At 52.1% G+C, this 230,686-nt stretch carries 210 protein-coding genes, 2 pseudogenes and 2 riboswitches (2 of these 214 cut by a window edge); of the genes and pseudogenes, 73 read left to right on the top strand and 139 right to left on the bottom strand.

The features are described from left to right. The 3 genes from FHT67_RS14680 to FHT67_RS14670 all read right to left on the bottom strand — a co-directional run. Positions 1-848, bottom strand: partial view of an ABC-F family ATP-binding cassette domain-containing protein gene (locus FHT67_RS14680; protein ID WP_132310010.1) — the 5' end (the start) only. 1,102 nt of this gene lie to the left of the window's left edge; 848 of the gene's 1,950 nt are visible here — the first part of the coding sequence; its start codon is at positions 846-848; its stop codon lies beyond the left edge, outside the window. Between the two features lie 706 nt (positions 849-1,554). Further along, positions 1,555-2,940 (bottom strand): class II fumarate hydratase, encoded by a 1,386-nt coding sequence (fumC, locus tag FHT67_RS14675; protein WP_167199343.1) that lies wholly within the window; start codon positions 2,938-2,940, stop codon positions 1,555-1,557. Between the two features lie 183 nt (positions 2,941-3,123). Then, complete coding sequence (locus FHT67_RS14670; protein WP_132310007.1) at positions 3,124-3,792, bottom strand: bifunctional 2-keto-4-hydroxyglutarate aldolase/2-keto-3-deoxy-6-phosphogluconate aldolase; 669 nt, start codon at positions 3,790-3,792, stop codon at positions 3,124-3,126. 178 nt (positions 3,793-3,970) lie between these two features. On the opposite strand from FHT67_RS14670, the gene FHT67_RS14665 reads away from it, so the two are divergent. Beyond that, positions 3,971-4,198, top strand: coding sequence for a DUF2642 domain-containing protein (locus FHT67_RS14665; protein ID WP_162862767.1), 228 nt, complete (start codon positions 3,971-3,973; stop codon positions 4,196-4,198). An 82-nt stretch (positions 4,199-4,280) separates the two neighbouring features. Here the strand turns inward: FHT67_RS14665 and FHT67_RS14660 are convergent, their stop codons facing one another. The 4 genes from FHT67_RS14660 to FHT67_RS14645 form a co-directional block, all read right to left on the bottom strand. Further along, positions 4,281-4,589 (bottom strand): Dabb family protein, encoded by a 309-nt coding sequence (locus FHT67_RS14660; RefSeq protein WP_132310005.1) that lies wholly within the window; start codon positions 4,587-4,589, stop codon positions 4,281-4,283. A gap of 56 nt (positions 4,590-4,645) precedes the next feature. Beyond that, the gene (locus FHT67_RS14655) at positions 4,646-5,575 is read right to left on the bottom strand and encodes a TauD/TfdA dioxygenase family protein (RefSeq protein ID WP_167199340.1); all 930 of its coding nucleotides are present in this window, start codon (positions 5,573-5,575) and stop codon (positions 4,646-4,648) included. 30 nt (positions 5,576-5,605) lie between these two features. Continuing rightward, complete coding sequence (locus FHT67_RS14650) at positions 5,606-6,640, bottom strand: aliphatic sulfonate ABC transporter substrate-binding protein (protein ID WP_243711727.1); 1,035 nt, start codon at positions 6,638-6,640, stop codon at positions 5,606-5,608. A gap of 253 nt (positions 6,641-6,893) precedes the next feature. After that, positions 6,894-7,487 carry a TetR/AcrR family transcriptional regulator gene (locus FHT67_RS14645; RefSeq protein WP_167199337.1) on the bottom strand — a complete coding sequence of 198 codons (594 nt, stop codon included), beginning with the start codon at positions 7,485-7,487 and terminating at the stop codon, positions 6,894-6,896. A 113-nt stretch (positions 7,488-7,600) separates the two neighbouring features. Between FHT67_RS14645 and FHT67_RS14640 the strand changes: the two genes are divergently transcribed. Then, positions 7,601-8,395, top strand: coding sequence for a 3'-5' exonuclease (locus FHT67_RS14640; RefSeq protein ID WP_132310001.1), 795 nt, complete (start codon positions 7,601-7,603; stop codon positions 8,393-8,395). Here the strand turns inward: FHT67_RS14640 and FHT67_RS14635 are convergent. Next, a complete protein-coding gene (locus FHT67_RS14635; protein WP_167199334.1) occupies positions 8,392-9,255 on the bottom strand; it encodes an ABC transporter permease in 864 nt (287 codons plus the stop codon). The genes FHT67_RS14640 and FHT67_RS14635 overlap by 4 nt on opposite strands. 363 nt (positions 9,256-9,618) lie before the next feature. Continuing rightward, entirely contained in the window at positions 9,619-10,389 is a 771-nt protein-coding gene (locus FHT67_RS14630) for an ABC transporter ATP-binding protein (protein WP_167199331.1), read from the bottom strand. Positions 10,390-10,723: 334 nt separating this feature from the next. Here FHT67_RS14630 and FHT67_RS14625 point away from each other — a divergent pair, with 334 nt between their 5' ends. Beyond that, positions 10,724-11,602: a DMT family transporter gene (locus FHT67_RS14625; RefSeq protein WP_132309996.1), complete on the top strand. Its 879-nt coding sequence runs from the start codon at positions 10,724-10,726 to the stop codon at positions 11,600-11,602. 176 nt (positions 11,603-11,778) lie between these two features. On the opposite strand, the gene hisA is transcribed toward FHT67_RS14625, so the two are convergent. Next, positions 11,779-12,537: a phosphoribosylformimino-5-aminoimidazole carboxamide ribotide isomerase gene (gene hisA / locus FHT67_RS14620; RefSeq protein ID WP_167199329.1), complete on the bottom strand. Its 759-nt coding sequence runs from the start codon at positions 12,535-12,537 to the stop codon at positions 11,779-11,781. Between the two features lie 153 nt (positions 12,538-12,690). On the opposite strand from hisA, the gene FHT67_RS14615 reads away from it, so the two are divergent. Continuing rightward, positions 12,691-13,467: an exodeoxyribonuclease III gene (locus FHT67_RS14615; protein ID WP_132309993.1), complete on the top strand. Its 777-nt coding sequence runs from the start codon at positions 12,691-12,693 to the stop codon at positions 13,465-13,467. Here FHT67_RS14615 and FHT67_RS14610 read toward each other — a convergent pair. Continuing rightward, complete coding sequence (locus FHT67_RS14610; protein ID WP_208403291.1) at positions 13,464-14,984, bottom strand: ABC transporter substrate-binding protein; 1,521 nt, start codon at positions 14,982-14,984, stop codon at positions 13,464-13,466. The two genes, FHT67_RS14615 and FHT67_RS14610, sit on opposite strands and share 4 nt — an antisense overlap. A gap of 187 nt (positions 14,985-15,171) precedes the next feature. Next, positions 15,172-16,053 (bottom strand): AraC family transcriptional regulator, encoded by an 882-nt coding sequence (locus FHT67_RS14605; RefSeq protein ID WP_167199325.1) that lies wholly within the window; start codon positions 16,051-16,053, stop codon positions 15,172-15,174. A gap of 214 nt (positions 16,054-16,267) precedes the next feature. Here FHT67_RS14605 and FHT67_RS14600 point away from each other — a divergent pair, with 214 nt between their 5' ends. Further along, complete coding sequence (locus FHT67_RS14600) at positions 16,268-17,875, top strand: glycoside hydrolase family 43 protein (RefSeq protein WP_167199323.1); 1,608 nt, start codon at positions 16,268-16,270, stop codon at positions 17,873-17,875. A gap of 245 nt (positions 17,876-18,120) precedes the next feature. On the opposite strand, the gene FHT67_RS14595 is transcribed toward FHT67_RS14600, so the two are convergent. After that, on the bottom strand, positions 18,121-18,579 hold the full coding sequence (locus FHT67_RS14595) for a hypothetical protein (protein ID WP_132309988.1): 459 nt from the start codon (positions 18,577-18,579) through the stop codon (positions 18,121-18,123). A 114-nt stretch (positions 18,580-18,693) separates the two neighbouring features. Here FHT67_RS14595 and FHT67_RS14590 point away from each other — a divergent pair, with 114 nt between their 5' ends. Beyond that, entirely contained in the window at positions 18,694-19,188 is a 495-nt protein-coding gene (locus FHT67_RS14590; protein WP_243867162.1) for a tetratricopeptide repeat protein, read from the top strand. Between the two features lie 73 nt (positions 19,189-19,261). On the opposite strand, the gene FHT67_RS30675 is transcribed toward FHT67_RS14590, so the two are convergent. Beyond that, the gene (locus FHT67_RS30675) at positions 19,262-19,678 is read right to left on the bottom strand and encodes an RDD family protein (protein WP_167199320.1); all 417 of its coding nucleotides are present in this window, start codon (positions 19,676-19,678) and stop codon (positions 19,262-19,264) included. Between the two features lie 134 nt (positions 19,679-19,812). After that, positions 19,813-20,580 (bottom strand): hypothetical protein, encoded by a 768-nt coding sequence (locus FHT67_RS14580; protein ID WP_167199318.1) that lies wholly within the window; start codon positions 20,578-20,580, stop codon positions 19,813-19,815. Between the two features lie 272 nt (positions 20,581-20,852). Between FHT67_RS14580 and FHT67_RS14575 the strand changes: the two genes are divergently transcribed. Continuing rightward, positions 20,853-24,155, top strand: coding sequence for an OmpL47-type beta-barrel domain-containing protein (locus tag FHT67_RS14575; protein WP_167199315.1), 3,303 nt, complete (start codon positions 20,853-20,855; stop codon positions 24,153-24,155). A 35-nt stretch (positions 24,156-24,190) separates the two neighbouring features. On the opposite strand, the gene FHT67_RS14570 is transcribed toward FHT67_RS14575, so the two are convergent. Together FHT67_RS14570 and FHT67_RS14565 are read right to left on the bottom strand one after the other, a co-directional pair. Then, positions 24,191-25,192 carry an NAD(P)-dependent alcohol dehydrogenase gene (locus FHT67_RS14570; protein WP_167199313.1) on the bottom strand — a complete coding sequence of 334 codons (1,002 nt, stop codon included), beginning with the start codon at positions 25,190-25,192 and terminating at the stop codon, positions 24,191-24,193. Positions 25,193-25,313: 121 nt separating this feature from the next. Beyond that, the gene (locus FHT67_RS14565; RefSeq protein ID WP_167199310.1) at positions 25,314-25,778 is read right to left on the bottom strand and encodes a hypothetical protein; all 465 of its coding nucleotides are present in this window, start codon (positions 25,776-25,778) and stop codon (positions 25,314-25,316) included. A 147-nt stretch (positions 25,779-25,925) separates the two neighbouring features. Continuing rightward, positions 25,926-26,029, top strand: a riboswitch (TPP riboswitch). Between the two features lie 288 nt (positions 26,030-26,317). On the opposite strand from FHT67_RS14565, the gene thiC reads away from it, so the two are divergent. Further along, entirely contained in the window at positions 26,318-28,081 is a 1,764-nt protein-coding gene (gene thiC, locus FHT67_RS14560; RefSeq protein ID WP_167199306.1) for a phosphomethylpyrimidine synthase ThiC, read from the top strand. A gap of 99 nt (positions 28,082-28,180) precedes the next feature. Here the strand turns inward: thiC and FHT67_RS14555 are convergent, their stop codons facing one another. The 8 genes from FHT67_RS14555 to FHT67_RS14520 all read right to left on the bottom strand — a co-directional run bounded on the left by FHT67_RS14555 (position 28,181) and on the right by FHT67_RS14520 (position 35,810). Further along, the gene (locus tag FHT67_RS14555) at positions 28,181-29,059 is read right to left on the bottom strand and encodes a carbohydrate ABC transporter permease (protein ID WP_132309980.1); all 879 of its coding nucleotides are present in this window, start codon (positions 29,057-29,059) and stop codon (positions 28,181-28,183) included. 101 nt (positions 29,060-29,160) lie between these two features. Continuing rightward, a complete protein-coding gene (locus FHT67_RS14550; protein ID WP_132309978.1) occupies positions 29,161-30,042 on the bottom strand; it encodes a carbohydrate ABC transporter permease in 882 nt (293 codons plus the stop codon). Positions 30,043-30,144: 102 nt separating this feature from the next. Then, the gene (locus tag FHT67_RS14545; protein WP_132309976.1) at positions 30,145-31,491 is read right to left on the bottom strand and encodes an extracellular solute-binding protein; all 1,347 of its coding nucleotides are present in this window, start codon (positions 31,489-31,491) and stop codon (positions 30,145-30,147) included. A 101-nt stretch (positions 31,492-31,592) separates the two neighbouring features. Further along, positions 31,593-32,381: a response regulator transcription factor gene (locus FHT67_RS14540; protein ID WP_132309974.1), complete on the bottom strand. Its 789-nt coding sequence runs from the start codon at positions 32,379-32,381 to the stop codon at positions 31,593-31,595. Beyond that, on the bottom strand, positions 32,356-34,113 hold the full coding sequence (locus tag FHT67_RS14535; protein WP_243867160.1) for a sensor histidine kinase: 1,758 nt from the start codon (positions 34,111-34,113) through the stop codon (positions 32,356-32,358). Before FHT67_RS14535 ends, FHT67_RS14540 begins: the two co-directional genes overlap by 26 nt. Positions 34,114-34,380: 267 nt before the next feature. Further along, complete coding sequence (locus FHT67_RS14530) at positions 34,381-34,956, bottom strand: GNAT family N-acetyltransferase (RefSeq protein ID WP_167199303.1); 576 nt, start codon at positions 34,954-34,956, stop codon at positions 34,381-34,383. A 139-nt stretch (positions 34,957-35,095) separates the two neighbouring features. Beyond that, positions 35,096-35,407 carry a carboxymuconolactone decarboxylase family protein gene (locus FHT67_RS14525; protein ID WP_167199301.1) on the bottom strand — a complete coding sequence of 104 codons (312 nt, stop codon included), beginning with the start codon at positions 35,405-35,407 and terminating at the stop codon, positions 35,096-35,098. A 4-nt stretch (positions 35,408-35,411) separates the two neighbouring features. Beyond that, the gene (locus FHT67_RS14520) at positions 35,412-35,810 is read right to left on the bottom strand and encodes a tautomerase family protein (protein WP_132309966.1); all 399 of its coding nucleotides are present in this window, start codon (positions 35,808-35,810) and stop codon (positions 35,412-35,414) included. A 113-nt stretch (positions 35,811-35,923) separates the two neighbouring features. Between FHT67_RS14520 and FHT67_RS14515 the strand changes: the two genes are divergently transcribed. Beyond that, positions 35,924-36,808: a LysR family transcriptional regulator gene (locus tag FHT67_RS14515; protein ID WP_167199298.1), complete on the top strand. Its 885-nt coding sequence runs from the start codon at positions 35,924-35,926 to the stop codon at positions 36,806-36,808. Between the two features lie 76 nt (positions 36,809-36,884). Then, positions 36,885-37,283 carry a GNAT family N-acetyltransferase gene (locus FHT67_RS14510; RefSeq protein ID WP_167199295.1) on the top strand — a complete coding sequence of 133 codons (399 nt, stop codon included), beginning with the start codon at positions 36,885-36,887 and terminating at the stop codon, positions 37,281-37,283. Between the two features lie 213 nt (positions 37,284-37,496). Here the strand turns inward: FHT67_RS14510 and FHT67_RS14505 are convergent, their stop codons facing one another. From FHT67_RS14505 to FHT67_RS14490, 4 genes are all read right to left on the bottom strand, one after another. Continuing rightward, positions 37,497-38,099 (bottom strand): response regulator transcription factor, encoded by a 603-nt coding sequence (locus FHT67_RS14505; RefSeq protein WP_132309960.1) that lies wholly within the window; start codon positions 38,097-38,099, stop codon positions 37,497-37,499. Beyond that, positions 38,100-39,188 carry a sensor histidine kinase gene (locus FHT67_RS14500; RefSeq protein ID WP_243867159.1) on the bottom strand — a complete coding sequence of 363 codons (1,089 nt, stop codon included), beginning with the start codon at positions 39,186-39,188 and terminating at the stop codon, positions 38,100-38,102. Between the two features lie 74 nt (positions 39,189-39,262). Next, on the bottom strand, positions 39,263-40,021 hold the full coding sequence (locus FHT67_RS14495; RefSeq protein WP_132309956.1) for an ABC transporter permease: 759 nt from the start codon (positions 40,019-40,021) through the stop codon (positions 39,263-39,265). Between the two features lie 15 nt (positions 40,022-40,036). After that, the gene (locus FHT67_RS14490; RefSeq protein WP_167199290.1) at positions 40,037-40,927 is read right to left on the bottom strand and encodes an ABC transporter ATP-binding protein; all 891 of its coding nucleotides are present in this window, start codon (positions 40,925-40,927) and stop codon (positions 40,037-40,039) included. Positions 40,928-41,129: 202 nt separating this feature from the next. On the opposite strand from FHT67_RS14490, the gene FHT67_RS14485 reads away from it, so the two are divergent. After that, positions 41,130-41,588 carry a VOC family protein gene (locus tag FHT67_RS14485; RefSeq protein WP_167199287.1) on the top strand — a complete coding sequence of 153 codons (459 nt, stop codon included), beginning with the start codon at positions 41,130-41,132 and terminating at the stop codon, positions 41,586-41,588. Positions 41,589-41,843: 255 nt separating this feature from the next. Here the strand turns inward: FHT67_RS14485 and FHT67_RS14480 are convergent, their stop codons facing one another. The 4 genes from FHT67_RS14480 to tynA form a co-directional block, all read right to left on the bottom strand. Beyond that, the gene (locus FHT67_RS14480; RefSeq protein WP_167199284.1) at positions 41,844-42,506 is read right to left on the bottom strand and encodes an HD domain-containing protein; all 663 of its coding nucleotides are present in this window, start codon (positions 42,504-42,506) and stop codon (positions 41,844-41,846) included. A gap of 31 nt (positions 42,507-42,537) precedes the next feature. Beyond that, the gene (locus tag FHT67_RS14475; RefSeq protein ID WP_208403290.1) at positions 42,538-42,921 is read right to left on the bottom strand and encodes a hypothetical protein; all 384 of its coding nucleotides are present in this window, start codon (positions 42,919-42,921) and stop codon (positions 42,538-42,540) included. 94 nt (positions 42,922-43,015) lie between these two features. Then, on the bottom strand, positions 43,016-43,474 hold the full coding sequence (locus tag FHT67_RS14470; RefSeq protein WP_167199278.1) for a GNAT family N-acetyltransferase: 459 nt from the start codon (positions 43,472-43,474) through the stop codon (positions 43,016-43,018). A gap of 122 nt (positions 43,475-43,596) precedes the next feature. Next, complete coding sequence (gene tynA / locus FHT67_RS14465) at positions 43,597-45,894, bottom strand: primary-amine oxidase (protein WP_132309944.1); 2,298 nt, start codon at positions 45,892-45,894, stop codon at positions 43,597-43,599. Between the two features lie 192 nt (positions 45,895-46,086). Here tynA and FHT67_RS14460 point away from each other — a divergent pair, with 192 nt between their 5' ends. The 3 genes from FHT67_RS14460 to FHT67_RS14450 all read left to right on the top strand — a co-directional run bounded on the left by FHT67_RS14460 (position 46,087) and on the right by FHT67_RS14450 (position 48,798). Continuing rightward, a complete protein-coding gene (locus FHT67_RS14460) occupies positions 46,087-46,890 on the top strand; it encodes a helix-turn-helix transcriptional regulator (protein WP_167199275.1) in 804 nt (267 codons plus the stop codon). A gap of 94 nt (positions 46,891-46,984) precedes the next feature. Beyond that, positions 46,985-47,791 carry an alpha/beta fold hydrolase gene (locus FHT67_RS14455; protein ID WP_167199272.1) on the top strand — a complete coding sequence of 269 codons (807 nt, stop codon included), beginning with the start codon at positions 46,985-46,987 and terminating at the stop codon, positions 47,789-47,791. A 32-nt stretch (positions 47,792-47,823) separates the two neighbouring features. Further along, on the top strand, positions 47,824-48,798 hold the full coding sequence (locus FHT67_RS14450; protein ID WP_167199269.1) for a sensor domain-containing diguanylate cyclase: 975 nt from the start codon (positions 47,824-47,826) through the stop codon (positions 48,796-48,798). A 173-nt stretch (positions 48,799-48,971) separates the two neighbouring features. Here the strand turns inward: FHT67_RS14450 and FHT67_RS14445 are convergent, their stop codons facing one another. Continuing rightward, the gene (locus FHT67_RS14445) at positions 48,972-49,241 is read right to left on the bottom strand and encodes a hypothetical protein (protein WP_132309936.1); all 270 of its coding nucleotides are present in this window, start codon (positions 49,239-49,241) and stop codon (positions 48,972-48,974) included. A 116-nt stretch (positions 49,242-49,357) separates the two neighbouring features. On the opposite strand from FHT67_RS14445, the gene FHT67_RS14440 reads away from it, so the two are divergent. After that, positions 49,358-50,608, top strand: a complete 1,251-nt coding sequence (locus tag FHT67_RS14440; protein ID WP_243867157.1) for an MFS transporter — start codon at positions 49,358-49,360, stop codon at positions 50,606-50,608. Positions 50,609-50,676: 68 nt separating this feature from the next. Here the strand turns inward: FHT67_RS14440 and FHT67_RS14435 are convergent, their stop codons facing one another. The 6 genes from FHT67_RS14435 to FHT67_RS14410 all read right to left on the bottom strand — a co-directional run bounded on the left by FHT67_RS14435 (position 50,677) and on the right by FHT67_RS14410 (position 56,032). After that, positions 50,677-51,876: a glycosyltransferase family 4 protein gene (locus FHT67_RS14435; RefSeq protein ID WP_167199262.1), complete on the bottom strand. Its 1,200-nt coding sequence runs from the start codon at positions 51,874-51,876 to the stop codon at positions 50,677-50,679. Continuing rightward, positions 51,866-52,864, bottom strand: coding sequence for a lysylphosphatidylglycerol synthase domain-containing protein (locus FHT67_RS14430; protein ID WP_243867231.1), 999 nt, complete (start codon positions 52,862-52,864; stop codon positions 51,866-51,868). The genes FHT67_RS14435 and FHT67_RS14430 overlap by 11 nt, the downstream gene beginning before the upstream one ends. A gap of 186 nt (positions 52,865-53,050) precedes the next feature. Further along, positions 53,051-53,500: a GNAT family N-acetyltransferase gene (locus tag FHT67_RS14425; protein ID WP_167199256.1), complete on the bottom strand. Its 450-nt coding sequence runs from the start codon at positions 53,498-53,500 to the stop codon at positions 53,051-53,053. Between the two features lie 160 nt (positions 53,501-53,660). Beyond that, positions 53,661-54,455: an ABC transporter permease gene (locus FHT67_RS14420; RefSeq protein WP_167199253.1), complete on the bottom strand. Its 795-nt coding sequence runs from the start codon at positions 54,453-54,455 to the stop codon at positions 53,661-53,663. Next, positions 54,424-55,404, bottom strand: a complete 981-nt coding sequence (locus tag FHT67_RS14415; RefSeq protein ID WP_132309926.1) for an ABC transporter ATP-binding protein — start codon at positions 55,402-55,404, stop codon at positions 54,424-54,426. The genes FHT67_RS14420 and FHT67_RS14415 overlap by 32 nt, the downstream gene beginning before the upstream one ends. A 28-nt stretch (positions 55,405-55,432) precedes the next feature. After that, complete coding sequence (locus FHT67_RS14410) at positions 55,433-56,032, bottom strand: TetR/AcrR family transcriptional regulator (protein ID WP_167199250.1); 600 nt, start codon at positions 56,030-56,032, stop codon at positions 55,433-55,435. Positions 56,033-56,523: 491 nt separating this feature from the next. On the opposite strand from FHT67_RS14410, the gene FHT67_RS14405 reads away from it, so the two are divergent. Further along, the gene (locus FHT67_RS14405; RefSeq protein ID WP_167199247.1) at positions 56,524-62,142 is read left to right on the top strand and encodes an Ig-like domain-containing protein; all 5,619 of its coding nucleotides are present in this window, start codon (positions 56,524-56,526) and stop codon (positions 62,140-62,142) included. Between the two features lie 377 nt (positions 62,143-62,519). Here FHT67_RS14405 and FHT67_RS14400 read toward each other — a convergent pair whose 3' ends face one another. The 7 genes from FHT67_RS14400 to FHT67_RS14370 all read right to left on the bottom strand — a co-directional run bounded on the left by FHT67_RS14400 (position 62,520) and on the right by FHT67_RS14370 (position 70,252). Further along, a complete protein-coding gene (locus tag FHT67_RS14400) occupies positions 62,520-63,554 on the bottom strand; it encodes a FecCD family ABC transporter permease (RefSeq protein WP_132309920.1) in 1,035 nt (344 codons plus the stop codon). 3 nt (positions 63,555-63,557) lie between these two features. Then, positions 63,558-64,634: a FecCD family ABC transporter permease gene (locus FHT67_RS14395; protein WP_243867155.1), complete on the bottom strand. Its 1,077-nt coding sequence runs from the start codon at positions 64,632-64,634 to the stop codon at positions 63,558-63,560. Between the two features lie 88 nt (positions 64,635-64,722). Next, positions 64,723-65,676, bottom strand: coding sequence for an ABC transporter substrate-binding protein (locus FHT67_RS14390; protein WP_167199719.1), 954 nt, complete (start codon positions 65,674-65,676; stop codon positions 64,723-64,725). 450 nt (positions 65,677-66,126) lie between these two features. Beyond that, entirely contained in the window at positions 66,127-67,104 is a 978-nt protein-coding gene (locus tag FHT67_RS14385) for a glycoside hydrolase family 43 protein (protein ID WP_167199244.1), read from the bottom strand. A 30-nt stretch (positions 67,105-67,134) separates the two neighbouring features. Continuing rightward, complete coding sequence (locus tag FHT67_RS14380) at positions 67,135-67,977, bottom strand: carbohydrate ABC transporter permease (RefSeq protein ID WP_167199240.1); 843 nt, start codon at positions 67,975-67,977, stop codon at positions 67,135-67,137. A gap of 2 nt (positions 67,978-67,979) precedes the next feature. Further along, complete coding sequence (locus FHT67_RS14375; RefSeq protein WP_167199237.1) at positions 67,980-68,864, bottom strand: carbohydrate ABC transporter permease; 885 nt, start codon at positions 68,862-68,864, stop codon at positions 67,980-67,982. Positions 68,865-68,974: 110 nt separating this feature from the next. Further along, positions 68,975-70,252: an ABC transporter substrate-binding protein gene (locus FHT67_RS14370; protein WP_167199234.1), complete on the bottom strand. Its 1,278-nt coding sequence runs from the start codon at positions 70,250-70,252 to the stop codon at positions 68,975-68,977. Positions 70,253-70,400: 148 nt separating this feature from the next. Here FHT67_RS14370 and FHT67_RS14365 point away from each other — a divergent pair, with 148 nt between their 5' ends. Further along, positions 70,401-71,471, top strand: a complete 1,071-nt coding sequence (locus FHT67_RS14365; RefSeq protein WP_132309910.1) for a GntR family transcriptional regulator — start codon at positions 70,401-70,403, stop codon at positions 71,469-71,471. 506 nt (positions 71,472-71,977) lie between these two features. Here FHT67_RS14365 and FHT67_RS14360 read toward each other — a convergent pair. From FHT67_RS14360 to FHT67_RS14330, 7 genes are all read right to left on the bottom strand, one after another. Continuing rightward, complete coding sequence (locus FHT67_RS14360) at positions 71,978-72,808, bottom strand: sugar phosphate isomerase/epimerase family protein (RefSeq protein ID WP_132309908.1); 831 nt, start codon at positions 72,806-72,808, stop codon at positions 71,978-71,980. Positions 72,809-72,926: 118 nt separating this feature from the next. Continuing rightward, positions 72,927-78,557 (bottom strand): S-layer homology domain-containing protein, encoded by a 5,631-nt coding sequence (locus tag FHT67_RS14355; protein WP_167199231.1) that lies wholly within the window; start codon positions 78,555-78,557, stop codon positions 72,927-72,929. Between the two features lie 40 nt (positions 78,558-78,597). Continuing rightward, positions 78,598-79,482 (bottom strand): carbohydrate ABC transporter permease, encoded by an 885-nt coding sequence (locus tag FHT67_RS14350; protein ID WP_243711723.1) that lies wholly within the window; start codon positions 79,480-79,482, stop codon positions 78,598-78,600. A 3-nt stretch (positions 79,483-79,485) separates the two neighbouring features. Then, positions 79,486-80,370 (bottom strand): carbohydrate ABC transporter permease, encoded by an 885-nt coding sequence (locus FHT67_RS14345; protein WP_132309904.1) that lies wholly within the window; start codon positions 80,368-80,370, stop codon positions 79,486-79,488. Positions 80,371-80,463: 93 nt separating this feature from the next. Further along, positions 80,464-81,819 (bottom strand): ABC transporter substrate-binding protein, encoded by a 1,356-nt coding sequence (locus tag FHT67_RS14340; RefSeq protein WP_167199228.1) that lies wholly within the window; start codon positions 81,817-81,819, stop codon positions 80,464-80,466. Positions 81,820-81,970: 151 nt separating this feature from the next. Next, a complete protein-coding gene (locus FHT67_RS14335; protein ID WP_167199225.1) occupies positions 81,971-83,533 on the bottom strand; it encodes a response regulator transcription factor in 1,563 nt (520 codons plus the stop codon). 3 nt (positions 83,534-83,536) lie between these two features. Next, complete coding sequence (locus FHT67_RS14330) at positions 83,537-85,327, bottom strand: cache domain-containing sensor histidine kinase (protein WP_167199223.1); 1,791 nt, start codon at positions 85,325-85,327, stop codon at positions 83,537-83,539. A gap of 278 nt (positions 85,328-85,605) precedes the next feature. Here FHT67_RS14330 and FHT67_RS30515 point away from each other — a divergent pair, with 278 nt between their 5' ends. Then, positions 85,606-88,389: a carbohydrate binding domain-containing protein gene (locus tag FHT67_RS30515; protein ID WP_167199220.1), complete on the top strand. Its 2,784-nt coding sequence runs from the start codon at positions 85,606-85,608 to the stop codon at positions 88,387-88,389. 367 nt (positions 88,390-88,756) lie between these two features. Beyond that, on the top strand, positions 88,757-89,374 hold the full coding sequence (locus FHT67_RS14320) for a DUF975 family protein (protein ID WP_132309894.1): 618 nt from the start codon (positions 88,757-88,759) through the stop codon (positions 89,372-89,374). Between the two features lie 52 nt (positions 89,375-89,426). Here FHT67_RS14320 and FHT67_RS14315 read toward each other — a convergent pair whose 3' ends face one another. The 10 genes from FHT67_RS14315 to chvE form a co-directional block, all read right to left on the bottom strand. Then, positions 89,427-90,701 carry a hypothetical protein gene (locus FHT67_RS14315; RefSeq protein ID WP_132309893.1) on the bottom strand — a complete coding sequence of 425 codons (1,275 nt, stop codon included), beginning with the start codon at positions 90,699-90,701 and terminating at the stop codon, positions 89,427-89,429. Then, positions 90,682-91,224 carry a sigma-70 family RNA polymerase sigma factor gene (locus tag FHT67_RS14310; RefSeq protein WP_132309891.1) on the bottom strand — a complete coding sequence of 181 codons (543 nt, stop codon included), beginning with the start codon at positions 91,222-91,224 and terminating at the stop codon, positions 90,682-90,684. Before FHT67_RS14310 ends, FHT67_RS14315 begins: the two co-directional genes overlap by 20 nt. A gap of 295 nt (positions 91,225-91,519) precedes the next feature. Further along, entirely contained in the window at positions 91,520-91,954 is a 435-nt protein-coding gene (locus FHT67_RS14305) for a rhodanese-like domain-containing protein (RefSeq protein WP_167199217.1), read from the bottom strand. Positions 91,955-92,058: 104 nt separating this feature from the next. Continuing rightward, entirely contained in the window at positions 92,059-92,946 is an 888-nt protein-coding gene (locus FHT67_RS14300; protein WP_132309887.1) for a LysR family transcriptional regulator, read from the bottom strand. Between the two features lie 29 nt (positions 92,947-92,975). Further along, positions 92,976-94,169, bottom strand: coding sequence for a response regulator (locus tag FHT67_RS14295; protein ID WP_167199214.1), 1,194 nt, complete (start codon positions 94,167-94,169; stop codon positions 92,976-92,978). Further along, the gene (locus tag FHT67_RS14290; protein WP_167199211.1) at positions 94,135-96,018 is read right to left on the bottom strand and encodes a cache domain-containing sensor histidine kinase; all 1,884 of its coding nucleotides are present in this window, start codon (positions 96,016-96,018) and stop codon (positions 94,135-94,137) included. Before FHT67_RS14290 ends, FHT67_RS14295 begins: the two co-directional genes overlap by 35 nt. A gap of 22 nt (positions 96,019-96,040) precedes the next feature. Next, positions 96,041-97,057, bottom strand: a complete 1,017-nt coding sequence (locus FHT67_RS14285) for a substrate-binding domain-containing protein (protein WP_167199208.1) — start codon at positions 97,055-97,057, stop codon at positions 96,041-96,043. A 102-nt stretch (positions 97,058-97,159) separates the two neighbouring features. Next, positions 97,160-98,323: a multiple monosaccharide ABC transporter permease gene (gene mmsB / locus FHT67_RS14280; RefSeq protein ID WP_167199205.1), complete on the bottom strand. Its 1,164-nt coding sequence runs from the start codon at positions 98,321-98,323 to the stop codon at positions 97,160-97,162. A gap of 6 nt (positions 98,324-98,329) precedes the next feature. Beyond that, the gene (gene mmsA / locus FHT67_RS14275; protein ID WP_481856709.1) at positions 98,330-99,838 is read right to left on the bottom strand and encodes a multiple monosaccharide ABC transporter ATP-binding protein; all 1,509 of its coding nucleotides are present in this window, start codon (positions 99,836-99,838) and stop codon (positions 98,330-98,332) included. A 115-nt stretch (positions 99,839-99,953) separates the two neighbouring features. After that, complete coding sequence (gene chvE / locus FHT67_RS14270; RefSeq protein WP_167199202.1) at positions 99,954-101,120, bottom strand: multiple monosaccharide ABC transporter substrate-binding protein; 1,167 nt, start codon at positions 101,118-101,120, stop codon at positions 99,954-99,956. 254 nt (positions 101,121-101,374) lie between these two features. Here chvE and FHT67_RS14265 point away from each other — a divergent pair, with 254 nt between their 5' ends. Next, on the top strand, positions 101,375-101,776 hold the full coding sequence (locus FHT67_RS14265; RefSeq protein ID WP_167199199.1) for a VOC family protein: 402 nt from the start codon (positions 101,375-101,377) through the stop codon (positions 101,774-101,776). Between the two features lie 40 nt (positions 101,777-101,816). On the opposite strand, the gene FHT67_RS14260 is transcribed toward FHT67_RS14265, so the two are convergent. Next, entirely contained in the window at positions 101,817-102,656 is an 840-nt protein-coding gene (locus FHT67_RS14260; RefSeq protein WP_167199196.1) for an AraC family transcriptional regulator, read from the bottom strand. A 125-nt stretch (positions 102,657-102,781) separates the two neighbouring features. Between FHT67_RS14260 and FHT67_RS14255 the strand changes: the two genes are divergently transcribed. Continuing rightward, positions 102,782-103,783: a Gfo/Idh/MocA family protein gene (locus tag FHT67_RS14255; RefSeq protein WP_167199193.1), complete on the top strand. Its 1,002-nt coding sequence runs from the start codon at positions 102,782-102,784 to the stop codon at positions 103,781-103,783. A 24-nt stretch (positions 103,784-103,807) separates the two neighbouring features. Then, on the top strand, positions 103,808-104,746 hold the full coding sequence (locus FHT67_RS14250; RefSeq protein ID WP_132309868.1) for an aldo/keto reductase: 939 nt from the start codon (positions 103,808-103,810) through the stop codon (positions 104,744-104,746). Between the two features lie 59 nt (positions 104,747-104,805). On the opposite strand, the gene FHT67_RS14245 is transcribed toward FHT67_RS14250, so the two are convergent. The 8 genes from FHT67_RS14245 to FHT67_RS14210 all read right to left on the bottom strand — a co-directional run bounded on the left by FHT67_RS14245 (position 104,806) and on the right by FHT67_RS14210 (position 110,644). After that, positions 104,806-105,207: a GNAT family N-acetyltransferase gene (locus tag FHT67_RS14245; RefSeq protein WP_167199190.1), complete on the bottom strand. Its 402-nt coding sequence runs from the start codon at positions 105,205-105,207 to the stop codon at positions 104,806-104,808. Positions 105,208-105,220: 13 nt separating this feature from the next. After that, positions 105,221-105,697, bottom strand: a complete 477-nt coding sequence (locus FHT67_RS14240; protein WP_167199187.1) for a GNAT family N-acetyltransferase — start codon at positions 105,695-105,697, stop codon at positions 105,221-105,223. 386 nt (positions 105,698-106,083) lie between these two features. Next, positions 106,084-107,046 carry a phosphotransferase family protein gene (locus tag FHT67_RS14235; RefSeq protein WP_167199184.1) on the bottom strand — a complete coding sequence of 321 codons (963 nt, stop codon included), beginning with the start codon at positions 107,044-107,046 and terminating at the stop codon, positions 106,084-106,086. Positions 107,047-107,085: 39 nt separating this feature from the next. Further along, the gene (locus tag FHT67_RS14230; protein WP_167199181.1) at positions 107,086-107,988 is read right to left on the bottom strand and encodes an aldo/keto reductase; all 903 of its coding nucleotides are present in this window, start codon (positions 107,986-107,988) and stop codon (positions 107,086-107,088) included. A 27-nt stretch (positions 107,989-108,015) separates the two neighbouring features. Beyond that, on the bottom strand, positions 108,016-108,573 hold the full coding sequence (locus FHT67_RS14225) for a DUF2812 domain-containing protein (protein ID WP_167199177.1): 558 nt from the start codon (positions 108,571-108,573) through the stop codon (positions 108,016-108,018). Between the two features lie 5 nt (positions 108,574-108,578). After that, positions 108,579-108,899, bottom strand: coding sequence for a PadR family transcriptional regulator (locus FHT67_RS14220; protein WP_132313584.1), 321 nt, complete (start codon positions 108,897-108,899; stop codon positions 108,579-108,581). A 211-nt stretch (positions 108,900-109,110) separates the two neighbouring features. Continuing rightward, entirely contained in the window at positions 109,111-109,974 is an 864-nt protein-coding gene (locus FHT67_RS14215) for an AraC family transcriptional regulator (RefSeq protein WP_167199174.1), read from the bottom strand. 70 nt (positions 109,975-110,044) lie between these two features. Next, positions 110,045-110,644 carry a DJ-1/PfpI family protein gene (locus FHT67_RS14210; protein WP_167199172.1) on the bottom strand — a complete coding sequence of 200 codons (600 nt, stop codon included), beginning with the start codon at positions 110,642-110,644 and terminating at the stop codon, positions 110,045-110,047. Between the two features lie 57 nt (positions 110,645-110,701). Beyond that, positions 110,702-110,781: riboswitch (ZMP/ZTP riboswitch) on the bottom strand. Between the two features lie 137 nt (positions 110,782-110,918). Here FHT67_RS14210 and FHT67_RS14205 point away from each other — a divergent pair. Next, positions 110,919-111,632 (top strand): glycoside hydrolase family 25 protein, encoded by a 714-nt coding sequence (locus tag FHT67_RS14205; protein WP_167199169.1) that lies wholly within the window; start codon positions 110,919-110,921, stop codon positions 111,630-111,632. 62 nt (positions 111,633-111,694) lie between these two features. Here the strand turns inward: FHT67_RS14205 and FHT67_RS14200 are convergent, their stop codons facing one another. The 3 genes from FHT67_RS14200 to FHT67_RS14190 all read right to left on the bottom strand — a co-directional run bounded on the left by FHT67_RS14200 (position 111,695) and on the right by FHT67_RS14190 (position 113,386). After that, positions 111,695-112,261, bottom strand: a complete 567-nt coding sequence (locus FHT67_RS14200; protein WP_132313572.1) for a glutathione peroxidase — start codon at positions 112,259-112,261, stop codon at positions 111,695-111,697. 123 nt (positions 112,262-112,384) lie between these two features. After that, on the bottom strand, positions 112,385-112,915 hold the full coding sequence (locus tag FHT67_RS14195) for an NUDIX hydrolase (RefSeq protein WP_167199166.1): 531 nt from the start codon (positions 112,913-112,915) through the stop codon (positions 112,385-112,387). Between the two features lie 6 nt (positions 112,916-112,921). After that, positions 112,922-113,386, bottom strand: coding sequence for a hypothetical protein (locus FHT67_RS14190; RefSeq protein ID WP_167199163.1), 465 nt, complete (start codon positions 113,384-113,386; stop codon positions 112,922-112,924). Positions 113,387-113,492: 106 nt separating this feature from the next. Between FHT67_RS14190 and FHT67_RS14185 the strand changes: the two genes are divergently transcribed. From FHT67_RS14185 to FHT67_RS14175, 3 genes are read left to right on the top strand one after another with little or no spacing between them, the layout of a single operon-like run. Then, a complete protein-coding gene (locus tag FHT67_RS14185) occupies positions 113,493-114,332 on the top strand; it encodes an ABC transporter permease (protein ID WP_208403289.1) in 840 nt (279 codons plus the stop codon). 10 nt (positions 114,333-114,342) lie between these two features. Next, entirely contained in the window at positions 114,343-115,161 is an 819-nt protein-coding gene (locus tag FHT67_RS14180; protein WP_167199157.1) for an ABC transporter permease, read from the top strand. 22 nt (positions 115,162-115,183) lie between these two features. Next, positions 115,184-116,173 carry an ABC transporter ATP-binding protein gene (locus tag FHT67_RS14175; RefSeq protein ID WP_132313562.1) on the top strand — a complete coding sequence of 330 codons (990 nt, stop codon included), beginning with the start codon at positions 115,184-115,186 and terminating at the stop codon, positions 116,171-116,173. 57 nt (positions 116,174-116,230) lie between these two features. On the opposite strand, the gene FHT67_RS30360 is transcribed toward FHT67_RS14175, so the two are convergent. Continuing rightward, the gene (locus tag FHT67_RS30360) at positions 116,231-117,712 is read right to left on the bottom strand and encodes a YncE family protein (RefSeq protein ID WP_279591567.1); all 1,482 of its coding nucleotides are present in this window, start codon (positions 117,710-117,712) and stop codon (positions 116,231-116,233) included. 82 nt (positions 117,713-117,794) lie between these two features. Continuing rightward, entirely contained in the window at positions 117,795-118,988 is a 1,194-nt protein-coding gene (locus tag FHT67_RS14165) for an ROK family transcriptional regulator (protein ID WP_132313558.1), read from the bottom strand. Between the two features lie 248 nt (positions 118,989-119,236). Here FHT67_RS14165 and FHT67_RS14160 point away from each other — a divergent pair, with 248 nt between their 5' ends. From FHT67_RS14160 to FHT67_RS14150, 3 genes are all read left to right on the top strand, one after another. Continuing rightward, positions 119,237-119,869 (top strand): chromate transporter, encoded by a 633-nt coding sequence (locus FHT67_RS14160; RefSeq protein WP_167199150.1) that lies wholly within the window; start codon positions 119,237-119,239, stop codon positions 119,867-119,869. Between the two features lie 22 nt (positions 119,870-119,891). Further along, the gene (locus tag FHT67_RS14155) at positions 119,892-120,422 is read left to right on the top strand and encodes a chromate transporter (protein ID WP_167199148.1); all 531 of its coding nucleotides are present in this window, start codon (positions 119,892-119,894) and stop codon (positions 120,420-120,422) included. A 75-nt stretch (positions 120,423-120,497) separates the two neighbouring features. After that, positions 120,498-120,980, top strand: coding sequence for an SRPBCC family protein (locus FHT67_RS14150; RefSeq protein WP_167199145.1), 483 nt, complete (start codon positions 120,498-120,500; stop codon positions 120,978-120,980). 700 nt (positions 120,981-121,680) lie between these two features. Here the strand turns inward: FHT67_RS14150 and FHT67_RS14145 are convergent. The 4 genes from FHT67_RS14145 to FHT67_RS14130 form a co-directional block, all read right to left on the bottom strand. Beyond that, the gene (locus tag FHT67_RS14145) at positions 121,681-122,007 is read right to left on the bottom strand and encodes a hypothetical protein (protein WP_167199142.1); all 327 of its coding nucleotides are present in this window, start codon (positions 122,005-122,007) and stop codon (positions 121,681-121,683) included. 2 nt (positions 122,008-122,009) lie between these two features. Further along, positions 122,010-122,234 carry a helix-turn-helix domain-containing protein gene (locus FHT67_RS14140; protein WP_167199139.1) on the bottom strand — a complete coding sequence of 75 codons (225 nt, stop codon included), beginning with the start codon at positions 122,232-122,234 and terminating at the stop codon, positions 122,010-122,012. 20 nt (positions 122,235-122,254) lie between these two features. After that, positions 122,255-123,721 carry a protein adenylyltransferase SelO gene (locus FHT67_RS14135; protein ID WP_167199136.1) on the bottom strand — a complete coding sequence of 489 codons (1,467 nt, stop codon included), beginning with the start codon at positions 123,719-123,721 and terminating at the stop codon, positions 122,255-122,257. A 106-nt stretch (positions 123,722-123,827) separates the two neighbouring features. After that, entirely contained in the window at positions 123,828-124,958 is a 1,131-nt protein-coding gene (locus FHT67_RS14130; RefSeq protein ID WP_167199133.1) for a tyrosine-protein phosphatase, read from the bottom strand. Between the two features lie 200 nt (positions 124,959-125,158). On the opposite strand from FHT67_RS14130, the gene FHT67_RS14125 reads away from it, so the two are divergent. The 4 genes from FHT67_RS14125 to FHT67_RS14110 all read left to right on the top strand — a co-directional run bounded on the left by FHT67_RS14125 (position 125,159) and on the right by FHT67_RS14110 (position 132,469). Further along, on the top strand, positions 125,159-126,523 hold the full coding sequence (locus FHT67_RS14125) for a TrkH family potassium uptake protein (RefSeq protein WP_167199130.1): 1,365 nt from the start codon (positions 125,159-125,161) through the stop codon (positions 126,521-126,523). 91 nt (positions 126,524-126,614) lie between these two features. Next, complete coding sequence (gene murI / locus FHT67_RS14120) at positions 126,615-127,391, top strand: glutamate racemase (protein WP_167199128.1); 777 nt, start codon at positions 126,615-126,617, stop codon at positions 127,389-127,391. A gap of 342 nt (positions 127,392-127,733) precedes the next feature. Beyond that, positions 127,734-131,585, top strand: coding sequence for a CARDB domain-containing protein (locus tag FHT67_RS14115; protein WP_167199125.1), 3,852 nt, complete (start codon positions 127,734-127,736; stop codon positions 131,583-131,585). Between the two features lie 338 nt (positions 131,586-131,923). After that, positions 131,924-132,469, top strand: coding sequence for an HD domain-containing protein (locus FHT67_RS14110; RefSeq protein ID WP_167199122.1), 546 nt, complete (start codon positions 131,924-131,926; stop codon positions 132,467-132,469). On the opposite strand, the gene FHT67_RS14105 is transcribed toward FHT67_RS14110, so the two are convergent. The 5 genes and pseudogenes from FHT67_RS14105 to FHT67_RS14085 form a co-directional block, all read right to left on the bottom strand. Beyond that, on the bottom strand, positions 132,438-133,352 hold the full coding sequence (locus FHT67_RS14105; RefSeq protein WP_167199119.1) for a DMT family transporter: 915 nt from the start codon (positions 133,350-133,352) through the stop codon (positions 132,438-132,440). The two genes, FHT67_RS14110 and FHT67_RS14105, sit on opposite strands and share 32 nt — an antisense overlap. 71 nt (positions 133,353-133,423) lie before the next feature. After that, positions 133,424-134,602: a hypothetical protein gene (locus FHT67_RS14100; RefSeq protein WP_167199116.1), complete on the bottom strand. Its 1,179-nt coding sequence runs from the start codon at positions 134,600-134,602 to the stop codon at positions 133,424-133,426. A 212-nt stretch (positions 134,603-134,814) separates the two neighbouring features. After that, positions 134,815-134,988 (bottom strand): annotated as a pseudogene (locus FHT67_RS14095) (small acid-soluble spore protein H); the annotation flags it as partial. Between the two features lie 71 nt (positions 134,989-135,059). Beyond that, positions 135,060-135,380: a luciferase domain-containing protein gene (locus FHT67_RS14090; RefSeq protein WP_167199110.1), complete on the bottom strand. Its 321-nt coding sequence runs from the start codon at positions 135,378-135,380 to the stop codon at positions 135,060-135,062. A gap of 90 nt (positions 135,381-135,470) precedes the next feature. Beyond that, a pseudogene (locus tag FHT67_RS14085) lies at positions 135,471-135,962 on the bottom strand (adenylosuccinate synthetase); the annotation flags it as partial. 33 nt (positions 135,963-135,995) lie between these two features. Between FHT67_RS14085 and FHT67_RS14080 the strand changes: the two are divergent. After that, positions 135,996-136,199: a LysR family transcriptional regulator substrate-binding protein gene (locus FHT67_RS14080; RefSeq protein ID WP_347880096.1), complete on the top strand. Its 204-nt coding sequence runs from the start codon at positions 135,996-135,998 to the stop codon at positions 136,197-136,199. Between the two features lie 160 nt (positions 136,200-136,359). Here the strand turns inward: FHT67_RS14080 and FHT67_RS14075 are convergent, their stop codons facing one another. The 4 genes from FHT67_RS14075 to FHT67_RS14060 all read right to left on the bottom strand — a co-directional run bounded on the left by FHT67_RS14075 (position 136,360) and on the right by FHT67_RS14060 (position 138,641). Then, on the bottom strand, positions 136,360-136,623 hold the full coding sequence (locus FHT67_RS14075; protein ID WP_208403288.1) for a hypothetical protein: 264 nt from the start codon (positions 136,621-136,623) through the stop codon (positions 136,360-136,362). Between the two features lie 155 nt (positions 136,624-136,778). After that, positions 136,779-137,402, bottom strand: a complete 624-nt coding sequence (locus FHT67_RS14070) for a ferric reductase-like transmembrane domain-containing protein (protein ID WP_167199108.1) — start codon at positions 137,400-137,402, stop codon at positions 136,779-136,781. Further along, positions 137,399-138,331, bottom strand: a complete 933-nt coding sequence (locus tag FHT67_RS14065) for an FAD:protein FMN transferase (RefSeq protein WP_167199105.1) — start codon at positions 138,329-138,331, stop codon at positions 137,399-137,401. Before FHT67_RS14065 ends, FHT67_RS14070 begins: the two co-directional genes overlap by 4 nt. Before the next feature lie 16 nt (positions 138,332-138,347). Continuing rightward, positions 138,348-138,641, bottom strand: coding sequence for a hypothetical protein (locus tag FHT67_RS14060; RefSeq protein ID WP_167199102.1), 294 nt, complete (start codon positions 138,639-138,641; stop codon positions 138,348-138,350). A gap of 169 nt (positions 138,642-138,810) precedes the next feature. Here FHT67_RS14060 and FHT67_RS30510 point away from each other — a divergent pair, with 169 nt between their 5' ends. From FHT67_RS30510 to FHT67_RS14040, 4 genes are all read left to right on the top strand, one after another. Continuing rightward, entirely contained in the window at positions 138,811-139,971 is a 1,161-nt protein-coding gene (locus FHT67_RS30510; protein WP_167199099.1) for a diguanylate cyclase, read from the top strand. Positions 139,972-140,109: 138 nt separating this feature from the next. Then, a complete protein-coding gene (locus FHT67_RS14050) occupies positions 140,110-141,087 on the top strand; it encodes an ornithine cyclodeaminase family protein (protein ID WP_167199095.1) in 978 nt (325 codons plus the stop codon). A 12-nt stretch (positions 141,088-141,099) separates the two neighbouring features. Beyond that, the gene (locus FHT67_RS14045) at positions 141,100-142,260 is read left to right on the top strand and encodes a dipeptidase (protein ID WP_167199092.1); all 1,161 of its coding nucleotides are present in this window, start codon (positions 141,100-141,102) and stop codon (positions 142,258-142,260) included. A gap of 13 nt (positions 142,261-142,273) precedes the next feature. Further along, a complete protein-coding gene (locus FHT67_RS14040; RefSeq protein WP_165930782.1) occupies positions 142,274-144,373 on the top strand; it encodes a CocE/NonD family hydrolase in 2,100 nt (699 codons plus the stop codon). 60 nt (positions 144,374-144,433) lie between these two features. Here FHT67_RS14040 and FHT67_RS14035 read toward each other — a convergent pair whose 3' ends face one another. After that, positions 144,434-145,198: an SDR family oxidoreductase gene (locus tag FHT67_RS14035; protein WP_167199089.1), complete on the bottom strand. Its 765-nt coding sequence runs from the start codon at positions 145,196-145,198 to the stop codon at positions 144,434-144,436. Between the two features lie 161 nt (positions 145,199-145,359). Here FHT67_RS14035 and FHT67_RS14030 point away from each other — a divergent pair, with 161 nt between their 5' ends. From FHT67_RS14030 to FHT67_RS14020, 3 genes are read left to right on the top strand one after another with little or no spacing between them, the layout of a single operon-like run. Beyond that, positions 145,360-146,133: a prolipoprotein diacylglyceryl transferase gene (locus tag FHT67_RS14030; protein WP_243867153.1), complete on the top strand. Its 774-nt coding sequence runs from the start codon at positions 145,360-145,362 to the stop codon at positions 146,131-146,133. Between the two features lie 2 nt (positions 146,134-146,135). Then, the gene (locus FHT67_RS14025) at positions 146,136-147,578 is read left to right on the top strand and encodes a radical SAM protein (RefSeq protein WP_167199083.1); all 1,443 of its coding nucleotides are present in this window, start codon (positions 146,136-146,138) and stop codon (positions 147,576-147,578) included. Beyond that, positions 147,562-147,885 (top strand): hypothetical protein, encoded by a 324-nt coding sequence (locus FHT67_RS14020; RefSeq protein WP_132311006.1) that lies wholly within the window; start codon positions 147,562-147,564, stop codon positions 147,883-147,885. Before FHT67_RS14025 ends, FHT67_RS14020 begins: the two co-directional genes overlap by 17 nt. A gap of 67 nt (positions 147,886-147,952) precedes the next feature. Here FHT67_RS14020 and FHT67_RS14015 read toward each other — a convergent pair whose 3' ends face one another. From FHT67_RS14015 to FHT67_RS14005, 3 genes are all read right to left on the bottom strand, one after another. After that, on the bottom strand, positions 147,953-148,678 hold the full coding sequence (locus FHT67_RS14015) for an MBL fold metallo-hydrolase (RefSeq protein ID WP_167199080.1): 726 nt from the start codon (positions 148,676-148,678) through the stop codon (positions 147,953-147,955). Positions 148,679-148,720: 42 nt separating this feature from the next. Then, complete coding sequence (locus tag FHT67_RS14010) at positions 148,721-149,479, bottom strand: IclR family transcriptional regulator (RefSeq protein WP_167199077.1); 759 nt, start codon at positions 149,477-149,479, stop codon at positions 148,721-148,723. Positions 149,480-149,601: 122 nt separating this feature from the next. Then, positions 149,602-150,477, bottom strand: coding sequence for an SMP-30/gluconolactonase/LRE family protein (locus FHT67_RS14005; RefSeq protein ID WP_208403287.1), 876 nt, complete (start codon positions 150,475-150,477; stop codon positions 149,602-149,604). Positions 150,478-150,608: 131 nt separating this feature from the next. On the opposite strand from FHT67_RS14005, the gene FHT67_RS29985 reads away from it, so the two are divergent. After that, a complete protein-coding gene (locus FHT67_RS29985; RefSeq protein WP_243867151.1) occupies positions 150,609-151,607 on the top strand; it encodes an S-layer homology domain-containing protein in 999 nt (332 codons plus the stop codon). A gap of 39 nt (positions 151,608-151,646) precedes the next feature. Here the strand turns inward: FHT67_RS29985 and FHT67_RS13990 are convergent, their stop codons facing one another. Both FHT67_RS13990 and FHT67_RS13985 read right to left on the bottom strand, forming a co-directional pair. Continuing rightward, the gene (locus FHT67_RS13990; RefSeq protein ID WP_167199074.1) at positions 151,647-152,015 is read right to left on the bottom strand and encodes a VOC family protein; all 369 of its coding nucleotides are present in this window, start codon (positions 152,013-152,015) and stop codon (positions 151,647-151,649) included. A 21-nt stretch (positions 152,016-152,036) separates the two neighbouring features. After that, entirely contained in the window at positions 152,037-152,471 is a 435-nt protein-coding gene (locus FHT67_RS13985; RefSeq protein ID WP_243867149.1) for a MarR family winged helix-turn-helix transcriptional regulator, read from the bottom strand. 426 nt (positions 152,472-152,897) lie between these two features. On the opposite strand from FHT67_RS13985, the gene FHT67_RS13980 reads away from it, so the two are divergent. Beyond that, positions 152,898-153,473, top strand: a complete 576-nt coding sequence (locus FHT67_RS13980; RefSeq protein ID WP_167199071.1) for a TetR/AcrR family transcriptional regulator — start codon at positions 152,898-152,900, stop codon at positions 153,471-153,473. Positions 153,474-153,541: 68 nt separating this feature from the next. Then, positions 153,542-154,315, top strand: coding sequence for an SDR family NAD(P)-dependent oxidoreductase (locus tag FHT67_RS13975; RefSeq protein ID WP_167199068.1), 774 nt, complete (start codon positions 153,542-153,544; stop codon positions 154,313-154,315). A 57-nt stretch (positions 154,316-154,372) separates the two neighbouring features. Here FHT67_RS13975 and FHT67_RS13970 read toward each other — a convergent pair whose 3' ends face one another. Beyond that, positions 154,373-155,233, bottom strand: a complete 861-nt coding sequence (locus tag FHT67_RS13970; RefSeq protein WP_167199065.1) for a LysR substrate-binding domain-containing protein — start codon at positions 155,231-155,233, stop codon at positions 154,373-154,375. A 123-nt stretch (positions 155,234-155,356) separates the two neighbouring features. On the opposite strand from FHT67_RS13970, the gene FHT67_RS13965 reads away from it, so the two are divergent. The 5 genes from FHT67_RS13965 to FHT67_RS13945 all read left to right on the top strand — a co-directional run bounded on the left by FHT67_RS13965 (position 155,357) and on the right by FHT67_RS13945 (position 158,543). Continuing rightward, a complete protein-coding gene (locus tag FHT67_RS13965) occupies positions 155,357-155,836 on the top strand; it encodes an HPP family protein (protein ID WP_167199062.1) in 480 nt (159 codons plus the stop codon). 107 nt (positions 155,837-155,943) lie between these two features. Further along, positions 155,944-156,306, top strand: a complete 363-nt coding sequence (locus FHT67_RS13960; RefSeq protein ID WP_132311024.1) for a hypothetical protein — start codon at positions 155,944-155,946, stop codon at positions 156,304-156,306. A 105-nt stretch (positions 156,307-156,411) separates the two neighbouring features. Beyond that, the gene (locus FHT67_RS13955) at positions 156,412-156,906 is read left to right on the top strand and encodes a cation:proton antiporter regulatory subunit (protein ID WP_167199059.1); all 495 of its coding nucleotides are present in this window, start codon (positions 156,412-156,414) and stop codon (positions 156,904-156,906) included. Positions 156,907-156,909: 3 nt separating this feature from the next. Next, the gene (locus tag FHT67_RS13950) at positions 156,910-158,127 is read left to right on the top strand and encodes a cation:proton antiporter (RefSeq protein WP_167199057.1); all 1,218 of its coding nucleotides are present in this window, start codon (positions 156,910-156,912) and stop codon (positions 158,125-158,127) included. A gap of 158 nt (positions 158,128-158,285) precedes the next feature. After that, positions 158,286-158,543, top strand: coding sequence for a transporter (locus FHT67_RS13945; protein ID WP_132311030.1), 258 nt, complete (start codon positions 158,286-158,288; stop codon positions 158,541-158,543). A 60-nt stretch (positions 158,544-158,603) separates the two neighbouring features. On the opposite strand, the gene FHT67_RS13940 is transcribed toward FHT67_RS13945, so the two are convergent. Together FHT67_RS13940 and FHT67_RS13935 are read right to left on the bottom strand one after the other, a co-directional pair. Next, complete coding sequence (locus FHT67_RS13940; protein ID WP_167199055.1) at positions 158,604-159,707, bottom strand: MBL fold metallo-hydrolase; 1,104 nt, start codon at positions 159,705-159,707, stop codon at positions 158,604-158,606. A 39-nt stretch (positions 159,708-159,746) separates the two neighbouring features. After that, the gene (locus tag FHT67_RS13935; RefSeq protein ID WP_132311034.1) at positions 159,747-160,187 is read right to left on the bottom strand and encodes a MarR family winged helix-turn-helix transcriptional regulator; all 441 of its coding nucleotides are present in this window, start codon (positions 160,185-160,187) and stop codon (positions 159,747-159,749) included. A 123-nt stretch (positions 160,188-160,310) separates the two neighbouring features. Here FHT67_RS13935 and FHT67_RS13930 point away from each other — a divergent pair, with 123 nt between their 5' ends. After that, positions 160,311-160,898: an NAD(P)H-dependent oxidoreductase gene (locus FHT67_RS13930; protein WP_167199052.1), complete on the top strand. Its 588-nt coding sequence runs from the start codon at positions 160,311-160,313 to the stop codon at positions 160,896-160,898. A 2-nt stretch (positions 160,899-160,900) separates the two neighbouring features. Here the strand turns inward: FHT67_RS13930 and pheA are convergent, their stop codons facing one another. From pheA to FHT67_RS13890, 8 genes are all read right to left on the bottom strand, one after another. Then, positions 160,901-161,725, bottom strand: a complete 825-nt coding sequence (pheA, locus tag FHT67_RS13925) for a prephenate dehydratase (RefSeq protein WP_167199049.1) — start codon at positions 161,723-161,725, stop codon at positions 160,901-160,903. Between the two features lie 98 nt (positions 161,726-161,823). Then, complete coding sequence (locus FHT67_RS13920) at positions 161,824-162,675, bottom strand: diguanylate cyclase domain-containing protein (RefSeq protein ID WP_167199046.1); 852 nt, start codon at positions 162,673-162,675, stop codon at positions 161,824-161,826. Between the two features lie 5 nt (positions 162,676-162,680). Beyond that, positions 162,681-164,747 carry a cellulose biosynthesis cyclic di-GMP-binding regulatory protein BcsB gene (locus FHT67_RS13915; protein WP_167199043.1) on the bottom strand — a complete coding sequence of 689 codons (2,067 nt, stop codon included), beginning with the start codon at positions 164,745-164,747 and terminating at the stop codon, positions 162,681-162,683. 18 nt (positions 164,748-164,765) lie between these two features. After that, entirely contained in the window at positions 164,766-166,019 is a 1,254-nt protein-coding gene (locus FHT67_RS13910) for a glycosyltransferase family 2 protein (protein WP_167199040.1), read from the bottom strand. After that, positions 166,016-167,590, bottom strand: a complete 1,575-nt coding sequence (locus FHT67_RS13905) for a hypothetical protein (protein WP_167199037.1) — start codon at positions 167,588-167,590, stop codon at positions 166,016-166,018. Before FHT67_RS13905 ends, FHT67_RS13910 begins: the two co-directional genes overlap by 4 nt. Next, positions 167,587-169,122 carry a glycan biosynthesis hexose transferase WsfD gene (gene wsfD / locus FHT67_RS13900; RefSeq protein ID WP_167199034.1) on the bottom strand — a complete coding sequence of 512 codons (1,536 nt, stop codon included), beginning with the start codon at positions 169,120-169,122 and terminating at the stop codon, positions 167,587-167,589. The genes FHT67_RS13905 and wsfD overlap by 4 nt, the downstream gene beginning before the upstream one ends. Positions 169,123-169,156: 34 nt before the next feature. Next, complete coding sequence (locus FHT67_RS13895) at positions 169,157-170,296, bottom strand: hypothetical protein (protein ID WP_167199031.1); 1,140 nt, start codon at positions 170,294-170,296, stop codon at positions 169,157-169,159. A gap of 324 nt (positions 170,297-170,620) precedes the next feature. Continuing rightward, positions 170,621-171,214, bottom strand: coding sequence for a TetR/AcrR family transcriptional regulator (locus tag FHT67_RS13890; RefSeq protein WP_167199028.1), 594 nt, complete (start codon positions 171,212-171,214; stop codon positions 170,621-170,623). A gap of 93 nt (positions 171,215-171,307) precedes the next feature. On the opposite strand from FHT67_RS13890, the gene FHT67_RS13885 reads away from it, so the two are divergent. After that, positions 171,308-171,856: a hypothetical protein gene (locus FHT67_RS13885; protein WP_167199025.1), complete on the top strand. Its 549-nt coding sequence runs from the start codon at positions 171,308-171,310 to the stop codon at positions 171,854-171,856. Positions 171,857-171,885: 29 nt separating this feature from the next. On the opposite strand, the gene FHT67_RS13880 is transcribed toward FHT67_RS13885, so the two are convergent. Beyond that, positions 171,886-173,442, bottom strand: coding sequence for an ABC-F family ATP-binding cassette domain-containing protein (locus FHT67_RS13880; protein ID WP_132311056.1), 1,557 nt, complete (start codon positions 173,440-173,442; stop codon positions 171,886-171,888). 234 nt (positions 173,443-173,676) lie between these two features. Further along, positions 173,677-174,306 (bottom strand): 2OG-Fe(II) oxygenase, encoded by a 630-nt coding sequence (locus FHT67_RS13875; protein ID WP_167199022.1) that lies wholly within the window; start codon positions 174,304-174,306, stop codon positions 173,677-173,679. Positions 174,307-174,548: 242 nt separating this feature from the next. On the opposite strand from FHT67_RS13875, the gene FHT67_RS13870 reads away from it, so the two are divergent. Next, a complete protein-coding gene (locus FHT67_RS13870; protein ID WP_132311060.1) occupies positions 174,549-176,501 on the top strand; it encodes a stalk domain-containing protein in 1,953 nt (650 codons plus the stop codon). Positions 176,502-176,566: 65 nt separating this feature from the next. Here the strand turns inward: FHT67_RS13870 and FHT67_RS13865 are convergent, their stop codons facing one another. Beyond that, positions 176,567-177,403: an RMD1 family protein gene (locus FHT67_RS13865; protein WP_132311062.1), complete on the bottom strand. Its 837-nt coding sequence runs from the start codon at positions 177,401-177,403 to the stop codon at positions 176,567-176,569. A 278-nt stretch (positions 177,404-177,681) separates the two neighbouring features. Between FHT67_RS13865 and FHT67_RS13860 the strand changes: the two genes are divergently transcribed. Further along, positions 177,682-178,374 (top strand): Dph6-related ATP pyrophosphatase, encoded by a 693-nt coding sequence (locus FHT67_RS13860; RefSeq protein ID WP_167199019.1) that lies wholly within the window; start codon positions 177,682-177,684, stop codon positions 178,372-178,374. Positions 178,375-178,654: 280 nt separating this feature from the next. On the opposite strand, the gene urtE is transcribed toward FHT67_RS13860, so the two are convergent. The 5 genes from urtE to urtA all read right to left on the bottom strand — a co-directional run bounded on the left by urtE (position 178,655) and on the right by urtA (position 183,402). Further along, positions 178,655-179,356 (bottom strand): urea ABC transporter ATP-binding subunit UrtE, encoded by a 702-nt coding sequence (urtE, locus tag FHT67_RS13855; protein ID WP_167199016.1) that lies wholly within the window; start codon positions 179,354-179,356, stop codon positions 178,655-178,657. Further along, the gene (gene urtD / locus FHT67_RS13850) at positions 179,334-180,110 is read right to left on the bottom strand and encodes an urea ABC transporter ATP-binding protein UrtD (RefSeq protein ID WP_132311068.1); all 777 of its coding nucleotides are present in this window, start codon (positions 180,108-180,110) and stop codon (positions 179,334-179,336) included. Before urtD ends, urtE begins: the two co-directional genes overlap by 23 nt. After that, a complete protein-coding gene (gene urtC / locus FHT67_RS13845) occupies positions 180,082-181,176 on the bottom strand; it encodes an urea ABC transporter permease subunit UrtC (protein WP_167199014.1) in 1,095 nt (364 codons plus the stop codon). The genes urtD and urtC overlap by 29 nt, the downstream gene beginning before the upstream one ends. An 18-nt stretch (positions 181,177-181,194) precedes the next feature. Next, positions 181,195-182,100 (bottom strand): urea ABC transporter permease subunit UrtB, encoded by a 906-nt coding sequence (gene urtB, locus FHT67_RS13840; protein WP_132311072.1) that lies wholly within the window; start codon positions 182,098-182,100, stop codon positions 181,195-181,197. Between the two features lie 102 nt (positions 182,101-182,202). Then, complete coding sequence (urtA, locus tag FHT67_RS13835) at positions 182,203-183,402, bottom strand: urea ABC transporter substrate-binding protein (RefSeq protein WP_243711773.1); 1,200 nt, start codon at positions 183,400-183,402, stop codon at positions 182,203-182,205. 459 nt (positions 183,403-183,861) lie between these two features. Here urtA and FHT67_RS13830 point away from each other — a divergent pair, with 459 nt between their 5' ends. After that, a complete protein-coding gene (locus FHT67_RS13830) occupies positions 183,862-184,830 on the top strand; it encodes an NAD(P)-dependent alcohol dehydrogenase (RefSeq protein ID WP_167199011.1) in 969 nt (322 codons plus the stop codon). Positions 184,831-184,898: 68 nt separating this feature from the next. On the opposite strand, the gene FHT67_RS13825 is transcribed toward FHT67_RS13830, so the two are convergent. Together FHT67_RS13825 and FHT67_RS13820 are read right to left on the bottom strand one after the other, a co-directional pair. Further along, on the bottom strand, positions 184,899-185,417 hold the full coding sequence (locus FHT67_RS13825) for a DinB family protein (RefSeq protein ID WP_167199008.1): 519 nt from the start codon (positions 185,415-185,417) through the stop codon (positions 184,899-184,901). Between the two features lie 69 nt (positions 185,418-185,486). Then, a complete protein-coding gene (locus FHT67_RS13820; protein WP_167199005.1) occupies positions 185,487-186,395 on the bottom strand; it encodes a helix-turn-helix transcriptional regulator in 909 nt (302 codons plus the stop codon). Positions 186,396-186,540: 145 nt separating this feature from the next. Here FHT67_RS13820 and FHT67_RS13815 point away from each other — a divergent pair, with 145 nt between their 5' ends. Next, entirely contained in the window at positions 186,541-186,936 is a 396-nt protein-coding gene (locus tag FHT67_RS13815) for a winged helix-turn-helix transcriptional regulator (protein WP_167199003.1), read from the top strand. On the opposite strand, the gene FHT67_RS13810 is transcribed toward FHT67_RS13815, so the two are convergent. From FHT67_RS13810 to FHT67_RS13800, 3 genes are all read right to left on the bottom strand, one after another. Further along, positions 186,865-187,569, bottom strand: coding sequence for an alpha/beta hydrolase (locus tag FHT67_RS13810; protein WP_347880095.1), 705 nt, complete (start codon positions 187,567-187,569; stop codon positions 186,865-186,867). The two genes, FHT67_RS13815 and FHT67_RS13810, sit on opposite strands and share 72 nt — an antisense overlap. Positions 187,570-187,644: 75 nt before the next feature. Then, complete coding sequence (locus tag FHT67_RS13805; RefSeq protein ID WP_167199000.1) at positions 187,645-188,796, bottom strand: enolase C-terminal domain-like protein; 1,152 nt, start codon at positions 188,794-188,796, stop codon at positions 187,645-187,647. Between the two features lie 96 nt (positions 188,797-188,892). Next, on the bottom strand, positions 188,893-189,489 hold the full coding sequence (locus FHT67_RS13800; protein ID WP_167198998.1) for a GNAT family N-acetyltransferase: 597 nt from the start codon (positions 189,487-189,489) through the stop codon (positions 188,893-188,895). A 176-nt stretch (positions 189,490-189,665) separates the two neighbouring features. Between FHT67_RS13800 and FHT67_RS13795 the strand changes: the two genes are divergently transcribed. Continuing rightward, entirely contained in the window at positions 189,666-190,907 is a 1,242-nt protein-coding gene (locus tag FHT67_RS13795; protein ID WP_167198996.1) for a mechanosensitive ion channel family protein, read from the top strand. A gap of 67 nt (positions 190,908-190,974) precedes the next feature. Here the strand turns inward: FHT67_RS13795 and FHT67_RS13790 are convergent, their stop codons facing one another. Continuing rightward, positions 190,975-192,450 (bottom strand): sulfatase family protein, encoded by a 1,476-nt coding sequence (locus FHT67_RS13790; RefSeq protein ID WP_167198993.1) that lies wholly within the window; start codon positions 192,448-192,450, stop codon positions 190,975-190,977. 205 nt (positions 192,451-192,655) lie between these two features. Between FHT67_RS13790 and FHT67_RS13785 the strand changes: the two genes are divergently transcribed. Further along, a complete protein-coding gene (locus FHT67_RS13785) occupies positions 192,656-193,459 on the top strand; it encodes a helix-turn-helix domain-containing protein (RefSeq protein ID WP_167198990.1) in 804 nt (267 codons plus the stop codon). Between the two features lie 13 nt (positions 193,460-193,472). Here FHT67_RS13785 and FHT67_RS13780 read toward each other — a convergent pair whose 3' ends face one another. Then, positions 193,473-194,813: an aminotransferase-like domain-containing protein gene (locus tag FHT67_RS13780; RefSeq protein ID WP_167198987.1), complete on the bottom strand. Its 1,341-nt coding sequence runs from the start codon at positions 194,811-194,813 to the stop codon at positions 193,473-193,475. A 147-nt stretch (positions 194,814-194,960) separates the two neighbouring features. On the opposite strand from FHT67_RS13780, the gene FHT67_RS13775 reads away from it, so the two are divergent. From FHT67_RS13775 to FHT67_RS13760, 4 genes are all read left to right on the top strand, one after another. Then, positions 194,961-195,923, top strand: coding sequence for a DMT family transporter (locus FHT67_RS13775; RefSeq protein ID WP_167198983.1), 963 nt, complete (start codon positions 194,961-194,963; stop codon positions 195,921-195,923). Positions 195,924-195,929: 6 nt separating this feature from the next. Then, complete coding sequence (locus tag FHT67_RS13770) at positions 195,930-196,571, top strand: nitroreductase family protein (protein ID WP_132311094.1); 642 nt, start codon at positions 195,930-195,932, stop codon at positions 196,569-196,571. Between the two features lie 304 nt (positions 196,572-196,875). Then, positions 196,876-197,295 (top strand): DUF1259 domain-containing protein, encoded by a 420-nt coding sequence (locus FHT67_RS13765; RefSeq protein WP_132311096.1) that lies wholly within the window; start codon positions 196,876-196,878, stop codon positions 197,293-197,295. A 46-nt stretch (positions 197,296-197,341) separates the two neighbouring features. Then, entirely contained in the window at positions 197,342-197,764 is a 423-nt protein-coding gene (locus FHT67_RS13760) for a DUF1259 domain-containing protein (protein ID WP_167198980.1), read from the top strand. A gap of 64 nt (positions 197,765-197,828) precedes the next feature. On the opposite strand, the gene FHT67_RS13755 is transcribed toward FHT67_RS13760, so the two are convergent. The 4 genes from FHT67_RS13755 to FHT67_RS13740 form a co-directional block, all read right to left on the bottom strand. Beyond that, on the bottom strand, positions 197,829-198,689 hold the full coding sequence (locus tag FHT67_RS13755; protein WP_167198977.1) for a metallophosphoesterase family protein: 861 nt from the start codon (positions 198,687-198,689) through the stop codon (positions 197,829-197,831). A gap of 12 nt (positions 198,690-198,701) precedes the next feature. Further along, a complete protein-coding gene (locus FHT67_RS13750) occupies positions 198,702-199,571 on the bottom strand; it encodes an EamA family transporter (protein WP_347880094.1) in 870 nt (289 codons plus the stop codon). 147 nt (positions 199,572-199,718) lie between these two features. Next, positions 199,719-200,486 (bottom strand): DeoR/GlpR family DNA-binding transcription regulator, encoded by a 768-nt coding sequence (locus FHT67_RS13745; protein ID WP_167198975.1) that lies wholly within the window; start codon positions 200,484-200,486, stop codon positions 199,719-199,721. Between the two features lie 121 nt (positions 200,487-200,607). After that, positions 200,608-201,576 (bottom strand): MraY family glycosyltransferase, encoded by a 969-nt coding sequence (locus tag FHT67_RS13740; RefSeq protein ID WP_167199705.1) that lies wholly within the window; start codon positions 201,574-201,576, stop codon positions 200,608-200,610. A gap of 216 nt (positions 201,577-201,792) precedes the next feature. Between FHT67_RS13740 and FHT67_RS13735 the strand changes: the two genes are divergently transcribed. Together FHT67_RS13735 and FHT67_RS13730 are read left to right on the top strand one after the other, a co-directional pair. After that, on the top strand, positions 201,793-202,155 hold the full coding sequence (locus tag FHT67_RS13735) for a DUF1304 domain-containing protein (RefSeq protein WP_132311104.1): 363 nt from the start codon (positions 201,793-201,795) through the stop codon (positions 202,153-202,155). A gap of 246 nt (positions 202,156-202,401) precedes the next feature. Continuing rightward, positions 202,402-205,512 (top strand): amidase family protein, encoded by a 3,111-nt coding sequence (locus FHT67_RS13730; protein WP_243867148.1) that lies wholly within the window; start codon positions 202,402-202,404, stop codon positions 205,510-205,512. Between the two features lie 43 nt (positions 205,513-205,555). Here FHT67_RS13730 and FHT67_RS13725 read toward each other — a convergent pair whose 3' ends face one another. Together FHT67_RS13725 and FHT67_RS13720 are read right to left on the bottom strand one after the other, a co-directional pair. Beyond that, positions 205,556-206,470 carry a helix-turn-helix domain-containing protein gene (locus FHT67_RS13725; RefSeq protein WP_167198972.1) on the bottom strand — a complete coding sequence of 305 codons (915 nt, stop codon included), beginning with the start codon at positions 206,468-206,470 and terminating at the stop codon, positions 205,556-205,558. A 115-nt stretch (positions 206,471-206,585) separates the two neighbouring features. Continuing rightward, entirely contained in the window at positions 206,586-207,494 is a 909-nt protein-coding gene (locus FHT67_RS13720) for a metallophosphoesterase family protein (protein WP_167198969.1), read from the bottom strand. Positions 207,495-207,688: 194 nt separating this feature from the next. Between FHT67_RS13720 and FHT67_RS13715 the strand changes: the two genes are divergently transcribed. Next, positions 207,689-208,420, top strand: a complete 732-nt coding sequence (locus tag FHT67_RS13715; protein ID WP_132311110.1) for a suppressor of fused domain protein — start codon at positions 207,689-207,691, stop codon at positions 208,418-208,420. 61 nt (positions 208,421-208,481) lie between these two features. Here FHT67_RS13715 and FHT67_RS13710 read toward each other — a convergent pair whose 3' ends face one another. The 6 genes from FHT67_RS13710 to FHT67_RS13685 all read right to left on the bottom strand — a co-directional run bounded on the left by FHT67_RS13710 (position 208,482) and on the right by FHT67_RS13685 (position 215,840). After that, positions 208,482-209,111, bottom strand: a complete 630-nt coding sequence (locus FHT67_RS13710; protein WP_132311112.1) for a nuclear transport factor 2 family protein — start codon at positions 209,109-209,111, stop codon at positions 208,482-208,484. Positions 209,112-209,223: 112 nt separating this feature from the next. Next, positions 209,224-210,483, bottom strand: a complete 1,260-nt coding sequence (locus FHT67_RS13705; RefSeq protein WP_167198967.1) for an RNA polymerase sigma factor — start codon at positions 210,481-210,483, stop codon at positions 209,224-209,226. Between the two features lie 10 nt (positions 210,484-210,493). Continuing rightward, complete coding sequence (locus FHT67_RS13700) at positions 210,494-210,838, bottom strand: YciI family protein (RefSeq protein WP_132311116.1); 345 nt, start codon at positions 210,836-210,838, stop codon at positions 210,494-210,496. 228 nt (positions 210,839-211,066) lie between these two features. Then, on the bottom strand, positions 211,067-213,181 hold the full coding sequence (locus FHT67_RS13695) for a GMC family oxidoreductase (RefSeq protein ID WP_167198965.1): 2,115 nt from the start codon (positions 213,179-213,181) through the stop codon (positions 211,067-211,069). Between the two features lie 149 nt (positions 213,182-213,330). Further along, entirely contained in the window at positions 213,331-214,689 is a 1,359-nt protein-coding gene (locus FHT67_RS13690) for a YheC/YheD family endospore coat-associated protein (RefSeq protein WP_167198962.1), read from the bottom strand. 2 nt (positions 214,690-214,691) lie between these two features. Further along, entirely contained in the window at positions 214,692-215,840 is a 1,149-nt protein-coding gene (locus FHT67_RS13685; protein ID WP_167198959.1) for a YheC/YheD family endospore coat-associated protein, read from the bottom strand. Positions 215,841-216,182: 342 nt separating this feature from the next. On the opposite strand from FHT67_RS13685, the gene FHT67_RS13680 reads away from it, so the two are divergent. Both FHT67_RS13680 and FHT67_RS13675 read left to right on the top strand, forming a co-directional pair. Next, entirely contained in the window at positions 216,183-217,253 is a 1,071-nt protein-coding gene (locus FHT67_RS13680; RefSeq protein WP_167198955.1) for a YheC/YheD family protein, read from the top strand. A 445-nt stretch (positions 217,254-217,698) separates the two neighbouring features. After that, entirely contained in the window at positions 217,699-219,036 is a 1,338-nt protein-coding gene (locus FHT67_RS13675; RefSeq protein ID WP_208403284.1) for a GMC oxidoreductase, read from the top strand. Between the two features lie 58 nt (positions 219,037-219,094). Here the strand turns inward: FHT67_RS13675 and FHT67_RS13670 are convergent, their stop codons facing one another. Further along, positions 219,095-219,805, bottom strand: coding sequence for a ThuA domain-containing protein (locus FHT67_RS13670; protein ID WP_167198952.1), 711 nt, complete (start codon positions 219,803-219,805; stop codon positions 219,095-219,097). Between the two features lie 202 nt (positions 219,806-220,007). Between FHT67_RS13670 and FHT67_RS13665 the strand changes: the two genes are divergently transcribed. Genes FHT67_RS13665 through FHT67_RS13650 form a run of 4 tightly spaced genes read left to right on the top strand, consistent with a single transcriptional unit; the run spans position 220,008 to position 224,068 of the window. Continuing rightward, a complete protein-coding gene (locus FHT67_RS13665; RefSeq protein WP_132311474.1) occupies positions 220,008-221,525 on the top strand; it encodes a spore germination protein in 1,518 nt (505 codons plus the stop codon). Between the two features lie 18 nt (positions 221,526-221,543). After that, positions 221,544-222,698 (top strand): Ger(x)C family spore germination protein, encoded by a 1,155-nt coding sequence (locus FHT67_RS13660; RefSeq protein WP_167198949.1) that lies wholly within the window; start codon positions 221,544-221,546, stop codon positions 222,696-222,698. A 15-nt stretch (positions 222,699-222,713) separates the two neighbouring features. Beyond that, positions 222,714-222,959: a hypothetical protein gene (locus FHT67_RS13655; protein WP_132311131.1), complete on the top strand. Its 246-nt coding sequence runs from the start codon at positions 222,714-222,716 to the stop codon at positions 222,957-222,959. Beyond that, complete coding sequence (locus tag FHT67_RS13650) at positions 222,956-224,068, top strand: GerAB/ArcD/ProY family transporter (protein ID WP_167198944.1); 1,113 nt, start codon at positions 222,956-222,958, stop codon at positions 224,066-224,068. The genes FHT67_RS13655 and FHT67_RS13650 overlap by 4 nt, the downstream gene beginning before the upstream one ends. Before the next feature lie 404 nt (positions 224,069-224,472). Here FHT67_RS13650 and FHT67_RS13645 read toward each other — a convergent pair whose 3' ends face one another. Further along, positions 224,473-225,513, bottom strand: a complete 1,041-nt coding sequence (locus FHT67_RS13645; RefSeq protein ID WP_167198941.1) for an NADH:flavin oxidoreductase — start codon at positions 225,511-225,513, stop codon at positions 224,473-224,475. 146 nt (positions 225,514-225,659) lie between these two features. After that, positions 225,660-226,553 carry an AraC family transcriptional regulator gene (locus FHT67_RS13640; RefSeq protein ID WP_167198938.1) on the bottom strand — a complete coding sequence of 298 codons (894 nt, stop codon included), beginning with the start codon at positions 226,551-226,553 and terminating at the stop codon, positions 225,660-225,662. A 153-nt stretch (positions 226,554-226,706) separates the two neighbouring features. Here FHT67_RS13640 and FHT67_RS13635 point away from each other — a divergent pair, with 153 nt between their 5' ends. Next, positions 226,707-227,540, top strand: a complete 834-nt coding sequence (locus FHT67_RS13635) for a phytanoyl-CoA dioxygenase family protein (protein WP_167198935.1) — start codon at positions 226,707-226,709, stop codon at positions 227,538-227,540. 285 nt (positions 227,541-227,825) lie between these two features. Here FHT67_RS13635 and FHT67_RS13630 read toward each other — a convergent pair whose 3' ends face one another. Continuing rightward, entirely contained in the window at positions 227,826-229,394 is a 1,569-nt protein-coding gene (locus FHT67_RS13630; RefSeq protein WP_167198933.1) for a TIR domain-containing protein, read from the bottom strand. Between the two features lie 658 nt (positions 229,395-230,052). On the opposite strand from FHT67_RS13630, the gene FHT67_RS13625 reads away from it, so the two are divergent. Then, entirely contained in the window at positions 230,053-230,676 is a 624-nt protein-coding gene (locus FHT67_RS13625) for a hypothetical protein (protein WP_167198930.1), read from the top strand. After that, positions 230,660-230,686, top strand: the 5' end (the start) of a protein-coding gene (locus FHT67_RS13620) for a DUF262 domain-containing protein (RefSeq protein WP_167198927.1). It continues 1,035 nt past the right edge of the window; 27 of the gene's 1,062 nt are visible here — the first part of the coding sequence; it begins with the start codon at positions 230,660-230,662; its stop codon lies beyond the right edge, outside the window. Before FHT67_RS13625 ends, FHT67_RS13620 begins: the two co-directional genes overlap by 17 nt.

Below are 230,686 nucleotides of genomic sequence, written 5' to 3'. Positions count from 1 at the left end.
TGCTTGGTCGATCTGGCTTTCGCTCCGCGCCGGATCCAAGCGAGCTCGCTTCTCAGCAGATTCTGCCGCTTGTCCTCCGAAGCCGCTTCCCGCTCCTCGCGTTCTACCTTCAGCTCAAGGAAACGGCTGTAGTTCGCTTCATAGAAGAATGCCCGCCCTTTATCCAGCTCGATCACGCGGTTGCTTACCCGATCCAGGAAATAGCGGTCATGGGTAATCATGAGCAGCGCGCCTCTGCGCTTTTGCAGCATGCTTTCCAGCCAAGCAACGGATTCGTTATCGATATGGTTGGTAGGCTCGTCCAGAATAAGGATATCCGAAGGCTGCAGCAGCGCCGCCGCCATCGCCACGCGCTTTCTCTGACCGCCGGAGAACGTCTCTACCTTATCGTTGAAGTTCTGGATCCCCAGCCGGCCAAGCGCCGTCTTCGCTTCGCTTTCCAGCGTCCAGGCGTCCAGCTCGTCCATCTTCTGGTTAGCCTTGATCAGGCGCTCCTGCAGCGACTCGTCGCTTGGCTTCAGCTCAAGCGCTTCAAGCGAAGCCGCATATTCGCGCACGGCGCGCAGCTGCGGCGAATCGCCGCCAAGCACATGCTCGAGCGCCGTCTCGCCCGGCGCAAACGTCGGGTCCTGCGCCAGCATCCGCACAACGACGCGGTTGCCGATCGAGATACTGCCGGAATCGGCAGGTTCTATTCCGGCGATAACCTTCAGGAACGTCGACTTGCCCGTTCCGTTGACGCCGATAATGCCGATTTTGTCGCCCTCTTCGACGCCAAAGGTCACGTCCTCGAAGAGCATTTTCTCGCCATAGCTTTTCGTTATATGTTCAACCGATAATAAATGCATAATAAGTTACCCTACTTTACACCCAAAATGTGCAGCCGCCGCTTGCGGCATCTGCCATCCGTATCATACCATATTCCGCCGTCCGCTGGCACCCGGACCCATCCAGCAGGAAACCTCAGCAGCCCTGCCTCACGCCTCACGCAAACAGCTTATAGATGTCGCGTATCGTTAAGAACCACTAGCTGCCCCATTTCTGATGGCTTAACGATAAGGCGTATCGTTAAGCCCAGTCAAAACCGCCCATTTTGCTCATTTCCCCGACTTTTCTCTTCCCTTTACGATGTCGCACATCGCTAAGTCCGCTGACCTTCCACTAAATAGTCACTTTAACGATGTCCCACATCGTTAAGCTTAGCCCGTTGACTGCAACCAAAGCCAGTTTCTTGCTGCCTTGGCCAACTCTAAGGCCCTTTAAGGGCCTTAAGAGAACAATTCACACGCATCAAACTATCGTTAAGGCCCCTTAGGGACCTTAACGACACACTCTTCAGAACATTTACACCAGTGTCAGCGTCCTACGCCAGCCTTAAGGTCCCTAAAAGGCCTTAAGAGCCCGACTCGCACCCCGCCGAACACCGTTAAGGCCCCTTAGGGACCTTAACCCTCACTTTTCGGCGCAGATCCGCCAGCCGCGCAGTGCGCCTCCCCGAAAGGCATGCATACAAAAAACAGGCTCCGGGAACCCCGGAGCCTGCCCTATCTAATATTAACGCTTGCCGACCATCGCTTCCGGCTTCACGTATTCGTCGAACTGCTCCGAAGTGAGGAGGCCGCTTGCGATCGCGGATTCCTTCAGCGTCAGTCCTTTTTTGTGCGCGTTTTTCGCGATTGCCGCCGCGTTCTCGTAGCCGATGTACGGGTTCAGCGCCGTAACCAGCATGAGCGATTGCTCCAGGTTGCGCTTGATGACCGCTTCGTTTGGCTCGATGCCAACCGCGCAGTTGTCGTTGAACGAGATCATTCCGTCCGCCATCAGAGCAACGGATTGCAGGAAGTTGTAGATAATAACCGGCTTGAACACGTTAAGCTCGAAGTTGCCTTGGCTTGCCGCGAAGCCGATCGTTGCGTCGTTGCCGAACACTTGGCAAGCGGCCATGGTCAGCGCTTCGCTTTGCGTAGGGTTTACTTTGCCCGGCATAATGGAACTGCCCGGCTCGTTCTCCGGAATCGTGATCTCGCCGATGCCGCAGCGAGGACCGCTTGCCAGCCAGCGAATGTCGTTCGCGATTTTCATCAGATCCGCAGCGAGCGCTTTAACCGCGCCGTGCGCGTACACGATTTGGTCATGGCTTGTCAGCGAGTGGAATTTGTTAGGAGCCGTGATAAACGTTTTGCCCGTCAGAGCCGTTACTTCTTCCGCTACCTTCACCGCGAAGTCCGGATGAGCGTTCAGGCCCGTGCCAACCGCCGTACCGCCAAGCGCCAGCTCGCGCATTTGATCAATGCTTTGGATCAGCATCGCGCGTGTTTTCTCGAGCATGGCATGCCAGCCGCTGATTTCTTGGCCAAGCGTGATTGGAGTAGCATCCTGCAAATGCGTTCTGCCGATTTTGACGATGTTATCGAACTTCTCCATCTTCTCGACAAACGTGCCGGCCAGCACGTCGATTGCCGGGATCAGCTTGTCTTCCACGTCGATTACGCCCGCGATGTGAAGAGCTGCCGGGAACGTATCGTTCGAGCTTTGGGAACGGTTAACGTCATCGTTCGGGTGGATGCGGGCTTCGCTGCCGCGTTCGGCAAGCAATTGGTTCGCACGGTGAGCAACAACCTCGTTCACGTTCATGTTCGTTTGCGTGCCGCTGCCTGTCTGCCATACGACAAGCGGGAAATGCTCGTCCCATTTGCCGGCCAGAATCTCGTCAACCGCTTCGCCGATGACGCCGGCTTTCTCCGCGTCGAGCTTGCCCAGCTTCAGGTTTGCGTTCGCAGCCGCTTTCTTGATGATCGCCATCGCATATACGACTTGAAGCGGCATTTTTTCGCCGCTGATTTTGAAGTTTTCCAAGCTGCGTTGGGTTTGAGCCCCCCACATTCTGTCCGCAGCAACTTTAATCTCGCCCATTGTGTCTTTCTCAATCCGGTATTCCATGCTCTTTAACGGCCTCCTTCATGTTTACATGCACATAGTACTACTTTATACAAAAGCACCCGGTCATTTCAATACGATTACCGCCTCATATCCATGCCGGGACGGCATAATTTCAGGCCCAGCAAGCAAAAACGCCCCAAGAGGAAGAAGCAAAGCTCTCCATCTCCGGGACGTTTCAATCACTTACAGCCCTTTCGCGGCGCGATAGGCTTCCATATAGGCGCTTGCTTTTTGCTCGATCAGCGAGAAGTCGCCCGTTGCCACGGCATCCTTCGTCAGGTCGGAACCGATACCTACCGCAACGGCTCCAGCCTTGATCCAATCCTTCAGGTTGGAGAGCGATACGCCGCCAGTCGGCATAATGTTCGCTTGCGGCAGCGGACCTTTAATCGACGGGATAATGCTTGGCGAGAACAGGTTGCCAGGGAACAGCTTGACTACATCAACCCCCATCTCAAGCGCGCTTTGAATTTCATGAACCGTCATCGTGCCCGGCATAACCGGAATCGCGTAACGGTTGCAAAGCTTAATCGTATCCGGGTTAAAAGCAGGCGCTACCACAAATTCCGCTCCGGCCATAATCGCCGCGCGCGCCGTTTCCGGATCAAGCACGGTGCCTACGCCGATAATCGCGAAGTTGTCCGCATCCGGCGAAGCCGTGCTGGAATACTCCTTCGACAGCTGTTCAATCGCGCGTAGCGCGAACGGTACCGTCATCGTAATTTCAATCGCTTTAATGCCGCCTTTAATGGCACGGCGCGCCATTTCGGCTACTTCCTCCGGAGAATCCGCGCGCAGAACCGCAACGACACCCGCCTCTGTTAATTGCCCAAGTACTTTCAGCTTCTTCATGAAAAATGACCTCCCATAGTCATAAGTGAAATAAACGCAAAAAGATTGAACATTCCCGCTCCATTATAGGCCTATGTTTCACATTCGGACAACCCTGCAAAAAAACTGGTTCCGTTTTTGCTTGTAAGCGGATACTTATAATATACGAGTCAGACCTACCAAGAAAGGAATGAATCCAATGACAACGCCATCCGCTTCCCATCTTATTACGCCGGGCTCCACCCTCTTCTCCCTGATGACCCGCCACAAGGGCCAGTTAATGACCGTATCGACCGCAGCCGGCGATGTACAAGGCATTCTGACGGCTTTCGACCCTGCTTACCTCACCTTGACCACGGATACGAACCAGACCAAATACGTGCTTGTCATGAATATTGCCTCATTTACCTTCGAACCGGCCTATTAATCGCTTTGCGCAAGCGAAAAGAGGGTGTTCCCGGCAGCCATAACCGGCCCCAAAGGAACACCCTCCCATTGTCTATACTTCTTTAAGCTTCCGAATAATCGATTTCGAGGAACGCTTCTACTTCCTTCTCCCAACGCTCCGCTACGAAGGCAGTATGCAGCGGATGCGCATTATAAGACTCGTAAGCCGCCTGATCGGCGAACTCCATCGAGAACCCGAACTTATAGTCATTCTTCGGGCTTACTTGACGGAAAACCCGGAACTGCCGAACCACGGGAATGGAGCTGAGAATCGCTTTGCCGTCCTCGAGAAACTGACGTTCCTGCTCCGAGCCTTCTTCATGCTTCAAGGTAAAAATAACGGAATGCTGAATCCAAGTTGCGCTGGGCAAGTGCTTCCTCTCCTTTTATAACGCTATGATAGGCCAAGCCTGCCCTAAGTATATAATTAATAAGGGCGGTCGCCAAGAATGGAAATTCGTTCCGCTACGCGGCGGTTTGGATAATAATCGGAGGAGGCGTAATGCTGGGTCGAACGGTTATCCCACAGCGCGATCGAATTTTTCTCCCAATGGAAGCGCACTTGGTATTCCGGAATTTCCGCCTGACGGAACAGGTACTGAAGCAGCTTCTCCCCTTCTTCCTCAGCCAGGCCAACAATACGCGTCGTGAAAATCGGATTTACAAACAACGTCTTGCGTCCCGTCTCCGGATGCGTACGGACTACCGGATGCTCCGCCGCGGGGAATTCAGCCTGCTTCTGCGCAAGCAGCTCCGGCGGCATGTTTCGGCCAAAGGTCGGCGTAAAATCATGAATAGCGGTTAAATCGTCAATCCGCTCCTTCACGGCTTCAGGAAGGTTATCGTAAGCAGCCCCCATGTCCGCCCACAGCGTGTCTCCGCCTTGAGGAGGCACCTCGGACAACCGCAGAACGGCGCCGAGGGACGGCTCCAAGCGCCAGCTTACATCGGTATGCCAGTTGTTCTCCTGCCCTTTCATGTTCGCATCCTTCTCGAAACGGGTAATCTCGGCCGCTGCGCCCTTTGGCAGGAACGGATGATTCTCAAGCTCTCCCCATTGTTTCGCAAAATTCAGCTGCTGCTCGCTCGTAATGTCCTGATTGCGGAAGAAAAGAACCTTCCATTCCAGCAGCGCGCGGTGAAGCTCTGCCTTAACCTCCGGCGATACTTGCTCTCTGAGATCTACTCCTTCAATCTCGGCACCGATGACCGGACCTAGCGGCTTCAGCGTAAACAACGTATAAGGACGGTCTTCCAAGCCGTCGGCCAAACGCTGCAGGTAACGCGGGCCGCCTTGAATCGTGCGTTTCGCAAAAAGATCGAATTGACGGGATGTGTCTACGGTTAATTGAGTCATGGTTAATCGCTCCTTTTTTAAATAAATGATTTATTGGGACAGCTTCTCAAGAAAACTCGAGTCGACATGCTCCTGGAAGCTAATCTTATTCTTAATGAAGCCGTTGCTGAGCAGGAGCTCTGCCGACTTCTGCTGGGCGTCCAGCTCTTCTTGCGAATAAGCGCGAAGACTAGGCGCGGAGCTGGCAAGCAGCGCTTTTACCACGCCCGCATCAATCTTTTTCAGATCCGCATAGATCTGCACCGCCTCGTCGTTATGGGCGTTCTGCCAATCAATCGCCTGCTTGTAAACTTTCAGGAACGCCGTGACAAGCTCCGGATTGCTCTTGGCAAAATCCGTTCTCGCGATAGCCGATACCGGTGCGGCAATGCCTTCGTTGGATCCCGCGATAACCGTCGCTTTGCCCGATGCGGTCTCCTTCGTCGTGTAAGGATCCCATGTTACCCAAGCATCCACCTTGCCGGTCTCGAAGGCCGGCAGCGCATCCTCCGGCTGCAGCGCAATCAGATTGACGTCCTTGTCGCTCAATCCGTATTTCTCCAGCACTTTGAGCAGGAACACATGCGCCGTTGTGCCTTTGGCAACCGCAATCGACTTGCCCTTCAGATCCTCGACCTTCGTGATCCCTTTATCCTTCGGCGTAATAATCGAGTTGGACAGCTTGCCGTCGCTTAGAAGAGCGATGACCTCGAAAGGCAGGTTTGCCGATAAACCGGAAATCGTTGCGCCATCCCCCAGGAAGGAGAGATCGACGCGTTTGGAAGCTAGCGACTCAAGCAGCGGAGGCCCGCTCTGGAATTCACTCCAGCTGACGTCGGCGTTAAGCGTATTGAACTCCTCCACAAGCCACCCCTTTTCCTTGGCCAGAAGCAGCGGCGACAATCCTCCGTTGATAGCTACGTTGACCGTCACATGCGGCCGTTCAGCCGTGCCTCCGTTAGCCGAAGCCGCCGATGCGGTTGAATCCTTCGACGCCTTGCCGCCGCAGCCGGCCAGCACCGTAACCAGCGCTATCACCGATAAAGCCGTCAGCGTTAAAGCCCGAAACTTGTTTCTCTTCATCATGCTTCATCTCCCTTAATGAAACTTAACTTATTTGTTTAATCGGATTTAGAGAATAAAAAAGATTCGATTCTTAACCTTCCCCTGTGATTAGGTAAAGGTTAAGAAATCGAATCTCCGGTAGACCAGTCGACTCTTCATTCTCTGCGCTCGACAAACTGATAAATTGATCAATTTGTCATTTGGTGATTTTGATCATAACAGCTGACTTTTTTGCTGTCAACCACTTTTTTCCGATTATTCCAATCCGTTTGGTTTACTTTCTTAAAACAAGCCGCAGCATGATATCGACGGCATGACCGGAAGGCTCGCCGAAGCCGCGGTAACCCCATATCGACGTGCTCTGAAACAGCGATAACAGCAGCGTTGCCAGCTCAACCGCATTCCCATCCACGATTGTGCCTTCCGTCTGCCCGTCGCGTATAATATCAGCGAGCAGATCGCGGTTAGCCTGGGCCTTCTCATTGATCTCCGCTTTCTCCTCCGGACTTAGCACCTCGGTCGCCTGCGCCTGGAGCACGACCCAGAAATGCGTGGACGTCCTGCCCTTCTGCAGATATTGTTCGATGAGCCACCTAAGCTTCTCGGGTGCGGTTCCGCCGCCGCCGCGCGCTTCGAGCAGCAGCTCGGTATACCTCTCCTGCGAGGACTGTACGAGTGCCAATAGAATCTTCTCCTTCGATTCGAAAAAATTATAAACATGGCCGTAGCTTAATCCCGCTTCGGTCGCGATATCGGATATTTTCGCTACGGCTACGCCGCGCACGGTAAAGACGGAAGCCGCTGCCGACAATATCTGATTGCGGCGCAGTTCCCTTTGCTGCTGGTCTTTGATGACGTTCCTGGCCATAATATCTGCTCCTTCGCCATGATCCTCTCAAGAGGTTCTCACACGCTCATTCCTGTTTCCTTCGCATTTCTGTTAGAATGGATAGGCATGAGCAATTTATCGGGGGTTAATAAATGGATTATATTATTCTGGACATTGAATTTAACGGACGCAAATTCGCAAGCGACCTCCCCATGGAAGTCATTGAGATTGGCGCCGTGCGGCTGAATGCCGATTTGCAGCAGACCGATATTTTTTCTTCCTTGATCAAGCCGGTCTACTTCTCCAAGCTGAATTCCTTTATTAAGAAAAAGACGGGCATTCCGCAGGAAGAGATTGATATAGCACCGAAATTTCCGCGCGTGATCGGCGAGTTCATGAAGTGGCTGGACCGCGGAGAGCCCTTTATGCTCTTTACTTGGGGCGGCGAAGACCTGAAACGGATCGTCTACGATACCCGGATGCATAAGCTGGATGACGCCTTCTGGCTCTCCATCGATTATTTCGACCTGCTGAAGGGCTATCTCCGCTATAAAAATATCACAAACGACGTTAGCGTTGAAGCCGCATTGACCGATCTTAACCTGGTCTCCGGAGGAAATGCCCACCGGGCGCTGGACGATGCGATCATGACGGCCGACGTGTTCCGCGCCATCTTCGAACACTTGGATCTCGAAGCTTACAAGCAGAAATACAAAGACCTGTACACGAATGCGAAGGAACGCCGCATGGTTAAAAACGCCGTGCGCGCCATGCGTACTCAAAAGGCAGCCCCTACATGGGAGCTGCTGGTCAGCAAGCACTTGGAGGGCAAGGTTGCCCTGACGGATCCTCGCAAGGAGGCCGAGCTGAAGGAGTATTTCGAAGCGGAGGCCGCCAAGCTTCCGCCGCGGCAGGCTCCGCCGCAGCAAAGCCCTGCCGGCAGCTAACCCTTGTAGCTGTCGCGCCATTTGAGCAGGCGCCGCTCCAGTATCCGTACCAGCGAGTCCGTCAGCTTGCCGACGGCAGCAAACAGAATAATGCCGATAAACACCACCTCGGTGCGCATAAACGACCGGGCATCTTGAATCAAGTAGCCGATGCCCCGGTCGGCACCCATCAGTTCCGCCACGACAAGCACCAGCCACGCAATACTGATCGAAAGCCGAAGTCCGAGCAGCACGTTCGGCATAGCCGCCGGAAGGACAAGGCGGATCATCTGGTTCACCTGCTTGAATTCCAATACCCTCGCCACGTCAAACAGCTTGGAATCCACGTTCCGTACACCAAGAAACGTATTTACATACAGCGGGAAAAACGCTCCCAGCGCGATTAACAGGATTTTCGAAGTCTCCCCAAACCCGAACCACAAAATAAACAGCGGCGTGATCGCAAGGAGCGGTACGGTTCGGATCATTTGAACGGTAGGATCCACGATCTCCTCTACCTTGCTGAACATGCCTACCGCAAGGCCGCAGAGCAGCCCGAGACTCCCGCCAAGCAGAAAGCCAAGCAGCGCCCGGAGCACGCTGATCTCCAGATGGCGGAACAACTCGCCGGAGACGATCATTTCGTAAAACTCTTTAATAATGGAGGATGGCGCCGGGAACAGCATGGCGTCTACGATTCCCGTGCCGCTGACGTATTGCCAGCCTCCAAGAATAACAAGCGGCAGCAGGCTGCCCATCAGCAGCTTTCTTCCCTTGAAGTCCCCTTTCTTCCTCGCGGCGCGAACAGCCGCGATCGGCTTGGAAGCCGCCGCCGGGGGCGGCGTTGCTCCTTGTAATGCTTCAGTTGCAGGATTGGACATGGTTGATCTTCCTTTCTGTGCTCCGGTTGTTTGGGGCAAGCGTTCCTTGCGGTTTGTTCGGCGCTGAGGCTCCGGTTAATCGATCGATGTTCCTTGCGACGGTTTGTTCGGCGCTAAGGCTTCGGTTGTTCGGTCGATTGTTCCTTGCGGTTTGTTTCTTGATTTGAATTTTTTATAGGTTGAAACAAACGCGCAATAGTCACACTCGACCAAACAACCTACGCTAGCCGCTAAACCACAATGCCACATTCAACCAAACAACCTACGCTGGCCGATACAAACACGCAAAGTCACATTCCGCCGAAACAATCTCCGCTGGACGCTTAAACAAGAGTCACAACAGGCCGATACATTCGGGCGGAGCTAAATGGTATACGTTTCTTTATCCGGCTCCTCGTGATCGAGAGCCCGGAGGATTAGTGTGCGGAGATCCTGGAAAGCAGATCCCGTTCTTTTGCGAGGGAACGGAAGATCGATCGGGACGATCGTCTTGATTCGGCCGGGACGAGGATCCAGCACGATGACCCGGTGCGACAGAAAGACCGCTTCGTCGATATCGTGGGTGACGAACAGCATCGTTGTGCGGTTTTCGCGCCAAATATCGAGCAGCGCCTCCTGCATATGGCTGCGGGTGAACGCATCCAGCGCGCCAAACGGTTCATCGAGAAGCAGCACCTTCGGATTTCGGAGCAATGCTCTTGCAATAGCGACCCGCTGCGACATGCCACCGGACAACTGCTTCGGGTATGCTTTTTCGAAGCCTTCCAATTTAACCAGCTTAATTAGCTGATCCACCTTCTTGCGGGTCTCCGGATTGCGAAGAGACAGATCGGCCGCGATGTTGCGTTCAACCGTTAACCAAGGAAATAAGCGGTGCTCCTGAAAAATAAACCCTTTCTCCTGGGAAGGCTTTTTCACTTGCTCCCCTTCAAGCAACACGCGACCTTCGATATCGACATCCAGTCCCGCTACAATCTTAAGCAGCGTGCTTTTCCCGCAGCCGCTTGGTCCTATGATCGATACAATTTCCCCTTGATTGACGGTCAGCTTCAACCGGTCCAGCACGGGAACCGCCTCGTTAGAATTACGGAACGTTTTGCTTACGTCTACAACCTCCAATAATGCCGTCGACATAGCCGGCACCTCCTCTGTTTGATTGTTTTCTCCTTAAACTTACTTTAACGCATTGGAATAGTTGGGATTAAGGCGTAAAAAAAGATCCAATGGAAGTCCATGCAGACATCTCCATTGAATCTCTGGTTGGTCCAGTCGATTCGATCTCCGTGCTACAGACTGACATTTTCGTCAATCCGTATCTGATGATAAGATCATAGCGGGTTGGGAAAAGACTGTCAATCGTTTTTTAAAGCCCATAACCAACAGTTACAAATTGCCCCGGTTGTCCGCCTGTAGTAGTATTACATGTTGGGGTTTTATACGAATTTATTGCATGGGAGAAGTATCATTCATGAATCGCGCATCCAAGTCATTCTCCGCCTACGAGCTCCTCTACGTCGTCGGCATCATCGCCATCTCGTTCTCGTCCATCTTCATCAAATGGTCCAGTGCCGAGCCTTCGGTCATCGGCATGTACCGCCTCTACCTGACCGTCCTGATTATGCTGCCGCTGGCATGGAGATATAAGCAGGAGCTGCTCTATCATACGGTTCGCCAGCTATTGCTGCTGTTCGCTTCGGGCGTTATGCTTGCCTTGCATTTCCTCTTCTGGATGTCGTCGCTGAAGCATACCACGGTGGCCAGCTCCACGATCTTCCTGGCGCTTGAACCGGTGCTTGTGATGCTGGGCTCTTATCTCATCTTCAAGACAAAAGCAAACAAAATGATGCTGCTGGGCATGGGAATTGCCATGATCGGCACGGTCATTATCGGCTCTAGCGATCTGGCCTTGTCGAAGGAAGCGTTGTACGGCGACGTCCTGTCGATTCTCGGCACGATTGCGGTAGCGCTTCATATGCTGATCGGCAAGCAGCTCCGGAGCAATACGAGCGCCTTCGCCTATAACTTCCTTGTGTTTGCCATTGCCGCGACAACGCTTGCCGTCTATAACCTTATTCAAGGCTACCGGTTTACCGGCTACAGCTCGCATGAGTGGGGCATCTTCCTGCTGCTCGCGATTGTGCCAACGCTGTTTGGCCATTATCTGTTCAACTGGCTGCTGAAGTATATGAACGCGACGGCGGTCTCCATGTCCGTGCTGGGCGAGCCGGTCATCGCTTCGCTGCTGGCCTGGGCGCTGCTCAAGGAAGCTCTAACAGGCTGGCAGTTAGGCGCGGGCATCGTGATCCTCTTCGGCGTGTGGCTGTTTATGCGCCACGGCAAAGAATAAGGTCAGATTAATTCCGCCATAATCGGAACGCAAAAAATGTATCTCCTTCCGCTGCTGTTGTCTCCCCTTTGCCTGAACAATTTATATGGTTGCAAAGGGAAGACAAAGGCAGGCGCTGACGCTCTCCAGGAGATACATTTTCCGCTTATCCTCTATTTAGCGATTAAAACGACCGCTTATCCATGCGAGCAGTAAGCCACGACCTCATCGTAGGACAGATTGCCGCCGAAAATATCCAGCGCGCTGCCGATCGTGATGTCCAGCTTGCCGTCCGTCAAACGGCGGAACAGCTCCAGATCCTCCAGCGAGCGGGCGCCGCCGGCATAAGTCGTCGGGATGGTCACCCCATCCGCCAGCTGCTTCACCAAGCTCTCCAGAATGCCTGTCCGCTTCCCTTCCACGTCTACCGCATGCACGAGAAACTCGCTGCAATACGATTCCAGCTCGCGAAGATTCGCTTCGTTCACCTGGAAGCTGCTGAAGGTCCGCCATTGGTTCGTCACGACATACCAGCTGCCGTCCTTTTGCTTGCAGCTCAAATCGATGACAAGCTTGTCCTTGCCAACCTCGGAGACAATCCGCTTCAGGTTGTCCATATTCAGCTCGCCGTCACGAAAAATATACGACGTCACAATGACCTGCGAAGCGCCCGCTTCGAGGTATTTGGCCGCATTATCCGCCGTAATTCCCCCGCCGATCTGCAGGCCCCCCGGGTATTCGCGCAAAGCGGATAACGCCGCCTCTTCATTTCCGCCGCCCAGCATAATGACGTGACCGCCGGTCAGCGCATCCCGCTTGAACATCGAAGCATAGTAAGCCGAGTCATGCTCGGACACAAAATTTTCAACCACGCGCCCTGGATTGGCATCCAGCGTTTCTCCGACAATTTGCTTCACTTTCCCGCTATGCAGGTCAATACACGGTCTGAACTTCATGCGATCTCCTCTTTCTCGTCTTTAAGTACCTTTATTGTAACAGAACTGTCCGCCACGGCGTATGCCGCATAGGCAAAATTTTAAAGCCTTCGAGCAGACGGGCGTATGTTACACTAGAGTACGAGAGTTAATAGAGAAGGAGATTCGCGAGCGATGAAGTTCGTTTCCTGGAATGTGAACGGCCTTAGAGCCTGTGTAAATAAAGGATTTTTGGATTATTTTAATGAGATGGATGCGGATTTCTTCTGCCTGCAGGAGACAAAGCTTCAGGAAGGACAGATCCGGCTGGAGCTTGGCGAAGCCTATCATTTATTCTGGCATTACGCCGAGAAAAAGGGGTACTCCGGGACCGCGATTTTCACGAAGCATAAGCCTCTGTCCGTAAGCTACGGCCTGGGCGAAGAAGACGAGGACAACGAGGGGCGGGTCATTACGCTTGAGTACGAGAGCTTCTATCTCGTAACGGTGTACACGCCTAACGCCAGACGGGACCTGTCGAGGCTGGAATTCCGGCTGGCTTGGGAAGACATGTTTAGAGGTTATCTCACTAAGCTGGATGAACGTAAACCTGTGATCGTATGCGGAGATTTAAACGTGGCTCATCAGGAAATCGATCTGAAAAATGCGAAGTCGAACCGCGGCAACTCCGGCTTCACGGACGAGGAACGGGAGAAAATGACGCGTCTGCTTGACGCCGGATTTATCGACTCCTTCCGCTACCTGTATCCGGACCGGACGGATGCGTACACCTGGTGGTCTTTTATGCCGAAGATCAGAGAACGGAATGTCGGCTGGCGCATCGACTATTTCCTAGCATCCGCAAGACTTGCCCCGGCCATTGTTGATGCCGGCATCGATTCTCAGATTCTCGGCAGCGACCATTGCCCGGTTGTTCTGACCCTCAACATGGAAAAAGGACATCAAGCTTAACGCTTAATGTCCCAATCCTGCACATCAATAAACATGCCGTAGTCGGAAGGATGTACGCCGGTGACGGCATGATTAACAACCCCCAGGGAACGGGTCGCGTAAATGGACAGCATCGGTACGTCTTTCGCCATAATTTGCTGCAGCCTGCTGTAAGTCCGCTTCATATCCGCCTCCCGGGTCTCTGATTTCAGCGCAGCAAGCAGCTTGTCCACTTCTGGATTTCGGTATCCGTTAGGATTCCCCTCCTGCAGGAAATAGCTTACGTCAGGCAGAGGATTAACGAGCGACATCGAGACTGTCATTACGCCAAGATCGTAGTCCTTTTCGACGATTTTATGGATAAGCGGGGCTAGATTAATCACTTGAATCTCGGCGTCTATTCCAACATCCTTTAAATCATTGGCTGCCATTTGAGCTGCCTGCTCCAGCGTGCTGTCCCCGGACAAGACGGATAACGTCAGCTTCGTACCGGGCACCCAGCCTGACTCGGCGAGCAGGCTTTTTGCCTTGTCCGGATCGTATTCCGCCTGTTTGACCGACGGGTCAAGGTAAGGACTGTAGCTGGTGAACAAGCCGTCGACCGTCTCTCCCGCCCCCCGGAGCAAATCGTTTACGATCCTCTCCCGGTTAATCGCGTAAGAGATCGCTTGCCTTTGCCTGGCATCCGGCAGCTCTTGTTCATTGATATACATGAATTGGGTCGTAATGGATGGCCCGTTAACAGCCGTCACATTCGGGAGCGATTTGATTTTGCCGTAGTCGTTAATAGGGATAACCCCAAACGACGGGATATTGAGATCAACATCCCCGCTTTCGAACTGATCGGCAAGCGCCTCGTCCTTCACTATTTTAAAGTTCAACCGGCCGATTCTTGGGGCTCCCTTGAAATAAGCAGCGTTTGCCTTCATCTGCACAAGCTGATCCCGCTCATAGCTGTCGAACCGATAAGGACCGCTGACGACAGCCGATTTTTGCACGAAATCACCGTTTCTGAGTTGATCAACCTGCACGCTTTCAAGCGCCTTTTTCGGCAGCGTAAACAAGTTCCGCCCTATGGTATCCTGCACAATGGTTAACGTTGTTGGCTCTTTGGTCTTAATCGTCAACGTATGCTTGTCCACGGCTCGAACGCCGGCCAACGCAGACTTTCCTTCCGGCTTGAAGCCTGTTGAATCCGTCCCCTCTATGATAGCAAACATATACGCATAGGTGGATGCAATCTCCTTGCTTGTCATCAGCTCCAGCGTAAAAACAACATCGTCCGCGGTGACAGGACTCCCGTCGCTCCATTCGGCGGACGGATTCAGATTGATCGTAAATAACCTATGGTCCATTGTTGTAATGGAATCGGCCAGCATTGGCTTAAAGGTCAAGTCCTGATCGAGTTCAAAAAGCGGCAAATACATTAAACCGGAAATATAAGAAGAGACCTGTCCAACAGGCGACAAGGGATTAAGAGTATTTGGCGAGTACGTTACTCCGATATTAACGGTTTTGGCCGAGGAGATCGGCTTCATGGATAGTTCCGTGCTACTGCATGCCGATAGGATAAACAGCATGCCTAATAGCAGTCCTAACAGGGAGCGCATACGACTAAAGTTATGCAAGCTAGCGTCACTCCTCTTCAACAATCCACGCGTAAACGACTGCCGAAAGCATGCGTTTCGCGAAGGATTCTTCTTCCTATAGTTTACCACTATATGTCTAATCGTGGAATCTATCCCTGAATCGGCTTGGCGATTCTCCGGTCCAGCGCTTGAACTGTCTGCTGAAATGGGCAATATTGTTGTAGCCGAGTCTCGCGGAGATCTCTTCGACGGACAGTTCGGGATCCATCAGCATCAGCTTTGCCTTCCTCAGCATAATCGTGGATAAATATTGCCTCGGGGATACGCCAAAGGACCTAGTAAACAAACGGTTAACCGACGAGGTGCTATACCCGACCGCAGCGGCAATCGAGGTGATCGTATCCTTGTCATTTAAATGGCCGGGGGAAGCCGTACCGTCCAGCGCCTCCTCCAGCATGACGGCAACTCGCGAGGCCAGCTCGGAGCTTCTAAGGCCGGGAGGGTCCTGATTCAGCTTGGACAACGTACCGCTAAGGGCGGCGAACAGCTCGAATAATGCAGACAGGACATGCATGCGGGCTTCCGTTCGCAGCACCGCTTCTTGCGAAACCGTTAATCCGATAAGCTTATTTAATGCAGGCCTTATAGCCACCGAGAGCTCGCTGTCCGCAGGGTAGAAGCATCTCGGGCTCCTGTTGAGCAGTTCTCGGAACGAAGGCTCGTCCACGTCAAAATGTAGACAATAATACGTCATGTCTCCTTCCCCCGACACCCGGCTTTCGTGTTGGTCTCCTGGCCTGAATAACAGCAGGTCCCCTGCTTGCTGCGTGTAGCTTGTCCGTTCAACGCTAAACTGCTGGGTACCCGTCAGCACGAGATTGATTTCGAACATCGGATGCTTATGCAGGGGATAACTCCAATCCGGCTCCACGGTCCGGGAATGGGCCCCAAACACGCGAAAGGTCGAGTCCATGTCGGGCAGCATATACTCTTTTTTCTGACGATCTTTTTGCTCCATTTCCTTCTCCTCTCCAGTGTCGCCATCAGCTTAATCGATTTGGGTAAATAGTATCCCGCTATGGATATGGGATAACCTGAAGACCCTTGATAATATAGAGATATTATAACATATCAGCAAGTGAAGCTCTGTGATCAAGAAGGGTAATTTCTAAGTTATCCCAGTCTTCCTAGTGGCATATTTGCTGACCTGATGAGAGGAGAATTTTGTCGATATGGCTACTATTACGAATCCTATTCTGCCGGGCTTTAATCCGGATCCTTGCATTTGCCGCGTAGGCGAGGATTATTATATTGCGGTATCGACCTTCGAGTGGTTTCCGGGCGTGGGAATTTACCATTCCAAGGATCTTAAAAACTGGCGGCTTGCGTCCCGTCCGCTGAACCGTCTAAGCCAGCTGAATATGACGGGCAATCCGGATTCCGGCGGTATTTGGGCGCCTCAATTGTCGTACAGCGACAATCAATTCTGGCTGATCTACACCGACGTGAAGGTTGTCGAAGGCCAATGGAAGGATTGCCACAACTACCTCGTTACCTGCGATACGATTGACGGCGAATGGTCTGAGCCGATTCCTATGAACAGCTCCGGCTTTGACCCTTCCCTCTTCCATGACGAGGACGGCAAAAAATATTTCGTGAATATGCTGTGGGACCAACGCGTCGGCAATCATCCGTTCTACGGGATCGTGCTGCAGGAGTATGATGCGGCTGAACAGCGTCTGGTCGGCAAAGCGGAGGTGATCTTCAAAGGCACCGACATTAAGCTGACCGAAGCACCGCATTTGTATAAAATCAACGGCTATTACTACCTGCTGACCGCTGAGGGCGGCACAAAATACGACCATCAGGCGACCATTGCGCGTTCCAAGGATATTCGCGGGCCCTATGAGGTTCACCCGGAAAATCCGCTCATCTCCTCGCACGCTCATCCGCGGATTGCGCTGCAAAAAGCGGGACATGCTTCGATCGTCCAGACGCATACGGATGAGTGGTTCCTTGTCCATCTGGTGGGACGCCCGCTCTCCCGCGAAGGACAACCGCTGCTCGATCCGCGCGGCTATTGCCCGCTTGGCAGAGAGACCGCGATTCAACGTCTTGAATGGCATAACGATTGGCCGTACGTGGTTGGCGGCAATAAACCGTCCTTGACCATTGAAGGACCAAACATCGAAGAGGTCGTGTGGGGACCGGACTTCCCGGAGAAGGACGATTTCGATTCCGAGACGCTTAACCCGCATTTCCAGACGCTGCGTATTCCGCTTGGCGAGAAGATTGTCTCCTTGAAGGACAACCCGGGCCATCTGCGCATCTACGGAAAAGAATCGCTCACTTCGAAGTTCACTCAGGCATTCGTTGCCCGCCGCTGGCAGCATTTCAGCTTCACCGCGGAGACGAAGGTTGCCTTCAACCCAAGTACGTTCCAGCAATCCGCGGGTCTCGTGAACTATTACAATACGCAGAACTGGACGTCCTGCCAGATTACCCGGCATGAAGAGAAAGGCAGGATTCTGGAGCTGGTTGCTTGCGATAACTTCTCGTTCTCGCAGCCGCTGCAAGGCTCCGAGGTTGTTATCCCGGACAGCGTGGAGTACGTATTCCTACGCGTTGAGGTTACGGAGCTGACGTACCGTTACTCGTATTCGTTCGACGGCGACAGCTGGACAACGCTGCCGGTCACCTTCGAGTCGCATAAGCTGTCGGATGATTATATCCAAGGCGGCGGCTTCTTCACCGGCGCATTTGTCGGCATGCAATGCCAGGATACCTCGGGCAGAGGGTTGTATGCGGACTTTGACTATTTTGTTTACAAAGACAACTAAGCTCGTCATGGCGGGGGTTGGAGACAAGTGCGCTCGTCATGGCGGTAAAAGTTCTCCTTCCGGCTCACTGAAATTTCGCCAACATCTAGTTCGTTGCCGAAATTCGGTGTGGCTGTTGCCCTCCGGGCAAAGGCAGACGCTCCGCTCCTCCAGGAGAAACTTTTACCTCTATTCCTCGCCCGTTGTCTTATTTTTTTGGGGGACCGTAAGAAAAGGAAGGCCTGCTTTAATGGGCCTTCCTTTCGTTATTTGTAATGCCTTATTTTATATACAGTAAACATACCTAAGCCCGGTTTATAGACCTGAGATACTTTTTTTCCATCACCATAAAACAATATGTAATCACCGTTAAGTAACAGGGAAACCTTTTCGTCTGATCCTAACGTGATTTGTAACCTTGGCGGCCCACCCTTTGGAGCTGGTCCATAGTACCGGGTAACATCCTTCTTTGATAACTTCTTGAAGAAATCAATGAAATTACTTATCTCATCTTCAGTAAGATGAGATCTCTTATTGTGCGGACTAGTAATATCGGCCGATTTAATCTTTTCTGTAATTAAAGGGCCGATTTCCCCTAGATAACTGATGTCTCTATGCATAGGTTGAGCGGCAAGCACTCCACCGCTTCTAGCTGACTCGACGCATAAGACCGCAACTGCAAAGGCTAGAATGATTGAAAATAAACGCTTATGTATTGTCTTCATATTCTTACCCCGCAATTTTTTATTTACATAGTATTTCTTGCTATTGTCAGGGCATTCATTTACTTTGAAATAAAGAGTTTTAAAAGGAATGATGAGACAATGACAAGAGACGATTTGAAAAGACTCATTGAACGCCGCGAAGAAGGCCGGGCAAAGCAGGATCAAGGGATTCTAAGCGAAGTACGCGAGCAATTATTAGAGTTGCTTGGCCATTATCCCGATGATGCGGAAATTAATTACCAAATGGGGATCGCCTGCGATAACTCCGGTCTCGGTAATAAGGCGATTCCCTATTACGAACGAGCAATTGAATTAGGGTTATCCGGTCCTGACCTGGAAAGATGCCTGATGGGACTGGGGAGTACCTACCGTTATTGGGGACAATACGACAAAGCCGTCGAGACTTTGCGGAGAGGCATGAAGGAATTCCCCGGGAACCGCGCCATTCAAGTATTTCTGGCCATGGCCCTGTATAATAGCCACAACTATAAGGAAAGCGTGGGACTTCTGATCACGAACCTGATGGAAAGCACCACCGACGAAAAGCTTCATTACTTCAAACGCGGAATATTGGCTTACAATGAAGATCTTGACGAAACCGCGGAATAAACAGAAGGCTATCGTCGAGCAGCGTTTTATCATTGCAATCATTCATTGAAGCATACCTTTTCAAGCCCTCGAATTATTCGGGGGTCTCTTCCTCTTTTGAGAGAACCTTTTTTTTCAATTCGACTACCTTAGTTTTCAAGAGCCTGTCCCCTAGTCTTCTCCCCGTGATAATGAAAAACAAAAGTTCAAGGGGCCACAATATCAAAGGTACATTTCTAAAAAAAAGCCTGATGATCCCCGGGGTATGTTGAACATTGGATTGATCCCTTACACCTATCCCTACGATTCGTTTCCCGATGCTTCTGCCGTCTATAAGATCTCTGTTATAGAAAACAAACAGAACCAGGAACAGAAGCGGATAAAAGATTTCAAAAGGTCTATTAGAGTTTTCTTCAGTCGAATTTAAATTGATGAGGATACTAATTGGAACAAAAATAAGCAGAACCAAGATATAATCAATAAAAAATGCCAATAGTCTATTCCTCTTCATTACTGCCCCTGCTTTCAACGTTAAGTTGTGATGGATTCTAGAAAAATACGGTATAAAGCAAATAATATCCTACTTATCGCGCAATAAGAAGCCAAATAAAAAAGCTGTCTCCTTGCGGCGGGAGACAGCCCCGGTTAAACCATGGAATTCGCGATTTTCAGCAAGGTTTCCGGCTTGTATTTGACCTTCAAATATTTCTTGTTGCCGATGCCAAGCATATACTGCATCCCATTTTTCTGAAACCTCAACTCATAGCCTAAATCATAATTCACTCTGTAAAGCGCCTTGGTTCCGTCTTTCAGCGTGTAGTACACATCATCTTTATCAAACTTGAAGCGATCCAAATCCACGGTTACCGGAGACGCTTTAACCTTGAAAAAACCGTTTATTTCATCGTTCCGATACAACAGCTCGATTGAGCTGTCCTCCTCGATGTAGCCATGAAATTCAGTCACCTTCTTAAAAGGCAGCTCGGTTGGCGCTAAGAGATGACGCTTGAATTTGTATTGATATTCTCTTATTAAGCGAGCCTCTTCCGCCAGCGGGTTGAATCCCTCGTATAAAACACGGATCTGCGTAATACGGCCGTAATTAACCGACAACTCCCAGATATAAGCCAGTCGCTCGGTTTTTCGTTTCTCGTCATAAAGGTTCACCATAAGGACTTGCACTCCGCTTATAGGCGAGGGTACAAGCTGATAGCTTTGCGCGGAAACATGTTCCGGTATCTCGGGAATACGCACATAATCTTGATCGATGCAGCTTTGTGCTTTTTTATAGTCATTGCGCGTAATGGCCTTGGCGAATTCAACAGCGGGGTCGTTCTCTTTCGCAAAAGCAGGCATCCCGAATAGATAAGTAAATCCGAGAATTATCGCAATTGTCCATATCCACTTTTTCAATAGCAAACACCTCAATGTTGGGATATTATATTTATTCCCACTATAAGGATTTAAATATGCTCTTGCGATTCTATGGCAAGCGCCCAAATTTTATCGCCCTTCCCATTCCTCGCGCAAATCCGAATGGAATCGTAGTACTAGCCATTATAAAGCCGCACGCAGCCCTACTTTCGAACTAGTCCGAACGGTCCCTCTTTTACAATACCCTATCACACAAATCTGGAAGCACGTGGTAAACTAACGCCGGAAAGATACAATTGGGAGGTATGGTTATGGAGAGATTGCTTCAAGTGAGACACAAATGGCTCAAGTTGCTGCTGATGCTGCTGCTGGTTGTACCGGTTCAGTATCAATGGACAAGCAATAGCGCTCATGCGGAGGGACCATCGGATCCTGCCCCTTACATCAACGCAAAGGTCGTCAACGAGAATGCGGGCAAAAAAGTGCTGTTCGACAACACGCACGCGCAAACGGCTGGAGCAGCGGACTGGGTTATCGACGGCGGCTTCTCGGATTTCGCCAACGGGCTTGCTAACAATGGCTATTTTGTCCAAGAGCTTCGCAAGTCGACCCCGTTTACGTATGACGATTTGAAAGGCTATGACGTATTCGTAATAGCTGAACCCAACATTCCGTTCAAAACTTCGGAGCAAGCTGCCATGGAGCAATATGTGGAAGGCGGCGGCAGCATCTTCTTCATCGGCGACCATTACAACGCGGACCGGAATAAAAACCGCTGGGACGGCTCGGAGTCCATTAACGGCTACCGCCGCGGCGCATGGACGAATCCGGCTCAAGGCATGAGCACGGAGGAAGCCAATTCCTCGGCCATGCAAAATGTCGCAAGCTCGGACTGGCTGGCCGATCACTTCGGCATCCGCTTCCGTTACAATGCGCTTGGCGACATTAACGCAACAAACATTGTCGCTCCGAATCAGGCGTTTGGCATTACGGAAGGCGTATCGGCCGTCGCCATGCATGCCGGCTCGACGCTTGCCATTATTGATCCGGCAAAAGCAAAAGGCATTGTGTACCTGCCTCAAACAAACGAAGCATGGGCAAGCGCGGTTGACCAAGGGGTATACAACGGCGGCGGCACAGCGGAAGGCCCTTATGTAGCCGTCTCCAAGCTTGGCGGCGGGAAAGCGGCTTTTATCGGCGATTCCTCCCCCGTTGAGGACGTCACGCCTAAATATTTGCGTGAAGATACGGGCGCTAAGAAAACCACTTACGACGGCTTCAAAGAAGCGAATGACGGCGTATTGCTCGTGAACCTGATCGACTGGCTGTCGACAAAGGAAAGCTATACAAGCCTCAGCCAAGTAAATGGCTTGCAGCTCGACCAGCCTACTGCCCTGCTTCCTTTCGAGACGCCATCCTTGTCCACGGAGCCGCAGCCTGAACCATGGGCAGCTCCGAATGCAGGCTACAAATGGTATGACCGCTCGACGTTTAAGGCTGGTTCATACGGCGGCGCGACGGCTGTCTCGAATCCGGCATACAGCTTTGTCCACCAGTCAACGCTGCCCAGCAGCGGAACGTCGTTCCCGGTTCGTGTCGTATTTAACAACCTGGCTCCTAATTCGACCGTCAGCAATTATCAGATTGGCGTTTATTTAACGAGCGGCGGCACCCAAATCGCTCAGGTGCAAAATACGGACGGAACTTGGCCGACGGCTTACGGCTACAGCGCGAACTTCAGCGTTACGGCCGACGCCGCGGGACATGCTTATAAGGATTTAACCATCCGCTTAAAAGCCGGATCCACCGGTGCCGCTAATCTTCGGCTTAGACAAAACAGCACGAACCTGCTGACTGAAGCCGTTACGCTCGGCAACGTACCGGCTGAGCCGCTTCCGGGCGACGAAGGCGGAATCCCGGCCAAGAGCACCATTGCGGAATCCCGTGCCGCAAACGTAGGCGCCACCGTTACGGTTGAAGGCGTGGTGACGACGGAGCCTGGTATTTTCGGCGGGCAAACCTTCTACCTGCAGGATGAGACAGGCGGTATTTACGTGTACCAGAACGCAGCCGGTTATCATCAGGGCGATGTTGTCAAAGTAACGGCAACCACCGCACTCTATAATGCCGAGCTTGAGCTTGGGGATATTGTCGCGATCGAAAAAACAGGGACGGCGGCTTTGCCGGCCCCAAGCGCGGTAAACGCAGCGGACGGCTCCAATCAAGGCCAACTGCTTCAGCTGAGGGACGTCGCGATTGCCAATATCGTCTCCGCCACGCCATCCGGCTCCTTCGAATTTGATGCGGTCAGCGATAACGGAACGGTTAATCATATCCGTGTTGACGGTCGCACGGGCCTTACGCAAAGCAGCTTCCCTTACGCCGTTGGCCAGAGGGTAACGATTACCGGCGTGTCCGCTATTTTCAAAGACTTGTACCAGCTCAAACCGCGCAGCCTCGCGGATTTCACGGTTTCTCAACCGGCGGATAACGCGCCGCCAACCGCTGAAGCCTCGCTGTCCGCTTCCCCTAATGCGGAAGGCTGGTTTAATCGGGATGTTCAAGTGGCCGTAACCGCTAAAGACAACTCGGAAGGTAAAGTAGAATCGTTTTACGCGTTAAACAACGATAGCTTTTCCGATTACATAACGCCGGTTACCGTAACCGCTGAGGGCAATCATACATTTACTTATTACGCGGTTGATGCGGCAGGCAACAAAAGCAGCGTGGCTTCGGTCCATGTCCCATTGGACAAGACCGCTCCAACTGCGGTGTTAACGCAATCCGGCGGACAAGTGGCAGACGTTGTTGAGACGGCGACTCTTGTCTATGAAATTGCAAGCAGCGACTCGCTTTCCGGTGTTGCTTCGGAGCAGCTGCTCTTGGACAATAGCGTAATTGCAAATGGATATTCTATCGCAGCCTCCAAGCTTGGTATCGGAAGCCATACGGTCAAATATACGGTAACCGACAACGCAGGCAATACGTCCACCGCAAGCTACGCGTTCAAAGTGACAAGCAAGCCGCTTGCCGCCGGTGCTCCGGGAACGCCCGTCTTATCCCATGACAACGGCTGGGATAACGGTCTTCAAGACGGTAGCTATACGGTAACGATGAACCTGTGGTGGGGCAATAACGGCACAGAGTACAGACTGTATGAGAATGGCGTGCTGGTCGATACCGCCCAATTGAAGGACGCCTCTCCTTTCGCCCAATCCGTTCAAACCAAAATCGCGGGCAAAGCTAACGGAACCTACACGTACACCGCGGAATTGATGAATGCCTACGGCAAAACGTCCAGCAGCACGCTGGTCGTTCAAGTAACCGACGCTTCACCGGGCAAAGCCGTCCTGTCCCATGACAACTGGGATCAAGACGGAAGCTACAAAGTAACGATGAACCTATGGTGGGGCACAAACGCATCGGAATATCGCTTATACGAGAATGGCGTGCTAATTGATACGCAATCGCTGAAGGAAGCTACTCCCGCGGCGCAAACCGCCGTAACCGCCGTTTCGGAGAAAAAGCCCGGCACCTACGAATACCGCTGCGAGCTAGTGAATGCGGCAGGCGTTACCACTAGCGATACCATTACCGTTACCGTCACGAAATAATGGGATAAAAAACGAACGTCAAGAAACCCCAAGCCTTATGGCTTGGGGTTTTCGCTTTTCATGCGGACAACGATTTTGCCTTTAAACTCCCCTTCCCCGAAATACCGGAGAGCCTCGGCGGCATCCTGCAGGCCATAAAGCCGGTCAATGACGGGAGCAATCCGGCCCGCCTCAGCAAGCGACCGCCATACCTGTTGATCCGCCTGATTCGGCTTATGAACCAGAATGGTCATGTTCTTCTTCTCAAGCCTGCGGAATAGCGGTGCGGCCAGCAGGGTCTGGAGAAGACGCGGCATTAAGCCGCCAATCATGACGTACGTACCGCCTTTCTTAAGCGCACGCTTTACCTTGAAGACCGAACGGGTCCCCACTACATCGAGGATAAGATCGTATTGCCTTCCGGTCGCGGTAAAGTCCTCTTTCTCGTAATCCAGCATATGATCCGCTCCGAGTGACAGCAGCATGTCCCGCTTGCTTGCACGGTCCACGGCGGTTACTTCAGCCTCATGCAGCTTGGCATATTGGATCGCAAACGTCCCTACGCCACCCCCTGCCCCATTGATAAGCACATGCTGGCCCTTCTGCAAATTCCCTTTATCGCGCATTCCCTGCAGGGCAAGCACGGCGGCTTGCGGAATCGCAGCCGCTTGCTCGAAGCTTAGCCGCTTCGGCATTGGGGTCAAGGCATCCTCACGCGCGCATACATATTCGGCAAATCCTCCCCAGCTGCAGCCGGATAGATCGCCGAACACCTCGTCGCCCGGCCGGAACCGCGTGGCGGAGGCGCCAACGGCAATTATTTTCCCGGCAATATCCGCGCCAAGAATCGGATACCGCGGCTTGCGGAAGCCGCCAATGCGGGTTATGTACGGCTTGCCGCGGAGCAGATCCCAATCCCATGAATTGACCGAAGCGGCATGAACCTCGATCAGCACTTCATGCTCCTTCGGCGCAGGGACTTCCACTTCTTTGATCCGGAGAACCTCCGGCGAACCGTAAGCTTCATAGACCAGCGCTTTCATCGTAATAGACTTCATGGCAGCCCTCCATATTACACCGTTCAAATGGCGTTAAAGCTTTTCATCGCTTGGTTGATCCGTTTTAGAAGAAGCGGGTTATCTTTATTGTACGACCAATAGGTAAAGCCGGGTGCAAATCTTATATCCATCTAAAAAAGAAACCGTAATCGACTTTTACGTTATTCTTCTTCGCCCAGTCAGCGATATCAGCGAAGCCTTGCTCCTCTTTATCCACGTACCTGAAGCACATGCGGACAGGAACAATTCTCGCGCCATGAGGCTTGATCCCGATAATGGGGTGAACCGAGTCCCTTCTGATCATGATGACCTTAATTTGCTCCGGAGCAATCGTATTTCCATTGAGCAAAAGCGCATCCTCCCGCAGGCAGAGATCAATCGGCTTCTGAACGGCCCGGTACAGCGACCAAAGCAATGCGGCAGCGCAGAAGCAGAACACCGCGATTCCGAAAATAGACAAGGCGGTACCGTCGTCTTTCCCCCGCAGCTTGCTAACAAGAAAGAGTGAACACAGCACCGTCATCCCGAAAATGTTCTTAACGCCCGAAGGGTTTCTGACCGCATGCTTGAATGGCTGATTGTCCAATTCATCCAACCTCCCCTGATCAAGTACGAGATTGTATATTACTATTCCATACACGGCCAAATCATCCTGCCTATGAGCCATGAAATGAAAAATCCGCTTGAAAGCTTGCTTGACAGAAACTGGATACGAGTGTACTCTTGTCACTAGGAATTCCACTAGGGGCGCCCGCAAGGGCTGAGATAAGGCGTAGCCTTGGTCCCTTCGAACCTGATCTGGGTCATGCCAGCGTAGGAAAGTGGTCTTGTGCGCGTCAGTCATATGCGATAGAAACGGGTGCTATTGTCATTCGTCCGTTTCGATTTGCACGGATTTCGACACCTCAAGCCGCTCCCGACGGGGCGGCTTTTTTCGTTGCCGGATATCGTCCGGCCGCATCAAAAGCTGTCTTTGTGGGAGCGGCCGGGGGGATGCGAGCTTTGCCCTGCCGGGGCGAGCTCTGCCTATTCGTCGTGCCTAACGCGTACATTCTCATTTCCCCTAACAACGGCCTCCTAGCGGACATTCCTGAATCTATCGAATGTTCTTAAGGAGGTTTTTTGATGCCGATTTTATCGACGCCGCTGCCGGGCAGCCGCAAAACGTATGTGAGAGGATCGAGGGAAGATATTCGGGTTCCCGTGCGCGAAATCGTATTAGCCGACAGCCAAGGGAAAGACGGACAGCCGCAGCCGAATGAACCGGTGCAGGTGTATGACTCTAGCGGCCCTTACACGGACGAGTCCTACGAGGCCGATGTACGCAAAGGGCTCCCGATTGTGCGGGGCGGGTGGATTAACGAACGTTGCGACACGGAAGCCTACGACGGCCGCATCGTCAGGCCGGAAGACAACGGCTTTGCAAACGAGGAACGCGCGAAGGAGAAAGGCGCGGAAGTATTTCCCGGCCTGAACCACCGGCCTCTTCAGGCACAACCGGGGCGAAACGTGACCCAGCTTCACTACGCCCGCAAAGGCATCGTCACTTCGGAAATGGAGTTTATTGCGATTCGCGAGGGTGTTGATCCCAAGCTGGTCCGTTCGGAGGTAGCCCGCGGACGTGCGGTTATACCGGCGAACATCAATCATCCCGAACTCGAACCGATGATCATCGGGAGCCGCTTCCATGTAAAGATTAACGCCAACATCGGCAATTCGGCCGTTACCTCCTCTATCGAAGAGGAAGTCGAGAAGATGACGTGGGCGACCCGCTGGGGAGCGGATACGATCATGGACTTGTCCACGGGCAAAAACATCCATACGACCCGCGAATGGATTATCCGCAACTCCCCCGTTCCCGTTGGCACGGTGCCGATTTACCAGGCGCTTGAAAAAGTGAACGGAAAAGCGGAAGACCTGAGCTGGGAAGTGTTCCGCGATACGTTAATTGAACAGGCGGAACAAGGAGTCGATTATTTCACCATTCATGCCGGCGTGCTGCTGCGTTACATTCCGCTTACCGCCAAGCGCGTCACCGGCATCGTTTCCCGTGGCGGCTCCATCATGGCCGCCTGGTGTCTCGCTCACCACAAGGAAAACTTCCTCTATACCCACTTTGAAGAAATATGCGAGATTATGAAAGCTTACGACGTAACGTTTTCGCTTGGGGACGGCCTTCGTCCAGGCTCCATTGCGGACGCTAACGACGAAGCTCAATTCGCGGAGCTGAGAACGCTTGGAGAATTGACGGAAATCGCTTGGAAGCATGATGTTCAGGTTATGATCGAAGGGCCGGGCCACGTTCCCCTGCATCTGATCAAAGAAAACGTCGATCTCCAAATGGAAATCTGCAAGGAAGCGCCGTTTTATACGCTGGGGCCGCTGACCACGGACATCGCGCCGGGCTACGACCATATCACATCGGCGATAGGAGCGGCGATGATCGGTTGGTTCGGAACGGCAATGTTATGCTACGTAACGCCGAAAGAGCATCTGGGCCTTCCCAATAAAGAAGACGTTAAAGACGGTGTCATCGCCTACAAAATAGCGGCGCATGCCGCCGACCTCGCCAAAGGACATCCCATGGCGAAACTCCGGGACGATGCCTTGTCGAAGGCAAGGTTCGAATTCCGATGGCGCGACCAGTTCCATTTGTCCCTTGATCCCGAACGGGCAATCGCCTACCATGACGAGACGCTGCCAGCCGAGGCGGCGAAAACGGCTCACTTCTGCTCCATGTGCGGACCGAAGTTCTGCAGCATGCGGATTACGCAAGACATCCGGGAATACGCGGAAGCACGGGGTCTGAACAACGAAGAGGCTTTCCAGGCCGGAATGAAAGAACAGGCGGATTCGTTCAAAATGTCCGGGAGCAAGCTGTACGGCTGAAGCAAAACGACGCATATCTAGGGGTGAAAACAAAAGATGGCTGTGCCAAAGTCATTATTCATGACTTTGGCACAGCCAGCCCCGTTGCCGATTTTCAATTTAACCTTTTACCGAACCGGCCGCGATGCCTTCTACGATCCGGTCGCTGAGGAACAAGAACGTGATAAGGATCGGCAGGATGCTGATCATCAGCGTGGCGCCGATTGCGCCCCAATCGGTGGTGTATTGGCCGATAAAGTTCTGTACGCCAACGGTAAGCGTCTTGAACTTATCCGAGCTGATAAACGTATTGACGAAAATAAATTCGTTCCAGTTGTAGATCATGTTGATGATGCCCGTTGTCGCGAGCACTGAGCTGGTCATCGGGAACACGATGCTGAAGAATACCTTATGGATGCTGGCTCCATCGATGATAGCCGCTTCCTCCACTTCCTTCGGCAGAGCGACATAGAAGCCAAGCAGAATCATAATGGTGATCGGCATGTTAAATGCCACGTAAGACAGGATGAGAGACAACGGATTGTCGATCAGATGGACCTTGTTGAACATGCTGAACAGCGGAATCAGCGTCGAGTGTACCGGAATCATCATGGCAACCATAAAAAGACCGAGGACAAGCGAGCTGAGCTTCCATTTCATGCGGGTAATCGCGAACGTCACAAGGCTACCAAGCACAATCGTCGCAGCCGTTGCCGCTACCGTAATCCATACGCTGTTCAGGAAATACGTATCGATATTGCCCGCGTTCCACACTTTGCTGTAGTTGCTCCAGTGCGGAGGCGATGGCAAAGCAAACGGCGATAGATTAAACACTTCCTGGTTGTTTTTCAAAGAGAAGAACAAGAGCCAGATGAGCGGATAAACCTGGAACACCGCTACGGCAATGAGAACAATGTACAGTACAGCGTAGCCGACCTTCATTCCTATTCTCGAACCGGATTTCGCTTCTCCGCCCAGTTTCATAGTTGTCGATGACATGAAGCGTACCTCCTGAAAAGAATTATCACCCAAACAGCCTTTATAAGGCTGTTTGTGATGATTCTTACCTCGTAAGCATTAGCTTAATGAATTTATTTTACTTAGGAATACTGGATCGTGTCTTTGCTGGCCGTTGCCTTTCGGATGATCCATGTTGCTACCAGACAGATAACAAGCAGGAAGAAGCCAACCGCGCTGCCGTAACCGAAGTCATAAGCCTTAAAGGCTTTATGGTACATGTACGACGCCATTACTTCGCTGGAGCCGTTCGGCCCGCCGTCCGTCATGACGTAAATCAGGTCGAAGTACTTCAGGGAACCTACGACCGCCAGGACAATCGTTACTTTCACAACCTCCATGACAAGGGGGAATTTGATTCTCCAAGCGATCTGGAACGAATTCGCTCCGTCAATCTTAGCCGCTTCTTCAAGCGAAGAAGGGATGTTCTTCAATGCCGCATAGTAGATCAAAATATAGAAGCCCGCGTACTGCCACAGAATCGGAATAAACAATGCGAACAGAACAAGATCCGTCTCTGCAAGCCAGGCGGGAGGATTTGCAACGCCAAGGGATTCCAGCAAGCTATTCATAATGCCGTTGGTAGGGTGATAGATTTTGAGCCACAGCTGAGCGATTGCCACCGAGGACAGCAGCATCGGGATTAAGTAAATTTTGCGGAACAGATTTGCTCCTTTAAGCTTTGCCGCAAGCACCATTGCTACGATGAGATAGATGATAAGGCTGACCATGGAAAATACAGCTAGCAGCAGCGAATGTCCCGCACTGCTCCAGAAATCTTGATCCTTAATCAACGCTGCGTAGTTATCGAGGCCCACCCACTTCATTGCGCCAATGCCGTTCCATTCGTTCAATCCGTAATAGCCCGTCAGAACGATGGGGATATAAACGACGGCTAGAATGAGCAGAAGGGATGGCAGAACGTATAATGCGATGACTTTCTTGTTAGATAGCACCTTATCCAAGTTGGCCGACTCCTTTCTCTGTCAAAAATAAGGAGGGCGGCCTATCCGGTATTTCGAACCCGTCCGTCCGGATAGGCCTCCCTTTATTTTTGGATGTCTGAACTAGTTGCCTTTCGCGATGGCCGCATCTTGCTCGGATGCAAATTTCTCTGGGTTAACGGCTTTGCCGAAGAGCGATTGAATCATGTTCAGATGAGTCTCAGCCGCATTGGCCGGCAATTGAACGTCCGCGAACAAGGTGATGCTGCTTGCTTTGTTCAGTTCGTTGAACAGGTCGATGTACAGCTGCGGCAGCTTAATCGAAGAAGTATCGATCTTCGTAGCCGGGATAACGCCCGCGCCGGTTACGGATTGCTCGCCCCACTTCGTTACGAAGTATTGAACGAATGCTTTCGCTTCTTCTTTCACTTTCGAGTTCTCCGCTACGAACAAGCCTACGCCGGGACCGCCAACCCAGCTGTCCGCGTTGCCTTTGCCGCCTTCAACCGTCGGGAATTTAAAGAATCCAACGCTGTCGCGGAACGATTGCGGAATGTCTTCGTTGGTTGTGAAGTTCGGCAGCTCCCAAGTACCCATCAAGTACATCGCGGCATTGCCGTTCAGGAATTCGGATTTCGCTTCTTCGTTCGACAGACCGTTAAAGCCTTTCACGAATGCGTTTGCGTCAACCAGGGATTGCACCTCGGAAGCCGCTTGCTGCAGACCCGGATCCGTGAATTTCGCCGCGCCTTTGATGGCGTTGGCTACGGTCTCTTGACCGGCAATGCGGTCAGCCAGGTACATGTACCACAGGGAACCCGTCCAGCGGTCTTTGTTGCCGAGGGCGATTGGAGCTACGCCGTTGTCGGACAGCGTTTTCACAACTTGCTTGAATTGCTCGTAAGTCGTTGGAACTTCAAGATTGTACTTCTTGAATATTTCTTTGTTGTAGTAGATCGGAGCGATGTTGAACTCCAGCGGAAGCGCATACGTTTTGCCGTCGATCGCGTAAGCCTCCGTTGTGCCTGCTACGAATTTGCCGTTCAGCTCGCCGCTCAGCAGATCGTCGACCGGCGTGAACAGCTGGCCGTCTACATACGGCTTGAGGAAGCCTGCCGCCCAAGTTACGCCTACATCAGGAAGCTGGTTGGATGCCGAGAGGACCTTCAGCTTGTTTTTGTATTGCTCGTTATCCAGTACCTCTTGCTTGATCGTCACGTTTGGATGTTCTTTTTGGTAATCGTTGATGATCTGGTTCACGATTTTGTTCTGACCCGCGGATACGCCTTCCGGCCACAGGTGCATGAAGTTGATCGTTACCTTCTTGTCGGAACCGCTTTCAGAGGAGCCCCCGTTAGAAGCCGTGTTGCCGTTATTTGAGCTGCTGCCGCTGTTGTTGCCGCATGCTGCCGTTACGATGGCGAGACAGAGAATAAGTCCGAGTGTCATCCACTTCGATTTTTTGAACACGTTTACAACCCCTTTTGACTGATGTGTTTGTATTGCTAAACAAATTGTAACAGCGCTTTCACAGCAGCATAAGGTATTGCGAGTTGGGAAAAGTACTACTTTTATTGGATTGTCTCCTCCGCATGCGAGACGTTTTTCCGGTATTGCCCAGGGCTTACGCCTTCATGCGACCGGAACACTTTAACGAAATATTTCGCCGTCTGGTAGCCCGCTTTTTCGGCTATCTCGTTAATCGACAGGCGCGTGCCGGTCAGCAGCTCCTTGGCTCTTTGCACTCGGCGCCTTGTCAAATAATCGCTGAAGGTCAGCCCGGTCTGCTCCTTGAACAGGACGCTGAAATAGCTTGCGTTCATGTGCAGGTGATCGGCAATATCCCTCATCGTAACAGGCTCGTGAAGATGCTCATCCAGATACTGAATCGATTCCTTCACCGGCGCGCTGTACTGCGTCTCCTGCTCGCTAGTCTCCAGCAGCTTCGTATCGACAAGCCGCTCCATGCGCTCAATCCGGTTCAGCTCCTCCTCCTTGCGGAACGCAAGCTCCACGGCTTCCACCAGCTTCTTCTTGTCCAGCGGCTTCAGCAAATATTCGATAACGCCAAATTGCAAAGCTTTATGGGCATAGTCGAACTGCGGATGGCCGGAGATAACGATCACAACCGGAGGATGCTGCCTATCCCTTAGCTTCTCTACCAGCTCCAGCCCGTTAATCTCCGGCATCCGGATATCGGTAATAACCAGATTGGCTTCATTCGCCTCCAGCCATTCCAATGCTTCCACGGCACTTGAGGATGTGGTGATTTCGTAACGGCCTGCCGACCATGACTCCAGCACCTTCCGCACGCCTTCCCTTGTTCTTGGCTCATCATCTACGATCAGAATGGTCTTCATCTTGCCTCGCCCCCATGTTCATCGGTATTTCAAAGGACATCCTAGTGCCCATTCCCTGCTCGCTCTGAATCTCCAGGCCTTCCGTCTCTTCCCCGTAGTAAAGCCTTAGTCTTCGGTCAACGTTGGATATGCCAACCCCGTTCCCCTTCGCGTCATGGACATGTCCCTGCTTCATCGCCGCATACAGCGATTGCACCTTGTCCAGGCTCATGCCCGGACCGTTGTCCGTAACGGAAATCCGGATATAGCCCGGCCGCTCGGTTTTCTCCACGTCAATGACGACCGAGCCTTGTCCGATCCTCTGCTCTACCCCGTGCGAAATCGCATTCTCGACAAGCGGCTGGACAAGCAGCTTCGGAATCGGAACGCTCCGAAGGCTTTCGTCTCCTTCTATCCTCCACTTCAGCCGGTCGATCAAACGCATCTCCATGATTTTCAGATAACGTTCCGCATGCTCCAGCTCATCGGCTACCGTTACCCATTCGTCATCGTCGGCGCGGTTGATCACATACCGGAACAGGCCGGACATCGCGACGACAACCTGGGACAGCTCTTCTTCAGCCTTGTCCTCAAGCGCCCAATATAAAGCTTCCAGGGTGTTGAAAAGAAAATGCGGATTGATCTGCGCCTGCAGCGCCTTGAGCTCCGTCCGGCTTTGAATAATCTCCTTCTCGTACACCACTTCAATCAGCTCGTTCAAATACGCGACCATCTGGTTGTACGTATTGTTCAGCTCGTTAATCTCCAGCGTGGAGGACGTTACCGGTATAGGCCTCAGCGAGCCGTACTTTGCGCCTCTCATCGCCTTGATCAAATTAAGAATCGGGCTCGTGATCATGATCGACAGGATAAAGGTCAGGATCAGGAACAACAGCACGCCAACCATGACCGATACGATTATCGCCGTGCGCAGCACCGAGACGCCTTCGGCGGCGTATTCGGCCGGCGTCAGAATCAGCACCCGCCACCCTGCCGCACCCTCAAGCTGCTTTTGAATCGGGATATACAATCTGCCGTGCATGCTGACGGTCTTTCCGTCGGTCTTCTGCAGCACGTCCTGCGGAATGTCCGCCGAGAAGTTTGCCGCGATAATCTGACCGGAGCCGTCGATCAGGCCCATTTCTTCCTTGCCGTCAGAGGAGGTATTCGTATCAATAAGCTCAAAATATTTTTTGTCGATTCGGACCAATAAATACCCGGCATTGGAAAAGGATTGGTCAATCAGGCGCACGCGGCGGATCGCCGTAATCTGATTCGGATTGTTAGGATCGATACCGAACCATACCAGTTGGCCCGCGGCACGGTCCGCCTCCCGGATCCATTCATTGGGGACCCGGTTGTATAGGCTGATATCCGTCAGCGGAAACAATACCCGGAAGCCATTCGAGTACAATTCGATCGACTGTACACCGCTTACGTACGCCTGCTGCTTGCGGATTTCATGCTGGAGCACCTGCCGCTCCTCAAAGGTGAGGTTGGTGCCGCCCGCCTCCTTGGCCATCAGACTCTGAATCGACGCGTTGGTGGCTACCTGCATGGTGAACGTTTCCATTTGATGGAGCAGAACGTCCATCTTGCCGGTCGCCTGCACCGCTGTCTGCTGAATATGATTCTCGGCATTATTGCGAAGCAGCTCCGATACTTGTCCGTAAGTAAAAAAGCCTACCGATGCAAGCACCAGCAGCATAACGAGCACGAACCCGAGGAAAATCTGATTGCGCAATGTGTTCATGCGATTAAACTGAAACAACCCGGACACCCCCGCCTAATATCTGTCGCCATAACTATACACAATATAAATAAAAAAAAGAAAGCCCCTTTATCGGGGCTTGGCTATTCGGCGGTCAGCTGCGGGCAGCTTTGCTTCAGTTAGGAGGGCGTCCCGTTCAAACGGAGAAATGCAGGTCCCATCCTAATGGGGGAGATTGCAGAGAAGCCGGGATCCTCGTCGTAACCCAGATCGTATTCGAGAGCCATAAGTCCCTTTTTGGAGCAAAAATCACGGTTGTACCCCCTTGTTCAAAAGCTTCTCCAGACGCTCCTTCACCGGAAGCCATTCTTCCGTAACAATGCTAAATATGACATAATCCATGCCGTTATATTTCTTGCGGAGCACGCCTTCGCGCGTTGCCCCAAGCCGCTCGATCGCCCGCTGCGAGCGATGATGCGAGGTCGTGGTGATGAGTTCAACCCGGACGGCCTCCCATTGCTCGAAAGCATGCTTCAGAAGCAGATATTTGCATTCGGTATTAACGACCGTCCGCCACACCTCGGGCGAATACCAGGTCCAGCCGATATTGAGATTGCGGTGGGACGGGGCGATACGGAGATATCTCGTTGTCCCGACAATCCGGTTCAGCTGTTTGTCAAAGACGGCGAACGGATATTCTTCACCCCGTTCTCTTCCTTGTATCGCCGTATGGACAAAACGCTCCATTTCCTGCAAGGTATGGACTTTGACAGGCAGCTGCTCCCATATTTCGTCCGAACGCGAGCAGGCAAATAACGCCTCGGTATGCTCCTCAGCGATAGGGAGCAGCTCAACCCGTTGGCCTTCCAGCGCCGTAATATTCATCGCAGCAGCTCCTCTCCATACATAAAGAATGAACGATATCCATTTTTTACTATTATTTCATCATAACCCGTCTGTTGTTGCATCGTAAAGAAAAACCGCAGGCTAAGCACCTGCCGATGCCGTACCCTGCGGTTTATTTTTAGGCTTGGGACCGTATACGGTCGATTGCGGATGCGGCTCTAGGCCATCCCGCATAGAATGCCAGATGCGTGACCGCTTCAACCAGTTCCTCTTGCGTCAAACCGTTCTCCCTGGCAAGCTGCAAGTGATAAGGGAGCTGCTCCATATGCCCGCCTGCTACTAAGGCCGCTAAGGTAATCAAGCTTCGCTCACGCATCGAAAGTTCCTCCCTCCGCCACAAGTCTCCAAACAGAATATCCTCGCTATAACGGGCAAACGCGGTATCACCGTATGCTGGGCCGATATGAGCCGTATCGATTTTTCTATGCATTGGGTTATGCCTCCCTCTTCTGTCCCAGCATCTGTGCGATTCCGTTCCCAAACGTCCAGTCCTCAAGCTCCGTGCCGACAAGCACAACAAAGATATCCTCCGCTCTCACTCCGCATGCGGGCAACAGCTCCGCAAGCCGGGCGTAAAAGCCTCTTTTTTGCTCCTCCGTCCTCCCGGACTTCAAAGTAATGTGGATATAGAGCAGCCGATCCGTGCGCGAGACATTCAGATAGGCCGGATCGTAATAGAACTCCCCCGGTTTATGGCCATGAAAAACTTGAAAATAATCATCCTCCGGCACGCGAAAATACTCCGTTAACGCCCGATGAATCGCATGGCCGATTGGCGGCAGCTCTTCCTGCTTATATTGATCCTCCCTATAGCCGACCCGGATAAAAGGCATCTGTCATCACTCCCTAAAGTAAGATGACTTCATTGTATATCCGTTTTCTTTATCTATATAATTGAATTAATTAAACAACTCATTCAGATATACGAATGGAGATGCTTTCGAAGATGGATTTGAAAGAACTAACCGCTTTTCAGACGATCTTGCAGGAAGGTAGCTTTGCGAAGGCGGCAGCCAAGCTGAATTACGCCCAGTCCACCATAACGAACCAGATTCAGCGCCTCGAAAAAGAACTGGGCTTCCAGTTGTTTGACCGAGGCTGGGAAGCCGAGCTGACCCCCGCCGGGCAAATCTACGCCGCCGAGGTGGATCGGCTTATTCAGCATTGGCATTACGTGTCCGACCAGGCAAAAGCCATTTTGCGGGAGGAGACCGGCACCCTTCGGATCGGCATGCTGGAGATGCTTGCCCGGCAGATCATGCCGGAAGCATTAAGTCGGTTCCGCGAAGAAAAGCCGCACATTGCCTGCCAATTCGTGATCGGCAACACCGATCTGGCAGCCAGCGAGCTTCGCCGCAAACAGCTGGACTTGGCGATATGCGGCGAGCCTCCCGAGCTGACGGGCCTGCGCTTCGAACCTTTGCATGAGGAGAAAATAGTTTTTGCGGCGGCCAAGGACCATCCCCTTCACCTGCATGGAGAAGGCAAGCTTCCTTTTCAGGAGCTATTGCCCTTTCCGATGGTGGTTGGCGGGCCAACCTGCCTGTACTATCTGCACTTATCGAGACAGCTTGCCCGATTCGACAGCATGCCGCTGCTCCACTCGGTGAGCCAAATCTCTGCGATTCCGGGCTTTGCTGCGCGTCCGCCGTTTATTGGCGTTGTCCTGGCTTCAACCCCTCTGTCCGATCAAGTAAAACCGCTTGCCGTTGACTGGGAGGAGCCTACGATCCCGGTAGGCCTGCTCGATCGGCGGGATACCGTATATCCATCGGCTGCGCGCGAGCGGCTTATCGGGATAATCAAAGAGGTCTGGTTGACGGAGGCTTGACGAAAAAGAACGTTGACAGAAAGCGCAATCCCCTATATTTTTCTTATTAAACTAAAAACAAAAGAGGTGCAGCCCCATGCCAGTTGAATACCGTATTGAAGCTCCCGTTACAGCCGTACAAGTCGCCGAAGTATTCCGAAGCTCCGGCATCAAACGACCCGTCGACGATCTTCCCCGCATTCAGAAAATGATCGACAACGCCGATCTTATTCTCTCGGCTTGGGATGGCGAAGAGCTTGTCGGCATTGCCCGGGCGGTTACCGACTTCGCCTATTGCTGTTATCTCTCCGATCTGGCCGTAAGCAAAACGCATCAACGTCTTGGTATCGGCACCAACCTGGTGAACCGGCTGCGGGAGCACCTTGGCGAAGAGGTTGCTCTTCTGCTGCTGTCCGCGCCATCCGCCATGGATTATTACCCTCGGATCGGCTTTGATAAAGCCGATAACGCGTTCCTGATTAAGCGGGTAAGATAATCCCAACCCACAACAATTAAGCCGCGAACACGCAGGTGACTTTCTCCCGTAACGGGCAGGAACCCGATTAAACTGCAAAAGTACAGTTAAACCGTACCCAGATGCTCAATTGAGCATTTTTCGTCGGAATGAACTGTACTTTTTGCATTTCCGTTCTATTTATTGAGCTCAATTTTAGAATTGACCTGTCGTTTTGCAGGCATAAGTAACCTTCTAATCGAGCCAGCCGTTTTTCTCCGCGATTCCGATCGCATCAATCCGATTCTTGGCATCCAGCTTCTGAATGGCTTCGGACAAGTAATTGCGTACGGTCCCCGCGGACAGAAACAGCCGGGAGGCAATCTCGCCGGCAGGCAAGCCTTCGCGAGCCAGCCTAAGCACCTCCCGCTCCCGTTCGGTGAGCGGATTCTCCGCTTCCCAAAACGATAGGGCAAGCTCCGGACTTACCGCCCGCTTCCCGGCATAGACGTTGCGAAGCGCCGCGGACAGCTCATCGATCGGGGAATCCTTAAGCAGGAAGCCCTTCACACCTGCCTTCATAGCCCGCTGGAAGTACCCGGCGCGTGAAAAGGTGGTCAGAATGACGACCAGGCAAGGATGCTTATCCGCCCGCAACCGTTCCGCAACATCAAGTCCGGTCAGCTTGGGCATTTCGATATCCATCACGCAGATATCCGGCTTCAGGCTGCGAATCATCTCTAACGCCTGTTCACCGTCTTCCGCTTGTCCAACAACCTCAATATCTTCTTCCAAATCGAGCAGTGCGCTAAGCGCACCGCGCAGCATTCCCTGATCCTCGGCTACAAGCACTCTCATTTATGTGGAGCCTCCCTTCTTCGATGACGAGTGTACTCTAGGCACGGTAAACGTTATAACGCTTCCGCTGCCTCTCGCGGACTTGAAGTGCAGCTTGCCGTCCACCAGATTTAACCGTTCCTGCATCCCTCTAAGTCCGTTATGCGCAGGCCCTTTGTCTGCCAAATCACAGCCAACCCCGTTATCCCGAATAGCCAAGCGGTACTGATCGGGCGTCATTGCCCATTCAATAACGCACTGGCGAGCTTCGCTATGCTTCACGACATTGGTTACCGCTTCGCGCAGGCACATGCCCAGCATATTATCGATAAGCGGGCTTAAGGATGCGGAAGCGGGGTCGCCTTGCACCTTAATGGTTATGAAAGCTGCCGCCAGAATACGCTTCGCATTCGACAGCTCATCCTGCAGCGTTACCGTATTCATGCCCGTAACCAGCTCCCGGACCTGCTTCAGCGCGGCACGCGAGGTAAGCTGAACATCCCTTATTTCCTGCTTCGCCCGGTCCGGATGATGGACGATCAGCTTCTCGGCCAATTCGCTTTTGAGCGTGATCATCGTAAGGGTATGACCAAGCGTATCATGAAGCTCGCGGGAGATCCGCTGCCGCTCTTCCTGAATGGATAAACGGGCAATCTCGTCATTAGCAAGCTCGAGCTGCGCGCGAAGCACTCTGGAGCGTCGTCCGATGAACATGACAAAAGGAACCAGCAGGACCGCAACCATAGCAGGCAATAAATTGTACAGTCCTTCCAGACCGTTCCTTTCTTCATAGTGCCAGACCTCCATCCCGTACAACAGCAGCACGCCGGACATGGCAATCCCGATCTGACGGAGGCTCGGCAGCATGCCGACGAGCGAAGCCGTAAAAAAGCCCATATACATAAAGCTTTCATCATACCGCCAACTGAAGTACCCAATCACGAGCAATTGAATAATAACCGCCCAAATACGCCAGCCTTTGCTCAAATGCCCTGTAATGTAACTGACGATAAACAAGATAATAAGAGGAAATCCGATCCACTGCTCCTCAGGCGGCCGTTCGGCGAGCGCCATGACCGGGAATAGGATATAGACAAGCCATAACAGCATAAAGAAAATGGGCGGCCCACCTTCAGGGGGCCGCTTCATTATAAATCGACGTAAATCATGCAAGTATATTTGCATTACACCGCTTCCTGTTTTTTCATGATATAAGACGAAATCGCAAGGAATACCACCACGTAAGCAACCAGGATTCCTACGCCGGTCCAGTTAATCGAAACACCGGCAACCGCGTCCCAAGCCCCTTGCCCAAGACGATAGGTTGGCGTCAGGTGAGCAATGGTCTTCATCGTGCTGGACATGGTATCCGTCGGGAACCACAAACCGCCCAGAATGGACAATCCCATATAGCATATCATGGAAAGGACTTGAACAAAATCCGCATTTTTGATCGAGCCGATCAGAGTGCCAAGACCCATAAACGAGAAGCCGCCGATAAAGATAAACAGCCCGCAAGCGATCCAGGTGGACGCGCTTAGGTTAACATCCTTGAACACGCCGCCTACAACGAACATAACGATAATGATTGCCAGGTTAATAACGGCCTGCGACAATACTTTGGACATTACATAAGACCAGGAAGGGAGCGGAGTGATTTTCAAGAGAGACAGCCAGCCTTGGCTCCGTTCTCTCGACAGCCGCTGCGCATAGGAGGTTAAGCTCGCCCCTACTACGCCGTACACCGTCATCGACATCAAGTAATAGGCTTTCCAATCGACATTGCCAACTTGCACATTATCGCCAACGGTATTGGTAAAGATAAAGTAGAACACAACCGGCATAATAAACGAGAAAATAACGAATCGGCGGTTACGGACGGTACGCAGCAGCTCCGCTTTGCATTGCGCCAGCGTTGCCTTCATGCTTGTGGATTGACTCATTGATATAGATCCCCCTTAGTTCGTGGAGTGGACAATCGCCTGGAATGCATCCTCAAGGCCGCCACTTTGAATTTCGATATCCTTCATTTCAATGCGCTGCTCGATCAACGTTACGATCAACCGGTCGGTATCCCGGCTATGAAGCTTAACGCGTCTTCCGTTCCATTCCGCTTCGATAACACCCGGCAAAGCCTGCAGCTGCTCGTTCGTTACGGAAGCGCCAGCCGTAAAGGAGATGACGCGGCCGGTTGTTTCGGCTTTGATCTGGCTTGGCGAGCCGTCCGCCACAACCTTGCCCTGATTGATAACGACGATGCGGTCGGCGAGGCTATCCGCTTCTTCCAGGTAATGCGTCGTCAGAACAACCGTGCGGCCTTTGTCCGCCATCGAACGGATCGTATCCCAGAACATTTGGCGGGAGGTAACGTCCATGCCTACCGTTGGTTCGTCGAGGAAAATAATTTCGGGATCGCCCGCCGCCGCAAGGGCGAAGCCTAGACGGCGCTGTTGTCCGCCGGACAGCGACGCGGCCATTTTATCCTTTTCCTTCTCCAAGCCGGAGATCCGGAGCAGCTCCTGCAAGGAGAGCGGATTGCTGTAATAATTGCGGAAAAGTTCAATCGTCTCCGCTACCTTCAAATTATCGATCACGCTGACATCCTGCAGCATCGCGCCGATCCGGTTGCGCACCTTGATGTCCTTTGGGCTTCCGCCCAGCAGCTTGATCGTTCCGGAGGTCGGCTGCTTCAGCCCCAGAATCATGGAGATCGTTGTTGTTTTGCCGGCGCCGTTTGGCCCAAGCAGCGCGATCACCGTACCCCTCTCCACCTTCAGCGATAAATTATCAACCGCTTTTTTACCTTGGTAGATCTTCGAGACCTGATCCAATTCGATTGCGTAACTCATTGTCAACTTCACTCCCGCTATCTATAATTTGTTGTGCGTTTACGTCTCAAGTTGCCGCGTCTTGCTTACATACCCATCTTACCTTTTTGAGCGGATTGCTCCTACGCATGAACGTAATCTCTTTCAGATGACAAATGTCATATCATGGATATGATAAGTTACAATAGGACAAACAGACCTTTATCAAAAGGAGCATACCGGCATGATTGATTCCATCTTCGAAACCCATTTGCAGGTGACGGATTTAGACCGTTCCATCAAGTTTTATAAGAAACTCGGACTAACCCTTGCGTTGCATAAGCCCGAGCGGAGGTCTGCTTTTTTCTATGTAGGAGAGCGCAGAGATTTACTCGCTTTAAAGGAGCTGCCGAAAGGACAAAAGCTGCAGCCGCGGCATTTCGCTTTTGGCGTTCGGCTTGATCAGCTGCTTTCGGCTTCGGACTGGCTGATTGAACGGGGAATCTACCCGTTGCCTGGTTTTGACAAAACAGAGGCTCCTCCGGAGCCCTTCGTGCATGCATGGATGCCGGCAGCAAGCGTCTATTTCAACGACCATGACGGCAACGAGCTCGAATTTATGGCATGGCTGGACGACGAGCCGCAGCGCTTGGATTATGTCCCGTACTTGAGCGAGTGGAATGAAATGAAGGCGAAAAAATAAGACCCCGAAGGGTCTTATTTTTCTGGCATAGGGGTCCGGTTGAGATATCCTGCATGAAATGCAGGGTATGGACTTTGGGTAAGGGCGTTTGAGTGAACTATACTGTACGGAATGCAGTCTATTAGAGGTATTGCGGCTGAATGGAGCGGTTTAGCAGCCAATATCCTGCACTCCGTGCAGGATATTTCTATGTATAGGGCTATGATCGACGATTATGCTGCAATTCGTGCAACGTCGTAATCCCCGCTACCTACTCTACCGGTTCCCGTCCCATTCCTCGTAGAACCGCTCTACGAATTGCTCCATATAGCGGTGGCGCTCTTCGGCTATCCGTCTGGCAGCATCCGTATTGACCAGATCTTTGAGCTTCAGAAGCTTTTCGTGAAAATGATTGATCGCCGTGCCTTTCCCGTTCCGGTATTCCTCTGCGGTCATCTCGCCGCGAGGCGGAATAGCCGGATCATGGATCGGAGTGCCCTTCCAGCCCGCGTATACAAAAGCTCTCGCAATGGAGATAGCCCCAATGGCGTCAAGCCGGTCGGCATCCTGCACAACCTTCCCTTCCAGCGTACGCATCGGGGGATTTTTACCGCCGTTGTAGGACATGTTCGAGATAATATCCATCACGTGTGCGCGGTGTTCTTCATCCGGCAGATTGGCTTCCAGCCAGGCTTGAACTTTCCGAAGCCCCGCTTCCTTCGAAGGATTCAGCTTCTCGTCCGCGACATCATGCAAAAGCGCCGCTATCGTGCAGACGAACCTATCCGCTCCTTCCTCTCCGGCGATCCGCTTCGCCATCTGCACCACCCGGTGAATATGCCACCAGTCGTGGCCGCTTGTATCGTTCTCCAGTACGGAACGGCTGAACTCTTCGGCCTTGCGGATCATCTTTTCTTTATCGTCATGCGTGATTGTCATGGTTGTTGCACCTCAACTTTATTTACTGTATTCATGCGTCTCGCGTCTCCTCCTTGCCTTTATGGAAGGCTTGAGCTCTATTTCTATCGTAGGCAACCCTGCATAGCTTAACGAATAGAACCCCGATTACGATGAAAAGAACGGTTACCCAAAACGTAAATGCCCCGGTATGTCTGGTAGCCGTATACCATAGCGGGGTAGAGCCAGGGTTCCAGGCGTCACTCGTAAATCGATCATACCCGCCATCAATGAACATCATCGCCCAGATCAAATAAATCTTCGCCATGGCGTAACCGGCGATACAGCCAATAAATCCGCCTAAATAGTAGTAAGGATTAACCTTCTCCAACGCTCCGCCAATCAGACCGTCGTTCATATCCTCCGCAGCTCCCTCCCGGTAAATGGCATTTGTCATTTTCTACGATAATGTTAATCGAGAGCCCGCCCCAACAGCAAGCCAGAAGCAAAATAAAACTCCGCCTCTATGGACGGAGTCGATCTTCTGTCCGTTACAGCACTTTTTCATAACAGAGGCTGGATTCGCAATCCGCATATTCGCCGAAGCGGTCGATTTCGTAATAGCCTTTGCTTGCGTAAAAACGAAGAGCCTCCGGCTGCGGCGCTCCCGCTTCCAACCGCATGACCCGGCGATTCATCGCAACCGCCTGATCCTCCAGAGCGGATAAGACGGCTCCCGCAATTCCCTGCCTCCGAAAGCCGGGATCTACATAGAAGCGCTTCAGCTCGACAGATTCCTCGTCCAGCGGGCGAATAGCTCCGCAGCCGACCGGAGTTCCACCCAAATAAGCGACCATAAAGATCATGTCCTTCACCTTCGGATCCGAAAAATCCACCGTAAACACGTCGTCCGGATTGGAATAGCGCTCCGCCAAATCCTCGTCCAGCTTCCGGATTAATTCGTGCAAATCCTTGTTGTCATGAGTTACCTGGATGATTTCCCTCTCCATGGACAGCTCCTCTTTCCCGGCATCCCAGCCTGTACGTTATATTTTCTAACATTATAGCTTGATAGATTTCAAGGAACAACTTAAAACAGGAGTCCCGCAAGAGACCCCTGTACCATACTATGCTACTTTTTGCCGTTCAAGTTCAGCGTTGGCGTCTGGTCGAAGAAGTTCCACGGCTTCAGCATCGTGTACACCCATTCCGTCGGCATGATCGGCCATTCCTCCGCGCGCGCCACATGGGTGGTGCCCGTCGTCATCCAGACCACGTTGTCCGTGTTGACGATCGATTCATTGTCCGAGGTGAACAATCCAAGACCGGTATCCGTCTTCGCTCGGTTCGGGTATTTGCCCTCCGGATAACGCTCGTTCTCGTAATAGCGCGTGACCCACAGCTGTTTATCCATAAAGTTAACGCGGTTGAACAGCCATTCGTCCTCGCTGAAGTTGGCGCCCTTGGCAATCGGATGCGTCCCACCGGCATACGGGATAATCTGATAGGAGACCGGATTGCCTACCTTGTTCTCCTTATTGGTATTCGTGATCAGGCGAATGGTCGAAGCATCGAACTTCTGAGCCGCCTCCTGCTCCGTCCCCACAATGCGCGTCTCGGTCTGCATCGTGCTCGCGCGCGGGCCGCCGGCCGTATTGTCCGCTACCACCGGATTAATCTCCATCAGGGAATTTTGCTCGCCGTCCACGTCCATATCGAGACGGAAGTTATAAATATGCTGATGCGTCGTACCTACGATGTTATGATCAATCAACGTGCCGTATTTCGTATCGTCGGCAGCGGTCTCGTCATGCATCGTGCCGGACTCTACGCCTTTTACGGCTTCAATGCCGGTAGCACCGGCGTTAATGCCGATGGTGCCGTTCTGCGCGAATACCCAGTCGAAAATATAATCATAATTGCCTACCGTGCTGATCCAGCGGACAACAAGCTCGCGTCTTTCCGCGCTGACGTTGTCCTGTCCCATCTCCTGATGCTTGTATTCCGGGCCTGCATAGCGTTCGAAGATGGCCATCGCGTTCGGAATATTCATCGCGGCGCCCGTATAATCGGCGATCGTCGCATCCAGCAATACGGCGTTGCTTGGCACATCCTTGCCGCGGGCAAGCGAGGAGGTCAGAGTCCCCATGCCATATTCGCCCGAATCGAGATAAGCCTTGAAGTACCAGCCTACATCCGGATCGCCATAAGGAACGATCATGCCGCCAAGCGAGCCCTCGTACATGATTTTGCGCTTTTTGCCCTGATCGTTATAGGTCACCGTCGACAGAATCGGACCAACGCGGGAGTCCAGGCGAAGGTGGAAGTCCCAATTCTGCCAATGAATCGTATTGCCCGTAATCGTGTAGTTCTTGCCTTCCGGCTCCGTAATCTCAAGCGGCTTCGAGGGCGCCGAAGCTGTCATATTGCTGCCGTCATACGGGGTTGCCTTCATCGGAATCGGCACGACGCCGGCATCCTCGATCTTAATCACCTTCTTCTGCTCGAGATCGACCACCGCGACCAGATTCTCGATCGGATGCGCCCAGTAGTTGCCGTCTCCCGTGTTCAGGTAAGCGACTACCTTAAGCAGTCTCTTGTCCTGCTGAAGCTCGTCCTTGCCGTCGAAATAACCAACCGTCAAAGGCGTGGAAACGACCTGCTTCACATCGTTAATGCCGTGTTTCTTCAGAGCTGCCGCATATTCCGGGCTTTCTTCGATGGCTTTCTGTACCGTACCGAAATCATCGAGCAGCACCATGCCATGCGCGCCTTCGACCGGCTGCCATGCGGTTACTTTTTGGGCTGCGAGATCAACCGTCCCTTCAATGACACGCTTGCCGTCCAGAATAACGACCGCAGCCGAACGGTGAGCCGATACGTCCGTGCCGTCAAGCGCAAACCTCCATACCTGCTCCTTTGGCGGAGCCTTCAACGTAATTTCGGTAAAGCGGTAGTTGTCCCCGAATTTCCCTTCCGCCTTCAAAATATTCACCGTCTCCGCTATCTCGGCGGAAGTAAGCGGGTTTAGCGGATTGGCCTTTTTCTCTACCTGAAACGTTTGATCCAGACCCGACTGGAACACTTCGCCGACAAAATGATGGGATACGTACGCCAGGCTTTTTTTCATAATGACCGGAGCTTCCATCTCCAGACGCTGACCGTTTACCAGGGCGATATTGGAATTCGGCTTTACCTTCACCAACGTGCTGTTCTTCGTGATTGTGATCGTTCCCGCAAAGCTGTCCCATTTCACCTCTGCCCCAAACTCCTCCATGGTTGCGCGAAGCGGAACAAAATCCTCCGAGCCTCCATGCGCTTCGGCCGTTGGCGCCGATAGCGGTGCGATTAACCCGCCGCCTAGCGCAACCGTTAAAGCCGTGCCCAGGACCGCCGATTTTTTAGCAAGTGAACCCTTCAGCTTCTTCATCTTGGTATGCCTCCCCATTCTCTTACGTTTTCCCGTGACGTTAATTTACCTCACATAATAGAGCGGATTATTGTAAAAAACGGAACAAACCCGAAAATTATGTTAGAAAATATAACTTTCGCTCATTGACGAGAGAACACAGGGTTTGCTATTGTTGTACGCATATTAAGGTTACGGGAGGAACTGGCACAGATGATGGAGGAACTTGTCAGCGGCATCCAATACGGCTTCGAATGGGAAACAACGGGCTATACGGAGCGGAAAATCCATTATAACGGACAGCCCGTTATCTATTATCAGTTCATGACGGATGCATCCGGGCGGATGATCCATGTTGTCCCGGACGGCTGTGTCGACCTTCTCTTCTGCTGCCAGCCCGGGAAGCCATCCGCCAGAGTTTGCGGTACCGTGCTGCAGGGAAAAGAGCTTTATTTTGAAGCTGACACGACCTATTTCGGGGTTCGACTGTCCGCAAGGCTAAGTCTTCTGCTGCCAAATCTGCCGTTGAAGGAAATTATCGAAATCCAAGCGCCGTTCGAGGATTCTTTGTCGGTATACAAAGATACGGGAGCGATTATCGCCGAGCTTCAAGGCTTCTCCGAGCGGATAAGAGGCTTTGAAAGGCTCTGCATGCCCCTTCTGACGGGCGACGCGCGTCCCATCCGGATGATCGATTACTGCCTGACTTCCATGCAGCGTTCAAACGGCAGCGTTACGATCCGGGAGCTGGCCGAGGATACCGGCTACTCCGAGCGTTATATCCGAACCAAATTCGAGCAATCCCTCGGCATCTCCCCCAAGCTGTACAACCGGATTATCCGCTTCCAGCGTTCGCTTAGCGGCATTGTCAGAAGCGCGTCCTCCTTGACGGATGTAGCGATGGAAGGCGGATATTTTGACCAGTCCCATTTCATGAAGGAATTCAAATCCTTCAGCCAGCTCACCCCTATTCAGCTTAGGAAGAACCGGAAAACAACCTCCTCTTTTCTCTGGTAAATTCGACACAAATCTACAAAAGTTCATCCCAATTCCAAAATAATCCGATATAATGTTCATAGTATTACACTTCTCTCAAGAGGGGAGACCATCTATGAATACGGATGTTCTCACGCGCAATAACGTAAAAGTGCTTGGCCACGGCAAACAGACGATCGTCTTCGCCCACGGCTTCGGCTGCAACCAGAATATGTGGCGGCACATGCTTCCCCTTTTCGAACAGGACTACCGGATCGTTCTATTCGATTACGTCGGTTCCGGAGCATCCCAAATCAACGACTACAGCCCCGACAAATATAACAGCTTGTACGGCTACGCCGAAGATGTGCTTGACGTGATGGATACGCTTCGTTTGGAAGACGCCATATTCGTTGGCCACTCCGTCAGCGGCATGATTGGCATGCTGGCTTCGATTCGGGATAAGAAATATTTTCAGCGGATGGTTATGCTAGGCGCTTCGCCGCGTTACGTCAACGATCTCCCAAGCTACTACGGGGGCTTTGACCGCAACGAGATAGACGAGCTGCTGCAGATGATGCAGATGAATTTTATCGGCTGGGCAAGCTACCTCGCCCCAATCGTCATGCAGAATCAGGATCGCCAAGAGCTGTCCACCGAGCTGGAGGAAAGCTTCTGCTCCAGAGACCCGCATATCGCCAGACAGTTCGCGGAAGTAACCTTCTTGTCCGACTGCCGGTCAGAGCTGGCCTCCGCTTCAATCCCGACGCTTATTTTGCAATGCACGGACGACAGCATCTCGCCTCCTGAAGTAGGAGAATTCATGCATGCGCAGCTGAAAAACAGCACCTTACGGCAAATGAAGGCAACCGGACATTACCCGCATCTCAGTCACCCGGAAGAAACCACGCAGTACATTAAGGATTATTTGGCGATTTCCTAAACGACGAAACGACGAAGAAAGGCAGTATTTGAATGGATACCCTGTTAAATGAAGCTCCTTGCGGCTATTTCTCGATTACCGACAAGGGACTAATTCAATCGGTCAATCAGACACTGTTAACGATGCTGGGTTATGACCGCGAGGAATTACTGGAACGGCATATCGAGTCCACGATGTCGGTGGCGAATAAGATGTTTTTTCACACTTATTTCTATCCTTACATCCAGCTTTACGGCCAGGTGAACGAGATGTATTTCTCGTTCCGGTCGAAGGACGGCAAGGATCTTCCCGTGCTCTTGAACGGCATCAGGCGGAACCGGGACGGCAAAGCCGTGATCGACTGCGTGGCACTTGAGATGCGGAAACGGATTGAGCATGAGAAGGATATCATGAAGACCAAGCGGCAGCTTGAGATTTTGTATCAGGAGACGAATGAAGCCAATCACAGGCTGGAGCTGCTGCATGCCCAATACGAGAAGAAGCAGCGGGAGCTAATGGAACTGAATGAGCGGCTGGAGACCTTGGCTTCGACGGATCCGTTGACCGGCCTGAAGAACCGCCGGTATTTCCAGGAGCAGCTGCTGAGGCATACAGAACTATCTGAGGGGGCTGGGACTGCCCTCTCGCTCTGCATCATCGATATCGACCGCTTCAAAAGCATTAACGATACGTACGGTCATCCTGTCGGCGACCTTGTTCTGACCAGACTGGCCCAGCTGCTGCGGGATCAGTCGCCGGATGAGGCGGTTGTCGCCCGGTTCGGCGGGGAAGAATTTGTTATTTTGCTGCCGGGGCTGGATCGGGATCGGGCTCTCGCTGCCGCGGAGCGGTACCGCGCAGCCACGGAGACGACTCCGCTTGGCGATTTGCGCATCACCATCAGCATCGGCGCGGCAACCTTTGCTGCGGAGGAGGAATCTGAGTTATCCCTGCTGCAGCAGGCCGACCAAGCGCTCTATCTCTCGAAAAACAACGGACGCAACCGGGTTACGCATTACCGTAGTTAATAGTAAAGGCCGCCCATACCATTCGTATGGACGGCCTTTTCCTTTCTTTATTGCCAGCCCCTTACGTCCGGGCCTTAACAATGCGCGACATCGTTAAGGGGCCTGACTAGCTGCTCTTTCAGCTCTTTCACCATGTTAACGATATGCCGCATCGTTAAGCAGCACCCTGGCCATCAACGATGGCCAGGACCTTCATTAACCCCGTTACTTTTAAACAAAAACCCATAAAGGAACACGATCGCAGACAGCAACGCTGCGGAGATGAGGAGAATATAAGCTACCTGGTACTTAACGAACTCCCCGCGAAAAACAACCAGCTCCACGCACGCAATCATGCTTAGACCAATATTTTCTCTATTGTACTTCGTTAATTTATAGCGCAATAACCGATAGGCAAGCAGAATAAAGATAAATCCTAGAATCACGCTTCCGAAATAGATCACGACAGCAGCCTCCTACAAATACGCAGCTTTCAGTTACACCCAAATTATACCATTTTAAAAATACGCAATCCACCCTCCCCCAGCATCTGCTTTACATTAAGAAATTTACAGGTAAGATGGTTAAGACAGCATATCCTATTTACCCGAAAGGAACCGTCATCATGTCATCCGCTCCTACGCTTCAAACACCGGCAGCACAGGCGGGCAAAGCCTCGCTTTCCAAGGGACTGCTGCTCCTGATGGCTTTTACCGCCGGCATGACCGTCGCGAATTTGTATTACAACCAGCCGCTGCTGGCGGATATCGGCCGGTCCTTTGGCGTTGCCCCAAGCGAGGTTGGATTTGTCTCCACCTGCACCCAGATCGGCTACGCCCTGGGCATGTTCCTGTTCGTGCCGCTGGGCGACATCAAGGAACGCAAAGGACTTATTACCGTTCTGCTCTCGCTCGTCTGTCTTTCCCTGATTGGCATAGCCACCGCGCAAAATCTCGCCTGGATGTTTATCGCGAGCTTTACCGTTGGCCTGACAACCGTTGTGCCGCAAATCCTCATCCCGCTTGCCGCGACACTCGCTGCACCCGGCGAACAAGGCAAAGCAGTCGGAACCGTTACAAGCGGTCTGCTGCTCGGCATTCTGCTCACCCGAACCGTGTCCGGCTTGATCGGCGGAACCTGGGGCTGGAGGTTCATGTACGCCTTAGCGGCGGCGGCCATGCTGGCTTTGCTGCTTCTGCTCCGAATCAAGCTTCCCGTGGCCCGCGCAACCGCCGAGCTGCGCTATAGCGAGCTGCTGCTTTCCATGGGCAGGCTCGTGAAAAAATATTCCACGCTGCGGGAGTCCGCTTTGATTGGCGCAGCCAACTTCGCCGCCTTTAGTATTTTCTGGACGGCTTTATCCTTCTATGTGGAAGGCGAGCCTTATCATTACAGCAGCCAGATCGCCGGCCTGTTTGGATTAATCGGTGCGGCCGGAGCATTAGGCGCTCCCTTTGTCGGCAGACTCGCCGACCGCATTCCAACCAAGTGGATGATTGGCGGCTTAATCGCGCTAAACATCATCGCGTATCTGTTCTTCGGGCTGCTTGGCGGCATGTTATGGGCGCTTATTGCAGGCGTTATTTTACTTGATCTCGGCGTGCAAGGTACCCAAGTCGCCAACCAGACCCGCATCTATGCGCTTGAGCCCCCGGCCCGCAGCCGCCTGAATACCGTTCAGATGGTAACCACCTTCCTTGGCGGAGCGATTGGTTCGTCTGCAGGCAGCTTCGCCTGGCATGAATGGGGCTGGAGCGGCGTATGCTGCGCGGGCGGATTCGCAGGATTATTCAGCTTCTCGGTATGGCTGATTCATCGTTTGCGAAAATGACCCACACGACAAAAAACGCTGTAAAGCTGGTCCACCGCCAGCCTTACAGCGTTTTTCCCTTCTTTAAGCTACATCCGCTGAGCCGCTCTTTTCCCTGCCCGCTTATAAATCGCGGCAACCGGATTGGAGCAGATGCGTCCCGCGTATTGATCAAACACCTCTGCAAGCACGTCATGCTGGAATTGCAGCTTAGCGCGTTTATAACCCTCGCGGACCAGCCTTTCGCGCAGCTGCGTATCGCTCGCCAGCTTTACAACGGCATCCGCGATCGCCATTATCGACTCAGGCTCCACAAGGAGCCCCGTCTCCCCGTCGAGCACCGCTTCCGAAGCTCCGCCTGAGCGCCCTGCAATGACCGGCACGCGGGCGGAAGCCGCCTCCAGATAGACGATGCCGAACCCTTCGGCGTCGCCCTTTTCCAGCTGCCGGCTTACCATTATGAACTGACTCGCCAGATTGTAATAATCGTTTAACCGCTCCGTGCCGTTTATCCCGCCCACGAACCGAACCTTTCCCGACACGCCGACCGTTCCGGCCAATTGCTCCAGTCTGCCCCGCTCCGGACCGTCTCCTACAATGACATAGACGGCATTCGGGATATGGCGCAAAATCGCGGGCATCGCTTCGATCACCTTGTCATGGCCTTTGCGCGTAACAAGCCGCCCTACCGACAGCAGCACATACTTCCCTTCCAGTCCGTGCTCCCGCCTTAGCTCCTCGTCAACCGCCTTTGGCTCGAATAAGCTTTCCACGCCGGGATGAACAATGCCGATTCTGCCGGGCTCCACCCCGTACTCCTCGACCAGGCGGCGGGTAAACTCGCTGTTGACCAGCACGCCGTCCGCCTTGCGCAGAATCAGCTTCACAATATGATTAAGGCCGATATAACGACGGAACATCAGCATATCCATACCGTGGGCGGATATCATATAGCGGCGCCTGCCAAACACGCGGAATAACAAACCGATAAAGCCGATTAACACGTACCCGTACACCGTGATATCCGGTTCTTCGCTGCGCAGCGTTTTTTTCACCTGCCGAAACAGCCGTCCCCAGCTGAACACGTCGGCACGCTCCCCCCGCATAAACGCTCCCCTTAGGATCCGGTAAGGCTGACCCTCGTCAAAGGAAGCGCAATCCGGGTATTCAGGCGCGATAACGATCATTTCATGCTTCGTATGTTTGGACAGATTGTAATAGTAGTTCTGCATGCCTCCGACACCCGGCGGAAAAACACCCGCGACGAGCACGATCTTCCTACGTTTCATATACCTTCTCCCCTCGCGTCAGATAGCACACGCCACGTATAACCGCCCAGAACAGCAACTCCGCCATAATGTTCCAAAGCCGGGCAATAACCGAAATCTGGAGCGCCGTCTCCGTCCCTAGCTTCATGGACAGGAAATAGACCAGGAAGCCCTCCCTTACCCCGAGCCCGCCGGGCAGCGGGCTTACAAGCCCAAGGAGCCAAGAGGTCGCGAACGTTCCCGCGGCGTAAAACAAACCTATCTTCCCTTTATCAAAGCTGTTGGTAAGAAGCCAAAAGGCGATGCCCATAACAAAATGGCTGGCCAAAAAGCATGCCAAATAAGCGAAAAACTGATTCCGCGTCAAGCTGACCTCGGAGCCGGCCATCTCCACGCCGCCAAACGACTTTGTCATTTTCCCGATCATCTTCCGAAGAAATTTCCACCGGGATGCGCGAACGAACAAGCCTTTGACCGCTACCGTCAGCGGATGGTAGAACAAATAAATTAGCGCAAACACGAGAACAAGCAGGAGCGCTACCCAGACGGGCACAATATGGAGGGTGACAATCAGCAACATGGCGTAGACGAGCGCCGCCGCAACGAGCAGAATGTTCTCGTACACAATGGCGGCGAATTGGGCATCCAGCGGCACCCCGGCTTTGGTCGCCATCACAATCCGTCCGGCCACGTTCCAGAAGCCTCCGGGAATGTACTTGCCGAACTGGGTTTCAATAAAAATACGGAGACCGCCCAGCATCGAAAGTCTCGCACTGCCGCTGAAGCGGCCGGTATCGGATAAGGAGGCATTGACGATTAACACCCAAATACCGGCTTGAAGCATCAGAAAGATCGAAAATAAGAGCAGCGATAGGTAAAACCGGAAGTTCGCGTGCACCAGGAAGGACGTAAGATCTTCCAGCTTCAGCGGAATGTTGCGAACAATAAATACGACGATGATGGCCAAGACAGCGACCTTGAGCACCGTTGGCGCCAGCTTGCGGTACATCGGCAACCATCAACACCTCCTGACTATAGTTAAGCCATCTTTCCATTATAGGGATGTTCTGTCATCCGTGATTTATCTAGAATGCCGAATTTGGTAAAATCCATACCTTTTCCATGTAAAAATGAATAAACAAACAGCCGGCTGCGGAAGCAGCCAACCCTGCTTGACTGCCTTTTCCGCTGCCGATTAACCCAGTTCCCGAAGCTGCTTCTTAAAGCCCTGATGATCGCTGGAGTAGCCAAGCGCCCGGTAGAACTGATGAGCCTTCTCCCGGTATCCGCTGGACACAAAAATAATGTAACTGCACTCTCGTTCCTCCGCGAATTGCTCGAGCCGCTTCATCAGCATTTTTCCAACGCCACGGCCTCTATAATCAGGATTAACGACCACATTTTCCACAACGAGGAACGGACGGCAATTCCCGACAAGATCGTAACATTCAATCCCCATTGCGGTTCCAATCACCTGATCGCCGTCGCAAGCCGCCGCCAGAAAATATTGCGGATCCTCCGTCACAGTCGCGAGCATCCTGCCCATTGCCTCTATATTGGAACGAACCTCCATCAGCACCTCGAACAGCTTGGCCAAATCGCGAAGATCCCGTGTCCCCGCTTCCCGTATCGCAATCGTTGTCATATCCAATATCCTCCTGTCTTTCATTGCCGTAGTTCATTGTATCATTCGGTTAGAACAAAAACCGAATAGGCTTGCCGGTGATGTTATGCTTGCCTTAACCGGATGACATAACAAGAAAACCGCTGCCTTGGAGGCCAGCGGTTTTCTGCTCGTTTGGGATCTATTCAGCTGCACGCCAGCTGATCATTCTCGAGATGAACGCAAACGACACGATAATAAAACCGATCAGAACGAACATATCCATAGTCACTGCGTGCGTCCAGCCTTTCGTGAGCATCTCCCGGAGCGCGGAGGCCGAATAGGTGGTCGGGAAAATAACCCCGATATACCTCAGAACCGGCGGCAGCTGGCTGGCTTCCATCATAACCGGCGACAAGAACCCGACAAACATCATTAACCCCTGCACAAGCATATTGGTCATCTGGTGATCCGGAGACCAGAATCCGATTCCCGCCCCTATGCCGACCATGCTCAATACGGCCAGCAGGAAGACCGGTATAAGTCCCCACTCGTAATGAAGCTTTATTCCGTACGCAAACTGCCCGATAAAAGCCATGATAATAACCGAAGGCATCGCCGTCATCAACCCGCGCACAAGCTGGGTAACGACAAAGATCGCTTTCGAGATGGGAAGAGAGGAGTAAAAGGTAAAGTAGCCCGCATGCTTCTGCCACGAGATCTCCTGTCCCAGCGCGTTAAAGCCCATCATAATGATCGCGAATACGATATTGCCGACAATGACATTTACCATGATCTGACCCGAGGAAACCCCGTACATAAATTTCATGAACAACAGCGTGGTCAGCGGAAAGATCGTCGCCATAATAAAGATCCATATCCATTGCTCCCGCACGATGGCAACCTGGATCCGCAATAGGATATACAGCTCGGTCCACATTCGTCCCTTTACAAAAGCAAGTGCATTAGCCAATGACGCTCCCCACCTTTTCCTCATGGATTACATATCCCGCAGCCTTCGCCTTCTGACTGTCGATATAGAGATAGACGTCCTCCAGATTGGGAGGAAGCATCGCATATTCGTCAATAGGCAGGTCGGTCGCATGAAACATCCAATCCAGCATCGTACCCGCCCGATTTTTGTCGATCAGAAGCCGAAGCCGGTTCTCGCCTGTCTGCTGGATATCGCCCCACTCCTCCATCCGCTTCATCAGATTAACCGCTTCCCCCTCAACAGCCGTCAGCTCCAGCTTCAGCCGCCCATCCACGCGCTGCTTCAGGTGAGAGACGCTGTCGATCTCCAGCAATCTTCCATAGTTGATAAAAGCAACGCGGTCTACCACCCGCTCCGCTTCCAGCACGTTATGGGTGACAAGAAGAATGGTAGCCCCTTGGCGGTTCCGCTCCACGATAATATCCCACACCAGCCGCCGGTTCAGAGGGTCAAGCTCGTTAGTCGGCTCATCAAGCACAAGAACGCGGGAATCGCCTATCATCGTTGTTCCGATTCCGACCATCCGTTTCTGTCCGCCGGACAGCTTCTTGAGCGGCCTGCCCGCGAGCTCCGCCATATTAAATCGCTCGAGCAGCTCCATCGTCTGCTTCTCTGCTTCCTTCTTCGGCAGGCCTCGAAGAATGCCGGTGAAAAGCAGCGCCTCTCTGGCCGTCAGCGCGCCAAGGGCATGCGGCTCTTGCGCGTAATAACCAAACTCCGAGGCTACCTTCTTGGCCTGCTTGAGCACATTAACCCCTGCGTACCGGACTTCGCCGGAGGTTGGGGCAAGCAGTCCGACGATCTGCTTGATCAACGTGCTTTTCCCGGCTCCGTTAGGCCCAAGCAATCCCAGAATCTCGCCTTCCCGAATGGAAAAGCTGATATCGATGTTCGCTTGCTTCTTCCCTTTCTTGTACACCTTGTTGACCTGGTCAATCTCGATTAAGTCCATCGGCATCCACCTCAAGCTTTCAAGATTATTAGGTTGCTGCAGGCGCAAACAGCTGCAAGCCTACCCGGCGCATCCCATCCCATACCGGAGAAGAAGGATCATCGGTGTTGACCAGCCCTACGCCTTGAATAAAGCAAAAATATCCCCACGCGACTTCATGCGCATCGTAAGACTGAAGCTGGCCGGCCGCCTGGCCCTCAGCAATCACCGCCGTCAGCCCCGCCGTATAGTCACTGGCGAACCGGTACATCGCTTCCGCTTCCTCCGGAAACCGTTGATGCTGCCCCAGCACGTACTGCACCAGCCGCAGAAAGGACGAGTTGCTTGCCGCAATCCGGATATGCACGTCAATCATGGACTTGATTCTGTCCAGCGGCGTTCCTTCCCCGTGCACGAAGGCAAGGAAGGGCTCGCGGAACCGCTCGAGCGGCTCCAGTACGGCGCAACGGAACAGCTCCTCCTTGCTGTCGAAATAGAGAAGAATCGTTGCCGCGCTTATTCCCAAGCTCTTGGCCAGCAAAGCGAATGTGGTACCGGAGAAGCCATTCTCGGGAAAAGCAGTGACGGCAGTCTGTAAGATAAGCTCTCTTTTCTCTTGTCTGGCTTGCTCATTGACGGTCCTTGCCATGTTTGATTGTCCTTTCCTAATTAAATATATGAACGTTTATTTATATAATAATCATAGTTCCTTAAATTGTAAATACATCCAGTTAAGGAATCGTAAAATGGTTACCCTTCTTATCCCATGCCTTCATGGATTCTAGAAAAAAATGTTCTCGGTTGCCCTCGTTTACTAGATATGTAAAACAAAAAAATACTATTTTTTATACTATTATTTTTCGCGAGAATATCTGTTTTCCTGTTATTCAAAGCTTCAGCACCTAATAATTTCGCCCTAAAATAAGTTATTCTCGCTTATCTTTTTTTTAATAGTCTTATTCCAAATTAAGGAACAGAAACGTTTGTCGAAAAATGGATATTACTAGAAAATTTCAAGTTGACGCTGTCGCCTGCCGTCATTTATAGTTATTTAGGACTAGTTAGGTGTCGAATCTAGCAGGGACTTTAATCCTAAATTTTGACACAAGCAGACTATAAGAACGGAAAGGAAGTGAGTCTATGTTGGCTCGATCATCGGCCTTTACAAGAATTGCCCTATTGCTTCTTGTATTGGGTGTCATGCTCGGAGTCACGCATCCAACTGCCACCAAAGCAGCGGTAAATGTGGTTGACATCAAGAGTAATGCAATGAATTTGGGAACTCCAACCCTGGTTTCCGGCACTGCCGGACAAGTAGGGGCCGTCTACAAGTATACGAATGTCATTACAAGAGACGGCATTACGGTTGATGCCAAAGTAACGATCAAGGGGGCAAGCGGGGCATCCTTGGCCGGAAACGTATTGGATAATCCGGGAACAGGCTTTGATGAGCGGTTTAATCCATGGGTTACAACCAGTCCCGGAAGCGGCTCATTGACCTTTCACTTTGATTTCATTGATCAGGCAACCGGCAATCCGGTTCAAATCAAGAACTTCTTTGTGACGGTCATCGATATTGACGGCAGCAGTTCCACCTCCAAGGAATTTGTCCAATTATCCGGCTTTGCGAGCTATTCTGTGAATAAAAACACACAGCTTGTCATAAGCTCGGCAACTGCCGGCAGAACGCAATTTGCAGGAAGAGGCTCCTCCCTTAATGGTACATCTTTTGAGGATACGGCTTCCGTAATCATCAATTACACCGCGCCAATAAACGGACTGGATCTTGTCGTTGGCAACACGAGCAATTTAAGCTCCCGTCAATTCTCGGTTAACTTCGGTGCCCCGGGCGGTACATTCAGCGATCCGAAGCAGGTAGACAACAGTTCTTCTCCAACTATCGATGTTTCTATTGACGACGGTGGAGACGGCAAACTGATTGCAGGCCAAGATAATATTAAAGTCGTTAATATTTCCGGATCCACCAATGCGGGCGCTGGACAGCCTGTCACCCTTACGGTGAAGGATTCTTCGGGCTCGGAACGGAATTACGCGGCAACCGTTGGACCCGACGGGAAGTATGCCACTCAGCTTGACTTCTCTGCTCTGAAATACGGAACCGTAACCGTATCGGCGGACACGGTCAGCTCCGACGGCAATCCGGCCAAGACGGCAACGGATACAACGGATAAAGTGAATACGGCACCAGTTGCCGAAGATGCCTCTTTCTCAGGAGACGAAGATACGACCTTTAACAAATCCCTGAGCGATAAAGGCAGCGATATCGACGGTGAAACCATCACCTTCTCCAGAGTAACAGGACCATCAAATGGTAGCTTGACTTTGAACCCGAACGGTTCTTTTACATACTCGCCTAACGCGAATTACAACGGTCCCGACAGCTTTACGTACAAAGTAAATGACGGATCTCTTGACTCTAATACAGCTACGGTTGATCTTACGGTAAAGCCGGTTAATGACGCGCCAGTCGCTTATGACTCCAGCATAAGCGCCGTGGAAAACACGCCGGTTGGCGGGACTGTGAATGGTTCGGATATAGACGGGGATCTGCTGCAGTATCTGGAACAGGACTTGCCGCAACATGGTACTTTAGCGCTCGATGCGATAGCGGGTTCATACACCTACACGCCTGATCAAGGTTTCGTTGGAATGGACAGCTTTACGTTCACTGCCAACGATGCCGAAGTGGGTTCGAACAAGGCAACTGTCACCATCAACGTAACAGCAGCTCCTAACGCTTCTCCAGTAGCCCAAGATGACAATAAAACTATAGATGAAGACACTCCGGTTACGGGTGCAGTAACTGCAACTGACGGAGACAATGACACTGTTACCTATTCTCTTGTCACGGCACCGGTTAACGGTACGGTCGTTCTGAATGCAGACGGCACTTACACGTATACGCCAAATGCAAACATCAATGGTACCGACAGCTTTACTTACAAAGCGAATGACGGCAAAGCCGACTCTAACGTCGCAACCGTTAATCTGACGATTAACGCTGTTAACGATGCACCTGCTGCGAACAATTCGAGCAAAACAACGGATGAAAATACGCCTGTCAACGGCAGCGTAACCGGGCAAGACGTAGAGAACAGCGCGCTGACTTATGTGCTTGATACGGCGCCTGTTCATGGTACGGTCGTCTTAAACAGCGATGGAACGTACACGTATACGCCAAACCCGAATTATTCCGGCTCGGACAGCCTCACCTTCAAGGCTTACGATGGCGAGCTCTACTCGGCTCCCGCTACCGTCAGCATCACGATTAATGAAGTAAATGAAGCTCCCGTTACTCAAAACGATACTCTGCAAACCGAGGAAGATAAATCCCTTAACGGCAGCGTTCATGCAACGGACGATGACGGTGATACCCTTCACTATTCGGTAGTCGGCCAACCTGCTCATGGCGACCTGACCCTGAACGGGGACGGCACGTTCACCTATACGCCGGATCCTAATTACAACGGCCCGGACAGCTTTACGTTTAAAGCTAACGATGGCACGGCTGATTCTGCGCCGGCAACGGTAGAGATTACGGTTACTGCCGTGAACGACGCGCCAACGGCATCGGATGATTCCAAAGTCGTTGAGTCCGGCTCCAGCGCGACGGGCGGCTTTAAGGCGAGCGATGTTGACGGCGATACCCTTACCTTCGCGGTTGTAACCCCGCCGGCGCATGGTACGGTTGTCATCAACAACGACGGTACTTACACGTACACGCCAGACGCTGGCTATGGCAGCACGGACAGCTTTACGTTCAAGGCCAATGACGGAAAACTTACTTCCAATACGGCTACCGTTACTTTAGCCGTTCGTCTTCTTGACGGCTGGGTTGGCGACCGTGCTGTTACGGATTCTTCCGAATGGACCGTAGCGCCTAACAAACCGCTGAAAATCTCGGCTATTACGGAAGTTACCGCAACGGCAGTTACGGCAACCTTTGACTTCGACGGTCCGGACAACGGAACGGACAACGATTCGGTTACGCTGACTTTGGCTAACGGCGATACTTACCAGACAGACGGATATAAGAAATGGGAAAACGTGCAGTATCGTCTTCCTTCAGAAGCAACAAGCGGCGCCCATGCGGTAACCTTCGCATCTTCGAAGGGGGACGAAGCATTGCCGGCCGAAGCGGCTTCCAAGCTTCAGAACAACAATTTTACCGTGATCCGCACCGTGTCCGTTGACGGAACGGTTCAAGATCGCAACAGCCAAGCTCCAATTGAAGGAGCTAAGGTAACCTTGTATGATCCAACGGGAACGAATAAAGTTGCCAACACAACAACGGATGCTTCCGGATACTACAAATTCCCGAATGTCCGTACCGAGCATTACCTGATTGTTGTGGAGAAGCAAGGCTATGCAACACGCAATCAAGTCATTAACGCTTTGCCTGGCTTAGCTGCTGAGACAACGATTCATCAGAACTTCGAGCTTGTGAAATACATCTTGAAGCTTAGCGCGAACCCTAGCTCCATCGTTGGTGACGGCCATACGATTTCGAAATTGACGGCCATTCTGACTGATATAGACGGCAAACCGCTCAAAGACGTCACGATTACCTTCTCCGCTTCGCTCGGAACCTTCCTTGGCGGTTCCCCAACCGCGGTGACGGATGCGGCTGGCAAAGCAACGATTGAATACCAATCTTCGAAGATTGAAGGTATTTTATCGCAAAGCGTTCCGGTAACGGCTACGGCTGATGACGTGGAACGCAGCATTTACGCGCAAGAGCAAATCATCATTACCTTTGAGCCGGCTTCCGTAACGGGCGTTGTAACGACAACGGATAACGGAACGCGTTCAATCGTTGCCGGCGCAGTCGTAAAAATCACAAAAGACTTTGACGGCGACGGCATTATCGACTTCGCGGCTGAAGCCATTACCGACGCAGACGGGAAGTACAGCATTGCCGTTCCACGCGGCGACGAAAAGTATGACATTGAAGTTATCAAGACCGTTCAAGTAGGCAGCCAGACCAAAGAAGTTTCCTTCAAGCAAACCGTTGAGGTTGGCGCGGTAAGCGGAAACCCGGGCGAAGTTTTCGAATCGACGAAAACCGTTACCGGCCTCCTTACGCAAAAGCTTCCTACCGGTCAGAATGACACGCTTAAACAGGAATTCATGAATCAGGTCACCGTGAAGCTGATTGGTCCGGCACCGGATCATAAAGAATTTACCGCACCTTTGAAAGACGGCGTATTCAATATTCCTGGCCTTGAACGGAATACGGAATATCAGATTGCAATCATCTTCAAGGTTCCGGATTCAGAGCACGGCGGCTTCAAAGACATTATTATTAACGCATTGGACAATAACGGCACGCTTCCGACAATCAAGCTGGCAGCGAACGGCGAAATGAACATCCTTAACGAGCTCATTGACCCGTATGGCGACATTACCGACATCAACACCCATGCTGCCATTGACGGTGCAACCGTAAAGCTGTATTACGCAAACACGCCGCGCAATATTACAAACGGCAATACGCCTGGCACGGAAGTTAAGCTGCCTGAGATCGCAGGCTTTGCTCCAAGCGACAACGCGAACCCGCAGACAAGCAAAGACGGTGGTAAGTACGCGTACATGGTTTATCCGACAACCGATTACTACATCGTTGCAACGGCTCCGGGCTACGTCTCTTACACGAGCCCAACGATCCCTGTCGAGTATGCGATTGTCCGCCATGACATTCAGATGTCTAAGGCATCTGTTACGCCTGCCGGCAAGCCTAACGTCGTTGTTAACGTATCCGTTGACAAGGACAGACAAGTAGAAGGAACAGCAGGCAAAGTTAAAGTGGAGTACCTGAACAACGGTACGAAACAAGCTACCGGTGCTACTGTGACGTTAACCCTCCCTGAGGGCACCACGGTAACAAGTGCAGACGGAGGCAAGGTAGAAGGCAATAAAGTGACTTGGAATGTCGGGGATCTCAACGTCGGAGATAAAGGCGTACGCAATGTGGAAGTGAAGTACCCTTCGATCAATGAGACCGAGCTTCTCGTAACGATTTCCGCGGAAGGCAAAGCAAGCCAAGAGCTGCTGAATCCTGAAGCGGCAAAAGCATCCGTGAAAGTATTGCTCTTCTCCACCGGAGACGAAACCGTGACGCATCAGCGTTATATTCTCGGCTTCCCGGACGGCAAGTTCAAGCCTAGCCAGAAGCTGACCCGCGCGGAGCTAGCGGCCATTATCGCACGCCTCCTGAACGGCGGCTCGACAACGCTGAAAGCCGAATTCAAGGATGTGCCTTCTACCCAATGGGCAAGCGGTTATATCCGGATCGTCACGGACAGCGGTATCTTTAAAGGCTTTGCAGACGGCACCTTCCGTCCGAACCAGCCTGTAACGCGCGAGGAATTGGCTACAGTCATGGTACGTTACCTGAAGCTGGAGACCTCAATGCCAATCACTCCGCAATTCGGAGACAGCGAAGGACGCTGGTCCTCCTCGGCAATCGAGGCATTGTTCCGCAACGGCCTGACAACGGGTTATCCGGATGGTACGTTCCAACCGGGCAAAGACATCGTTCGCCTTGAAGCCGTAACGCTGATCAATCGCCTTCTGTACAGAGGCCCGCTGACTGACGTAGAACCATCCTTCCCGGATGTTGCGAAGAGCAACTGGGCGTTTGGTCAAGTCGAAGAAGCAACAAGAAGCCACGAAGCAACGCGCACTTCGGACGGCAACGAGCATTTCGTTAAAGCAATCGACGACAATGTAAAGTAAATTCTTAAGGCCGGCATTCCTTGATGGAATGCCGGCCTTTTTTACGGTAAAAACGTATTCACCTCATTTCTAGAAAAACGCCCAGCAATGCAGCTAAAACAGGCAAATAAGGATACCAGCTTTCGTTAGTCTGCTGAATTATTCGATGAATTAAGAATATGACGTTTCGTTAGCCAATACGAAAAAGAGGCGGTTACTTTGCAACCGCCAGATCCGCATTGTACTTGGACACGTATTGCTCGGCTACGTCTTCTTGCGTGGACGATTTCGCTTCTGATGAAGTGCGGAAAAGCCATCTCCGGCACTCTCCCCTCAATATAATTACGAAAAAGCCGGTCAACCCGGTAAAGGGCTAACCGGCTATAATCATCTACTGCTTATCCTTTTGTCCGGAACATCAAGTAGAGGAAATACGGAGCTCCAATCACCGCAACAACGATACCCGTCGGAATCTCCGACGGCTGCAAAATCCATCTGCCGATCGTATCGGCCACAAGCACCAGCAGTCCCCCTGCAAGCGCCGTTGCGGGAAGAAGGATCTGATAACGCTGTCCGACCAGCCTTCTGGCCAAATGCGGCGCGATCAGCCCGACGAATCCGATGCTGCCGCTTACGGCGACGCAGGAGCTTGCCAGGCCAACGGCAGCCGCCAGAAGCCAGATCTGCTGCTTGGCCACTGCCGCGCCTAGCCCCGTCGCGAGCGGAGCGCCAAGGTTAAGGACATTAATCGTCTGCGACTTGAAATAGACGAATGGCAGCAGCACGACGATAAACGGCAGAAGGGCCGTCACATAGTTCCAGTCCTTGCTCCAGATACTGCCGGCTGTCCATGTCGCCACGAATTGATACTGCTCCGGATTAATCCGCAAGGAGACCAAAATGGTCACGGCCGAGAAGCCCGAGCTGATCGCTACCCCGTTCAGCACAAGCCGGTTCGAGGACAGTCCCTTGTGCTTGCGGTACGAGATAACGAAGACCAGCAAGGCGGCAACGCCGCCTCCCAGCCATGCCAGAATCGGAAGCATATAAGCCGGCGCTGAAGCCGGAGAAGAATAGAACGCTACATAGAGCAGAATTACCATGCCCGCGCCGGAGTTGATTCCGATAATGCCTGGATCGGCCAGCGCATTTCGGGTCAATGCCTGCAGTACGGCGCCGGATACAGCCAGCCCCATGCCTATCAGAATGGAGATGATAATGCGGGGAAGCCGGAAATCGAACAACACCAGATGCTGCTGGGCGGTTCCGAAGCCAAATAGCGTTTTAACCACGTCAAGCGGCGACATCCGGATAACCCCGGTGTTCATGCTAATTAGAAAGGCTGCAAGAATGCCGATTAGCATAATGAAAATAACAAGAGTATTGCGTCGTTTTCCGCGTATTTCGGATAGAGAAATCGTCGTCCCTTTCATCGCTTACAACTCCCTCCTTTCCTTATTGGCAAGGTACAGGAAGAACGGAACGCCAATTAACGCAATCATGGTGCCGATAGGCGTCTCATACGGAGGATGGACGGTTCTTGCCGCCAAATCCGCAAGGACAACAAGCAAAGCGCCAAGCACGGCCGAGGTTGGAATAATCCATTTATAATCAACGCCTACCAGCTTGCGGGCCACATGCGGTACCAGAAGGCCGATGAACGATACCGCCCCGGCCACCGACACGGCCGAGCCGGCCAGCATCACAACGATGATGACGCCGGCCAGCTTAACAGGACCCGTCCGCAGGCCAAGACCTTTGGATACCTCTTCGCCAAGGCTCAGCATCGTGATGGAACGGGACAGAGTCATCGCCGCGATAAGCGCAACGCCTACCCATGGAAACATAATCTTCAGCTGTTCCCAGCGGATACCGGCTACCCCTCCGGCATACCAGAAGGCAAGCTCCTGGCCAATGCGGAAATACAGCGCAACCCCTTCGCTTAATGCGGTTAGCAAGGCGGACAACGTTACGCCCGCGAGCACCATCCGCATTGGCGTCAGCCCGCCGCGCACGGACGCTCCTAAAGCGACAACGATAACGGTGCTGACCGCCGCGCCAAGGAAAGAGAATAGAATATGATAGGGATACGAAAGGCCGGGAGCAAAAGCAAAGCATAAGGCAAGGGCAAAGCCCGCGCCGGAGTTCAGCCCCAAAAGTCCGGAGTCCGCAAGCGGGTTACGCGTCATGCCCTGCATAATCGCGCCCGCAACCGCAAACGCGCTGCCCACCAGCATGCAGCCCAACACCCGCGGCAAACGGAGTTCCCGAATAACCTGATGCTCTTTCAAATCGGGATTAAAATGAATGACCGCTTCCCACACCGTCAGGAATTTGATGTCCATCGCGCCAAAGGATACCGACAAGCCTAACGCAAGCACCAGCGCGGCAAGACCGAAAAGAATGATAAGAATCGCGGTAATCGGCCGGGAATATAGTTGTTCAACCTCCCGGCCTGTTGAGGCAGGTTCGGTTTCCAATTGCGAGTTATGCAGCCTAGAGTTATCAGCCATAATGTCTTATCTCCGCTCCAACATGTTTTTCGATCACTTCAATAACGGAAAAAAAGGGAGCAGCAGCTCCCTCCATTCCTACTACTCATTATTTCACAAGATCTTTCAGTACGTTATCGATCATTTGGGAGCTTGCTACAGGACCGTAGTACAACCAGCTGGACGCTCCTTCATATTCGTATACATGGCCGTTCTTAACAGCCGGAATGGATTGCCAGATTGGATCCTTCAACGCTTCCGCTCCGGTGCCCTTGTCGCTGTTGATGAGAATCAGATGGTCGGCGTCCAGGTCGGCAAGCTTCTCAAGGGAAATTTCATTCCAGCTGCCCGTTCCCGTAGCGGAGATTTCTTTCACGACATTCGGCACTTTCAGACCGAGATCATTGTAGAGAACCGCGCCGCTCGAAAGCTTATCGCTAACCACGTAGAATTTGTTTGCCACAAGCCAGATAGCTGCAACGGATTGATCCGGAATAGCCGCTTGCAGTTTCGTCTTCGCATCCGCCGCTTTCGCGTCGTAATCGTCAAGCACCTTTTGGGCTTGATCCTTCTTCTGCAGAACCTCGCCGATTTTCAGCAGAGCTTTGCGCCAGTCGCTGTTCACTTCATCGCCAAGGACGAAGGTTGGAGCAATCTTCGCGTATTGATCGTATTTGCCTCCGTCAACCGTGCTATTCGAGCCAAGGATCAGCAGGTCCGGCGTGAAGCTTGTTACGGCTTCGAACGGAAGATCGTAAGAGATGGTGGGAATGTCTTTCAAATCGCCCTGCAGGTAATCCTGGATACCGTTAGGCACGCTCCATTGGGCAACCGGCTTCACGCCAAGCGCAACCAGGTAATCTTCCAGGTAGGAAGCGATAATTCGCTGCGGGTTAGCCGGAATCGAAACCTCGTGGCCCATGCCGTCCGTCAGCTTTTGCTCCGTTGGCGCCGCTGCCGTCTCCGGCGATGGCGATGCGCTTTCCGTTGCCGCCGCGTTGTTTGCATTGCCGTTATTTTCTTTATTCCCTCCGCATGCCGCAAGCATAAGCGAAAGAGACATTACACTCAGAAGCACTACAACTAGTTTCTTGCCTTTTCCAAACACAAATACGTCCCCCTAATAAGCTGCTAGGCTGTAATCTCGTTAATTGACTAAAGTGATGATAACAATTCTCATTATCAAAGTCAATCCTTAATTATAAGAAGATACCCGATTCTCCCTCCGCACCGCAAACAACAAAACCTCTAACCTGGACCTTTGAAAACGGCCGAGTCTAGAGGTTTCATTATCATGCCCAATGGAGTTTAAACTTATTCCTTCACGGCGCCGAACACGACGCCTTTCACGAAGAAGCGTTGGAGAAACGGATACACAATCAGTATCGGATGCAGCGAGATCGGCAGATAGACGGAGACGCAAGCCCAATAACAAGCATTATAAGAGCAGGCTTATAAATTCTTAGAAATTAACAAGGACGGCTCGAGAATGATCCCGATGCCGTCCTTTCCTTTAGTATCGCGGCAATGCCGCAACGGATGCCCGGAAATCCGGTCTTCCGTCCTCCGTCCATTTCAGCTCCGTCACAAAGGTATGACGGTTCGGGTCGTACAGCGGATCGCCTACAATCTCCTTGTACGTTCTGGCGTGGAAGACAAACAGCGCGGTTGTGCCGTCCTCCGCTACCGTAAAGTTATTGTGGCCTGGACCGTACAAGCCAAGCAGCTCATCGGTTGTCAGCACCGGCACCGGGGATTTGTCCCATGAAGCCGCCTCAAGCAAATCCGCGTCCGCCGATGCTTCAAGGAGCCCGATGCAGTAGTTAAAGTCAGTCGCGCTTGCGGAGTAAGACAAGAAGACGCGATCCCCCTTGCGGATAAAGGCTGCCCCCTCGTTTACTTTAAAGCCGATTCTTTCCCAGTCCAGATCAGGGACGGAAATCATCGTCTGCTTGCCGGTAAGCGTCCACGGATTGCTCATTTTCGAAATATACAGATTGGAGTTCCCTTCGATTCCCGGATCCTTCTGCGCCCAGACGTAATACCGTTCGCCGTTATGCTCGAAGGTTGTGGCATCCAGCGAGAAGCTTTCCCAAGCCGCGCGAACCTGCCCCTTTTCCACCCACTCGCCCTTCAGCGGGTCGGCATCGCCGCACTCCAGAACAAACATCCGGTGGTCGAACAGGCCTTCATTCGTCTCCGAAGTATGCGCCGCCGCGAAATAAACGTACCATTTGCCATCGATGAAATGCAGCTCCGGCGCCCAAATATTCGCGCTTAGCAGTCCTGTCTCGTGCTTTCTCCAAACAATGGCCGGCACCGCATCCGTAAGTCCCTGAATCGTATCTGCCCTGCGAATCTCGATCCGGTCGTATTCCGGTACCGAGGCAACAAAGTAATAGCAGCCATCCGTATGCCTGAAAATAAAAGGATCCGCTCTCTGTTCGATTAGTGGTTTAACTCCGTTAATTTCCGATTGCTGGACTCCCATCCTGTCACCTGCTTCTATTCGTATTTGTCATTAGCCTTTCACGCCACCCACGGTTAAGCCGGAGACGAAATAGCGCTGGAAGAAAATAAAGACGATCATAATCGGTACAATCGCCAGCACGGAGCCGGCAATAAGGATATCGTAGTTGTTGCCGTAAGGCGTCACGAGACTGGACAAGCCGATTGGCAGCGTCAGCTTCTCTCCCGAGTTCAGGACGATCAGCGGCCAGACGAAGCTGTTCCAGCTGGCGAGTGCCTGCACGATAATCATCGCGCCAAACGCGGGCGTCATAAGCGGCACGAAGATTTTGAAGAAAATGCCGTACTCCGAGCAGCCGTCGATTCTACCCGCATCCATGAAATCCTTCGGCAGCCCCGCCGCGTATTGACGGAAGAAGAAGATCGGCAGCGGCGATACCACAAACGGCAGGATCACCCCGCTGAACGTATTGATCAGGTTCATCGCGATCATCTGCTTGTACAGCGGCAGCATAATGATCTCGACCGGCACCATCATGACCAGAAGGACAAACAGAAAGATAATATTGCGGCCCCTGAAACGGTACATCGCCAGCCCATATCCAACCATGGAGGAGAGCAGCATGCAGAAGACGGTATAGATGACGGTAACGATCAAGCTGTTTTTATACCAGATCAGGTATTTCTCCGCCCCGCTCGAGAAGATAAACGAATAGTTGTGGAAGGACAACAGCTCCGGCTGCAGACGAATGTTAAGCCCGAAGCGAAGCAATTCCTTTGACGGCTTAAACGAAGCGAGCAGCAGGCTGTAGAAAGGAAAGACCGACAAGGCCGCAAACAGAATGAATAAGGCAAGCAAAAGCCAGGTTTGAGGACGATTCCATTTGGTGCTCATGTTCAATCCTCCTTCCTAAACAGTCCGAATAAACGAAGTTGAATAACATTGAGGACCATCGTAAGCAGCAGCAGGATCATCCCGATTGCCGAACCAAGCCCAAGCTCGTTCTTTTCGATTCCGCTGCGGTATAACAATCCGATCATGGTCAGGCCAATATCGTTTGGCGAATGGTTGCCGCTCCATAGAATGAAGCTTTCCGTAAACATCGAGTACCCGCCGTAAATGCTGATCGTAATGACATAGATCGCAATCGGTTTGAGCAGCGGCAGCGTAATGCGCCAGAATTTATTCCAGGTATTCGCCCCGTCGATGCTTGCCGATTCGTAAAGCTCGCTTGGAATGGACTGCAAGGCCGACATGAAGTAGATGATGTTGATGCCCAAATAACGCCACGTCGCCAGGATGACCAATACGAGCATGCCCGATGCGCTGCTGCCGAGCCAATTGATGGTCTCGAAGCCAAAGGCATGACGGAACGTATTCATGACGGAATTGTCCAACGAGCCGAATACGAGCCGAAACACAATGCCCGCTACGACAACCGAAGTCAAAGCCGGCAGGAACAGGGTCGAACGGAAAAACGCGCTCCACTTCATCAGCTTCGAGTTAAGGAATACCGCCAGCACAAGCGGCAGCGGAATGAGGACCAGAATCGTCCAGAATGTGTATTTCGAGCTGTTCCAAAGCGCGGTATAAAAGGAATCGTCCCATAGATTCCTGTAGTTGTCTAAGCCAATGAAATGGGTCTCGCCCGGCAGTACTTCCTGAAAGCTCATAATGAAGGTCGATATAACCGGATAGACGAAAAAGATCGCTAACGAAAGCACAAACGGCAGCACAAAAACATAAGGGGCGACTCGCTGATTGTATAGAAGCTTTTTCATTTGGACGCTCGCTCCTTCCTGTCAGGATTACTTCGCTGAAGGCCCGCCATGCAAGGGGTCCTTCAGCGAAGCGGTGAAGCTTGTTTTTCTGATGGACTGTTATCTCGCTTCTACTTAATGCTAGACGCTGCGTCGTCCAATACTTGCTTCGGATCCTTCAGATCGTTAAGCGCCTGGAACATCGCTTTTGTCTTGATCACATCGGATACCGCAGGAGTTTTCTCTTTGATATTGGTTGGCGCGATTTCATCCTTCAGGCTGCTAAGGAACGTAAAGATATCCTTGCCGAAGTAATCGGTGTATTTGTTCGACTCGTTCATAGCCGGATCCGTCCAAGCGTCCGTGCGGATCGGGTCAAAGCCAAGCTGCTTCCAGATCTCGATGTTGCCTTCTTTCGATACTTTCGCAAACTCGAGGAATTTCTTCACGAGCTCCTGATTTTTGGATTGGTTCGTAATGACGGTACCCGTACCGCCCATACCGGAGGAACGCATTTCGCCTTGTTTGAATACAGGCATTGGTTTGATGATGATTTTGCCCTTCAGGTCAGGCATGTAATCCGTAAAGCGGCCCATGTACCACATCGGCATCCAGATTGAAGCAGCGCCTCCGCCGTTCATAAAGCCATAGTATTCTTCCGAGTGATGGAAGCCGCCCGGTGCTACAACGGCTACCTTTTCTTTAACGAGCTTTTGCAGATAAGTCAGCACTTCCACATTCGCCTGATCGTTAAGCGTTACATTGCCGTCTTTATCGAGAAGATCGGAGCCATGCTGTACGACCAGCGGCCAGTACGACCATTGGTCCGTTGTTTCAACGGTAGCCATCGGCTTGCCTGTTTTCTCAAGCACTTGCTTGCCTGCTGCTTCGTAATCATCCCAAGTGATGATTTTGTCGGCATCTACGCCTGCTTGATCGAGAATTTCTTTATTGTAGTAAATGACCTCCGCGCCTACGTGGTAGTCAATGCCGTAGTATTGGCCATCCTTCGCGTAGTTGTCGAGGCGGGACATGACGAGATTGTCTTTATTCGGCTCTACGATGTCGTTAAGCGGTACAAGCTGCGGCTCGCCTTTGAGGAAGTTTCCGATTTTGCTGATCTCGATGTCGGCCATGTCCGGCGCGCCCTTGCCGGATTGCAGCGCAACCTGCAGTTTGTTGTGGTTATCGTCGTACGGGAATGTCGTCGCTACCAGCTTAATTTTTTCGTCCGGATGAGCTTCATTCCATTTGTCTGCCATGCTTTCGAAAAATTGCTGGTGAAGCTCGTTAAAAGTCCAAAAAACAACCTTCGTTGCTTTGCCCGAAGAGTTGCTGGAGCTGCACGCGGATAAGACCAACATGAGTGCCAAAGCCAAGGTTGCTGTAACCGTAATCCCTTTTTTCATTTGACGTTTCCCCCTCACATATTGGTTAAGCTTTTGATACCAGAACCATTGTAAGCGCTTCACAATTAGATTATAATAGGCGTAAAGTATTATTTATATACCCAATTGGTTATAAAAACATATTTATTTATTGAGAGTAGGTGCCTTCATGAAAAAGACAGCTCTGTACAAGCAAATCCAGATGGAGATCAAGGGACGGATTGCTTCCGGGCAGCTCCGGCCGCTCGACCGCATCCCTTCCGAGCAGGAACTAATGGATGAATTCAAGGTCAGCAAAATAACGGTTAAGAATGCATTGACGGAGTTGGCGGATGAGGGACTCGTCACGCGCATTCAAGGCAAAGGAACGTTTGTTGCGGCGGATTTGAAACCTGTCGAAGTAAAGGCGCCTGCCCCCGGGCCGGAATCCGAGCCCTTCAAAGTTCCGCTTATCGGCTTCATCATTCCTACCATGAAAACAACCGTCATCCAGAAGCTTGTTGACCATATCGAGTTCTATTTGAAGGAAGCCGGCTTCCGAATGATTCTTAGCATTACCCGGGAGCATGCGGCTGAGGAATCCAGGGCGATTACCGCTCTGGTCGATGCCGGCGTTCAGGGGCTTATCGTGTTCCCGACCGAGGACGAGAAGTATAACGAGTCCCTTCTGCGGCTCTCTCTGGATAAATTCCCCTTTGTGTTTATTGACCGCTTCCTGCGCAATATCGAGACGTATACGATTACTTCGGACAATGACGGCGGCGCCTATAGGACGGTGACGCATCTGTTATCGAAGGGGCATCGCCAGATCGCGTTGATCTCGCCGGAGAACACCAATACCGCCATTGAAGACCGAACGACCGGCTTTGAAAAAGCCTATATCGATCAAGGCGAATCCATCGACAAAAGCCTTTGGTGCCATGTGCCGCTGGAGGTTCTGCGCAGCGAGGGCGCGCTGAATTACGTAACCGACTTCCTGAAGTCGCATCCGACTATCACCGCCGCCTTCACGTTAACCGAAGAGATTGCCGGCCTGACCTGGCAGGCGCTTCGGCTGCTCGAGCGCCGCACCGAGGTAGAGCTCTTCTCCTTCGACAATCCGGACATCCCGAATGTCCCTTACGTCCAGCAGGACGAGCAGGAGCTCGCCCGCTCCGCGGTTATGCTGCTGCAGGACCAGATCGGGCAAACGTACGACCCGCGGCACATCGTCGTGCCGGTACAGCTGGTGTTTCCGTGAAGCGTGCGGGGACGGTGCGAGCTGGGCATGCGCGGAGGCCTAACGATGCGGCGCATCGTTAAGAGGCTGGTAGAGTTAAAGTATCGGGACCTTAACGTTGCGGCGTATCGTTAGGGTTAGAATAAGCTACGCTTTTAGGTGAACAGCTAGACTTCGTGTAGGGGAGCTCTATTGGCGGGTTGTCGGCAACAAACTGCGAATGTACAGGTAAATTTAATCCAACGTGGTGCCGTTAGCCCTCGTAATGCATAAGTGCAGGTAGGTCATTTGCTCGTTGTGGTCCATAAGTACCCCGTTTCAGATTAACCTGCACTTTTGCAGCTGTCTTGCATGATGAGCTATTCTACTTGAAGTAGCTCAAGCCAATTAATTGGTTACTTATTCGTACTACAGCTTCACCTGGGACGGAATGCTACACGCTAGCGCGCCAGAGATATTGCTTAAATAAAAGAGGCTCTCCTTGACGGGAGAGCCTCTTCTTACTTTCGCTTCAATACTATTCTCTATTAGATATTTGCGAATACCTTGTCAAACCCGGCTTTGGAGCGTTCCAGCGCTTCTTCCACCGAGCTGACGATGTCGCCTGGCGCAAGGATTTCTTGCGCCACCGCGCCGGTGTAGCCGATTTTCTTCAGGCTGCGCAGGAAACCGGGCAGATCGATGACGCCTTCGCCCGGATACACGCGGTCATTGTCCAGCACCTGCTCGACCGGAATGTCTTTCGCATCGTTAATATGAACATGAACGATTTGCTCAGGGGACAGCTTTTCGATATCCTCCGTGCCGAGCCCGTTTGTATACCAATGATAAGCATCGAACAGGAGGCCAACGTTCGGAGCATGGATTGCATCCGCAAACGCAAGCGTATCCTCCATGGAATAGATAAACGGATACTTCCAAGCCGTGCGCAAATGATGCGGTCCAACGAACTCAAGTCCAAGCTTAACGCCGTAATTATTTAATATGTTCGCGGATTCTCTCAAACGGCGGACGGCCTGAATCGTGAAGATTCCAGGAGATACGTCCGTTGCCGGCAAAATATACGTGCAGCTTGCCGTACAGCCCAGCTGCGCCGCGGCTTTTGCCTGCTCCTCCAGCTGAGGCAGCCCGTCCCGGAACGCTTCGTCCGTCGTGCGCCATTCGACCGGGAAGCCGCATGAACCAACCGAGATTCCGTTCGCCGCCAGCAATTCTCTTGCCCCGTCCAAGCCGTATGTATGAATAAGACCCGCAGCGTCCAGATCTACCGATTGAAATCCGTACCGCGCCGCCTGCTCAATAAAGGCTTTGTCATCACCGATTGGTCCTAGTCCTGCTCGCGTTAATCCTTTCAGCATCTGATCAGCTCCATCCAAATGTAAATAGGTACTACTATCATTATACAGGAGCCCTTTCCCCGTCACTATTATAAAAAGGCGCCATTTCATTTGTTAAATGGCGCCTTTTTATTCTGCTTTACTGCAGCAGCCCGTCGAGCAGGCGAGCTAGCCCTACAGCCGCTTCCGCTCGGGTAACTTCCTTATCCGGAGCGAAGTTTCCGTTCCCGGTACCGTTCATCAAGCCGGAAACAAACGCTTTGTTAACCGCCTCAAGCGCCCAGCCGGAGATCGCGTTCATGTCGTTATATTGGTGTCCATCCGTCACGCCAACCGCCCCAATCTTAAGCTCGAAAGCTCTTACGATCAGAGCCGCCATCTCTTCCCGGCTGATCTTGTCGTTAGGCGCAAACGTATCCGAGTCGCGTCCTTGAATCAAGCCGGCTTTCGCGGCCGCCGCAACCGCAGCCGCACAATAAGCATCCGCATTTACGTCCGTAAACGGCAGACTATCCGCCGCCGGCAGCTCCAGTACCTTCGCCAGGACAACCGCGAATTCACCGCGCGTAATCGACCGGTTTGGCGTAAAATGCTCCGCATCCGTACCGTTAATAATCTGAAGAGCCGCAAGCTGCATAATCGCGTCGCTTGCCCATGAGCCATCCGGAACATCGGCGAAATGCTTCTCTCTCGTCAGCACCGCGTAGCTTCCCGGCTGAGCAATAAACGTCCGGATAACCGTCCCCGCCTTATCCGTGCGGCCGCCGGCATAGCTCCATCCGTCTTCCGCGCCGCCCATATAAATACCGGCAAGCTTTGGATTCAGCTCCTCGCTTACCGGGAGCTGCAACAGAACAGGGTATGCCCACTTCGTCAAAGGCTGTTTGGTGCCAGCCGCCGTCCACAAGCCAACTTGAATATTATAGATGCTTCCTGCTGCCTGCCATTCCTCGCCCGCTGCCCCAGGAACCGCTGCAGGACCATTGGCGGAAGTCAATGAGATATAAAGACTTGCTCCCGTGCCCTGCCCGCTTGCGGCGAGTAATCGGGAAGCGGCTCGCAGCGCGTCCGCACCTACCGTTAGAACCCCGTAGCCGATCTTAATCTGCAGATCGTTTGTCCCCAGCAGCTCGCCTGCCTGGAGCGGCAGCTTCAGCGCGGTTACGCCAGCCGGAGCGTTCAGCGCAACCGTACCTTGGCCCGTTGTCTTGAGCTGCCCCGCGGTCACTTCCCAAACCGTCTTATCCTGAGGCGTACCTGGATTAGACGGCCCGCTTGGCCCCGGATCCGTCGGATCTGTCGGATTTGTATCACCCTGATAGAGACCAATCGAGTCAAAATAAAGGATGCCGCTGCCAAGCGTGCCGTCCCCTTGATTGACGTAAAGCGAAAACTCCGTAATGGCGTTCAGATCCAGCGTGCCGTTGCCCGCCGTATTCCACGGGGCGTGCACAAACTGATCGAACGGCATCTTCAGCCCTTTTGCCTGCGTGCCAGTCAATGTCACGTAATACTCCCAAGTCTCGCCGTCCGATTCCTTGAACTGCACAACCAGCTTGCGGCCGGAACCGTCCGGCGTATACCAGAACCGGATGCCGTCCTCGCCGCTCCAATCGGACAGGCCGAGCGGCTTAGTAGCCCCGGCAAAGTTGGTTGCCGTATCCGGATACGAGTATTCGTACTTCAAGCCGAAACGACCGCTTTCCTTATGCTCGGCATCCGGCGTCATCGTCAGGCTGCCGCCCCATGGGTTGCGGGTGTACGACCCCAGAGCAACCAGCTCCCGGCCGTCATAATAATCGAAGTTGTCGATTACCGGAATGGTCGTCAGTCCAATATCATCCAAGCTCACCGAATACGTTCCGGCAGAGCCGCCGCCTTTATTCACGTAAATCGAGTACTCGGCTACGCTTGATACATCCATGACGCCATCCCCGGTTGACCACTGCGTACGGGTTAAGCCGGCAAGCGGAATCGTCACAAGCTGTTCCTCCGTACCCGCCATGCTTACCTGCGCTTCCCAGATATCGCCATCCGACTCTTTGAACTGGAAGGTCAGTCCATGGTTTGCTCCGTTAGGCAGCATCCAGAACTGCACGGCATTGCCGCCTTCGGACCAGTTCATGGCGCCAAGCGCCTTGTTCACGCCGGCATAACCAACTGCATCGGTTAACGTATAGTCCAGCTTCAGGGCGTAGCTGCCGCTTTTTTTCCATGCCGAATCCAGGGATGCCGCAATCCTATCGCCGCTTGCATTGCGCGCATAGGCCGCTCCGACAAGCGTTGCATTGCCTTGGTAATACTCGAACGTATCGATATCCTTCAGCTTCGCAGCCTTGATATCGTCCAAATAAATGGCGCCGGTACCGGCATCTCCCGCTCCGCGGTCCACATAGACCGAGAATTCCGCAATGGAGTTAATGTCGAGCCTCGAATTGTCCTTGCCGCTCCAGCTTGGCATCGCAAACAAATGGAAAGGAACGCTGACGGTCTGCGCGGCCGTACCGGAAGCTGCGATCTTCGCTTCCCAATACTCGCCGCTTGTTTCCTTCACCTGCACCGTCACGCCGCGCTTCCGGCCGTCCGGCTCCAGCCACAGCTGAATACCGTTGTTGCCGGTCCAGTCAATGCCTCCAAGCTGCTTCGTTACGCCGCCGAAGCTCTTGCTAGACAAATCATAAGCCAGCTTCAGTCCCAGTCCGCCTTCGCTCTTGTGTTCGGCATCCAAAGACAAGGTAATGGGGCCGCCATCCGAATTGACCGAGTATCCGGCAGCCAGCTTGCTGTTATCCCCGCCATAGCCTTCAAAGGTATCGATGGTCGGCAAGCGATAAAGCTTAATATCGTCAATCATTAAGGCCGTATCGCCAGCGGGACCGTCGAAATAAAGGCCAAATGAAGCGGCGCCGCTTAAGTCTACCGTTCCGTTGCCTTGTCCGGCATGGCTGCTCTTCCACCAATCCGGAATATAGAAGCTCCGGAACGGGAGCTGCACGAGGACCGGCTCATTGCCGCTGATGCGGGTATCCGATTTCCACACTTCGTTTTGCGTGCCCATGCCTTCGGTCAGCTGCAGCGTAAGGCCAACCTCCTTGCCGCCCGGATTCACCCACAGCTGGATGCCGCTGTTGCCGGACCAATCGGCGCCCGCGAGGTCCTTCTCCATGCCGCCCCAGCCTTTGCTGAGATCCGTAACCAGCTTCATGGCATAAGTGCCGTTCACCTTGCCTGCCGTATCGAGCGACAAGGTAACCGGCGAACCGTCCGCGTTCGCTTTATAAGCCGCGCGCAGTGCATTGTTTGAGCCCGTATAGCCTTCGAAATCATCGATAATCGACGATTTCTTCACTTCCGCCGGCGGATCCAGCTTCGCTCCGCCTACCCCGATCTGCAGGCTGCTGACCTGCGGATTCCAGCGCTGATCCTGATGGCTTTCCGGCACAACCGGAAATTCGAATTTCACATACCGCGTACCGGCCGGCAGCTGATAAGCGATATAGTCGGTTTTCGCCCAGTATCCTTCGCCCAGCTTGCTCGTCTTCACCACATTCGTAAATTCCGTGTAATCCGTTCCGTTCGCCGACGTGTAGAACCTGAAATCCGGTAGGACGTAATCTGCCGGGTTCTGCCTGGCGTATTCGTAGAATTTGAAATAGTTCATATCGCCGTCCGCTTTGTACGTAAACCACTCATGCTCGTTGGACGTACGGGACAGCCGCTTCGTATCGCCGCCGAAATATTCCGGCGTATCCGACGAGAGGCCAAGGTTAACGGAATGCGAATCCATCTTGAGGAAGTTGTTCAGGTCATCGGACAAAATCCCGTTTGCGATGCCGCCCTGCTGCACGGAATCCGGGAATGTAAGAGCCGAACCGTCATGCTCGTACTCAATGACCACCTTGCCCAGCTGCCCCGCCGCGGATGCCGCCGGATAGTCGATCCGCAGCACCTTTACGCCGTTTGCCAGTTCACCGGTCGTATACACCCGCTTTTTCCACGAGCCGCCCGACTCCGCCGCTTCCGCATCAATCGGCTCAAAAGCCAACCCGTCTACCGAAGCGGACAAACCAAAGTTTTGATCGCTGCTTGCCGAAGCGACATATCCTTCAACCGTCACGGACTTCACCTTAACCGGCGTGCCGTCTTCATGAAGCGGAATCGCGTATTGCACGCTTTGCTGATTATCGGCTGCTAATGCTTTGATACGGGATACATCCCCGCCAAAAGCGTCAGGATCGCGGCTTTCGTATTCGAGATCCGAGGTATGGCTGTACAGCTTCCCGAAATTGCGCATTTCGTCTTGAATGACATGCCTTGCGACAACCGGCCCCATAACGGCCGAGGGTGCGGATTCGCCCGCGCTGTTCTTTGCCGTAACCCGGTAGTAATAACTTTGACCCGTGACGGCGCCAGTATCGTCGAACAGCTGCGACTCCGCCGGCACCGCGTCATACACGTTCTCGCCAACAACCGCCCAGCCGCCGTCCGGCTGCTCCGAACGTTCAACCCGGTAAGACGACGCGCCAACCGAACCCAGCCAGCTGATCGTGGAGACGGAAGCAACTGGCAGCATAACGGGAGCATCCGGCTTCTGGAGCGCAGGCGGTTCCATGCCGCGGATTTCAAACGCTTTGTCCCGCAGCGCATTCAGCATATTCGTCTCGTCAAAGCCGTCGCCCGAAGGGAAGCCCGGCCAGCGGTACGCTCCGTAAAAGACGCCGTTAAACGTCGATTCGGTATGCGGGTAAAACCCTCCGTCCCGGCTATGATAACGAAGGCTCCAGATCATTGCGCCGGAGGTGCCGTTCTCGATCGCGTTATCGAGGAACGAACCAAGCTCGTTTGTCGGCTTGAAGCCAAATTCTCCAACGATAAACGGCTTTTTGCCCGCTGCCTTGTTCTTGTCGACGTTCACCTGGGAGGCATAACTCGGGTAATGATCCGGGTAGTAGTGATTGGAAACGATATCGATCGCGTCATCCGTCAGGGAAGCGTCGTCGATGCCGTATTTGCCGTCGAGCACGAGATGGTTGGCGTCGATGCTTTTAATATACGCCGCGATATCATGCGTCCAAGCCGAAGACTGAGGCACCAGCTCGTTGCCCGTCTCCCACGCGAGAATCGTTGGATCGTCCTTGTAGGCAACGCCGGTGAATGTATTCACCCGGTTCAGCGTATACGAAATAACCGATTTGAAGTCCGCGATCAGCTGCGGATCCGTCCAGAACGCGTCCTTGCTCTTGCCGCGGAAGGCCGCGTAGTCGGCAATCCCGCCCTGCCATTGATACTGGTCCACAAACGGGAGAATGAGATGAATCCCGTACTCTCCGGCCAGTTGAATCATTTTATCGTAAGCAACAAAGGCATCCTCGTTAAAAACCAGCTTGTCGTCCGAGCCTACGCCCATAATGTGGCGCACCATGCCGGCGGGATCATCCGCTTTGCGCACGGACAGCACATACGGCCTGGTCACCGTACCGCCCAGCTGGACAAGCGTCTTGAACGCATCCTCCTGCTCCCACTCGGTTGGCGTGCGCCAATAAATATCCTCTACCATCGATAGGGTTGGCACGTTGGCCGAAATAAACCGGAACTCCTGAGCCCCGTCCATCAGCTTATCGCCGCTGCGCGTAATGAACGGGGATACGGCTTCCGCTACGATTGGCTCGCCCGATTCCTCCGCGTATACTCTCGAGCCTTGTGTTCCGGGCATAACAACCGAAGCCGCTACGAGCACCGCGAGACCAAGTGACATCATCTTCTTGCGCATAAACATAGGTCCACTCCTTCAAAGGTCATTGAGACTTTCGTTATTTGACCGAACCGCTGACGATCCCGGAGAAGATAAAACGCTGCATGAAGAGATAGAGGATTGTCGTCGGAATAAGAATAATAAGCAGCGCCGCGCATACCACGTTCCACTGCGCGCTGTTGACGCCCACGAAATTCATCAGCCCCGTCGAAACGACCCGCAGCTTCTGCGACGGCATGTACAGATACGGAATATACATATCGTTGTAGATCGAGATGCTCTTCAGAATCACCGCCGTTGCCGTCGCCGGCGCGAGCAACGGGAATATAATCGAGCGGTAGATCCGGAAGAGCGACGCCCCTTCGATCATGGCATTCTCGTCGAGATCGTAGGGAATATGGCGGATAAACTGCAGATACAGGTAAATCTGAACCACATCCGTCCCGATGTACAGCAGCACCGGACCGTACAGGGAGTTGAACAGGCCCAGCTCTTTAATAATGCCGAAGGTAGCAACCTGCGTGGTAACGGACGGAATCAGCGTAGCCGCGACATAAGCGCCGAGAATCCAGGATTTCAGCTTGAAATTAAACCGTCCGAGCGCAAACGCTACCATCGTCCCCATCAGCACGTTGCCAAGAACGGACAGAACAAGAATCGTTCCCGTATTCATAAAAGCGTTCAGCATATCCCCGCGGTGGAACACCGTGGAGAAGTTATCCCAGTTGGCAAACGAGTGCGGGAAATCGAAAACGCCGGACTTGGCGTATTCCTCATTGCCCTTGAACGCATTCAAGACGACAACATACGGCGGGAACAAAATGACGAATACGGCTGCCAGCAGCACGGCGTATTTCAGGACGGCAGCTAACGTTCCAGAAGGCGAGACCGAGGCCGGTCGCGTGATAACGCTGCCGGTACGGTTTTTCAACGGAGCTTCCATGACCTAGTCCCCCCCTCGCAAAATGAGCTTCCGCTGCACAAAGATCACCAGCACCACGATAAACAGCAGCACCATCCCCATCGCCGAAGCGAGCCCGTAATTGCTGAAGTTAAAGGCCGTCTCCACGGTCTGGGTCACAAAGGTCTGGCTGGAGCCGGCCGGTCCGCCCTTTGTCATCACAAACGGCAGATCGAATACTTCAAGCGCGCCGCTGACCGTCAGCAGCATGCTGAGCTCCACGATTTTGATAATGCTAGGCCAGGTAATGTAGATGAAGGATTTGAACGGTCCTGCCCCGTCGATTTTCGCTGCCTCGTAAAGATCGCCGGGAATCGATTGCAAAGCCCCTAAATAAATCACCATATTAAAGCCCATAAACTTCCACGCCGAGATAAAAGCAAGCGAATAGTTGACGATAGCCGCATCTCCCAGCCAGCTCCGAATCCAGGATTCCAGCCCGACGGAGGTCAGCAGCGCATTCAGCGAGCCGTTCTGGGCGTCATAGACATAGGTGAACATGTAGGCGATAGCCACGCTGTTCATAATGTAAGGCAGGAAGAGCAGCACCCGGAACGCGTTGCGTCCTCTTAACCGCGAGTTGAGAAGCACGGCAAAAAATAACGCCGCGATGTTCTGGACGATTCCCCCGATGAAGTACACGAAGTTATGGGAGAGAACCTTGAAAATATCCGCATTCGTAAAAATTTCCTTATAGTTGCTTAAGCCTACCCAAGCCTTTGCCGGGCTGTAGCCATCCCACGAGGTAAAGCTGAGCCATGCCAGATAAAGCGCCGGATAGAAGGAAAATACCGCAAGCAGCAGCAGCGGAAGCGTGAGGAAGGAGATCAATATGACATAGCGCTGTACCTTGTAACTCATTGCAAACATCGGCAACCCTTCTTTACTCCTTGATAAGGAGGAAGAGAAAACGTTATCGATTCCGCGATAAGCATCTTCTCTTCCCGTTAACCGCTATGGACCTTATTTGCTTAAAGCCTTCTTGGCGTCCTTCCACTTCTTGTTGTAGGAATCAAATACGGTCTTCATGTCTTTCCCCATAATCGCGTCTTGGGCAAAAGCGCTTGTGTCGAACTGCATTTTGTTCGCAATCGCGAGGTAATCGTCGTTCTCGGCGGACATTTCGATTACCTTCGGATTGGTCGCCATAAATTCGTTCAGCTGAGCCAGCTTAGGCTTCTTGTCTTTCAGCACGGGGATGAAGCCCGCGTAATCGTCATAGCCGGATTCTTCGATCAGGAATTTGAGGAAGGCCTTTGCCGTTTCCGGATTTTCGCTGTTCTTATCAATACCGTAGTAGTAATCGGAAGCCAGAATAACCTTCGCTTCCCCGCTGTTATCCAGCGGCAGCGGGAAGAAGCCTACGTCCTCGGCAGCCGCGCCGTTGTCCACAACCTGCGGCACAACCCAGTTGCCAAGCAGGAACATCGCGATTTTGCCGGAAGCGACATCCTTCTTCGAGCCTTCCCAGTTCGTCGACATCAGGTCCTTCTCGACATAACCGCTGTCCACCATTTTCTTCAGGATGGAGAAAGCCTGCCAGTGCGGGCCGTCAACGGCAAACGGCTCATCCTGCGTTGCCATCGTGTTGTGCAGGGACGGGTCATTGGCGAAAATAAACGCCTCCTGATCCCAGCCGTACAGCGGCCATTTGTCCTTGAAATTTGTCGCGAGCGGGATGATGCCCGCCGCTTTCAGCTTCTCCGCATCCGCGTAAAGCTCGTCGAGCGTCTTAGGCGCTTCGGTAATGCCGGCTTGGGCAAATGCCTTTTTGTTATACGTGACGCCCATCGCGGCGCTGCCGGAGGAGATGCCGTACAGCTTGCCGTCCTGGCTGCGGTTGTCCTTGAAATAAATGCGGTCGTTCAAGCCAAGATCGTCAAGGGGCAGATAGAAGTTTGGCAGGTCCGAGTTTTTCACCGTGCCGGGGATCAAGCTGATGTCAGCGAGTTCATTGGACGCCATACGGATTTTCGTGGTTTGGTCATAGTCCTTGATGGCTTCGATCTCCACCGTTGCGTCCGGGTATTTCTCATGGAATTTGGCCGCGTAGTTTTTGAGCTCCGTGTCTACCAGGTCCGTCCGGTTGGTTGTGAACACGACCTTGCCCGCAATCTTCGGAGCCGCCGGCTCTTCGCTGGCTGCGGCGTTTGTTGCGCCGGCGTTGTCGGCCGCATTTGTTGCCGCGGCATTATCCGCTTTATTGTTGCTTGGCGATGCCGTTCCTTCGTTGTTGCCGTTATTCGAGCCGCATCCTGCTGCCATTGTCATCGCGAGGCCTAACACGGCCATGGCGGAAATCAACTGCTTCTTCTTCAAACTGGGTTCCCCCTCGAATATGTAGTGAATGCGCTTACTTACAAATCCGATTATAGAGAAAGCGCCTTCGCAATTTAATGTCGCGATTTTTTGTTTATGGTCTTGTTTTTGGAATTTTTTCAAAAGCCAGCTTCGGCAACCCGAGGAAGAACTATAAATTCCGGTACTCCTTTGGCGTAATGCCTACCATTTTTTTAAACACCTTATTGAAATAGATGGAATCCGGATAGCCGACCTGCTCGCCCACCTCGTATACCTTCAGGTCCATTCTCTTCTTGAGCAGCTCCTTCGCCTTCATCATGCGCAGCTGCAGCACATATTGCGTAATGGTCAGCCCCGTCTCCTGCTTGAATAGCGTGCTGAGATAGCTGGGGTTAAGGAATACATTCTCCGACAGCTCGGTCAGTTCCAGGTCTTTATCGTAATCCTGCTGGATCAGCTGCTTAACCGTCTCGATGACCCGATTGCCTCCTTCTTTGCGCAAGGAAGCAAGCTTGTATACCGAGAGCTCCAGCAGATGCTGGATCCGTTCCTTCAGCTCCGCCACGTTAAAAAAGTCGGCAACGGACTGGTAGACGCCCACGCCCGGCGGCGTCAGCTTCACCAGCTCATCCAGCAGACCGTCGGCCTTCTGCACGGCGGTATACAGCAGATTCGCCATAAACTGGACGAGGTCCGCATAAGGCGGCCGCACCCGCTCGATCTCCACGAACAGCTGCTGAACCGCCGTCCCCATGCCTTCGGCATCAAGCCGCTCGAGCGCCTGGGTAAACCCGCCCGTCAATAGCGCCGTAAAAAAAGCCGGCTCCGCGGGAGCGTTTGGTCCCTCCTTGCCCGTTACGACGGCAAACGCTTCGCGCTTGTAAATGCCGGCATAGGACAGCGCCAATGCTTCCCGGTAAGCAGCCAACGCAGCGGCGCTCCCTTTATAACTGCCGCTGATTCCGACGACAAACTTGCCTTTGGCGGCAAACTGCAGGTCGCTTATTAAACGAAGCGCTGACTTATGGGCTAGCCTGCATGTCTCTTCCTCCCTTGGAGAAGGAATCAGCAAGGCGATAACCTGCGCCTCCATCGCCACGCTTTCCATGCCTTCAGCCGCCATCGTTCTTCCCCACTCCAGCAGCTGCTCCTTCATGCCCTGATTCGAAGCCCGAACGGCAAGCACTGCGTAAGGCTGCTCGAATATAACAGGTGCGGAAGGCTCCTCCACGCCTGCGGATACGGGGGCATCCCTATCTCCGCCCAGCAGCCGGCGCAGCTGCTGCTCCCGCAGCAGGAGATCGCTCATTTGCGCTTTTTTGCTTAACAGCTGCTCCTTCTCTTTCTCCTGCTTCGCTGCCCTCAGCTCCTCATGAATATGAGACAGGTTCGCCAGCAGCTCCTCCTTGTCAACCGGCTTGATCAGATAATCCTTTACGCCGTACTGCATGGCGGTACGCGCATAATCGAAATCATTGTAGCCGCTCAAAATCAGACACCGCGTATCCGGAAGGCGGCGTCTTAATTCCTCTATGAATTGCAGCCCGTCCATATAGGGCATTTTGATATCGGTAATGACAACATCCGGCGTTAAACGGTCCAGCTCCTGGGAAGCCTCAAAGCCGTTCGAAAAGCTGCCGACAACCAGATACTCCTCGCTCAGCTTGGAAATGATCTTCTCCAGCCCGCGGCGGATCAGATCCTCATCGTCGATAATCATAATGCTCAGCATTTGTTATTCACCATGCTTTCTCGGAAGTTTTAAATAGACGGTTGTTCCTTCTCCCCACTTGCTCTCGATCTCCAGCCCATACGTCTCGCCGTAATGCAGCTTGATCCTTTCGTTGACATTGCGCAGGCCTACCCCGGTCTTGGAGCTTCCCGCCTCGCGGGTACCTTTCATGGATTGGCGCAGCAGATCGAGCGTCATGGCGTCCATCCCGGCGCCTTCGTCCTTAATCGAGAAGATAAGAAGCTGCTCCTTCCGCTCCGCCGACAAGCGGATCGTAACTTCGTTGGGCTTGCCCTCCATGCCATGGAGGATCGCATTTTCGACAATCGGCTGGAAGGTCAGCTTCATGACCGGGAAGGCCATCAGCTCTTGAGGGATATCGAAGGTGACGACAAAACGGTTGCTGAACCGGTAGCGAAGCAGCTGAAGATACCGTTCCAGATGCTGCAGCTCTTCTTTTAATTCAACCGTCTCCCGGCCCCGGTTAATGCTGTACCTTAACAGCTTGCCGAGCGTGAAGGTCATCTCCGCTACCTCTTCATCATCGTTAATCTCGGCGGTCATCCGGATGGTCTCTAAGGTGTTGTATATGAAATGGGGATTAATCTGGCTTTGCAGCGCCTCCAGGTCGGCCTCTTTTTTGCGGGACTGGATAACGTAAATTTCGGAAATGAGCTCCTTCATCCGCCTGAGCATGCGGTTAAATTCCGTGCCGAGAATGCCGACCTCGTCCTTCTGCTTCACGTCAAAGCTGACGTCCAGGTTGCCGCCGCGAACCGTACGCATCAGTTCCGTCATCTGACGGAGGGATCTGGTCATCATAAAAGCCAATATGACCGAGACCAGCAGCGCGAAGCTGATAATCGCGATCGTCGTCGTAAGCGTGACGTTCCGCGTCAGCTGGGCATCGTGATGCAGATAGTTAACCGGAACAAAGGCGAATATTTTCCATCCGGTATCTTTGGATACGGAGTAACTGCAGATGTAGGAGATGCCGTCGACTACGACATTGAAATTGCCCTGATCGCCGACGGCTTTCCGAATAACCTCGTTGCCCGTAATATTGGTAGCCGTCAGCACGTGATCGCTGTCATAGGCCACGTTGTTCCGGCCGTCAATGATAAGCGTCTTCCCGTTCGTTACCGTATTCAGCTCCTGCACGACATCCTCAATGACGCGAATATCGGCGTCCACCGCTACATAGCCGATTGTCTCCAGCGTGCCGATATCCCGGATGCTCCGCAGCACCGTGAACAGATATTGGGGCGTTCCGTTTGCGCGCATCACCCGCTGGGTCGGAATAATGACGGGGTCGCCGTTGCCTTGGACGGCCAGCTGCTTCCATTCCTCGTAATGGCTCATCATATCCTCGCGGATGGCATCCGTCTTGATTCGGTAGAAGACGTTGCCGTAATTATCGTAGAGATAGGCGGAATAGAGATTTTTCCTCATGCTGTCCAGCAGGCCGATGTAGAAGTCCATCTGGCGCTGCTTCTCGAGCGTCATCTCCTGATGGCTCATGTATTGCTGCATTTCAACCGAGTAAAGCGGGATTTTGCTCACGGTCATCATGTCTTCCAGATGGCTGTCCAGGTTCGCCTGCATATTGCTGATCAGCTCGGTGACGTAGTTTTTGGTATTCTTATTAATCGATTGGATGTAATTCTGGTAGGAAATAAACCCCGTAGCCGAGATAGGAATAATGATCAGAACCACGAATACGATAATGAGCTTCTTTTGCATGGTCATGCTGCTAAACCCGTTAATATGGAAAAAGCCACGTCCTATGTTCATTTGAGCAGGCTCCTGTCTTTCTATTATGTAAGCGTTTACTGTGATTCTGACACAGAGGCAGAGGAACAGGCAACCTTTTCTTCGCGTTAACCGGGAAGGCCTAAACATAGTGCAATAAACCTAAAAATTAGCCAATAGTCAAGAGACTGCGGATGGCGTTAGATTAGTAGCACGCGGCCTGCGTATTCCGTGCGGAAAGGAGGTAAAGCGTTTACATTTGTCCCAGGCCTTGCGTGCTTGGCTATCCATTGGCCACCCAAATTGAAGGAGGTTATCGTGTGATCACCACCAGATTCCGTATGCTCTCCTATGCTCTCGCCCTGCTTCTCGCCTTTATGTCTTTGCTGAGTCTCGTTGGTCCTCCAGCCAAAAAAGCTTCCGCCGCCGTCTCCGGCTTCGTTACCCGCTCCGGCAGCCAGCTGATGCTGAACGGCCAGCCGTTCCGCTACAGCGGCCCTAACATCTACTGGCTTGCCCTGGACGAGAATCCCGTCGAGTATCCGACCGAATTCCGCGTAAACAATGCCCTGCAGACGGCAAAAGAAATGGGCGCAACCGTTGTCCGCTCCCATGCCGCCATCTCCTTCGGATGTACGAAGTGTATTATGCCATCGCTAGGTACATACAACGAGACCGCTTTCCAGAAGCTCGATTACGCGATAAAAGCGGCCGGCGATGCCGGACTTCGCCTTGTTCTGCCTCTCATCGACCAATACGATTACTACCACGGCGGCAAAAAATCATGGACGCGCTGGTTCGGCTATCCCGACGACGGCATCAGCTACACCGGCTACGAGTTCTACAACAAGCCTGAGATTATCAGCGCCTTCAAGCAGCATCTAAGCGTTCTCCTCAACCGCACCAATACCTATACAGGCGTCAAGTATAAAGACGATCCGACCATTATGGCCTGGGAAACCGGCAACGAGCTGGGCTGGTACGACAATCCGACGGCCATGAAGAATTGGACGCAGGACATTGCCGATTATTTGAAAAGCATCGACAGCAACCATCTCGTCATGGACGGCACCTATGGCGTGAAGGATGCTCATCTTTCGATTTCGAGCGTGGACATCTACAGCGATCACTTTTACCAATGGCCAGCCGTTGGCGCCTGCTGCAAAGGCTTGTCGGTTACCGAGCTGAATACGCAGGCTAACAAGGTTCAAGCCGCCGGCAAAGCGATGGTTGTAGGCGAATTCGCCTGGAACCTGGAAACCTACGGTACCCTTGCGAGCTTCCTTTCGGCCATCGAAGCCCAACCGGCGATTGCCGGCAGCAACTATTGGGCGCTGTTCGGGCAAAACGACGATTACGGCTACAAGGTGCATAACGACGGCTTCACCATTTACTATCCGGGCACGACAACCGACATGCGGACAAAAGCCCAGCAGCTGCGCAACCACGCTTACGCGATGCGCGGTATATCGGTTCCTGCCGCCGGCGTCCCCGATGCGCCGCTCATTACAGGGCATCAGGCAAGCGGTGGCAAGGTTCAGCTGAAATGGAGAGGCGCGGCCGCAGCGGACAAATATACCGTTGAGCGCGCAACTGCCGGTGCAAGCGGACCATGGACCGTCGTGTGCAATCAATGCGCAACGGATACCAGCACGCCATGGACCGACTCGACCTCCGTCTCGGGCACGGCTTACTGGTATAGAGTAAAGGCTCATAATCTTGCGGGGGTTGCCGGCAGCTACTCTCCTGTCTATGCCACGGGCGGAACGGCTCTGCCTGCTCCGGGCGCTTTCACGCAATCGTCTCCGGCAAGCGGTGCAACGGGCCAAAGCGTGCTGCCGACATTCAGCTGGAATGCTTCCAGCAACGCCGCAAGCTATACGCTTGTTGTTGCGGATAACAGCTCCTATACAAGCCCGGTTATTAACGCGGGCGGACTTACTTCCACTTCCTATGCAGCGGGCTCCGCGCTTGCCTACAACAAAACGTACTACTGGAAGGTAACCGCCGTGAACGGCACCGGATCCACGGCGGCATCGAATGCCGGCCTAACCTTTACGACTGCCGCACAATCGACGTCGGCTGCGGTTGATTCGTTCGATTCGTACAGCTCGGACAGCGCGCTGCAAAGCGCTTATGTCCGCAATACGGACGGTGGCGCCTTGACGGTTACCCGGGATGCCGCGAACAAAAATGACGGCACTTACGGCATGAAATTTGCCTATACCATCGCGGCCTCTCCGGCCAACTTTGCAGGCGCAACCAAGCAGCTTGGCACGGCTGACTGGTCCGGAGCAACAGGCTTGTCGCTCTGGCTCAAGCCGGACGGGTCGAACCGGACCCTGACGATTCAGTTCAAGGAGACCAGCGGAGAGCTGTGGGAAACGTACTATACGTTGTCCGGCACAACCGCGGGTATCGTCAATCTGCCGTTCAGCTCCTTCAACCATCCGGGCTGGTACAGCGGCGGCAACGGCGTGAAGGACCTTAATACCGTTAAGGAATATAGTATCTACGTGAATCAGGGCTCCGGCACGACGGGCAGCAGCACCATTTATTTAGATGCGATTACAGCCGGCCAGGTTGGCGGGGGCACGCAGCCTCCAAGCGACGCCATCGACAGCTTTGACAGCTATGCTTCAAACAGCGCGCTGCAAGCCGCTTACAACATGAATTCGTCCGGCAGCGCGATTACGCCAACCCTGGATACGTCCCTAAAAAGCGATGGCACTAGCAGCATGAAATTGAGCTACAGCATTACGACAGGCGCCAACTATTCAGGCGTTATTCACCCGATTTCCGCCAGCTGGTCCGGCAAAACCGGCCTCTCTTTATGGGTAAAGCCGGACGGCTCCAACCGTACGCTGACCGTGCAGTTCAAGGAAGCCGGCGGCGAGCCGTGGGAGACGACTTACGCGCTCTCCGGCACAACGGCCACAACCATCCAGGTTCCTTTCAGCAGCTTTGCGCGCCCAAGCTGGTACAGCGGCGGCAACAGCACGCGCGATCTGGGCTCCATCGCCGAGATTAACTTCTACATTAATCAAGGCTCCGGCAGCACCGGCAGCAGCGCGATTAATATTGACGCGGTAAAAACGTATTAAGACGTTTATTATGATAAAAGCCCTCTCAAGCGCAGGCTAATTGCCGGCTTGAGAGGGCTTTTTTCCTCTTAAGATAATGTCGCGCATAAAAGCAGGGTCCCAACGCTGCCCACCCATAACATAGGCGCGCAGTTTGTCAGTATCGCCGCCCTTTTGTAGCCCCGATGAAGAGTCATTCTATATGACCTTAATAGTTTGCTACGCGGAAAAAATATCCTTTTCCTTATTTTCAGGAATGTTCTCTCCGTTCCTTCCGTATATTTAGATGGCTATCCATCCTAAATTTAAGATGACGCTTTCGACGCAAGAATCATCCTAACAGCCTTAAAGCGGCTGTTTGAGTGATAATTCTTTTTAGGAGGTACATATGAACACATCGTACTCGGAACTGCGGGCCAGAGCGAGAGAAAGCCTGAGAGGCAATTGGGGAAAAGCGATCGGAGGCTTTCTGCTGGCCATATTATTGGCGGCCGTTATCGGTCTGATCAATTACTTGATCCCGGTACTCGGCAATGTGATCAGCTTCCTGATCAGCGGCGCCATCTCACTTGGACTCATCAGCTTCTATCTGGGCATTGCGAGAAAAGAAAATCCGCCTGTATCGGAAGTCTTTAGCGGCTTCGCCCACTTTATTAAAGCGTTCTGCCTGTACTTTATGATCGGACTATTTACTTTTTTATGGACGCTTTTGTTAATCATTCCGGGGATTATTGCGTCGTTCCGCTACTCGCAAGCGTTTTTTATTCTGCGGGATAATCCGGATATCGGCGTTCTTGAAGCCATCAACGAAAGCAAACAAATCATGAAGGGCAATAAATGGCGCTACTTCGTGCTGCAGCTGACCTTTATCGGCTGGGCGATCCTGGCCGCGATTCCTTTTGGCCTGGGTTTTCTATGGCTGTGTCCATACATCAGCGTTACGCAGGCTCACTTCTATGATGAAGTAACCGGCAGAAACTCGCCTCCAGCCCCTGATTCGTTCTAAGTAACTAAATAACGAGAAGAAGACAGCACGGCATGCGCTGTCTTCTTCTTGTTTAATCGGAGAAATTGCTCGGTTGAAAATCAAACACCCAAGGTCCCCGAAGGACGACATCAGGACGGTTGATATGCAAAGTTAGGTGCTTGCTCCCCGGTTCTATCGTGCATTCCAAATACTCCACTTCGCCTGTACCTTCTTTTAGCCTCGCCATTCCGCTTTCTTCAGCACCAATCATATAAAGCGATGAAGGCGCCTGCTTGTCATAGTGGAAATCCGTATACACCCTAAGTGTCGTTGGGGAGGTTTTCTCCACCCGGGTAATCGTGACGGGGTACCCTGCAATTTCAAAGGTTTGATTGAGGTTGTTAGTTGTTTCGGCCGGCACTTTTACCTTGACCTCATCTTGGTATTCAACGTTTATTTCCGGAATCGTAAGGGTATAGGATTCATCTGGCGCGCGGCCAAGAGGAAAATACAACTCGCCTTGGGGGCTGCTCAAGCCTTGAATCGTTGTAATCTCCAGCTTTTTGCCCGCTTTGTTTACGACATGCAGCTTAAGGCTTTCATCATGCATGTAGACGCCGTGAATTCCGTAATCGATAATACGGAAATCCTGTCGTGGCGGAGCAATTATAGACACCCTTGCTTTTCCATCTACCTTATCCGTAATAGCCGTGATTGACAGTCCGTTTACTGTAGAGGTTAGACCAAGCTCGGAATAGCTGTCGAAGGACTCTGCCTTCGTTAAATGAATAGGTACTACCACCGGAGCTTCTTCCCCCATCATCAGCTTGATATCCCCCTGTACATCCAGTTCTCCTTTATGCCAGAAAGAAGACGTCCAGACCGTTCCGCCCCAAGAAGCCATAGAGGTATCAATCTTAAAGGCTTCACCCTGAGCATTAACAAGAGTAACGTCCTTCAATCTGGTTGTATTTTGCCCGGTCATCGTTAGATAGGTCATTTCATGGTCGGACATCATGCCTTTTATAATAATGGTCCCCTCTTTCCCAACCTTTACGGTAATGGGCTTGCTCAGGATATAACGTTCTTCCGGGGATTTCTCTTGTTTCACCATTCCCGTACCAGGGATAAACTGCAAGGCATTCTGAATAGCCGCCCATACCTTCGTATGGTTAACTAATGCCGTAGATAATAGAAGGACAATAATGACAGCAGCAATAGAAGTCCAGCCCCGCCTTATTCGCTTTGCCTTCCGCCCTTCTCTTCCTGCTTGCTCTATACCAAGGCGTGCCCTGTAACGAAGCTGCTCAGAAGGGATGGGAATGGTCTGCATTTGCTGCTTTATTTTATCGGAGCCCGTATCCATAATCTCCATCCTCCTCTACCCGTTTCCTTAGCTTTTTCAACGCCCGATACAGCAAGGTCTTTCCCGTGCCTAGCGGTATATCCAATACTTCCGTTACTTCCCGGATCGTAAGATCATAATAATATCTTAGAATAACGACGCTTTTCTCCTCCGGCTCCAAAGCCTCCACCAGTTCCTTTAACGTAATCGACAACGTAAAATCTTCCTCATCGCTGACGGTTATCGACTCCAGATACTCCGGCCTCCATTGCATTTGTCTCTTCCGTTTGCGCAGCAGATCGATTGAGCAGCTTATCGCAATCTTGATGAGCCACGTTTTGAAATAAGCAGGCTCCTTCAGCTTGCGTATCCCCTTGAATGACCGATACGCAGTCTCCTGCATGACATCCAACGCATCCTCTTCGTTCCCCACATGCACGTAAGCTGCTCTATACAAATCCTCTTCATACTGCTGAAAAAGCTTCAAGTACGCAGACTCGTCGCCGTGCTGCGCCATTTTCACCAAATCAATAATGCCTCTCACCTGCTTCGCTTTAACCTCTTCTATAAATTAGACGCATAAGCGTTTCGTTTGGCTTTAACATAAGAAAAATTCCAACCGGGCAATGCACCTTCGCGGTAGGCGGCTAACTCTAACGAAACTGTAACACGCTATTCCAGCAAAATGGAGCATTTAGAAATTCTCGGGCGGTGTCGGACGGCGACTATTCGTGTATCAGGTTGCAGCCAGCCCCCTAATGCCATACGGCGTAACTATAGCAAAAAAAACAGATTCCCTCTGGGAAATCTGGTCTTCCACTCACTCACTCGCTCGCTTGTTAGCCCACCATCGGCGCGGTCTCCGCATGCGTGCCCTCTACCGGGTTGCCTTCTTTGCGCCAGTACTCGATACCGCCGATCATCTCTTTTACTTTGAAGCCTAGGCCGGACAAGCGCGCTGCGCCTTTCGTGCCGCCGTTGCAGGCCGGGCTCCAGCAGTAAACGACGATGAGCTGCTCCTTCGAGAACGAAGCCGTTGTTTCCGCCGTCATCTCTCTGGAAGGCAGGTTAATCGCCCCCGGAATACGACACTCGGCATACGCTTTTGGGCTGCGTACGTCAATCAGCAGAAAGTCGTCGAGGCCATGCTGCATATCGTAGTACACATCCGCCACGTCCGTCTCAACGGACAGCTTGTTCATATAGTGGCGATGCGTAGCTTCCGGTGCGGCGGCGGGAGTTTCAAGGACGAGCGAAAAGGGTTGGGTTGTCATAACGAGTACCTCCAGTTAGGGATTTGCCAAATGCCTTGGCTTGTTGAATTCAATATAGCATGATCCCTAACAACGGAGTTATCGATGGTTTTCGATGGCATACTTCAATGATTCCGATGATTGCCCCCGCCCATTAAATCCACGAAGCCAAGAAAGGCTTTGGACTGCCATTTCTTCTTCGAATAAATCAGCTGGGTGTAGAATCTGCAGTCAGGATGGTTAAAAGGCAATGCAATCAGCTGCTGCTTCCGAATTTCCTCGGCAGCCGCGATACGCGGCAGCAAGGCAACGCCAAGGCCATATACCACGCATTGCTTGATAGCCTCCATATTCCCGAATTCGTAAGAAGGCTTGCTGTCAATCTCGCCGTCCCGCAGCACTTTGAGCAGCATCGCCCGGTACGTGCAGCCATCCTCGGTCAGAATAAGAGGTTCTCCCGATAAATCCTCTGCCCGGACCTCGCTTAATGCCGAGAACCGATGCTCGGGACTCGCGATAATAACAAGCTCCTCTTCTCTCAACACCTGCGTATGGAGCTCCGGGTCCGAGAACGGCGGGTCCAGAATAACTCCTACATCCAGCGTCCCTTCTTTAACGGCTTCTATAATAACAGGTTCATTCCCCGGCTGCAGCATGATGCTGATATCCGGATACTGCTGGCGGTAAGCCTGCAAATACGGCGGAAGATAGTAGGCTGCCAGCGTCTCGATCGTCCCGATGGACAGGGTCCCTTTGGACTGCTTCGACACGACTTCCTTCGATTCTTCGTGGAGCCGGATGACTTCCTTCGCGTAAGGAAGCAATGCTTCACCGGCTATGGTCAGCCTCATGCTTCGGCCAAACCGTTCGACTAACACGGCTCCGTACGACTCCTCCAGCCGCTGGATTTGCGTCGTAATGCTGGACTGGGCATAACCCAGAATTTCCGCCGCGCGGGTGAAGCTCCCGTGCTTTGCGACCTCGCAGAAGGTTTTCAAATAGGTCAATTCCACGCCGGACACCTCCTTTTCCCAAAAGCCGGCTAATTCCGTTTCCGATACTGGTTCGGGGGCAGACCCGTCGTTTTCTTGAACGCGGTGCTGAAATAATGCTGCGACTCATAACCCGTCTTCTCGGCGATTTCATGAATAGCCAGATCCGTCTCGTTCAGCAGCCGAATCGCTTCCTTCATCCGGGCGGCTGTCAGCATGCTGATAAAAGAAGTCCCCATCTCTTGCTTAAAGATACGGCTCAGATACACCGCCGATACGTTCAGCTCGCCCGCGATTCCCTCAAGCGACAAGTCCCGGTCTTCAAAGCGGCCCGCAATAATCTCCTTCGTCCGCCGGACAAAGGGGCTAAGCTTCGTCTCCCGGTTAACCGAAGCACGCGCCTCCGCATACAGCGACGGTACGTCCCCGGATGAACCAGGCTGGTAGCTGGCCACGATCTCAATCTTCAAATAGCCCGCCACATCCGCCTCAATCTGCCGAAAGACCGCTTCCTGCGGCTTGCCCCAGATCAGAACAACAATTAATCCTACTTTATCCCGGAAGTGAACGGAAGTAAACGGCTCAAGATGCTCTTCCATAATATTCTCGATGGCAAACAAGAGAAGCTGGCGGTCCTTCTCGGAGAAAAACGCCTTGCCCTTCGACTGCTCCGGCCACCGGATGACGCCTACATAGTCCGGTTCCTCGCCCGGCATCCGAAGGAACGAAAGCTGCTCGCGAATCTCCGCTTCTCCAAGCTCCCCCTTGATCCATTCGAGGCAAAACCTTTCCCGGAGCAGCGCGAAGTTTTTATCGATCTGCTTGGAAGCCATCTGCAGGAGCTCTTCATTAACGGTCGTTTCCTCCAGCTTTTGAACGACTCTCGCCAGCACTTCTCCCAGCATATCGGGATTTACCGGCTTAAGAATATAATCGTCAACCTCCAGCTTAATGGCTTCATAGGCATAATTAAATTCATCATGACCGGTAATAATGACGATCTTGCATTTGGGAAGCTGCTGACGAAGGTGGCTGATCAAGGCGAGGCCGTTCATTATGGGCATGCTCAAATCGACGAGCAGAATATTCGCCTGCTTTTCCACGGCCAGCTCCAGCGCTTCCTCCCCGTCCTCGGCTTCCCCAACGACCTCCAGCCGCAGGTCCTCCCATGGTATGGAGCTGCGGATTCCTTCCCGGATAATGGACTCATCATCCGCGATTAACACCTTCCATATGCGTGTCATGCGTACCCTGCCCCTTCCGATGAATAATAGGATGCTTAATGATTACCGTTGTCCCGGCTTTCTCTTTGCTCTCAATGGTAATGCCATAGGTCTCGCCAAAGCTTAGCCGGATCCGCTCCTGCACGTTTCGGAGTCCATAGCTGGCCGCTTGCCCCTGTCCTTGCTGACGCTCTTCGGCTGTCCTCTGCGCTGCGCTTGCTTCATGAACCGCAGGTGCGGCCTGAAGCACGGCGCGCAGCGCTTCGAGTCTGGCCTCCGTCATCCCCGCTCCGTCATCTTGGATAACCAGCTCCATAATCTCTTCGCTAATAATGGCGCGGATCGTAATCATTCCCGGCCCGCGTCGTTCCTTAATGCCGTGATAGATCGCGTTCTCGACAAGCGGCTGAAGAATTAGCTTCAGCACGAACAAGTCGTCGAAGCTTCCGTCTACTTCGATGTTATAGTTCAGCTTATCTTTATAGCGGGTTTGCTGGATTTTCAAATAGCTCCGGATATGCTCGATCTCATCGGTGAGCGGTATCATCTCCTGGCCTTTGCTTAGCCCGATCCGGAACAGCTTGGACAAAGCCTCCACCATCTCCGTCGCTTCCTTCGCGCCGTCCTTGCGGGCCAGCCACTGGATCGTATCGAGCGTATTGTACAGAAAATGCGGCTGAATATGGGCCTGCAGGCTGCGCAGCTCCGCCTCCCGCTTAAGCCGCTGCTCCGCCCACACCTGCGAGATCAGCCGGGTCATCTGCGACAGCATCTTGTTAAAGCTGCGGCCGAGCAGGCCAATCTCATCCTCCCGCTCCTCCGGAATGCGAATGCTCATATTGCCCTCCTCCACCTTGCGCATGAAGGAGGCCAGCTGCGAGATCGGCCGGGAAATCGAATGAGACAGGTAATACGATGCGGCAATGCCAAGCATGCACACGATAAACACGAAGGTAACGAGGTACAGGTTAATGTCCTTAATCTCCTGCACGCTGTCTTGAACGGCAAAGACCCCAACGGTCGTCCAATTGGTGAAAGAGGATTTCTGATAAATAAACTGCAGCTTCTGGCCCCCTACCGTTTGAGCGAACATACCGGATAGCTGCTGTCCGGGCAGCGCCACGCCCAAACTTCCGACCTTGGAGTTTTTGGGTGCGTAAATGCTCTCGCCCTTATCGTCGATAACCATCAAATAACCGGATTTTCCAAGCCGCACATCCCTAACCGTCTCCGCGATGACCCTCAGCTTAAGATCAATAAGAACAACGCCCAACGTCTTCTGCGTATCCGGATCCTGAATGGCGCGGACAACCGAGACCACCTCGCTGTCCTTGTAATTGGAATGGGTGGTCACGTTCCGGTTGGCCGGATGGCCGATAATTTTGAAGATTCCTTTGGCCTGAACCGCCTCCCGATACCAGGACTCCTTCGCCAGACTGTCGCCCGTCCGGGCATACATCTCGTTGCTGAAATAATCGCCGCTCGGCCGTACAACGATAATGCCCGCAACCTCCGAGTAAAGCGAGGTAAAGCCCTGCAGAAACTTGGACATGCGGTATTCCTCACGGTCGTCGTCGATAGCCTCCTTGCCCTCGCTCAAGAAGGCCTGAATGTCCGGATTCATCGAGATAAAATAGGAGATATTCTGAATATTGCCCGCGTAATAATCCAGCGACTTGTTCACGTTGTCGATAAGCTGCATCGTATGGCCGTTGACCTGTTTTTCGACAATGCCGTTAACGATCCACCCCATTAATAGTCCAATAACAAGGGAAGGCAGAATGCTGATCAGCAGGAAGTGCAAAATAAGCTTGTATCGGATAGACCAGTTGTTCAGCTGGAAGCTCTTCTGAAGCTGTTTGAGTATCATGGTTAGCGCTCCCCTTTACCGGTTACTTGGCATAAAACTGGTCTACGTCATCCGGGGTTACTACCGTAATGCCGGTATCGATGTTCGTCGGCAGCGGCGGAATGCTGGAATCCCCCTTATCCTGCGACATCGGATTCACGATGTGGTTGCGGAGATGGAACAGCTGCATAAGCGACCAATACCCCATGTTCCATGTGCCCTGCGCCAACGTCGCCGAAATCGTGCCGCTCTTGACCATGTCGAGCGTTCCTTTATCCGTGTCAAAGCTGATGATTTTGACCTGATCCAGCTTGTTTAGACGCAGAATGGCATTGCCCGCGCCAACCCCGCCGTTCGCTTCCGTTACGAAAATGCCGCTTAGGTCCGGGAATCTGCCAAGCAGATCGCGCGCCTTCTGCTCCGATATCATCTGATCGCCTTTGCCGTCGGCAATCCCGATCAGCTGAAGATCGGGAAATTCCTTCTCCAGCGTCTCCTCAAAGCCCCTTGTTCTTTCTTGATGGTTTAATTGATTAGGCAGCGTAATGACGCCAACCTTGCCGGCCCCGCCCGTCAGCTCGGCCATCTTCCGGGCTGCCGTAACCCCGGCGTTATAGTTATTGGTTCCGATGTAGGAATAAGCTTTGCTTCGCGGAGCGTCCGCATCGAACATCACAACGGGAATGCCTGCTTCCACCGCTTTATTAATCGCCGGATTCAGAGCCTCGGAATCGATGGCGCTTACGGCTATTCCGGCAGGACTCCGCGCAATCACCTGCTCGAGCACCATCACTTCCTCCTGCACGTCGTATTGCGTGGAGCCCCGGTATTCCACCGATACGCCAAGCGCCTCCGCCGCGTCCTCGAAGCCTTTCAGCCCGTTTTTCCAATAGTCGATACCCGCCAGAAAATTCACCATTACGTACTTCTCGTCGAGCGTACCGTGCAGCCCTTCGGGCTCATCCAGCAGTGCGCTGTTGTCTTCCTTGACGAATACCATATACAAATAGGCCATCAGCGTCCCAATCAGCACGATATAGACGAGCAACAGCTTCTTCACCCGGATCCCCCCTCATATGCAAAAAACCGCTTTCATTAACATAGCAGTTAAGCGCGCCTAGACACAAGAAGTGTTTAGACGCGCTAAGAGACGGCTCTGTTATTAAGCAGATTTGTTTTTGTTATAGAGGTCGAAAGCGACCGCAAGCAGCAGCACCAGACCCTTGATGCCCTGCTGATAATCGATGCCGAGACCAACCAGCGACATCCCGTTATTCATGACGCCCATAACGAGACCGCCAACGATGGCCCCGATGACCGTACCCACTCCGCCCGTTGCCGAAGCCCCGCCGATAAAGACGGCCGCGATCGCATCCAGCTCGAAGTTCACCCCTGCCTTCGGAGTGGCCGCGTTTAGCCTTGCCGCGAACACAAGACCCGCAAGAGCGGCAAGCACGCCCATATTGACGAAGACCCAGAAGGTCATCTTTTTCGTCTTCACCCCGGACAATTTCGCTGCCTTCTCATTGCCGCCAAGCGCATAGATATGACGGCCCATAATCGTTTTGCGCATCACGAAGGTGTACAAGGCAATCAGAATAAACAGCATGATAAGAATGTTCGGAAGCCCCTTATAGGAAGCAAGCACGTACGTGAACAGGTTCGTAATAATGACCACGGCCGCCAGCTTGATGATGAAGAAGGGAATCGGCAGCAGCTCAAGCTTGTATCTCTTCTGGACCAGCCGTCCGCGCCATTCCATAAAGATGTACAGCACCGACAGCACGATTCCGATCAACACCGTGAGCAGATGAATGTCCCAGCCGCCCGGAATGTCCGGCAGGAACCCGGTGCTTATCGAGCGGAAGCCCTGCGGGAACGGTGCAACCGATTTGCCGTCCAGCACCAGCATCGTGAGGCCGCGGAATAACAGCATCCCCGCAAGCGTGACGATAAAGGACGGAATTCGCACGTAAGCCACCCAGAAGCCCTGCCAAGCGCCAACGATAGCGCCAAACAAAAGCGACAGCACCATCGCCACCGGAAAGGACATCCCGTGTTTGACCATCATGATGGCCGATACCGCGCCAACGAAGGCCGCAACGGAGCCGACGGATAGATCGATGTGACCGGTGATAATCACGAGCAGCATGCCGATGGCCAGAATAAGAATATAGCTGTTCTGCAAAATCAGGTTCGTGATATTAAGCGGCTTCAGCAGAATGCCGTCGGATAGAAACTGAAAGAGCAGCATGATGAGAATAAGTGCAATAAACATGCCGTATTGCCGGATATTGCTGCGTAATAATTTCAGCGCGGTTTCCAAGATGCCCTACCTCCTGCTTTTCGTCATATACTTCATAAGCGTTTCCTGGCTGGCTTCGGCTCTTGGCACTTCCCCGGTAAAACGTCCTTCGCTCATGACGTAAATCCGGTCGCACATCCCAAGCAGCTCCGGCAGCTCCGAGGAAATCATCAGAATGCCTTTCCCTTGCTCAGCCAGCTGATTGATAATCGTGTAAATCTCGTATTTCGCCCCTACGTCGATGCCCCGGGTTGGTTCATCGAGTATGAGGAGGTCCGGACCGGTAAAAATCCACTTGCTCAGCACGACCTTCTGCTGGTTTCCTCCGCTCAGGTTGCCGGTTTTCTGATGGACGCTTGGCGTCTTGATGTTCAGCTTCCTGCGGAAGCCTTCCGCCTCTGTGATCTCTTTGTAATCGTCCACCACAAACCATTTGGAAATGCCCCATAGGTTGGCAAGCGTTGTATTGCGTTTGATATCGTCCATCAGGATAAGCCCGTATTCCTTGCGGTCCTCGGTTACGTAAGCAATACCCTCGTCGATCGCTTTGCTGATGTCGGGCAGCCGGATTTCCCTGCCTTCCTTGAACAGCCGGCCGCTGATTTTCTTCCCGTAGGACTGGCCGAAAATACTCATCGCAAGCTCCGTGCGTCCTGCCCCCATCAGCCCCGCGATGCCCACAATCTCGCCGCGGTTAATACGGAAGCTGACCTCGTCGATCACTTTCCGCTCCGATTGCTGCGGATGATAGACGTTCCAGTCTTTGACCTCGAACAGGACGTCTCCGATATGCGGCTCCCGCTCCGGATAACGATGCGTCAGATCGCGCCCAACCATTCCTTTAATAATCCGGTCCTCGGTAATTTGATCCTCCCGGACCCGCAGCGTCTCGATCGTCTGGCCGTCGCGCAGAATCGTAATGGAGTCGGCAACCTTCATGATTTCGTTAAGCTTGTGGGAGATGATAATGGACGTCAGACCCTGCTCCTTGAACGCCAGCATCAGATTCAGCAGATTTTCGCTGTCCTCTTCATTTAGCGCAGCGGTTGGTTCGTCCAGGATAAGCAGCTTTACTTCCTTCGATAAAGCTTTCGCAATCTCCACAAGCTGCTGCTTGCCTACCCCCATCGTTCCTGCAGGCGTGTTCGGGGATTCGGACAAGCCTACGGTCTTGAGCAGTTCCCGGGTCTTTACAATCGTCTCGTTCCAGTTGATAATGCCGCGGCTGGCCTGCTCGTTGCCGAGGAAAATATTTTCGGCCACGGACAGCTGCGGAATTAGCGCAAGCTCCTGGTGGATAATGACGATGCCAAGCCGCTCGCTGCTTCCGATATCTTTAAATTCGCAGGCTTTGCCCTTGAATAAAATGTCGCCTTCATAGGATCCAAACGGATATACGCCGGAGAGTACTTTCATCAGCGTCGATTTGCCCGCGCCGTTCTCTCCCATAAGCGCGTGTATTTCGCCTTCTTTTACCTTTAAATTAACGTTCTCCAGCGCTTTTACGCCCGGAAAGGTTTTGGTGATTCCCCGCATTTCGAGCAGGATATCCGTCAAAGCTATCACCACGCCTTCAAGTAATGGAAAATGATCTAGCGACGGCTTTGAGGCCGTCGCTAAATCATTTGGCTGCCGCAATGCTTCAATTCGCTTATTTCAGTTCGTCTTCGGTGTAATAGCCTGAATCAACCAGCACTTGCTTGTAGTTGGTGCTGTCTACGGATACCGGCTCCAGCAGGAAGGAAGGAACCACCTTCACGCCGTTATTGTAAGTTTTCGTATCGTTTACTTGCGCTTCCTTGCCTTCAATCACCGCTTGAGCCATGCTAACCGCTACCTTCGCAAGCTCGCGGGTGTCTTTGAAGATCGTGGACGTTTGTTCGCCGGCAATGATGGATTTCACCGAAGCAACCTCGGCGTCCTGGCCCGTAATAATAGGCATTGGCTTATCCGCCGTGCCGTAGCCTACCCCTTTCAGGGAGGAGATAATGCCGATGCTGATGCCGTCATACGGAGACAATACGGCGTTTACCGTGTCGCTTGCATAGTTCGCGCTCAGCAGGTTATCCATCCGGGATTGCGCGGTTGCGCCGTCCCAACGGAGGGTTGCGACCTGCTCCATTTTTGTCTGGCCGCTCTTCACGACCAGCTTGCCGCTGTCGATGTAAGGCTGCAGAACCGACATCGCGCCGTCGAAGAAGAAGTAAGCATTGTTATCGTCCGGGGAACCGGCGAACAGCTCGATGTTAAACGGCCCTTTGCCGTCCTTCAGGCCAAGCTTGTCTTCGAGGTAGGAGGCTTGCAGCACGCCTACTTTGAAGTTGTCGAAGGTCGCGTAGTAGCTGACATGCTCGGTGTTTTTGATGAGACGGTCATACGCGATTACTTGAATGTTCTGATCCGCCGCTTTTTGCAGCACGTCCGTCAGGGATTCGCCGTCGATTGCGGCAATGACAAGCACCTTAACGCCCTTCGTAATCATGTTCTCGATTTGGGAAACCTGGTTCTCGATTACATCCTCCGCATATTGAAGATCTACCGTGTAACCAAGCGCTTCGAATTCCTTCTTCATGTTGGCGCCGTCGCCCACCCAGCGCTCCGACGATTTTGTCGGCATGGAGATGCCGATTTTGCCTTTTTCGGTGGAGGCGCCTGTGTTTGCGCTTTCCGTGCCGTTTCCGGCCGACGCGTTGTTTGCTGCCTTCTCGCCGCCATTGTTGCTGCTGTTGCCGCCGTTGTTACTACTGCTGTTCGCGCCGCAAGCGGCAAGCACAACTATTAATGCCGTTAAAACGAAGATCGATAGCATCTTTTTCATTTCTGTCTATCCCCTCTCGATTTGTGAGATGAATGAGCTGATAGACAAATCATACAAGCGTATGCTCTTTAAATCTTTTCACTTCCTCTACTCGTTTTTATAAAAAAACAAACAAAAAAGACTTAAGCAAGTAAATGGTTAACCTGTTTAAGTCTTTATAAAGTGAAGTAATCCATCGCCATAGATTCGCTTCCGTTCCCAAATTTAGAGTATAGTAGGGTTAGTTGAAAAATATATTCCAGGAGGCTAGAGCCATGTCACAGGAGATTTGGATTAACCTGCCGGTCAAGGATGTTCAGAAATCAACTGCCTTTTTTAATCAAATTGGATTCCAAGCGTCTAATGTAGGTAACCAGAGGGCCAAGCTTTCCATCGGCCAGACCACGTTCCTGCTCTTCCCCGATGCTGCGCTTGAGAAATTTTCCGGCGCGAAAGTAGCCGACACTTCCCAATATGCAGAGGTGTTGTTCTCGCTTGGTGCTAATAGCAAAGAAGAAGTGGACGAATTGATCCGAAAAGTAGAGTTTGCAGGCGGCACCATCTTCGGCAAGCCAAGCGAATCAGACGGCTGGATGTACGGCGCAGGTTTTGCGGATCTGGACGGCCACCGTTGGAATCTGCTGTACATGGACGAAAGCAAAATGCCGAAAGGCTAATGAATAACGCCGGCAGCCTGGTTAAGGTTACCGGCGTTTTTTATACCCCGTACAATCTACGGTACGCCGTTGGCGTCATCCCCTCATGCTGCATGAAGCGCTTATTGAAGTAACTCACGCTTGGATAGCCGGCTTCTTCCGCAATCTGTCCAATGTTATCGTCCTTCCGCTCGAGCAGCCATTGCTTTGCCGCCTGCAGGCGGCAGCGGGTAATAAAGTCCATTGGCGTCATACGCGTGGCGCTCCGAAACAGCTTGCAGAAATAATACGGCGTCACTCCCACACGCTCTGCCCACTCCTCCAGGATAAAAGGCTTCACCGCCTCCTGCTGCATCAGCGGAAGCAGCTCCATAATCCGCTCGCTCGAAGTCCCCGTCTTGTTCCCTTGCAGCGCAGCCGCGTGCTCGACAAAGACCGTTAACAGCATATAGGTAAGCATAGATAGCTGGGCTGGCCGAAGCATCCGGTGCGTTTCCGCTTCGCGCAGCAGCTCCTCATGCGCCTGCTCCCAAATCTGGGGCTGGCGAAGCTTCCATAGCGGACTTTTGTGAAAGCCCTGCTCAATGAGATAATCCCGAAGGCCCGTGCCTCCGTAAAAGTGAAACCACCGCACGTCCCAAGGCTCATCCTGACTGCTGTAATAGCGCTGCCTCTGCAGCGGAAAATAGAGCACGGCTTCCCCTGCCCGAAGCTCATGGACAACGCCGTCAATCTCCGCATAGCCTTTGCCGGCAACGCAGTAATGGATATTGAAATTGTTAAGCGCTCCCGCTTCGCGAGTTGTGCTGTGATCGGGATCAAACCGGTAATTGCCAACCGATTCAGGCATGCAAAAATACGGCATATTCGGAAGCGTAAGCAGCAGGCTTTGGCGTTTCATATATGGCACCTCTTAATGACAATATTGTTCTAATGGTATACAAAATAATATCATTTTAATTTTAATTATCTTCTCCTATAATCGCAATATAGTCATAAATCATTCTAACGAAGCGAGGGTGAAGCATGAGCAAAAAGTTAAAATGGGGCATCCTGGGATGTGCCGGAATTGCAAAACGCGCGGTTATTCCAGGTCTTCATTTATCCGAGTTGAATGAAGCGGCCGCGATCGCGAGCCGTGACGGAGAAAAAGCCAGACAAACAGCCGATGAGCTTAATATTCCAACTGCCTATGACAGCTACGAGGCGCTCCTGGCCGACAGCTCGATTGACGTTATTTATATCCCGCTGCCGAACCACCTCCACAAGGAATGGGCGATTCGCGCAGCCGAAGCAGGAAAACATATTTTGTGCGAGAAGCCTCTCGCGCTAAACGCGCACGAAGCGGCAGAGATGGCCGAAGCAGCCGACAGAGCGGGCGTCCTTCTGTCCGAGGCGTTTATGTACCGTTATCATCCGCGCTATCAGCAGATTAAAGAGCTGATCGCTTCCGGTGCAATCGGTCAGATTCGCGGAATCCGGAGCGCTTTTACGTTTAACAACCCGAATGATTCCAAAAACGTTCGTTTCCGGAAAGACTGGGGCGGCGGCTCGATCTATGATGTTGGCTGCTATCCGATTAACGTAGCGCGTCTCTTGCTGGATAAAGAGCCTGAAGCGGTTACGGTTAGCGCCCTTTTCTCGCCGGAGCATGACGATGTGGATATGATGGCTTCCGGCCTGATTGAATTTGAAGGCAACGTATCGCTTACGTTCGACTGCGGCATGTGGGCGGCGTTCCGCAATCCGCTGGAGATTCTCGGAACCGACGGCATTATTGAAGTTCCGTCCGCGTTTGTTACGCCAACGGCGGATAGCAGCCACATCTACCTGACCGCAAACGGTGAGCGCCGCCAGATCGAGGTGCCGTACGTGAACTCGTATACGGCGCAAGCGGATTCCATAGCCCGTTCCATTACGCAGGGCAATCCATTGGAATTCCCGACATCCGACGCGATCCGCAACATGAAGGTTATTGATGCTTGTCTGTTATCTGCCCGCGAGCATGCGAGAGTCAAATTAAATTAATAATCTCTGAGGAGGCTGCTTCATATGGAATTCTTAAAGGTGCAAGGATTGGACAAACCGGTATCCCGCTTGATGAAAGGCACGGACTATTTCTACCATGACTCTTATGAAAAAGCCGCTGCCAACATGGACGCCTACTTCGCCATTGGCGGCAACTGTTTCGACTCCGCTCATATTTATTGCGGCGGACAAAGCGAGGAAGTCATCGGCCGTTACCTGAAGGAACGCGGCAACCGCGACCAATGGGTTATCCTGACCAAAGGCGCCCATCACGACCAGAATGGCCCGCGCGTCAGCCGCGAAGCGATCCGCAGCGACCTGATGACCAGCCTTGAGCGTCTCCAGGTCGATACGATCGACATGTACGGTCTTCACCGCGATGATCCAAACGTGCCTGCAGGCGAAGTCATCGAGATTCTGAACGAGCACATTAAATCCGGCGCGGTGCAAACGATCGGCGTATCCAACTGGACTTGGCAGCGCATTCAAGAGGCGAATGACTACGCGGCGGCAAAAGGACTCGTTGGCTTCTCGTTCAGCAGCCCTAACCTGAGCCTTGCCAAAGCCAACGAGCCGTTCTGGTCCGGCTGCGTATCCGTCGACGACGAGACCCTGGCGTGGCACGAAGCCAACCAGCTTCCGCTGTTCTCCTGGTCTTCCCAGGCTCGCGGCTTCTTCACCGGCCGCTTTACTCCGGAGGATCGGAGCAACGCCGATCTGGTCCGCGTGTTCTACAGCGACGACAACTGGGAGCGTTATGAACGCGCGAAGCAGCTCGCCGAGCAAAAAAACGTCACGCAAATCCAGATCGCGCTCGCTTACGTGCTCAACCAAGCCTTCCCGACCTGCGCCCTCATCGGCGCCCAATCGCTCGAGGAGCTCCGCTCCTGCGACGAAGGCTCGCGCATCAAGCTGACCCGCGAAGAGATGGCTTGGCTGGATCTGAGCTCGGATAAGAAGTAGTTATGACAAAGCACGCTCCTGTTATCTGGGGCGTGCTTTTTTACGGACTATTCTCATCCCTAAGGTCTCCTAACCATAAACCGCTCCGCATTGCGCCTAAAGCCGAACTGCTCATATAATCCATGGGCATCCAGCGTACCCAGCAGTCCCGATAGCCCTTCGTATTGCTTTACTATCCAGCCCACTAGCTCCTTGCCTAAACCATGCCCCCGATGCTCTTCATCGATATAAACATCGGCCAGATAATAGACGGTAGCCCAATCCGTTATTACTCGGGCAAACCCTATTTGCTTGCCTTCGCAATAAATACCGTAGCAAGTGGAGTTCCGGATCGATTTTTCAATGGTTTCCCTTGTCCGATGGTTTGCCCAGTAACTCTTGGCCAGAAAGGTCTGAATCGCATCCAAATCAAGCTGGGACTTATCATCGCTAAACCGATAATGGTTATATAGATGCTCCATGGCCGATGGCCTCCTAAGTTAACAGCTTTGTAAAAGTAACTCTGTCGTATCCCACGGCAAAGAAGTCTTTTTCCTCATTAACCAAGTTAAACCCGATGCTGCTGTAAAAATCGATCGTTCCCCGGTTTCCCGGATGGCCAAGCGTGTACAAAATAACTTGCTCCTCTCCGAGCTCTTTCAATCTGTCGCAAATCTCGCTTAGCAATGCCCGGCCAACGCCCTTCCGTGCAGCACTCTGCTTCACAACAACGCCAACAATCTCGTAAAGGCCAGCTTCGTCGTTAAACATATAACCGGAGTGCCCAACGACTTCACCCTTATCCTCCGCAACAAAATAATCGCTTCTGCTGCTAGAAGGAGATGAGGCGAAATAGTCTGCCCACCGCACGGGGTATCTAGCAATAACAAAAGGCGGAAATTGCAGGGGGTATTCTTCTAACATAGGAATAACACGATCTTGATCGGTCTGCAGCAATTGACGGATAAGCATCAGAGGCCTCCTATCGGAGTTTGGTTATATTTTACAAGTAAAAGCTGACTGGTTACAAAGGTTTCTTTTTGCTAACGGGAGCTGCCCGCACCGCATCTTAACGATGTCGCACATCGCTAAGCCCGTCCACGAAGCTTAATTTTATCTCCTTAACAATACCGCGTATCGTTAAGCTCCTTCATTTGAGCTTATTACTCTCGTTTTTCCGCTTTTCTCCCTTCCTTAACGATACCGCACATCGTTAAGCACTCCGCCGGCATCCGAGTGAACCCCCTTAACGATATCGCATATCGTTAAGCCATCTTGCTGGCGTTCCCTCTTCCGCCCGCGCACAAAAAAACCGCCCCAACCAGGGCGGTTCAATAACCGTCATCAGCTTTGCTATTTCACAGGCTTTGCAGATGCTTATAGCCCTCTACGAAATTCTCGTAAGCCCATTTGATATGATCCTTGCTCTCATAGTTGCGGTACGTACATTCGATGACCATAATGAGATCGAGATAAAAATCGTACAACACGCGTCTTCGCCGCTCGGACTCTGTCAAGCCGTTGATGCCGTATCCTTCGCAGAACGCGCCCAACGTATTCTGCGCGAACCGGCCGAAATAAAATTCGCTCAGCGGATCGCCCCAAAAAGCACGCTCGAAGTCGATCAGCCCGGAAATCTTCCCACCATGGACAAACACATTGCCATCCCACAAATCCCAGTGAACCAGCGAAGCTTCCTTGACCGCAACCAGCAGCTCTCCGTAGCGGAGAACCTCCTTCTCGATCTCCGCATAAGACACCGGCAGCTCGACGCTTGCATCCTTGCCGTCGGCCAGCACATCCTCCATCATGCCTTCGAACACTTCCGCCCAGTTATCCTTCCTCCGGCCCTCCGGCTGAAGCGAGCCAAAGAAGCTGTTCTTATAAGCATTAATGGAACGGTTGTAGCCGCCAAGCTCGCGGGCAATGGCCTCCCGCTCATCCAGAGAGAGAGAGTCCCTTATTTTATTCATTGCTGTTCCTTTCGCAAAATCCATGAAGAAATACTCCGCTCCGATGATCGAGCAGCTGGCATCATAAGCGTAAACGCGCGGAACAGGCAGGCCTGGCGTAGCCGCAGCAAGGCGCATCGCTTCTACTTCCGTCCGCATCATGTTCTTCTCGTAACGCATAACCCGCTTATCCGCGGAAGGCGCGATTTTAAGGACAACCCTCCGCCCGTCCTCCAGCACGATGGAGTATGCCATGTTCGCCCAGCCATCCGTCAGCTCGCCGGCAGAGCGGAAGCTCACGCCAAAAGCCTCCCGCACGATCGTGCCGATCTCCTTGTCGCTCAACCTGTACTTGTTCGCATTTTCCATAACGCCTAACAACCTCCGGACCTTGGGATTGGGCCTCGCTTACCGGTGAACCTTGTACACGCCTGCTTTGCTTAAGCGGCGAACGAGCTGAATCTCTTCCTCCGTTAATGGCAGAATATCCGCAGCAGAGATATTTTGCAGCAGCTGCTCGCGGGAGCTTGCTCCCGGAATGGCTGCGGCTACAGACGGATGTCCAAGGGAATAACGAATCGCAAGCTGCGAGAGGCTCCGTCCCTCGGGCGTCAGCTGCTCCAGCTGCCTGCGAAGCTCGAGGAGCTCATCGAGCTCATAGTCCAGCACGCCTTTGGACGGCTGGCGGTTTGCCGCAAGCGCTCCGCTTGCAACAGGGCCGCGAGCGATTAGGCTAAGTCCCTTCTCCTCCAGCAGCGGGAGCACCGTTTCCTCCGCGCGCCGGTCTACAATGCTATACGGATTCATGATGCTGACGATGGAAGACCGCGAAGCATATTCCCGAATGACATTCGGACGGATGGACGAAATGCCGTATTCCCGGATCACGCCCTCCCGCTTCAATTGCTCGAACGCTTCGATGGTCTCGTCAATCGGATCCTCGATCGTCCCGCCATGCAGCTGGTACAGATCGATATAGTCCGTTCCCAGCCGTCTAAGGCTGTCTTTCACCGCGGATAAAATGTAAGCCTTCGACGGGTCCCATGCCCAGCCTTCCTGGCCGGGAATTCTCCGGTTGCCGACCTTCGTCGCCAGCACCACCTGCTCGCGGCGTCCTCGGATCGCCTTGCCGACAATCTCCTCGTTCCGGCCGCTGTCGTACAAATCCGCGGTATCCAGCAGCGTAACTCCCCGCTCCAAAGCTTCATGAACCAAAGCGACAGCCTTCTCCTCATCCGTTCCAAGCGACATGCAGCCAAGTCCAATCTCCCCAACGTATAATTCCGAACCGCCTAACCGATTTGTTCTCATCCGGATTTGCTCCTTCCGTTATCTAAGTTAAAGTTTAAGTGCGTTTACTTTCTTCTGCATCCTCCAGCAGCCATACCCCAGCACGCCAAACAGGAATAAATAAAGGACCATCACCGGCAAACCTATCGTCCAGAACCTGTCGCCGCTGAGGAAATTCCGCAGATTAACCATATTGGCAAGCATGATAACCAAATTAACAAGCATCATAATGGCCATAACCCTTTGCATTCTTTTATACAGATGAATCAGCGAGTCCCGGTCCGTATAAAGCCGCGGTTCTTCCCCTGGCTGCCACTCCCTGCGAAAATAATGCCAGAGCGAGCCGTACGAGCTGACGTATTCCCAGCCGGCGTCCCGATATAAATCAATATACTCCTGAAATTTGCCGCTTCCAAGCCTTTGGCCCGTCTGGTAATCCAGCCTGTACGTATACCGGACCGATTCATCTTTGGTGAAGAAGCTGCTCAGCATACTCGCTTTCTTGAAATGTTGTCCGTCACGGGACATATCGTTAAGCCACTGCTCTTCCTTCTCATAGTTCCAGCTCATCGTCAGCCGATTCCGCTTAATCAGCTTGTCGCTCATCCGCCTCACCCTTTCTTCATGATCAGGGCTTGCCGCCCAACGTTTAGAAGCTCTTCCAGCCTTGCGATCTCGGCTTCCACTACCTGCCTGCCGGTCTCCGTAATGGCATACATTTTGCGGCGCGCGTCCGTCCCTTCCGGAACGGGATAATGATCAATCAGTCCTTTATTCAGCAGGGTATTAAGTGCCGTGTACAAGGTACCGGCACCAAGCTTTACGCGCCCTCCGCTCTTCCTCTCGGTATCCTGCATAATTCCGTATCCGTGCGACGGCTCCGTATAGAGAACAATCAGGATATAATAAAAAGCCTCGGTAAGCGGCAGCATTTCTTTCACAACATTTCATCCTTCCCGTCCACACAGTCTATATCGTCTGTCGATATATCTTATGCTTATATATTAAGTCCCGATATATCGACTGTCAATATAATTGTGGAATTTTTTAGTTATCCGCTTATAACCAAAAGAAAACATGCCGGATGCTCCGGCATGCTCTTATAGGTTTCTTACCGCCTTCGGGCAGCCGCCCAGAAGCGGCTTAACGAATCGGGATATAGATGGTCATGCTGATTTTTTCCGGCGTGGAGGCTAAGACATCCGTGACTTCAAAGTCCGGTCCCTCTCCCCGCTCATAATTACTGTTAGGCAGCCAGGTTCCATAGATGTATTTCCATGCGTTTTGCCCAACTTCGGGCATCGTTCCGTTGCGGAAAGCCGCATACTTGCCGCCGGGAAGCTCCAGACAGGCGAACCCGTCCTCCACCTCCGCAAACGAGGTGACTTCCTCGCCAATAAGGAACGAAAAGGCTCCATCCTCGCCATAGCTATGGGGGATACCGTAAGCAAAAGCCGGCCGCGCTTTATTGGGAATACGCGCAAAGTATTCCTGACTGCCGAAATGCGCATAGAAGCCCGGGATCTCTTCGAAATACCGCTCGTTGTTCAGATTGGTTGGATAGTTATAGCCAATAATGCGGGTCGCAGGCCGTTCGATAATGTCCGGTTTGTACATCGTTAATCCTCCTCGGATATTTGCCGTTAATGCGACGAGGTCAATGGGGAGCTGCAAGGCCAGCAGCGGCTGCTTCTTCCTGTACTGCGCCGGCGCCATGCCGAAATAACCGGCAAAAGCACGGGTAAATGCCTCCTGCGAACCGTATTGGTAAGACACCGAGATATCCAGCACCGTATGGCGGGTAACCCTCAGCTCTTCGGCAGCCCTGCTCATTCTTCTCTTCCGAATGTACTCCTGCACCGTAAAGCCCGTGACGGCATGGAATAGCCTTTGAAAATGGTACAGCGAAAATCCCGCCCGGGCCGCTATCGTCTCCAGGCTAAGCGCTTCCTGCAGTTGTTCTTCTATAAACGTAATCGCATATTGGATTCGGGTATAATGTTCCATTCGTAAGATTGATCCAGCTCCTCGCTCATCGTTACGGTTATCCTATCAGGAAAACGGCACAAATATTTGATCAGGAATGCTCTTTTTGCACCCAATCGTATTCCATCAATTTTGCGGTATGCAGCGCTCTCTCCTCGCCATGAAGCCGGCTGATGACGTAGAGGGACATGTCTATGCCGGCCGAAATACCCGCGGACATAATAATCTTCCCGTTATCTACATACCTGGCGGTCTCGGAGATTTCAGCGGATGCTGGAGCAACCTGTCTTAGCTCTTCCGTTGCAAGGCGATTCGTCGTCAGCTTCAGCCCTTCCAGCACGCCAGCCTTCGCGAGGAGCAGCGCGCCCGTGCAGACGGACAGCAGCAGCTCAGATTCGTCGGCGCATTTCCTGATCCAATCGGTCAGCACCTTGTTATGCATTTCCTGACGGGAGCCCCAGCCGCCCGGGATAAGCACGATATCCGGCTTGGGACAATCCTGGATGGTATAGGCGGGATTGACGCTCAAATTGCCTAGAGCCGTAACGGGGCCATTATTCTCCGCCACGGTGAACACATGGAAATCCTGCCCGCGATTGCTGCCCGCAATAAACACTTCAAACGGTCCCGTAAAATCCAGCACTTCAACATTGTCGTAGATCAGAATGGCTACATTCCTTCTTCGCTGCATCCTCTCATCCCCTCATCCTAATAATAAAAAAGAGCATCGGTCTCCTAACGAGAACCGATACTCTGCCCAGGCGTACGGCGGATGACATACGTGCTCCCTCGTGGTTCTCCACGTTTACGCCAGTCGCACATACCAGATATTTACTTTTATCATAAACCGGGCACATAAGCGGAGCAAGTTAAATTTTTGCTGGAACAAATAGGGACAAGCTATCGTCTATGTATCTGGAAAGCGCTGAACCAGACATGGAGACAGGAATAAAGGATAGGTGACTATGAAGCTAAAAAGATGGCAGAAAATCACCGCATGCTTACTGCTGCTCCTCATGATTGCCGGAGTATTGGAGTACAAAGGCATTATCTGGCATAACAGCCTGTTCGCCTCTAAATACAAGGTACAAGGGATCGATGTGTCCCACTATCAAGGCGAGATGGATTGGGGCAAGGTTGCCGGCAGCGGCAAATGGCAGTTCGTCTATATCAAGGCTACGGAAGGCAAGGATATGACGGATGAGAATTTCAAGTCTAATTGGGAGCAGGCCAGAAGCCAAGGGATGAGGATCGGCGCTTATCACTTCTTCACGACGCAAAGCACCGGCGCTGAGCAGGCGGCACATTTTATCGAAGAGGTTCCTAATGAGTCCGCTAACCTCCCGCCTGTTATCGATATCGAGATTGCTCTAGATAAGGATGTCGCGAGCATTCAGCAGGAATTGACGACCCTCGCTAACCGACTCGAGGAGCATTATAAACAACGGCCCATCCTGTATGCAACCTACGATACCTATAACACCTATATAGCAGGCAGCTTCGAGGATTACGAGATCTGGATCAGGGATATCGTCAAGCATCCACGCTTACGGGATGACCGCCGTTGGTTATTTTGGCAATACAACAACCGGGGCCATACCGCCGGCATTGATGCGTACGTCGATATTAACGTTTTTAACGGAGACAAAGAACAATTTAAGGCGAGGTTTGATCGCTAAAAAAATAGAAGCCGAAGCTTCTTGAGAAGCATCGGCCAATGATTATTCTTGGAATTACGGCTTCATGATTGCTCCGAGGACAATGCCTCCTCGATGGCCAGTTCCAAATCGGTTGGCTGCGTCGTTGGCTCGAATCGGGCGATTACTTTTCCTTCCCGGTTCACGAGGAACTTGCAGAAGTTCCACTTTACGCCGTCGCCTTCATACAGGTCCGGATGATTCTGCAGGAGAAAATCCTTCATCCACAGCTCATCGGAATTGTTCGGGTCAAAGCCCCGGAAAGGCGCCTGCTCCGTCAAATATTGAAAGAGCGGATGAACAGTCTCTCCGCGAAGCTCCACCTTTTCGAACAGCGAGAAGGTTACCCCGGCCTTGCGCCGGCAATGCTCTTCTACCTCCGCATGGCTGCCGGGTTCTTTGCCGTTAAATTGATTGCACGGGAAGCCCAATATCTCGAAGCCGTGCATCCAATATTTTTCGTACAACTGCTGCAGGCCTTCGAACTGCTTGGAATAGCCGCACTGGCTTGCTGTGTTCACGATTAGAAGAACCCTGCCATAAAAAGCAGACAGATGAATAGGCTCCCCATTTATCTCATTTACCTGAAAGTCATAGATGGACTTGTTCATCTTTAATCCCTCTCCCCTTTTATATATTTAATCCATCATATAACCAAGAAGCCTATTTGAATAATATATAAAAACAATAATCTTCATAGGCAATTACAATAAAGTATATATTGGAAAAAAGGCCTATAAAAAGCCCTCTTTCTCCATGAATTCCACGGCCTCTTTCAGGATAGCCCGGTCGCGCATAAGCATAAAAAGCTTGGCGTGATTATCTCTGCCGCCCGCTACTGCATTTCCCATAATATCCAGCGCTTGTGCGGCGGACAGCCACTGAACGGACATTCCGAGCTGTTCTTCGGCTGCGGTGAGTGACGTTGTACCCGTAACATGCCGCGCTTTCGCAAGATAACAATGCGAATGCTGCAGAAAGCCGTTCCGATTCTTATGCTCCTCTACATAACCAAGCCTCCGGATCACTTCCGCATCGCAGCCGGTCTCCTCCTTTATTTCCCGGACAAAGGCCTCCTCCGGCGACTCCCCTTCCTCCATTCCTCCGCCGGGCAGCTTATAGAGACCAAGCTCGGCCATATGCATCATCGCAACCTGTCCCCGGCTGTTGAATAACACTCCCCTTGCGGCATAACGGGAGACGGTATCCAGATACTCGGGGCTGCCTCCTATAAAATCACTGTCGGTTATTTTTATGTTCAGCATTATTCCTTACCTCCTTTTTAAACTTAACGGTTCAGGCAGCTGATTTTCCTCGTTTTTAAAGGCGTTAAACCTCTTGACCAGATCCAGGTAAGCTTCCTCACGGTCTTCGCCTGCTCCTTTCATCTCCTGCCAGTCTTTAATGCTTGCCTCCCAAGGGATGCCCGCTCCCTTCTGGCGAAGGTATTCGATCGGATAGTCATCCACGGACCAGTTCTTTTCATGGTCACGCCTTTTTCTAAAGACATATCGCGCTCCTTCGATCAGCAAAGCCATGCAGAGACCGGGAATAAGATGATGTACGGCGTTATCCGGGCTAAAATGCCTCACAGAGGAATAAATGCCGTCGCATAGGAGGAAAAGCAATAACGCATACAAGAGCCATCTCAACCCTTTGGCCAGCTTTTTAAGCCGCTTAAAGTTCAGCAGCGTTAAGTAAATAGCCACGATCAGGATGATTAGAATCATAACCATTCCTGTTGCACCTCCCCCGCAATCTTGGGCCGAACCTTATAAATAACTATATTAAAAATATCCATAGCCTACTTGAATGAAATCGATTAATATAAGAGCATTGCAATTGTCATATTTTACATATGAAGTCACTTTCAAGGGGGCTAATATGCTTCAGGCTTACTGGTATATAACGAAAATGAAGCTTCTCATTAACTTGACTTACCGGTTCGAAGTATTCACTTCCGTTGCCACCAATCTTATTCTGATGCTGGCCTCCGTATTCTTATGGCAGACGGCTTACAAAGGCGGCTCCGGATCGGTAGAATCGCTCAGCCTGCAGGATATTACGACCTATACCATTCTCTCGATCATTATCTCTACCATTTTCGTATGCGATGTACAGAATACCATCTATTACAAAATACGGGAAGGCCAGATTGTCACCGACTTTTACCGTCCCATCCCTCTTTTTGCCTGCTATTTGGCCGAAGATATCGGTGAAATGCTCAGTTCCTTGTTAAACAGGGCCCTTCCGCTTGTTGTATTTGCCTCCGTCTTCTTTGGTATTCCGTGGCCAGCCTCCTTCCGTAGCTTCCTGCTCTTCCTTCCAAGCTGCCTGTTAAGCTACGCCATTCTATGGCTGCTCAGCGCGCTTATCGGACTGATCGCCTTCTGGGTGATGGAGCTCGGCAATATGGGGAACGTCAAGGACGCGATCGTCCGCGTATTGTCCGGCAGCATCGTGCCGCTCTGGTTTTTTCCGGAATCGGTGCAGACTGTCTCGAAATTTCTGCCTTTCCAGTACACGTACCAGACTCCGCTCGGCATTTATATCGGCAACACAAGCACGTCCGAAGCTTTAACCTCCATGGCTGTGCAGGCGGCGTGGGTTGCGATTCTGTGTCTCATCCTGGCAGCCGGCTGGGCGCGCACGAAGAAAAAAACGTTAATCCAGGGAGGCTGAGAACGTCCTTATGGTATCTACGATCAAGCATTATGTTTCCGTCGCTTCCTGCTGGGCGCGCCTCGCCGTGCAGCGGCAGCTCGAGTATCCGCTGTTCCTGTTCAGCTGGCTCCTCATGATTCCGATTCAATACTTCTCCGGCATCTGGATGCTCAAGATTATCGTCGACCGCTTCCAGGCGCTTAACGGCTGGGATTTCCCGCAGCTTACCTTCCTCTATGGACTAGGCCTGATCAGCCACGGCATCTTTGTCGTCTTCTTCATCAATACGTGGAGTATCGACCATATGGTCATTAACGGCGGCTTCGACCGTCTTCTGCTCCGACCGATGAACGTTTTCTTCCAGCTGGTTGCGAGCTACGTGAATTTTATCGGGTTAATCGATTGCATACCGGGCGTAATCATCTTCCTCTATGGGGCCGAAATTGCCGGCTTTGACTGGACGCTCGCGAACATCGGCAAGCTGATTCTCGTGCTGATCGGCGGTATTCTGATCCGTGCCGCGCTGTTCACGAGCCTCGGAACTATCGCCTTCTGGACCAAGCGCAACGGCTCCATGGTTGGCTTCGCCCTGACGATGCTGGAGCGCGCAACCATGTATCCGCTTAGCATGTACCCGTATTTCCTGCAGGCGTTATTCACCTTCATCATCCCAATCGGGTTCATCAGCTTCTATCCTGCCGCCGAATTTCTGAATGCGGACAGCGGCGGCCTCGACCTTCCGCTAAGCTTTGCGCTGTGGACACCGCTCGTGGGCGTGATCTGCTTCCTGATTGCGGGCGGCATCTTCAAATTCGGCATGAAAAATTACGAGAGCGCAGGCTCTTAAGCCATAGGGGGATCGAACTGGAATGGAAACCGTTATCGAGGTTAAGGATCTCGTGAAAGAATACATCATCGTGAAAAAAGAAAGCGGGCTGCGCGGCTCGATCAAAAGTCTTCTTTTCCCGAAGAAAACGAAATTCAACGGCGTAAACGGCATCAGCTTCTCCATCGCGCCTGGCGAGATTGTCGGCTATATCGGACCAAACGGCGCCGGCAAAAGCACCACCATCAAAATGCTGACCGGCATCCTCCATCCGACCTCGGGCTCCATCAAGGTATGCGGCATCTCCCCGCAAGCCGACCGAAAAGCCGTCGTCCGCAAGCTTGGCGTCGTATTCGGGCAGCGTACGCAGCTCTATTGGGATTTGCGCCTCGGGGAATCGTTTGAGCTGCTGCGCCGGATTTACCAGATTGATCAAAAAGCCTACGACGACAATCTCGCCGTATTAACCGACGTGCTGAAGCTGCAGGAATTCATCAACACCCCGGTGCGCCAGCTGTCGCTAGGACAGCGTATGCGCGGCGATATCGCGGCGGCCATGCTGCATTCGCCGTCGGTCTTATTCCTCGACGAGCCTACGATTGGGCTGGATGCCGACGCGAAGCATGCGATCCGCAATTTCATTAAGGAGATTAACCGTAACCGCGGCGTTACCGTTATTCTGACCACCCATGATCTCGATGACGTGGAGCAGCTCTGCAGCAGAATTATTGTCGTTAATAACGGCAAGCTTGTAGAGGACGGTCCCATCGACTCCATTATCCATAAGCTTACTCCTCATCGCATGTTAGTTGTGGAGCTTCACGAGCCTTGCGATGATCTCACGACTCCGCACGCCACGGTCATGAAGCAGGAAGGGCTCAAAATCTGGTACCAATTCGAAAAGGAGAGCATCTCCGCCTCGGAGCTTATCGCCGCTCTCTCGCAGAAGCTTCCAATTCAGGATATCAGCGTCAAAGAGCCTAATGTCGAAGACGCCATCCGCGAGGTTTATAAAACAACGGCAATTACGTAAGCCAGGCATGATAAAAGCCGGGGTACACTCCTTTGGAGTGCACCCCGGCTTTCGTTATTATTCATGAAGAGCCAGGCCGCTTGGGCTGCCAGCTGTATCAATCTTATTCATCACCTCAAAGGTCTCTCCGTCAATGACGGCAACCCCGTCGCTTACCGCTACATAGATCCGGTTGGTCTTTGTATGAACGGCTACCGCCTTAGGGCAGCTTCCGACCGGAATGGTCTCAATAACCCTATGATTGGAAGCATCGATAACCGAGACGCTGCCGCTTCCGGAATTCGAGACGTACACCAGATTGGCGAAGGTATCCACTCCGGCTGCGTAGGGATTTTTGCCGATCCCATCCGTTATCGTTCTTAAGACCGTATTGGTCCCTCCATAAATAACGCTCAAGCTATCGCTTAAGAAATTGGGCACATAAAGAAGGTTCGCTTCCTCGTGTATACCCGCAAGCCCCGGCTCGTGCCCGACCGGAATATCCGGGAACAGCCTTGTATGGGTATACCCGTCTATAACCGAAATATCGTGATCCGGGCTGCCGTTTGCTACGTAAATCCGGTTCGTGTCGGTATTAATAACGATTCCGGCGGGAATGTTGCCTACGCTAACGGAATCGATAAGATGGTTGGCCTCCCCATCCAGAACGTCCACGGTATTAAGAAGCGAGCTGGTAATGTAGACGCGGTTGGTTCTCGCGTTTACGGCTGCGAGCGACGGAAACGGGCTGACCGGAACAACGGCCGCCACTTCCTTCGTGCTTCCGTCCAGCACAAACAGCTGATGCTTGCTGCTGTTAATGGCATAAATCCGGTTCGTTACCGGATTAAGAGCAATCCCCTTAACGGAGGCGGCGGACGGCAACGGTATCGTATCGGTGACGGTGTCCGTCTCCCCGTCAATGATCAGAATCTGCCTCTCATCCGGTAAGGAGACAAATAGCCGATTGCCCCTCATTGCTGCCGAAGCTATGGCAGCAGCCGGAGCCGGCATTGGGGTCGGCGTTTGAGTTGGTGCTGGAGTTGGTATTTGAGCTGCTGTTGGAGTTGGTTCTGGGGCTGGTACTGGTGTTTGAGCTGCTGTTGGAGTTGGTTCTGGGGTTGGTACTGGAGCAGGAGCTTGCGTTGGAACCGCTACGGCCTGTTGTGAGACCCGGACTTCAACTGAAGGCGGAATAACCGAAGGAACCGGTGCCTCTATAAGTTCAGCTTCGGGTCTCTCTTCCTCTTCGTAATCTTCGTAATCATTCTCTTGTCCGGTCTCATCGTCAAGCATATCCAGCCATTGCGGCAGCGGCTGCAATTTCCTTTTCCGTAACTTCCGTAACGGATGACTGTACCGTTGCTGCGGAGTTACGGTTACAGAAGCAGCGGCTGCTGCCGCCGTTGTCTTCGGAACGCTTGGCTTCACCGCTTTTTTCTGTTGTTTCTTTGGTTTCATTGTTTGTTCTATGCGACTAGGGGGGCTTAGAAAGCCCGACTGCTTCTGAGGCAGGTACATCAGCAGCGGTGCGGATTCTTTTTTGCCCCGGCTATACATTTTCACTCGCTTCCCCTCCCCAAGCATACGTAACCGCTTATTTATTATAAGTAGGTAAGTATGGAATGGCTTGGGTATTCGCTTATAATTTCATGCGGCTTCTTACCATTAATGCGGCACCCGTCACAACCGCGTCTTCCTTTAATCGGCCCATCGAAAATTGCGGGATATACGCTTCGCCGTAATACGTCTTCTTTGCCGCTACCTCCGTCGCTACCCGATAATACATCGGATTGGCGCTAATCAGAGCCCCGCCAAGAATAATGAGCTCCGGGTGGAACGTATTGATCAGATTCGCCAGCCCTACTCCGAAATAAGAGGCGGATTGGCGGAACATCTCCCGTATAAAAGGATCGCCGGCGTTTAATCCTTCCGTAATCGTATCCAGATTTACTTTTTCCGGTACAACGTTATTTAATAACAAGCCGCCCCCAACCTTCAGCCTCGTCCGCACCTGTCTTTCCAGCGCCTGCACCGAAGCAAAGGTTTCGAGCGAGCCGTAGTTTCCCGATTCCTCCAGCCTTGGGCCGTCCACATCGATAATCATTTGCCCAATGGAGCCCTCCATGTCCACTTTTCCGTACACGATTTGCCCATGGGACATCATGGCCGAACGCAAGCTGATTCCTGCGGAAACGTACAACGCATGCTCCACGTTCTCTTGCCTCATGGACCAGTGCTCTCCGACCAGAGCCGTATTCGCCCCATTCTCAAGCAAGGTTGGGAGTCCCGCGGCCTCCTCGAACATCGCGCAGATCGAGACCTGCTCCCAGCCTTTAGCCGGAAAATATTGAGGATTAATAATAACCCCGCTGCTGCGGTCAAGCGGTCCCACCGCTCCGATCCCCAGCCCCAGAATACGGCTTTGCGGTATGGCATGATCCTTCATAAAGGCATGCATCATGCTGACCGTATGGGCAACCAGACGCTCGGGCGTCATCGTCTCGTCCATCCGCCACCGGACAACGGACTTCTGATTCATATTCATGTCGAATAAACCAAGCGTCGAAGTGAACCTGGAAATTTCGAGGCCAAATATATATCCGTAATCGGGATTAATCTGGTAGAGCAGCGGTTTTCTGCCGCCCTTCGACGGGCCTAATCCGGTAACGAGGATTAACCCCTCCTTGGCCATATCGTCCAATAGACGGGTCATCGTGCTGCTGGTGATATCATGGGCCTCCAGCAGCTCTGCTTTTGCAATTGGCCCTAGATTAGCGATGTAATCGTAAATAAGCTGTTTATGCGAGGGGACGGAACGCAGAGAATGACTCATCGTTTCATCCTTTCCGGGTAGATTGTCGTTGCTACCTGCAATTATACCCCAGATCAAGAATGCGGGCTATGCCGAGTGGTATCGTCCACTTTATTTAACTTTGAATAAAACTAAACAGAGTAGTGAGGGTTATCCACTCGATTTTATCGGTATAAGCATTTTTTATAAACCAATTTCACTCAACTTTAATCCAAAATGAATTTAAGTTGCTATAATAGCTATGTTACAGTCAAAAGGAGAGAGTTTAGATGCAGACAAACTGGAAAGAACGACTCTATTTTTTGGCACAGCTATTCTGGGTATTCGTACGGATCGGTCCTTCCACCTTTGGCGGCGGTTATGCCATGATGCCCGTCATTGAACGCGAGGTCGTCAATAAGCGTCAATGGATTGCCGAGAAAGAACTTGCTGATGTCGTATCGCTAGCCGGATCCGCACCGGGAGGCGTTGGCGTCAATGCCGCAGCCTTCATCGGGTATCGGAAAGCCGGCGTACCGGGAGCGGCTATGGCGGTTATTGGCGTAACGCTTCCAACCTTTATTATTATCATTGCGCTTAGCCTGTTTTATTTGAAGTTTCAAGACAATCCCAAGGTTGTGGCTGCCCTGAAGGGGATTCACGGCGCGGTTGTGGCGCTGATCGTCATGTCCGCGTACCGAATGGCCAAAGCTGCCATTTTTGACAAAACAACTTTAATCATGCTGGTCCTCGCGCTTCTCATTCTGCTTGCGCTTCCGCTTACCCCGCTATATATCGTTGCGGCAGGGATTCTGGCTGGTATCGGCATGGTTCGGGTCAAGGAGAAAACAGGTCAACAAGCCAATACGGAAAAGCCATCCTCCAGCAGCCAAGAGCTGATGTACCCGGAGTATTATATTTGATAAGCGTAAGGGAGAGTTACGTATGATCTGGGACCTGTTCCTGACTTTCTTCAAAATTGGATTTATCTCGTTTGGCGGAGGTTATTCCGTTATTCCGATGATACAGAGCAAGGTGATTTCGCACGGGTGGATGACTACCGCCGAATTTCAGAAGGCCGTTTCCCTTGCCGGTATGGCGCCGGGGCCAATCGCCACCAATGCCGTCACGTTAATCGGCTACGATACAGCGGGAATAGCCGGCGCGATTGCTGCCTGCGTGGGGATTGTCCTCCCGTCGCTGCTCGTCGTTATCGTGCTCTCCGCCTTCTTCTTCAAGCTTCGGCAAAACAAGACGATGAAATCCCTCTTTTACGGCCTGAGGCCCGTCGTTACCGGATTAATTATTTATGCAGCTCTTCATTTCGGGGGCTTCGACAAGCCGGGCAATTACACCTGGATGACCGGGTTTACGCTGCTGATCTGCGTAGGCTGCTTATGGCTTTTGTTCAAATACAAGCTGCACCCGTTAACCGTTATCGCGGCGGCGGGAGCAGCCGGAATCATCTTTCTATAGCCCTTTTGAATCCTCCGCGGCAATCTGGTAATCTTGCATTGAGATACCATTAAGAAAGCGGGGGATTTCGTTATTATGCTGGCCTCGATTACGAAAGAAGGCACTGGCTATACCGTAACGTTTGAACGCAGATTGAATCATTCCAAGGAAGACGTCTGGTCTTATTTTACCGATAACGAAAAGCTCCCCAAGTGGTTCTCCGAGCTTCGCGTGGAGGATCTGCGGGAAGGCGGGCATCTCAGCTTCAGCATGGGCGATGGCACTTATCAGACGATGACCGTCACGGCTTACGAGCCGCAGGCCGTACTTGCCTTTACCTGGGGAGAGGATATGGCCGTGCGCTTTGAGTTCCGCGGGGAGGACGGCGGCTGCAGGCTCGCGTTGATCGAGAGCATCTACAAGCCTTCGGAGCATACGCCCAAAGACCTTGCCGGCTGGCATGTCTGCCTCGACGTCATTGGGTCGCTGCTGGACAGCGGGCAACCCCTTGCGGACCGCAAAGCGCATTGGCGGCACTGGTACGCGAAGTACGCGGAGGCCTTGCGGCAGCTGCAATAAAAGATAAGCGGACTGTCCTATAAATGGACAGCCCGCTTTGTATTTTCGCTTAACGATGCCGCGCATCGTTAAGCTCGCCCAATTCAACCAAATTCACTCCCTCTGACGGCTTTTCTCTTTTCTTAACGATGCCGCGCATCGTTAAGCACTGCGTTTCCCCGCCTGCCAGTTGCCTTAACGACGCGGCGCATCGTTAAGCTCGGCCGCCGCACGCCCGCAACACTCACACTTCCCGCCAATCTAAGCAAATAAGACCCTCTCAGGGTCTTATAATGACTAATATTACCTCGTTTTCGCCCGATAAGGCCCTGCCAGAGGGTCTTATCCCAACGCCGCACGTCCGCAACACTCACACTTCCCACCAATCTAATCAAATAAGACCCTCTCAGGGTCTTATAATGACTAATATTACCTCGCTTTCGCCCGATAAGGCCCTGCCAGGGTCTTATCCCAACGCCGCACGCTCGCAACACTCACATTTCACAGCCAACCTAATCAAATAAGACCCTCTCAGGGTCTTATAATGACTAATATTACCTCGTTTTCGCCCGATAAGGCCCTGCCAGGGTCTTATCCCAACGCCGCACGCCCGCAACACTCACATTACCATCCCAAGCTAAGCAAATAAGACCCTCTCAGGGTCTTATAAGCACTACTATTACCTCGCTTTTGCCCGTTAATCCCGACCAAGCGCTGACTGCTACAGCTCGAGCCTCTTGAAATTCGGAAACGGCTGTCCCGCTTCCTTCAGCGATCCAAGTCCCGTCATCTCCGCGACAGCCATCATCCGCTCCCAGATCGGCCAAATGACCGGAGAGCTGTGAGCCTGCCTCTTGGCTTCTTCGGATTTCCATTCGAAAATCTCAATGACGGTTCCGTCCTCTGCTTGAAGCTGAAGCAGAGGCAGCTCCGTAATCAGTCCCTCCCGCTTAAGCGCAGGTCCATGCTCCCGGACAATCTCATGAAGCTCCCGATCCTTGCCCGCATGCGGCCGGTACAAGGCAATGGCGATATTTTTATCCGGCATCGCTATCTCCCGCCTTCTGCTGGTAATAACTCATACAACTCGTTAACCGAACAGCCTATCGTGTCCGCAATAGAGATGGCCGTCTTTAACGGCATTAACCGCTTATTCTCGATATAGTCGACCAGCCGCTCCGGCTTATATAGCAAAGCCCCGGCTAATGCCTCCCGGCTTATCCCCCGCTCCTCCAAGCATTCCTGCAGCAGACAGCGGCCCAATTCATATTTCATGGCATTCTTCTCCTATGACCTTAAGTTCCGCAGAACGTTCGGTACGGAAGCGGCGACTGTTCCGGAAGCGCGGCATATGCCTCTTGCTCGTCCGAGTATGCATAAGGGTTCGCAAGCGCCGCAAGCAGATTATCCAATACGCGCAGATTCCCCTGCTCCGCCGCCTCCAGCGCTTCCTCTACCCGGTGATTGCGAGGAATAACAGCCGGATTGCTGCTCCGCATCAGCCGGAGAGCTTCCTCCTTGGATTCCGCTTGCCTGCCTAGTCTGGCCCGCCATTGCTGCAGCCAATCCGCAAACTCCGCCGTCCCATGCAACACGGTATTCTCCGGCTTATCCATGGATAAAGCCCGGAACGTATTGGTATAATCCGCTTGGTTCCGCTGCATCAGCAGCACAAAGGCTTCGACGAGCGTCTCATCCTCCGGCTCCTCGTTAAAGATCCCAAGCTTCGCGCGCATGCCCTGCAGCCAGTATTGCTGGAACAGCTCGCTGTAATCCGACAACGCGTCTTGAGCCAGCTCAATAGCCCCTTCTTCATCCTCGTCCATTAACGGAAGCAAGGCTTCAGCCAGTCTGGCGAGGTTCCATGCGCCGATAGACGGCTGATTGCCAAACGCGTAACGGCCTTCCCGGTCAATCGAGCTGAATACGGTAGCCGGATCGTACGCATCCATAAACGCGCATGGCCCGTAATCAATCGTCTCCCCGCTAATGGCCATATTGTCCGTATTCATAACCCCGTGGATGAAACCAACCAGCTGCCACTTCGCAATCAGCGCCGCCTGGCGTTTGATCACTTCCCTAAAGAAGCTGACGTACCGGTTCTCGCCGTCCTCCATATCCGGGTAATGCCTCATGATCGCGTAATCCGCCAAAGCCTGCAGCTCTTCGAGCGTCCCCCACTGCGCGGCAAACTGGAAGGTGCCCACGCGGATATGGCTTGCGGCAACCCGGGTCAAAATCGCTCCCGGGAGCAGGCTCTCGCGTACGATTTCCTCTCCGGTCGTCACAACCGCAAGACTGCGGGTCGTAGGAATGCCAAGACCATGCATCGCTTCGCTGATGATATACTCCCGAAGCATCGGACCTAACGCCGCGCGTCCGTCGCCGCCGCGGGAATAAGGCGTCCTTCCGGAGCCTTTCAGCTGAATATCTACTCTCTTTCCTTGCGGTGTAATCTGCTCGCCAAGCAGCACGGCGCGGCCGTCGCCAAGCCGGTTGAAATAAGCGAATTGGTGTCCGGCGTAAGCCTGCGCAAGAGGCTGCGCGCCTTCGGGAATCTGATTGCCCGCAAATACTTGAATGCCTTCGCTTGCGCGCAGCGCATCGGCGTTAAGCCCCAGCTCCGCTGCCAGCGGCTCATTTAACTTGATTAATCCGGGAGCGCGCACGGGAACAGGATTTTGCTTGGTATATAATAAGTCGGGCAGATCGGCATAGCTGTTCTCGAGGTTCCAACCCGCTGTTGTTTTATGGTCCGTCATCTCTTGTTCTCCAATCTCGTTTTTCCTTATTATACCCTTTTCTACCGCTCCGCCATGAATAAAAAAAAGACCGCCGGCCGTAAAAGGCTTGCGATCCTCATCTTTACTATTCCGTGTACATGGCTTTCAGCTTCGCGCGCTCTTGTTTCGTAATGCCGAGCCCTTTTTCTAGGAAGCTGTCGATCGAGCCGTATTTCGCTTTCATCTCGTCAATGGCGGCCTGCAGGAATTCCTTCTGAACGCCCATCATTGCCGTAATCGCCGCTACAACATTCTCATCCTTCACTTGAGCTTTAACGGCTTCAATCGCCTTCTTGTTTGCTTCCGCACGGTATACGTTGCTCAAGAGATAGTCATCCATAACCGTCTTCTCGTCTACGCCAAGCGCCAGAAGAATGATCGCGGAGCCAAGCCCCGTACGGTCTTTGCCGGCTGTGCAGTGCTGAACGAGACCGATGTTGTTAGGGTCGTTAAGCAGCTCCATCAGTTGAACGTAGAACTTCGGGTTATCGACCATTTGCTTGTTGAAGCCGGCCATCATGGCAACCGCAGTTGCTTCGTCCTTCATTTGGCCGGAAGCAATCATGGACATTAGATCGGCTGTCGATCCGGCGTTGCCTTCATCGGTACGGATATTCTTAATACCCGGGATTACCGGATCCGCAAGAGCCTTCACTTCGGCATCCGTACGGTAGTCCACGTTTGTTTTAATGCCCATTTCCTGAATGATTTCAATATCCGAATCCGTCAAATGTCCAAGCTCTTCGCCTCGGAACAGCTTGCCCCATTTTACGGTTTTGCCGTCGGTTGTTTTGTAGCCGCCGAGGTCGCGGAAGTTGTATGCGCCTTGCAGGTTTACTTTGCGTTCCGCAACCGTAACGGTCGCGCCGCTGCTTGTCTTAATGCAGAAATATAAGCGGGAGCCCGGCTTGGGATCCGCTGTTACGTAACCGTTATAGCTCGCGTTGATGCGCTTCAGCTGCTTGCCGTTTTGGGCGATGTTGTCCGGCGAAGTGCTCCAGAGAATTTTTGCGGCGCCTAGGTCCGCATTGGAGTTCCAGTGAATTTTCAGCTTGCCGTCAGCCGTACGCTCCACGCTTGCTTGCGTGAATACGCCTTGCACGTTCTTCTGCGATGCCGCAGCCGGTGCCGCGAAGCTTGCTGCCGGTGCAGCTACCGCGCCAAGCGCGAGAGATGCAGCAAGCACGGTTGCTGCGTAAACCTTGGATACTTTCATTTTGATTTGCCCCCTACAATGTGGTTGTGTTTTCATTGTGTTCCGGTTGTATATAAGTTGTATTCTTGTTCCTATTGTAGGGGGGCTTTATAATGGCCATTTTAAAATTTGATAAAGAAATTGTAAAAGCAAGGGCCCGCATATTTGCATGCGAATCCAACCATATTATGGCTATGCCTTAGGGACAATGGGAGGAAGCTATGCTGAAAAAATCTCGGGAATGGGTAGCCCGGCGTACGCCTGCCCAAGTCATTACCGGGTACTATATTCTTGCCGTGCTTATATCCATTCTTCTATTCAGTATGCCTGCCGTGCGCAGACCCGGAGTCGAGGTCTCCTTCTTCGATACCGTCTTTACGGCCGTCAGCGTCGTAAGCGATACCGGCCTGAGCGTATTTAACGTAGCGGAAACCTACAGCGTGTTTGGTTATTTCGTCATCATGCTCGTCCTTCAGTTCGGGGGGATTGGCATCATGGCGATGAGCACGTTCTTCTGGCTCTTGATCGGACGCAAAATCGGTCTTCGCGAGCGCAGGCTGATTATGGTCGACAACAATCAATTCGCCTTATCCGGCCTGGTCCATCTCGTACAAGAAATATTGCGGATCACCCTTCTGACCGAGCTGATTGGCGCTGTCATCTTCGGAGTACGCTTCCTCCGATACTTCCCTACCTGGCAGGAAGCCTTCTTGCAGGGACTGTTCGCCTCCGTCAGCGCAACGACCAATGCCGGAATGGATATTACCGGCCAATCGCTCATTCCGTTCAAGGACGACTATTTCGTCCAGCTGGTGACGATCCTGCTCATTATTTTCGGCGCGATCGGATTCCCGGTTTTAATCGAGCTGAAGGCCTTCTTCTCCCGCAAAAGGCTGGATCTGAATCATCCTTTCCGCTTCTCGCTATTTACGAAGCTTACCACCTTTACCTATTTCGCTTTGCTCGCGATTGGCACGGTCTGTATCCTGCTGTTCGAGTCGCAGCATTATTTCAAGGGCCTAACCTGGCACGAAAGCTTCTTCTACGCCTTCTTCCAGGCGGCTACGACGCGAAGCGCCGGCCTTACGACGATGGATATTACCCATCTGACCCTGCCCACTCTTCTGCTGATGTGCGTCTATATGTTTATAGGAGGTTCTCCCAACTCGGTAGGCGGAGGGATCCGGACAACCACCTTCGCCCTCAACATGCTGTTCATTTTCCACTTCGCCAGAGGGAGGCGGGACTACAAAGTATTCAAGCGCGAGCTACATATGGACGATATTCTAAAATCCCTCGCCATCTCGATGATGGCGATTGTGATGTGTTCGCTGTCCGTTGTTGCCATCAGCTTCTCCGACAAGCAGCATCAGCTGGCCGCGATCATTCTGGAGGTGTGCTCCGCCTTCGGAACGGTAGGTTTGTCCACCGGCATAACGCCTGATTTGAGCATCTTCGCCAAATGCATTCTCATGCTGCTCATGTTTATCGGAAGAATCGGTCTGACGTCCTTCCTCTATATTATTGGCGGCCAGCAGACAAACTCGAAGTACCGCTATCCGGTAGAAAGAGTGATGACCGGCTAGCTGCCATTAAAAAAATCCGATCGCAGTCTTGCCCTATTTCCCGGACCGCGTTATGCTGGGTGTAATCATATGGGATAGGAACGTTACAATTATGACGATCGGTATTTTCGACTCCGGACTCGGAGGACTAACGGTACTGGCGGAAGCGCTGAAGCGTCTTCCTGCCGAGAATTATTTATATATGGCGGACACGAAGCATGTTCCTTACGGGACAAAGTCGGAGGAGGAAGTTCGCGACTTCGTGCTTCAGACGGTTGAGCAGATGGTTGCGGAGGGGATCGATGCGCTGGTCGTAGCCTGCAATACGGCGACGAGCATCGCGATCAACGAGCTGCGGGAACGGTATTCTTTTCCCGTTATCGGGATGGAGCCTGCCGTGAAGCCTGCCGTGGAGATGAACCGGGCAACGGGGAAAAAGGTTCTCGTATGGGCGACTCCTCTCACCCTTCGGATGCCGAAATATTATGCGCTGGTCTCCCGCGTGGACGAAGAAGGAATCGTAGATTCCCTTCCGATGCCCGAGCTGGTGCAATATTGCGAAACGCTGCAATTCGATAAAGAAGTGCTGAAGGATTATTTTCTCGCCAAGCTGGCGCCCTACGACTTGAACGAATACGGGATATTGGTGCTGGGCTGCACGCATTTCCCGTTCTATACGTCTATTCTCCGGGATGTTCTGCCTCCGCATATTCAGATTGTAAACGGCAATCTGGGAACGATCCGGCGTCTAACCGCGATGCTCAGCCGTTACGGAATCGGCACGGGGCGCGGAAGCGGCCAAGTACGATTCATGTGTACCGGCGGAGAACCCGCTTATATCGAGAAGATGCGCTCTGCGCTGGCCTTTTTGAAAGAACAGGATCTATAGAACCGGTACCGCTCTGATGCGGTGCCGGTTTTTTTGTTGCGCCCCCACCGATCCATAAGATCGCACATGTTCATCGTAGGAATGCATCTTCAGCCTGACAGGCAAACGGATTATGCTATGCTCATAAGACTGCTCTCCGACCACAACCTCATGACGACAAGATTCGAGAACGCCAATACCGCGCAACCCGTTAGGTATTGGTTTTTTATTCTTTCGGAAGGATGCTTGCGAAGCAAGAAAGTTCGCGTATGACGAACTCTTTTAGGAGGTGGTTGAATGTAGCTACGCTCTAAAATGTAAGCGCATTAATGATTGACCATTCTTAATACTAGGAGGTTTTTTATGTTCGCCATAAGTAAAAGGCTAAGCCGCAATCCGTTTATGATGCTCTTTCTTGCTCTGGCCATTTTGTTATCGCAGCTGACGCTCTACCCTTCTGCCTCATCGGCGGCGGGCGGCTCCAACCTTGCCATAGGCAAAACCGTAACGGCAAGCGGCTACGCGGATGTTTACGTTGCAGGCAATGTAGCCGACGGGAACCAGGCTACATATTGGGAGAGCACGAACAATGCTTTTCCGCAATGGATCCAAGTCGATCTTGGCGCAAGCACCAGCATTGATCAAGTCGTTCTGAAGCTTCCCGCCGGATGGGGCACGCGTACTCAGACGCTGTCCGTGCAAGGCAGCACGAACGGATCGACATTCACCGACCTTGTTGGCTCCGCCAGTTATGTATTTAATCCTTCCGTCAGCAACAACTCGGTAACCATCAACTTCTCGGCCGCAAGCACCCGTTACGTTCGCCTGAATATGACGGCCAATACAGGCTGGCAGGCCGGGCAACTCTCCGAATTCGAGATTTACGGAGCAGCCGTAACTCCTCCGCCATCGGGCACTTATCAAGCCGAGAGCGCAGCGCTGTCCGGCGGTGCCAAAGTGAACACGGACCACGCCGGCTACTCCGGAACGGGCTTTGTTGACGGCTACTGGACGCAAGGCGCCTCAACAGCCTTCGCGGTAAACGCAGCTTCCGCAGGCAGCTACGATGTCACGCTCAAATACGCTAATGCCCAAGGCTCCGCGCGCACATTAAGCATTTACGTCAACGGTACCAAGATCCGTCAAACCACGCTGAACAGCCTGGCGAACTGGGATACTTGGGGAACCAAAACCGAGACGCTGACCCTTAACGCGGGCAGCAACACGATCGCCTACAAATACGATTCTACCGATTCCGGCAATGTTAATCTGGATCAGATTTCCTTGGCAGCTTCGGCGACACCAACTCCAACTCCAACTCCAACTCCTACTCCTACTCCTACGCCGACTCCAACTCCAACGCCTACACCAACGCCGACTCCTACACCTACACCTACGCCTACACCAACACCGACTCCTACACCCCCAACCAGCGGGAACGTAGCTTTAGGCAAGACCATTACAGCTTCTTCTTCAACCTTTACGTATGTAGCGGCTAACGGCAATGACGGCAGCACGTCTACTTACTGGGAAGGCGGCGGCAATCCAAGCCAGCTGACCGTTGATCTAGGCGCCAATCATGACATTACTTCCGTCGTGGTGAAGCTGAATCCGGCCACCGAATGGAGCACGCGTACCCAAACGATTCAAGTATTGGGCGCTAACCAAAGCACTACGACCTTCAGCAATCTCGTATCCGCACAGTCCTATACGTTTAACCCTTCCTCCGGCAACACGGTTACCATTCCGGTTACCGCTACCGTAAGCAAGGTTCAGCTGAACATTACGGCGAACTCCGGCGCGCCTGGCGGCCAGGTAGCGGAATTCGAGATATACGGCACGCCTGCTCCAAACCCGGATCTGACTGTTACGGGCATGACCTGGACGCCGTCCAATCCGGTTGAGACGGATGCCCTTACCCTTAACGCAACGGTGAAAAATATCGGCAACGCCAGCTCCCCTGCCTCCTCGGTGAACTTCTACCTGGGCAGCGAGCTTGTTGGCACGGCTCCCGTAGCTGCCTTGGCTGCCAATGCGACAGCTACGGTATCGGTTAATGCCGGAGCAAGAAATGCCGGCAATTATCCGGTAAGCGCGAAGGTGGATGAAAGCAATACCGTTATCGAGCAAAACAATAACAACAACAGCTACAGCAACACGGCAGGCATCACCGTGGCCGCCGTGCAAAGCTCGGACCTGATCGTATCGACGACCTGGAACCCAAGCAATCCAAGCGCGGGCAACACGGTTACTTTTACGACAAACCTGAAGAACCAAGGGAATATCGCTTCCGCGGCCGGCGCTCATCCGGTTACGGTGGTATTGAAGAACGCATCCGGCGCAACCGTTCAGACCTGGAACGGCTCGTATTCCGGATCCCTTGCGGCAGGCCAATCCGTTAACGTAACGATAGGCACTTGGACTGCCGTTAACGGCAGCTATTCGGTAACCTCGACGGTAGCCGCCGACGGCAGCGAAGTGAGCACCAAGCAAACCAATAACAGCAATACGGTAAGCTTGTACTCCGGCCGCGGGGCAAACATGCCGTTCACCATCATTGAAGCGGAATCTTCCTCCAATACGACAAACGGCACAAAGCTGGCTCCTAACTTCAAGCCTGGCGATTATGCCGGCGAAGCATCCGGCCGTTCATCCGTCTATCTGGACGCCGCGGGAGAATACGTGGAATTTACGCTGACTTCCCCGGCGAACGCTTTCGTTCTCCGCAACGCGGTTGCCGAGAATACCAACGGTACGGTCAGCGTTTACGCGAACGGCGTTAGCAAAGGCAAATTTAACGTTTCCTCCAAGTTCTCTTACCTGTACGCGACGCCTAGCACGCTTGGCCGTCTTGGCTACGACAATGCGCCTGGCGCAGGCTTAACCGCTTACTGGCTCTATGAGGACGCGCAGCTGATGCTGGATCAAGTATATCCGGCCGGAACCAAAATCAAGATTCAGAAGGATGCCGGAGACGTATCCTGGATCTATGTCGATCTGCTCGAAACCGAGAATGTCGCGCCGCCTCAAGCGAACCCGGATCCAACCAAATACGTGGCCGTATCGGCGTCCAAGTCGATTGATCAGGCGCTGACCGAGTTCAGACAGGATAATACGAAGAAAGGCATTTACATCCCTGCCGGCGAATGGACGATCAACAGCAAGATCTTCCTCTATGGCCGCGCAACGGAAATCGTAGGCGCCGGTCCTTGGTACACGAAGCTGGTTGCTCCTCAAAGCCAGTCCAATACGGATGTTGGCTTCAATATCAGCGCCGCGGCTAACGGTTCCACGATCCGCGACCTGTCGGCATGGGGCAACTACATTAACCGGGTGGATGGCCCGGGCAAATTCATCGATGGCAACGGCATGCAGAACGTAACGGTTCAGAACATTTGGGTCGAGCATTTTGTCTGCCTCTACTGGGGGGTTAACTCCTCGTACAACACGTTCAAGAACAACCGGATCAAGAACACCTTTGCAGACGGCATCAACATGACGAACGGCTCCTCGTACAACGTAATCGACAACAACTATGCACGCGGCACTGGCGACGATTCCTTCGCTTTGTTCAGCGCCACGGATTCCGGCGGCTCTTACAACGTGGGCAACAAATATACGAACCTGACGGCGACTAACGTGCGCCGCGCGGCTGCTTTCGCCGTATACGGAGGTTCGGATAACCTGTTCCAGAACCTGTACGGCGCGGATACGCTGACGTATCCGGGCATCACCATCAGCAGCTACAGCTTCGGTTACAACACGCTTGGCTTCGGCGATCAGGATACCGTCATCGACGGTGCAACGCTGGATCGTACAGGCGGCGACTTCTGGACCAGCGTTGGCGCCGACGACAAAATTAACGATTACCAAAACTTTGGCGCTATCTGGATCTACGGCGGCGACCGGGCAATCAAGAACATCCTGATCAAGAACGTGGACATCAACAATCCGGTTTACTTCGGCCTCATGTTCCAGTCCATGTCGCCAAACAATATGGTGATGCAAAATATCCGAGTCGAGAACGTTAACATTAACAACCCGTCCCGCTACGGAATCAAGCTTGTCGTGCGCGCCGAGCAAGGCCAAGGCCCTGCTTACGGCGGAGCAAGCTTCACCAACGTGAAGGTCAACAATCCGGGCATCTCCGCCATCTACGGCGAAGCGCAAAGCCCGAACTTCACTGTTACCCGCGTGTCGGGGAACAACTGGTAAGACATAACGAAGGCCCGCCCAGTCACCGATGACTGGGCGGGCCTTTCTTTTCCGCTGATCGCCGCGGGCGATCCGTAAGACGCCTTAACGATGCCGCACAGCGTTAAGGCGCCCGGTTTGGCCTATTTTCGGCAAATGCCGGACCTCTCCGGCGAGCTTAACGATGTGCCACATCGTTTAGACCACACTACAGCCGCATTTCACTCGCCTTAACGATATCGCATATCGTTAAGCTTTCTGAGTACCTGCTTGCCTGGAGCGCTTCATAAGCCGGATTGCTCGTAATACTTGCTCTTTCTCCGTATAATATAGTCAATACCATTAAAGGAGCTGATCAAGTGAACTTACTGGATATCGCGATCGAGTTTGCAGCAACCGCCCATAAGGCCCAATACCGCAAGGGAACCGAGATCCCTTACATCTCCCATCCTTTTGGAGTGGCAATGCTTCTGTCCTCATACAACTATAGCGAAGAAGTGATTATAGCGGGCCTACTCCATGACGTGCTTGAGGATACGGATACGACCGAGCAGCAATTAACCGATCTATTTGGTCCCAAGATCACGTTTATTGTGCAGGGCTGCTCCGAGCCGGATAAATCCTTGAGCTGGGAAGAACGGAAAACCCATACGATCGAGAATCTCCCCTCTTCTTCGCTGGAAATCCGCTTGGTAGCCTGTGCCGACAAGCTGCATAACCTGCGCAGCATGAAACGGGAGTTCGAAACATCCGGCCCTTCCTTCTGGTCCCGGTTCAAAAGAGGAGAAAAAGAGCAGGCCTGGTACTACAAAAGCTTGGCCGAAGCGTTCGCTAAGCCCGAAGACAGCTCCTCGCATCCCCTGTTTGCGTTGTTTATTCAAGAAGTGAACGATTTTTACGGTTAACCCGCCAAAGCGGCGGAAGCTGCGGCACAATCATGCCGACCAGCATAAACACACAGCCGATCCCCGCGCGGACGCCAAGCACTTCGTCCAGCAGCAGGTAGCCGCCGATGGCGGCAAACACCGTCTCCAGGCTCAGAATAATGGCAGCCTGGGTAGGATGCGCGTTCTTTTGGCCAATAATCTGCAGCGTGTACGCGATACCCACCGAACATATTCCGCCGTATAACAACGGAATCATGGCATCGGACAGACCGGACAGCTCCACCTTTTCCGTAGAGAAGGCTGCGATAAAGCTCAGGACCGAGCATGTTAGAATCTGTACAAGCGACAGCTTTAACCCGTCCGTCTTGCGGGAGAAACGGTCGATCATCAGAATGTGGACGGACCAGAATAGGGCCCCGACAAGTTCGTAGAGGTCCCCTTTTCCCAACGTCAAATCATTGGTCATGCATAATAAATACAGGCCGATAACCGCCAGAACGGCTCCTATGCCGCTGTTCACGCCAAGCCGCTGATTCAGAAACAGGCCGAAAAACGGGACGATAACAATATAGAGTCCCGTAACGAAAGCCGCTTTTCCCGCGGTCGTATACATCAGCCCGATTTGCTGCAAGGAAGCTCCAATGAACAAAATAAGTCCCGTGCATACTCCGTATATAGAAGCATTCTTAAAGGAACCTCGAAGCTGCGCCTGGGTCTGGCCGGATTTCCGGTCCATGATCCAAATAAGCGGCAATAAAGACAAGGCGCCTAATACAAATCGAACGGCATTAAAAGTAAAAGGTCCCGTATGCTCCATCCCTTGCCGCTGGGCGACAAAAGCGAATCCCCATATAAAGGCGGCGAGTATTAACAGTAAACTGGATTTCAGTGATTGACTCATGATAGTTGTCTCCTAGATGTATGATTGCTACATCATCTAATCATAAGACTTCCGAAAAGTAAATCATTGCTTCAAACATAAAATCCGAACTCTTTTTTTATTGCCCTTTCCTCTTCCTTCGGGATATCGATGAATACTTTGACGACGTGGATAACCCCGTTCATAGGCTCAGTATTTGGTCTTACCGAAAAACACCACTCATACACACCGCTATTAACCGGTTTAAACGTATACTTCATCAGCATGCGACTATGGCTGTTTCTTTCCAATAATGTAGTCATTTCCTTTGGAGTGGAGGCTTCCCGAAGCAGCGTAGCTCCCGCGGGAATAACTAGCTCGTCGAACCTAAGCATTTTGCCAAGGAATGGCTTGTCCGGTTGATCCGGGTAATGCAATTCAATGTCTTCCATTTGGCCGGCAATCCTTGCGCCATCATGCAAAATCAAGCATGCCTCCATACTTTCAAAGCAATTGCCGCTAATAGCGCTGCCCCACATCATTATGCTTATCCCCACAGCAGACCGTCCGGTATTCGAATAGGAAAAGTAAGTCGTTTCTTCCGATTCTGTGGAGCAATCCAAATAGGGCTGATAAGAGACAAGCTCCAATCGCGTTGGTCCTTGTTCCTCGAATAGTTTCCCTGCAGGATTGTTATCCCGGAAATGCAGCACGTTATCCCCTTCACCCCAGCCTACGTCCTTCTTGTATCTGAACCCTGTGCAAGAACGGTCCGTATTCCAGCTATAAAGCTTGGATAATTCCCAGAGCGTGTCCTCTGCAAAGACGGTTTCTTCTCCCCATATCCTTGTTATCTCTTCTTTCGAAATTTCTTCCGCAAGCGAAGCCCACTTTGACGGAACCCCTTGTCTCCTTCGCTTGCTCTCCGTCATCTCGTTATATATATCGACGTCATTCACAAAGGTATCAAGGCATTTCCCCTGATTAAACAGCTTCATATAAAGCAAATCGCTGTCATATACCGAATTGCTTACGGCAAGAGTACCCAGCTTCAGTGATAAAGCTTCTGCCAAGGCATCTAATATATCTTGATCGCCGTCGTCGCAAAACTCGTCATAAATCGTTAACCACGGACTAGAGCCATCGCAGGAAAAAACGATACTGCGGTCTTCAGGTTCTTCCACTTTCTCGAAAAGGTTATTTTCCATCAACTCCGTAATGACCTGCACCACTTGCTCGACAGAAAGGGCATTTGCTGCTTTTAATTGGATATTCGCAAAAGAAGAACCCATTAAATCGACCCCTTGCGCAACTTAGTAAAATATTCCTTTTTATCGTAATTCACATTCCCTTCGCTTACAACCTACTCATGTATAATTGACAAAAAAACAAAGCACAGCGGTAACCCGCCATGCTTTGTTTTACAAAAACCAATTATTCAGTTTCCGTCTAAGGATGCCCGGCAAGCCACTTCATCAACTTCCATCGCCATCGCGGAAGAGGCCTCTGTCAAGCTGCGCAGCGGTACCTCCATCTCCTGTTCGGGTTCGGAAAGCGGATAGATCCGGGCAGTTTCGTTCGCATCATCCACATGTTGAATATAGATCGGAACCCCGTTATATCTAACGTCCTCCATAACCGGAGAGGCGGCAATTTCCTTCGCTCGATTAATATCCATCGTACAAACCTCCTCTGCTGCAAGCTCCTTACAGTATGAGCGAAGGAGGAATGGAATATGCACCCAAGACGTTAGGGAACGGCGTCTCCCCGGACAAACCGTTCATAGTTAAAGCGCAGCAGTTCGATAGCATGGGCAAGATCGTCTTCCGTATTCAAATAAACGGAGACCCAGCCCGACTCCGGCAGAATATGGTGAGACCTGGCTTTTCCGGTCATTACCGCCTCATCCCGCTTGGCCCTCGGCAATAACAGATCCACCAGCCGCTCGCCATGAAGATGTCCGATCTCCTTGCCGTTCACCGCAAATTCGATACCGCCGAATCGGTGAGGACCCGACGTTACGCCCGGCCAAGATAACAGCAGCTCCTCCAAAACAGCTTTGCTCCCCATAAGCCCACCTCCGTCATCCACGTTGAAAAGAGCCTTACTTCAATCGTATTCCGGCATCCCCGGAGAATTGCCCCTTCACTTATCTTTCACTTATCTCGTAATGACCTGATCGCGTCTTGGTCCAACGGAAATCGTCAAAATCGGAACGCCTATCTCTGACTCCACAAACTCTACGTATTGTTTGGCTGCAAGAGGCAACTCATCGAATTGTCTTATCTCGGAGATCCCGCTTTTCCAGCCGGGCATGGATTTATACACAGGCTTTGCGTGTTCAAGCTTGGAGGTCATAGGAAAGTCGTCGATAACCCCCTCCGATGTTTCATAGCCGACGCATACCGGAATCTCGTCTAAATAACCCAAGACATCCAGGTTCGTCAATACGACGGACGTTGCTCCCTGCAGACGGCAGCCGTATCGCGTAGCGACGGCGTCAAACCATCCGACGCGTCTGGGCCTGCCGGTCGTTACGCCGTACTCTCCTGCATCTCCGCCCCGCTTCCTAAGCTCCTCCGCTTGTGCGCCATGCAGCTCGGATACAAACGGTCCGGCGCCCACACAGCTGGAATAGGCCTTTGTCACGGCATCGCGTATACCCCTGAATTCGAGCTCGGCAGCGTGGACCTGCTCGTCCAATTCGCCAAAAGCGGCTTTGGCTTGGCCTTTGTTATTCGCAACTACGTCACGGAAGAGTTGCAGCGGGGCGAGCTGGTCGAAGTCCCTCTAGCCGAGCCTTTGCCCGTCCGCCGGATTGGCATCGCAACGCTGCGCGGGATTCCTATGTCCTCGGCGACGAAATCCTTCCTGGCTCTACTGCCTTAAGCGAATCTTATCGGGGACACGATTGGTTCTCATGCGGCTTCAGCCGTCTGGCTTCTACAAAACCAAAGGCCGGAGCCCTCCCGTAAGAAGCCCCGGCCTATCCTATCCGAAGATGCTCAGTCTTGTTTTACGGCTTGCCGACTGCTGCATCCACCATGGATTATAATTTTCCTTTCAAGTCCATGAGATACTTCAGGAGCACTGCGAGCGCGCCCAAGTAATAACCAACCAGAACGACCCAGCCCGTTACGTCCATTAAGGAAAGTCCCGCAAGAAGAAGCAGCGGCATCACGTAGTACAACAGGTCTTTCAGGTAGCCCAATACGAAGTCCATCGAGAATTTGCCGCCTGTTACCATTTTGAACAAGTCAACCAACAGGTTTGCACCCATCGAGCCCAGCACGACCCACAAAGCTACTTCCATCCAAAGTGTAAGCGATCCTAGCACTTTTCATCACCTCCGAATTCGAGGAATGTGATACGCTTACATTTTATGCGGGAGGTGCGAAAGTTGTCTCCTTCAATAGCCTGTATCATCGACATATTCTTTGAAAAATAAAGAAGACCCTTTACAGGGCCTTATCGCACCTTATATTCGCTTGTCTCGATAATAATCGGCTTCGCATTCGGATAGTGTACCCGCCCGCTCTTCGGAGCCTCGCCTTTATCCTTTTTGACCGTCCATACCCTGTAGACCGTAAGCGCGACAACCATAATGCCTGTCGCCCCGTACATCGCCTGCGCCCAAGGATAGCTTGAATCCGAGCCGATCAGAAGGCCGTGCAGGAGAGCCAAAAAGTATCCGGGAAATGCCAGCATGTGCGTCATCTTCCATGCTTTCTTTCCTAGCTTCTTCATCATGTCTGAAGACAGGATAACAATGAAGGCCATATAAAACGAGAGCGTCCCCATGCCCGTCAGGACGGGATGCGACTCTGCCGTGAACGGGATTAGCAGACCGCTTACGGAATAACCCACATATTGGTCAAACAGCAGCACGGCGCCGTGCATCATGCCGAACAGAAAGCCGAACCAGCCCGCGGATTGATGCATGGTCAGCACAATCGCTTTGGCTTTATTTGCGATCAGACGCGATCCCATCGCAATGCCGGCAATCGTGGACAGAAAAAGGAACAAATACGACGTTATGCCCGACGCTCGCGTTGTCGTCCATACACTTAAGGCATCTATGATTTCATTCATACGCATAATCCCCTTTCCTCCACATACTGACCGATAGCGCCAACCGTCCGGATCGATCCGTCATGAAGCACGCCTACCGCCGCACAAGCCGGATGGTTGCCGGCAAGCCAATCGAAGCCCTGCTCCTCTCCGAGCAGAAGGACGCATTTCGCGTATACCTCGGCATCCGCCAGATTCGGCGCAAACAGCGTCACCTGGGCCAGATCCGATTCGGCCGGCGCTCCCGTGCGCGGATGAATAATATGATGGCGGCTTTGACCGGAGCTGTTCTTCCATTGCCGTCTAACCGTATTGCTTGTGGCGATGCCCGCCGGGTATCTTACCCGAAGCGTCATCAGATCCCGGCTAGCTTCCCAAGGGTCCCCGATGCCCACCGACCAGCCTTCGTCCGGTACACCCCACAGCGTAATATCGCCTCCCGCTCCGATCGCGCCGGAACGCACGCCCGCATGCTGAATCATGAGGGATAGCTGATGGGCGCTCCATCCTTTTGCGAATCCGCCCAGGTCAACCGCAAGCTTCGCATTCAGCGTTAACGCTCTTGTATCGGGATCCAGAATCAAAGGCAACTCGCAATCAAAGGGCTTAGCCGTAAATACCGGTTCCTCTCGTACCGGCCTCTCCGCCAAGGACTCAAACGTCCCGGAGTAGCCAAGCCGGTGAATGTCATGTCCCATATAAGGGTTAAACAGACCGTCGGTTGCTTCATGGTAACGGTTGGCTTCAGCCATTACTTCATAGAGCAGCGTGGAGGCGGGAAAAGGTTGTCCTGCTGAACGGTTCAGCTTGGACAACTCGCTGCGCGGGTTGAACCGGCTCAGCTTCTCCTCTACGACGGTGATCCAGCTTTCCGCCATCGCCTGCGCTCCTTCATGCAGACCTTTTGTGAAAAACGGCGAATTCATCGCCCGAAATCTATGCAATGCCATCTATGATCCCTCCCTGCTAGGAAGCATGCGTCCGCATGCCTTCGTCGCCGGAACTTGTTCCGGAGTCCGTTCCCGAGCCAAAATCCTGTCCCATGCCGCGTCCGCGGCCAAACGGCCTTTGCTCGAAGGAGCCTGTGCCGTCATTACCCTGGATTCCTCCATCGGATGGACTGTTATTTAAAACGTCGCTGCTGACCGGAGCCGTTGTTGGATTTGCCGATGATGAGTGATTAATAACGCCGACCATTCCCGTAAATAACGCTACGCTGGAAAGCCCGACAACCCATTTCACCCATTTGGAATTTGCCATCATATTGCCTCCTCTATACCCATCAAATGTCCTATAATGGACAGTGTATCTCCTATTCCTTAAACGTAGCTGAAATAAGATCTAAGAGTAATTTTACGAATAGCGTCTTCCAACCGTTTCCTGCATCCTGCTATAATCGGCAGTAACGGATATTTTTCTCGTCAGGCTGGTGACCACCATTAACATACTGCTGGATTCGACAACAATCCTTGTCTTTCTTGGAATTGCCTATTTATTTACATTCATACTAATAAGCGCTTATTGGCGGGATGTGATCAAGGCCCTGCCGGTCAGAATCTTTTTCCTGGCCAAATGCCTTCAATCCTGCTCCTGGTTTCTTGTTGTATTGCGCGGAGATATCCCGGACTTTCTGACCATCTCCGTTGCCAATTCCCTCATGTTTGTCGGAGCCTCTCTTGAGACCATCTCCATGTTACGATTAAGGAACGAATGGCGGACACGCTATAAAATCATGTTCAGGCTGGCTATCCCTCTCAGCATTGTGGGATTTCATCTCGTCATGCTTATCCATAACGAGGAGGACGCCCGGATCGCCTATTGCTCTGCCGCTCTCGCCATCATACTTGCCCCCATGTACCGGCTGATCAAAGGACCCTCCCCGTTGATGAAGGTTATAGGCTATATTTATCTGTTTGTGGTTGCGGCCAATCTGGTCCGGGGAACAACCGCACTCTTCACGGATATTCCCGCAAGCTTCTTCACGCCGGGGATCTACCAACTGCTCTATCTGGTGACGATCTATATCCTTACGATTTTGGGGATTATGGGCTTTATGCTGCTGTGGAAGGAAAGAACCAACCAGGAGCTGCTTTATTACGCAAGCTACGACGATCTGACCGGCGCTTTAAACCGGAGAACGTTCATGGCCAGCGCCAAAAGCTACCTGAATCGCTATGCCAAAAAAGGCGAAGCGGTCTCGTACCTGCTGTTTGATATCGACAGCTTTAAGGACATTAACGATAAATACGGCCATCCTATCGGCGATCTCGTGCTGCAGGACGTAACGAAACGAATCCGGCATTACTTGGACAAGGACGACTTGTTCGTGCGTTACGGCGGGGACGAGTTCGGCATCCTGCTCCCCGGCAAGGGCGAGCGGGAATCAAGCGCGCTGGCCGAACGAATTAAGATCATGCTGCAATCCGCGCCGACCAGCCTGCCGGTCTCTTACACCATAAGCATGGGAGTGCTCACCGTCGTCCCGGATCAGAACACCCATATGGAGTCGATGTATACGAGATGCGACCAGGCCCTCTACACGGCCAAAAGAAACGGAAGAAACAGCATATACCGAAGCCGGTTCGGCTAGAGCCGGCTTTTCGCAAAAGAGCTTGCCGGATAACCGGCGGGCTCTTTTTTCGCTGTGCCAAGCAGCGGTTACCCTCCCTAATATTTTTGAGGTAAAATAAAATAGATTCACATTAGAGAGCAAGCAGGTGAGCGCATTTTGTTAGTCATTGACCGTAACGTTGTATCCGAACTATTAACGATGGAAGCCTGCATTCCGCTTATGGAAAACGTCCTGTCCGATTTGTCCGCCGGACAAGCCGAGCAGCAGCTCCGGTCCGTCGTTCCCGTCCGCCAAGGCGGCTTGATGGGATTAATGCCGGCGTACCTCGCCTCGCAGGAGGTCGTTGGCGCAAAGCTGATCAGCGTCTTCCCCCACAACCATAACCGCGGCCTTCCCTCCCATCAGGGCGTTATTGCCTTGTTCGACGCGGAGAATGGCGCAATGAACGCCATTGTCGACGGCCGTAACGTAACGGCTATACGCACCGCCGCCGTCAGCGCGGCCGCGACCAAGCTTCTCGCAAGAGAAAATTCGCGGGTTCTTGCGTTAATCGGAACAGGCGAGCAAGCCCGGACTCATCTCGAGGCGCTGCTGCTCGTCCGCCCGATTAAGCTTGTCCGTGTATGGAGCCCTAATCTGGAACATGCGACCAAATTTCAACAGGAAATGGCCGCAAAATATACGGAGCTGAAGTTTGACATCTCGGCTACCGCGCAGCAGGCGGTTGCGGATGCCGATATCATCTGCACCCTCACCTCTTCAACAACTCCCGTTCTGCAGGGAGAATGGGTACCCGAAGGCGCGCATATCAACGCCGTTGGCGCCTGCCGGGCTCCCGACCGGGAGCTGGCAACAAGCGTTGTCCGGCGGGCGAAACTGTACGTCGACCGGCTTGAATCGGCCGTAAACGAAGCCGGAGACTATCTGATCCCTCTTCGGGAAGGGGCGATTGGCAGCGATCATATCATCGGCGAGCTCGGCGAGGTCCTTCTTGGCCGCGCCCGGGGCAGATCGTCGGACAATGACGTCACTTTATTCAAATCGCTTGGCCTGGCCGTTGAGGATTTGGCCGCGGCGGCTTATCTGTATAAGCAGGCCAAGCTTCAAGGCAAAGGCATAACTATCGCAATCTAGGAGCGTGTCATCATGAAGGAGCAGCAAAGATTGTACGACTTTCAACTTACCCCGGAGCAAGAAGAGCGGGCACTCAGCATCCATGAACGCAGCATCGTGATCGACCTGCTGTTCCAGGGGCCTCTTTCCCCCCGCGTTGTTCCTCCAGAGGTATCGGCGCAAATCAAAGAAGAATGCGAAGCGCTCAAGGACGACCCGATGGCGTACAGCGCCTTGCCTGCCAAACGTCTGCGGCAAATGTCCGTTCGCGGCGAGCTGCCCGCCTTCAAGGAGGAGTGGTACCGCTCCGGGATTACGGCCGGCAATCGGGAAGTGGACTTGTCCAGCCCGGAAGCCATGATAACCAGCATGGGCGAAATGCAGGAGCAGTTCGACCGCTTCGACTGGCTTGTGAAGGCCTTGACGGCGGACGATATCCGCGAAGCCAAGCGCAAAGGGCTTAAAGCCGGCATCGTCACGTCGCAGGATCCGGGCGGTCTCGGCAAGAACCTCGACCTGCTCGAGGCTCTTCACGGCTTTGGCCTTCGGGTGCTTCAATTAACCTATAATAATCAGAACGCCATCGCATCCGGCTGCATGGAGCTGGCCAACGGCGGCGTCTCCAATTTCGGCATGACGTTTATCGGCCGCATGAACGAGCTGGGCATCGTTGTCGATACCAGCCATTGCGGCGAGCAAACAACGCTGGATGCCTGCCGTCTCTCCGCCAAGCCCGTTATTGCTTCCCATACGGGCGCCCATGCGATCTATCCTCACCGCCGCTGCAAAAGCGATGCCGAGCTTCGCGCGATTGCCGCCACGGGCGGCGTAATCGGCGTATTTGCGATGCCATGGTTCGTTTATGGCGATCCGCATGCCACAACTATCGACCATGTGCTCGATCACATCGACTATATCGTTCGCCTGGTTGGCGTGGACCATGTCGGCATCGGTACCGATTGGCCCATGAGCGACGTCGACTGGTCCCTTGTCTATTTCAAGGAGCATATCGCCCCCAAGCTTGGCTTTGCCAGAGGAGACGGACCGTCCACCGAGCTTGTTGACGGACTCGAGCAATACGGCCTGTTCATTAACTTTACACGCGGACTTGTCGCGAGAGGTTATTCCGATGAAGAGGTCAGCAAGATCATTGGCGGCAACTGGCTGCGTATTTTCGAACAGGTATGGGGATAGGAGGAGCGGCAAAATGACGACTTACAGCTTTTATTGCGCAGGCGTTTACGAGGGCAGGATTCGATTCACGGAGGATAAAGTGATGCATGCAAGAGTAGACCGAAGACGGCGCACGCGGATGCAGGAGCATATCCTGGACCCGCAGGCGAAATATATTCTCCCGCTTCAGCAAATCCGCGAGAACCTCCCGTTCTACAACCAAGCGGAATGGTCCGGAGAGCGCGTTATGACCGCTAACGGCGAAATCTATCACCGTCACCTTACCTACACCGATGAGCAGGGACGCGCTTCGCAGGTATGGGCCAAACGGAAAGACACCGCCGTAGATATCGTAACGCTGGACGGCGCCGTTATCGCCTTCCTCTGCCCGAATCGCTACGGCATGGAGATTATCGTGCAGGAAGGGCTGGAGAAGCTCACCCCGCTTGCCGTGTACGACGATCCCCTGCTGTCCAAGCCCGAATACGGCGTAAACGATCTCGGCACGTTCCTTGTTCCGATGCGTGACGGGCTGAAGCTGGCAACCGACGTCTATCTGCCGGAAGGCATTCGGCCTGGCGCAAAGCTGCCGACGATTCTCGTCCGCACCTGCTATGACCGGGCCGGCAAGAAAGAGCATTTCCTGCGCTGGGCGAATAAGGGGTATGCCGTTGTGAACCAGGATGTCCGGGGCCGCGCCGACTCCGAAGGCGAGCTTGTCCCGTTCTATTACGAACGCGAAGACGGCAGCGATACGATCGACTGGATTATTTCCCAGGAATGGTCGAACGGCGATGTCGGCATGTGGGGAGCCTCCTACCTCGGTTACGTCGTAATGGCGGCTTCCACCAGCGGACATCCGAACCTGAAGGCGGTTGTGAACGAGGTTAACGTCGGATCTCCGTTTGTCGACACGGTCCGCCGCGGCGGCACCGTCTGCTCCTGGCCGCTGCTCTCCTGGACGCTTGCCCAGTCGGTTGGCACCCGGACGGACTTCGAAATCTTCGGCGGCATTACCGTCGACCCTTTCAAAGCCGTTGAAGCGCGGCCGATCCGAGAGATTCCGCAGCAGATGATCGGCAGAAATTCCGGGCCGTGGGATTTTTGGAGCCAGCATCCGGAATACGACGAATACTGGAAGAACTGCACCCATTCGGAGCGCGCGGATCAGATTAAAGCTCCGATGTTTGTCATCTCCGGCTGGTATGACGGCGACAGTCCCGGCGTATCGGAAACGTGGCGCCTGCTATCCGAATACGACGTTCCGAACCGGAAAATCTGGCTTGGCCCTTGGGAGCACGGTCCAAACCGCGCCCGCGACCTGGAGGGCACCGCCTTTGGCGAGGATGCCGTTGTCTACGACTACGACGTTAACGTCCTCCGCTGGTTCGACCATTTCCTGAAGGGGATGCCAAACGGCATTAACGAGGAGCCCCGTGCCCGCTACTACGTGGTAGGCGAGAACAAATGGCGGACTTCGGCGGACTGGACGCCGGCAGAATCAACGGTAACGCCATTCTATCTCGGAGGCGGCGGACGGGCGAACTCAGCCTTTGGCGACGGCAAGCTTACGCTGCAGCGCCCGCAGCAAAGCAGCACGCCGGACGTTTATGTCTACAACCCGGCGGATCCAGTCGTGGATTCCGGGGAACGGATCCCGGAAAACCGCCGCACGATCGAGCTGCGCCAGGACGTGCTCTGCTATACCGGCGACAAGCTGGAGCAGCCGTTTAAGATTGCCGGCGAGTTGTCCGCCGTGCTCTACGCGGCGAGCTCGGCGGTCGATACCGACTGGGTTGTCGCGCTCAGCGACGTGGATGAAGCGGGCAACTCCATTCTGCTCTCCAGCTACATCGTCCGTGCCAAATACCGTCACGGCTATGACAAGCCGGAGCTGCTGACGCCCGGCGAGGTAGCGAAATTCGATATTTTCCTTCCGAATATCGCGCATCAGTTCCCTGCCGGACACCGCGTCCGCTTCTCGATCACGTCGTCCAGCAAGCTTGTTGCATTCCCGAATTCCAATACGGGTCTGAACCCGTATGACGATCCGGAGCCGGTCCCGGCTACGCAGACGATCTATCACTCCGAACAATACCCAAGCCACGTACTGCTTCCCGTACTTGGCGAATAATACGAAACAAGGCCGGGTTTCTCTTCCTGAGAGAGAGATTCCCGGCCTTTCTTCTCCTACTTATAAATGCGAACCGCCGCTTACATCCAGGCATTGCCCCGTAATCCAGCGGCTGTCGGAAGAAGCGAGAAACGCAGCGACATCCGCAATATCCGAAGGCTCTCCCCACCTGCCGAAGCTCGAATACCCGGCGCCGAATTGATAGCCCGATTCATCCTGCAGCATAGCTTTGTTCATGTCCGTGGCGACAAATCCGGGCTGCAGGGCATTAACGGTTATCCCGCGGGAAGCAAGCTGGGTAGATAACGATAACGTCAGCGTATTGACAGCCCCTTTGCTCATGCTGTACGCCGCGACTCCCGGCAAGGAAATCCGCGTTACGGCAGAGGACAAATTAATAATTCTTCCGCCGTCTCTTAACCTGTGCAACGCTTGCTGAATAAGGAAAAACGGCCCCTTTACATTGGTATTCATCACATGGTCGAAGGCGGCTTCCGTTGTTTCCTCGATAGCGGTTACAAGTGCCACGCCTGCATTATTGACGAGAATATCAAAATACTTCTCTCCCGTACGCCGCTCCAAAGCCAGGTCCAAATCCTCCAGAAGCTTAGCAGCGCCGGCAGCCGTACCAAGCTCCTGACCGATGGCAAAGGCATCTCCTCCCATTTGTCCGATCTGCCGCACGACTTCGGCCGCCGCATCGTGATTGGAACCGTAATGAACGGCTACCGTCGCCCCCTCCTCTGCAAGCCGCAGCGCAATAGCGCGGCCAATCCCTCTGCTCGCACCGGTTACCAGCGCGATTTTTCCGTTTAATCTGCTCATTCCCTTGTTCAGCTCCTCCCTTTTTTTACATCCTTATTTGTACCATAGGAGCCGTTTCGCAATGTTGCGGTCTCATTCCGGGGCCGAGGAAAGCTTATGGAAATCGAAAGGGATTTCTGACTCGATAAGCGAATCTATACAAAATAAGCCAATACGATAGATTGGAGCGCATCATGACTTTCCCTGTCTGGATTGATCTTGGATTTGTAAAGCTGCATCCCCATGCGGTATTTGAAACACTCGCTTATTTTATCGGCTTCCGCGTCTACCTCTACACAAGAAGCAAAGACAAAATTCCGATCGTGCAGGGCATGTGGGTCATCGTTGGCGCCATCATGGGCGCGGCGGTTGGCTCCAAGCTGCTGTATTGGTTCGAGGATCCCCGCTTAACGCTTGAGAACTGGAACAGCTACACCTATCTCATGGAGGGCAAAACGATCGTTGGCGGACTGCTTGGCGGCCTTATCGGCGTCGAATGGACGAAGAAGCGCATTGGCTATTCCCGCTCCACGGGCGACGACATGGCTTTGCCTCTGATCGTGGGCATGATCATCGGGCGAATCGGCTGCTTCCTGACCGGCCTTGACGATCATACGTACGGCGTGGCTACCAACTGGATCACCGGAATCGATTTCGGCGACGGGGTGCTCCGGCATCCGACGCAGCTGTACGAGATTGCTTTTCTCCTGCTGCTTGGCGCCTTCCTCTTCCTCTGGAAACGAAAGGGCAGCTTGCCCGACGGAGCCATCTTTCAATTGTTTATGACCGGTTATCTGCTGTTCCGCTTCGTTATCGATTTTATTAAGCCAACCCCGCACTTCTATCTAGGGCTAAACAATATTCAGCTTGCCTGTATCGCCGGACTCATCTATTACGCCGTTCTCTTATCCAAGTGGCTTGTACGGCCGCAACGCTCACATAGAAAGGAATTGTAACGATGACAACCAAAAACAGACCTTATATTTTCTACGAGCTGACAAACAGCGTATGCTCCAAATGCCTTCGCAAGGTTGAAGCGAAAGTGATTATTGAGGATAATCAGGTATTCCTTCTGAAATATTGCGGACAGCACGGCCGCGAAAAGGTGCTAATCGCAAGCGATGCCGAGTATTACAAAAAGTGCCGGGAGTTTCTGAAGCCCGCGGAAATGCCGGAGGTATGGAACACTCCGATCCGCTACGGCTGTCCCTACGACTGCGGGCTATGCCCCGACCATGAACAGCATAGCTGCCTGACGCTGCTCGAGATTACCGAGCGCTGCAACCTGCAGTGCCCGATCTGCTACGCGGAATCCTCCCCGCATGCGGGCTCCTATCGTTCGCTTGAGCAGATCGAGTTCATGCTGGACGCGATCGTCCGTAACGAAGGCGAGCCGGATATCGTGCAGATCAGCGGCGGCGAGCCTACGATCCACCCGCAGTTTTTCGAAATATTGGATCTGGTGAAGAGCAAGCCCATCAAGCATGTCATGGTGAACACCAACGGCCTCAGGATCGCCCAGGACAGGAAGTTCGCCGAACGGCTTGCCCAATATATGCCGGGCTTTGAAATCTATCTGCAGTTCGACAGCTTCGAGGAAGAGACGCTCCGGGAGCTGCGCGGCGTGGACCTTCGCGATGTGCGGCGCAGAGCGCTGGAGCATTTGAACGAGTTCAACATTTCGACCACGCTGGTGGTTACGCTGAAGAAAGGCCTGAACGATCACGAGATTGGCGACATTATCCAGTTCGGCTTGAAGCAGCGCGCCGTGCGCGGCGTAACGTTTCAGCCGATCCAGGCTGCGGGAAGACTGGAGGAGTTCGATCCTGCCAAGGACCGCCTTACGCTAAGCGAGGTGCGGCAGGGCATCATTGATCAATCGGGCATTTTCCGCGCGGAGGATGTCATTCCTGTTCCTTGCCATCCGGATTGCCTTGCGATGGGGTATGCATTAAAGCTTGGAGGAGAGGCTATTCCGTTAACGGGGCTAATCGATCCTCAAATTTTGCTGGACGGCGGCCGCAACACCATCGTGTTCGAGCAGGACGAAACGCTGAAGTCGCGCATCTTCGAGCTGTTCTCGACGGCTCATTCGCCTACTTCTTCCGCTTTATCGCTGAAGAGCCTGCTCTGCTGCCTGCCGCTCGTTTCCGTGCCCGAGCCTATCGGCTACGACAATGTATTCCGGGTCATCATCATGCAGTTTCTGGATCCGTACAACTTCGATGTCCGTTCGGTCAAAAAATCCTGCGTGCATATCGCGCATCCGGACGGCAGAATCATTCCGTTTGATACCTACAATATGTTCTACCGAACGGCAGAGCAGGAGCAGAAGCTCGCCGAGCTGAGAGAGGAATTCGATATGCGTCCGGGAGGGAAGGTCTATGACTGGAGTCAATAACGGGGATAACGGGGATAACCGGCAACCGGGAAGCCCAAACAAATCGCCTTACGAAAAATCGCCTCACCATGTGAAGCACGTATTTCTGGGGATCGGAATATTGGCCGTGCTGCATTGCCTGCTGTTCCTTTTCCCGATCGGCTTCTTCTTTATCAGCATTGCCCAGCTTGTCTACCTGCTTCCGGCTATACTCGTGTTTCGCAAAAAAACCGGCATCGTTCAAGGCCTGCTCATCGGCGCCGGCATTACGTTTCTGGTGAATGCGGCTTGCTTCGGCCTTCTGGTCAGCGGCAATCTCTCACTTTAAGAGAACTTCTCTGTGACGGTTGAAAAAAGGCCGGGAGGCCTCCTTAGCGGAGACTCCCGGCCTTTGCCTATACCAAAGCGGCTAATTTATCTATACGCTTATTTATCCCGCCTCGCAGCAGGCCTCCGTGATAACAAACGACCGCTTCAATGTCATAAGCCTGCAATTTTTTCACGGACTGCAAAGCCTGCTCCATATCCACCGTCGAATACGGTGAAGACGGCAGCAGCTCGCCGTTATGAATGACAAGCGCATCGCCTGCGATTATCGTTTTGCTTGCCTGATGATAAAGACTGACATGTCCCGGCGTATGGCCGGGCGTATGAATGACGGTTAAGCCGCCTCCAAACGGAAGGATCTCCCTCTCCGCCATCAAGCGGGTTACGATAGGCCGGGACGGCTGCCCGAGCACTCTTTTATACTGCTCGCTTAAGCTGCCGGGCCATGCCTCGAGCTCCGCCTCCAAACGGTCGGCAGGAAACTTCAGCAGCGGCGCTTCCCCGTCAATGACGGCTCTGTCCGCTTCATGGGCGTATACATCGAATGGCCGTTTTTTACCCTCTTCCTCCAGGAAGGATGACAGACCGCCTATGTGGTCAATATCCTGGTGAGTAAGAATGACCGCTTTGAGCGGCAGTTTCGAAATCTCCTCTTGCACAGACACGAAGGCACGGATATCCTCCGCATTTCCGATCATGCCCGTGTCAATCAGCACCCAACTTTCTTCGTCAAGCAGGACGACGGGATGAATCGGCATCATGCGCCCGGCCAGCTTCATCTTTATCTCCAGCATGTCCATTCCTTGTGCTATACGCAGCCCAATCCCCTCCCACGGTTATTCTAAAGAACTGACGTACGTATTCAGTTCTCTCGTGATTTCCTTAGCGGCATTGATAACTTTGCGCGTTAAGCTTCTCGTTTCGCTTTTCGGCATGACGTCTAGGCGGTCCGCAACCGCGATGGAAGCAACTGCTTTGTCCTTGCAGAATACAGGCGAAGCCACGCATAACAAGCCGGGATAATACTCCTCGTAATCCGCGGCGAAGCCTTGCTGCTTGATCACCGCTAAATGGCGAAGAAATAAATCCGGGTCCGTGAAGGTATGCTTAGTTGCTTGCCCAGGCTCGCACGCCGTGAATAGCCTAAGCTGCTCGGAGCGGCTGAGCTGGGCCAATATCGCCTTGCCCGCAGCCGTTTGGCAGGCCGGTACCGGGCCTGTTATTTCGCGATCCGCCAATTGTCCGGTTTCCGCTTCATACGCCAGGCGAACCATTACGGCGGCTCCTTCGAGCGTGCCTGCGAATACGTCCTTTTTCGCTTGCTCACCCAGGCGGCAAAGGGCTTGCAGCTTGGACCATTTGATCGTCTCCCTGACGGACTGCCTCTCCTGAAACAACCGGGGGTGAAGCTCATACTCCTTGCCAAGCTTGATGACGTATTTCATTTCTTCCAAGGTGTGCAGCAGACGGAATACCGTTGTTTTATTCACTGCGATTGCTTTGGAAATATCCGTCAGATTGAGACGGCGCCGCTCCCTCAGCAAATCGACCATTTGCAGCCCCTTCTTCAAGCTCGAGACCTCGTAGCCCGGCATGTTGTTCCCCCTTAATCAGCATAAAATAGCCCGTCCATCCCTTCAACGAAAGGTCCCTTTGTTTCAGTATGCGAAAAAACAAAACAAAAGGAGCAGGGCTCCCGGAAGCCCTGCCCTTCGAGTTATCCTCTCGCCCGCTGCACGGGCAATCCCTTAACGTCCAGCTTGGCGCGGAAAATGGCTCCCGCAAGAGGCTGTTTATTCAGCTGCTCCTCGTCATTGCCGATCCTGGCTGTCGTAATGTACAGCTCGTCCAAATCTTCGCCGCCAAATGCGCAGGAAGTAACATTCCGCACGGGGATCGGGATCGTGGCCAGCTTGTCGCCGGTTAAGGGGTTCCATCTCCCGACCTGCCAGCCTCCCCAATGTCCAATCCACAGCATCCCTTCCGAATCGATGCTCATGCCATCCGGACTGCCATCCCCTTCCGGGAATCGGATCGCAATCCGCCGATTAGCGATATCTCCGCTGGCAGCATCGTAATCGAACGCGTATACGTTGTTCTCGAAGGTATCGATGTAATACATCACCGTTCCGTCCGCTGTCCACGCCAGCCCGTTGGAGCATCCAATCCCGTCTAAACGCTTCGATAACTTGCCGTCCTCCAGCACGTAGAGATGCCCGTTCCGGTTCGTCGTGGAGCTCATGGTCCCTGCCCAGAACCGCCCTGCCGGGTCGCACTTGCCGTCATTCAGCCGGTTCGTCGCCGTCTCTTCCTCCGTGCGGGCCATCAAGGTAACGCTGCCCGTCTCAAGATTCAACCGGTAAAAGCCGTCCTCCAGAGCGATTAACCATGTGCCATCCTCTGCCGGAACCGCCGCGCCGATTTTTTTCTCCGCCTTGACCTGCAGCTTTCTTCCGTCGCTTGGACGGTACCGTTGTAATTGACGTCCTTCTATGTCGACCCATAGCAGCTCTTGAAGCCGTTCATCCCATACCGGGCCTTCCCCCAGCTCATTCCGCTCTTCCAATAGGCATTCCGCCTCATATTTTTTCATTGTTATCCTCCGCCCGTATCTAAGAATGACTTCACAATTCCGATATAAACAGTATGAACCCGGAAGATGGGGTTTTGCAATTGATTGTCTGAACGGCAAGGATTGCATTCTTAGGGAAAGGAATGATAGTGATGAAAAAGAAAATCGCAGGCATTGCTTTAGTTATACTTCTCTGCTCCTACGCTTCATTAAGCTTTGCCAACAGCAAGACTTCCGCCGATTTCACGGACTTGAAGGACCTGGACGCGGCAACCAAAGCCAAGTTTGATGCCATGATCAGCGCGGGAATCTTCGACGGCGTCTCCGACACCACTTTTGGATTGAAGGAGGAAATGAACCGGGCCCAGTTCGCGAAGGTGGCCTCGCTTATTATGGGGCTCAAAACGGATGATTCGCTGAAGACGTCCAGCTTCAAGGATGTGAAGGCCGATGATGCCGCTAACGGTTACGCCCTTCCATACATTGAAGCGCTGAAAGCAGCGGGCGTTACGGAGGGCTATGGAGCCGGCATTTACGACCCTGCAGGCAAAGTGACCAAGGAGCAGCTGGCAACCTTCCTGGTCAGAGTCCTTGGCAAAAACGATGACGCCAAAACAAAAACAGGGGCGGATACGACCGTATCCGATTGGGCGCAAGGCTACGTCGCGCTGGCTCTCGAATTAAAAATACTGAATAACGGCGCGGACGGAAAGTTTGGCGGACAAACCAACGCTACGCGCGACCTGCTTCTGACAGGGGCGTATGAGGCGAAGCAGCAATACGTGCCGCCGGCTACGCCAACGCCTACGCCAACTCCGACACCAACGCCAACTCCGGTGCAGACGTCGACGCCTACGCCAACTCCAAGTGAATCTAATGATCCAGTTAACACCGATGATCCTACAAACACAGACGATCCTACAAACACCGATGATCCTATTATCACGGACGATCCTACAAACACCGATGACCCTATTATCACAGACGATCCTATAAACACCGATGATCCTACAAACACGGACGATCCTACAAACACGGACGATCCTATAAACACCGATAATCCTATAATCACGTATCCTCCGGGTCCAATTTATACACCACCGACTTGCCCGGATCCATCCTTGATTTTCCCGATTTGCACACCGATATAACAATACAAAAGGTGCGGGAGCTTCTCCCGCACCTTTTCTCTATTCCCGATAAAACGATAGAACCCAGCACACACCGTTCCGGTCCGTTACGATAGCAAGTAAACCGTTAAACGGAGCTTCATACATTTCCGTCTGCACGATTCCGTTCACTGCCAATTCTCCATAGATCCGTCGGAAAGCCGCCTCGGTATCGATTTTCAAAAACACTCTAACATAGTCGCCTTTCGTCATAGGCTTCGCCGCAGCCGTATCCGCAAATTTCAGAGTAGTCCCCTCCACATGCAGATCCGCATTAAGAACGGTATCGCCCTGTTTACGCAATACCACAACCTCACCGCCAAATACGCTCTGATAAAATTTGATTTCCTCCTTGCAGTTCTCCACTGCGATAAACGGCTGTGCAAGCATGGCTATTCATCCTCCCCAATTCTAATTGACATGATCGGTCAAATTGTGAAGCACGTTCTTCAACAGCGTTAACAATATGTCGTACTCCTCATCGCTGATTCCTCTCCTGGTTTTGCTCTTTACCCGATTTAAAGCCTCCTGGACTTGAGGGACTACTTCTTGACCCTCCTTCGTCAAGTAAAGCAAATGGTAACGGTTATCCGAAGGATCCGGCTCTCTTCGCACATAACCTTCAGCCTCTAGCTTGGCGATCGCTTTTGCTGTTGTGGTCTTATCAATAAAAAGCTTTTCACTTAATCCCTTCTGCGTAGCCGGCTGCGTGTTTGCTATTGCCATCAGAAAAATATACTGTCCGCTCCCGATCCGGTATGGCGCTAGTTCAGCCGAGATCAGCACTTGCATATGACGGTAAATCGCCGAAATATACTGGCCGTGAGATTCGGATTGTCCGCTCAATGGAGTATCCTCCCTTCATAAATAGGATGTTATTGCAACTAATTGAATCATACATTAATTAGAATGTTATTGCAACTAATTAAAATAATATATCCGGAAAAGAGGCCACTAAAGCCTCGTTCGTCTGCTGCGAAGCACCGTATATAGGTCAAGCACAATTAACAATGCTGCCCATGAATAAGATTAAATTTCTCCTGTCGTTACGCCTGCGACCGGGATATTTTGCGCAAGAAAATTCATAATAAGAACAATGGCTAGACCGAATAAACTTCATGCCAAATCACATGCTTCGCCAAGAATATATACAAACATATTATTGGACATCCCGGTGCCTTTGCCTTATTTCAAGAACGGTCAGTAAAAAATAATTCTTTACCGATCGTTCTCAATATGGTAAGCTTTGTTCAGGAAGGAGGCAGTGAACACTTGGCCAGAAGCAAAGAATTTGATGTAGATGCCGTCCTGCTGAAGGCAATGAAGCTGTTCTGGTCGCAAGGTTACGAGAAAACCTCCATGCAGGATCTTGTCGAGCATATGGGCATTCACAGAAGAAGCATTTATGATACGTTTGGCGATAAACATGCCTTATATTTAATGGCCTTAAAGCGCTACGGCGACACCGTCTGGAGTTCCATCGAGCAAAAGGCGCAGTCCTCCCTGTCTGCGAAAGCTGCGATTCGTTCCGTAATGGAAGCCGTTATCGAGCAGAATGAGGAACGGCCAAAAGGCTGCCTCATGGTCAACACCGCTGTGGAGCTTGCGCTGCATGATTCCGAGCTTAAAGGATATGTTAACGAGAGCTGGTCCGGCACGGAAGAGCTTTTTCGCAAGCTGATTTTGAAAGGCCAGCAAACCGGGGAGCTGTCAGCCTCGCTTGACGCGGACACTATAGCCCCTTACCTTAACAATGCGCTCATCGGGTTGCGGGTAATGGTGAAGACGCAAAACCATACAGAGAAACTAAAACAGGTTATTGCGACAACCATGTCGATTCTAGACTAATTTTTTTGAATATTTTAGAACGATCATTCTCAAAATAAGAAATAAAATAATAAGGAGTTGTGATTGCAATGACAAGACTAAACGGTAAAGTAGCTTTAATTACAGGCGGCAACAGCGGTATCGGGCTCGCTACGGCGAAACGGTTTGTTCAGGAAGGCGCAAAGGTCGTTATCACGGGACGCAATCAGGAATCGTTAACGGCGGCGATCAATGAGCTTGGCGAGGAAAACGCAGTCGCCATACAGGCGGAAGCAGCGGATCCGGCCGGCTCGGAAAAAGCGGTTGCGGCAGCTATCGAACGCTTCGGCAAGCTGGACATCGTCTTCGCGAATGCGGGCATTTCCGGCGGCACGCCGCTTGGCGATACGAAGCTGGAAGACTTCGAACAGATTCTGAGGGTAAACGTGACCGGCGTCTTCTTTACGGTGCAGGCGGCCGTACCGCATTTGCAAGCAGGCGCCTCCATCATTCTCGTCGGCTCGGTGCTTGCCACAACGGGCGCAGCAACGCGGGCGGCTTACGCGGCTAGCAAAGGCGCCGTCGCCAGCATGGCCAGAGTATTCGCTTCCGAGTTGTCTCCGCGCGGCATTCGCGTCAACACGGTTGTGCCGGGAGCTACGAAAACTCCGATCTGGAAAGCCTCCGAGCCGGAGCAGATGGCGAAGCTGGAAGCCGGTCTCTCCCGCACCATTCCGCTTAACCGTCTCGGCGAGCCGGACGAGATTGCCAATGCCGTGCTCTTCCTCGCCTCGGATGAGTCCTCCTTCGTCCAAGCTGCCCAGCTTCAAGTGGATGGCGGTGCCGACGGAGCTCCATTAGGCGCTCCTATCTACCTTCAATAACAGTCTTGCCCAAAAAGCCGTTTCCGATGAAGGCCTTCCCGGAAACGGCTTTTTTATTTAAGTCAAGCCCGTACGGACCCAATCGATAAAGGCTGCCGCAGCCGGACGAAGCTGCTTGCCCTTCAAATAAATAAACCCCTGATGCACGGGCTTTGGCACGGGAAAATCCAATACGGTCAGCTTCCCAGTCCGCAGCTCCTCCTCTACATTCGCCTTCGGCAATAACGATATCCCGAAACCCGACTGAACCATACGCTTAATCAATTCCACGCTCGGGAAGCTTCTGCGGTCATGCAGCGTGTACCCCGCTTCACGGAGGGACGACTCGCCAAGCTCGTGATACAAGCAGGCATTCCCATAGCTGATATACACCTGCTTAGCGCCTGCCTTGCCTTCCGTAGGCCCTACCCACACTAACTCTTCAACGGCCAGCGGGACAAATTCGAGACCGTCATGCCCCGGGTCTCGGGGGACGATTCCCAGATCATCCTTCTGATCGAGAACCCTGCCGCACATATCCTCCATAAAGCCCGTCGAGAGCTGCAGCTCGACCTCCCGGTAATGTTCGGCGTAAGAAGCAAGCAGCTCGGGCAGTCTTGTCACGCAATACACCTCCAAAGCACGGACCCTCAGCACCCCTCGCGGCTGCTCCGTGCGAAGCAAATCCTCCTCCAACGCCTCGCTTAAAGCGGCAAATTGTCTTGCAAACCGGGCCAGCGCGGCCCCGGCTTCCGTTGGCTCCACGCCTCTCGGCAGACGGTCGAACAGCTTCTTGCCGCTTGCCTTTTCCAGCTGCGCGATATGAGTCGTCACGGTAGACTGCACATAGCCCAGCTTATCCGCGGCCCGGCTGAAATTCTTTTCGTCCATCACCGTCAAGAAAGTACGCAGCGATCTTCCGTCCCATTGATCCAGCACGCGATATCCCGCCTTCCAAGATATTTTATTTCGAAATGATTATTATCGTATATATTCATTTTTCAAATGGTTAAGCACATGATACCATCGAAGCATTCAATCGTAAAGGAGAACCGATGCTTCATGATTAACCGTATAATCCGCTTCTTATGGCCGGCTATTGGCGCTTTCGCCGCCGTCCTCATCTTATTCCTGTTTGAAAATACGACCGGGCTTGCGCTGTTAATGGCCCCGTTTGGCGCCTCCTGCGTTATCGTATTCGCCCTTCCGGACAGTCCGCTGGCAAAACCCCGCAATGTGATCGGAGGCCACGTGATCAGCACGTTCACCGGGCTGGCATTCCTGCATGCATTCGGCCAGCATGCCTGGACCTTGGCTGCTGCGGTTGCGCTGTCGATTGTGCTCATGCAAGTAACGAAAACCATTCATCCTCCGGCCGGCGCGGACCCCCTGGTCGTCATTCTGGCCGGAGCAGGCTGGTCCTTCCTCCTTACGCCCGTACTCGCCGGAGCTTTGCTTCTCGTCGGATTAAGCGCCGCATACCGTTTTGTTCTTCAATCCTCTCAAATTCAGCAGACCAAAGCGAACGCGGATTCCAAATAATGGGTGAAACCTCTTTTGCGGCAATCGCGTAAAACAGGTAAAGCCTGATTCACGCATAAGCTTCGTAATGGCAGAGCAGAATCTATTCGCAAAGGAGGGCGTCAACCATGAAAACATACCGTTCCACCGGTCGCATGACGCTTCTTCTCTTCCTGCTTGGCGCCTTCGTTCTGTTCAGCATGCCAACGATGATGCTTGGCAACGGCCATTTCGACGTATCGAAATCCAGCCGCACGCATATCGAGCACAGCCTGCCGAACAGCATGAAGGCCATTAAGCGCGTAACGATCTCTCCTGCCACCAAGCTTTTCGCCATGCTTGCTTTGCTGGCCGTGATCTACAGCTGGGTCAGCTACCCCCGCCGGTTTTTCCTGGCGAAGCGCGTTTTCTTACTCCCCTTCTTCTTCCTGGAGCGGCTCAAACGCCTGCTCATGCCCCTCAAGCTGACGACTTCTTATTCCATCGTTTAAGGAGCACCCCATCTCTTCCGTTTTCCTATAAAGCGGAGGTCTGATTTGTGCTGTCCATGAAACAAAGGAATAGATTTCGATCATACTCGAGGAGGTGCTTCCCTTATGAATATCCGTGAAATCGATCTGCCCGGCATCGGGAAAAAATTTCAGATGAATACCCGCAGCGGCGACCAGCTGGTTATTATCGTGCACAACGACGGCCGCAGGGAATGTTATCATTTCCACCACGAAAATCCGGAGAGCAGCATCTCCATGATTACGCTTGATGACGATGAAGCCCGGATGGCTGCCGCCATGATTGGCGGGATGACGTATAAGCCTAAGATGCTGGAGACCATCGAGGTCGCGCTCGACGAGCTAATTATCGAGTGGTACAAACTCGAGTCCCACTATGCCTGCATCGGCAAAACAATCGGGGAGCTTAACATCCGCAAAAATACCGGAACAACCGTTATCGCCCTGCTCGCCGCCAATCACGCTAAGCAGATTAATCCCGGTCCCGAGGTTATTCTGGCTGCCGATCATACGATTGTTGTTGCCGGAGAACGAGCTCAGCATAAAGAATTGAAAAAAATCCTCATGAATGGATGTGATTAATGGATGGATCACATCATACTTGAGGTTGGCCTCGCCATCGCGCTAATCGCCGTGGCTGGTTTGCTGTCGGCAAAAATCCGTTTTTCCGTCATTCCGTTCTATATTCTGATCGGGATGGCCGTTGGTCCCCATTCGGTGGAGTTCTGGCATTTCGACTTCCGTTTTATCGAAAGCGCTCCGCTCATCGAGTTTATGGGCAGGCTTGGCGTCCTGTTCCTGCTCTTCTACCTTGGACTGGAGTTCTCCGTTGGACGCCTGATTAAATCCGGCCGCTCAATCGCGGTCGGCGGCACGATCTATATCGCCATCAACTTCACCTTAGGCCTCCTGTTCGGATGGCTAAGCGGCTTTCCGTTTCAGGAGACGCTTGTTGTGGCCGGGATTACCACGATTTCCTCGAGCGCTATTGTCGCCAAGGTGCTGGTTGATTTGAAGCGCACGGCCAATCCGGAGACGGAGATGATTCTTGGGATTATCATGTTCGAGGATGTATTCCTGGCTGTCTATATTTCCGTTTTGTCTGGCCTTATCTTAAGCGGTTCGACCTCGATTGGCGGCATTATTCTATCCACGGTTATCGCGCTGGTCTTTATGCTTGCTCTTCTTACCCTCGGCCGCAAAGCGGCGCCCATGCTGAATAAGTTGCTCAATATCCGGTCCAACGAGCTGTTTGCGCTTGTCATCTTCGCCGGCCTGTTCCTCGTGGCTGGTCTCTCCGAAACGATCCACGTTGCCGAAGCGATTGGCGCTTTATTGTTCGGCCTTGTGCTGGCCGAGACCGAGCATATGAAGCGGATCGAGAAGCTGATCCTCCCCTTCCGGGATTTCTTCGGAGCCGTCTTCTTCTTCAGCTTTGGCTTAACCATAGATCCCACCGCCCTAGGCGGTGCGGTATGGCTGTCGCTGGCAGCCGTCGCCGTCACGCTGATCGGCAATCTGACGGCAGGCATGCTTGCCGGGCGAAGCGCGGGGTTGTCTCCCAAAGCCTCGGTTAATATCGGATTGACCATCGTATCGCGCGGAGAATTCTCCATCATTATGGCGAATATGGCTAAAGCGGGTGCCCTTATGGCCGTCATTCAGCCGTTTGCCGCCTTATACGTTCTGATTCTGGCCATTCTGGGACCTCTTCTCACCAAAGAAAACAAGGTGATATTTCATCTGCTGAACCGTCTCTTCCGGTGGGACCGCAAGCAGACGAGCACGTCGCAGTCGAAATAAAAATAGACGCAGCAAAAAGCCGTGTTTCAATCTGGAGCACGGCTTTCGCTCATGATTTTGGGGCAAGGCAGTAGGCTTTCAAACAAGCGATGGAACATTAACCTACGTAACATAAGTACGAAGCAGACTGTCATTCAGCAATAAGGAGTGAAACAGGTATGACGACAAGACAATTCTTACAAGCTCCTCCACCCTATGTTCCTCCCAAACCTGCTGTTTCCTACGTCATCGACTGCATAAATAATTATACTTATGTGTGGCTTCGGGACGGCCAGCAGTTCTGGTATTTTCCAACAAGCGTTGAATCCTTCGGCGTGTCCGGCTTTAGATGGAATGGCTTTACGTGGCTCTATTACGGTATAGACAGCAGACTGATTGAGGCTGTTTCCTGCCCTCCTATACCTACCTTGTTTTAAGAACCCGCCAATTAAAAAGACCGTGTTCCTCCTTATGCTGGAACACGGTCTTGCTTATGGTTACGAACGCCACCATTCGTCGGAAGGATAGGTTCCCGTTCCGATCGGGACGGGCTCTCCTATCCGAGGAGTAGCCAGCTTGGCGCCCAGCTCCCTGGCCTTCTTGAGCGCACGCTCCGCCGGATCCCGCCAATCATGCATAGCGAGCCGGAACGCTCCCCAATGAATGGGGATCATGACATCGCCCTTTACGTCCAGATGGGCCTGCACGGACTCCTCGGGCATCATATGGATGGCCGCCCACCGCTTATCGTATTGCCCGCATTCCATTAACGTAAGGTCAAACGGGCCGTATTGATCCCCAATCTGCCGGAAATGCGGACCGTAACCGCTGTCCCCGCTGAAAAAAATCCGCGCTTCCCGGCCATGCAGAACCCAAGAGCACCATAAGGTACCGTTCCGGCCCGTCAAACCACGCCCCGAGAAGTGACGGGCGGGCGTGCAGGCCATATGAATCCCTTCCCAAACGGTTTCCTCCCACCAATGAAATTCCTCAATCCGGTCCGGAGCAACGCCCCATCGCTCGAGATGGGCGGCAACGCCAAGCGGAACAAAAAAGCGGCCTACCTTGTCCTTCAGACGTTTAATGGAGCCGTAGTCCAAATGATCGTAATGATCATGGGACAGCAATACGGCATCGATGGCTGGCAGCTCCTCGATTTCAATCGGCAGGCTTGCGCTGAACCGTTTGCCGCCAATCCACGGAATGGGCGACGGAGCGCGGCCCAGCATCGGATCGAGCAGCAGCCTTTTGCCATCCAGCTCCAGCAGCAGCGCCGAGTGGCCAAACCAGGTCACCTTGGCTTGTCCGGCAGCCTTGTCCTTAAACGACTGCGGATGCAAAGGCATTACGGCTAATTCCTTCTCCGGCGAAGCCAGCTTGTTGCCCCGGACAAATTCCAAGAGAAGCCCAAGATTCTCGCGCAGCGACATGGACATCTCGGAGGGCAATACATTTTCAAACTTACCGTTTGAATAATGAGGGGATCGCTTCATGCGCGCCAGCGTCTGCTCCCCCGGCTTGCCGCCAAATACCGGATACAGGCCAAAGAACAAGACAACAAGAAGAATGACGACGACAGCAATGAAGATAAACACGGCCATGATGACTATCACCTCTTACGTTTTAATAGGAATCGGACTTTATGAATTCGCGCGGAAGATCGTCGCTTCAAGCACCTCAAGCGCCTCGGAAATCCGGGCTAAATCCGCCTCCGGCACATGCTCGATTTGCTGCAGGAACAGCTGTCTCATATGACCGAAGGCCATTCCCATTTTTTCTTTGCCAAGCGCGGACAGCCGGATGTACTGCTTCCTCCGGTCCTCGGGGTCCTCGACCTTCTCGCAAAGCCCCTTCTCCGTCAGCTTGCGAATCTCCCGGCTCGTATTCGGCATCGAGATGCCTTTGCATTCGCTGATTTCGCTTAATGTAATCGGCTGTTTCACCGTCAGAAACTCCAATATCTCATACTGCAGGGGTGTGATATCGTCCATCGGCATTCCCTTCGTCATGTCGTAATGCAATTGGTGGGAAGCTGCGATATGGGACACCATCTGCCGGAATATTTTATCCTTGGAATCCATGCTGGACCATCTCCTTAAATCCGGGCTGAAGACAATAATTTGTTATCAAATAACAATTATCTATTGACAACTATTTTCAAAGCGTGTTAACTTCTTATCAAATGATAACAAAGAAGGTGTCCGATGAAAACCCTTATTATTTACACGCATCCGAATCCTAACAGCCTCAGCCATTCCTTCCTGCAGAAAACGATCCAAGGCCTGCAGGAAAACGCGCATATCGAAGAGATACAGGTGCTTGACCTGTATGCCGAATCCTTCGACCCGCTGCTCGTCTTTAACGAGACTAAACGAAGACGGGATATGCATGCCGATCCGGAGCTCGACAAACACCGCAAACAGCTGCTCTGGGCCGAGAAAATCGTGTTTGTCTATCCGATCTGGTGGGGACGGCCGCCGGCGATGCTGCTTGGCTACATTGACCGGATGTTCGCTTCCAACTTCGCTTACCGCGACAATGGAAAGCTCCTTCCCGAAGGCCTCTTAAAGGGCAAATCGGTCGTATGCATATCCACCATGAAAGGTCCGGCCCTTTATCCGCTGTTCTGGCTGAACAATGCCCATAAGGTGCTTATGCGCAAAGCCCTCTTCAGCTATGTCGGCATCAAGAAAGTGAAATTCTTCGAATTTGGCGGCATGGAGAAGAAGCAGGGCAAGCAAGAGCAGAAGCTCGAGCGAATCTATCGTTATTTCAAAACCGTTGCGCAGTAGCGCTACAAAATCGTCGTTGCGTAGCTGCCCAGGACATGAACGTCATGACCAAAGGTTTCGATAATTTTAATCGCTTTATCCATCCGCTGCTCATTGCCTCCGGCTTCCGTCTCGATGAGGAACCTGTATTCGCCGAGCTTTCGCCCGGTTGGCCGCGACTCGATCCAAGACAAGTTGATCGCAAGAGCGGAAAACACGTTTAGAATCGAAGACAATACGCCCGGATACTCCTCGTTCGGAGTAATCAGCATCATCGTTTTCTTTTGCCCCGTATCCTCGGAAGGCTTCTTGCTCACCACGATAAAACGGGTATGATTCGCCGAATGGTCCTGCACGCCGCTCTCCAGAATCTGCAGGCCGTACTTCTCGGCAACCGACGCCGAGCCGATCGCGGCCGTTCCGGCATCGCCGGATTCCTTGACCGACAAGGCCGCATGGGCCGTGCTGTCCGCATACTCAAGCTTCAAAGCATGCTCCTTAATGAACTGGCGGCATTGATTAATGGCAGGCATGATGGATCTTACCGTATGGATACCGCTCATCGTGCTGCCGGGATTTCCGATCAAATGGAGCGATACCTTAAAGACGACATCCGCCTCAATTCTGAGGTTATAGAGCAGCAGACCGTCGATGGTCATATGAATATTGCCCGCAATCGAGTTTTCAATCGGCACCATGCATTTGTCTACTTCATCCCGGCTGACCGCCTCCAGCACGTCCGGAATCGAGCTCAGCATCACCCACTGCGTATCCGTTCCTTCGAAAAACTTCAAGGCCGCCTCTTCGGAAAAGGTGCCGTTAGGTCCTAAATAAGCCACTTTGTTCATGTTTCAAGCTCCTTTAATCGTTCTCATATCTATCTTCATATTAATAGAAAAACAGGCAGCATGCGAATTCGCGCATCTGCCTGTTCCGGTTCTTGCCGTTATACGTCGTACTCCAATTCCTTGCGGGCCCGTGTAATCCACTCCAGTGGAGTTGGCGTTTCTTCCCGGTTGTATTCGTAAGCGCCCATCTTAAGGTTAAGCTCGAAGCGGTTGCTGGTCGACCTCTCCGATTCGTTAATCTCCGCCAGCCTGCTGCGAAGCCGATTCATGACGATATCCGCCCCGTCCCGGTCCGTGAAGAGCAGAAGGCCCCAGGTCGGATTCTCCTGGCTCAGCATGTAGAGCGAATCATTCGCCCGAATGCTGGTCTGGCTGATCGCCGTAATGTTATAGACGGCAGCGTTCAGCTGCTCCTCGCCAATCATCCGCCTCAGCTCGTTCCAGTACTTTACGTTCAGGACAAGCAGCGTCAGCGGAATTTTATACCGGTCGGACAACGCCATAAATACCGTCGTGTCCTTCTGGAAGGAGAGCATGTTTTTCAGGTTGGTGCTCTCATCCATCGTGGCGAGCGAAGCATTCTTCTTCTGCAGCGCTTCATTCTCCTCTTGCAGCTGCTTGCTTGCCAGCGTGAACATCCAGGTAATCGCGGTGAGTACCGGCGTCATGATCAGCCAGAAATAGCTTTGGCTGGTCACCACGCCCCCTTGCACGACGGTCTGGTAGATGGTGAACGTACCGTATCCGAACACAAACGCGATATTCAAGATGAGACCGGTTGTGATCGTCGTAAAATAAGTGACAATCGCGATTAGAAACGCGACGTTCAGGAAAATGATGTTATGCAGATAAAGATTAGGATCACGCGCTGTAAACACGATGCAGATAAAGCACGCGATGAACAGCAGCAGAAAGCCGCCGTCCGACATCAAGCTTGTGTTACGCCTCATGATTCCTACCCCCTTCTCTTCTTCCGGTGCTTGCGGACAAGAAGCACAAGCGATACGAGCACAAGAGCAAGCACAAGCATAAACGCGATCATAAAGCTTACCACGTCGCCGCGTTCCAGCACTTGCGTTACGACGGCAGGCGCCTCGGATACCGCTTCCTTCTTGAAGCGGAAGGCATGCACCTCGCCGTCCTTGTCTACCATGGCCCCGTCTCCGAATATTTTGTACAGGCTGCCGGCATTCCCGACCAGCTTCGAAGCCAGATAGACGTATTCGGAGCTGCTGCCCGTAATAGCCAGGAAACCATGCCCCTTGCCGTATGGCGAGTCGATCAGCTGCAGCGTTCCGATTCGCTTGCCGTAGCCTTCTTCAATGCTTATCTTCTCATTGGACAAGAAGCCTTCGCCTTGCTTGTCATATTGGAAATAGAGCTTATCGTTATTCTCCCGGATGTACCGGTTATCCGCATAGGAACCAATCGCGATAATCTGCCGGTCCTTCAGCTCGCTGTCCTTGACATCGTCCTTGTAAAAACGGATTTCGCCCGTGTTGGAGGTAGCGAACTGCCCCATCAGATTAAACAGATTGGAGAGCGCCGCATACGTGTAGTTGTCTTGGGTTTGCGGCAGGACAACGGCTACCCGGTTGAAGCTGCCGTCCCGGAGGAACGGATAAGGATAGTTGTTGAACAGCATGTCCGTACGGTCCTTCGTGTTCAGCTGAAGCACGGAATCCTTGGAGACAAAGGCCCACGGCATCTGGTCCTGGTTGCCGGTGCATACCGCGTTCTTGATCTCCAGGTCAAACGCCGTGGTGATCGTGAAGTTGCCCGAGATCCCAAGGTTCTTCGGAATCGTCAGCTCGAGGTTGTCGCCGCCCGCAAGCTCCGCGGACAGCTTCTTGCTTCCGATCGGAACGTTGTTCACCAGAACCGTCACCATCGAACGGTCAAAGTCCAGGTTCGTCGCATAGCGGAAATCCAGACTCAGCTTGCTCGCTTCCGCAATGGAGCGGTTGCTCGGCAGCGTAATGAAGTAGCTTTTCTCCCGGTGCGACGGGCCCGTCAGCTTATCGCCGGAATCCGTCAGGGGATAATAACGGCTGATGCTTTGAGCCGGCGTATTCACCTCGGTCGACTCGTCCACCAGCTTCGACGATCCTTGCAATTGCTCCATCAAGGCCGGGTTGCCGATAAATCGTCCGGCTTTTTTCAGCATATCCGCATTATCGGAGGTCACGACCAGCAAGGAAGATTGATCGTTCTGGATCAGCTGAATCAATGCCTTATCCTGCAGCGCGGTTTCGCTCAGCTTCGAGCGAATGTCTGCGGGAAGATGCTGGGACAAGGCTACCAGAATACGAAGCGTTTTCCCCTGCAGGCTGCTCGTCTGGTACGGCAGGAGAGGAATCGGATGCGAGGAATCCTGGCTAACGCCCGTTAATCCGGATAATGCGTAGACGGCAGCTTCCGTCTCGTTCAGGTCGCCCTCCTCCGGCACAAAGACGCCGGCTTGTCCATCCTGAATGGTGTCGAGGCCCAGGAAATGGCGGTTGAAATCGCTGATGCTCGCGCCTACCGGCTTCGCCGAGTATTTCACGTCAACGCCCGAGCTGTCGAAAATTTGCAGCCAGCTGCCCTGATCCTGCGTAGGAACGCACATCTGATCCGAGTTGTTTCTCGTCTGAATAACGCCCTCAATGGTCAGCTCGTTAACGCCGCTCTTCAAATACTCAAGCGGGAGCCCGATTGAACGGGTGACCTTCTGATTCGTCTCGGTGCCGGGCTTTAACGTGTAGAATGGCTTGCCGTTCAGCTTAAGCGTAACAACCGATAAATCATTAAGGGTAAGCTGGGAAACTTTATAGTCCAGCCTGAACGTGGCGCTTTCCACGTTCCAGTAATCCGGCACCTGGAAAAACTGCTGCGCATACGCATTGGTGCCAAGAAGCGAGGTTTCCGACATCGGCGTCTCGTAAGTCTTCTGCACTCCCGGAGCAGCGGACAGCGTCCCCGCGCCAAGGACCAGCAGCGCTACAATCAGTGCGATAACCGTAAATCCGGCTTTTCTCATAAATTCACTTCCTTCCGGTCAGAACCGTTCTGTTTTATACCATTTGGCCTCGCGTTTAAAAATCACGTCCTTCAAATATTGGAACATGCCATTGGCGGCAACAAGCATCCACATCTGGCAGTAAGTAACGTACATAAGCAAAATAATGCCGAGATTCGAAGGGTGCATTTCGCCTTTTTCCGTGATCAGCGTGATAAACGTCCCTACCACGAACAAGGTAATGGCCAGTATCCATAAGTAGAAGCTTAGTCCCTCAATCGTGGTATGCACGTAACCGAGCGCATGCAGAATGAGCAGCGCGTCAGACGTTAAGAGCGAGGTGACAAGCAAGAAATAAATAGCCAGAAAATAAAGGATGTCGAAGCGGATTCGCCGCGCTTCCGGCCGGAAGAGCAGCGGGACGTTTTTGACGATCACGTAAATATTCCCCTTCGCCCAGCGCGTCCGCTGCTTGAACCACACCTTGAGCGTCTGGGGCTCCTGCTCCCAGGTAACCGACTTCGGCTGGAACTTGATCCGGTAACCCATCATGTAGATCCGGAAGCTGATCTCGGTATCCTCCGCGATGGCTTTCGTGTCCCAGCCACCAATCGCCTCAATGATATGGCGGCGCATGATGAAGTTCGTGCCCGGAATTGTGCACAGCTTGAACAGCTTCCACCTGCCCGCTTGCGCCATCCATTGGAACGACAGCGTCTCGATGTTAATAAACCGGGTAAGCAGGTTCTGGTCCCTGTTCCGCGTCCGGAATTTGCCGATCACCGCCCCAAGCTTGTCGTCATTGACGATTTCGGCTACCAGATAACGAAGCGCCGTCCGCTCCGGCGTATTATCCGCATCGTAGATGGCGATAAGCTCGCCTTTGCTTCGGGTGAAGCCGATGTTAAGCGCGTTGGACTTGCCTTTGCCTCCGGTAATGTTATCGGTATTGATGATAATCAGATTGCGCCCCTTATACTTCTCCTGCAGCTGACCCAGCAGCACGCTGCTGTTGTCCGAGGAATTATCGTTAATGACGATAATCTCGTAACGGTCATGCGGATAATCGAGGGCAAGCAGCGACTCTACCGTTTTGACAATAACCTTGCCTTCGTTGTGGGCCGGCACCATTATCGACACGAAAGGCTCTTCCCCCGGAGGAAGCTCGGGCGGCTTCTCGTTCTCCAGCTTTATATAGTAGAAGTAGCCGGCGATAATCAGCGCAATATTAACGAGCAGCAGAGACCAGATACAGAGCACGCAAATGACCATTAATATATCCGGTATCGTCATAGGCCACCTCCCGACTTGTAATATTTTTTCTTATAAAGCCGGTATCCGATCAAGAGGAACACGGCGAACAGCATCAAGGTTGTAACGATAAGGACAATGAGGATCCGGCTCTGCACCGAAAACAACCCATGAAACGTGACCTTTTGCTCCGGCCTCGTAACGACGGCAGCCTGCTCTTCCGGCTCCGCCTGCTCCTGCAGATCGGCCGGCTTGCCATCCAGCAGAAGGGCTCCGCTGCGCGACTCGGCCTTATGCGCGCTGCTGCTGAGGCTATGCGTCTCCGACTTGAAGTCCGCAAACGGCAGCCAGCTGCCGGCAGCCTCCCGCACGGCCTCCTCTTGACTGGCGTCGCTCCCGAACCAGTCAAAGGTCACGGCCAGATTTACGGGAAACGCCGGCCAGATCTTGTTCTCGCGGCTGATCCGGAGCAGCACCTTCGCAGGCATGGTATACGGGGATGCCGCAAAAGGCCGTACGGCCTCCGTTTGCCCGGCCGTTCCCCCTAATTCATTGGCGAACAGGATGGTCGTATCCGAGAACGCAAACCCCGCTTCCCGTCCTTCCTTCTCCTGTGCCCGCTTCACATCTCCCGTCATCCCGAGAGGGGCAATACCCGCATCGGCCAGATGATTCAGAAAGCCGTTCATCTGCGACTTCAGAATGGAAGGATCCTGCCCCGCCGAAGTTGGCGTCGGCACTTGCACAAGCACGCTGCCGTTGTAGGACTGGACGGTTTGCAGAGCAGCCAAATATCGCTGCATCGCCGGATAATCCGTATTCTGAAACAACGGGCTTACGCTTACGAGAAACGGAATTCCGGCATTATACAGCTGCTCCGATAGCGCCTCCAGCTTGTCCGGATCAATGAAAGGCGTGATGCCGCGAACAAGCAGATAGGATTGCGTCGGAGCCTCTACCCCAAGCCAAGCGCGAAGAACGGAAGCAACCGCCAATTCGCTCAGGTTGCCCGATTGGAAATACGGTACGTAAGCATAACCGCCCGCCGATACGGCAAATGGAGACTGAAGCGCTCCCTCCGAGAAGGTCATCTGTCCGTAAGTCTCGCCATTTCCTTCCGTTATGTAGGCAAGACGATTAACGTAGATATGCTCCTCGAACAGGCCGCCGTCCGACAGCTTTAAGGACTGCCTGCTCGCCATATCCGTCTTTAGAGCAAGCTTCCCGCGAACCATTTCGGGAGGGTTAGGCCCAATATGAAGCCACCCGCCCGCAAAAGACGTTATATCGCGCGTCATGGATCCGCATAAATCCTCCGTGTTGCATACGGTAATCAGCTTCGCATAATCTTCGGCCATTTCGGGCTTATAAGCATCCGAAGAGACTGTTTTCACCGTCGCGCCCAAGGAAAGCAGCAGCCGCTGCAAAGTCTCTATATTACCCGCCGCGGGAGTATCCACCCCCAGACTGTCATAGACGAGCAGCACCTTGGCCGCTTTGACCGAATCCTGCGCGGCCGCTGCCGGTACCGACGCCCGGAGCAGCACAGCCGCCGGCAGGGAAAGACAAAGCGCGATCAACAAATACAGTTTGATTCCTGCCAGCCATCTCATTGCCGTCCCTCCTGTAGCTGCGCGGAAGGCTCGGAGTCCTCCTCGCCTGCATTCCTCTTCGCGTTTGGTCCCCATAAGCGGCGGCAGACGCAGTCCGCAATAACCCAGAAGGTCACCAGATCAAACGCCGCCGCAAATAAAAATTCATGCTTGGCGAGGTCCGCGTCCCCGGCGCCGATAACCGAAACCGCCATTGCGCACAGTCCCGACAGCATCATCATGAGAATGACCGACAGCCGAAGCGTCCGTCGCAGCGTTCGCTCCTTCACGGCCCTGTAGAAGGATGTGCTGTACAGCCCTACAATGACAATCATCCATAAGACTACAAACCCGGAAGTCTTCGGTGCGGCCCATTCTTTCAAATAGCTATAGCCGGAGAAGGCTATCGTGCGCGCGCCAAACGGCTTGTCCGCCGATTTCTCGTAATTTCCGAGCTTGGTCCGGTTAGAGAAGGCATTGTGCGCTGCCGTCTCGAATATCCTTCCCGCCGCCTCGGGATGAGTCAAGTAATACCTGGCGATGGAAGGGAAGCCGTATTTGTCCAGAAACTGCGTCTGCATCTCTTCCGATTCGACTGGAATTGGAGAGAATTGGTCATAATAAATGGCGCCGGTAAGCACCGCGAACTGCCTGTCGATTCCGAAGAAATCGAGCGCCTCTTCCGGATTATCCGCGGTCATCAATACGCCTCTTGTCATCGCGTGGTACTTGTTGATGTTGACGAATTGCTCCGGAATAAGGACATACGTCCCCACCGCGGTCAGAATCAGGACAACCGCCTGCAGACCGGCGAGCGTACGGAAGAGCCTGTCCCGCCTCAGGAAGACAAACAGGACCGCCACCAGCGCGACAATGAGGCCGATGGGCGCATTCTGCTGCTTGCTTGTGGTGAGGATCATCGCGCTTGCCCCGAAGAGGAACAGCAGGAAATAATCGTTGTACTGCCGCTGGTACAGCAGCATCCCCGCGCTGAACAGGTACATCAGCATGATCAGCACGACGCTTTCGCTATAGAAAGAGTTAAAATACGCAAGGTATCCGATATCCCCGAATACGAAAATAGCCCCAAGCGCCAATCCGTAACCCGCACGGCGCGAAGCCTTCCAGGCGGCAGCCTTCACGAGCAGGTACACCGCACCGACATACAGCACGCCGTATAACGCCGCTTGAATCCGGATATCGAACTGCCGGTCATAACCAAACCACTCGCTGATCATAAGCGACAGACGGACGAATAGAGTCTGAGAGGAATACAGCAGGGCGCTGTTCTCGTTGTAGTATTGGAAAATTCCGAAATTTTTGACAAAATATCCGAGCGTCTGACCGGTATATTCGGGTGCGCTGAAGTACAACCCGTTGCTGTATAAGATCCGGTAATAGTCCCCGTTATCCGCCATTCCGATATAAGGCGGAATGAAAAGCTCGATCAGCAAAATAAGCGCAACGCCAAACGCAGCCAACGAGGCCGGAGATATGTACTTTTGCCATGCGATTATCGTTTGCGCGAGCTTCATGCGCTGCAGCTTATTCATGCCATGCCCCTTTCCTTACGCACTCTATGAAGTCTTAATAGGCATAAGCCAATAAAGCCGTCAAATTATCGAACGAATAGACGTCTTCCGTTGCCGGATTCCCAAAGCCTCCGGCAATCGGGCTTGCTGGATCCTCCACGCGGTATTGCTCCATGCGTTCCATGCTCTCCCGATATAGCGTTTGATCTCCCAATGTCGAGCCAATCATCGCGGCAATCGCGTAAGCGGCCGTAGATTGGATATCCGTCGCCGGCTTGCCGTCCCGGCTGTAACGTCCGTAAAGCGTTCCCGCTTCCACTGCCTGCTTGAGATACGTAATGCTAGCGGTACGCTCCCGATCCACTTCGGCGAGCGACAATACCGTCAGCAGCGACTCAATGGTATTGATTTCTCCTTCATGATCGCTATACTTGCCCGATTTGTAATCGTAACGGGTTTCGTAAAAAGGAAACCTATCAGATAAATACCCGCCCGAAACGATAGTAAGCAGCCCTTCTTCCAATGCCCGTTTATCCTTGGACGGAGCTTCAAGCAGCCGGATGGACCGGAAATCGGCGTAGCATAAGGTTAGGAAATCATTAGTTGTTCCGTAGGCCTCGTCATAGAAATCGTACAGCTTGCCCCCCTGGACATTGTGCTCATAGACGAGTCCTCCGTAACGGGCAGCCTCCCGCCCATAGTTACCGCCGCTGCCGAAAGCGGTCTCGGCCTCGTACAATGCGCGGATAATCCGCAGATCGTCAACGACGGCGTTAACGGTATATTTTTTATCGTGAAGAGGACTATAGCGATAGCTGAAGCCATAATCCGCTGCGAGGGTTTCTTTAGCACGCGACCATACGGCATCGAATGCTTCCTTCTGCCCGGTAAGCGCGTAATAACGCATGAGCAGGCCGGCCGACTCGCTTAGCGTCTCATGCCCGGTAGCGGTTTCCGCCGCTTCATCCGTCTCCTTGTAATTCGTATAGACGCCGGCTGCTCCCATGAGCTTCTGCCCGATGAATTGCTGCAATTCCCCCCGATGCGTTATAAGCTGAGGCGTATCGCCAAATTTCGAGGGCAGAGCCACGCTGTCTTTGCTATTTTCCTCCCCGCCGTCCCTGCTGCTGTACGCCCAATACGCGGCCAGCAGGATCACTAGCATAACGGCCGCAAAGCCCCATTGTTTATTCACCGTCTTCAACCCCGTATATATTAAATCTGTTACTCTATTCCCATTTTAAATATCATACCTTTTGCGTTATTCCCAAGACGAGTAGCAATTAAAGGAAGTTTAACAATTGCCGCCAAAAACGGACTTGATTCAAGCATAACCGATAAATGTTGCTAAAATATGAGAATTTTTGACTAAATTTTGAGCTTTGGCCGGGTTAAACGCTCTCATTTATTTCAGACCCGCGATCTATTTCAAATGATAGAACAACAAAGGAAAAAAGCGGAAACCGGCCCCGGCAAGGGGCTGATTTCCGCTTCTATACGGCTGCCGCATTTGAGAGAATCAGCCTCTGAAGATTCGGTCCAGATGACGGGAAACCATACGCTCCATCTCCACCGCGTCAATCCGCTCCGGAACCATTACCCGGTGCACAACCAGACCGTCCACAAGGGCATGCAGTAATTTCGTCTCCTCTCCGGGATCAATTCCGTCCTTGGCCAGATTAAGGCTAATCAACGTATCGAGCATTTGCCGAAAGCCGGCATACAACTCGTCATGCACTTCAAGACTTAGCTCGCGAATAGCAGGGTCGGAAATCGTCTTCCCGACGTAGGAAAGCCACAGCTCCGCTTCCGCCGTACGCTCTTCGTCCAATGGCAGCAGCTCTGCGATAACCATCTCCATATTGCGACGCATATCATCGGTATAGTCCAGCTTCCGGATGCGTTCATTCACCCGCTTCGACAGAAGCCGCATGGAGAAGGTCAGCAGCTCGGCTTGCGTATCGAAATAATGCCTCAGCGAACCAAGCGATATGCCCGCTTCCTCGGCTACGCGGCGTACGGAAAGCTTGTCCAAGCCCTCCCGGCGGATTACCTGCCAGGCTGCCTCCGCCAATTGCTCCTTGCGTATTTGATGATCGACAATTTTAGGCATGGCTCTATTATAATCCCCCGTCCTTTTTTAGCACAACTGTGTTATAATCTTAATAATACAATTGCGCTAAAAAAGGAGCGGATTCATACCTCTATGGTCGTCTCTGTCATTATCGGCTGTGAAATGGCGTTCTGGGTGTTCGTGCTTGCGGGTCTGGCATGCCGATACCTTCTGCGCCGCAAGAAGCTGGGCGCCATTCTGCTGGCCTGCACGCCGGTTGTGGATCTGGTCCTGCTCGCCGCCACCGCATACGACTTGCGTCAAGGCGGAGAAGCCAGCTTTGTTCATGGCCTCGCAGCCATTTATATCGGCGTTTCGATTGCATTCGGAAGCCGGATGATCCGCTGGGCGGATATCCGCTTTGCTCATCGGTTCGCCGGAGGTCCTCCCCCGGAACCTAAGGTTAAGCATGGCGCGGAACATGCGCGGAATGAGCGGACAGGATGGCTGCGTCACCTGCTTGCCTGGCTGATCGGCTGCGCTTTGCTGTACGGCATCATACTATGGATCGGCGACGAGACCCGGACGGCAAGTCTTCTGTCGGTCATTCAGAAGTGGTCCATTATCCTTGCCATCGATTTTCTGATGAGCTTCAGTTACACGTTATGGCCGCGCAAAGCAAAGAAAGAGCAAAGCGATTAAGCTATGCTCTTTCTTTGCTTTACTCTATCTTATCTCTGGCTCTGCAGAGCCCAGGCCTCCACATCCCATGTTTTCGTCGCCCAATCCTCATAGAAATCAGGCTCGTGGGAGACAAGAACGATAGTGCCCTTGTAGGCTTTCAGCGCACGCTTCAGTTCAGCCTTGGCAACGATGTCCAAATGGTTCGTTGGTTCATCGAACAAGATCCAGTTGCTCTCCCGCATCATCAGCTTGCACAAACGAACCTTCGCCTGCTCTCCCCCGCTGAGCTGATTAAGGGGGCGGGTAATATGCTCGTTCTTGAGCCCGCAGCGGGCAAGCGCTGCCCGAACCTCATGCTGGTTCATGGAAGAAAACTCATCCCATACATCCTCCAGCGGAGTCATTGTCGGCGCCTTCGCCTCCTGCTCGAAATAGGCAGGCGATAAATAATCGCCAAGGTAGGTCTTGCCCTCCAGCGGCGGAATAACGCCAAGAATCGATTTCAGAAGCGTGGATTTACCCACGCCGTTGCAGCCTACGATCGCAATCTTATCGCCGCGCTCAATGACCATATCCAGCTTGGGCAGGAGCGGTTTATTGTAGCCGATAACCATTCCCTGCGCTTCGAATACGGTCTTGCCGCTTGTTCTGGACTCCTTAAAACTGAAGCTGGGCTTCGCCGCTTCCTCCGGCTTGTCGATCCGGTCGATGCGGCCCAGCTGCTTCTCGCGGCTCTTCGCACGCCCGGACGTGGATGCGCGGGCTTTATTTTTCTGAATAAACTCTTCCTGCTTCTTAATATACTCCTGCTGCTTCGCGTAGGCGTCGATATGCTGCGCTTTGTTCAGCTCGGCCATCTCCAGAAACTTCTCGTAGTTGGCGGTGTATCGCGTCAGCCGCGTAAATTCAAGATGATAAATCACGTTAACGACCTGGTTCATAAAGCCGGTCTCGTGGGAAATAAGAACAAAGGCATAAGGGTAATTTTTCAAATAGTTCGTCAGCCAGTTAATATGCTCTTCGTCCAAATAGTTGGTAGGCTCATCAAGCAATAAGACGCCAGGCTTCTCGAGCAGCAGCTTGGCAAGCAGCACCTTCGTCCGCTGGCCGCCGCTAAGCGCCGTAACGTCACGGTCAAGGCCGATTGCGTTCAGACCCAGACCGTTAGCCATCTCATCGACCTTCACGTCGATCAAATAGAAATCCCCGATTTCGAGCTCCTCTTGAATTTCCCCCATGCGCGCCAGCAGCTGCTCCAGCGTATCCGGATCGGCTTCGCCCATCTGCGCGGCAATCTCGTTAAGCTCCTCCTCTAACACAAGCAGCGGCAGGAACGCGTCCTTAAGCACATCGCGGATTGTCTTTCCCGCCTCAAGCTTCGTATGCTGGTCCAGATAACCGTAACGAACGCGGGGCGTCCATTCCACCTTGCCTTCGTCCTTCAGCAGCTTGCCCGTCAAAATATTCATAAGCGTCGATTTCCCAGTGCCATTCGCGCCTACCAGGCCGATATGCTCTCCCTCAAGCAGCCGGAAATTCACGTCCTTAAATAATACGCGGTCGCCAAACGTATGCGATAACTGCTCCACCGTCAACAAACTCATTCTTCTTTATCTCCATTCATGTATGAACATATTTAATGATGACGCATTCTCTCGAATGAGTCGATTCATTGTACCACACATCCGCTCATCTAACTCCCGGCAGCAGCGGATAAAGCGAGGTTTCTTAGCCTCCAGAATCATGGCGGCATGCACAGGGACATAAAAAACCGATGCTATAAAATAAAACGAGCCGGCATCCTAAGCGGATATCCGACTCGTTATACGGTTACAGATTTAACGATATCTTTGTCTTCTCATCCATTGGGTTGCTACCCACTTCTCCCCGGCTGTTACGGGATGTCCCGCATGCAGCGTTAACTCGTTCAGGCGGGTATCGTTATAAAAATATTCAAAGTATACCGCACTGCCTTTCTTAGGCGTTACCGAAAAATGAAGAGAAGGGAAATACGTCTCCCCGCCTTCCTCCACGTCATTCAAATACATAATCAGCGTGCTGATCCGATTGTTCCTATTGCTGCCGGGCGTGAAATAATCGAAATGAGGATGATACTGCTCTCCGGGCTGATACCGCAACACCTGCAGCGGTTCCGCATGGGAGACCGGGATATTCATCAGTTCGGCCGCCCGGGCTTCGACTTGTCCGACGCATTCATTTTCGCTTTCCTCAAAAAACATGCTGCTGCTTGTTCTGACTTCGCTGACATCGTGAGAGCTCCCAATTTTGGCACGCTGCATTCTAGCCGCTGCCAAGTCAATCAACAAGTCGCATTCCGCGGGACTCAATACATTTTCCAGAATCAAAATAAGCGGTTCATCCATCTTCCCAACGATACGAATCTCTTTGTCCTTGGTTAGTATCTTGCTCCCCGAAGACGTTACGATCGTCTGCTCTTTAATGGTCATCGCCTTAGTTCCTCCAATATAGAATACTGAGGACGTATTCGATTAGGCATTAAATCAGTCGATTAAGTAATTCTCCGTCTAACCGGCAATCCCTTTATATTCATGCAATGTCAGGCTTGTTCATAATCATGACAAAGCAAGCGATATGAAAATATTACCTCCTTTATTCCAATCATTGAAATAGTATTCTTCTAAATTATTATGGTATATTATGCCCTAACAATAGAGAGGGGATTTCTGAAGTGAAAAGATTTATTGTGTATTTCATGTCTTTTTTCCTAATAATTACATTGTTAATGTTTAAAGGACAAAGTATCAATGCCGCAAACGGAGCTCATATTGTATCCATCGTAAACTCAGGCATGTTACTGGATGACGGTTCAATCTGGGCCAACAATAGGAATGGCAGCGTACAGAAAAATCTTGGCGTAATCGCGATTGCGGGAGACAACGACTATAACGGTTATGGTGTAACCAAAAACGGAGAGCTTGTCACTTGGGATTATATATCTGCTCCTCATGTGGATACCAAGCAAACCGAAATTAAACAAATTGCCAATGGATATTATCTGAAACAAGATGGGACGGTATGGTCGGCCGGTGGACAACGTCAACAGGGCTACGATGGAATCGCATTGATTGCCGCTAATGACAGTATGTTCTCAACCGTATCGAACACCGGTGAAATTAGAAGCAGCTCTCTTAAGATGCCTCTGGCAGCGGGTACGGGCATTAATTCCATCATTGCTATCGATGTGGCTGCCCACGGCGATACCGTTGTGCTGAATAACAGCGGGACAGTAACCAAATATGACCTCACTCATTATGATACGAGCGGTTCCACAATCAGCATCCTGCCCGAAGTCATAACGCAAAACGCAGCTTATATTGAATATACTACAGATAATTTACTGCTTGTTACATTAAAGGATGGAACGGTATGGGTAACAGGTGAATATAACGACCGCTATAAACTGACGGATCAAATTCATGAAATCGGCAGCGGAGTTACGAGAACAGCGAATGCGAAGGGTAAGAATTCTTTTGCATACCAGCTATCGGACGGGAGCTGGAAACAATATGAGAATGGAGTAATAACGAATATTGAAAGTCCCAGCTTGTCAGGAATCAATTTCACGGTTTCCTCAACGAAGTCTTATGTTGGAGACAGCATAAAAGCTACGATTACCGAGAGCTATTCTAACGGTTCAAAGAAAACAATTCCTTTAAGTCAAGCGAATGCAACGATTGAAAAACCTTACTTATTAAAGAAAAATTCAGACGGTACGCTTAAAGCTCTGGCAGTCGGAGTAACCAAAGTTACGGTTACATCGGGAAGCTTGACCAAAACCTTAACGATAGCCATCAGCCTTCCATCCAATCTTTCTAATGCAATACAGAGGAACAGTATTACTTACCTACCGGTTCAATCCGTATTCAAAGCGCTTGGGGGGACAGTTGTTTATACTTCTTCCAGCAAAACCTTTGATATTCAAGTAGGAACTACTACCATCAGACTGAAGCAGGGCGATTCCAATGCGAAGGTCAACGGCAACAATCTGACCATGAACGCAGCCGTTCGAAGCGAGAACAATACAACCGTATTCCCTGCAGCTCTGTTAAGCAAAGTGTTCGGCGCTGCCTTGAAGTGGGATTCGAAATATAAAATCATACATATCTCATTTGGTAATGCAACTTTATCTGTAGAGACGCCGGATACTGCGAAAATATATAAAAAAGAATTGCAAGGGAACTTGGCTTCTTACATCGGCAAATCTTATTGGGTCAATCACTTCCAAGGCTGGGAGAGATTCAATAAAGTAACGATTACTGATATCATTCCGGATAGTCAAGGCTATTACTTTACAATTGTGTTCAAAAAACAAAATGGCACGCAACTGAAAAGTTATGAAATGGCTAGAGACAATGTGGTTAATCTATTTACGGGCAGTTATTATTTCCTTAATTATGACCCCTACAAAAAATACAAATGGTCCACTTCGACATGGACATTGATAAAAGAAGAGAAGGTCGCAACGGGGATGACAAAGGACCAAGTCCTTCTCTCCATAGGTCAACCAGCATCAACCAGCCGATTGAGCGGCAATGGTATAACCGTTGAGACATGGGGATATGGCTACTTCAATTACGTGACCTTCGTTAACGGAATAGTAACTTCAATTTATACTAGCTAAATAGGCAACTCCAAAACCTCAGTTTGTTCAAAACTGAGGTTTTGGCTTGTAATTCATGAAAGGTGTTATGGCAGTACGCCGGCAATTTGCAGCACGGTCAGAATAACCTCTATGACAATGAGGATTACAATAATCCATTCAACAAACAATCCGCGTATCGAATGGCTGATTGTCGAGAAGCCTTCCATAATGTGATGCAGAAATTCCGTTTTGCTTTTTAATATTTTATAGCGGTCATTCAGCTCGAAAAACTCCAGCATACTGTCGTAAAATTCGCCGGCTTGGCTGCTGCTCCACGTAATATCGGGCTTATCCAATATCATGATATAGCCAAGGGTGTTGTACTCGTAACGCAAGATGATAGCCGTTGTTCTGGCCAGCTCTTTGTTGCCGATTCTCAGCTTTCCTTTTTCCAGCCGCTCAATCATGGTTTCCAGCTTGTCATGAATTTTCCCGAGCTGCTCCTCTACTTTCTCGAGCGCAACCGACTTCGCAAGCACCGTAGAAATTAGCTCGGGATGGAAAATCTCGTATTCGGGCACTTCCACGTACTCATCGGTCAGCTCGAACGTCTCGATCTCTCCGTAATGAAGCCGGTAGTCATCGGTATACCGATCCGCATTCAATAGATCAATATCCGGTTCGAAGGACTGGAGGTAGCTCATACAGCTCTTTATATCTTCGGAACGTGAATGATTAACGAATACAATACTGCCGAAGGAAAACACCAGTACCTGCTGCGAATCGGCTACCGGATGCTTTAGGATGGAAGCGAGTATGTCCCCTTTCAACATCAAAGGCTGCTCCCAGGTGTATTTCTTGGGAATGCCGCAATGGATCGCGATTTGATTCAAATCAATTTCATTCGTTATGGCGTAAGCTTTAAAGGTCATTTCCTTCATTTCCATCACTCTTTTCAGTCGAACTGAAATTTTGGCGTATTACCACATTATTCCCTGTCCTCTTTTCTTATAACCCATTCCGCTCGGCTAAAAAAAGCCGGAATCCGGGATCCCAGCCTCTTCCGCCTATGCGCTAGCTTGCATTGAAATATTGAAAGATACCAGCTTTATCCTGATTTCACTGGGGCAAATCCAGCGTACCTAAGCGGCCGCGTTCGTATACGGGACGGCAGATTGTGTTACAATTCACTGAGCACAATAAAAGGAGATCGAAGTACATGAAAGAAACGGTGAACTGGAGAAACGGTGCCCATGGGCGTAAATTCATAGCTTCTTTTAGCGGAGGAAAAGACAGCACCCTTGCGTTGTACAAATCGATGCAGGTTGGGGAGCCGATTGGACTTATCGTCATGATGGAGGAAGAAGGAAAACGCTCCCGATCCCACGGCATGCCTCCGAAGCTAATCCGCGCCCAAGCGGAATCCATCGGCTTGCCCGTATATACGGCCGCCGCAAGCTGGGAGGATTACGAAAAGGAATTTATAGCCCTTCTGGAAAAGGCCAAGCATCAGGGCGCTGAAGCGTTAGTCACGGGAGACTTGGATATGCCTGTCCAGGACTGCTGGCATGACAAGGTTACGCAAATCGCCGGTCTAAAGCTGGGAATGCCGTTATGGGAAATGGATCATCAAGAAGCCGTTGAAGAGTTTATCCATCTCGGATTTACCTCCGTTGTCGTCACCGTCAATTTAACGTTGGGAATGAAGGAAGAGGATTTAGGACGCGAGTTGACTCATGGCTACATCCAGGAGCTTCTGTCTCGAGGCGTTGATCCTTGCGGCGAAGGCGGCGAATTCCATACGACCGTCATCGACGGCCCTCTCTTCAAGCATGCCATCCCGGTCCGTAAAGGCAGCATTGTCAGGAACGGCGATTACGCCTTTTTGCCTTTGGAGCTGATAGAGGCTTAAGGAATAGCAATTCGCCTACGTTGCACAGAGTGCAGTAAAATTATGCGATTCAGCTCGATAAAGGGAAATATCCTGCACGAAGTGCAGGATATTTCAGAAAATGGATCCTATTGCTTACAAATTCGCGAAATATACTGCATTCTGTGCAGTATATTTCGTCAAGAATGTTCGATTTGAGAAAATATCCTGCAAATCGTGCAACGTCCCCCAGCTAGCAGTTAGCCTACAGCCTGCAGGACCTTCCTTATAGTTGAGGAAACGGCACTGTTGTTCCGCGTCTTCACACCGTCAAATACTTCTTAATCACTTCGTCGCCCAAATCCTCCAAGCCACCTTCCCAAGCAACTGCCCCCTTATCCAGCACATAGAAGTAGTCGCCGACGCTTTTCACAAAATCGAGGCTCTGCTCAACAAGCAGAATCGATGTCTTGCCGTCTGCCTTTATTGAGCGGATGACATCTCGGATGTCATCTACGATAGAGGGCTGAATACCCTCGCATGGCTCATCGAGCAGCAGCAGTTCCGGCTTTGACGCGAGCGCCCGCGCGAACGCCAGCTGCTGCTGCTGTCCGCCGCTCAGGTCGCCGCCGCGCCGGCTATACATCGTGGGCAGCACCGGGAACTTGGCGATTGCCTCCTCCGGAATAGAGCGTACCGCCTTCTTCTCGCGCGCGGCTTCAAGGCCGACCAATATATTTTCGCAGACGGTCAGCTGCCCGAAGATTTCGCGCCCCTGCGGTACATAGCCAATTCCGCTCTTTGCTCGGCGGCCGGGTGCGGCCCTTGTCAGCTCATTTCCGTTGTAGGCAACAGTACCTTTCCGCGCTTTAAGCAGCCCCATAATGCTCTTCATCAGCGTGGTCTTCCCGACGCCGTTGCGCCCAAGCAAGCAGACGACCTGCCCCGGCCCGACCCTCAGCGTCACATCTCGCAAAATCACGCTTTCCCCGTATCCCGCTTCAAGCTGTTGAACGGCTAGCATCCGCATCCCGCCTTTTCCCCAGGTATACCTCCGCTACGCGGTCATCCCGCTGCACCTCTTCCATCGAGCCTTCCTTCAGCAGCTTTCCTTCATGCATAACCGTTACCTTGCTCGCAAAGTTGCGGACAAACTCCATGTCATGCTCCACAACCACGATGGAACGCTGCCGGGCGATCTCGAGCAGCAGCTCGCCCGTCTTCTCCGTCTCCTTGTCCGTCATGCCGGCAACCGGTTCATCCAGCAGCAGCACCTCCGGCTCCTGCAGCAGCATCATGCCAATCTCCAGCCATTGCTTCTCGCCATGCGACAAGCCGCCCGCCCGCCAATCCGCCTTATCCTGCAGCCCAATCATCTCAAGCTGCCGTTCGATCCGTTGCCGCTCCTCCGCTTTCATCCGGGCGAACAGCACCGTAAATACGCCGCGCTTCTGGCGCATGGCGATCTCCAAATTCTCGAACACCGTCATCGACGGAAAAATCGACGGCGCCTGGAACTTGCGTCCGATGCCAAGCTCGGCGATCTGATGTTCTTTTTTCTTCGCGATATCGATGGACTGCTTGAAGGTAACCGTCCCCGCCGTTGGCTTCACTTTGCCGCAGATCACGTCCAGCATCGTTGTTTTGCCGGCACCGTTGGGCCCAATGAGGAAACGGAGCTCCCCTTTCCGCAAATGCAAGCTCATTCCCTGAATAGCCTTGAAGCCGTCAAAAGCTACCGTCACCTCATTACATTGCAGGATACTCGACTCGCTCATGCTCCGGCTCACTCCTCTCCTCTTTCTTCTTGCGGAACTTCAGCTTGGCGGCAAGGCCCGCCACCCCGTTAGGCAGGAACACGACGACCAGAATAAATACGCCGCCGAGGAAATACGTCCATCCTTGCGGATACGTGGTGCTGAACTCGCTTTTTGCCCAGTTCATCAGCACCGCCCCAAGCGCCGCGCCGATCAAGGTTCCGCGGCCGCCGATCGCAACCCACAGCACCATCTCAATCGAAGGCACGATTCCCATCATGGAAGGCGATATAATGCCGACATGCAGTACAAACAGCATGCCCGCAATGCCGGCGATAGCCGCCGACATCGTAAACACAACCATCTGGTAGACCGCCGGATTATACCCGATGAACCGGACCCGGTTCTCCCCGTCCCGGATCGCGCGAAGCACCTTCCCGAACCGGCTTTTCACCACGTAACGGCATAGGATAAACACCGCCACCAGCACGGCCGCCGTCACCCCGTACAGCATCCGCTTCGTATCCGGCGAAGCAATCGGCTCGCCTAATATTTTGCTGAAGCCCGTAATGCCGTTAGTCCCGCCCGTATAAGCCTGCTGTCCGACAAGCAGCGTTGTCGTGATAATGACGAGAGCTTGCGTCAAGATCGTGAAGTACACGCCGCGAATCCGGTTGCGGAAGGTGAAATACCCCAAGAACAGTGCCAACGCAGCAGGTATGAGGATTCCCATCAGCACCGCAAAGCCAAAGCTTTCGAACGGCTTCCAGAAGATAGGCAGCTCGCTTAATCCGCTCCAGCCCATGAAGTCCGGCAGCTTCCCGCCGCTTGCCTCAAGCTTCAGATACATCGCCATCGCATAGGCACCTAACCCAAAGAAGATGCCATGCCCCAGACTAAGAATGCCGGTATACCCCCAGATCAGATCCAGACCAAGCGCTACTATGGCAAACGCCAGAAACTTCGCGAGCAGGTTTAACCGGAAATCGCTTAAATAAAGCGGAGCCGAGAACAGCGCAGCGGCAGCAGCGACATAACAGGCGAGCAGCCATAAACGCTGGGGAGAACGTTTTCGCATCGTCAACATTTGCTTCTCCACCTCTCTCTATGAATCAAGCGAACGCGAACGCATGGCGACGAATCCCATCGGCCTCCATTGCAGGAAAGCAACGATGCAGATGAACACGAGCACTTTGCCAAGCGATGCATTCGTCCAATATTCGAACATCGTGTTAAAGACGCCGATTCCGAGCGCACCAAGCACGGTACCCACCAGCTTGCCGACCCCGCCGAGCACAACCACCATAAACGCATCCACGATATAATAAGTGCCAAGCGATGGCCCAATCGGACCAATCAGCGTCAGCGCGCAGCCGGCGATGCCGGCAATGCCCGAACCAATCGCGAAGGTCATCGCGTCGACGCGGCGGGTGGATACGCCAAGGCATGCCGCCATGTCGCGGTTTTGCATAACCGCCCGCATCCGGCGCCCCTCGAGGCTGCGGTAAATATAGAAGTACATCGCAAGCAGCGTAACGATAACAAGCCCGATAATAAACAGCCTTTTATAGGGAAGAACCGCGCCAAGGAAGCTGACCCCGCCATCCAGCCAGGTAGGACTCGTTACCGCAACGTTAGGAGCGCCAAAGACCGATCTCGCAAGCTGCTGCAGCACCAGACCGACACCCCAAGTGGCAAGCAGGCTGTCGAGCGGCCGGCCGTACAAAAACCGGATCAGGCTCATCTCTAAGATTAGGCCAAATAGGAAGGCGATGAGGAAGCTGACCGGTATCGCGAGCACGAAATACCAGTCAAACATCGACTTCGGCAAATTGTCTTTAAACATGTTTTGCGTCAAGTACGTGGAGTAAGCGCCAATCATAATGAGCTCGCCATGCGCCATATTGATGACCTTCATGAGCCCAAACGTAATGGCCAGGCCTAGCGCAATCAGCAGCAGGATCGAGCTGACGCTCAGCCCGTTAAACAGCTGCAAGGTAATGACCTCCATATGCCTTCAACTCCTTCGGGGTTATACAAAAGGAGAGTATCCGAAGCATACCTCTGCCCAATACTCTCCCTTCATCCTTGCCGTATTGCCTGCCTCCGCTCGTTAATCCGTAGGCTTGATGCTTGCCGCCCAGTCGTAGCCTTTCAGGAACGGATCCGGCATAACGGCATCCCCGGAGTTCCACAGCTCCTTGAATTGTCCGTCTCCCTGCACCTCGCCGATCCGGACCGTTTTGTAAATATGCTGGTTCTCGCCGTCGATCTTCACTTTGCCTTCCGGAGCATCCCACTCGAGATCCTTCGCCGCCGCTTTGACTTTATCCACGTCGGTCGAGCCCGCCTTCTCCACCGCAGCCTTCCACAGGTATACCGCGGTGTAGCCCGCTTCAATCGGGTCCGCCGTTACGCGGTCTTCGCCGTATTTCTTCTTATAATTCTCGACGAACGTCTTGTTCGCCGGCGTATCCGTTGTTTGGTAGTAGTTCCAAGCCGCCAGATGACCTTGCAGCACGTCTACGCCGATGCCGCGAATTTCTTCTTCCGCTACCGATACGGACAGCGTCGTAATATCCTTGGCCGTGATGCCCGCATCCTTCAGCTGCTTGAAGAAGGCTACGTTGCTGTCGCCGTTAAGCGTATTAAATACAACGTCCGGCTTTGCTTCTTTGATTTTGCTGATAATCGTGCTGTAGTCGGTATGGCCAAGCGGCGTGTATTCCTCTCCGACCATTTCGCCGCCTTTTGCCTTCAATTGCTCTTTGATGATCAGGTTTGCCGTACGGGGGAAGACGTAGTCCGAGCCAAGCAGGTAAAATTTCTTGCCGCGGTTCTCAAGCAGCCAATCCACGGCAGGAACGATCTGCTGGTTCGTTGTAGCGCCCGTATAGAAGATGTTAGGGGAAGCCTCGAGCCCTTCGTATTGCACCGGGTACCAGAGCAGCCCGTTTAATTCTTCGAATACCGGTTTCATCGCTTTGCGGCTGGAGGACGTCCATCCTCCGAACACCGTTGCGACTTTATCCTCGGAGAGCAGCTTGCGCGCCTTCTCAGCAAAGGTCGGCCAATCCGATGCGCCATCCTCCTGGATGGCTTCGATCTTCTTGCCAAGCACGCCGCCCGCCGCGTTAATTTCCTCAATCGCCATCATTTCCGCATCGCGAACGGATACCTCGCTAATCGCCATCGTACCGCTCAAGGAATGCAGGACCCCTACCTTAATCGTATCTCCTGAAGCTTCCGCCGAACTGCTCTCGGTTGTCGTGGATGCCGGTTTTTCATTGTTGCCGCAGGCTGCAAGCAGCATGCTAAGCGCAACCGCAACAAGCCCCGTCTGATAAAACCATTTCTTTTTCATCTCTCCACTCCCCAGTTCTTCTTTCTAATTACGAACATTTAATTAGAATGTGTTACCATTGTTCGCAACCTCATTATAGGGGCGGCCAAATCTTCGCGTCAATATACATGACATTAAAATTAGAAAATGAGGAAATTCGTCTCATTAATCGTTTTAAAAGGGTATTTTTCGATGAAATTCGGCATATTTCATGATTTAATCAGCTCAAAATCTTATAATTTATACCATTAAATTAACACAATGTGTTATTTTAATTTCTATACTTATGCCAAAAGAATAGAAGGAATGACTACCCTTGTAAGGAAGCTAAAGCCTATCCAAACCCATTTGTGTAAAGTTAACTTGACATAGTGAATACTTTAATTTACATTATGCGTAAATTGGTAAGGCAGCTAAGGGGGAATTGTTATGAAAGCGATTGTATGCGAGAAATACGGAACGCCGGAGATCCTTCAGTTCAAGGATGTAGAGATGCCCATTCCCAAGGAGAATGAAATACGGATAAAGATACATGCGGCCGCCGTAACCCCCTCGGATTGCTCCTTCCGAAGAGCGGATCCTTTTTTCATCCGGTTTCTCTATGGGCTTAGAAATCCCAAGTTTCCCATTCTGGGCGTCGAGTTTGCCGGTGAAATCGATACGATCGGCAAGAACGTAACGTTGTTCAAGAAAGGCGATGAGGTATTCGGCATTAGTCCCCGTCGCTTCGGAACTTACGCGGAATACGTATGTTTACCCGAGGACCAGCCGGTATTTCTTAAACCAAACAATGCGGCGTACGACGAAGCCGTTGGTCTATGCGACGGCGCGTTAACGGCCTTAACCTTTCTTCGGGATCACGCTAACATTCAAACGGGGCAAAAGGTGCTTATTAACGGGGCATCCGGGGCGGTTGGCGCTTACGCGGTGCAGCTTGCCATGTACTACGGGGCTGAAGTGACCGGCGTATGCAGCGGCCGCAACGTTGAATTGGCGGAATCTCTGGGGGCGGGCAGGGTTATCGACTATACGAAGGAGGATTTTGCGCGAGGCGGACAGACCTATGACGTTATTTTCGATGCGGTAGGCAAGCGCACTTACTCCGAGTGCAAAGGCTCCCTTACGCCGCAAGGGATCTATCTTTCCACCGTTCCCAGCGGCGGAGCCATGCTGTCCATGCTTCGGACATCGAAGTCCCGGGGCAAGAAAGCCGTCTTTACCGCTGCCGGCCTGAAGCAGAAGAAGGAGAATCTGGCGTTTCTCAAGGAGCTCTTCGAGGCCGGAAAAATCAAACCGGTCATCGACCGGCGCTATCCGTTGGAACAAACAAGCGAGGCACACCGTTATGTAGAGACCGGACGCAAGAAAGGAAATGTCATCCTTCAGATTCGCCACTAAACGTCGGATCGCCTATCCCCAAGCCGTAAAGCTCGGACAGATAGGCGGTCCCGGTTTGCAACAAGGTTCTACAAAGCAGCGGATACAGGCTGCCGGTACCAGTAAAGAGCATAGTCGTTCATCGTGGAAGCATAACCGAGCTGGCGCAGCATCGTGGATATATTGCCCCGGTGATAGGACCCGTGATTAGCCGTATGCAGCATAATTTCCGCTAAAGTTGTCTCGCGGATTCCGGCATAGGGATTATTGAGCGTGATAGCCTGCTCCGCGTCAGGCCCGCTTCCGAGCCACTCGTTGTATTGCCCGGCCAGCTCGGCAAAGAGACTAACATATTCATCCACCGTCTCCAGAATTCGGCCGCTTAACGGCATGCATTCCTGCAGCGCCGCTCCCATATCCGCTCCCGTGAGCACCATAAACCATGTTTTATCTACCGCGTAAATATGATTCAAAGCGTGAGCAATGGTCGGAAACGAGGTATTTACTTCTTGATGCAGCACCGCGGCTGGCAGCTCTTTCATTCTCCCCAGGATTGTTTGGCTTGCCCAAAAGTGGTAGTTCAACATTTCCGCCGGATAATTTTTCATGTTCATCGACTCCTTTTAACTGGTTATGAAGCCAGTATAAAAAAAGTAGTATGACAACAGTGTGTCATACTACTCGTAAAGCTTCAGCGTTTGTTGAAGCTGCTCTTTCATAATGCTCCGAAGCCCGGAGGGCTCAAGCACCTCCGCGCCGCTGCCAAAGCCAAGCAGAATCGACCACAGCCAGCTTGCCTCGGCCGGTTTATAGACGGGAATCCGCATCGTCATGCTGCCATCGGAATGAAAGGTTTTCGGGACGTAGCCGAAATGATCCATCGCATCCGCCAACGCTTGCGGCCCTACCTTAACCACGACATCCTCAACCAGGCTCTCATTCCCCGCAAAAGGACCCGCCTCCTCCGGCACCTCCTGATGAGGCTCAAAGCCGCGTTCGGTCCGGAACGCCTCCACCATGCGGGACAACCGGAACTCCCGATACTCGCACCGCGTCAAGCAATAGCCGTAAACATACCAGCTGCCGTATTTGAAATGAAGCCTGACCGGCTCCAGCTCGCGGGTAGTCCGTTCATTCTTCGCGTTAATGTAGTCGAACCGGATCACTTTTCGCTGCGTAATCGCCGAACGCAATAATGGCAGCGTCTCGGGATCCGTTTTGCGCGTATCGAAATCCACAGCTAGACTTGGCGTCCGCTGCTCGGTTCCTACGGTTTGCAGCCTCTCGATTGTTCCCTGCGCCCGTTCGTCTTCAAAGACGGTCGACAGCCCCTTAAGCACCGTAACAAGGGCATTTACATCGTAGGAGCCAAGCAGGCTTTTATCCATCTTGAAGCCTTCCATCATGCCAAAGCCGCCCTTGTTCCCCTGATACGAGACAACCGGAAAGCCTGCCGCGCAAATGACGTCAATATCCCGGTATATCGTTCGCTGGGATACCTGGAACTCTTCGGCCAGCACATGGGCCGGCAGCACATCGTTATTCAGCAGCTTATAGATAATGGAGATCAAACGCTCCAGCTTCATCAAGGATCTACCGCCCGTCCGTTCGTTTATATATTCTTAAAAAATAGCCAACAGGTGTTTCCATCCGAAGAGGGAATCAATATATTACAGGATATAAGCTTTGTCAACGATCATGACCGTATTTCGACAGACAGGAGTGGATGGTATGAACGAATTTGAAGAGACGGAGTCTCCCTGCCATTACAGACGCGCCTTGGAAATTGTCTCAAGCCAATGGACGGTGCTTGTTTTTTACGAGCTGGAATCGGGCAAACGGCGGTACAGCGATCTGAAAAAACGGGTCGAGGGCGTCGCGCAAAAGATGCTCACCCAGACGATGCGCCAGCTGGAGAGGGACGGTCTTGTCGTGCGGTATGTCCATCCAACCGTCCCGCCTACCGTAGAGTATGAGCTGACGCCTCTTGGCCAGACCCTGATCGGCCCGATGCGGATACTGCATCAATGGACCGACGCCCATTACGATTCCGTGCTAAGAGCAAGAAAAGCCTTCGACGCCATCAATCGTCCCCCTATTCAGTCTGCCGAGCACCTGATTAATTAACGCATATACGTCATCCCCATCCTCGAATACATCCGTCAGGGCGTAAAACAAGTGGATCATGCCGGCATAACGCATATGCGTCACCGCGACCCCGCTTGCGATAAGCAGCTGGCTGTATCGCTCCCCTTCATCGCGCAAAGGATCATATTCCGCCGTCACAACGATTGCCGGCGCCACGCCCGCGGCAACTCCATAGAGCGGCGAAGCGAGCGGGTTCATTCGTTCTTCACCGGAGTTCAAATAGTGTCCCGCGCAATAGTCCAGCAGGGCCGAATCGAGGAAATAGCTCTCACCGTATGCACGCTTCGAGGCATAATCTCTCGCCCAGTCCGTCAACGGGCATAGCAGGATTTGAGCCGCAATGGAGAAGGTCCCCCTGCTTACTGCCTGCTGCGCCACAACGGCGGCCAGGCTGTCCCCGACGCCTTCCCCGGCTACGGCAATTCTGTTCGAATCCAGTCCCAGCGACGCGGCCTGTTCATACACCCACTGCGCCGCATAGACGACTTCTTCTACGGGCACGGGAAATTTATGCTCCGGCGCCAAGCGATAATCGACGGAGATTATCGCATGACCGGTAGCCGCGGCCAGCTCAACGCGATCGGAGATGGCGTTAAAGCCGTAAGACGGCACTTTTAAGTGGCTTACTTACAAAAAAAAAGACCAGAACCGCAAAAGCTAGCGGCACTGATCTTACGGTTTATAAGGTTAACGGCTCCAGCCATTCGCCAAAGCCTGTCTTGCGAACAGCTCCCCGTCAAATTCGAGGCCAAAGCCCGCTTTATCCGGTACATAAAACTTGCCGTCCTCTACCCGATAAGCGGACGCGTCCATTCCCTCTATGGTTATATCGTCGTATTCGACAAACTCAAAGTTGTTAATCGCAGCGGCGATATGCCCAAGCGCATAAATGCCGTATGCGTTGCCGTAGCAGTGCGGCGCCGACCTCAGTCCAGCCCGGTCAAGCTCCGCGCCGAGCTCCAGCCAATGCGTAAAGCCCGGATAAATAATATCGTATTGCAGCACGTCAACAAGGCCTTTTTTCGCCCAGCTCACGAGATGCGGCGACGCCAGCCCTTCGCCGTCGGCAATAAGCACATTCCGCCCGCGCTCCTGCAGCCACGCCTTCAGGTCCGCATACAAAGCATCGTCTTCGTGGAAGGCTTCTTCCATCCAATGCAGATTCACGTCATCAACGGCAGCCAGCACTTCCTTGGTCAAATTGAGATTATACGCGTTGTTGGCATCTATCATGATCTTTCCTTCAGGTCCGGCAACCTCGGCGACGCCATGAATAATGGCGATATCCCGCTTCGTCCCTTCCTGCACGGGCATATGTCTTCCGCCGCGGCCCACTTTAATCTTGAAGTTGCGGTGGCCTTTGGAGAAGCCCTGCATCGCCTCTTCCTTCAGCAGCGCGACCGCATCCTGCTCGCTCGGCAGGTGCAGGTCATCGAAGTACAGCGATGTATCATAGCAAGGCACGATCAGCGGAGATCCCGGTGCGCGGTTAACGGCAGAAATCAATTCATACACGGGCGTACTCAGTCTGCGTCCCAGCCAGTCCAGAATCGGGTATTCGAGCGGAATGCGGTAAGGCTTAAGGACTCTGCCATTGGCATCGAACAAATCTATGAGCCTCATCCCTATAACGGCATCCGCCAGCTCCTCCGTTAACGAACCCGTGTGACCAAACCCCGTCTCCCCGTCAATCGTAAGGCGGGCGATACGGACCGAGCAATGCTTGCCGTGATTGCCAAGCCTGCCGTTTGAACCCGCGTTTCGCGCGCGCTCGCCCGTAAGAGTTGCAACCTCGATCTTTTCTACTTTCCATTCAGGCTGAATAAGAGATAGATCCATTGTCGTTTCACTCCTAATGAATGAAGGAATAGTTCCAGCTCCTTCCACTATATATCGCCCGAAACAAATATGTCAAAATAAAATATATTCATTATATTAAAATAGATTCATTTCATGAAGAAGCTTCTCTCTAACAAGAGGCCACTCCTCCTCCAGGATGCTGTAAAACACGTTATCGTGAACGGTGCCGCCATCCGTCGTATCCACTCGATGCCTTCGAAGCACGCCCTCTCTTACTGCCCCTATCTTCTCCAGAGCTCTTTGCGACCGCAGATTGCTCCCGCTGGCAGAGAACTGGACCCGAATTACGCCAAGCTCTTCGAAACAATATTGAAGGAGCAGCAGCTTGCAGGCCGGGTTTATTCCCTGTCCCCAGAACGCCGAAGCCATCCATGTCCAGCCGATTTCAACGTTCCGGTTATTCGCGTCCAGATCGCCAAGCCGGGTTGTTCCGACCATACGTCCGCTGGTTTTGTCAATGATTGCAAACGGTAGCTGAGTTCCCGCTTCTCTATTTACCAGAGCGGACTCAAGCGCCAGCTCGATCGCTTGCTCCGTATTGTTCCTCCGCCAGGTCATCTCCCAGACTCTCGGATCGCTAAGCAGCCGGGCAAGCTCCTTAACGTGCGCCGCCTGCAAAGGCAGAAGAATAACCTTACGGCTTTCCAACGTCAGATTCGTACGAAATCCCATAGCGAGCCCTCCTTTTCCACTATCCTACCAATAGGACTGGGCGGCATGAATGCAGGAAGGAACCGAATATTTGTATTATTTTGCAAGCATTTCTACAGGTTGACGGGAAGCCCGGCTTTCAGTACCATCTTAAAATAGAAAAGCCCCCAGGGGCTCTATGGATTGAAGGAGGAGTAATGAATTATATTAAAGATTTGCTTGTCGATTTAGGAGTCAACACCAATCTAGCTGTCTACCTAGCCAGCATTGCCATTGTTATTATCGCAGGGATTGTAAGCATAGCCGCCAACTTTATAACCAAAAAGGTTGTGCTACGCATCGTCAGCCATTACATCCGGAACAACCGGTACCGTTGGGACAATTATTTGCTGGAGCGCAAAGTATTTCATAAGCTGTCCCATATCGTTCCTGCCATCATACTCTATTATTTCTCGTTTAGCTTTGCGGCCTATCATTCTCTTATTCTGAAGGGAATTACGATTTATCTTATTATTGTCATCCTGTTGGTGCTGGATGCTTTCCTTAACGCGGTAAACGATATTTACAGAACCTACGATATTTCGAGGAGCCGCCCTATCAAAGGATACGTGCAGGTGGTCAAAATCTTCCTGTTCATTATCGGCGGGATTCTGGCCATCTCGAACCTGATCGGCGAAAGCCCCGTTATTCTCATTAGCGGGATTGGCGCCTTGTCCGCGGTTATGCTGCTGATCTTTAAAGATTCGCTGCTCGGCCTGGTTGCAGGCATTCAATTGTCAACTAACGATATGGTCCAGGTAGGCGATTGGATCGAGATGCCCAAATACGGAGCGGACGGAGACATCATTGATATTTCGCTGCATACCGTCAAGGTGCAGAACTTCGACAAGACGATCACCACCATCCCTTCGTATGCCCTGATTTCGGATTCGTTCAAGAACTGGAGAGGCATGCAGGATGCCGGCGGCCGGCGCATTAAACGGGCCGTGTACATCGATATGAACAGCATCGGATTTTGCACGCCCGAAATGATCGAGAAATTCAAGAAAATCCATCTCCTTAGCGAATATATCCTGGATAAGGAGAAGGAAATTCTCCACTACAACCTGGAGAACGAGATAGATCCTACCGTCTCGGTGAATGGCAGGGCCATGACGAATATCGGCGTGTTCCGGGCGTATATCGAACGGTATGTGGAGCAGCATCCAAAGATCCATAAAGGCATGACGCGGATCGTCAGACAGCTCGCCCCAGCCGAGAACGGACTGCCTCTCGAAATTTACGCCTTCACCAATGATATTAACTGGGCGGTGTACGAGGGAGTTCAATCGGATATCTTCGATCATATTCTGGCCGTTGCGCCGGAGTTTGGACTTCATGTCTTCCAAAACCCGTCCGGTCAAGATTTCAAGAGCTTGCCAAAGGTTGAGGCTTATTAACAGCCTTGGCGAATAAGAGGCCACGCCATCGTCAGTCCAGCTGATGACGGCGCGGCCTCTCTTATTTTTACAGCTTGCGTTGTCCCTCCAACTCGCGAGGATGCCTGCGGATCAGCTCCGGCACGGCTTCCCCCCGTCCCGTCTGCTCAAGCCGCTCCAAGTAACGCGGCAGCGCTCCCTTCGCATGATAAGGACCGCCCTCCTTCATGACCGTCCACAACGGATCCGTGTCGTAAGGCATCGAAGCCATCATCGTATCGTGCCAATCATTAAGCAGATAAACCGCTTCCCTGCACAGATCCGGCCGCTCCGCCGCAAGATTGATCTGTTCATGCGGGTCATCGGCCAGGTTGTACAGCATGCCCTTGTCGAACAGATGAAAGCCGTCATGATACGTGCGAATGTAAAGATAATCGCCAAACCGCACGCTTCGCTGGCACACATGCGCGCATTGGGACACAACCAAATATTCTCGTCCCGCCTCTTCGCCGGACTGCAGCACCTTCGCGTAGCTCGCGCCGTCCCAGCTTGGCATAGGCTGCCGACCGAGGAGCTCGGCTATCGTTGGCGGCAGATCCAAATGGTAATGGAGGCCCTTATCGACAATTCCCTCCTTCATGCCCGGCCACCGAATGATCATCGGAATCCGGCAGGTTCCCTGATCCGCCGTGCCATGCTCCCCGTAAATCCCTAGCTCGCCCATGTTCTCGCCGTGATCGGCCGTAATAATGATGACGAGTTCGTCCATGACGCCCTTTTGCTCAAGCAAGGCAAATAATTGGCCAATGTTTTCGTCCATGAAGCGGACCCCGCAATCATAGCCATCCACCATGCGCCGCAGATCCTCCCGGCTGCGGATATCCCCCGGATGCCTCGGATAATTCGGCGACGTGGCGTTGTCGTACATATTGATTTCGCTGGCGCTATGCGGTCCCACCTTGCGCATGTGCGCGTCAAGCACCTCGTCCGTAATCCACTCCGGCAGCGGATCTTCCTTAAACGGATTGCCGAACGATTCCGGGGCCCGGTACGGGGTATGCGGATCCCAATAATTGACGTACAGCATCCAGTTGTCCGACTCCGCGTTCCGGTCAATCCAATCCAGGACGACGGGCGTTACCTCCTCAGCGGATTCCATTCCGCCTTTGCCCGTATTGTAGATCTCGTTAAAGCCGGCATAAAAGGTCCAAGCGGAATGCCTCTCCCCGAACGGACTGACAAGCGCGGTACGCATTCCCGCCTGCCGGAACAATGCCGGAAAGCTTTCGGAGGCAAGCCGGTCGCGAAAATCCCTTGACGCGCCTTCATGACGAACGTCTGCCGAAGACCCGCCATGTCCCACCACTCCGTTATGAATGCCGAAGCGGCCGGTCATTAGAGCCGTCCGCGACGGGAAGCAAGGCGCGTCGGAGGTATAGTAATTATCGAAGCGGACGCCTTGAGCGGCAATCCGGTCAATATTCGGAGATGTCCGGCGGGGGTAACCGTAGCACCCCAGATGATCCGGCCTCGTCGAATCCAAATCCAGCAGCAAAATTTTCATAAGGTTGCTCCTCTCCTTCAATCGTTTGCCATGACGGCTGTACCCGTATTATAGGTTTGGAGCCTTGGTCCGGTCGACGTATATTCCATCCCGTCCATGTACATTTCAACGATACTATGAGCGATAAGTCGGGAACGGCCATTTACCCGAACCGGCTATTTTTGCTAGTATTTCATTAGAGTCATTGTAAAAGGACGGGGATCCCATGCTGCAGCTGTTAAGCGTAAATTTCGACGACCGCATTCCGAACTGGCGCACTCAAAGCGAGGTGCTCAGCTATCATGTCCTCGTTCTGGTTACGGACGGCAAGGTTAGATACACCATTAATGGGCAAGAGATTATCGCGGAACGGGGAGATTTCCTGTACATTCCGCAATCTACGCTTCGCAGCGGAGATACGGTCCCCGGCAGCCCTCATCAGAAATTTACGGTTTTAATTACGACGGAACCAGGCAGCAAGCTGGATATTCCGTTTCTTGACCAGGGAGAATTTATTCGGTTCCGGCTCTCCAGCCTTCATTCCATGCAGCGCAAATTCATGAAGCTGTTCGAAGAGATGAGGAGCGGCCGCAGCTTTCACTCCTATATTGGCCTCGGACTAACGCAGGAGCTGATCGGCCTGCTTGCAAGAGAACTGGAGAAGCCGGAGGTGACTCCCGCCAAGATGTTTTACGCGCAGCTGATGAAGCAATATTTGCTGGACCATTACCGCGAGCATGTGGAAATCGGGCAGCTTGGGGAGCTTATTGATCGTTCGCCGAATTATGCCACCGCTCTGTTCAAAGAGGTTTTCGGCCAGTCTCCCATCCGCTATATGCATCAGCTGCGCCTGCTTGAAGCCTGCCGTCTTCTGCTCCACTCCGACATGACCGTCGCGGACATCGCCCAGTACCTCGGTTACTACGACCCCTCGTATTTTTTCCGGATGTTCAAGAAGCATGTCGGCCTGTCACCGTCCGAATTCATAGCCCGCGGCAGGACGGAGGACTTGCCCCAGCCGTTCCCTTAAGCAAGCCCTACACTCACCAGCTTCCCTTACGCACCTCTTCCGTAATTATTCGGACTCCTTCCTCAATCTGCTCGGGCCCGGTCTGGGAAATGCTGATCCGGAGGAACTTCTCTTTAGCCAGATAATCGGATAGATAGAACCCTTTGCCGGATACGACGCTGACGTTCCTCTCCGCCAGACGCTTCAATAGCTGCTCGACGTTCACCGTCTGCTTCAGCTTGAAATGCGAATAGATCCCGGAACGGATATCCGGCACCTCCATTAGTCCCGGCTCGTTATACCGATTCACCGCTTCGTTCAAGGCCGACATCCGCGCGGCGTACAGGCCGGCTATCTTGTGCTTATGCCGTTCGTACATGCCGTTCTTGATATACACCTCTAGTGCCGCCTGGGAGAGCAGCGACGTGTCGGGATATATTTTATAAGCGTAAAAGGTCTTAAGCAGCCGCTCCGGCAATACGATTGCGCCTAACCTTAGGCCGGGGAAGATAATCTTGGAGAAGCTTTTTACGTATATAACATGCTCGCCCCCATCCGAAGCGTAAATCGGATCGGTTTGCCGGTCTGCCCCGAGGTCGGCCATATAATCGTCTTCCAGGATATAGACGCCGTATTTGCCGGCAAGTCTCGCGATTGCTCTTCGTTCCTCGGCATTATAAGAAGTGCCCAGCGGATTATGATACCTCGACATCGTGTAAAAGAATTTGATGCTGCCGCTCTTGAACCACTGCTCCAGCGCCTGAAGATCGATGCCCGCTGCCGTGCGGGCGATGCCATACACCGGAATGTTCTCCGTCTCCAGAAACCGTAAATACCGGTCATAGCTAGGCTGCTCAACCAATATCGCTTCCCTGCCGTTTGGGAACGGCATCTTCGCCAGTATTTCCAGCGCCTGCTGCGCGCCGGAGGTAACGAAGATCCTCTCGACCTTGGTGAATACCTGATCGCTTGCCAAATGCGAAACAAGGGTGTGACGGAAGGACTCCAGCCCCAGCGGGTCGCCATAAGTGAACAGGTCGTACTTGTAAATATCGATAGCTTTGTTGAGACAATGCTGGAAATCCAAATAAGGAAAAGCGTCCAGGTCCGGCAGGACCGTCGCGAAATAGATCATGCTGCTATCCCGCCGGTCGCGCCAATCGCCGGGCTTCACAACAACGTAGTACCCGCTTTGCGGCACCGAATAAATGACGTGTCGTTTTTCCAGTTCGGCATAAGCCCTGGTAATGGTGCTGATGCTGCAGCCGTAAGCTTCCGCGGCATTGCGGACGGACGGGAGCTTTTGACCGGGGCGGTATTTCCCCTGCCGGATTTTCTCCTCCATGTCGGATAGGATCCTATAATATTTTTTCATTCTGGCCTCCTTGCGCTCCCTTTCAACTGTATCGATACAGTTGGAGTAAAACGGCGTTGTTTGGTTAACCGATATCCCGTATCTTCAAATTAACGGTTACAGACGTTCGCGAACACGCTGCCGTAAGCTCTGAGAGGATGATGAAACATGGTTCACAAGGAAATGAGGCTCCCTTATCTCCTCGCCGTGCTTAACGCGGTCATTATCGGATTATCTTTTTTGTTTGCCAAGACGGCGCTGGATTACGCCAGTCCGCTTGATACGCTTGCTTTTCGCTTTACCTTATCGTTTCTCGTTATGTCTATTCCGGTCGCTGCCGGCTGGATGAAGCTTTCCTACCGCGGCAAGCCGCTTGGCAAAGTGCTGCTGCTGGCATCCATGTACCCGCTTGGGTTCTTCACGCTTCAGGCCTATGGGCTGCAGCATGCCAGCTCGGCGGAGGGTGGCATCCTGTATGCATTTACGCCGGTCGTTACGATGATTATCGCTTCCCTGTTCCTTAAAGAAACCACGACCGTTCCGCAGAAGCTGTCAATCTTCCTGTCGGTGTTTGGGGTGGTGTTTATCTTTGTCATGAAAGGCAGCGGCATTGATCTGTCCAATCTGCTTGGCATTTCGCTGCTGTTGCTTACCTGCTTCGCTTTTGCCGGGTATACCGTGCTGGCCCGTTCGTTATCAGGACTGTTCAGCCCGGCGGAAATCACTTATTTGATGATGGGCATCGGCTTTGTCTTTTTTGCTGTTACCGCATTTACCAGCCATGCCTCGGCAGGGACCCTTTCCCATATATTCGCGCCTCTGGCGAGCGGCACCTTCATGGCATCGCTTATTTTCCTGGGCATCGTATCCTCGCTGTTAACGGCACTAACCTCCAATTACATTTTGTCCAGGATGGAGGCGTCGAGAATGAGCGTGTTTGCCAATCTCTCTACCATTGTATCCATGACGGCCGGAGCAGTCTTTCTTGGGGAAAAAGTAACGATCTATCATCTGATCGGCTCGGTGCTGATCATTGCCGGGGTGATCGGCACGAATAGGCTTGGCCGAAAAAAGGCTGCCGGGGGCGGAAAGAGCGAAAAACTAAACGCCGTAAACCATTCAAGGAGTTGAAGATCAATGTCATCAACCGTTTTTGCCGATTTTTATGCGATTATCCGGGAGCGCCATTCCGTTAAGCATTATGATGCCGCGCACCGGCTAAACGAGAAAGAGATCATCGGTCTGCTGGAGATTGCAAGCCAAGCGCCGTCCGCCTGGAACCTTCAGCACTGGAGGTATCTTTCCATCCATAGTCAGGCTGCTAAAGAGAAGCTCCTGCCCATCGCTTACGGGCAAAAGCAAGTCGTCGAAGCTTCCGTCGTCATAGCGGTACTTGGCGACCTTGAAGCCCATCGCAACGCTGAAGATGTCTTTGGACCCGATGTGGAAGCCGGACTGATGACGGAGGATATCAAGGCTAGTCTAATCGATCAAATAGATGCGGCATACGGGGATTCCCCCGCCTATGCGCGCGAGGAAGCCATTCGCAACGCGTCGCTTGCGGCCATGCAGCTTATGCTGGCTGCAAAGGCGAAAGGACTCGACTCCTGCCCGATGGGCGGATTTAGCGCGGATGCTTTTATCGAAGCGTTTCATATACCATCCCGATATATTCCGGTTATGCTTATCGCGATTGGCAAGGCGGCGGCCCCGGCCCGCGCCTCCTTGCGTTTTCCGGTTGAACAGACCATTGTTTGGAACGGTTTCCAACAGGAATAACAACGACTTAGATTGTCTTGAAAAAATAAGGTCCAGGAATGCGTGCCAATAGGTGCGCACTCCTGGACCTTTTTTAGCAGGAAACCCACTCGCCTTTGAGGCTAGTTCATCATTCAAGTGCTTCTTGCTAGTTGACTTCGTCGGCACTGCAAAACTCCGCAATGGTTGGAGGATGGCGCTTTGCAGATATAAACGAATGGCTAGGAGCGCCAAAAGGACATTTTCTTAAATCTAGTAATTACGCACAACTCGATTTGCTAGATTCAACATAGATTACAGCAGTACTGATTAAAGGAGGATTTATATGGCGCAAAAAGTAAAGGTAAGTCCGCAATTCGCAAGGTTGTGCACGCAATTCTCGAAAATTCTGGGAGGTGAATCGGAGATCGAAGCAGGTCCGGTTTGTTTCGTCACTCGGATGACGAACTTAAAAGAGACCATTTTAGGCAGAAGAACCCGTTCTCCTTTGGTTCAAATGCAAATGTTCTCGTTCGAGTCTCTAAGCGCTTCGGGCCGCGCGCTTTGTTTAGGCGAGACCGCCGTGCATCAAAATCAGGTTAATCGATTGATGTCGAATCTTCGTAAACGCGGAATCAAAGTCACTTCTCTTCATAATCACTGGCTTAACGAGAACCCGCGCTTAATGTATATGCACTGGGAAGCTGATATGAATCCTGTAGAGTTTGCCAAAAAAACCAAGGCATCTATCGCATTCCTCGGCTAATGTTTGAGTATTTTTTTATTTTTAAACATGAAAGGATGATCTGTAAATGGCGCAACCTGTAAAGGCAAGTCCGCAATTTAAAAAAATATGCAACCGCTTCTCCTCCATTTTGGGCGGGACAGAGCATGAAATTACGAAAGGGCCGGTTTGTTTCGTTTCAAGAAACAGAATTATAAGAGCCTCTATTTTAGGAAAACGCACCGCGTCCCCTCTCGTTCGTTATCAATTGTTCTCGTTTGAGTCATTGGACAGTTCCGGACGAGCACTCTGTCTGGGAGAAACGGCGCTTTTCCAAAACCAGGTCAATCGCTTGCTCACAAACCTTCGGAGGAACGGGATAAAAGTTACGGCCGTTCATAATCACTGGTTGTTCGAGAATCCGCGTCTCATGTACGTCCACTGGGAGTCTATTGATAATCCTATTGAGTTTGCTAAAAAAGTAAAACGTTCGATCGCTTTCTTGGGCTAATGATTAGCATCATTTAAAAATAAAGGGGAATCGCAGCTACGGCGAGACCCCCTTTGTTACATAGTTATAACCGATGACTCGGAATCTCCCACTCATACCGGACCCTCTCGAGCCACTGGCCCGCGGCAAAGTCCCGTCCCCGGACGATAATCCGATTCTCGTATACCTCGACGAACAGCCCTTGACTTCCGTCCTTATGCTCGTCTTCATCCGTCCAGAGATAGGCAACGGATGCCGCATTAAACATGCGGGGCATTTGTTCATCGTCATACAGGGTATGAGGCGTTTCCAGCTCCCAATGCGTATGCCCGGTAAACAGCACGGCATGCCTATGTCTGGACAGCACTTCCTTAAGCTGTTCATCTTGGGTTACGCCATACCACTTCTGCGACTCGCAGGAGCCCGCAACCGTATCCTTAAGCGGCTGATGCAGGAACACGAAGGCAGGACGATTCAGACTCTTGCTTTCCTCTAATTTGCGGTCCAGCCAGGCCAGCTGCGTTTCCGACAGAAACGAGAACAGATCCAGCCCCCGCTCGGTTCCGAGGAAGATGAAAGAATATCCTTTCACCAAATGAGCGTGATACGGCCCGCCCATCTCCGTCGCATCCAGATAAGCGCCCAGGCGCGAAGGCCACTCTCCCCCGCCGACATCATGATTGCCGGAAGCAAAATAAGCGGTTGGCAATCCTTCTCCGTGCTCCCGCCATATTTTGCGAAACTCCGCATACTCTTCCGCATGCCCGTGATCGGTGATATCGCCTGCATGCATAATCCCGTCGCTGTCGGGTGCCACCCGTTTTATATCCTGGAGCGCCCGCGCCAGGTTGCGATTATGCGTATGTCCGGGATCCGTCCTCACATGCGTATCGGTAATGACCTGAAATTGAAGCCGTGCCTTCCCTTTGCCCTCTTCATTTGTCATATTCGCAACCTCCTATATACCCAATATCCCCACAAGCAGAATACCCGTAAAAATCAGGCTGGCGGACGCTAACCGCAGACCGCCTTTTCCTTCCTTCAGCAGCCATACGCCCATAAAGGTCCCGAAGACGGTCCCGATCTCCCGAAGCGGCGCCACATACGTCAGCTGCGACATGCTCATGGCGAACAGGAACAGCAGGTAAGAGCCCGGAGACAGAATGGAGCCTGCCGCAAGCAGCCTCCCGTTTGCCTTTATCTCCCGTACCCAGCCTATTTCCCGGAGCCGGATGAACGGAGCAAGCCCCGCCATAAATCCGATATTCGATATCTCTAACAGCACAACCGGCGAGAAATGCCGCAGATTCACTTTGTCCACCATCACATAAGCCATTGTGCAGAGGCCTACGGCAAGAATAGACGACAGTACTTTTCCCGAAGCTTGAAACCGCTGCTTTCTCCCATAGAACCCGCTTAACAGGAAGAACCCCAGAGCAATTAACCCAAGGCCCAGCCAACCCCAGGCTGACAGCCGCTCGCCCAAGAAAATAACCCCGCAAAGAGGCAGCAGGAAGGTCGCGATCCCTCTCATCATCGGGTACACCTGGGACAAGTCACCGAAGGTTAACGTTCGGGACAAGAAGTACGCATAACCTGCCTGAATCAGCAGCGACAGAATCAATAGGACATAACCTGATAATGGCACTTGAACGGAGACCATCTCCGAAATAAATGCCGGCAGAAGCGTTAGCGTAGCAGGAATATAGATCATGAACAAAAACAATTGCTTATTCCCGCTCTTCTTCGTGAGCAAATTCCATACGGCATGCGCCACGCCGGAACCCAATACAAGCCATACGGCATGCGAAATAATGACCCCTCCCACCACTACATCAACCGACTAATTAATACACACATAAACACACATAAATGCAACTTTACGCAAATGGTAGCATGAGCCTTTTACCCTGTCAATGAGAAAAGCATTAAAAAAAGAGCCCTCGGGGAAGGCTCTCTTCTTGCTTCTCGGCTTCTATTTGCATTCAACGGAAATGCCGGCTTCCTTGTATCGCTCAAGGATATCGGAGCTAAGCCCGGAATCCGTGACAATACGCTCGATCTTATCCAGTCCGCATACCGGCGTAAGCGACACGATATCAAACTTGCTGCTGTCCGCAAGCGCGATGACCCGCCGCGACCGCTCCAGCATTCTATTCTTCAGTTGAATCTCGCTTATCCCGTAATCCGTCAGCCCTTCCGCCAGGGAGATGCCGCTCACGCTCATGAAGAACAGATCGGCATGGAATTGGGAGACAAACGACTCGGCAAAATCCCCAACCGCGCACTGCTCCGAATTACGAACGACTCCGCCTACGAAAATAATCGTGAACTGGGGTTTAGCCATAAGGATGGAGGCGATCGGAAAGGAGTTGGTTAATATCGTTAACCGTTCGAAACGAGCGGCCAATGCTTTGGCGAATTCCGTATTTGTGGTGCTTACATCCAGGAACAAGGATTGCCCCTCCTCCACATAACGAAGAGCCGTCTGGGCCAATTCTCGTTTCTCGGGATGTCTCTTCGTCTCCCGCACGGTGAAGGGGAGCTCCTTCCGGTAGTCCACCGGAGGCAGGGTAGCACCTCCATGAACTCTCTTCAGGAAGCCTTCCTGCTCCAGATACTCCATATCTCTTCGAATCGTCTCGAACGATACGCCGAACCGCGCGATTAAGTCCGCCGTCTTTACCGATTGAAATTCATGAAGCAGCTGTATGATTTGTTGATGCCGGTCATGTATAAGCATGGATACTCCCCCAATAATGCGGACTGCATGGTCACTATTCGCTATTTCTTCTAGAATAACACACAAATACACATTACAACAAAAAAGCCGGAGCCCACGGACAGGGCTCCAGCCTTAACCTTTATATCTCGACCAGCATAAGAATAATAGAGGACAAGCCGAGGCATGTACCCATTAAACACAATACCATGAGAGCTTGCTTGTGATTGAGACCAGCCCGCAGCAGACGGTAATGTGCTTGGCTCGCATCCGCCTGATAGATCGCCTTCCCTTGCAGGAAACGCTTGAGCATCACGTACAAATTATCGAAGATCGGAACCCCTAACGCAAGGATCGGGATAAAAATAGAAAGCGCCGTCGCTTGCTTGAAGGCTCCGTCGAGCGAAATGACGGCCAGCATAAATCCGAGGAAGGTCGCCCCCGCATCGCCCATGAATATTTTGGCCGGAGGTTTGTTGAATCTTAAATACGCTAAGGTTATGCCTACTAGAATAATCGCCATATTCGCGGAGCTCGACTGTCCCATTGCCAACGCTACGATAAACAGAGTCATCGCTGAGATGGCAGACAATCCTCCCGCCAGCCCGTCCAGCCCGTCCGAGAAGTTGATAACCGTCGTGACTCCAAAGATCCACAGCGTCGTCAAGACAAATTGCAACAGGACGGGAAGCACGACATAATGGCCGGAGAACGGATTAACGAAGCCCTCAAACACAACGCCTGAGGCGTAAACCAATACGGCGGCGGAGAGTTGAACAATCAGCTTGGGCAGAGCGGGAAAATCCTTTCCTTTTGTCTTATACCAATCGTCAACCGTACCGATCGCCAGCAGCAATAGACCGCCTAGGAATATCGCCCCCGTCTGCATGGAGAAATCCCGGACTACAGCCAAATAAGCGATAAAAAAGCCAATAAAAATCGCATAGCCGGCCGTCAGAGGGATCGGCTTCCGGTGCAGCTTGCGCTCGACGTCCTTTCTTGGCTTGTCTACAAAATCAATTTTAAACGCAAGCTTGCTGAACGGAGGAATCAACGCAAGCACCGTCACAAAGGACAATAAAAAAGCAGCAACGTATAAAATCGCAATCACCACCAATACGTGAATATACCTTATCTCTCATTATATATTCATCACGAATGGTGTCGACTGATGATTCACTGACTGTCGACTGACGCCGGGCTTTTAAGAGAATGCTATATTTACCGTATATTTTAAGCAGCGGGTTATATAATAAGGGCTTTTCATGTATAATCTTGTCGAACAAATTGTACGCAATTTATTTAAAAAAAGGAGTGCTGGACAGCTATGCTACTTGTCTCCGTCATCCTAACGGCGATTGTTGCGATCGAACATGTGTATATCCTGATTCTCGAGATGTTTCTGTGGACGGGTCCAAGAGCGAGGAAAGCCTTCGGAACCGACAAGGCGTTTGCGGAAGCAACCAAGTCGCTTGCCGCCAACCAGGGATTGTACAACGGTTTCTTGGCCGTGGGTCTGTTCTGGGGACTTGTCCATCCCGATGCTTCAGCCGGACACCAAATTCAGCTGTTTTTCCTGGCTTGCGTACTTGTAGCGGCGGTCTACGGAGGGCTGACGGCAAAACGTTCGATTCTTCTCGTTCAAGGCCTGCCGGCACTTATCGCGCTTATTGCCGTGCTTTTAACTTAGTATTTTGCCAGGAAGAATAAAAATGGCTGCGGAGTCTATCTCCGCAGCCATTTTTTATATTGATTTTTACCCTTTACAATAAAGTAAGCGTAAATAACATGTTAGAATACATAACATAACTTATTAGAAAAGAATAGATTTATTTAAAAATTTTACTTTTATATGAATTCACGTTAGTTTAATTGACGCTCTATTAACATGGTGATAGAATCTCTATCGAGTTCATATGGAAGGAGTTGCATGAAATTGTTCAAAAGCAAAAGTCATCAACCGCAAGACAAACGACCGTCTGCCTCCGATCGGGAAACTCCCCGGGGATCGAAACGCGCTTGGAGCAAAAAGTACGCTATCGCGGCAACCCTCGCGCTTTCCATGGTTTTCGCCGGAGTTATTCCATCCAATAACGCTTATGCGTTAACTAAACTGACCTCCGCGAGCGGAATAGATTGGGAGATTCACGATTCATTCGCGCCTAACCTGGACACAGGCAGCATCCGCAGAGCGAGCAACACGCCTATACAGGGGTTTGGCAATATTTTCGTCCAGGTATCCACCACGCCGTCGCCCAGGATGAACGGGCAATTAATGAGAGGCTTCGGGCTTGAATTCGATGGCAGCGACACCTTCGACACTACGCAATCCGTCAATCTTGGCGACGTCCTCATTACACGCGATGTTTACCTGAACAGCGCAAACAACAGCGTTCGTTTCTTCGATACCTTCACCAACACAACCAACGCTCCCGTAACCGTCAATGTATCCTTCGGCGGATCGCTCGGCTACGGCACCGGCCAAAATTACGGGGCCGTAAAAACGACCTCTAACGGCGACACGGCCATCGCCGCCGACGATTCATGGGCTTTGATAGGCACAAGCAGAGCTGCGGACCGCCCAATCGGCGTCATTCTTGGCTCCCCCGCTCCGTTCGTAGGAGCGCTGCAAGGCACCGGCGATCAGCAGCAGAACCCTTTCACCACCCCGCTGCCAACCTCCGGCAATGATGCGAACTTCTACGGCTTCATTCATAAGCTCACAATCGAACCCGGTCATACCAAATCGCTGGCCAGATACGTTCTTGCCGGAGAAACAGGCGAGGCTGGACTAACCAAAGCCGCGGATTCGCTCGATCAACTGACCGAAAATCCCGACCTCACCCACTTGTCCCCCGCGGAAATATGTACGCTTAGCAACTGGGATCTGTCTAGTCTCCCTGGATTTGATACTGCCGCTTGCGCGGATGTCACGCGTCTCGACATTCCGGCAGCCCCTGCAGCAGCACCTGCCGTAACGACCTCCGATTACGATGTCACCAACAAAAGCATTGAGCAAATGCAGTCCGATATGGAGAAAGGCATTACGACCTCCGAAGCGATCACAAGGGCTTATCTGGATCGCATTAACGCTTATGATCTCGGACAGCTCGGTTTCCACTCCTTCCTTCACGTCTCCGAAACGGCCATCCAACAGGCCAAGGCAGCGGATCAAGCTCGCAAAGAGGGCAAGACAGGCCAATTGCTTGGCATTCCGATTGCCGTCAAGGATATCTATGACACCAAGGATATGCCAACCACCGGCGGCTCCAAAGCGTTGGAAGGCTGGCAGCCTAAAGCGGACGCTTACCAGATTCAGAAGCTGAGAGAAGCAGGAGCCATCATCATCGGCAAAGCCAACACATCGGAGTTTGCCAACAGCGGCAGCTTTAGCGAAAGCGGCTGGATGCAAACCTGGAATGCGCTCTATCCGTCCAAAACTTCGTTTGGTTCCAGCGGAGGCCCCGCAGTATCCGTCGCTGCAAGCTTTGCGGCAGCGGCCATGGGCACGCAGACGGGCGTATCGCTGTACGCGCCGTCTACGGGCGGCAGCCTGGCAGCCTTCCGCGGAACGGACGGCATGGCAAGCACGCGCGGCGTAATGCCGCTGACATGGGGGCAGGACTATGCCGGACCAATTGCCCGCACCGTCACCGACCTCTCTTATATCCTTAACGCAACAACCGGCACCGACCCGCAGGATATGCTGACGCAAGAGGCAGATGCCAAAAAACCTAGCGACTGGACCAAGGCTCTAGACCGCAACGCCCTGCAAGGCAAGCGAATCGGCTATATTCCATCCTCGTTCGTGTCCTCATACGCCGACGACGGCACGGGACAAGCCGTCATGCAGCACTTCGAAGACCTGGTGGAGGCAGGAGCTACCATGGTGGAGATGAGCGCGCCTCCGGGGGGCGGCACAAGACCCGCGGGCAATGCCGGCTCCGAGGGCTGGGCACGCTACATCGAGCTGAACCCGGATTTCCCTTACGCCACGGGCGACGAGCTGCTCGCCTCGCCAAAGCTGCTGTTATACAATCAAGCAAGCTTGCAGGTACGTCCGCGAATGACCGAAAGCCAAGTACAGGCGTACCTCGCTTACAGAACGAACTACAAGAAGATTATCGCGGACTGGATGGATCAATACGATGTGGACAGCGTTGTGTATGCAGGCTTTATCAGCGATATGTATAACAACGACAGCGCCGCAGCTCAGCTAAGCTCAGACAGAGGCACCGGCGTACTTACCTCCAACGTTGGACTGCCAACGGTCGTAGTACCCGTAGGCAAGAACCCGAATGGCTATTCGATTTCCATGCAGCTGGTCGGCAAAGCGTGGGATGACGCGAACGTTCTGGCCATGGGCTACGCCCTGGAGCAGCATACTTTAGCTCGCAGCGTAACCGCCTTCGCGCCAGCGCTGAGCTATACGCCGCCAACAACACCTCCAACAACAACGCCGCCAACAACAACGCCTCCGGGCAATAATAACGGAACGCCTCCGGGAGGCAATGAAACACCGGGCGAAGATCCTGTGTCGTTCGCCGACACAGAAGGACATTGGGCGAAGACAAGCATCGACTTCCTGGTCAAGAAGGGGTTATTGGCCGGTTACCCGGACGGCACCTTCCGCCCGGACCTTGGAATTACGCGCGCAGAGGCCTTAAAGGTGCTGGCGATACAGCTTGGACTTCAATCGCAGGCAAGCAGCTTCTCGGACGTGCCTAGCACGCATTGGGCTGCCGGCTACATCGGAGCCGCTCAGAAGTCCGGACTCATGAACGGTTATGCCGACGGGAAATTCCGTCCGGACGATCAGCTTAACCGGGCAGAAATGGCCGCCCTTGTAGCCAGAGCCTTCCAGCTCAGCGGCGGCAGCACCACTGCCTTCCCTGATGTGCAGGAAGGCAATTGGGCGCATACCTATATAGAAGCCCTTATGGCCAACAAGATCGTTACCGGGTATGCCGACGGCACCTTCCGCCCCAACTCCGCAATAACCAGAGCGGAATTCGCAACCATGATTACCCGGGTTCTTCAAAGCTAGCACACAGAAACGGACGGACGCCGGCAAGCGTCCGTCCGTTTCTTTATTCTTTCTTTTCCTCGATACGATACCATAATTCGCAGTACTCATCGCCGCTTGGATGCGTACAATACATTTCAAAATTACCGCCGTCAATAATTTGGTACTTGGACGTTTGCAGCCATTCCGAGAATATCCGGTTTTTAAGCGAACGCAAATCATAGTTACCGCTCCCATTCCCGTCATTTAACGTGGAGAATACCGCCCAAGTAGATGCCGGAACATCAATAACCGCATACCCCTCTATCTTGCTTCCAGCCGATTTATAACACCCGATTAAATAAGGAAATGTGGTATTGCTTGTGAACCTGTAGGAATCAAATGCAAAGACCTCTCCAAGCTCTTTAGCGAAATGGCCTTCAGCCCGCCAATTTCCGGCTAATGAATGAAACAGCCGGTCAAATTCGCCATTCTTAGAAATGTTTTGCCAGACTTCCGGGATCGTTACTCCGTCTTGATTCGCAATATTGTCCATGCCGTATATATCTTCTAGTCCAAACACTTGAAAAGCTTCCCGTTCCTCAATTCGATAATTCATCTCGGTAGCTCCCTTGAGAATAATTTGAAAGGAGAGACGAGGGTACGCTTTCAATGGGCTACCCGCCTGCCGGGCCGCAGTAGGCGTCAGTCCGTGCAGGTTCTGAAATGCCCGCGAGAATGATTCGGGCGTTTCATAACCGTATTTCAAGGCGATATCCGTTACTTTGTTCTTCCTGTCCTGTAAGTCAAAAGCGGCAAGCGTCAGCCGTCTGCGCCTTATATATTCGGATAAAGGCATCTCAAGCACAAACGAAAACATACGCTGAAATTGATAGACGGAGCATAAGGCAATCCTAGCTATCTGCTCGTAATTGATATCGTGCTCCAGGTTATCTTCAATGTAATCGATAGCCAGATTCATGCGCTGAAGCCAATCCACGTCGATCCCTCCTTTCGTAAGGAGCATAACACCGCGATGTTCAAGCAGCCTGACAATTCATGCAATAAAATGACAGCTTGTCCGTTTTAATCCGCGTCCCGCTGCTTCTCCGAGTTTACTGCAAACTTCCGCTTTCGGATTGTTCATCCTCTTTAATATAAGTTTCGAACCGGCGCTCGCCTTCAATTAGGGTGATGACTCTGGCGCCGCGCTTCAAATCCCCATACGTGTTGTAGCCGGTAGCACGGCCATAGCCAAGCGAGATGCCATGAAGCACGCCAATGTAGTCATTATTATGATCATGCCCGGCAAACACTCCCATAACATCTCCCCTGTCCAACAGGGCGGCGAACAACCCGCTGTTGACCTTAGGGCAGCACACTTGCTCTCCTTTCGTGCCTTCTGCCTCACCGGATTGCCATACCTCGTTATATTCAGGAAGAGGGATATGAAGGAAGGCAAGCCCAGGCAGCACGGCGTTATTTTTCTCGGCAAGCTGGCGAGACTGTTCTCTGTACCATTGAACCTGACTAGGCTGAATCCATGCGTATCCGCCGATGCTTGCATCCGCATATTCGCCCGAATCCATGAAATAAAGAACGGCTGCGTCTTCTTCGGACGAAGAGCTTTTGACCGTTGCCGTATAATTGCCTATGCCGCCAATGTCCCCCGGACCGGCTTCGCTGATGCAATTGTCGAATTCGGATAAAATCTCTTGCAGCTCCGGCTTCTTCACATTTCTCTCCGCATCGTGATTGCCGTAAATAACGGCGAACGGAATACCCGATTGATTGGCGATTTGCACCGTTTTCCGGAATCCCCCCCTTAGGTCGCCCGTCTCATTATCGGCAAAAATTACGTCTCCCGTGAAAACAATGAGATCCGGCTTCTCGGATTCGATCAGGTTCTTGATTAACGCCAGCGATCGGATATCCTTTTCCCCTAACCCGTCATAGACATGGACATCCGTGAACTGAATGATTTTAAAAGTCCCGTCCTTGCGAAATGCCAATTGTTGTTCCATCGTTTAAGCCTCCCGCGAAGTTATTATTCTTCACTGTTATTACTTATCCACTACCCCATCATATTCCTTGCCAGGAGGGTGGATCGCTGCTCCGAATTCTTCCCTGCTTTTCCTATGCTTGAGAAACTAAATATTCCCAAAAATAAAACCATTTCGTATGATAGTTTTATATCTTTCATTTAAAAGGAGCTCCTATGACCATAGAAGAACGATCGCCCGCAGGAAGTATTATTTACCGCCATAAAGAGGCAGACAGGCCTTTCACCCCGGCAAGAGGCGATGAAGAAACGATTGAACTCATCACTCAGCATGTCGAACGGCATATCGGTCCGGTTGAGGCCGTATTTCATGAAATTATATCCGATCTTATCCATCTTGATATTTTGTACGTCGCTCCAACAAAAGAAAAAAATTACATTACCCTGGTAACCTGCGGAATGAGCAGCCTGCCTATGACCGTCCCCGATGGAGCCGAAGCATTCCGATACGCAGAACTCATGATCTGTCTCCCTGCTGATTGGCAAATGTCTGAAAAAAGCTTCGAGGATGAGAACAACTATTGGCCTATTAGATGCCTCAAAATGCTTGCCCGCCTTCCTCATGAGTACAACACGTGGTTTTATACCGATCATACGATTCCAAACGGCGATCCTGCCGAGCCTTATGCCGAATCCACGAAGCTGTCCGGTATGATGATTACCATCCCTTCAACCGTAGAATCTCTTGAAGAGTTCTTTACGCTCAAGGCATCAGAGAGCAAAGAGGTCCACTTCTTTAGTTTGACCCCTCTTTACAACGATGAAATGAACTACAAGCTCAAGCATGGAGCGGATGCCTTGCTGGCAAAGCTGGAAAAATCCGAAATAAAGCAAATTATCGATCCTAGGCGCAAAAACACCTGCAAGAAGCTGTTTGGCTTGTTCTAGCGAGAAACAGGGATAGACGAAGGACCGGTTAAGCCCTCTGGAAGGGGGTTCCGGCCCTCGTTTATTTTTGCACATGAACAATGTGATAGAAGAAGCTGTCTTGCAAATAATAGGATGTTTCCAAGTATCCCCTCACCGTAACTTGCTCCGATACCCTCAGATCGTAATTATTCGTATCCAGGAACAGCATGGCATGCGACGAATCACCGACGACATAGGCGGTTTGTCCGTCGATTCGGTTAACTTCAAGCACAGTCCCCGAAATTATTCTGGCGATATGGTTAACTTTCCACTGTCCAGCGACCTGCTCTAAGAGATAGGTGACCTTATTTTCGCTTCTGTTGCTGAATTTGCGGTTAACTGTAAGACTTACCGTCTGTTTCGGGCGGAGCTCTTCAACCTCGAGAATTTCGTATTTACGAAGGGAGGCTCTCTCCTTCTCGATACTTTCAAGCCGTTCTTTCATGGACTCTACCGGAATGTTCTGGAGAGGATGCTGCATAGTGGCATAGTAGACTTCCCGGATAAAAGCCGATGTGACATAACGGCTATGCGCGCTTACGGAGTTAAAATGATTCAAATAATCGGTTGCCGCCGTTTCCAAACCAGGGTGAATCGCGCGAAGCTTCTCCGAAGCCTCCTTATTAAAGATTTGTTTGACGGAAAGCAGTTTTTGGATGAGTCCCAGCATGTAATGGCCCCTAAGCTTAAAAGTTATTTTATTCCAAAAGTATTATCGGCAATCGTCCTGCCTATTTGAAGGGAGTATATGGCGTTCACGCAATCATAATAAAAATACATCGTTATAACGCAGAATCGCCATACGAACCGCTAAGCTTTGACGAATAGATCTCCATTGCGCGCTGGTGCAAGAACTGTTTCACGGAAAGGTCTTCGCAAAGACCAATTGCACGGCTATAAGCGCCTTGGGCCTCTTCGACATTTTCCGTTACCCTATAAAGATGAGCCAATAGCGCCCAATAAGGCTGGTAGCTGTCTCTTTTCACTGGAGGTATCGCTCCAAGAAGCGCCAGTCCTTCCCTTGGACCGTAGGCCTCCGCAACAGCAGCCGCGCGTCCCACAAGAATCCCAAGAGTTGGGCTCAATTGGCTCAGCCCCTCATACAACAAAGCGATTTCCTTCCATTCCGTACGTCCGGTCCGCGCCCGCTGAGCGTGAACCGACTGAATAGCGGCCATCAGCTGAAATCGTCCGATTCGGCCGGATCGCGCGGCTTTATGCAGACAATACTCTGCCTCTGTTATTAGGGGGACGGACCAGCGCGAGGTATCCTGCTCGCTTAGCGGAACATAGTTCCCTGTATCGTCGCGGCGGGCTTTTTGCCGCGCTTCGCAATGCAGCATAAGCGCAAGAAGCCCCTGTGCTTCGGGTTCATCAGGCATATACGCGGCAAGGAGCCTTCCCAGATAAACAGCCTCATCCACTAAACCTCTACGCCGCGAATCCACGCCTGCCAGATCATCCCAGCCATTGCCATAGGCCGCATAAATCGAATCCAGCACAGCGTCCAAGCGTTGTGGCAATTCTTCAACGTCAGGCATGGTAAAGGTTAGGCGGTCTCTGCGGATTTTTGCTTTGGCGCGTGTAAGCCGCTGCCCCATCGTAGAGGGCTTTACCACAAAGGCGGACGCAATGCGGGAGGCATCGATGCCAAGCACGAGCTGCAGCATTAACGGCGTGCGGACGGACGGATCGATCTCGGGATGCGAGCACAAGAACAACATCTTCAGCCGTTCATCGGGAAAGGCTGGGGAATCCATCTGCTCAGCTTCCTCCGACATGGCGATCAGAGCCGAATAAGCTTTTTCGGAAACACGTTCACGGCGGAGGCGATCCGTAAGACGCCGCCTGCCCACCATAAGCAGCCAGGCCTCCGGTTTATCCGGAACCCCCTTCTTCGGCCAAGATTCCAAAGCGGAGACGAGGGCATCCGCAAGCGCGTCTTCAACCGCCTCCAGATCGCGCCAATCCGCGGCCAGATAGGAGAGGATTCGGCCATACGAGTCGCGAACGGTATTTTCGATCGTCCGGTAAGTATCCATCTTGCTCCTTCTACATGGCCGGGAGATTTTGTCTTACTTCAACGGCGTTTACGGGAGCGCGGGCCGCCCACTCCAGTGCCGCATCCAAATCCGGCACGTCGATAACGAATAATCCGCCAAGCTGTTCTTTCGTTTCGGTAAAGGGGCCATCCTGCACGAAAATCGTTCCGTCATTTCGCTTTAAGGTCGCGGCCGTCTCCGGCGCATGTAGTCCAAACCCGGTAACAACAACTCCGGAATCACGCAGGGCATGAACATAATGCGACCAGCCTGCCAAATATTCCTGCTGTTTCTCAGGATCCTTGCGGGCGGCGAAATCCTCCGTGCTTTCAAAAAACATCAGCGTAAAATGCATGCTTCAAGCTCCTCTCATCGATCACTTATTTGCCTCACGTACTTATGTCGATCTCGGAATGCGGATTTCTACAATTAACGATAAAAATCCACCAAAAGATACGGGTAAGCCATATGGGTCCGTTTTATTTTTAGCACATAAAAGGGCCGCAACAGTCTGCCATCTGCAGCCTGTTACAGCCCATTCCTATGTTCGAAACGGCTTTTTCACGTCTTGGGCAGCCGGCCTCTAGCCCAGCTTCACCAAATTGTCCGCCGTGCGGAAAGCCAAAGCCATAATCGTGAGCACCGGATTTACTCCGCCGTTCGTCACGTGAACGGAACCATCGCTCACCCACAGATTGTCGTATCCGTGCACGCGGCCAGACGGATCGGTGACGGATGTCTCGGGATCATTCCCCATGCGCAGCGTGCCCGCTTGATGCTGACCCGCGCTTAAGCCCCCGCCCGGCTTGGTCTGCCAGACTTCGCGTGCTCCGGCAGCCCACAGCCACTTCTCCGCCTGCTCTCCAAGCACAGCCGCAGCCCGAAGGGACTCGGGATGAACGCTGCCGGACAAGGAAGCAACCGGTATGCCAAAACGGTCCTTTACCGACTTCGACAGCTGCACTCTGGAGTCGGGGTTAGGGATTTCCTGAATGGGTCCTTGAATTTGGCTCGTGCGCAAGAAGGTATCGCGCATTGTTTCCTTGCCCTTCATCCCCCATCTCGCCGCATTCGGCGAAAGCGCCCGATACCAATGAATAAGAGGCAGCCGGGTAAACTCGTTCGCGAGCAGCCCTCCCCCGATAATCCCCAAATGGCTATGTTCCGTATTAAAAGTGGCTATGCTGACTCCTGGACCAAGGCCGTCTTGAACCACCTCGTCAAAAATCCCGTAAGCGCCGGAATAAACATGACCCTGCAGGTTTCTTCCCACTTGGCCGTTCCGGTTGCCGACTCCGTCCGGCTCTGAAGCGCTGGCGGAGTTAAGCAGGAGCCGCGCGCTTTCAATCGCTCCCGCGGCAACGATCACATGCCCCGCCCGTATTTGCCGGCGCTGGACCGAACCTTCCAATTCCTGCACCAGACGAACTCCGGTTGCATGTTTTCCTCCCTCGGTATCTATGTACTCGACAACAGTATCGCAGATCAGATCGCAATTACCCGTAGCGACCGCTCTTACCAGCATCGTATTATGCCCGCCGTTTTTGCTGTTCGTTGGACAGGCGAATCCCACGCATTGACCGCATCTGCCGCAAGCCTGCCGGCCATCCCTTTCAACCGAGTTGATAAGAAGCGGTACGGCCCCGGAATGCCAGCCCAGCTTTTGGGCAGCACGGGCTAACCGTTCGGCTTCCAGCGTCATAGGCATCGCGGGCATAGGATACGGACCGTGGCGCCTGCCTCTTCCAGGATGGGCGCTTCCATTTCCCGATACGCCAACCTCCCATTCCGCCCGCTGGTAATAGGGCTCAAGATCCTCGTAAGAGATCGGCCAGTCGGCAAGCGAGCTGCCTTCCGGTACCCCGTAACGGCTTGCCATACGAAAATCTATCGTATGAAACCGCCACGCCTGCGCCCCATATACCCTCGTTCCTCCGCCAACCGTCATTGCATTATTGTGGTAATCGCCATCAATAGGCAGCGTAATTCGCTCGCTGCCGTCCGCCATAACAAACGTGCGAGGGTTTCCTTCCAGGCCCGGCCCCGTGTTATGCCCGTATTTGCTAATCCGGTGATTCCGCAGGTGATCCCTGCCAACCTGATCGTATTTCAGCCAGCTTCCGCGCTCGACAACAAGCACCTGCATGCCCGACTCGGCCAAGACAGCCGCAGCTACGGAACCCCCGGCTCCAGCCCCGATCACAACCGCATCGTATCGGTCCCGCAGCTGCTCAAGCGTTTTATGCGGAAAGTCGGCCTCAAGAGCCGGCGCGCTAGCTTCCGCCACAGGGCCAGGACGAAAGCCTATCATTTCCCACGACTTTCCTTCTCTATTCCCTCCGGCTTCGGGAGTTCCATAATAACCTTCAGCTGATAGATTCAATAACGTATCAAAAAATAGCTTGGACGAAACAGGCCAGTCCGGGTAGGCACCGGATTCCGCCTTTTGCAGCAATTGATCTTGCTCATCGGTCAATAAATCCGGAAACGGCTTCCCATGAAGCCTTGTGGCTTCCTCTTGCAAGGAGCGGAGTCCGGGTTCAATCACCTTCGCCCAGACAGCAGCGTCTTGCTCGGCATAACGTTCCAAATAGGTTAAGACTCCCGCATCGCTTGCTGAAGGCCAATCATCGCCTGGAATCATCCGGTCCGTAATCGCTTTCAAAAGAGCATCCAAATGCAAATGATCTTGACTCATTTCCCTAATCCCTCCCTGTTTCTAGCTGCTTTCATCATAAACCTCTATACGTATGGCATTCAAGCATCTTTCTCTTGCTCTGCGGTCTTGTCCCAGAAAGAATAAAGCGAAAAAAGGAGGTCTGGCGATGAGGCCCTCCTTTTCTCGCTTTAATTAGAAGCTTTGAAGCCGGTGAGTGCGTTGGCGTACAGCAATGGCTTAGCAACTTGCTTCAGGTATAGGTCCCTCTGCTTGGCATACAACGCCAGATGATGATCGGGTAAAATGTTCACTTCGAGCACATAAATATGACCGTTTTTATCCACCATCACATCGACGCCAATATCGGCGTAATTCCCGCCTTTGGAATCGAATATTTTGCACGCCTTGGTGCAGATCTCGATCATTCGTTGCTGCGTCCGCAGCGACTGACTTCGGCTATAGCCATAGGTACCTTGCAAAGCATTTAAACCTTTGCTTGCAAAGCCGGCGGAGGTGAAGTTCGTAACGATGCCGTTTTTCTTGCCGAACCTTGCGATGACACCCGTACAGGACCACTGAAGCTGTTCGTTTTTTTGCATAATCACTCTGAAGTCGATGCCTCTGCCGCCCTGTCGTTTCATTTCTATCCCTTGCTGCACGATATATTGATGCTCCCGCAGGAGATTCGCTAGAAAACCGGCTGCTTCCTTGGACCCTACGGATACGATTCGATAAGGACTGGCCTTTTTATTATTTTCGGGGTAAATGAACTGATAGCCATCCCCTTTGCGAACCGCCTTTATTATCCCCCTGGCCATAGATTCCATCGTAGGCTTCAAATAAACGGCTTTATAGCGGGATAACAACTCATCCAAATCCTTGCGGCTCTGCAGCCTTCTCGTATGAGGCAAATGCTTGCGGATCGCCGGATGCGGGGAAAGCCATTTCCACAACTTCCATTTGTTGAAATGGTCGCCAAGGAAATAACCGTTGAACAGACGCGGGCCAAGCACCCGTTTGAGAGCTCTATAAGTGGGCAGGTTCAGCGCTGCTCTTCGATATAAAGCGGAAGGATACGGGAAAGTGCCAAGGGTCCAATTCGGCTTCGCGCCTCCCGGAGTATAATAGTACCCTCGAATCTTTTTCGTTTGCAAGGAAATATCGTCTGCCCGGCAAATATAGATTAAGCCCTGTATCTGAGAATAGGGACGTAAGTAATCATTGTAATTCTTTACTTTCTCCATGGTAATAGCAGCCCCAGGTTTAAACGCGACGATGCCCAGTACTGGACCGATATGGACGTTATTCCCCTTGACCAATACCTTATATTTCAGAGGAGGAAGGCTATACCCCTCCAGCATTTGCGACGAAATACCGATTGTATCGCTTGGCAGGCTTTGAGATACTCTCACCTTTAGTTGTCTGTTCCAAGCCCCGAAATACACCTTGACGGTGGACGGCCTGCCCGCGAATTTCCGCAAAAAAGCTTGGTTGACGTGTAAGCTGTCTTTCTCCGCATGATTCAGCTTTTTAACATACATCGCCATGATCACGGCCTTCCTTTCAACGGATGGCTTGTGCCGAAGCCGGCTAGTTTTTTGGCGTACAGCATATTCGCTTTAATCGTCCGGTGGAACATTTGTGTCTCTCCTGCGTCCAAAGCGATCGTATGATTGGGATCATTATGATTAACCTCGATAATCCATAATTTATTCCGTGTATCCAGAGCAAAGTCAAAGCCCAGATTAGCGGCATGATAACCCGATGACGCCAGCTGCTTCGCAATAGTTCGAGCAATCTTTTCCATCCTGAGGCAAGTTGCTCCAGCTTCGGCTTCTCCCTTATGCAGAATCCTTCGAAGCGCCCGTTTACCCTCCATGGCTGTTCCGCCTTTGGATATGTTGCTTACAATGGACCTTCGAGGTCCGAGCCTTGCGATAATCCCCATCCGCTTCCATTTCCCCCGCCCATCTTTCACGAGGATTAACCGGAAATCGATGAGACGCTCCTGGGAGGAGACCAGCTTTATACTTTCTTGAATCAGATAGCCGGATTGATGATTTTGTTTGCGAAGGAATTGGCCTAGCTCCCGCACATTGCCAAAAACCTTCTTCAACGAGCCTTTATACGTAACCGTAATTTTAGTATCTTGTTTGGACACTTTGAGAATATGACTCCCGAATGATCCTTGTACCGGCTTCATATAGACCTCATCGCTTTGCTCAAGCATTCGGGTAATGTCCTGCGGACTCTGATACAGAATGGTTCTGGGCAGATGGGTTCTAACGCTTCCGTTCCGGGAGAGAAGCTTGTGCATGCTCCATTTATCCAGTCGAAAGTTATTAAAGACGGTTCTTCCAAGGCTCTGTTGAAAATGGGCCATTAACGGCGTACTGGTTAACGATTTATTCAGGATGGACGAGGGATACCGGTATTGGCCATATATCCATGTCTTTTTTACAGGTGAATACATAAACCCTCGAATCGTCTTCGTCCGAGGTTGAACATCATTCGGGGAAAACGCTAGCAATGCGCCGTTTACGTGACGGTGCGTCTTCGCGTAATGGAGTAAATTTTTAAAGGGAAGACTGCCCTTTATCTTATCCACAAGAAGACCGATATAAGGGCCTACGATCAGCGTATTACCATCCTTACGGACTTGAAATTGTCCTTCTGCCGGTATCTTTAATTGTTTCATGCATGCATCATGGACGAGCATTTGGCCTTGCGGAACCTTCTCTGAGGTCATCAATTTCATTGGAATGGTCGTAACACCGAATTGGAGAAAGAGACTTTGGTTTCGGGATAAATTCCACTTCTTCAGGAATGTTGAAGCGACCAGGACCGTATCAGGCGGTAGAGAGGCACGACTGCGAATCTTGATCATGGTTGGGATACTTTCCTTCCATTAAGAATCAGCTATGCATTAGTCTATTATTCGTGTTCTACAGTGTTACTTTGTTGATCATAATTGGGCCTTGTGTCCTTTTCATCCTTGATTCATACACTGAAATAAAATCAAGGAGGGGAGGCTTTATTTGTGGCAACAATCGGAATCATGTGGGATCGGATGAATAAGGACGTTTTTAAATGGCAGGCCAAGGCCATCCGAGCAGCCGGGTTTGACAAGTTGTTATTGTTTAAGCCCGACCATGTCGATCGACGATATCGAACTATTGCCGGATGGGTCTATGAGAATAATCAATGGCGTTATGAGCCAAAATCCCCGTATCCTTCTATCATCTACGATCGCGGCATCTATAGCGGCCGAATGCTCAAGGAAGCTAGACAAGTGAAAGAAACCACCGGCATTCCTTTTGCGGGGGATTGGCTGGGAAACGATAAATGGACGATTCACAAACACCTCTCGGTAAATACAAAGCTTCGTCCCTATCTCATCCCTACTCTGCTCTTAAGCCATGATCAAGCCGTGCATACGATGCTTCATAAATATAAAAAGGCCATTATTAAACCTCTTGGCACCCACAAAGGAACGGGCATATTGAAGCTTTCCTATTTGAACGGGAAATATGTGATAGAGGAAAATAGAAGGAAAAGCATCCACTTATCTAAAGAGGGATTGCATGGGAAGCTTGCTCAGCTGCGCAGAAAGAGGAATTATCTCGTTCAAAGATGGGTAGATATAACCGATGCTGCGAATAGAGTCTACGATATTCGCGTACTCATTCAGAAAAATGAACTTGGACAATGGCATCTGACCGGGATGGGCGTACGTTTGGGGAAAGCAGGAAACATTACATCAAATCTAGCTACTGAAGGCAGCGCGAAGGAGATTATCTCTTTCTTATCCAAACAATTCGGCCATGCGCGGGCATTACGGCTTGAGCAAAAGCTTCGGGAGCTGGCCTTTGAAATAGCTGCACAGCTGGAACGATCCTTCCAAAAACGGCTGGTCGAGCTTGGCCTTGATTTCGGGATTGACCGTCAGTCCCATATCTGGATCATCGAGGCTAACGCCATACCCGGCAAAGAGGTGTTTAAGCGGGCCGCATCTCCAAAAGTGTTCAAACAAAGCCTGCAGCTTCCGATTTATTATGCGGGCTTTCTGCATAGGAAGCTTTCGGGGGGAAAAACTCGGCGCAAGCAATGAATGGCATTGCCGGAATAATAGCTACGATGAAGAAGTTCATGCTGATGGGCGATACTATCCTGCTTGTAACGATTATTCGAGGTTGCAGTCACTAGCCCCAGACAACAATCCAAGCGCCCCTTTAATACGTTCACCGAAAAGCGTATATATATTAATAATCATTGACGACCACAACCGGGGTGAACACATGAAGATTTGGGTGGCCAAGGAAAGAGATACCCTTAGAAGCATAGCTCAACATTGGGAGGTTGACGTGCATGATCTCCTCTTCATCAATCCGCATATAACGAACCCGGAAATGATTATTCAAGGCATGATTGTCAACATCCCCGAGCTTAATGCGCGCCCTCAGGCAAGGGTCACCCCCTTGCCTGTCCCCGTGTGCCCTATAGCCCAACCTGTCAGGCTTCTCGACCAATGGGTGCCCCTGACACCCTTGTCCGAAATGGAACAAGCTGAATATGATGTCCTTATTATCGGTACCGGTATCGGCGGCACTGCCGCGTTATGGAGACTCTGCGAACAGTTAGGCAAAAGCTCCATTAGAATCGGGATTATCGATCGGGGCGGATTGCTGCTGCCTACAAACGCGTTAAACACTCCGACACTATCCAATTGGAATAATATGATGAAATATTACTTAAGTCCGGCCATTACGGAGCCAATAGGCGACCTTCTGCCTGAATATTCAGGGTTGAGAATGGTGTATGCTCTCGGAGGAAGGACACTATTCTGGGCGGGTACTACACCCCGAATTCCTCCTTTTGAATTTGCGAACTGGCCGATCACCTACAAAGAAATCGAGCCCTATTACAATCTCGCAGAGCAGGCCATGCAAGTAAACCGATATAGCTCGCCCTACAATCAACTTCTGCTAAGACGGCTTTGGCAAGGGGGGTACCCCGAGTCGGGATTAGTACCGGAAGCGGTAGACCGCAACGGCTTCAGCGTACTTTTCAGCTCTCTTAACTTCCTTGGGGAAGCCTTACGTCTTGGAAACTTTGATTTAGCCGTTAATGCCAGAGCCGTCCGGATCCTGACCAATGGGCGGAGCGTCACCGGCGTAAAAGTGATGTCTCCGGATAAAACATCGCATTTGCTAAGAGCAAGGACCGTAATTGTAGCAGGAAGCTCATTCGAAACTCCACGGCTGCTGCTCTCCTCAGGGATTCCGGGAAGAGCGATCGGGCATTATCTGATCAACCATTCTTATATGAAATCTCAGGGAACCTTGAAACCGGAGGACACGGCCGAAGGCATGGTATCTCTATTCATTCCTCAGACGGAGAATCGTCCTTATCAGTTTAAAATCGGTGGAACGAAGACGTACTTGGAGTTCGATGTCTCGGGCAGAATCGTTCCACGCTTTGACAATTACGTCTGCTTGGATCCGAGCAGAACGGATGACTACGGCATTCCAAGCTTCCGGGTGAATTTCTCCTACAATGATGAGGATAAAGCCGTTATGGCGCAGATGGTTAAAGCCATCCGTCAAGTCGCTTCCGTCATGAAAATGAATCTGACCCCTGCATCCGACCGGCCAGAGATATGCATCTGGCCTCCGGGAGCGGAGAACCATGATGCCGGAACATGCCGTATGGGAGATGACCCGGCGACATCGGCAACGGATCGCAATGGCCAAATTCATGGGATATCCGGTCTTTACGTGGCGGATAATAGTCTAATTCCTTCATTCGGTCCGGTGAATCCGACCTTAACTACCGGAGCATTGGCTATACGTACGGCAGACCATATCATTAAGCAATTTAAAGCAGTAAAATGAACAGCGAACCCCCCGGACATCCGCGTCTATGCGGATCCGGGGTTCTTTTTCAATTATCCTACCTTGCCGCCCATACCATGCCCCGCCGAATCATCTCCGTTATCTGAGGAACTAACACGATATCCGGGGAATGGCCCGGCGTGAGCACATAAACTTTGCCCTTCCCATACATCTTCCACCACGCGACGGGCATCGTGACCGGTCTCCATACGAGAGGAGGATTCACTCTGTCGAAGCAAGTGACGGCCAGCACTTGTATGGAAGGATCCATCAGCACGTAGAACTGCTCCGTCATCCTCAGGACAAAATTGCCAATACCGATGACAAGCGGGTTGTATGGGTCCGTCATGCAAACGCTGTAAGTCGCCCCTTGCTCGCCGGGGTGCGCGATGAACTGTCCCCCGATCATTCCCTGATACCTGACTTCGCCGCGGAATGCGTCGACGATTCCGCCGTGAATCCCTGCGATTCCCGTCCCGCTGGCAACCGCATTCAGCAAATTGTCCAGCTGTTGTCCGGTAATCGTCCCGAGCGTCCATACGGGTACGATCAAATCCGTTCGTTTCAGCTTCTCCATGTCCAGAAACACATCAAGCGTATCGGATACCTCCACTATAAAATGTTCCTGCCGCAATATCTGAGCCAGTATCCCGGCCACCTCGCGCGGATCATGCCCAGGGTAACCGCCCTGCACGATTAAAGCGCTCTTGCGTTCCAAGCTCTGCCAAGGACGCGCCGAACCTGCCCCGAAGGCCTGCGAATGGTTCATGACAGCCCTTCCCTCCAGTATTTTCTCCCGACCAATTTATGCGGTGATGTATCGGCCTATGATCTACATCTCGAATGCATATTTATTTCCATTGATTGCATAATAACACCAGGTGGTGGTCTATATGCCAGATATTCCGGGAAGCGACATTGGCAATACGACAACGAATCAAAACGGAGACGTTGTAAATCGTGAAATACAGATGCAAAAACCAAATCAAACCGCCAAGCCGGCGAAGCCGATATCCAAGCAGCTTGAAGTTAACCGCCAACTGCTGGAAGAGGTCTTCAAGAGCTGCAGCGATTTGACTTACTTGGCTTGGAAGTTCGGTCCGAATATGTCGCGGCACGCGCTATCCGTCTACTTCGGCACCATCATCCAGAAAAAGCAGCTCAATTATATGAAATCCGTGCTCCAGGATCTAGTGACGCACGAGGTTGGTCCTGGGACGGAAGTGACAACGGAAAGCATCATTCAATATTTCGAAGATGACGTCGTTTCTGCCGAGTCGGCAAGTCTGGAAAATGATTTCGAAACGCTCGTGGATCATATTCTGGACGGAAATCTGGTCATTTTCTTCGAAGGCTGGGACAAAGCAATTGTGTTCCAGGCTTCGGGCCTAGAGACAAGGCAGATCACCGAGCCGACCAGCGAATCCGTCGTTCAAGGACCACGGGAAAGCACGGTCGAGAATATGAATATAAACATCGGCTTGCTTCGGATCCGCTTGAAGAGTCCGTTGTTTAAGCTGGAAATGTTAAACTCGGGCGGCGAGACCCGGACGAAGATTGCATATTGCTATCTGGAGGGAAGCGTCGACCCGGAAATGCTGGCCGAATTCAAAGAACGCATGGAAGAAACGAAATCGATGGAAGTGCTGGAGACCTCCTATGTCGAGGAATTAATCCAAGACTCGACGTATTCGCCATTTCCCCAGTTTCGCGTTACAGAGCGGCCGGACGTGGCGGTCGCCGCATTACTTGACGGCAAAATCGTCGTGCTGGTACAGGGAACCGGGACCATGCTCCTTTGTCCGGGGCTGTTTATAGAGCTGCTGCAGTCGAGCGAAGATTATTATCAGCGCACCGTCTATTCGAGTTTAATCCGCTGGCTTCGCGTCCTCGCGTTTTTCATGGCTTTGACGCTGCCTAGCATTTACATCGCCGTGACGACATTTCATTCCGAAATGATTCCTACGGTGCTGCTGCTGACGATATTGGATTCCCGCGAAGGCATTCCGTTCCCGGCATTCATTGAAGCGCTGATCATGGAATTTTTCTTCGAGCTGCTTCGCGAAGCCGGAATCCGGCTTCCCCGCCCTGTCGGTTCCGCCGTTAGCATCGTTGGCGCCCTCGTCGTCGGCGAGGCAGCCATCAACGCCGGCCTCGCTTCGCCGATGATGGTCATTATCGTCGCGTTGACGGGGATTGCCTCATTCGCGATTCCCCAGTATAACATGGCGATTGCCTTGCGAATCCTTAGATTTCCATTAATGGCGCTTTCAGCCTCGTTTGGAGGATTTGGGCTGCTGTGCGGGCTTTTGGCGATATTATGGCATATGGTGACGCTGCGTTCATTGGGACAGCCCTTTCTGGGCACGCTGCAGCCGTTCAGTCCGCGCCAGCTGCTCGATACGTTCGTCCGCGCACCCATTAAGTACATGGACCGCTCGCCTCGCAGCAAACAGGCTTCCAAACCGGCGCCGCAACATTCCGAATAGCAAAGGAATGATGGCTTGATGAAATGGCTGCAGCAGATTCTTGTTCTTTGGCTTGCCACTATGATTCTTACCGGATGCTGGAACAGATCCGAATTGCCGCAGAAAGGGTTTATTCTGGGAGCCGCGATTGATCAGATCAAGCCGGATAAAATCAAGCTTGCTGTCCAGATCTATAAACCGGGGCAAAAGGCCGGTGTTCAAGGAGGCAAACAGGCCGAGCCTTATGTCAATATCGAAACCAAAAGCGAGTCCGTATTTGACGCCGTTCGCGACATTACGCTTCATCTAGGACGGAAAGCCCAGTGGAGCCATATTCGGGTCATTATTATCGATGATGAAACGGCTGGTAAAACACCTCTTCTTTCGCTTCTCGATGAGTTTTACCGCGACCATGAAACGCGTATGAGCACGAAAGTGGTGATCTCACAAGGAAATGCAAGCAAGTACCTTGAGATTAAACCTCTTATCGAGCAAACCGTCACCCATCAGATGAACCGGATGCAAGAAATAGGACTCCGCGAATCGGGGAAAGTTCCTGCTGTCAATCTGCTTCAGCTGGCACAGGCTCTCAAAAGCCAGGTTCCCGACACTGTCCTTCCGTACGCAATAGAACGGAAAGGAGGCGTAATCCTGCCGGGCGCTGCCATGATTAAGGACGGCAAGATGATCGGGACGCTTACCGGCAGCCAGACCGAGAATATTCTTATGCTCACGAATCAATTCAAGCACGGGGCTCTGCGACTTCCTTGCGAACCGTCCGGCAATAATACGAAGCCGAAGGTTGAAGCGGTTGAAACGCACACCATACGGACGAAAATTACTCCCGTTCTGAATCCGGACAAACTTAAAGTGAACGTGAAGGTTCTGATCATCGGCAACATCAGCGAGTTGAAGTGCAGCAGATTGGACAAGCCCGAAGACGAGATCCATTTCCAGCAAAGATTGAAGGAGGAGATGGAAAAAAAGCTGATGGAAACGATCCGGGTCACGCAGGAACAGCAAATCGACTTGATCGGGTTAGGCAATTCACTCTACCGCAACCATACGAAGGTGTGGAAGGAGTGGAAAAAAACATGGCGTGAACGTTACGCGGAAGCCGACTTTGAAATCGAGGTTACGGCCGATATTACCCATACGTTAACGACAGTGGGGAAACCGGTCAGCGCCAAGTAATCCAGGAGGATACAGATGCTGGAAAAAATCATTGTTCTGATGATAAGCTACGTCCTTGCGCTTGTCACGGATATCCATAATCTGCGCGATGCTCAGATTCGCCCCAAGATCATCTATTTCGGGATTATCGCGATTTCGCTGTATCTTAGCACCGATTATCTCATTAAACCCGAATTACCGGATATCCATACGCTTGTCGATCTCACCTTGACCCGTCCGGCCAAAATGATCGTTGAGTTTCTTACCGTGAAGCCGATATGAAGAAGCTTGAGACCATCAGCATTTCACAAATGGCGATATTATATTTCGCTTATGTCACCGGATCGGCCAAGATCGTCATCCCGGGTCCGCTCATTTCAATGGCATTTAATGCGGCATGGCTGTCGATCCTCATTTCGGCTTCCTTCGGCGCCCTGCTGCTCCTCATCATTTTTTATTTGCATGACAAGAATCCCGGATTGACGTTAATTGCCATAAGCAACAAGACGATCGGCCGCTGGCCTACCGTAATCTTGGCCTGCGCCATGCTGACAATGGCGCTGCATATGGCATCCGGCATCATTATTGACGTTTCGACTTTTATGACCAGCATGATGCTGCCTGAGACGCCGAACTACATATTCATGGGGATGCTCTACTTTCTTGCCGCGCTGCTCTTGCGGTCAGGCATCGAACCAATGGCCCGGATGTTCAGTATTTTAATCGTGTTCGTTATGGCGTTTTGGGCCATTGTGCTGCTCCTCCTGATTCCGCAATATCACCCGGAGTTTCTGCGTCCGGTTTTTCCTGTAGGCATTAAGCCTGCGCTGCTCGGAGCCTATTCAACAGCCGGATTCCCGTATGGAGAGGTGGTTCTGTTCGCCATGCTGCTGCCTTTTTCAAGGGCGAAACAGACGAAGCCGCTCAAGAAGGCCCTTTTCTGGGCCCTGCTGGCGAACGCGGCCACATTGATCATCTCGACCCTTTGTACGATTATGGAGCTCGGACCGATGGCTACGGAGAAGAGGTTCTCCGTATTTGTCATCGCGCAAATGATCGAAGTCGGCGATATCATTGAGCGGGTCGAAGCCGTTATAGGGTTAGCCTTGATAGCCGGTTCTTTGATGAAGGCGACGATTACGCTTTATGCGATTCAACTCATCATAACCGAGCTGTTCAAGCTGAAAAACGACCGTCTGCTGACCAACCCGATCTGTCTTGCGGTCTTCTTGCTGGCCTTAACGATGCCGAGTAACACCAAACGATGGGAGGAGCTGGTATTTATCGTGCATCCGCTTTGGGTTGCCGTTGTCTATGTGCTTCCGCTTCTAATCATTGCAGGGGTTGCTGCCGTCAAGGAGCTTTTCAGTGAGCCGCAGCATTCTTCTTAGCCACTTTGTCATTGTATCCGGATCGGTGGCTAAAGAGACTTGCAAGAACGCTGACAAGACATTTTGTCAGTGTTGATCTTCTGTCGATTAATCTCATCTTGTATTAATCATTTTGTCTTTATGTTAGGGGCTGGGTAAGCAACACCACAATGACGAGGTAGATCCGGCCCTTTTTGTGTCTGCATTGAGAGAATACGAGCGGACTTCGGTTGACCCACCATATAAGTACTTTGTGAGAGCAAGCGTTGACTCCTTGTCGACTTCGACGATCTTCGAGCACAACGCAAAGAAGTACATCGCCAAATGAACGATGTACTCTGAGTCGCATACTTCTATACCATTTAAGCCTTTTCCTCAATCGCTCCAGCTGCAGAATCTGCTCCGGATTACAACATACGCTTCTTTTAGAATAATGTCTTCAGCGCTTCAGGCGTGAACGGCACCAATTCAGTCAATTTACCTTCACGGATTTTGCTGGCCCATGCTGGGTCAACCAGCAGTGCCCTGCCAATCGCCACCAGATCAAATTCATCATTTTCGAGCTTTTGCACAAGACCTTCAATTCCTGTATTCGCAGAGCTTTTTCCTTCCGTGAAGAAGGTCATGAAATCACTGTCGAGTCCAACCGAGCCGACGGTAATCGTCGGTTTACCAGTGATCCGTTTCACCCAGCCCGCAAGATTCAAATCTGATCCGGCAAATTCAGGCTCCCAGTACCGGCGGGTCGAGCAATGGAAAATATCCACGCCGGCATCCACCAGCGGTTTCAGAAATTGCTCCAGCTCTTCAGGATTATAAGCCAGCTTCACGGTGTATTCCCTTTCTTTCCACTGCGAAAGCCGCAGCACAATCGGGAAATCGGGCCCAACAGCTTCGCGGCAAGCCCGGACGACCTCTTCGGCGAAACGGGTGCGGGCCACCAGACTGCCTCCGTAGCGGTCCGTACGCTGATTGCTTTTCTCCCAGAAGAACTGGTCGATTAAATAGCCGTGCGCTCCGTGAAGCTCTATGCCGTCGAAGCCGATCCTCTTAGCTTCAAAAGCCGCGTCGGCGAATGCTTGGACGATAGCGGTAATCTCCGCTTCAGAATAGTCATTCACTTGCTTCTTCGTGCCCATATGCCAAATTTGCGGCATAATTTTGCCTCCTGCAGCATGAACCTCGGCTGCGACGTTAGCCCATCCTTTTAAAGCTTCTTCACCATAAAAATGGGGCACATCCTTGGAGTTTGAGGAATCGGGATGATTCACCACCGTTCCTTCGGTTATGATAAGGCCTACATTATTCTCGGCTCTCCGGCGGTAATAAGCGGCAACATCCGCTCCAGGCACCCCATTCGGAGACATAGCGCGGGTCATAGGCGCCATCACAATGCGATTGGCCAGTGTAAGCTGCCCAAGAGTAAACGGTCGGAACAAGGATTGTACGGCTGTAGAAGTTGACAATGTTTTTACCCCCGATCAAGAGTTGGATGTTATTAAAATTAGTAAACCGACATGGGTAAACGGATTCTCGTTAGGAGATCCAATCGATATACTTTTAGAATAACATAGGATACCGTAACGTCGGTAATCGATGCATCGAGTTTGGACTATCCATTTTTGAATTCCGTAGGCGTCAGACCGGTCCCCTCTTTAAAATTGCGGGAGAAATAATGGACGCTGGCGTAGCCAAGCCGCTCTGCGATCACATCCATCTTCTCGCCGCTCAGCAGGTAATATTTCGCTTTACGGATACGTTCGTTGATGAGATATTGCTTCGGGCTATCTCCGGTACATTTGCGAAACAGCGATGAGAAATAAATGACGTGATAGCCGCATAGAGCAGCCAGCTCATTTACGGTCCAGTTCTTCTCCGGCTGCTCGTTGATCGCCTGGAGGGCAGGATCAATCTTGTCCTGTTCCGGTGACCTCGGACGCGTCGTCAGCTGACTGCGGACAAGCGTAGTAATTAGCTCTGTCATTAACGATCGCAGCAAGATGCGGTAGCCCGGCTGCTCGTTCATGTATTCTTTTACAATCCGCATCAGGATCGGTTTGAGGTCAGGCTTGGTGAAGAAAGGCGGCAGCTCCAGCAGCTCTTTGTTTGGGAGCTCGAGCTTGTAGCTGGGACGGATACTGGCCTTAAGCTTCTCCTCGCTGCAGGCTTCAATCGAGAATGCGGGATGGACAGGCTCTGGCGACGGCTGCCGGTAAGCAAAATGGATGCCGATGAAGACGGCACCCGTTCGAGCGATAATCCGATGCGGACAATGGGGTCCGTACAACGCGCTGTCTCCTGCTGCCAGCGTATATTGCTCTTGGCCGATACTTATCTCGGCTTCGCCCGAGAGCAGGCAGAATAGCTGATAGTCCGGGATGATGCGAGGCCCCCATTGCTCTGCGGCAGGCACTTCGGCATGGCTTGCAAAATTAACCGTTGGCTGCAGGTCATCGATAGAGCCCAGGACGATATCCGGAATGGAATGCAGCGAGTCTTGAAACATACGGCGAAATCACCTCATGACAGGAATGATCCAGGATATTTGAAAAGTGCAAAGACCTGTTTCGTATCTGTAAATACACCGCTTATAAACTCCGCTATGCTTAGCACATCAAGCCATAACGCAAGTTCGATTGATTATTAAGGAGGAGTTGTTATGTTAAGTCAAGCACAAATCGCGGAGTTTGAAAACAACGGTTTTCTAAAAGGCGGGGTCGTGTTGAACGACGACCAGGTAGAGGAACTTCGCGAGGAGCTGGATAAGGTGATGAACGGCGAGACCGTCAATAAGCCTGTCTTGAATCGCAACATGCTGGATTCGGATTCCCCTTATGACAATATGAAAATGATCACAAGCGAGAGTGTCGTCCAGATCGTGAATATCTGGCTCGCCAGCGATCGTTTCCTCCAGCATGCCGCGCATTCGGTCATCTGCGAGGAAGTGGCGCAGCTGTGCCATTCCAATTCGCTTCGCATCTGGCATGACCAAGTGCAATATAAGCCGCCGATTACAGGCGGACCTACGAACTGGCACCAGGATCATCCGCTATGGCCGATCATCCAGCCTGCCGATCTCGTCAGCGCATGGGTCGCGCTTGACGACGCCGTCATCGAGAACGGCTGCATGTGGATGGTGCCGGGCAGCCACAAATGGGGCAATCACCAGCGCTATCTGGCGAACACGCCGGACTTCATGCCGTACCATCAACAACCGGAGATGCTGCCGAACAACGCGGTCGTAAATGCCGTGCCGTTCGAGATCAAGAAAGGCCAAGTGGGATACCACCACTGCCTGACTTGGCACGGCAGCCCGAACAACCGCTCCGAGATGAAGCGCCGCGCCATCGCCGTGCACTACATGCCGGGCCACACCCGCTACGAGCCCGTAGGCGAGCACGTCATGCTCTCCTACGTCAACGTAAAGCCGGGCGAGCTGCTTGTGGGTGATCATTTTCCAGAGGTGTACCGGAAGCAAGGGGTACAGATTTAACGATTTTCAGGCGGGAGCCGCGCGGATGCGCGGCTTTTTGTTTTGTAGTGCTCACTTTCTAATACCTTCTGTTGATCTAACTTTGCAACAAAGCATAAAAAATACAGAGCAGCGGCATACACCTCGCCGTGCTCTGTATCTCATCTTCTGTTCAACTCCGCTCTTACTCTTCCCCAACCTTAATCAGATTCCCCTCATAGGAGATACAATCACTCCAGTTGAGGAATCCGATTACTCTCTGGCTACAGCTCCAACCGACATTCAATTAAATTAAATAACCTTTTCTTAAAAAAAGGATAATTGTCCACCTTCATTTTCAATAAGCTGAATCCCTTTTCCCATATTCTTTGTCGCAACTCCAGCAGCACTAGTGCTTCTAAAATCAGCAAGCTTCTTTAACAGAGTGCTAACTATATATGATATTTGCTCTTCAAAATCTTCATTTCGCTTAAACTCAATTCCCCCGACACTAGCTGAAGAATCAAACAAACCAACAGGAGCAGTATTAAACCAAATTGGTATAACGCTGCCTTCCCCAAACCGATCCTTAAATTGTTGCGATTCGAATTTAGTCCATATTCTTTTGGGATAATCTGTCCCCAATAATACCACCACAAACTGTGCTTCACTTCGATAAATTGGACCAAGGTATTCCTCAACATTTTCAGCTAATATTCTATGTTGTTCATTTTTGTCATAGAATATAGATACTTCTTCTTCAGATAAATATTTAAATAGTGCCTCAGCAACATCACGATCACTTCCTGCAAAAGACAGAGCAAAATCATAAGTTGACTTAAAATTAATTGTTTTATAACCAACTTGAACGGCAAATTTCTTCCATTGTATGTTTCGAATATAGTAAACAAATTTGGGATCCTCAACACTCACTACATTTGTGTTGGAATCATAATGTAGACACTCAGAAAACATTTTTGAATAGTCCCCATCAAGAAAACTCTGTAAATACCCCTTATCCATAACAGTTGTAACGCTACTTCTATGTTGAGGATAGTCACGAACAGCCTGGTTTAAATCCAAGGCCAGTTCGTTGCTAATAGCTAGCCAATAAAGTATATGAAGGTATGGTGCTCTTCCATCTTTTCGAAGTTTTGGCCCAGTTGCAAAGTTTCGTGCCGTTTCATAGAATGCTCTTCCTAACTCTTCAAACACTTTTTGTTTAATTATTTCAAAGCTTGTACTAATCGTAGTCTCTTCATCTCTTGCTTCAAGAATTTCTGCATGTAGACAAAGTTCCTTGCAAAGCATTTGAGCAATATGAAAGCTTCCTTGTGCTTCTCTTGCAATATCATGCTTAGTATTAATCTGAATTTTTAATTCCCTTTCACCTTTATTAATTAATTCCAAAACCTTTTCCTCAGGATTCGATTCAAACCTAATTGTATCAATTCTGTTATTTAAGTCCTTTGCAAATTTAACTAAAGAGTCTCCAGCTTTATTGATACCAACTATTACAATTTTTGTGTTGGATGACTCTTCGTCTGCCAGTGTCTTCATGTAGTCTGCAATTGAACTTTTAGTATCTGCATCAAGACGATGAAAATCATCAATTATGATAATCCCCTCAGGTTCAACGGTTGGAACTTCTTTTATTGTAATAATGTCTTTTGCTTTTCTTGCCGTTAATTTAGTAACTGGCATATTACTTCCTAACTCTTCCAAACCTTTAGTTATACTAGATGTTTTCCCAATCCCGGAAGGACCCTCAACTACTAGCCCTTTACCCTGTGTCCTTAAGGAAACAAGTAACTTTGGAAACTCTATTGGTTTTACAAACGTAACTGTCGGCACTCCAGAATCTTTAAATACCTCTTCTAAAAATGGTCTTGGCATTTTTTTCTCCCCATTTTCCAGATAATAAATTCATCATAATTTACAGTTGTTTACTTTACAAGATAAAACAATTTTCACTAATGTTTCATTTCAAACCTTTGTCTATTACCAAGAACCCGCCTTGTTGACAATTTCCTCAAACTTTTTAATTACGTCATCATATGCCTCTATAATTTTACTAAAGTGACACTAATAGTTCTGCTATTTCTCGAACCTGATTTATTTCCCATTATCCATGTAGTTATATCTTTTTTATAATTATCCTTTAAACACATTAATTGATCTTTCTTCAAGATTTAAATGAGTAAATAATTGTTTGTATTCTAAGTCTCTGAGATATAAATAAGTAAAGAATTCAGCTATAATCTAGCTTAACAAGTCTAAATTGGACTCCGTGTTGATTTCAGCGTATAAAAAATACAGAGCACCGGCATCTCTCTCGCCGTTCTCTGTATCTAATCTCGCATTATACTTTTTCTTAATTCAAATCTTACCCAACCTCAATCGGATTCCCCTCATAGCTAATCCAATCACTCCAGTTGACGATTTATATATGCTAATGCTCTCCGGATGCAGTAAGTTATTATTGCTTAGTTCCCATCAATAAGTATAATGTTGACTAGGCAAAAACTACCAAACACTGCTGTGAGGTGTGTCAATGAATGTCGAACAAATGAAACAAGATGTAATGAATATAGATTCCCTCGACTTTTATCAAAAATACTTACTCGGCAATGAGGTATGGTATTATAAGAATTTTTTGGGGAAATCTGATTTTTCAAGAATATATGATGAAATGAAAAGGTATATTGCTAATAAGCTTGGAATTCATATAAATGACATCGCTATATTTGGAAGTGCAAAGATTGGATTCAGCCTAAATCCAAAAAAAGGCTTTCGTGATTTTACTGAGAAGTCAGATATTGATATTGTGCTAGTATCAAGGAACTTATTCTACCAATTTTGGAATGCATATTTAGAAATGTATAGTGGTCAACGCTACATCAAAAAATATCAACGAGTCACAAGTTCGCTCTTCAGACAATTTATTTGCTTAGACGGTTTCGATGATTCAAATGAGCGGTTTATTGAATGGAACAAAAGGGCCAGTGGCTTCCAAAAGGATTTACAATTGTTCTATGATATAAAGGAACACACGATAAATTATCGTATTTTTGACTCTTGGGATGCAGTTCAAAGATATTATACTCGAAATTTAGATGACTTAAAGAGAGGCTACTCGCCTGAAGGAGGCACCGAAGAAAATGACACGGAAAATTGATCTAATTAAA

The organism is Paenibacillus sp. BK720 (genome assembly GCF_011761545.1).
Classification (GTDB): Bacteria; Bacillota; Bacilli; order Paenibacillales; family Paenibacillaceae; genus Pristimantibacillus.
This window is presented reverse-complemented; position numbering and strand designations above follow the sequence as displayed.

Excerpts from the sequence above, each read along its gene's own strand:
- fumC (WP_167199343.1), bottom strand. The coding sequence starts at position 2,940 with ATGGAATACCGGATTGAGAAAGACACAATGGGCGAGATTAAAGTTGCT.
- FHT67_RS14670 (WP_132310007.1), bottom strand. The coding sequence starts at position 3,792 with ATGAAGAAGCTGAAAGTACTTGGGCAATTAACAGAGGCGGGTGTCGTT.
- FHT67_RS14665 (WP_162862767.1), top strand. The coding sequence starts at position 3,971 with ATGACAACGCCATCCGCTTCCCATCTTATTACGCCGGGCTCCACCCTC.
- FHT67_RS14655 (WP_167199340.1), bottom strand. The coding sequence starts at position 5,575 with ATGACTCAATTAACCGTAGACACATCCCGTCAATTCGATCTTTTTGCG.
- FHT67_RS14650 (WP_243711727.1), bottom strand. The coding sequence starts at position 6,640 with ATGATGAAGAGAAACAAGTTTCGGGCTTTAACGCTGACGGCTTTATCG.
- FHT67_RS14645 (WP_167199337.1), bottom strand. The coding sequence starts at position 7,487 with ATGGCCAGGAACGTCATCAAAGACCAGCAGCAAAGGGAACTGCGCCGC.
- FHT67_RS14640 (WP_132310001.1), top strand. The coding sequence starts at position 7,601 with ATGGATTATATTATTCTGGACATTGAATTTAACGGACGCAAATTCGCA.
- FHT67_RS14635 (WP_167199334.1), bottom strand. The coding sequence starts at position 9,255 with ATGTCCAATCCTGCAACTGAAGCATTACAAGGAGCAACGCCGCCCCCG.
- FHT67_RS14630 (WP_167199331.1), bottom strand. The coding sequence starts at position 10,389 with ATGTCGACGGCATTATTGGAGGTTGTAGACGTAAGCAAAACGTTCCGT.
- FHT67_RS14625 (WP_132309996.1), top strand. The coding sequence starts at position 10,724 with ATGAATCGCGCATCCAAGTCATTCTCCGCCTACGAGCTCCTCTACGTC.
- hisA (WP_167199329.1), bottom strand. The coding sequence starts at position 12,537 with ATGAAGTTCAGACCGTGTATTGACCTGCATAGCGGGAAAGTGAAGCAA.
- FHT67_RS14615 (WP_132309993.1), top strand. The coding sequence starts at position 12,691 with ATGAAGTTCGTTTCCTGGAATGTGAACGGCCTTAGAGCCTGTGTAAAT.
- FHT67_RS14610 (WP_208403291.1), bottom strand. The coding sequence starts at position 14,984 with ATGAAGCCGATCTCCTCGGCCAAAACCGTTAATATCGGAGTAACGTAC.
- FHT67_RS14605 (WP_167199325.1), bottom strand. The coding sequence starts at position 16,053 with ATGGAGCAAAAAGATCGTCAGAAAAAAGAGTATATGCTGCCCGACATG.
- FHT67_RS14600 (WP_167199323.1), top strand. The coding sequence starts at position 16,268 with ATGGCTACTATTACGAATCCTATTCTGCCGGGCTTTAATCCGGATCCT.
- FHT67_RS14595 (WP_132309988.1), bottom strand. The coding sequence starts at position 18,579 with ATGAAGACAATACATAAGCGTTTATTTTCAATCATTCTAGCCTTTGCA.
- FHT67_RS30675 (WP_167199320.1), bottom strand. The coding sequence starts at position 19,678 with ATGAAGAGGAATAGACTATTGGCATTTTTTATTGATTATATCTTGGTT.
- FHT67_RS14575 (WP_167199315.1), top strand. The coding sequence starts at position 20,853 with ATGGAGAGATTGCTTCAAGTGAGACACAAATGGCTCAAGTTGCTGCTG.
- FHT67_RS14570 (WP_167199313.1), bottom strand. The coding sequence starts at position 25,192 with ATGAAGTCTATTACGATGAAAGCGCTGGTCTATGAAGCTTACGGTTCG.
- thiC (WP_167199306.1), top strand. The coding sequence starts at position 26,318 with ATGCCGATTTTATCGACGCCGCTGCCGGGCAGCCGCAAAACGTATGTG.
- FHT67_RS14555 (WP_132309980.1), bottom strand. The coding sequence starts at position 29,059 with ATGTCATCGACAACTATGAAACTGGGCGGAGAAGCGAAATCCGGTTCG.
- FHT67_RS14540 (WP_132309974.1), bottom strand. The coding sequence starts at position 32,381 with ATGAAGACCATTCTGATCGTAGATGATGAGCCAAGAACAAGGGAAGGC.
- FHT67_RS14535 (WP_243867160.1), bottom strand. The coding sequence starts at position 34,113 with ATGAACACATTGCGCAATCAGATTTTCCTCGGGTTCGTGCTCGTTATG.
- FHT67_RS14530 (WP_167199303.1), bottom strand. The coding sequence starts at position 34,956 with ATGAATATTACGGCGCTGGAAGGCCAACGGGTTGAGCTGCTCCCTATC.
- FHT67_RS14525 (WP_167199301.1), bottom strand. The coding sequence starts at position 35,407 with ATGCATAGAAAAATCGATACGGCTCATATCGGCCCAGCATACGGTGAT.
- FHT67_RS14520 (WP_132309966.1), bottom strand. The coding sequence starts at position 35,810 with ATGCCTTTTATCCGGGTCGGCTATAGGGAGGATCAATATAAGCAGGAA.
- FHT67_RS14515 (WP_167199298.1), top strand. The coding sequence starts at position 35,924 with ATGGATTTGAAAGAACTAACCGCTTTTCAGACGATCTTGCAGGAAGGT.
- FHT67_RS14510 (WP_167199295.1), top strand. The coding sequence starts at position 36,885 with ATGCCAGTTGAATACCGTATTGAAGCTCCCGTTACAGCCGTACAAGTC.
- FHT67_RS14505 (WP_132309960.1), bottom strand. The coding sequence starts at position 38,099 with ATGAGAGTGCTTGTAGCCGAGGATCAGGGAATGCTGCGCGGTGCGCTT.
- FHT67_RS14500 (WP_243867159.1), bottom strand. The coding sequence starts at position 39,188 with ATGCTGTTATGGCTTGTCTATATCCTATTCCCGGTCATGGCGCTCGCC.
- FHT67_RS14495 (WP_132309956.1), bottom strand. The coding sequence starts at position 40,021 with ATGAGTCAATCCACAAGCATGAAGGCAACGCTGGCGCAATGCAAAGCG.
- FHT67_RS14490 (WP_167199290.1), bottom strand. The coding sequence starts at position 40,927 with ATGAGTTACGCAATCGAATTGGATCAGGTCTCGAAGATCTACCAAGGT.
- FHT67_RS14485 (WP_167199287.1), top strand. The coding sequence starts at position 41,130 with ATGATTGATTCCATCTTCGAAACCCATTTGCAGGTGACGGATTTAGAC.
- FHT67_RS14480 (WP_167199284.1), bottom strand. The coding sequence starts at position 42,506 with ATGACAATCACGCATGACGATAAAGAAAAGATGATCCGCAAGGCCGAA.
- FHT67_RS14475 (WP_208403290.1), bottom strand. The coding sequence starts at position 42,921 with ATGACAAATGCCATTTACCGGGAGGGAGCTGCGGAGGATATGAACGAC.
- FHT67_RS14470 (WP_167199278.1), bottom strand. The coding sequence starts at position 43,474 with ATGGAGAGGGAAATCATCCAGGTAACTCATGACAACAAGGATTTGCAC.
- tynA (WP_132309944.1), bottom strand. The coding sequence starts at position 45,894 with ATGAAGAAGCTGAAGGGTTCACTTGCTAAAAAATCGGCGGTCCTGGGC.
- FHT67_RS14460 (WP_167199275.1), top strand. The coding sequence starts at position 46,087 with ATGATGGAGGAACTTGTCAGCGGCATCCAATACGGCTTCGAATGGGAA.
- FHT67_RS14455 (WP_167199272.1), top strand. The coding sequence starts at position 46,985 with ATGAATACGGATGTTCTCACGCGCAATAACGTAAAAGTGCTTGGCCAC.
- FHT67_RS14450 (WP_167199269.1), top strand. The coding sequence starts at position 47,824 with ATGGATACCCTGTTAAATGAAGCTCCTTGCGGCTATTTCTCGATTACC.
- FHT67_RS14440 (WP_243867157.1), top strand. The coding sequence starts at position 49,358 with ATGGTTAAGACAGCATATCCTATTTACCCGAAAGGAACCGTCATCATG.
- FHT67_RS14435 (WP_167199262.1), bottom strand. The coding sequence starts at position 51,876 with ATGAAACGTAGGAAGATCGTGCTCGTCGCGGGTGTTTTTCCGCCGGGT.
- FHT67_RS14430 (WP_243867231.1), bottom strand. The coding sequence starts at position 52,864 with ATGTACCGCAAGCTGGCGCCAACGGTGCTCAAGGTCGCTGTCTTGGCC.
- FHT67_RS14425 (WP_167199256.1), bottom strand. The coding sequence starts at position 53,500 with ATGACAACGATTGCGATACGGGAAGCGGGGACACGGGATCTTCGCGAT.
- FHT67_RS14420 (WP_167199253.1), bottom strand. The coding sequence starts at position 54,455 with ATGAGGAAAAGGTGGGGAGCGTCATTGGCTAATGCACTTGCTTTTGTA.
- FHT67_RS14415 (WP_132309926.1), bottom strand. The coding sequence starts at position 55,404 with ATGGACTTAATCGAGATTGACCAGGTCAACAAGGTGTACAAGAAAGGG.
- FHT67_RS14410 (WP_167199250.1), bottom strand. The coding sequence starts at position 56,032 with ATGGCAAGGACCGTCAATGAGCAAGCCAGACAAGAGAAAAGAGAGCTT.
- FHT67_RS14405 (WP_167199247.1), top strand. The coding sequence starts at position 56,524 with ATGTTGGCTCGATCATCGGCCTTTACAAGAATTGCCCTATTGCTTCTT.
- FHT67_RS14400 (WP_132309920.1), bottom strand. The coding sequence starts at position 63,554 with ATGAAAGGGACGACGATTTCTCTATCCGAAATACGCGGAAAACGACGC.
- FHT67_RS14395 (WP_243867155.1), bottom strand. The coding sequence starts at position 64,634 with ATGGCTGATAACTCTAGGCTGCATAACTCGCAATTGGAAACCGAACCT.
- FHT67_RS14390 (WP_167199719.1), bottom strand. The coding sequence starts at position 65,676 with ATGTCTCTTTCGCTTATGCTTGCGGCATGCGGAGGGAATAAAGAAAAT.
- FHT67_RS14385 (WP_167199244.1), bottom strand. The coding sequence starts at position 67,104 with ATGGGAGTCCAGCAATCGGAAATTAACGGAGTTAAACCACTAATCGAA.
- FHT67_RS14380 (WP_167199240.1), bottom strand. The coding sequence starts at position 67,977 with ATGAGCACCAAATGGAATCGTCCTCAAACCTGGCTTTTGCTTGCCTTA.
- FHT67_RS14375 (WP_167199237.1), bottom strand. The coding sequence starts at position 68,864 with ATGAAAAAGCTTCTATACAATCAGCGAGTCGCCCCTTATGTTTTTGTG.
- FHT67_RS14370 (WP_167199234.1), bottom strand. The coding sequence starts at position 70,252 with ATGAAAAAAGGGATTACGGTTACAGCAACCTTGGCTTTGGCACTCATG.
- FHT67_RS14365 (WP_132309910.1), top strand. The coding sequence starts at position 70,401 with ATGAAAAAGACAGCTCTGTACAAGCAAATCCAGATGGAGATCAAGGGA.
- FHT67_RS14360 (WP_132309908.1), bottom strand. The coding sequence starts at position 72,808 with ATGCTGAAAGGATTAACGCGAGCAGGACTAGGACCAATCGGTGATGAC.
- FHT67_RS14355 (WP_167199231.1), bottom strand. The coding sequence starts at position 78,557 with ATGCGCAAGAAGATGATGTCACTTGGTCTCGCGGTGCTCGTAGCGGCT.
- FHT67_RS14350 (WP_243711723.1), bottom strand. The coding sequence starts at position 79,482 with ATGGAAGCTCCGTTGAAAAACCGTACCGGCAGCGTTATCACGCGACCG.
- FHT67_RS14345 (WP_132309904.1), bottom strand. The coding sequence starts at position 80,370 with ATGTTTGCAATGAGTTACAAGGTACAGCGCTATGTCATATTGATCTCC.
- FHT67_RS14335 (WP_167199225.1), bottom strand. The coding sequence starts at position 83,533 with ATGCTGAGCATTATGATTATCGACGATGAGGATCTGATCCGCCGCGGG.
- FHT67_RS14330 (WP_167199223.1), bottom strand. The coding sequence starts at position 85,327 with ATGAACATAGGACGTGGCTTTTTCCATATTAACGGGTTTAGCAGCATG.
- FHT67_RS14320 (WP_132309894.1), top strand. The coding sequence starts at position 88,757 with ATGAACACATCGTACTCGGAACTGCGGGCCAGAGCGAGAGAAAGCCTG.
- FHT67_RS14315 (WP_132309893.1), bottom strand. The coding sequence starts at position 90,701 with ATGGATACGGGCTCCGATAAAATAAAGCAGCAAATGCAGACCATTCCC.
- FHT67_RS14305 (WP_167199217.1), bottom strand. The coding sequence starts at position 91,954 with ATGACAACCCAACCCTTTTCGCTCGTCCTTGAAACTCCCGCCGCCGCA.
- FHT67_RS14295 (WP_167199214.1), bottom strand. The coding sequence starts at position 94,169 with ATGACACGCATATGGAAGGTGTTAATCGCGGATGATGAGTCCATTATC.
- FHT67_RS14290 (WP_167199211.1), bottom strand. The coding sequence starts at position 96,018 with ATGATACTCAAACAGCTTCAGAAGAGCTTCCAGCTGAACAACTGGTCT.
- mmsA (WP_481856709.1), bottom strand. The coding sequence starts at position 99,838 with ATGCGGGGAATCACCAAAACCTTTCCGGGCGTAAAAGCGCTGGAGAAC.
- chvE (WP_167199202.1), bottom strand. The coding sequence starts at position 101,120 with ATGAAAAAGATGCTATCGATCTTCGTTTTAACGGCATTAATAGTTGTG.
- FHT67_RS14265 (WP_167199199.1), top strand. The coding sequence starts at position 101,375 with ATGTCACAGGAGATTTGGATTAACCTGCCGGTCAAGGATGTTCAGAAA.
- FHT67_RS14260 (WP_167199196.1), bottom strand. The coding sequence starts at position 102,656 with ATGAAACGCCAAAGCCTGCTGCTTACGCTTCCGAATATGCCGTATTTT.
- FHT67_RS14255 (WP_167199193.1), top strand. The coding sequence starts at position 102,782 with ATGAGCAAAAAGTTAAAATGGGGCATCCTGGGATGTGCCGGAATTGCA.
- FHT67_RS14250 (WP_132309868.1), top strand. The coding sequence starts at position 103,808 with ATGGAATTCTTAAAGGTGCAAGGATTGGACAAACCGGTATCCCGCTTG.
- FHT67_RS14245 (WP_167199190.1), bottom strand. The coding sequence starts at position 105,207 with ATGGAGCATCTATATAACCATTATCGGTTTAGCGATGATAAGTCCCAG.
- FHT67_RS14240 (WP_167199187.1), bottom strand. The coding sequence starts at position 105,697 with ATGCTTATCCGTCAATTGCTGCAGACCGATCAAGATCGTGTTATTCCT.
- FHT67_RS14235 (WP_167199184.1), bottom strand. The coding sequence starts at position 107,046 with ATGGAAAATGCGAACAAGTACAGGTTGAGCGACAAGGAGATCGGCACG.
- FHT67_RS14230 (WP_167199181.1), bottom strand. The coding sequence starts at position 107,988 with ATGAGAACAAATCGGTTAGGCGGTTCGGAATTATACGTTGGGGAGATT.
- FHT67_RS14225 (WP_167199177.1), bottom strand. The coding sequence starts at position 108,573 with ATGAGCGACAAGCTGATTAAGCGGAATCGGCTGACGATGAGCTGGAAC.
- FHT67_RS14220 (WP_132313584.1), bottom strand. The coding sequence starts at position 108,899 with ATGCTGCCGCTTACCGAGGCTTTTTATTATATCCTGATTGTTCTCTAT.
- FHT67_RS14215 (WP_167199174.1), bottom strand. The coding sequence starts at position 109,974 with ATGGAACATTATACCCGAATCCAATATGCGATTACGTTTATAGAAGAA.
- FHT67_RS14210 (WP_167199172.1), bottom strand. The coding sequence starts at position 110,644 with ATGCAGCGAAGAAGGAATGTAGCCATTCTGATCTACGACAATGTTGAA.
- FHT67_RS14205 (WP_167199169.1), top strand. The coding sequence starts at position 110,919 with ATGAAGCTAAAAAGATGGCAGAAAATCACCGCATGCTTACTGCTGCTC.
- FHT67_RS14200 (WP_132313572.1), bottom strand. The coding sequence starts at position 112,261 with ATGAACAAGTCCATCTATGACTTTCAGGTAAATGAGATAAATGGGGAG.
- FHT67_RS14195 (WP_167199166.1), bottom strand. The coding sequence starts at position 112,915 with ATGCTGAACATAAAAATAACCGACAGTGATTTTATAGGAGGCAGCCCC.
- FHT67_RS14190 (WP_167199163.1), bottom strand. The coding sequence starts at position 113,386 with ATGGTTATGATTCTAATCATCCTGATCGTGGCTATTTACTTAACGCTG.
- FHT67_RS14180 (WP_167199157.1), top strand. The coding sequence starts at position 114,343 with ATGGTATCTACGATCAAGCATTATGTTTCCGTCGCTTCCTGCTGGGCG.
- FHT67_RS14175 (WP_132313562.1), top strand. The coding sequence starts at position 115,184 with ATGGAAACCGTTATCGAGGTTAAGGATCTCGTGAAAGAATACATCATC.
- FHT67_RS30360 (WP_279591567.1), bottom strand. The coding sequence starts at position 117,712 with ATGTATAGCCGGGGCAAAAAAGAATCCGCACCGCTGCTGATGTACCTG.
- FHT67_RS14165 (WP_132313558.1), bottom strand. The coding sequence starts at position 118,988 with ATGAGTCATTCTCTGCGTTCCGTCCCCTCGCATAAACAGCTTATTTAC.
- FHT67_RS14160 (WP_167199150.1), top strand. The coding sequence starts at position 119,237 with ATGCAGACAAACTGGAAAGAACGACTCTATTTTTTGGCACAGCTATTC.
- FHT67_RS14155 (WP_167199148.1), top strand. The coding sequence starts at position 119,892 with ATGATCTGGGACCTGTTCCTGACTTTCTTCAAAATTGGATTTATCTCG.
- FHT67_RS14150 (WP_167199145.1), top strand. The coding sequence starts at position 120,498 with ATGCTGGCCTCGATTACGAAAGAAGGCACTGGCTATACCGTAACGTTT.
- FHT67_RS14145 (WP_167199142.1), bottom strand. The coding sequence starts at position 122,007 with ATGCCGGATAAAAATATCGCCATTGCCTTGTACCGGCCGCATGCGGGC.
- FHT67_RS14140 (WP_167199139.1), bottom strand. The coding sequence starts at position 122,234 with ATGAAATATGAATTGGGCCGCTGTCTGCTGCAGGAATGCTTGGAGGAG.
- FHT67_RS14135 (WP_167199136.1), bottom strand. The coding sequence starts at position 123,721 with ATGACGGACCATAAAACAACAGCGGGTTGGAACCTCGAGAACAGCTAT.
- FHT67_RS14130 (WP_167199133.1), bottom strand. The coding sequence starts at position 124,958 with ATGAAAGTATCCAAGGTTTACGCAGCAACCGTGCTTGCTGCATCTCTC.
- FHT67_RS14125 (WP_167199130.1), top strand. The coding sequence starts at position 125,159 with ATGCTGAAAAAATCTCGGGAATGGGTAGCCCGGCGTACGCCTGCCCAA.
- murI (WP_167199128.1), top strand. The coding sequence starts at position 126,615 with ATGACGATCGGTATTTTCGACTCCGGACTCGGAGGACTAACGGTACTG.
- FHT67_RS14115 (WP_167199125.1), top strand. The coding sequence starts at position 127,734 with ATGTTCGCCATAAGTAAAAGGCTAAGCCGCAATCCGTTTATGATGCTC.
- FHT67_RS14105 (WP_167199119.1), bottom strand. The coding sequence starts at position 133,352 with ATGAGTCAATCACTGAAATCCAGTTTACTGTTAATACTCGCCGCCTTT.
- FHT67_RS14100 (WP_167199116.1), bottom strand. The coding sequence starts at position 134,602 with ATGGGTTCTTCTTTTGCGAATATCCAATTAAAAGCAGCAAATGCCCTT.
- FHT67_RS14090 (WP_167199110.1), bottom strand. The coding sequence starts at position 135,380 with ATGGGGAGCAAAGCTGTTTTGGAGGAGCTGCTGTTATCTTGGCCGGGC.
- FHT67_RS14075 (WP_208403288.1), bottom strand. The coding sequence starts at position 136,623 with ATGGAAGTAGCTTTGTGGGTCGTGCTGGGCTCGATGGGTGCAAACCTG.
- FHT67_RS14070 (WP_167199108.1), bottom strand. The coding sequence starts at position 137,402 with ATGAATGAAATCATAGATGCCTTAAGTGTATGGACGACAACGCGAGCG.
- FHT67_RS14065 (WP_167199105.1), bottom strand. The coding sequence starts at position 138,331 with ATGGCATTGCATAGATTTCGGGCGATGAATTCGCCGTTTTTCACAAAA.
- FHT67_RS14060 (WP_167199102.1), bottom strand. The coding sequence starts at position 138,641 with ATGGCAAATTCCAAATGGGTGAAATGGGTTGTCGGGCTTTCCAGCGTA.
- FHT67_RS14045 (WP_167199092.1), top strand. The coding sequence starts at position 141,100 with ATGAAGGAGCAGCAAAGATTGTACGACTTTCAACTTACCCCGGAGCAA.
- FHT67_RS14040 (WP_165930782.1), top strand. The coding sequence starts at position 142,274 with ATGACGACTTACAGCTTTTATTGCGCAGGCGTTTACGAGGGCAGGATT.
- FHT67_RS14035 (WP_167199089.1), bottom strand. The coding sequence starts at position 145,198 with ATGAGCAGATTAAACGGAAAAATCGCGCTGGTAACCGGTGCGAGCAGA.
- FHT67_RS14025 (WP_167199083.1), top strand. The coding sequence starts at position 146,136 with ATGACAACCAAAAACAGACCTTATATTTTCTACGAGCTGACAAACAGC.
- FHT67_RS14020 (WP_132311006.1), top strand. The coding sequence starts at position 147,562 with ATGACTGGAGTCAATAACGGGGATAACGGGGATAACCGGCAACCGGGA.
- FHT67_RS14015 (WP_167199080.1), bottom strand. The coding sequence starts at position 148,678 with ATGCTGGAGATAAAGATGAAGCTGGCCGGGCGCATGATGCCGATTCAT.
- FHT67_RS14010 (WP_167199077.1), bottom strand. The coding sequence starts at position 149,479 with ATGCCGGGCTACGAGGTCTCGAGCTTGAAGAAGGGGCTGCAAATGGTC.
- FHT67_RS14005 (WP_208403287.1), bottom strand. The coding sequence starts at position 150,477 with ATGAAAAAATATGAGGCGGAATGCCTATTGGAAGAGCGGAATGAGCTG.
- FHT67_RS29985 (WP_243867151.1), top strand. The coding sequence starts at position 150,609 with ATGAAAAAGAAAATCGCAGGCATTGCTTTAGTTATACTTCTCTGCTCC.
- FHT67_RS13990 (WP_167199074.1), bottom strand. The coding sequence starts at position 152,015 with ATGCTTGCACAGCCGTTTATCGCAGTGGAGAACTGCAAGGAGGAAATC.
- FHT67_RS13975 (WP_167199068.1), top strand. The coding sequence starts at position 153,542 with ATGACAAGACTAAACGGTAAAGTAGCTTTAATTACAGGCGGCAACAGC.
- FHT67_RS13965 (WP_167199062.1), top strand. The coding sequence starts at position 155,357 with ATGATTAACCGTATAATCCGCTTCTTATGGCCGGCTATTGGCGCTTTC.
- FHT67_RS13960 (WP_132311024.1), top strand. The coding sequence starts at position 155,944 with ATGAAAACATACCGTTCCACCGGTCGCATGACGCTTCTTCTCTTCCTG.
- FHT67_RS13955 (WP_167199059.1), top strand. The coding sequence starts at position 156,412 with ATGAATATCCGTGAAATCGATCTGCCCGGCATCGGGAAAAAATTTCAG.
- FHT67_RS13950 (WP_167199057.1), top strand. The coding sequence starts at position 156,910 with ATGGATCACATCATACTTGAGGTTGGCCTCGCCATCGCGCTAATCGCC.
- FHT67_RS13945 (WP_132311030.1), top strand. The coding sequence starts at position 158,286 with ATGACGACAAGACAATTCTTACAAGCTCCTCCACCCTATGTTCCTCCC.
- FHT67_RS13940 (WP_167199055.1), bottom strand. The coding sequence starts at position 159,707 with ATGGCCGTGTTTATCTTCATTGCTGTCGTCGTCATTCTTCTTGTTGTC.
- FHT67_RS13935 (WP_132311034.1), bottom strand. The coding sequence starts at position 160,187 with ATGGATTCCAAGGATAAAATATTCCGGCAGATGGTGTCCCATATCGCA.
- FHT67_RS13930 (WP_167199052.1), top strand. The coding sequence starts at position 160,311 with ATGAAAACCCTTATTATTTACACGCATCCGAATCCTAACAGCCTCAGC.
- pheA (WP_167199049.1), bottom strand. The coding sequence starts at position 161,725 with ATGAACAAAGTGGCTTATTTAGGACCTAACGGCACCTTTTCCGAAGAG.
- FHT67_RS13920 (WP_167199046.1), bottom strand. The coding sequence starts at position 162,675 with ATGAGGCGTAACACAAGCTTGATGTCGGACGGCGGCTTTCTGCTGCTG.
- FHT67_RS13915 (WP_167199043.1), bottom strand. The coding sequence starts at position 164,747 with ATGAGAAAAGCCGGATTTACGGTTATCGCACTGATTGTAGCGCTGCTG.
- FHT67_RS13910 (WP_167199040.1), bottom strand. The coding sequence starts at position 166,019 with ATGACGATACCGGATATATTAATGGTCATTTGCGTGCTCTGTATCTGG.
- FHT67_RS13905 (WP_167199037.1), bottom strand. The coding sequence starts at position 167,590 with ATGAGATGGCTGGCAGGAATCAAACTGTATTTGTTGATCGCGCTTTGT.
- wsfD (WP_167199034.1), bottom strand. The coding sequence starts at position 169,122 with ATGAATAAGCTGCAGCGCATGAAGCTCGCGCAAACGATAATCGCATGG.
- FHT67_RS13890 (WP_167199028.1), bottom strand. The coding sequence starts at position 171,214 with ATGCCTAAAATTGTCGATCATCAAATACGCAAGGAGCAATTGGCGGAG.
- FHT67_RS13885 (WP_167199025.1), top strand. The coding sequence starts at position 171,308 with ATGGTCGTCTCTGTCATTATCGGCTGTGAAATGGCGTTCTGGGTGTTC.
- FHT67_RS13880 (WP_132311056.1), bottom strand. The coding sequence starts at position 173,442 with ATGAGTTTGTTGACGGTGGAGCAGTTATCGCATACGTTTGGCGACCGC.
- FHT67_RS13875 (WP_167199022.1), bottom strand. The coding sequence starts at position 174,306 with ATGACCATTAAAGAGCAGACGATCGTAACGTCTTCGGGGAGCAAGATA.
- FHT67_RS13865 (WP_132311062.1), bottom strand. The coding sequence starts at position 177,403 with ATGAAGGAAATGACCTTTAAAGCTTACGCCATAACGAATGAAATTGAT.
- FHT67_RS13860 (WP_167199019.1), top strand. The coding sequence starts at position 177,682 with ATGAAAGAAACGGTGAACTGGAGAAACGGTGCCCATGGGCGTAAATTC.
- urtE (WP_167199016.1), bottom strand. The coding sequence starts at position 179,356 with ATGCTAGCCGTTCAACAGCTTGAAGCGGGATACGGGGAAAGCGTGATT.
- urtD (WP_132311068.1), bottom strand. The coding sequence starts at position 180,110 with ATGAGCGAGTCGAGTATCCTGCAATGTAATGAGGTGACGGTAGCTTTT.
- urtC (WP_167199014.1), bottom strand. The coding sequence starts at position 181,176 with ATGTTGACGATGCGAAAACGTTCTCCCCAGCGTTTATGGCTGCTCGCC.
- urtB (WP_132311072.1), bottom strand. The coding sequence starts at position 182,100 with ATGGAGGTCATTACCTTGCAGCTGTTTAACGGGCTGAGCGTCAGCTCG.
- urtA (WP_243711773.1), bottom strand. The coding sequence starts at position 183,402 with ATGCTGCTTGCAGCCTGCGGCAACAATGAAAAACCGGCATCCACGACA.
- FHT67_RS13830 (WP_167199011.1), top strand. The coding sequence starts at position 183,862 with ATGAAAGCGATTGTATGCGAGAAATACGGAACGCCGGAGATCCTTCAG.
- FHT67_RS13825 (WP_167199008.1), bottom strand. The coding sequence starts at position 185,417 with ATGAAAAATTATCCGGCGGAAATGTTGAACTACCACTTTTGGGCAAGC.
- FHT67_RS13820 (WP_167199005.1), bottom strand. The coding sequence starts at position 186,395 with ATGAAGCTGGAGCGTTTGATCTCCATTATCTATAAGCTGCTGAATAAC.
- FHT67_RS13815 (WP_167199003.1), top strand. The coding sequence starts at position 186,541 with ATGAACGAATTTGAAGAGACGGAGTCTCCCTGCCATTACAGACGCGCC.
- FHT67_RS13805 (WP_167199000.1), bottom strand. The coding sequence starts at position 188,796 with ATGGATCTATCTCTTATTCAGCCTGAATGGAAAGTAGAAAAGATCGAG.
- FHT67_RS13800 (WP_167198998.1), bottom strand. The coding sequence starts at position 189,489 with ATGGGATTTCGTACGAATCTGACGTTGGAAAGCCGTAAGGTTATTCTT.
- FHT67_RS13795 (WP_167198996.1), top strand. The coding sequence starts at position 189,666 with ATGAATTATATTAAAGATTTGCTTGTCGATTTAGGAGTCAACACCAAT.
- FHT67_RS13790 (WP_167198993.1), bottom strand. The coding sequence starts at position 192,450 with ATGAAAATTTTGCTGCTGGATTTGGATTCGACGAGGCCGGATCATCTG.
- FHT67_RS13785 (WP_167198990.1), top strand. The coding sequence starts at position 192,656 with ATGCTGCAGCTGTTAAGCGTAAATTTCGACGACCGCATTCCGAACTGG.
- FHT67_RS13780 (WP_167198987.1), bottom strand. The coding sequence starts at position 194,813 with ATGAAAAAATATTATAGGATCCTATCCGACATGGAGGAGAAAATCCGG.
- FHT67_RS13775 (WP_167198983.1), top strand. The coding sequence starts at position 194,961 with ATGGTTCACAAGGAAATGAGGCTCCCTTATCTCCTCGCCGTGCTTAAC.
- FHT67_RS13770 (WP_132311094.1), top strand. The coding sequence starts at position 195,930 with ATGTCATCAACCGTTTTTGCCGATTTTTATGCGATTATCCGGGAGCGC.
- FHT67_RS13765 (WP_132311096.1), top strand. The coding sequence starts at position 196,876 with ATGGCGCAAAAAGTAAAGGTAAGTCCGCAATTCGCAAGGTTGTGCACG.
- FHT67_RS13760 (WP_167198980.1), top strand. The coding sequence starts at position 197,342 with ATGGCGCAACCTGTAAAGGCAAGTCCGCAATTTAAAAAAATATGCAAC.
- FHT67_RS13755 (WP_167198977.1), bottom strand. The coding sequence starts at position 198,689 with ATGACAAATGAAGAGGGCAAAGGGAAGGCACGGCTTCAATTTCAGGTC.
- FHT67_RS13745 (WP_167198975.1), bottom strand. The coding sequence starts at position 200,486 with ATGCTTATACATGACCGGCATCAACAAATCATACAGCTGCTTCATGAA.
- FHT67_RS13735 (WP_132311104.1), top strand. The coding sequence starts at position 201,793 with ATGCTACTTGTCTCCGTCATCCTAACGGCGATTGTTGCGATCGAACAT.
- FHT67_RS13720 (WP_167198969.1), bottom strand. The coding sequence starts at position 207,494 with ATGGAACAACAATTGGCATTTCGCAAGGACGGGACTTTTAAAATCATT.
- FHT67_RS13715 (WP_132311110.1), top strand. The coding sequence starts at position 207,689 with ATGACCATAGAAGAACGATCGCCCGCAGGAAGTATTATTTACCGCCAT.
- FHT67_RS13710 (WP_132311112.1), bottom strand. The coding sequence starts at position 209,111 with ATGCTGGGACTCATCCAAAAACTGCTTTCCGTCAAACAAATCTTTAAT.
- FHT67_RS13705 (WP_167198967.1), bottom strand. The coding sequence starts at position 210,483 with ATGGATACTTACCGGACGATCGAAAATACCGTTCGCGACTCGTATGGC.
- FHT67_RS13700 (WP_132311116.1), bottom strand. The coding sequence starts at position 210,838 with ATGCATTTTACGCTGATGTTTTTTGAAAGCACGGAGGATTTCGCCGCC.
- FHT67_RS13695 (WP_167198965.1), bottom strand. The coding sequence starts at position 213,181 with ATGAGTCAAGATCATTTGCATTTGGATGCTCTTTTGAAAGCGATTACG.
- FHT67_RS13690 (WP_167198962.1), bottom strand. The coding sequence starts at position 214,689 with ATGGCGATGTATGTTAAAAAGCTGAATCATGCGGAGAAAGACAGCTTA.
- FHT67_RS13685 (WP_167198959.1), bottom strand. The coding sequence starts at position 215,840 with ATGAAACAATTAAAGATACCGGCAGAAGGACAATTTCAAGTCCGTAAG.
- FHT67_RS13675 (WP_208403284.1), top strand. The coding sequence starts at position 217,699 with ATGGAACAAGCTGAATATGATGTCCTTATTATCGGTACCGGTATCGGC.
- FHT67_RS13670 (WP_167198952.1), bottom strand. The coding sequence starts at position 219,805 with ATGAACCATTCGCAGGCCTTCGGGGCAGGTTCGGCGCGTCCTTGGCAG.
- FHT67_RS13665 (WP_132311474.1), top strand. The coding sequence starts at position 220,008 with ATGCAAAAACCAAATCAAACCGCCAAGCCGGCGAAGCCGATATCCAAG.
- FHT67_RS13660 (WP_167198949.1), top strand. The coding sequence starts at position 221,544 with ATGAAATGGCTGCAGCAGATTCTTGTTCTTTGGCTTGCCACTATGATT.
- FHT67_RS13655 (WP_132311131.1), top strand. The coding sequence starts at position 222,714 with ATGCTGGAAAAAATCATTGTTCTGATGATAAGCTACGTCCTTGCGCTT.
- FHT67_RS13650 (WP_167198944.1), top strand. The coding sequence starts at position 222,956 with ATGAAGAAGCTTGAGACCATCAGCATTTCACAAATGGCGATATTATAT.
- FHT67_RS13640 (WP_167198938.1), bottom strand. The coding sequence starts at position 226,553 with ATGTTTCAAGACTCGCTGCATTCCATTCCGGATATCGTCCTGGGCTCT.
- FHT67_RS13635 (WP_167198935.1), top strand. The coding sequence starts at position 226,707 with ATGTTAAGTCAAGCACAAATCGCGGAGTTTGAAAACAACGGTTTTCTA.
- FHT67_RS13630 (WP_167198933.1), bottom strand. The coding sequence starts at position 229,394 with ATGCCAAGACCATTTTTAGAAGAGGTATTTAAAGATTCTGGAGTGCCG.
- FHT67_RS13625 (WP_167198930.1), top strand. The coding sequence starts at position 230,053 with ATGAATGTCGAACAAATGAAACAAGATGTAATGAATATAGATTCCCTC.